The sequence below is a fragment of the Acinetobacter sp. CWB-G5 genome (assembly GCF_019209785.1).
Taxonomy (GTDB): domain Bacteria; phylum Pseudomonadota; class Gammaproteobacteria; order Pseudomonadales; family Moraxellaceae; genus Acinetobacter; species Acinetobacter johnsonii.
Genome location: NZ_JAHUTF010000004.1, coordinates 1 through 230,686, shown reverse-complemented (window position 1 = coordinate 230,686; position 230,686 = coordinate 1). Strand labels below are relative to the sequence as shown.

The window sequence follows — 230,686 nt, the reverse complement described above, 5'->3', positions numbered from 1 at the left end:
CGTCTTGGATATGGCGGCTCTAGTAGTTGTTGTTGACTGTGTTGACTATACAGCTGTACCAGCAAACGCCCGATTTCTTTCAATTCAGCTAAGCTACTCGGACGACCATTAATCCATGCTTTGCTGCGGCCAGTGGCAAAAATAACCCGTCTTAGATGAATTTCTCCTGACTCATCATCTAACTCATGTGCCTTTAACCATACGGCTTCAGGGCTATGCTCTTGATAGCTGAAAATAGCCGTGACATCGGCTTTGTCTGAACCGAAACGGACATAGTTGGTATCGGTACGTTCACCCAGACAGGCGGACAGTGCATCTAGCAATAATGATTTGCCTGCACCTGTTTCCCCAGTCAGGACATTAAAACCTTGATCGATATCAAGTGCTAAGTGATCGGCTAAAGCAAAATTAATTAAAGTTAAATGTGTCAGCATAAACGCATCCGAGCTGCGAAAAGTTTTAGTTTAAGATAGTGAAGTTTTATTCAGCCGACAAGACGGCAACGCTATTCGTTTTGTGCAAAGTCGGCTTATTTTAGCGTGAATCTGAAAGTCGACCTAGCAGATTTTTTAAATCCGACTGTTATAGCAAACACAGCACAAACTTGTGGGTATGCGGTGTATACAGAAAGAGCACGACTCAGTGAACGGATCGCATTGGCAAAAAACACGCCAAAATGGGCTGGAAATTGAGGCAATTGTACGATGGTCGGACTTTAACAAAATATTGATTGAGGGGAATAAAACATCGATTGATTAGTTAATCGCACATCTTTAAACTAGCGAATCAATACGAATATAAATGCGCATTATCTGGAGTGTACGCATGTCAACTCAGTTCGACCATGTCTCTGTCATTAAAAAATCCAATGTTTATTTTGGCGGTTTATGCATCAGTCATACTGTGCAATTTGAAGATGGCACCAAAAAAACGTTAGGGGTTATTCTTCCGACAGAGCAAGCTTTGACGTTTGAAACACATGTGGCAGAGCGTATGGAAATTATTTCAGGCGAATGTCGTGTACAAATTGCAGACAGCGAAGAGAGTGAATTGTTCCGCGCAGGTCAGTCTTTTTATGTGCCTGGCAATAGTCGTTTTAAAATTGAAACCGACGAAGTGTTGGACTACGTGTGTCATTTAGAAGGTTAAGCTTTCAACTGATACTCGCCAAGTAATTTCAAGCGAAATCAGTTAAACTATCCGTTGCACAGCAATCCTGTAAAGTCAGCTTTACAGGATTTTTATTTTGGCACATCGTGTCGATGGTCATTTATCTTTTTAGAGGTCCTACATGGCTAAACCTGAATATTTCTATGGCGTTCATTCGGTGGAGTCATTGTTGGAACTTGAACCTGAACGCGTACTGACGCTTTTTACCTTAAAAGGGCGTGATGACCAGCGTTTAAAGCGCGTACTTGAGTTGGCTGAACCGTTTGGTATTAGCGTACAACAAACCGGTCGTGATCGATTAGAAAAAATGGCTGGCTTACCGTTCCACCAAGGCGTTGTGGCTGCAGTTCGACCTAATCCAGTTTTCAATGAAAAAGATCTAGAAGCCTTACTGAAACAATCTCCAAATTGTTTATTGCTGGGTTTAGATCAAGTCACCGATCCGCATAACCTCGGCGCATGTATCCGTACCGCGGCGGCAATGGGCGTTGAGGCCGTGATTGTGCCTCGTGATCGTTCTGCAAGTTTGACCCCGACCGCGCGCAAAGTCGCGGCAGGTGGTGCTGAAAAAGTTAAATTTATCCAAGTGACCAATTTGGCTCGGACTTTAGCGCAAATTAAAGATGAGTTTAATGTGCGTGTGGTCGGTACCATGTTGGATGAAAAAGCCTTGCCGCTACAACAGTTCGATTTTACTGGAACGGCTGTATGTGTGGTGATGGGTGCTGAAGATACTGGTCTGCGTCCAATTACCCAGTCTCAATGCGATCAAACGGTTTATATTCCGATGGCAGGAAATCTACAAAGTTTGAATGTCAGTGTAGCAACGGGTATGGCTTTGTATGAAGCATGCCGTCAACGTAATGTCTAAGATTTTTTAATTCCTGATTCAATGTAAGCACAATGATGACCCCTCAAAAACAAGGCTATGTCTTTATTGCCATCACCATGTGTATTTGGGGGGGATTTACCTTAACGGCGCGGCTCAGTGCCAATTGGGGTATTGGTGCGTGGGATATTACCGCCTTACGCTTTCTCTTGGCGTTTTGCATCTTAATGCCAATCTTGATCTATAAAAAAGATACCGCCTTTTTGTGGAAGAAAGAGCCTTTTATTTTGGCGATGATTGGTGGGGTGTGTTACTGCATCACCGCTTATAGCGCTTTTCATTATGTGCCTGCGGCACATGCTGCGATCTTTCTGAATGGCTGCATTCCGCTTTGCACGGCTGTCGCAGCTTATCTGCTATTTCGACAACCGTTTGACCGGCATACTTGGCTCAGTCTCAGTATTATGTTGCTCGCACTGACGGCCATGAGTGGGCTGATGTATCAAGAAACAGGTGTTGCTTTTAGTTTAGGTGATGGCTTGTTTTTACTCAGTGCTGTGCTGTGGGGAACATTTACCGTTTTATTAAGACAATGGAAACTGTCGGCATGGCACTCCATGGCAGGTGTTGCGATTTGGGCTGCGATTATTTTTGTGCCGATTTATATTTTATTTCTACCCAAAACCCTAGCGCATGTGCAACCTGTGCAATTGATTGCTCAGGTTGTATTTCATGGCGTGTTCGTAGTCATCGTGGCGACCCTCACTTATGTGGAAGCGATTAAGCGTTTGGGGGCATTTAAAACAGGCAGTATTGTGACTTTGGCGCCTTTTATTGCTGCGATTATTGCGGTTCCTTTGCTCAATGAGCCTTTGAGTGTTGCGATTTTATGTGGTCTTCTGGGAATGGGGATCGGGGCCTTGCAGCCATGGCGTTGGATACGGCAGGACAGTTTGAAAGCCCAACTCGCACAACAAAAAAAGCAGTCATAATTGACTGCTTTTTTTTAGACTTCTGAATGGGCCAAATACTTTAAATGCAACGGTCTGAGCTGTGCGTATAAGTGTTCCAAGTGTCCATCATTTACCACAATATCATCGGCCAACGCTTGTTTTTGTTCACGGGACATTTGCGCTTTAATGATGGTTTGAATTTGCTCAATGGTTTGATGGTCGCGCTGCGAAGCACGAAGAATCTGGATATCAATTGAAGCATCGATCAGAAGTGTATGTTGTGTTAGTTCATGCTGATTGGTTTCAAAAAGTAGCGGTGAAACCAAAATCGCATAAGGGCTGGTCGCAGCTTGTAATTGTTGCATGATGGACTGACGAATTGCAGGGTGGGTGATCTTTTCCAATTGCTTACGGGCAGACGGGTCCTGAAAAATGTGTTCACGTAAAGCGCGTCGATTCAGTTCGCCATTGTCCAGTAAGGCCCACTCGCCGAAGCTGCTTCGAATTTGCTGAAGTGCGGGTTGCCCTACAGCAACAATCTCTCGAGCAACCACGTCAGCATCAACTACCTGTATGCCTTGTTGTTCAAACCAGTGGCTTGCGGCAGATTTTCCACTGCCAATCCCGCCTGTCAGACCTAAAATAAATGACATATTATTTTAATTGCCTAAGTATATTTTCATAATTTGCTCACCCCACAAAAAGGCAATCCATCCTGCGATGGCAATATACGGACCAAAAGCAAAAGGCTGATTTTCTTTACGGACTTTGAGCAGGATGATGCCGATAATGGCGCCTACGAAAGAAGAAAGTAGCACAATCAGTGGTAGTAGCAAAGGACCCATCCATGCGCCTAAAGCAGCAAGTAACTTAAAGTCACCATAACCCATACCTTCCTTGCCTGTGATGAGCTTAAACAGATAGTAGACAATCCATAAGCATAAGAAACCAATGATGTAACCCCAAATGGCCGCTGTCGGTGTGGTGTAAATCGCATAACTATTGACCCCTAAACCCAGACCTGCAAGGGTGAGGGTATAGCGATCAGGTAAAAGTTGAGTGTCAAAATCAATAAAAGTTAAGGTGATTAAAATGTAAGTGAGTACGAGACCGAACAGCATTTGGACTGTTGGACCAAAGACTGCAACCACGACCAATGCACAAATGGCGGTCAGGAGTTCAATCGCAGGGTAGCGAATGCTGATCGGGTTATGACAAGTGCCACACTTTCCTCGTAGCAGTAACCAGCTAATCACAGGGACATTTTGATACCAGCGTATGGCACTTTTGCATTTGGGGCAGGTCGAGGCAGGCTTGCTCAACGAGAGTTTCGTTTCATCAATAATAGGCTGTTCAGGATGAAGCAGAAGTTGGCAGTCGGTGCGCCATTCTTGTTCCATCATTTTTGGCGTGCGATAGATCACCACATTTAGAAAACTACCGATGCACAAACTAAAAACTCCAACGGCGAAATAAAGCGCCATTGGAGTATTGATAAGATAGGAAATTATTTCTTGCATTAAACCACTGAACCCATTTGGAAGATTGGTAGATACATGGCAATCACTAGGCCACCCACAAGTACACCCAAGACCGCCATGATCAGAGGTTCCATCATTGCCGTTAAGCCATCCACAGCATTATCGACTTCATTTTCATAGTGGGTTGCAACTTTATCCAGCATAGCATCGAGCGCACCAGATTCTTCACCAATCGCTACCATTTGTACTGCCATTGATGGAAATTTATTGGTGGCACGCATCGCGAATTGAAGTTGTTGCCCTGTTGCGACATCTTCACGGATCTTCATCACAGCTTCTTCATAGACCACATTGTTGGTTGCACCCGCGGTAGATTCGAGAGCATCAATTAAGGGTACACCCGCAGCAAAGGTGGTAGACAGGGTGCGGCTATAGCGCGCGATAATCGCTTTATAGACTAAATCACCAAAAATCGGGGCTTTCAGTGCGGCTTTATCCAGCATGTCACGAAACTTTTTACTGCGTTTTTTGGTTTCGAGTAATGCGGTAATTACCACACCAACGACAATAATCAAAATGAACCAGTATTTCTGCATCCATTCAGACATATTTACCACCATTTGGGTGAATGCAGGTAAATCCGCACCAAAGGAACTGAATAAATCTTGGAAAACAGGGACAACTTTGACCATCAAAATAATAGTTACGATCACCGCAACCACAACTACGGTTGCTGGGTATTTCATGGCTTTTTTAATTTTTTGTTTTAGTAATTCACTTTTTTCTTTATAGACCGCCACACGATCCAGCATGGTCTCAAGTGCACCCGATTGTTCGCCTGATTCAACCAATGAACAGAATAAGTTGTCGAAATATTGTGGATATTTTCTGAGTGCTCCAGCAAAGGTATTACCACCTTCCACTTCGCCTTTAATGCCCAGTACAACTTCACGCATAGACGGGTTTTCCAAACCTTCCGCCACAATTTCGAAACCTTGTACTAGTGGTACACCCGCTTTCATCATGGTTGCGAGCTGTCGGGTGAAAATCGTGATGTCCAGTGTCGTCACTTTTTTCTTCATTATGCCTTCAAGAATATTCTTTTTCTTTTCTCGAATACTCTTGATGGTAATCCCTTGTTTGCGCAAAGTAACTTTAGCGAGGGCAAGATTACGTGCAGGCAATTCCCCTTTAATTTTTGCCCCTTTACGATCAATCCCTTCATAATTGAAGGTTGGCATCATCTGTGCTTTTTTGACAGCCATGCATTTATCCTTATTCTTTCAATATTTCAACTATTCGCTGGTTACACGATTCACTTCTTGTAAGGAAGTGACCCCCTGCATAACCTTGAGTAAACCTGAACGACGTAAATTGTTAAATCCTAATTTTGCAGATGCTTCAGCAATCTGCAACGCATTGCCATCTTCCATAATAATTTTTGAAATTTCTGGCGTGACTTTCATGACTTCATAAATACCAACACGCCCTTTATAACCCTCACGGCACTCAGTACACCCCACCGGTTGATAAACTTTGAAGTCTGGATCTTGGATATCTGTTGAAGTAAAGCCCATTTCGAGCAAGCTTTGTTCGGGAATATCAACAGCGGTTTTGCATTGGTTACATAAGCGGCGCGCTAAACGTTGTGCAATCACCAAATTGACCGAGGTTGCAATGTTAAAAGAGGGAACCCCCATATTGCGTAAGCGTGTCAGGGTTTCAGGTGCACTATTGGTGTGGAGTGTCGACATGACCATGTGACCTGTCTGTGCAGCTTTAATTGCGATTTCAGCCGTTTCAAGGTCGCGAATCTCACCGACCATCACAATATCAGGGTCCTGACGTAAGAAGGACTTTAGTGCAGCAGAAAAGGTGAGGCCGACTTTATTGTTTACATTGACCTGATTAATACCTTCTAAGTTAATTTCAACAGGGTCTTCCGCTGTTGAGATATTAGTGTCTTCTTTATTTAGAATATTCAAACCTGTATACAACGACACCGTTTTACCTGAACCTGTCGGGCCAGTAATTAACAACATGCCTTGCGGTTTGTCTAAAGCCTGCATAAACAGGTCTTTTTGATCTGGTTCATAACCTAAAGCATCGATCCCTAGCATAGCACTAGATGGATCGAGAATACGCAGAACCAATTTTTCACCAAATAAGGTTGGAAGTGAGTTGACACGGAAGTCGATGGCTTTACTTTTTGACAGCTTTAATTTAATACGACCATCTTGCGGGACGCGCTTTTCAGAGATGTCCATTTGTGACATAACTTTTAAACGTGAAGCAAGACGAGTCGCCAGTTGTAGTGGTGGGCTGGCAATGTGACGCAGAACCCCATCTACACGATAACGGACACGGTAAGATTTCTCATAAGGCTCAAAGTGTAAATCTGATGCGCCCATACGAATCGCATCGATCAGTAATTTATTGATGTATTTGACGATCGGTGCTTCATCGCCTTGAGGTGAATCGTCTTCTTCGTCATTGGAGTTCTGAGGGTCTTGTTCTAAGTCTAAATCAATATCTTCATCAGAAAATTCAAAGCTATCGGCCTGCGCAAAATTTTGTTCGATCAGTTTTTCAAGCTGGGGATGTTCCACAATAATTGCTTCAATATTCATTTTAGAATTGAAGCGAATTGCGTCCATCGCATCCATGTTGGTTGGATTGCTGGTAGCGATATAGAGGATATTGCCACGACGGTAAATCGGCAACACACGATGCTTGGTGATGAGTTTATCTTCGACCAGATCCCGTAGAATTTGTACAGAATCATAGACACTTAAGTCAAAAACGGGCTCGCCAAATTCTAAAGAAATCGTCTCAGCGATCATTTGTGGAGAGAGTTTATGATTTTCAATCAGGTAAGGGACGATGTCTTGCTGAGCCTTTTTTGCAGAGAGCATTGCCTGCTGCATATTTTCAGCAGTCACGCGTCCGTCTTCGACTAAGCGTCGAATGAAGCCTGTGAACTTAGGCAAACCATTTGATACTGACATTCCCCAGATCCTTAACTTCTCAATTGTTTATAATTGGTATCGTAAAATTATACTTTTGTTGCACAAAAATACCATATCTGAAAGTGTTGTCACCACCTTAATATCGATTAAAAGCATGAACTGGTCGTAATAGCAGGCGGTTTTTTTACAAAAAGATGTCTTTATTTTCATTCGTATTATTTTGATTGCCGAAGAAATTCTAGAAGAAAACTATCTTTGAAAAATAAATACCGTGTAGAATGAGGCCGTTTTAATGAACTGTTTTGAATAGGGTGCTGTATGTCGGGTTCGACGATTAAGCCATGGGTTGTCGGCAATTGGAAGATGAACCCAATGCAGGCAGATGCCAAGCAATTGCTTCAAGAATTTAAACAGCTCTTGCAAGAGAATGAAATAGCAGAAGAAAAATGTAACATTGGGCTTGCGCCTGTGACGCTGGCTTTGACTTCAATGCAGACTGAATTGGCGAATGCTGCACGTGCAGTTTTTACTGTAGCGCAGGATGTTTCGCGTTTTGGCAACATGGGTGCATATACCGGTGAGGTGAGTGCAGAGCTGCTTAAAGATAGTCAAATTGAATATGTTTTAATTGGTCACTCAGAACGTCGTGAATATTTTGCTGAAAGCGCAGCAATTTTAAATGCGAAAGCTCAAAATGCCTTAAATGCGGGTTTAAAAGTCATTTACTGTGTCGGTGAAAGCTTAGAACAGCGTGAATCTGGTCAGGCAGAAGTAGTGGTTTTACAACAAATTTGCGACTTAGCCAGTGTGGTAAAGGCAGAGCAGTGGCCTCATATTGTGATTGCCTACGAGCCAATTTGGGCAATTGGTACAGGAAAAACTGCTTCACCAGAAGACGCGCAAACCATGCATGCGAAAATCCGTGAAGGCCTTACGCAAATTACCAGTCATGGCGCGAACATGGCCATTTTATATGGTGGTAGTGTAAAAGCTGAAAATGCAGTAGAGTTAGCGGCCTGTCCAGATATCAATGGTGCACTCGTCGGTGGGGCATCTTTAAATGCAACGTCGTTTTATAAAATTGTCGAAGCATTTGCAAATACAAAATAATTAGGAGTTCAGCATGCAAACTTTTGTGCTGGTAGTACATATTATCTTAGCTGTGTTGATGATCGTGCTGATTTTGGTCCAGCATGGTAAAGGTGCAGATGCTGGTGCTTCGTTTGGTGGTGGCGGTGCTGCAACTGTATTTGGCGCATCAGGTTCAGGTAATTTCTTGACCCGATTGACTGCGGTTTTGACGGCCTTGTTTTTTATCACCAGTTTGTCACTTGCTGTGTTTGCCAAAAAGCAAACCACAGATGCCTATAGCTTAAAGTCAGTGCAAACGACAAGTTCTGCACCTGCACAATCGACTGAAACTTCGCCAGCTGCACCTAAAACAAGCGAATAATTGGAATTAGTCCTTTCTTTTTTGTGGCGATGCTACTAGAATGCGTCACAGCTGCGGTGGTGGTGGAATTGGTAGACACGCTACCTTGAGGTGGTAGTGCTTTCGGGCGTGGGGGTTCAAGTCCCCCCTTCCGCACCAACTTATGAATCCAGAAGATTAAGTTGGTGTATGCAGCGAATTCTATTGATGCGGGATGGAGCAGTCTGGTAGCTCGTCGGGCTCATAACCCGAAGGTCGTTGGTTCAAATCCAGCTCCCGCTACCAATCAATCTTATTTTAGAAGCAAACTAAGGTGAGTAACTTAATAATCATTAAGTTAAGAATATTTTTGCGTTTTGATGCGGGATGGAGCAGTCTGGTAGCTCGTCGGGCTCATAACCCGAAGGTCGTTGGTTCAAATCCAGCTCCCGCTACCAATCTTATTTTAGATGCAAACTAAAATAAGCAGTTTATGTCATTAAGCTGAAAATTTTTGCATTTTGTTGCGGGATGGAGCAGTCTGGTAGCTCGTCGGGCTCATAACCCGAAGGTCGTTGGTTCAAATCCAGCTCCCGCTACCAATTTGATTTAGGTGCAACTAAATCAGAGCAAGTACGAAGTATTTAGATTGAAAAATAGTTCATATTTGTATATAATTTTTGCACGTTGATGCGGGATGGAGCAGTCTGGTAGCTCGTCGGGCTCATAACCCGAAGGTCGTTGGTTCAAATCCAGCTCCCGCTACCAAGTTTCTAAAAAGAGGCTCACAACAAGGTGGGCCTTTTTGCACAGTGGATATTAATTTTCTGTGCAATAATTGGGGCGATTACGCCCTTTTTTATTGGCTATCGTGTAGTGTCGATGTGAGCCGGATACGGTGAAAGTCAAAGTGTCATGTTCCACTACTACTATAGTTTGTATCGGCTTGTAGTGGTCTGTTTCGGCCATTGAATCGCACAAAAATGACGAGAGTAAATGAAGCTATCAAATAAAACTCAAGCACTCCAAGACTTAATTGCTCCTGCAGTGCAAGCCTGTGGTGTTGATCTTTGGGGAATTGAATTCCTTCCTCAAGGAAAACGTTCTTTATTGCGCATTTATATCGACAAAGCTGTCGACGAGAATGCAGAACCTATCATCAATGAAGATGGTGAAGAAGAGCAGGGCCGTGGCATCGGCGTACAAGACTGTGTACGCGTGACCCAGCAAGTCGGCGCAATGATGGATGTCCATGATCCAATTTCAGGTGAATATGCACTTGAAGTGTCATCTCCGGGTTGGGATCGTCCATTTTTCCAACTTGAACAATTACCTGCATATATTGGTCAACAGATCGCTTTCCGTTTGATCAGTGCGGTCGATAACCGTCGTAAATTCCAAGCTAAATTGGTTGCTGTAGATCTTGAAGCTGAAATGATTCAAGTCGAAGTGGAAAAGCAACAGGTGCTTGAAATCGATAGTAATAATATTGATAAAGCCAATTTGGTCTATCAAGATTAATTCATTTAATAAATAAGAATCTGAACGAATAGGTGGCTTATGGCACGTGAAATTCTTACCGTAGTTGAAACGGTTAGTAATGAAAAAGGTGTACCTCGTGAAGCGATTTTCGAAGCCTTAGAACAAGCGCTTGTTGCTGCGACTAAAAAGAAATTTTACGAAGGAACAAACTCTGAAGAAGCTCAGCTTCGTGTAGAGATTGATCGTAAAACGGGCGAATACAGCACTTTCCGTCAATGGGAAGTGGTTGCGGATGAAGATCATGAGATGCCAGCATGTCAAGATGCGATTTCAGATGTTGATCCTGCACAATGGTCGATTGGTGATATTCGTGAGCTTGAAGTGCCTTCAATTGACTTCGGTCGTATTGCGGCGCAAATTGCAAAACAAGTGATTGTCCAAAAGATTCGCGAAGCGGAACGTGCGTTGATTGCAGATGCCTACGAGTCTAAAGTGGGTGAGTTGATCTACGGTGAAGTGAAAAAGCAAACCAAAGATGGCTTTATCATTGACTTAGGTGACAATGCTGAAGCGTATCTTGCACGTGAAGAAATGATTGCAAAAGAAATTTTGCGTCCGAAGCAACGTGTAAATGCGATTTTGTTTAATGTGAACCGTGAAGGTCGTGGTGCACAACTACAATTGTCACGTGCCAAGCCTGAAATGCTCATCGCTTTGATGAAGAAGGAAATTCCTGAAATTTCTGAAGAAATCATTGAGATTAAAGCGGCAGCGCGTCAACCCGGTGTTCGTGCTAAAATTGCTGTGAAAACCAATGATCATCGTATTGATCCAGTGGGTGCATGTATTGGTATGCGTGGTACACGTATCCAAGCAGTTCAGCAAGAATTGAACGGTGAGCGTATTGATGTTGTTGTATGGTCTGATGATCCTGCGCAGTACATTGCGAGTGCTTTAGAGCCAGCAGATGTATCGGGTATTGTGATTGATGAAGAAGAGCGTACAGCGGACATTATTTTCGCAACTAGCGATCAATTGGCGCGTGCGATTGGTTCACAAGGTCAAAACGTACGTTTAGCCTCTGAACTGACAGGCTACAAACTCAACATGATGCTTGAAGATGAGTATCATGCTCGTCAGCAAAATGAAGCACAACAATACTTAGACCTATTTGTATCGCGTCTAGATATTGAAGAAGATTTGGCAATGGCATTGGTTGAAATGGGCTTTACTTCTTTAGAAGAGATTGCTTATGTTCCAGCTGAAACATTTGACGAAATTGAGCTAGATGCTGAAGTTGTTGAATTACTTCAAAGTCGTGCCAAAGAAGTTGCATTGGCTGATGCATTACAGCAGCAAGAAAACATCCAAGATCCAAGCGCGGAACTCGTTGCAATGGAAGGGATGACGCAAGAGATTGCTTATGCACTTGCAGCACGTGGTGTCATCACAATTGATGACTTGGCTGACCAAGCGACTGACGATATTGCTGATATTGAAGGTCTGGGTACAGAGAAAGCGGGTCAACTTATTATGAAAGCGCGCGAATCATGGTTTAACTAGGAGATCTACATGACGGATAAGACGATACAAGAGTTAGCTCTCAGTGTGAACCGCCCTGTTGAGAAGCTCCTAGAGCAGGTTCGTGATGCTGGTTTACCACAGCGTAAATCGGACGATATAATCTCTACTGAACAACAAGATGCCCTCGTGCACCATTTGAAGAAAATTCATGGTCAAGACGATGGTCAGGCAGGAAAAATCACGTTGAAACGTAAAACGACCAGTACCGCTAAAGTAGCGAGTACTTCAGGTAAGGCAAAAACGATTAATGTAGAAGTTCGCAAGAAACATACATTTACCAAGCCAGATCCAGAACAAATTAAAGCGGAAGCTTTGGCAAAAGCGCAAGCTGAGCAACAAGCTCGTGCGAACGTTCAAGCTATGGTTGAACCAAAAGCTGAAACGCCAGTAGTAAATAAAGCGGCTGCAAACTTTGAAGCGATGCGTGCTGCTGCAAAGCAAGAAACGACGAAGCAAGAAGTAGCAAAAGCTGCGGTAGTTGTGAAGCGTAAATCAAACAATAAGCCTGTGGTTAAAGCACAAGTTAAAGTTGTTGAAACACCTGAACAGAAAAAAGCACGTGAAGCTCAAGCCGCTCAATTAAAAGCGACTGAAGAAGCAGCACGTCGTAAGGCAGCTGAAGAAGCGCAGCAACGTACACTTGAACAAATGCGTCAAATGGCATCTAAGTATTCAAACGAAGATGCAACTGCGACCATTCGTGTAGTGGATGATTCTCCACTTGCTGCGGGTCTGGTTGGTCAAGCATATGAAGACTCATTTGCGAAAGAAGACCGCGAAATCAAACGTGGTACCAATACGCCAGCTACACGCGCACCGAAGAAAGGTGGTCGTCGTGGTGAAGAGCAATCTTTCCGTGATAACTCGCATAAACGTGGTTTAAAAACAAGCTCTGCAAACAAGCATGGCTTTGAAAAACCGGTTAAAAAGCAAGTTTATGATGTTGAAATTGGTTCAACCATTGTGGTTGCTGACTTGGCTGCAAAAATGGCAGTTAAGGTACGTGAAGTAATTAAGTCACTCATGAAAATGGGTGAGCTTGTCACTCAGAATCAAGCGATTGATCAAGAAATTGCGGCATTAATCGTAGAAGAAATGGGCCATAACCCAGTTCTTGTATCGGATACGCAAGCTGAAGATAACTTACTGGAAGCAGCAGAAGAAGCACGTGGCGCTCAAACGACTCGTCCTCCTGTTGTGACCATCATGGGGCACGTTGACCATGGTAAGACATCGTTACTTGACCGCATTCGTCGTTCAAAAGTGGCAGCTGGTGAAGCGGGTGGTATCACTCAGCACATCGGTGCTTACCACGTAACAACGGATAAAGGCATTATCACATTCTTAGATACTCCGGGACACGCAGCATTTACTGCAATGCGTTCACGTGGTGCGAAATCGACAGACATCGTGGTATTGGTTGTTGCAGCAGATGATGGTGTAATGCCACAAACAGCTGAAGCGATTGATCACGCACGTGCTGCAGGTACGCCAATTATTGTTGCAATCAACAAGATGGATAAAGAATCTGCTGATCCAGATCGCGTATTGAATGAATTGACTGTGAAAGAAATCGTGCCTGAACAATGGGGCGGTGACGTTCCTGTTGCAATGGTTTCAGCACATACAGGTCAAGGTATTGATGAGCTTCTAGATATTATTTCAATCCAAGCTGAATTACTTGAGTTGAAAGCATCTGAAGAAGGTGCTGCTCAAGGTGTCGTGATTGAAGCACGTGTAGACAACAGCCGTGGTGCGGTAACGTCTATCCTGGTTCAAAACGGTACATTGAAAGTAGGTGACCTTGTTCTTGCGGGTGCATCTTATGGTCGCGTACGTGCGATGACAGATGAAAACGGTAAACGTATTCAATCTGCAGGTCCTTCAATTCCGGTTGAAATTTTAGGTCTACCTGAAGCGCCAATGGCGGGTGATGAAGTTCTTGTTGTGAATGACGAGAAGAAAGCACGTGAAGTTGCCGATGCGCGTATGGATCGTGAACGTCAAAAACGTCTTGAGCGTCAAAGCGCAATGCGTCTTGAAAATATCATGGCGTCTATGGGCAAGAAAGATGTGCCTATCGTCAATGTGGTATTGAAAACTGATGTACGTGGTACATTGGAAGCATTACACGTTGCTCTTGCTGACCTTGCAACAGACGAAGTTAAAGTCCGTGTTATTGGCTCAGGTGTTGGTGCGATCACTGAATCTGACGTAACACTAGCTGAATCTTCTGAAGCGGTACTTCTTGGCTTTAACGTACGTGCGGATAATGCAGCGCGTCAAAAAGCGGATGCTGATGGCATCGACATTCGTTACTACTCAATCATTTATCAATTGATTGATGATGTGAAAGCAGCGATGAGTGGTAAGCTTGCGCCTGAACACCGTGAAACAATTCTGGGTGTGGCTGAAGTACGTGAAGTGTTCCACTCAAGTAAGTTTGGTGCAGCAGCAGGCTGTATGGTGCTTGAGGGTATGTTACACCGTAATAAACCAATTCGTGTCCTTCGTGATGACGTGGTTGTGTTCCAAGGTGAGCTTGAGTCACTTCGTCGCTATAAAGAAGTGGTTGAAGAAGTTCGCGCAGGTATGGAATGTGGTCTTGCGGTTAAAGGTTATAAAGACATCAAAGAAAAAGACAAGATCGAAGTCTATGATGTTCAATTGATCAAACGGAGTCTTTAATGGCGGGTAGTCAACGTCTTAAGCGCATGGCGGATACTGTACAACGTGAGTTGTCTGAACTCATTCGCCAAGAGTTGAAAGATCCACGCTTAGGTGGTCTCGTGACCATCTCTGCGGTGAAGGTTAGTCCAGACTTAGGTTATGCTGAAGTATATGTGACTGTGATGGGCCGTGAGCTTGGCGATGAGCAAAGTGAAGCAGCCAATAAAGAAACGCTAGATGTGCTGAACAAAGCATCAGGTTTCTTGCGTCACGAACTCGGCCGTCGTATTAAGACACGTATTACACCGCGTTTGCGTTTCCATTACGATAAAACCAATGCATATGGTAACTATATGTTTGGCCTGATTGCTGAAGCAGTAAAGGATTTACCCGCTGACGAAGCAAACAAAGATGATGAATAATTCAGTCTAACTGAATCAAAAAGCCACCTTCGGGTGGCTTTTTTTATAATTGTATATAGATAAAAATAGATGGAGATTTTAAAAATGTTGTATCTGAGCGAGCCTCAATTATTAGAGATCCGGAGTCTGGATCCATTGAGAGAATCTAAATTTAAGTATAATTCTACTCGATGGCTGAGTTTGGATCAGAACTTGAAAAGTATTACAAAGGACTATTGTGATGATGATATTTCAAGAGAACAGGTCATTAAATGTTTTAGGGATTATTTTGATTGCAAAGTTAGTGTGGAATTACCTTTTGTATTGACGATGATTTGGGGTTTTGCTGATATTGGTTATGGTACATTTAGGACGAATAAATATTATACTTCAGAGAATATGGAGCTCATGGAGTTGGCGTTCACGCATGTAAAAAGGAAGAATATTCAACAAGCCTATAGAACATTGAAGTTAATTAATGGTTTGAATATTAGCTATATTTCTAAATTGCTCTATTTTTCAACTAGTGCTTTGGAGCATTCGGACTATTGTTTAATTTTTGATATTCGAGTGGCTAGAGCCTTAATTAGACTGACTTGTCCGGCAACACTAGTGAATTTAATTGAGGTGACACCATCCAATAAGTTTGAACACTATAATCAGTACAATATACAGATGCATCAATTAGCGCAACAACACCATATCAGTGCCGAAGCGCTAGAAATGTATTTATTTTTATATCCTTAAGGATACAAACGTTTAAAGACGATGTTCAGTGTCTTCATGCTTATTGCTAAAAGCTCTGCGACGAGTACGTTGCCAAGGCAGTGGACGATTGAGTGCTTCTGGAACGTCACCACTCAGTGAGCGTAAGCGTAAATGTAGCGCCGCTTGCGCCATCAAATTCGCAGATACAGGCGCGGTTAAGAAGGCAAACAGCGTTAATAACAGCTCAGCAAAACCAAAGCGTCCTTGGAATGCAGAATAGATCATTGCAGCGATCAAGAAGCTCCCTAAGCCTAAGGTGCTTGATTTGGTTGGGGCATGCAGGCGCATGAATAAATCGGGCAGGCGCACCATTCCAATCCCTCCGACCAGCATGAAGAAAGTGCCAATCATGAGAAAAATGGAGACTAAAATTTCCATCGTAAGTTGCATCGATCTCGCTCCTAGTCAATCACATGACCTGAGGTGAAGTAGCGTGCTAAAGCGGCTGTAGAGACAAAGCCGAGCATCGCAACCAAAAGAGCACCTTCAAATAATGAAGTGCTGGCCCAGTAAATGCCTAAAATAATAATGAGGCAGATTGCATTTAAAAAGAGTGTATCGAGTGCTAAGAGGCGGTCTACAATCGATGGACCGATGATTAAGCGAATTAAGCACAGCAACATTGAAATGGTGATGGCGATTAAACAAATCCCGAGGGCATAAGGCAAAATGGTCATGCTTTGTCTCCTGCTTCGACACCAAAAATTTGCATCAACGGTTTTTCATAACGCGCTTTGATATTTTCAATCTCGGCATTTTCATCATCGGTGCTGAGGGCGTGAACTAAAATGTCCCCACGATCTTGATCGATGCCTGCTGAAACAGTGCCTGGTGTAGTGGTAATAATCATCGCCAGTAAGGTGTTTACTTCCTCATGTTGTGTTTCCAGCGGAACTCGAAACCATTTGGGTTGTAGACGATCAATTGGGCCGAGGACCAATTTAGCCACTTGAATATTCGACATCACAATGTCGTATAACACCACAAAAAATAGTTTCACCGCCGCTTTCCATTCAATATTTGGAGTATAAGTAATGAATGGTCTGATCAGACGCGGAATAAAAATAGCCAGTAAAAATGCCATCACTAAGCTGGCTGCATCAACACTATGTGCCAACATCACCCAGCTCAGCGCAACAATCACCGAGACAAAAGGGTGGGGTAACCAACGCTCCAAAAACGACGTTTTTTTCATGTTTAAGGCTCCACCATGGGTTGTAGGCTTTCAGCATCGGGATTCACTTCAGCCTGTTGTTGCTGTTGCATTTGGCGTTTTTTGTATTCGGAAATATGTTCGCCTTCCAGTGTTTCCTCTGAAATTAAATATGGAATCAAATGTGCATTCGGATCTACGCGTTCGCCACCATATTTGGTCTCGGGTAAATTTTCACTGTCGAAAGGTTGTACGCTAATGGTTTGCCCATGCTCATCAGTTTTGAGTAAAGTCTGTTCATAGAGCACATTATTTTGGATTTGCTCAGCCGTTTGGTAAGTGTACTTTTGAATTGGACCTGCAAACACCATATAAGCGATTAAACCGACCAACAAGAGATAGATGGTTTTGTCATTGCGCTTCGGTGCTTGTTCAGGCAAAGCTTGGTACGCGGCATAAGCAGCTTCATCAGGGTTGTCTTCTGGTTTAGTTGCGCGCCAAAAAATCACGAAACCCACACGTGTAAACGCAATAATACTTAATAAACTCACCACTAAAACGGTCACAATAATCAGCAATTGATACGGTGAGTGTGCGGTGGCTTGAAGAATAAACACTTTGCCTAAGAAGCCACTAAAGGGTGGTAAACCTGCCATCATCAAGGCAATGGTGAAATAGGTTAACGCCACCACCTTATGCTGTTTCATTTGCGGTGCAATTTTAAAGTGGTCTTTAAACTCACCACGTTGAGAGGTAATCCAACCACTTAAAATATAGAAAGCTGCCGCAATAATGGTACTGTGCACCAAATAATACAGTGCCGCTGCCCATGCCAAGGTATTGAACAGGGAAATGGCGATTAAAATTGTGCCCACAGAAGACAAAATCATAAAGCCAATGAAACGACGTAAGCGTTCCGCACCCATCGCGCCAATCACACCATAGACTGAGGTAATTAAGCCAATCGGCAATAAAATGTATTGCAGGATTTCACGGCTAATTGCATCGTCAAATACGGTGCCATTAACACGTAAAATGGCATAAATACCGACTTTGGTCATGATGGTGAATAGTGCCGCCACAGGAGTGGTCGCGACCGCATAGGTTTTTGGTAGCCAAAAACCGACAGGTAGCATGGCTGCTTTAATGCCAAAGACTGTAAACAACAATAGCCCACCAGCAACAGCAATACGATGTTGATCGCCTTCCAATAGAGGCATCAAACGTGCAACATCCGCCATATTGAGGCTGCCGACACTGCCGTAAATCATGCCAAGGCCAATCAGAAATAGAGCTGATGCCAACAGGTTAATGGTGACATAGTGAATGCCGAGTTGAAAACGCGCTTTGCCTTGACCATGCAGTAACAAAACATAAGAGGCCATCAACAAGATTTCAAAGAATACGAACAGGTTAAATAAGTCGCCTGTCAGGAAGGCACCGGTTAGCCCCATCAGTAGGAAATGGCACATGGCATGGAAATAACGGCCACGTTCATCCCATTCTTTACTGGCGAACCACATCACTGGAACAGCTAAGCCGTAGGTTAAAACCAGCATCAGGGCAGACAGTTGGTCGAGGACCAAAACAATACCAAATGGTGCAGCCCATTCACTCAGGTTATAAACACTGATTTGCCCAGAGCTGGCAAAGATCAGATAGTTGACCGCTGTAAATAAACCCAACAGGCCAGAGGTATAACTGATGCCTCGACGCCACGGTTGTCGCCAGTCTTGTGCTAAAGAACCTGATCCAGGATTGCCCAATAACACCAAAATAAAGGCGGTAATGGCAGGAATTAAAATACTAAAAATTGGAGTGTGTTCGGTCCAAAATTGGATGAAGTCATTCATTATGGCTCATCCTCACGTGGGTCAATTTGTGGTATTTCTTCTTTAGAGTCAACGTGGTCGGTTCCTGTTTCATAACGACTGCGTAAAGCCAGTTGTACAATAAACGCCGTGGTAGCAAAGCCAATCACAATCGCGGTTAACACCAAGGCTTGTGGCAAAGGGTCAGTGGCTTTGCTGGCTTCAGTGAGTACTGCGGGTGCATTAAGTTGAAGTCGCCCCATGGCAAATAAAAATAAATTGACGGCATAACCAATCATGGCCAAGCCAAGTACCACAGGGAAGGTACGGGCACGTAAAATGAGATAGATGCCTGTGGCAGTCAACAGACCAATAGCGGAGGCAAGTAACAGTTCTAAACTAATCATATTAATCCCCCTTTGGTACTGGACCAGACATACTAGAGTGACGTGAGTCCCCGAGAACTGAAATAAGTAGCATGGTCGCACCTACGACCGTGATATAGACCCCGACATCGAACAGTGCAGCTGTCGCTAAGTGCATTTCGCCTAAGATCGGTGGCGACACATAAAAATGTGCACTGGTGAGGAATGGACGTCCCCAGAACCATGCACCTAAGCCTGTTAATCCTGCAATGACCAGACCAGTTCCGATCCAGATTTCATACAAACGACCTGACTTGGCTTTGAGCAGTTGTTCTGCATGATCTTGACCGAGCGCCATGTACTGAATAATTAAGGCCAAAGCGGTAATCAAACCCGCGATAAACCCGCCCCCAGGCAGATTGTGCCCACGCAGGAAGATATACAGGCTGACCACCAAGGCAATCGGTAAAATCCAAGATGCAGTAATACGAAGCATCAATGGCGATGGATTAAAACGGTAACTGAGACCTTGGGTCATAGTCGTGCCGTGGGTACGCATACCATCCATTAGGCACAGCGCGCCAATGCCTGCAATGCCGAGGACTGTAATTTCACCGAAGGTATCGAAACCACGGAAATCGACCAAAATCACGTTGACCACGTTGGTACCGCCGCCTAATGGAATCGACTGCTGCATGAAGAACCATGAAATGGAGTTGTGATCACGGGTCAAGATGAGCCATGTGATCCATGCAATGCCGAGCCCGCCGCCAATCGCAATCAGGGCATCTCGCCAACGACGTGAGACACTCGACTCATAGGGAGTGAGCTGTGGTAAAAGCGATAAACTCATCAATAACAGTACGGTGGTGACTACATCGACGGTGATTTGTGTCAAGGCCAAATCAGGTGCAGAGAAGCAGATAAAGACCATAGTTACGACTAAACCAATCGCGCCACTGATCAATACCGCTTTAATTCGTTCGTGGTGGAACCACAACATCATCCAGCACGAAGAGAATAACAGTAGCCACAGGACAATCGCTAAAGCAGGGGCATGGGTGAGTTCACGGGTACCTGTGGTCAGTCCTTGTCCTAAAAACGGAAGTGAGACTATGGCAATACTGAAGATCACAATCCAAAGAATATAGCTTTGTAATTTACCGTTTTCAGTCCAGCGTTTAAATTTGCGCGAGTTGAGTAGGAGTGACTTCAGGAATAAGTCAAAGGCAACTCGACCTTGTAGACGACCTAGGTATGGATCGAGATCAATTTCTCGAATTTTGCCACCTTTCGCTAGACTGAAATAGAAAATCAGACCGCCAATCGACGCAATCACGCTCATCAATAATGGCATGTTAAAACCATGCCATAGGGCAAGATGTGCGCCTTCAAAGTCCATCACTTGGGTGCTGGCGCGTGCTGTGCTGTTGACGATGTTTTCAACCAAAAGGGCAGGGAATAAGCCGACTAAAATACACAAAATCGCCAGTAAAGTGGCCGGTACCCGCATGCCAAACGGTGGCTCATGCGCATCTTTGTTGGGAACTTGTTTGCCTAATGGGCCATCGAAGAAAACCCCATGTACCAAACGCACAGAGTAAGCGACTGCAAAAATCCCCGCCAGTGTCGCGACAATCGCGGAGCAGATGAGCACAGGACCAGACAGATTGCTGAGCAGTTCAGTAAAGAACATTTCTTTAGATAAGAAACCGTTGGTCAAGGGCACGCCGGCCATTGATGCTGCAGTGACCATCGTCAAAGTGGCTGTATAAGGCAACAGTTGCCATAACCCACTAAGCTTACGTAAATCACGTGTGCCTGACTCATGATCGATAATACCTGCGATCATGAACAGCGCTGCTTTAAAGGTGGCATGGTTAATAATATGGAAAATAGCCGCAGCCACAGCCAATGGTGATCCGATTCCCAATAGACACATGATCAAGCCGAGATGGCTGATGGTTGAATAGGCCAATAAACCTTTCAGGTCTTCTTTAAAGATGGCAAAAAATGCAGCCATACAGAGGGTAAATAGGCCAATAAAGGTGACCAAATTATGGAACAGTGCCGCACCTGCAAAAATGGGTAACAGTCGTGCCACCAAGAAAATGCCCGCTTTTACCATGGTTGCTGAGTGCAAATAAGCAGACACGGGGGTCGGGGCAGCCATCGCGTTGGGTAACCAAAAATGGAATGGAAATTGTGCACTTTTGGTAAAAGCACCGAGTAGAATCAGCAGCAACGTAGGAACAAATAAAGCATGACTTTGAATTTGTGCTGTCATCGTCAAGATTTGATCAATCTCGTAGGTGCCTGTGATTTGGCCGAGCAAGATGAAACCACCCAGCATGGCTAATCCGCCCATACCCGTAATGGTCAATGCCATGCGTGAGCCACGTTGCGCCGCGTCGTAATTACTCCAATAACCGACCAATAGGAAAGAGGAGATACTGGTCAACTCCCAAAAAACGAGGAGTAAAATTAAATTATTGGAGAGAGAAATTCCGAGCATGGCTGCCATGAACAACATGAGCAGTAGATAGAGTTTGTTGAGAGAGTTTTTTGGGCCTAAATAAAAATAGGCATAAATATAAATGAGCGTTCCGATGCCACTAATCAGTAAGGCAAAGAGGAGGCCTAATGCGTCTAGACGGAAGCTGAAGTCAATTCCAAGCTGCGGCAACCATGACCACGACTGCGTAATGACAGCGCCATTAAACACCTCTCGTGCTTGGGTCAGTAATAAGCCTAAACTTGTCATACTGACTCCAACAGCTGCGAAGGCGGTTAGCCTGCGTGAGCTCTGCTTCAGTAATGAGACAAGGGTTGTGCCAAGTATTAACGGTAACAATATAATAATCGGTAGCACACTCGTTTCCATTGTCGTGAATAGGTCAAAACCTATTGGTGAATCTCATCTTTCAAGGATTACAGGACTGCAAAGAGCAGCCCAAGAGTCTCAATCTTGAAAGCCAATGTGAAATTTAAAAATAATGAAGTTGTGTTGCGCAACTCATGAAGCGTTATAGCAAAATCCGATTTCAGTTAGAAATTTGCAAGTAAAACCGATCATATAACATGACTAAAACAACATCAATCTTTTTTGCGCTGACGCAAAACATTATACGCGTGATGGTCATTTCTTGGTGGATGGTAGGTACTTTCTCAGTGCAATAAATGTAAAAAAGCGACCATTGGTCGCCTGTTTTTGAGGGTTGAAATAGATATGCTTATGAAGCAGGCTAAGTTAATGGATTTGCCGATGAAGCATCATCTTCAGCACTGAGTAAAGCAATTAAATGCTGTTGCTGTTCGGGAGAGAGTTGCTGTTGAATCTGTGTGAATAATTCAGCCACACTTAAATCTTGGGGTTCAGCCGCAATCGGTTCGGTGCTTCCACTCATCGCTTCATGATTGGCAAGGTTTTGGTAAATCACATCGAACTGATGTTGCAGTGGTTCGAGTTGGATAGGACTTAATTGCTTATTTTCCAGTTTGAGGCATTGAAACTCGCTGGCTTGTTCCAGCAACTCACTTCGGTTGCCTGAGGCGATAATTTGTAGTCGAGGAAAAGCCTGATTTAAACGTTTTAAAATGACTTGCGCCATATTTTGATCCAATTGATGATCAATTGCATCAATCAACAGTACGCCGTCACCTTCTAAACAAGGGAACAGGCTTTCAGGGTTGAGTAGGCATAAACGTCGCACAATATCGCCAACGAGCGCCACCCAGTTGCGTATACTATTGGACAGCTGTTGATAGAGCATGCTGTTGCCATGGTAGCGCACCATCAGTTGTAACTTGGGATGATATTGCAGATAAAGATCTTCTATTTCGGGCAGAACAGTTGCTAACGCTTGCTTGAGCGCTTGTAGGCTGGGTGACTGGATGTGTGCTTGAGCCTGAGCCAATTTATAGCTTAAGGGGATATCGGGTGGCATGCTTTTAGGCTGATGCAATATCGTTTGTAAAAACTGCGCAGTTTGCGCATTTTCAATATCGCTGATTTCACGAAACCACTCAAAGAAACGCGCAAAGGTGGTATAGGGAATGGCTGAAATTTCATAGGCATGTGCATGTTGGAAAATCAGGGGATTGTTCTTGCTGAGAATATTCATCTCATTGACAAAACGTTCCGCAGGATAATACGCAATCAACGGTAAACCTTGCAGCGGATCTTGTAACGTTGCTTGCTGATATAGATTGACCAGTTGTTCGAGTTCTAATGTTTCAACTCGGCTGATGCCAATGCCATGTTGGTTTAAGGTTTTGTAGAGTTGCCATGTATAGGGTTCGGGCGCAGTATCGGCTGCCGTAGGTTTGAGAGCATACAACTCAGCGGGCACAGCAACTTGAATATCAATTTTGGACTGTAGGCGGTTCAGCATAATGTCGTGATCTAACATCACCACACCTGCAGAGCGTAAATCTTTATAACGGGCTGCAAACCAAGTCAGAGCCTGATAGCTAAAACGTAAGATTGAGGTCTTGCCTGAGGCTTGATCTCCTAAAATTAAAGTGACGGGTTTATCGTGATAAGAAAAATCGACTTTAAGGTCAGCAAAATGCAGGATGTGTTTCAGGTGAATCGATTGAATTTTCATAGAACACCCGCAGCGGTTGTGACTATTTTTACATTCGACTATCCAACAACTTTACGTAATGAGCTTGGCATTTGTTTTTTTAGCTGTTGCATCAGATCGTAAATGTGATGGATATTTAAACTTACTTTAGCACGTGTACAGGCCACGTAAAGCAGTCTTAACTCTTCATCACTAATTTTATGGTCTTTGTCGTTGATCTTGAACTGATAATCATCTTCGATGTGAACGCGGTTCCACTCTAAGCCTTTGGCTTTGTGTGCGGTGGAAATAATATAATCCGCTTGTTCAATCGGCGTAATCTTAGCGAGGGCTTTTTTGAGTGGATCGGTGCCATGATCATCTACCAATTTTACTAAAGGTTTGATGTCACTGCCGTCATTGGTTTCGCAATATTCATGTACATCATGCCAAGAATTAAACCAGGCCAGTTCAGGCACATCGGTGACGCGCTTACCTTGTTTAAGCATCGCGGCGGCATCGACAAAGCGGTTCAGTTTGACATGGTCGGCTTGTAAGCTGACTTTGTCGCCATGGACCAATCCTGAGAGCAACAGTTCCATAGCGCGCGCATTGGTGCGACATAAAATCGCATCGCGCATTTTGGTATGAGGTTTGTTGACCACTTTGGAGTTGAGTAGAGGGTTGCCCATGAGCGGTACGGTTTCATTCAAGGCGCCTAAAATGGCATTGGCATGCAATGCAATCTCTTCACCAAAACGGAATGAGGTGGTGAGGCGTGACTCAGGCAAAGGCAGTTGTTGCATAGCATTGACTGCGCCGCGCCATGCATAAATCTGTTGGTGTGCATCTCCGACATAGATCACTTGTGTATTACGCTGTTTCAGTAAGATGCCCAACATCAGCGGATCGGCATCTTGTGCCTCATCAAACAACACATAGTCACTTGGGATATTGGGTTCAGACAACGCCCACAGTTTTAAATAAATATCATGACCAATCCCAGCCTGATGGTTGGGATCAATCGACTCTAACCAACGACGTTCAATGGCAGGGTAGAGGTGCTTTTGTAGTGAATCGATATCATCGGGATGTAACCAGCTCGGTGCTTGTAAATGTCGCGGTGCTGGGTACTGAGAACTGGTTGAGCAGAAGTGACTCACAGCATTCGCCACAAGGCTGGCCAAGCGTGATGGCATCAATACATATTTTTCATAACGTCCACCCATCATCCGTCTTAAGGTAATCGGTTCTAGGCGATATTCTTTGGCAATAAAACTCGGACTTAAACGAGGCAGACGAAGTTTATCCGTCACTCCACGTGGAACACTGCGAAAAGCAAGCGAGTGGAAGGTTCGGCAGTCGACATTGCCATGAAACTTCGTTTGCGCTTCGCTGGCAATGGCTTTGTTGAACGCTAAATACATGCCACGTCTTTGTGGCATGGCATCGCTAATCATTTGCAGTGTGGTGGTTTTACCTGTGCCTGCATAAGCAATTACTTTAAACGATTTGCCCAGACGCGCGTTATCAATGGCAATGGCTTGCTCATAAGTCGCGCTCGGTTTGATGATATTCGACACAGGCAATAAACTTAGTGGCTGCGGTTGGCTTTTTCAAGCAAACCAGAAAGCCCTTGACGACGTGCCAATTCATTAAGAACCACTTGAGGGTCTAAGTCGAAATAGCCTAAAACCACAATAGTATGAAACCAAAGATCTGCCACTTCATAGATCAAATCATTTTTATGGTCTTCATTGGCTTCAGATTTAAAATCTTTAGCCGCGATAATGGTTTCAACCGCTTCTTCACCGACTTTTTCTAAAATTTTGTTGAGACCTTTGTGGTACAGCTTTGCGACATAAGATGAGTCTGGATCCGCCGCTTTGCGCTCAGCCATCATTTGACCGAGGTAGGACAAAACTTCAACTTGCTCAGACTGTGCCGTTGAGGCATTCATTACCAATGTATGTGGGTTGGTTGATTTTCCAGCATAAATTGCGTTCGGGTCTTTGAGTTGTGCATCCACTATTTCCCAGCCATTTGGCGTGAGTTTACGGTAGAAGCATGATTCGCGACCTGTGTGACAGGCAATTCCGCCGTGCTGTTCAATTTGTAGCACGATTACATCGGCATCGCAGTCGAGACGAATTTCATGCACGGTTTGAAAATGCCCAGATTCTTCGCCTTTGTGCCATAACTTGTTGCGTGAACGAGAGAAATACACGGCTTGGTTTTTCTCAGCCGTCAAAGCCAAAGCTTCACGGTTCATCCATGCAACCATCAAGACACGTCCCGTTTGGTGATGCTGTGCAATGGCAGGGACTAAACCTTGTTCGTTAAATTTTACTTCATCGAGCCATTGCAAATTGTTCATAAGATTTCACCAAGCGAATAAATATTGAGAGTGTTACGATGTTAACGTAGCGCGCTATAGTCTACGTGATTTAAACAGAATAGAGGAGAAACTTTCTACAGTTATCTCACAGTGGCTTAATTGATGTATTTTAGAAACTCAACCATCAGTCACCCATCTAAAGCGGATGGCGATGATTGTCGTTACATTCTACACAGAATGATTGTTTTGTTTTGCAATATCCCGATAGTTCATTTGACTGAACATGCCTAATTTTAAACCTGAAATCGTCACCGCCATTTCTTTACGGAAATAGGGAATTCGATACATCCAAGCAAAGCTAAAATCACGTAAACCACCTGCCCACCATAGGTCAGATTGGTAAAGTGGTGTGAGTAAACGACTTAAAAATTGATAGAAAGCTGTCGAACTTTGACGGTGTTGATGATACGTTTGCCAGAGTTGGACATAATCAAGGGCTTCATTTTTTCTTGCGCTTTGAACCGCTTGCCCCAAAGCCCATGCATCTAAAAGGGCCATATTTGCACCTTGCCCCAGTTGTGGACTCATGGCATGTGCTGCATCACCCATGACACCAATACGACCCTCACCAAACTTAGACAGTACTACATCACGATAATTTGCCGTCAACCATTGTGATTTTTGTTCAGGCTGGGCAATGACTTGTTCTAACCAATCCGCAGCAGGTTTCCAACGCTTAGACACTTGGTTTAACCAGTCAGAATGCGCTTGTGAATTGTGTAGAAAACTATTCAGTTGATGGCTTGGAAGACTCCAAAACACACTCGATAGTCTTTGCTTGGGTTCATGTGGCACTGTACCGGTCGGTAAGATGCCCATCATCATTTTAGAGCGATCATGAAACTGATGTAAAATTTCTGTATCTAATTCAAGGCATTCGGGAACAATTGTCCATTTGGCTCCCCAAGGATAAGCTTGATCAACCTTCACCCATTCTTTCGGTCTTAAGAGGCTGCGTGCGCCATTGGCAATGATCACAGCATCAAAAGCTTGATCAAATGATTCACCATCTTTTGTACCCGAAACCCGAACTTGATTGGATGTTTCTTTTAATTTTTGAATATCGGTATTCATTTGCCAAGTAATGAGTTCGGAATATTCACGGCATTTATTTTCTAAAACATGACATAACGTTGCTCGATGGATACCGACACCATAAAAATCAGGATGCGCTTGTTGATAATGACTATTGACCAGTAAATTGCCACTCGGTAACTGACCTTTGAGCCCAGTGACTTTTGCACCCAGTCTTAAAACCTCATCTAAAAGGCCTAAATGCTCAAAAACAGCTAAACCAGAAGGCTGTAGTAACAGTCCTGCGCCGACAGGTTCGAGTTCTGAGGCTTTCTCTAAAATACTGACTTGAATATTTTGTCGAGCCAGTAAAATCGCAGTGGCTAACCCTGCGGTTCCAGCACCGATGATGGCGAAGTGGGGCGGGTGATTAGAAATCATAGATCGAATGATTTAACCATTGTCTAAAATGAATGCGTAACGAATATCATCAGATTTTTTTAATTGGTCGATGTTGATTTGAATGAAATCTTCTAACGAGCTTGCAATCACATTTTTTCCACGATTCATTTTGTAATTCAATGACTTGACCATATTTTTTTTGTTCACTTAAAATTATTGTTAGCATAGAAAAAATGTAATCTCGATTTTTCTTTATTTGGTCAGATTAAACAAGATTACATTGATGCGCAAATTTTGTTTATAAATCTTGTATCGCCTGTGCAAAATGCTGTTTTTCCACCATTTCCAAGAATTCATCACCTAAGCGCTGACTTTCAGAAATACATTGGTTCCACATTTGAATGCGCTGTTTTTGGTCGAGCCCTTTGAGGGTGAAATCTTTACGATCGGGCAGGCGTCCTAAAGGTAAGCTCTGTAAATAGTCTTGGGACGGAGACAATAGTAGCGTACGGGCTTGATTTTCAGGATTAGCGCGACGTTTAAACAGTTTATCAAACCACCCCGGCGTAATGCTGTCCGTAAAGTGCGGATAAAGCACAATGCCTTGACTCTCAAAAGGCAGATCGATGTGATAGTCAATCAGACCACCATCGCGATAACTGCCTTGTGGCGCATCTGGAATATCGCGAATTGCGGCCATCACGCCTGGAATAGAGGCTGAAGCAATCAGCCAAGGCAGAACGTTTGCAGCGGTGAGACTGTGATAATGAGTGAGGAAATCATCTTCCACTTTAAATTGTTTACCATTGCTGGGCTGACTAATTACCCGTTGCATAAAGTGGCGACTATGCTTTCGCGAAACAGCGGTTGTGCCGATGATACCTGCCACAGAGGCCAACAGCGGGAGAACTTGGTCACTTTGGAAGATGTGCTGTGCTTTAATCGACAGCACTGTGAGGTGGTAATCGGGATGATTGACCAATTCCGCTTCTTTGCCTTGCACCAAGTCGAGCAGCATGCCACGGCAAATATCACTGACTTCTTGGCGCTGCATTTTTTTGTCAAAATAGAGGTTGGTATAGAGTTCACCTAAACGTTCGGTACCTGCTTTCGCACCGTGCGCTAAGATGCTGGCAAAGCGCCAACTGCCAATGGATGAACCAATCAACGTTCGTCTTTGCGGTGCACGAGCAAAGAATTCACCAAAAATGGCTTGGTCTAAACCTTGAATCCCGATGCCTTTGGGCCCACCTGCGGCACCGGGTACAATATCGACCTGTTCAGCTTGTAAGCCTTCACTTTGAATGAGTTGACGTGCTAATTTACCTGCACGAATGCTTAAAGCGGGAGGGTGTTTTTGCAGGATTTGAGTCATCGTGATCATTCAAAATAGACAATATGTATTGTCATTTTAACTTGCGAGAGAGCGAGCGCATTGGCAAAAGTGATCCAAGAATGACTTGGGAGTCACTTCCTACATAAAACCTAAACATAAAAAAGCCTGAGAGACTCAGGCTTTTAATACAGCAGAAAGCGTCTATTTAAACACGCGCCACACCGCCAGTAAGCTGGTGAGTACAATTAAAATCACTGAAATAAACCAAGGCGAGATAATCGCAATCGACAGCAAAATGGCCATGAGACTGCCAAAAATCCAACTGCGTTTTTGCTGATGCTCCATTTGTAGGCGCATACTTTGCAGTTCATTGAGCTGTTTAGCATGCCAAGCTGATTGGTTTTTGAGACCATTTAAGCTATCGACCAACAGCGTTGGGAAGTCTTGTGCCCCTAAAAGTAAGTCCGGAATTTTTTGTCCTAACTCTTTTAGGTTCTTTTGTGGATTCATTTGTGCTTTGATCCAATCGGTCAGGATTGGCTTAGCTAAACTCCAAATGTCCAGCTCCGGGTAAAGGTCAGTCCCTAAACCTTCAACATGTACGAGGGTTTTAAGCAGCAGCATCAGTTGTGGCGGAATTTCCAAATGGAAGCGTCGTGCAATATCCATCACTTGAATCAAAATGCCCGCGAAGTCCAATTCATGCATGGGTTTGGACACCATTGGCCCGACCGTGCGACGCATTTCACGTGCTAGTGCATCTTGGTCTGTGCCCGGTGGAATCCAACCAGCTTGATGCACGATTTGAATCAGTTGCATAAAGTCGCTGTTCATGACCGCAAGCAGCATACGTGCCACGGTCATTTGGTCGTGCTTCGACAACTCACCCATAATGGCACAGTCTAGTGCAATATAGCGGGGTTGGCTTGGGTTTAGGGTTTCAACGAAGACATTGCCCGGATGCATGTCGGCATGGAAAAAGTTGTCACGGAAGACTTGGGTAAAGAAAATGGTTAAGCCTTTTTCCGCCAGATCTTTACGATCCATCCCCAGCTTTTCAAAGGTTTCAATGTCTGAAATGGGAACGCCCGTAATGCGTTCAACCACCATCACGTCTTTGCTATCCATATAGACTTCAGGCACATACATCATGCTTGAGCCTGTAAAGTAATGGCGCATACGACGGGTATTGTCGGCTTCTAAGGTCAAATCCAGTTCATTTAAGATGACCTGACGATAGTCCTGAATAATTTCAGATAAGTGTAGTGCACGCGCGGCTTCTAGGCGTTTTTCAAGAAAATCGCCCAACCATTCTAAAATTTCAAAGTCTTGTAAAATTTGACTACGAATAGCGGGACGGGTGACTTTCACCACCACTTCGCGACCATCATGTAAAGCGGCTGTATGTACTTGAGCAATTGAGGCTGCTGCCAAGGGTTGTTCGTCGAAGCGTGCAAACAGCGTATTTACATCGGCTTTCAATGAGTCTTGAATACGCATTTTCGCGACATCAGAACCAAAGGGTTTGACACGGTCTTGGAGTAGAACCAGTTGTTGTAGTACTTCAGGTGGAATTAGGTCACGACGAGTAGACAGCAGTTGTCCCATTTTAATCGCCAGTGGTCCCATTTCCTCTAAAGCTTGTTTGAGCTTCAGTGGGTTTTTACGTTCACGACTGGACCATGCCGCAGGGTGCATACGAATTACACCCAGCGCATGACGCGCTTTTTCAGGTAATTCTTCCGCAGGAAACAACGTGTCGAGTCTATAGTGCGCGGCAATGCGCCAAAGTTCGAGTAAACGTGAAACGTGCGGAATCATATATGTAAATACCTAGTTCTGAGTTGAGTCTTGAGTGTCAATCTGTGCTTGAAGCTGTTGAATTTTGGCTTCGGCACGATCTAAGTTTTGATTAAAAATACGGGTATCTTGATGCAGATCATCCATTTGCCAACGCGGGGCAAATAGACCACTGTCTTCTTTCAAGGCATCTTCAGCAAAAAACAAATGACTTTGTAGGGTCTGTTTGATGTGTTTTGGTGCCAGCTGAATTTTAGCCAATTCATGCGCCAAACTTGGGCCAATCCATGGGCTTAAATGCGCAGCCAAGTCAGGCTCAGCGTGTTGCATAATCCGTTGAATATCCTGTAGAAGGTGATAATCACCTTGGAGCGGGATATTGCCGACATCATCCGCCAGTAATAGCTTGAGCAGCTCAACCACATTGGCCACCGTTAAAGTTGCGGTTGCTGGGGTGTGAGATTGAGCTTGGTCAAAAGGGCGTTGTTCGAAAATGGACGCTGTTTCACTATGCCCTGTAACGGTAGGTTCTAAGCGCACTTTGGCTTGGTCAAAGAACACATCTACAGACAGTTGCGGGGATGCGATCACCACACGTAACATCTTGCCTTGTAGTTCATTGAGCTGGATGCGAGTGATCGCATCCAAATTAATCACATGATGAATTAATCGTTCAATTGCACCGAGTGCCAGAATCGACCACATAATTTGCCCTTAAACGTTTAATTTTAAAGTTTAAAACCACGGTGTACAGCAACGATACCGCCTGTCAGGTTGTGATAGTCACAGTTTTGGAAGCCTGCATTTTCCATCATGCCTTTTAGCGTGCGTTGGTCTGGGTGCATACGAATGGACTCGGCTAAATATTTATAGCTTTCTGAGTCATTGGCAATAATTTTGCCCATGATCGGCAGTGCAGTGAACGAATATAGATCGTACAGTTTTGAAAATGGTTCAAACACAGGTTTAGAGAACTCTAATACCAGTAGGCGACCACCTGGCTTAAGCACGCGGTACATCGCTGCAAGTGCTGCATCTTTATCGGTCACATTACGTAGACCAAACGAGATCGTGAGTAGGTCAAAGCTGTTGTCTTCAAATGGCTCGAGGGTTTCAGCATTGGCTAATACGAAGTCAACATTGGTACAGCCTGCATCAATTAAACGATCACGCCCCACATTCAACATCGATTCATTAATGTCTGAAAGTACCACATGACCTGTAGGGCCAACTTCGCGGCTAAACACTTTAGCCAAGTCGCCTGTCCCGCCAGCAATATCTAGCACGTGTTGACCACGACGTACCCCTGACATATTGATCGCAAAGCGTTTCCATAGACGGTGAATACCAAAAGACATCAAGTCATTCATAATGTCGTATTTGCTGGCAACCGAGTGGAAAACTTCCGCCACTTTTTGCGCTTTATCTTCACTGCTCACCGTCTGGTAACCAAAGTGTGTGGTACTGCCGACGTTACCTGTGTTGGCACCGCGAGGAAGATTGTATTTGGGTACAGAACCCGTTACTGGGGTATCAGTCAACTGTTGTTGTAATGATTTTTGCTGACCTTGCGCTGTGCCTTGGGGTAAGGGTTCAGTTAAAAATGGACTCACTTTGTCTGTGTTTTGTGCCGACTCTTGAGTAGCGGTAGGCGTTTGATTTTCATTCGACATGGGAGTCACTCCTAACATAGCAATAGGGTAAATGTTGCAGTGCATGCATGATGACAGATTCTAGGACGTTGTACAGTAACCATCATGCAATTGTGCTGAATAATATACAGAAAAACAGCAGAGCAAAGCTGCTGCTGGCTTATTTTTATCAAGTCATTCGTTGAAATTTACTGAAAAGGATACAAATGTCCCGCATGGACTTTATCAATAATTTGACGTTCCACCGCAGTAAAATCTTTCACAAATTTCTCTGCCGACTTTAGCGGTTTCATGGCCAAAAAGCCATCCTGCATAAATTCATACATGACATTGAAGTTATATTTGTTGGCCGTCCCTTTACACATCTTAAAAGCGGTATAGACCATAAAAGAGCGCATGTATTTATCGAGGTTCTTACCCAATTGATCGAGTAAATATAGCTGTTTCAAGCGTTCTTCGCCTTGTTCTAGTTTTAAGTAGGCTTGGCGCATCAAATCATCGGTTAAGGCTTCAGAGGGATGGTGATCTTTCAGCAATTGCATCGCCACTTGTTCATCCAGTCGCACCGCCAAAATCGCCAACTCAACCCCAGAGGTACCGGTTTTAATGGCATTTTCAGGAATTAATTTCTCCGCTTTGTGCGCATATTTGCTCAAGCGCGCGATTTGTCCTGCCAAAGCGTCAAAATCTGGGCCACCATATAAACGGTTGATAAAATACTCGGCCATCAAGAGGTTCTGTTTTTCTGCGAAAGCACGGTTATGCGTGCGTTGCATCCGTTGTTTTTGCCAGACTTGCACATCTTGTAAACGTTGGAAGAGCACCGAATCTTGATGATAATGCAATTGGTAATACTGTTCTAAAAGCTCATCGAGGGCGGCGAGTTTGGACATTTGCTGTCTCAGTTCTATTTAAAGATAGCTAAATCTTAGTGCGTGATGACGGAACTCGCTATGACAAAGTGACAAAAAAACTATTTATTTGTGGTCAGTTTGATGTAGAAGTAGTCAAAAGATACATATGAAAATCATCTAGACCATCATCTTTTAGGATCTAGTGATTTGATTAAATAGAAAAAAGGAGGGGGCAATGGATACAGAAACGATCGCCAGTACAGTGCTGAATGAAGAACAGCTTTCACTGGACTTAATTGAAGCGCAATATGCGTTGATGAATACCCGTGATCAGAGCAATGCAAAAAGTTTAGTGATTTTGGTCAGTGGAATTGAACTTGCGGGTAAAGGCGAAGCGGTGAAACAGCTGCGCGAATGGGTCGATCCGCGTTTTTTATATGTCAAAGCCGATCCACCGCATCTGTTTAATCTAAAACAGCCTTTTTGGCAGCCCTATACTCGATTTGTACCTGCCGAAGGGCAAATTATGGTGTGGTTTGGTAACTGGTATGGGGACTTGTTGGCTACGGCCATGCATGCTTCAAAGCCTTTAGACGACACTTTGTTTGATGAATACATTAGCAATATGCGGGCTTTTGAACAGGACTTAAAAAATAACAACGTAGATGTCTTAAAAGTTTGGTTCGATTTGTCGTGGAAGTCTTTGCAAAAGCGTCTGGATGACATGGACCCGAGCGAAGTACATTGGCATAAATTGCATGGGCTAGACTGGCGCAATAAAAAACAATACGACACTTTGCAAAAACTACGTACACGTTTCACCGATGACTGGCAAATCATTGATGGTGAAGATGAAGATTTGCGTAATCACAATTTTGCACAAGCGATTTTAACGGCGCTGCGTCACTGTCCAGAGCATGAAAAAAAGGCCGCGCTAAAGTGGCAGCAAGCGCAGATACCAGATATTCTGACTCAGTTTGAAGCTCCTCAAGCTGAGGATGCAAACTATAAAGCAGAGTTAAAAAAACTCACCAAACAAGTGGCTGATGCCATCCGCTGTGATGACCGTAAAGTGGTGATCGCTTTTGAAGGTATGGATGCCGCTGGGAAAGGGGGGGCGATTAAGCGCATTGTGAAAAAGCTCGACCCGCGAGAATATGAAATTCATACCATTGCCGCACCTGAAAAGTATGAGTTACGCCGTCCTTACCAGTGGCGTTTTTGGAGCAAATTGCAGTCGGATGACATCACTATTTTTGATCGAACGTGGTATGGACGCGTTTTGGTAGAACGGGTAGAAGGCTTCGCAACCGAGGTGGAGTGGCAACGCGCTTATGCGGAAATCAATCGTTTTGAAAAAAACCTCAGCAACAGTCAAACCGTACTGATTAAGTTTTGGCTGGCGATTGATAAAGATGAACAAGCGGCGCGTTTTAAAGCCCGTGAAAGTACCCCGCATAAACGCTTTAAAATTACCGAAGAAGATTGGCGCAATCGCGACAAATGGGATGACTATTTAAAGGCAGCCGCAGATATGTTTGCACATACCGATACAGGTTATGCGCCTTGGTATATTATTTCCACCAATGATAAACAACAGGCCAGAATTGAAGTCTTAAGGGCAATTTTAAAACAGCTCAAAGCGGATCGCGACACAGATTAAAAAGCATAAAAAACGGTCATTTGACCGTTTTTTATAGAGGTGGATTTAGTTCTTTAACTTAAGGGAATTTGGGTCACTGGCGCTGCAACAGGAACACCTTGTTCAGCGGCTTGTTTTAGTTGAATGCCTTTGGCGAGCTTATACGACTCTTCCACATGGGTTTCCGCAATTTTTTTCATCACGACATAACCCAAGCTGGCCGCAATCATTTGTCCGCCAAGAGGAATGAATTTGGTGACTTGTTTGGTGATGTATTTGGCTGCCATGTTGTTGAGGGATTTCTTCACGGCTGTACGTGCCACCACCAGTCCAGAGAACTCCACACCACGTTTACGTAGTTCTGACCAATGTATTTGCTTGGTTTCTGGGTCGTAGACACTGACTTGTTCAGGGGTTAAACCAAAGCGGGCGTTAATTTCGGGAATCAACTGCGACAATATGCCCACATCAATCACCACATCGAGGAAGGGGACTGGAATAACCGCAGCACCTGCGGAAAAATAGGCGCGCTTTTTAACTAAGTCCAAACATTCTTCGCGGATTTGTTCTAAATTTAAAGAGGGATCAATTTTTTCTGGAATGTGCTCTAATTTCATCTTCTAAACCCTAAAATATCCTGATTCACATTGATTCTAGTTTTGCTTAAAGTACGTATTTTAAAGCAAATTTTAAATAGAAATATGTCATCAAAGTGACATAGACAGAACCAGAAGTATAGTCAATAATCTGTGTGCTTTTGTAGATTTTTCATAAGACGGTCATTTGAGGGGAAACATGGCAATACACGTAATACAAAGTCAGCGTATTGATGTTCTGTTGCAAGCCATGCAAAAAACCGTCTTTAAACCGGCCAAAAATGCCTTTCAAGTGCTGCAAGCACAGCATTTTATTGTACCTTCACCTGCGGTTGAGGCGTGGCTAACGCAAAAGTTGGCAGAACAGCAGGGCATCAGTGCCAACACGCAGTTTCATCATCGTATTCGTGGTTTTCAATGGTCGGCTTATCAGTGGGTTTTGGTCGACCAAAAAGATGAAGTCCGTAAAGCCAATATTCCGCGATTGATTATTAAATGGCGTGTCTTTCAAGCCTTAAAAGAATTTATACAAGCCGAGCTGAATCCTTTAGAGGTTGCTCATCCGTTGTATCCGATTATTCAGCGGATCTATGCCAGCGCTGACCGTTTGCAACAAGGCATCGATAAACAGCTCAAAAAGCAAAGCATGCTGTATTGGGTCGCGGAGCAGGTTTCACGGCTGTTTAGTTTTTATATGGATTATCGTGGGCATTGCACCAAAGGCTGTCCACCGCAAAGTTGCCGTTGCCAGACCAATTGGTTACAAGCGTGGGGCAAAAACCAGCCGCTCGATTTGGAGCAGATGTTCTTTAAAACTCAGCAAGAACTCAGTGCTTTTCAACTCAATCAAGCTTATGAATTGGAAGCATGGCAACGTTGGCTCTGGCAAGTGGTGTTCCATGCTGACTTTGAACAAATTCAGCGTATTGATACTGCATTTTGGGGCTTACTCGATCAAGCAGAGACCCGAGACGCTGCACTGAAAAAATTGCCTGCACAGTTGGTGGTATTTACGGTTTTAGATTTACCGCCAAAACAATTGGAGTTTTTGCATCGATTGGGGCAATACCTCGATATCTTTATTTTTCACTATAACCCTTCACAAGAATACTGGGCAGACAGTGTCGATCCCAACTGGAAAGCGCGTTATGACGCACGGGTGAAGCAGCGTTTTATTGAAAAAAATCCAAATGCCAATGATGCCGAGATTCAGCAGTTTTTTGATGAGTTTACCCTCAATTTTAATGCAGAAACCCGAGAGTCTCGCCATCCTTTACTGACCCGATTTGGTAAACAAGCGCGCGACCATTTCTCTTTACTTTCTAGCCTTTCTTCAGGTGAGGATGGGGTGTGGGCCGATATCTTTGTTGATGAATATCCAGAAACTTTACTTGGTAAAATTCAGTCTGATGTACTGTATTTGGTAGAACCTGAACAGCATCAGTATGCCTTGGCTGAACAAGATGGTTCAATACAGATTCATGTCTGTCACTCCAGCCTCAGACAGCTTGAAGTCCTCAAAGATCAACTGATGCATTGGTTGGCTCAGGGCACGGCTGAAGCACCACGACGTCCAAGTGATATTTTAGTGTTGACGCCCAGTTTGACTGAGCTAGAACCTTTTATTCGCAGTGTTTTTGCACCTCCTCCCCATGAGCGTGAGGCTTTGAAAAAGGGCCATCAACTGAGTAAAGACAGTATTTATTTGCCTATTAAGCTAGCTGGCGTGACTCAGCTCGATGCCTTAAATGCATGGCGTGCTGTGTTGGGACGGATGGTCTTGGTACGGGGGCGTTTCAGTATTGAGGACTTTGCCGATTGGCTCAGTTTAAATGCAACGCAGCAACGTTATGGCTTAGACATGAATATGATTGAGCGGATGACGGAGCTGTTGATCAACGCAGGCTTTAAGCGTGGATTGGATGCCGAACATTTAAAACGCAGTCTGGCCGAAGGGGATGAAGATTATCGTTATAGTCTGAAGTTTGCTTTAGATCGTTTGGCGTTAGGCGTCGCTGTACCAGAGCATGTGCTGTTTCATGAGACTTTAAGCTATGCCCAAGTACAGTCGAGTGATTTTGAACTGATTGGTGTTTTGATAGAAATCTATCAAGATTTTAAACATCGTTCCGAGTGGATGATCGCGCATGAAACTGGACAACAGACGACTGCTGAAACTTGGCTGAATCGTTTGATGGAAGATATTCGCGAGTTTGAAGGTGCGGGTGTCGAGTCTTTGGCCGCAGTGTATAAGATGGTCAAAAAACAAGAACGTATGCTGACCTTGGCGAGTTTCTATGACGAACACGACCATCATGCACTGCGCAGTTTAAGTTTACCTTTGCCTTATGTATTAGAAGAAGTCCAAAAGACCTTAGAAGCGCAACTGGACTATGCAGAACCCACAGGGCAGATCACGTTTAGTCAAATTGGTCAGATTCGACCTGTGCCGTATAAGTTGATCGTGATGTTGGGCTTGGACAGTGGCAAGTTTCCCAACCGTAGTGCGCATTTGCCTTTTGACCTAATGGATTTACTGAAACCACAACTGGGGGATCGTTCCCGTTTGGAAGATGATCAAGGGGCTTTTCTAGATGCGTTGTTGTTGGCACAAGAGAACTTATGGTTATTTTATAATGGCTTTGATATCAACGATGGTGAAGTCCGTGATCCGTCTACAGTGTTGCAAGAACTGATTCAGCATATGGCCTTTATTGTGCAGCCTGACACACAGACCAAGAGTGCCGGTGCAACGGTTGATCAGCATGGTGTGACTGTTCCTGCACAGTTGGCATCGCTGTATCATGTCCATCCTTTATTGCCTTTTGATCCGCGTGGTTTTGAGTCTGAGCACAGTATCCGTTTTCAAGACCAATGGTTTCAAGTTGCGAAACAATTGCAACATGCATCGGGACAACCGAGCAGTTGGGTTAACACGCCTTATCCAAAATTAGAGCAAGACATTCAAGTTCTTGACAGTCAGCAGTGGATTCAGGACATCACTTTCCCTGCAAGGCTGTATCTCAAGACTTTAGGCGTGGAAAACTTAAAACCAGAAGAGATTCCTGCAACGCAAGAACCTTTACTGCTCGATGGTTTAGGACGTTATGCCATCCGTCATTTTTTACAACAACATGAGGCAGTGGCAGATGCCAATCTTCTGATGGATCAACTGCCGATTGGTAAAGTTCAAGATGGGGTTTGGCAAATGAGCGTGCTTGAGCAGCAGCGCTTGCTGACACGTTTACAACGTTATGCGCCTGAGGCTACTGCCACGACCCAACAAGTCTGGAAGGTGAGTGAGCATTTACAGATCAATGTTACTTTAGCCAAATTCAGTGCTGAAAAATGGGTCAGTGTAGAAGCATCCAGTGCCAGAGCAAAGCGCCGTGCCAAAGTTTGGTTAGAGTATTTACTGTGGCTAGCTTATGTCAATTTGGGTGAGGGCGGACAGCAATATCAACGCATCGTGGTGTTTAGTGACCGAACCATTTTATGCACTGGTGTGAGTTCAAATCAGGCGCGTGAATGGCTCAAACCTTGGTTGAAAGCATGGGAGTATGCACAAACTCAGCCTTTAGTTTTACCTGCGGCCTTGTTGTTGAAAATTGCAGAGAAAGATAAAACCCATGAATGGCAATTGAATGATCAGGAACAGATGGTGATTGCGGACATGGACGCCATTTATAAAGTGTGGGAAGAAGATGGCCGCTTTAGTGGTTTTTCAATGACTGAAAACGAAGCCAATAAAGCACACCGCGACTGGCAGTTTATTTTACAAGAGCAGGATGCCAAAGCATTACTTGCCCATGCCTGTGAGCAGTTTTCCTATGAACTATATCATCCGATATTTTTGCATCAGCAAAGCCTTGAGGACTAAGTCATGAAAGCACAGTCTCAGGTCTCTACATCGAATATGTCTTATCAACCCATTGCTGATATGAGCTTTCAGGGCTTGCATTGGATTGAAGCTTCAGCAGGCACAGGTAAGACTTTTACTTTATCCAGTTTGATGGTACGTATTTTTCTCGGGGCCTATTTGCCGAATCAGGTCATTGCAACCACCTTCACCCGTGCTGCCGCCGCGGAGCTGAAAAGTCGCGTTCGGGCACGTTTGATTGAAACCTTACGTTATTTTGAAGGTTGTCAGAGTCTGACCGAGCGAGAAATACAGACCAAAATAGCCGCTGAACAAGATCCGCTTTTTATCAAGGTGCTCACAGACTATGCACAGCGGGTCGGTTTTGCCCAAGAGCGTTTGAAGTTGGTGATCGATCAGTTAGATGAGCTGTTCGTCGGCACACTGGACAGTTTTAGTCAAAAGTTATTGCGTGAGTTTTCTTTTGAAAGTGGCAAGATTGAGCGTGCAGATATTACCGATGATGCGCAGAGTTATACTCAGCAGCTCATTCATGATGTATTACGCGAGTGGATTCAGGCACAGCCGCAGCCTGTGGTGAATTATTTACTGTTAAAACAAAAATTAAAAACCGAACAGGCTTATGTGCCAATTGTTGAAAATAGTTTGAACTTTGCATCGGCACAGTTTCAACAGGTGGAAAAACCTGTGCTTGATCTGACGCAATTTGAGCAGGCTATTGATCAATTTACCGCGCTGGATGTGGCACAGATTGAAAGCTTGAAAGACTATTATGCCCCTGAAGGGCAATACCATGCAGTGCTGGGGAAGAAGTGGCGTACCGATGCTTTGATGCAGCGTATTCTATGTCAGGATTTACCTGCTTTTTTGACCGCCCTGAAAGAGCAACGAGCTTATGCTTTATTCGCGCCACATTTTGAAAAAACCTTAAAACATCTGACTGACCTTGCGACGAAAAAAGTCTTAAACAAATGTGCTGTAGATGTACTAGAACAGTTTGAGCAGCATCCTGTGTGGCGACAGGTCCGCAGTTTCTTAGACGCGTTGGCAGAGCTAGAGCTCAATTTGGATGTGTTGGATGCGTATTTAAAATATCACTTAAGCTCCGAGGTGAAAAAGCGATTACCACAAGTCTTGCAGCAAAAGAGTGAAACTACTTTTTCTCAGCAAATTCGTACCTTGTCAGAAGCCTTACAGGGTGAACAAGGCAGGCGCTTTGCTCAGTTTGTACAGGCACGCTATCCGCTCATTTTAGTGGATGAGTTTCAAGACACCAACCAAGACCAAGATGATATGTTGGCGCGGATTTGGCGTGATGCACAGCGTTATCATCAAGGCTGTATGATTATGGTCGGTGACCCGAAACAAGCTATTTATGGCTTTCGTGGTGGTGATATGCTGACCTATAACAAGGCACGTTTAGATGTTTTGGCAAAGCAAGGTCGGCAGTATAGTTTGAAATATAACCATCGCTCTGTGCAAAAGCTGGTACAGGTGGTGGATGCTTTATTTCAACGCCAACAGGACTTTGGTGAGCAGGTCTATTACCAGCCTGTAGAAGCAGGGACTCGACCACATCCCGCTTTGGTCGATGCACAGGGTGAAAACCATGTACCGCTGCGCTGGCTATTACTTGAAGACAAAAAAAATGAAGCTCAACAAGTAGCATGGAAAATTCGTGATTTAATCAACCAAGGCATTCAACAGCAACTGTATGTGGCAGATGATCCGCCACAGTTTATGGGGGCAAATGATATCGCGGTGTTGTCGAAAAACCATGATGGCTTGGACAAAGTTCAGTTTGAACTAGAGCGTTTGGGAATTTTGGTCAACCGTCCGTCTAAACGCAGTGTGTTTGAAAGTCAGGTCGCGAAAGATGTCGGTGCGCTATTGACCGCAATGATGCATCCTTTTGATGAAGCCAAAGTTCGCCGTGCGCTTTTGAGCCGGCTGTTGGTGATTGATTTAAAACAGTTACTAGAACTGGAAAAGCAAGCCAACGGTTTGAGCCAGTTTATGGCAGATTTTGATGACATCCGCGACATGTGGATCAACAAAGGCTTTTTAAGTGCATGGCAGTACGCTTTAAACCTGTTTAAAGTGTGGAAAAACTTGGTGGCTTACCAAAGCCGAGACAACGAACGGACTGTGGTCAATCTACGGCATTTGACTGAGTTGTTGAGCCAACATAGTGAGCAGTTCCAAGGTGCGCAGAAACTGTATCATTGGTATCTCAAACAGTTACATTTGCCTGCGGAACGTGAGTGGGAGTTGGAACGTAAACTCTCCAATGCCACAGGCGTACAGCTGATGACTATTCATCAGTCCAAAGGTCTAGAGTTTAAAATTGTGTTCTTGCTGGGTGCCGACAAAGACTTTAAGGAAATGAATAAAACCTTAAACTTTTCAACGCTGGAGCAGATCAATCCGACGACAGGGCAGAGCGAGTTACAGCGCATCGTAGCGGTAAATGATGCCAACCTGTTAGACCCAGCCGCGATTGATCAACACAATGAGCGAGCCGAAGCAGAACAGCATCGCTTATGGTACGTCGCACTGACCCGCGCCAGTCACCGCGTGTATGCCTTGCTGCAAGATCAGGAATATAAATCAAATACGGCATTGGCATTTTGGCGTGGCCAAGCCGGTAATTTGTTTGAACATCCTGCCAGTGGTGATGAGGTGCTGCTGACTGAAAAGCCGATCCGTTTACAGCCAGCGGAGCAGCAAGAGATCATTCAACTGCAAGCCTTAGCTTTTCCTGAACAGCGTTTTTATCCGCGTTCCAAAACCAGTTTTAGTGCGTTGGCACAGCATTTGAGTCGTAAAGAGGCAATGGATGCCTTGGCGGTTTTGAGCGAGAAAGTGGGCAGTGCGGATGACGAGATCAATCATCCTGTGCTTGAGGATGTAGAACTGAGTCAGCCTTTGGCGTGGATTAAACGGCAATTTCCAATGGGGACGACTGCGGGAACCTTCCTGCATGAAATTTTCGAGCATATTGACTTTCAGGACTCGGGTGACTGGGGACTGGAAATTCATCGTCGTTTTAAAAATGATAGTCCCTTACTGTGGCAAGAGTTATTGGGCAAATATCAAAATGAGTTTGGACAGGATGATGAAACTCAATTGGTGCTGTGGATGCAAGCGTGGTTAGCAGATGTGCTAGAAACGCCTTTGCATGCAGGTTTCCAGTTGAAGCAACTGAAAGCCGATGAACACTTGGCTGAATTTCCTTTTTATTTGTCATTGTCCGATCATGTGCTGGCGATTAAACGCATACAGGCATTGTTTCAAGAATACGGCATTGATCTACTCGACTTAAATGAAGCTAATTCTGCTCGTTATCTGACCGGTTCAATTGACTTGGTTTATTTTGATGGTCAGCGTTATCACATCGCCGATTATAAAAGTAACTTCTTAGGGGCGGATCAGCAGAGCTACAATCATGATGCAATCCAATTAAATATGTCACATGCCAGTTATTGGTTGCAGGCGGGCTTATATTTGGTGGCTTTGCATCGCTATTTAAAAGTGAATTTGCTGGACTATGACATTGAAGAACATCTGGGACAGGCGAGTTATCTTTATTTGAGAGGGATGAATGGGCAGCCTGATCAAGGAGTTTTAAGTTGGCGTGCTAGCCCAGAGTTTATTTTAAGGTTAGATGCCATCTTGGGTCATTTTGCTGAGGATACTTCTACTGAAAATCATGTAGGCAAAACTTCTGAATTAAGTGAAATTAGTCAATCATAAACAAAGAATTAAGTTGTGGATAACTTTGAGGATAACCGTGTGGAAAATGTTCATAAAGCCAGTATTGATCAGGCTGCCGTGGTAGACACATGGTTAACGCGTTGGAGTCAGTTTATTCAGCAGTCACCGCTGAGTAAAACAGGGGTCACTGAAGCACGTAGTGAAATGATTCAACAGGTTCTTGAAGCCATGCTACGCGGTGAGAGTTGTATCTCGGTTGCAGCTGAAGCCCTCACAGTCTTAGATGATTTGGTGATGGATGAACAGCAGGCACAGCAACAAAAAGCGCCGTTTGTTTACGATCAGCAGCAATTATATCTGTATCGTTATTGGGCTTTAGAGCAGTCCTTGGCCCAGCAAGTGGCGCGGTTAAAACTACAAAACTTAACGCAAGTTGATATTTCAGCTTATGCCCATTTACTTGAAGATCCACACCAAAAACAGGCTTTGGCTATGGTGGCCGAGCAGGCGCTCGCGATCATTACAGGTGGTCCGGGCACAGGGAAAACGTATACCTTGGCGCGTATTATTGCAGTGCTCAAACAAAGTCTGCCTGATATTCGTATTGCGATGGCTGCACCGACAGGTAAGGCGGCGCAGCGGATGAAAGAAGCCCTTCAGAACTCTTTTCAGGATGAAAAGTTACAAGACTTAGTTACCCCAGATTTGAAAAACTTAAACCCTGTGACGCTACATCGCTTTTTGGGGCTTGGGAATACGCAGCAACCGCGTTTTCATAGCAGACAACCTTTACCTTATGATGTGATTGTCGTTGATGAAGCATCCATGCTGGATTTAAATTTGGCACAGATGCTCTTTGCTGCCATGCCGAATCAAGCTCGTTTGATTTTATTGGGAGATGCCGATCAGTTGGCTTCGGTCGATGTCGGTTCTGTACTTGCCGATCTACAACAGGTTCCAGCTTTGGCTGAAAATAGAGTCAATTTGGTCAATAGTCGTCGTTTCAAATCAGATGCACGGATTGGAAAGTTGGCACAATTTATTCAACAGCAGCCGTGTTTTGATTTAATGACGCATCCTGCCGAAAAACAGAGCGTCTTACACACTTTTCAACAGCAAGTGGTACATGCCACGACATTGAGGGCTGTTGAGTTGGATCAGGTCAAGGTCGATTATCTGCAACTCGAATTGTTGCCTGAACAGGCTTTATCTGCAGAGCAGTTACAACATTATTATGATCTGCTGATGCTCGGCTTTCAGGGCTATGTCGAGGCTTTAAAGCAATATCAGCAAAATCCTAATGAGTCTCTCGTGCCCAAAGTGATTCAACATTTTGATGATTACCGTATTTTAGCAGCCATTCGTCACGGCCATTTCGGCTTAAAACAGCTCAATCTGCAAATCGAGCAGCGCCTATTGGAGCAATTAAAACAAATCAAACAAGGCGAATGGTACTTGGGCCGTCCTGTGATGATGACCTATAACGACTATCAGTTGGGGGTGTCGAATGGCGATATTGGCCTGTGTTTACATCGTATACAACAAGGTAAGTTGCAGTTTGAAGTGTATTTCCCCAGCTTGGATAAATGGGTAGCTGCGACACGATTACCCAAAAATATTGAAACGGCTTTTGCGCTGACTATTCACAAATCTCAAGGCTCTGAGTTCACCCATACGGCGGTGGTTTTAGATCGGCAGGCTGAAAAATTACTCAGTAAAGAGTTGATTTATACCGCAATTACGCGGGCGAAAAAAGTGGTCAGTTTACTGGTCGATGCCGATGCATTCGTACATGCTATGGTGACTCGAACCACCCGAGAAAGTGGTCTCTCAAGAAAAATTAATCAACAAATTCAATTGTGAAGATTTAATAAACAAATAGGAGCTTTGTACGAAATGGCTTACAGGGATTCAAGAGATTTGCGCATAGAGCTTTGCTGAGGATTTTGAGAAGATGGCTTCACATAAAGAGCTCAACACGGAATGTTGAGTATAATCGCAAAAAGATAATAATAACGTCAGTAGACAGCGAACTTACAGTGAAGTAGGTGAAAGAGGAAACTTACAGCCGCTAAGCCTTGTAGTTTTGGGAGAGACTACAAGGCTTTTTTATATCTGATAAATTGGCAAAATGTGACAAAAAATACCCATTCATTCCTCGAAGCATAAAATACAGTTATAGATTAAATATTGAAGAGATACTGTCTCAGTATTGCACGGCTTATGCTTTTTTAAATTCAGTTCTTATGTCTTTAAGTGATTGTTTTTGATTTATTAAATTTTTACTTCTGCATTTTTTAGAGAGATTTAGGTTGAATAATGGAGAAAATGAGGAGTTTGTGTAAGCAATCGCTTACATGAAGATGAGTGAAATACGACTTTTTTCTTCTGTGTGATGTGGCAAAATCTGTCACGTAAGGATGTAAATGATTAAACATGGAATGTTTAATACAAGACGCGGAAAAGCGCATTATTATAATGATAACCAAAACAACAAGAACAAAAATAAAAGAACACTACAGCGCAAAAAAGCCCAAGTTTACTTGGGCTTTTTTTTATGCTCAGACTAAATCTGTTTCACTTCGATCGGTTGCAAATAAGGAGCGACGTTGGTGCTTTAAGATTTTGGGACAATGCTTTGAGATTTGATAAAGCGTTTTCGCTAAAGCCGGTAAGTGGGTCCCGACGACAGATTTTCCTGTGGTTAATAGCGATACACTAATATCACGTTCTGGATCGGCCCAGCAGAGAATATTGGAAAACCCGAGATGTCCAAAGGCTTGCCCAGTCATGGGTCCAAATAACCCAATAGGATTGCTACCTAACATTGGGCCTAAGGCATAACGCATCGGGACTAATAATGTCCGATCTAAACTGACTCCTGACGTGGCCAAGGTCGAGCGAAATACCGTTTGGGCACTCATGATTTGTTTGCCTTGGTATTCGCCACCACTCAAGAGCATTTCAAAGAAACGACCAGCTTGTTCCGCACTGGTATAAATGTTGCCCGCTGGGCAAATCGTGTCCATAAAGCGCGCATCATTGGTCACATCGACCGCCAACTGTAAACCACCACCCAGTACCCGATTAAGATAATGGTCTGTGCCTAAACGTGGATGTAGACCTGTAGCATAGTTTAAAGCGACATCCGCTCGATACTCAGGTTTTAGGCCATAGTTAAAGTAATCTAAGCCCATGGGTTTTTCGATATTTTCAGCAAGAAACTCGCGGGCTGTTTGACCCGTTACCCGCTTGATAATTTCCCCTAAAATATAACCCGACGTCACGGCATGATACGCCAGATGCGTGCCCGAAGCTGAAACGGGTTGTGCCGCATAAAGACGTTCTAAAATTTGATCTTGATTAAACAACAGTTCAGGTGTGACTTTGCTGTCAATGCGCGGAATGCCACCACGATGAGCGAGCAAATGGAAAATGGTGGCACGACGTTTACCGTTTACGCCATATTCGGGAATATAGTGGCTAATCGGATCGAGTAAATTCAGATCGCCGCCTTCATCCAACATATGAATCAGCATGGCTGTAACGATTTTAGAGGCGGAAAATAAGCAAACTGGGGTGTCGGGTGTGCCAATTTTTGCATCTACCGCTAAACCATCGGGTGAATTGCCTTGCGCATAACCAATGCTGCGGTTTAACAATATTTGTCCCTGACGACGTAAACAGAGGCTGATGAAAGGGTAGTTTCCTGTTTTATATAGGGACTCTATACTGGTCCAAATGCTTTGAATTTGTGCGTCATTCATGCCACCCAAGGTAGCGGAGACCTCATCCTTAGAACGAATCACGTGGCTGAGGTCATGGGGGACATAACAGGTATTGGCAGATAAAATTTTCACAAATTTCTCTCTATTTTTCGTTTTTATTAGGTCTGAGTCTGATATTGAAAATCAGAATTGTCATGATTGTGCATGATTTGTGCAAAGCCGTCAGTTGCTGAATTGACTGCGAACATAAAACATTTTTGCAATATAGCGCTAGATCCCTTAAAATAATGCCTTGCTGTAGTGATGCACGGCAGTCAACTTGGTTTTGAAGAATCAATTTGATTTGTATCAAATGTAACTTATAAGCATCTCGGAGAAATCGAATGGCTTTAACAAACGCAGATCGCGCAGAGATCATTGCTAAATTTGCTCGCGCTGAAAACGACACTGGTTCACCAGAAGTTCAAGTAGCTCTTTTAACTGCTCAAATCAATGATTTACAAGGTCACTTCAAAGAGCACAAACACGACCACCATAGCCGTCGCGGTCTTATCCGTATGGTTAACCAACGTCGTAAGCTTCTTGATTACCTTAAAGGTAAAGACGCTACTCGTTACAGCGACTTGATTGCTGCTTTAGGTTTACGTCGTTAATTCGATTAAACTTTTATTTTCGGACTATCGCATTTTGAATGCTTTATTACTGAAAAAGAAAGTCTACCTTGCTTCTGTGAGGTAATGGGGAAGGGGCGAATGTTTCGCTCCTTCTTTGTGTCTTAAAATCATATTTTTAGTCTCTGGTGAGGTCGGCTTCTAAGCTTTGTCATTTATACAGTTGCCTGAAATGGCAATGTGAATGCCAAACCTTAGGGGTCTCCACTAGAATAAAAATCAGGAAAGAAAAATACATGTCTATGTTTAATATTATTCGTAAAGAATTCCAATATGGTCAACACACGGTTGTTTTAGAAACGGGTCGTGTTGCTCGTCAAGCGAACACTGTTGTGATCACCATGGGTGGTGTACAGGTTCTTGTTGCAATCGTTGCTCAACCAAAAGCAAAAGCAGGCCAAGACTTCTTCCCGTTGACTGTTAACTACCAAGAAAAACAATATGCTGCAGGCCGTATCCCAGGTGGTTACGGTAAGCGTGAAGGTCGTCAGTCTGAAGCTGAAACTTTAATTTCACGTCTTATTGACCGCCCAATCCGTCCATTGTTCCCAGAAGGTTTCTACAACGAAATCCAAGTAACAGCGACTGTTATTTCTTCTGACAAAACCATGGAAGGCGATATCGCTGCAATGTTGGGCGCTTCAGCTGCGATGTCTATTGCTGGTGTTCCATTTGCAGGCCCAATCGCAGGCGCACGTGTTGGTTTAATCAACGGCGAATACATCCTTAACCCAACTTTAGAACAGCTTAAGGAATCTGATCTTGACCTTGTGGTTGCAGGTACTGAAGCTGCTGTATTGATGGTTGAATCTGAAGCGAAAGAGCTTTCTGAAGACCAAATGTTAGGCGCTGTACTTTTCGGTCATGACGAAATGCAAATCGCAATTCAAGCGATTAAAGAATTTGCTGCAGCTGCGGGCGCAGTTGAATCTACTTGGGTTGCGCCAGTTAAAAACGAAGAACTTCTTGGTAAATTGAAAGAAGCATTCGAAGCGAAAATCTCTGAAGCATACACAATTGCTGTTAAGCAAGAGCGTTATGCAGCATTAGATGCGCTTCACGCTGAAGCTGTTGCTCAGTTTGTTCCTGAAGAAGATGAAACTGGCATTGCTGCTGAAGTTGACGAATTATTCGAAGACCTTAAATACCGTACGGTACGTGACAACATTTTGTCTGGTAAACCACGTATTGATGGTCGTGACACCAAAACAGTGCGTGCCATTGATGTTCAAGTGGGTGTATTAGACCGTGCACACGGTTCTGCATTATTCACACGTGGTGAAACTCAGGCGTTGGTAACTACCACTTTAGGTAATACCCGTGATGCGTTGATGGTTGATACCCTAGCTGGTACTAAAACTGACAACTTCATGTTGCACTACAACTTCCCTGCATACTCTGTAGGTGAAACAGGTCGTGAATCTGGTCCTAAGCGTCGTGAAATTGGTCACGGTCGTTTGGCGCGTCGTGGTGTTCAAGCTGTTCTTCCTGCGGCTGATCGCTTCCCGTACGTGATTCGTATCGTATCGGATATTACTGAATCAAATGGTTCATCTTCAATGGCTTCTGTATGTGGTGCTTCATTATCACTTATGGATGCAGGTGTTCCATTGAAAGCGCCAGTTGCAGGTATTGCAATGGGTCTAGTGAAAGAAGGCGAGCGTTTCGCAGTTCTTTCTGACATTTTAGGTGACGAAGATCACTTAGGTGACATGGACTTTAAAGTAGCTGGTTCTGCGAACGGTATTACCGCGCTTCAAATGGATATCAAAATTGAAGGTATCACTGAAGAGATCATGGAAGCGGCATTGAACCAAGCATATGCGGGTCGTATGCATATCTTGAACGAAATGAATCAAGTGATTTCACGCGCTCGCCCTGAAATTTCAATGCATGCACCGACATTCCAAGTGATCAACATCAACCCAGACAAGATCCGTGACGTGATTGGTAAAGGTGGCGCGACCATCCGTGCTATTACTGAAGAAACCAAAGCTGCAATTGATATTGAAGACAACGGTACCGTTCGTGTATTTGGTGAAACCAAAGCTGCTGCTGCTGCTGCAGTTGCAAAAATCCAAGCACTGACTGCTGAAATTGAACCAGGTACGATTTACGTCGGTAAAGTCATTCGTATCGTTGAATTCGGTGCGTTTGTAAACATCCTTCCAGGTACTGATGGCTTACTTCACATTTCACAAATCTCGAACGAGCGTATTGCAAACGTGGCAGACGTGTTGAAAGAAGGTCAAGAAATTAAGGTACAAGTTGCGGATGTAGACAACCGTGGTCGTATCAAATTGACGATGAAAGACATCGAACAAGTTTAATCTCTTGTCAATTCACATGGTGTTTGCCATGTGAATTGAGTTGTCTTAGAAAAGCCTTGAGCTTGGCCAATGTAAACTTTGGCTTGCTCAGGGCTTTTTTTATGGCATCATGCTGGCTAAGACAGACAATAATAAATGAGATATGCAAAGCTATTATTTCTATCAACATCCCACCGCGCAGCATACTTATGTGCAGAAACAGCCAATTGCAGAGCAGGAAGCTGAGTTTATTTGGGTGGAGTGTAGCCGTGACGATGTGGTCAATCGGGCAGAACATTGGCAGCAGGACATTTATGCGGCAACGGGACTGTGGATGAATGAATATCATCTGCGCGATATTCTCAATTTAGAACACCCTTGTGCCTTTGACACTTTGGAAGATTATGACTTGCTGATCTTTCGTAAGCTGATCACACCTGATGATCAAATCAAGCTTGATAATCAAGCGGCTGAAAAACATGAACGGGTTTTTGGTCTGGCGACGACCCCGATTAGCTTTATGCTCACGCCGCAAGTCTTGATTACGGTTAGAGAGCAGGGTAATAAAGAGGTTGAAAGCTATATTCAGCGTATGGAAACGGTGTTGAGCCGTCCGATTGAAGAGCATAATAAACCACGAAAACTACCCGCAACGCCTTTAGATTTGACCTTGAGACTGCTTAATAATATGGTAGATGGTTATCTTGATTTACGTGTGCCGTTGACACGTCGAGTAGAGTTTTGGCAGCAAGAGCTTTTACAAGGGCATCGTCGTTTTACCAAGTGGCATCAACTGTTGCAAGAGAATATGGCTTTCCAACAAGTGGAAAATTTGTGCGAAGAGCAAATCGAAACTTTGCAGGAATTACGCGATGAAATTGTCGATAACTATTCGCACTTGAAAGGGAAAAAGCGTAGCGAAAAACAAGACATCATGCTAGTACGTGTCGATGATTTAACCAGTCATATTGAACGTATTCAAAAGCATACCATTCGCTTGAGAAATGCAGTGCAAGCAGCTATCGATCTACATTTTTCAGCCATTGCCAATCAAACCAATGAAAACATGCGGATTTTAGCCATTATTACCGCGATTTTTGCGCCGCTAACCTTGTTGACAGGGGTGTATGGTATGAACTTCGAGTTTATTCCGGGGCTGAAGTCTCCAACAGGGTTTTGGATCATGTTGGGCATCATGTTAATGACGACATTGATCTTACTGTATTATTTTTATCGACGTCATTTGGTCGGGCGTGGCGAAAAAAGTGTCATTGATATGTTGGCACAGCAGCATGCGGATCAACATATGAATTTATTTTGGTTCATCGATTATGAGCCGATCAAGCAAACCGTGAAGGGCACCATCAAAGATTTAGAGAAAATCACCAAATTAAAATAATTCGGTGATTTTCCACATAGACCATTAAAGCAAATGGGCTTTAAGGTGTTTCTTTACATGCTGACGCTATCCTTGTTCAATTTATTATTCGGATATGTGGGCGTCGCAGGGAGATTTAATTTAAGAGGTTTTTAACTGGGCTCCTTTTAAAATCCGGTAAAGCTGATCTTTAATGAACAACTTTTTGCGTTTGAGGGGCTCAATCTCTCCACGATGAATCCTGACAGGGTCTTGTTCGAGTAAACAAATTTCCTGATCGAGAGCTTCATGGTCGTCAAACATTTTAGAAAAATGCGGATTGTCTTCTCTAAGCTGTTGAATCATGTCTCGGTATTCAGGAAACATGAGCTTAGTCTTTTTATTACAAACTTTGAGTTTCATGGTTGCCGTCTAATCCTCTTATTCAAAAATAAAAAAAGAAAGAAAGGCATGCGCCAATCTTTCTTTATAGAACTAGTGTTGAGTCGTTTGAACTGGGTCAGTGAGATGTAAATGTTTTACTTCACGACGAAGTTTTTGAACTTCCTCAATCAAATCCAGCATCATTGCGACTGCAGTAAAGCTGGCATCAAAGTCACGTTGTAAGCGATAGGCTCGCCGTGCACGTGAGACATCATCACCAAAAAATTGGTGAATGCGGTTATCGGGTCGGTTAGGCAGAATGTCATATTCCAACAGCTGTAAAACCCATTCAGGACTTTGTCCGCAGGCTTCAGCAAAATGCTTTAAATCAAAGCTATGTTGTTCATCAACAATTTCAGCGTGTCGACATCCGTCTAAAATAATTTCACGATATTGAATAGTCGTCATAATTTTCTCCTTAAGACTGACGCGGCTTAAAGTGAGGGAAAGCTTCAGCAAAGGCTTGGTAAGCTTGCTGTTCTTGCTCACTCTGCGCAGGAGGTTGAACAATGTTTAAAATTAAATATAAATGTCCTGCTGTTTTGGCTGGAATCCCCTGATCTTTTAAACGGAGTTGCTGCCCCGTTTTGGCATTTTTCGGGATTTGAATTTGTAATGTCCGACCATTGGGTAGGGCGGCGGTGATGCTTTGCCCCAAAGCAGCTTCCCAAGGACTGATATTCAGTTGGTGATAGACATCAACTCCTTCAATGCGTGTGGTGTCCGTATCTTTGTAATAAATTTCGATATACAGGTCGCCATTTTCACCACCCTGAATACCTGACTGTCCTTGACCACTTAAGCGAATTTGTTGCCCTTCTTTCATGCCTTTGGGAATTTTAACTTCCAGCGTTTTGCGCTGAATTTCCGCTTCACCATAGGCATTTAAAGTAGGAATTTGTAAGGTAATAGTTTGGGTGGTACCGTGGAACCCAACCTCAAGATCGACCTCTAAACGCGCATGTTGGTCTTCGCCTTTATGGCGAGTGCTATTTTGGCGTTGATATTGATAGTTTGAGCCTCCAAAACCTGAACCAAAACGGCCAAATAAGTCTTCAAACCCTGAAAAATCATGTGCCTGTTGTCCGCCTTGAGCGTTCCGAAATGCTTCTTCAAAACCGCCAAAGCCTGCATTGGGGTTGAATTGCTGTGAGCCTTGCGGATGATCGAGTTCAAAGTCATATTCTGCTTTTTTCGTTTCATCACTTAAGGTGTCGTAGGCGACATTTAATTCTTGCATCCGTGCCTCAGCATCAGGCTCCTTACTGACATCGGGATGATACTTACGTGCCAATTTTCGATAGGCTTTTTTAATTTGTTCGGCGGTCGCATCTCGCGTTAAACCGAGTATTTCATAATGGTTCTTCGGCATAAATAAGATTAAATAAATTGATTAAGTTTTAATCATTATTCAGCCTTTCAGCAGATTTCAACAGTAAAGATATGTTCCTTATTGTTTCAAAACATGACAATAAAAAAGCCCCCGATGAAAGGGGGCTTTGATGGATGAGGAATACTTAATATTTGACCCATGTGATGTTGCGCCCACCGCCATTTTCGGTCGACGTTCCTCGAATTCGTAAGTGCTTACCATTATTGCTGAGTCGTGCATATGCGTCATAGCGTAACCCTGTGAAAGGGTCGAGGAACTGTCCATGGCTATAGGTCGAATCATTGGCATTGTCTAACTTCAAATGGCTGAGCGTTGTCATGCCGACGATGGGCTGATTTTTATTGACCCCATCACACTTGCTACAGTTTTCTATTTTTACCGCACCTGGAATTTCACGCGTACTTACGATGACTGCTTTATAGCTATTGTTTTTGTCTTTTTCAATCATGACGTCACTGAGAGAGTATCCTGTTTTATCATCGATAGTTTTCCATTTGCCGACCAAGGGATCGGTGGCTGCAAAACTGGAGAAGGCGCATAAACTGCTGAGTACGAAAAGACTGCAAGAAAATTTCATGATGATAAAACCCCAAATGGAAGAGAAAAATAAAGACATATAAAAATTATGGGTTTATTTATAACGAAATTTAAGCGGTGTGACCAGTGAAATATCTATGAATAAAAGTGATGAATCATTTGAATTATCTTATTTTTATGAGAACAAATGCATAAAAAAAGAGCAGTTCAGCTGCTCTTTTTTTATTGCACATGATGTGCTTAGCTTAAGTGTTCACCAAATAAACCCAAGGCTTCTTCTGCACTAAAGCTGTATTGCGTGTTACAGAACTGGCAGTCCATGGTAATTGGGTTCTGATGTTCTAGCGTTTCACGAACGGCTTCGGCGCCAATTTGTTCAAGCGCTTGAGCACAACGTTCTTTCGAACAGGTACAGCCAAATTTCAGTACTTCAACTTCAGGTAAGCGTACTTCTTCTTCGTTGTATAAACGGTAAAGAATTTCACTCGCTTCTAAGTCGGTTAACTCTTCGGTTTTGAGCGTTTCAGTCAACATGGTTAGACGTGGCCATAAGTCTTGATCGACACGTTCTTGTTCTTCTTCACTGTTACGTGGTAACAGCTGAATGAGTAAACCGCCAGCACGTTGGGCTGAACTGGCCAAAACGATACGCGTTGGAATTTGAGCAGACAGGTCATAGTACTGCATTAAACAACCTGCAAGATTTGGCTTGTCTAAAGCCACAATCCCTTGATAACGCTCACCAAATTCAGGCTCAATATTAATAAATAGTACAGGGCTAATGAGGGTGCTCAATACCGTACTGCTGCTTTCGGCAGCATTAAAGCGTGGATCTGCTTCATAATCCGCCAAGGCACGCACTTCACCAAGGTGATTACATTCAGCCATGGCCCATTTGAAACTACCTGAAGCCTGAATTTGTAAACTAATACGGCCTTTAATTTTTAAAGTACTGGCAAGTAATGCCGTGGCACTGAGCATTTCACCTAACAGCACTTGTACTGCAGGTGCATAATCACGCTGCGCCAAGATGGTTTGTAGGGTTTCTTCTAGATGAACCACTTCACCACGAACAGGACTATCTTCAATATAAAAGCGTTGACGCAAATCAGACATAAATTTCTCCAATATCCTGTCTTAATGGTGACGATATTGTAAAACACAAGTCATTTTACTTCATCCCGTGTGACATCTATTCGGTCATGTTGTAACTCGCGTTGTAGGTCAACGCCGACAGGACTCTGACGGAGCTGCGTATCACTTTCAAATAAGTGTTCTAATTCGGCCAAAGCATTACGATGTGTTTCGTAGACCTTCTGTTCGTCGTTATAAATACTTTGCTGCTGTGCGAGCAGTTTTTCATCATAATCGCGAAATAACTCAATGCTCTTATAAGCATCTTGTTCTGCTATGCCTAAATTACGCAGGGCAAAATAAGCCATCCCTAAAGACGATAAATAGGTTTCACGCCAAATATGCTCCACCCCCAAGTCACGCAGCAAATGCACATGATGTCGGTCACGGGCACGGACCAGCAAGTTTAAATCTGGATAATTGAGTCGGATATGGCGTGCCACATTCATCGAGTCTTCAATATCATCAATGGCTAATACAAACACTTTGGCATGTTCGATACCGGCTGCACGCAGGATATCGGGTTGAGTGGCATCACCATAGTAGAGTTTGCCGCCATAGTTACGAACGAAATCGACCTTGTCGATATTGCTGTCAATCGCTGTGAAGGTTTGGTGCTGTAAGTGAACCAGTCGTGCCACAATTTGGCCGACACGGCCAAAGCCAGCAATGATCATCGGGTTATGCTGTTCAGGAATCTCATCATAGACAGGTGTAGCCTCTTTCTCGAATAGAGGCACCACCCACGAACTCATCAGCCAGTATAGAATAGGCGTCAGAATCATCGACAACGTCACGATCAAATTGATCGGCTCTAAAATGGCTTGCGTAATCACGTGTTCACTCATGGCAACATTGAGCACCACAAAAGCAAATTCACCGCCTTGTGCCAAACAGGTTGCCAGCATCAAACTATTGCGCCATGAAAACTCGAAGTAGCGAGCGATGGCTGTTAAGGCCAGTAGTTTGACCAACATCAGCAATAACGCACCGCCAATAATCAGACTTGGGCTTTCCCACAGGAGCGAAACTTGCGTGCTCATCCCGACGGTCATGAAAAATAGACCGAGAAGTAGACCTTTAAATGGTGCAATACTGGCTTCCAGTTCATGACGGAATTCAGAGTCAGCAAGTAACACCCCAGTTAAAAATGCGCCCAAGGTGGTACTGATGCCTAAGACATCCATCAGCGCGACTACGCCTAAGACAATAAACAAACCGACTGCAGTAATCAGTTCATGCGCGCCACTTTTGGCCACAAAGCGGAAAAAAGGGCGCATGAGATAGCGGCTAAATAAAAACAAGCCTGTAAAGGTGGCCACAATTGCTGCAAAGTAGGCCACGCCATGATGGGTTGAGTTTGTTCCCGCAAGCAGGGGGATAATCGCAATCAGCGGAATCGCGGCAATATCTTGAAAGAGTAAAATGGAAAAGGACTGCTGACCAAAAGTGGTATTAAGTTGCTGTTTTTCGCTTAGCAGTTGCAACACAAATGCGGTGGAGGATAGGGCAAGGGCAAAACCAATCACAACACTGGCCGAAATCTGTTGCTGCAGGGCAAAAAAGACGATGCACGCCAGTAGCACGCCACAGAGTGTTACTTGTAAACTGCCCATCACAAAAATGGATTTACGCATTTCCCATAAACGTTGCGGGCGAAGTTCTAGTCCAATAATGAACATCAAGAAAATCACGCCGTATTCAGCGAGTTTATGAATGTCTTCAGGGTCATGGACGACATTTAATACACTGGGGCCGAGTAAGATACCCGTGAATAAATAGCCGAGTACCGTGGCAATCCCCAGCCGTTTTGCCAACGGAACGATCATCAGTGCCGCAGCCAAAAAGAGGGTGATTTGAAGCAGTAGAGACATTGCCCTGTCCTAAATTTTTTTCTTTATGTTGGAAGTTTAAGGGAGAACGCGACTCAGGTCTAAACCTTATTCACGTCAAGTCTTAACTTAACTCTTGTGGATCAATATCAAGGCTCAATTTCATACCATGCGGTTTGTTATGCCAGACATTTTGCCACCACTGACGAATGTAAAAATGCATACGCGCCCGATCTTTGGACAGTAATACCATATGCGCTTGATAGCGGCCTGCTTTACGTTCCATCGGCGCAGGAATAGGCCCCCAAATATCAATACTGTTTTCGGAGGCTTGGCGCAGTGCTTGTGCATGCTCTTGTAAAAAGCTTTGGTTCAGTTCTTGGTCTTTGGATTCACAGCGCAATAAAGCCGCATAGCGATAAGGTGGCATCCATGCAGCTTTACGCTCTTTCAACGTTTGCTTGGCAAAGCTACGATAGCCAGATTCCAGCAGGGTATTCAGCAAAGGATGATCTGGACGTAGAGTCTGTAAATAGACTTCGCCTTTTTTCTCGCCACGCCCAGCACGTCCAGCGACTTGGATGATGAGCTGTGCAGTACGTTCTGTGGCACGAAAGTCAACACTGAGTAGGCCTGAGTCGATGTCTAAAATCGCCACTAAAGTCACATAAGGAAAGTGATGTCCTTTGGCCAGCATTTGGGTGCCGAGCAAAATGATGGGTTCACTTTTCTGAATCTTGTTATAGATTTTTTGCCAGCTGCCGACTCGACTGGTCGAATCACGATCAACCCGAATTACGTCAAAATTTGGGAACAGTGTTTGTAGGTTTTCTTCAACTTTTGCGGTGCCTAAACCAATTGGTTTCAGTTCGCTATGCTGACATTGCGGGCAGTGTTCAGGCATGCGGTGGATGGTGCCGCAGTGGTGACAGTGCAAATGCTGGTAGGGCTGTCGATGCACGGTAAAATTGGCATCGCAGTGGGGGCACTTCGCCTGCCAGCCACAACTTTCACAAATCAACACAGGCGCATAGCCGCGACGGTTTAAAAAAATCAGCACCTGTTCTTTTTTGTCTAAGCGCTTTTGTACTTCATGAATCAGCTGTTGGCTGATGCCATTTTGTTTTTGTGCCACTTTCAGATCGATCACATGCATTTTCGGCATCACGGCCACACCTGCACGTTGGTCCAACTCCAAACGGGTCATTTTACCTTGTTCAACCAATGCATAACTGTCGATACTTGGCGTTGCAGAACCGAGGATAATCGGACAGTTTTCTAAGTGTGCACGGTATAAAGCCACATCACGAGCGTGGTAGCGGAAGCCTTCTTGTTGCTTGAAAGATAGATCATGCTCTTCATCTAAGACAATCAAACCCAAATGCGGAAGGGGCGTATAGATGGCAGAACGTGTCCCAATCACAATCGAAGCTCTGCCCGTTTGTGCGCTTTGCCAGGCTTGCAGGCGCTTAGAATCATTTAAACCTGAATGTAGTAGCGCAATATGACAGTGAAAACGTGACTGAAAACGACTCACTGTTTGTGGGGTGAGGCCAATTTCAGGCACTAATACCAAAACTTGTTTGCCTTGTTTTAAAACCTCTTGCATGACTTGCAAATAGACTTCAGTTTTCCCACTACCCGTTAAACCATCCAGTAAGAAAGCGTGGTAGCTATGACGAGCCTTGAGAATGTTTTGAATGGCACGCTTTTGTTCATCATTGGGCGTGAGAGGCATTTGCGCTAGCGTCATCGCTTGTGGTTTAAAGTCTTGAGCTTCAAGTATGCACTGGGTGATTTGCTTTTTTTCTAAGGCCTTTAAGGTCGCAGTTTCAATGCCAGCCAAATTTAAAATATTTTCAGACGTTCCGGTAGGATGAAGCTTTAGAATTTTATAGGCATCTTGTTGTTTTTCTGAACGTTTTAATTTATCTTCGGCATGATCATCAATCAGCTTCCACATCCGCGCCAGTAGGTTATAAGGTTTGCCTTGGCGTAAAAAGCTGGGCAAAGCAGCGTGCATCACTTCACCAATGGGAAATTGGTAATATTGCGCTGACCATGTCAATAAACTTAAAACTTTAGTATCTAGAATAGCGTTGTCATCGAGCAACTCAGTTATGGCTTTAAGTTTAAAGCCTAAATCGAGTGGTTTCTCATCAGTGAGCTTCTCAACAATGACACCGACCACATTTTGGCGACCAAATGAGACAGCCACACGTGCACCCACTTCAGCTTGGTGGTATTGTTCAGCCGTTAAACTATAGTCAAAACAGTCATATAGATAAACGGGAACAGCCACGCGGATACGGTAGCTTGGTGTGGTGGAAAGTGTATTTTCTGGCATAAAAAGCTCAAACTGTCCTGATGAAATTGTCGTTGTGCGATGAATGAGTTGTGTTAGAGTGATGACATAATTTATAACTTAGAATATGAATGATTTTGGTGCCGACATGCAACAGCGCCAAATGACTAAATGGACAATTAGAAAGCGTAAATATGCCAGCATATCAATTTACCGCACTCGATGCCGCAGGAAAGCAGCAAAAAGGCGTGCTCGAAGGGGATTCAGCACGTCAAATTCGGCAACAACTTCGTGATAAAGCGCTGATTCCAGTCTCGGTTGATCCTGTTGAACAAAAAGATAAGCACAGCAGTAAAACATGGTTTCAAAAACAAATTACCGCCTATGATTTGGCTTTATTGACACGTCAACTTTCGGTACTTGTGGCGGCGGCCATTCCGTTGGAAGAAGCCATTCGTGCGGTCGGAAAGCAGTCAGAAAAAGCACATGTACAAAATCTATTGATGTCAGTCCGTTCTAAAGTATTGGAAGGCCACTCATTGGCGCAAGGCTTACAGCAATCGGGACGTTTTCCAGAGTTGTACATTGCCACGATTGCCGCTGGTGAGCGTTCGGGACATTTGGACTTAATTTTAGATCAGCTGGCAGACTACACCGAAAATCGTTTTGCAATGCAAAAGAAAATCCAAGGCGCGATGATTTACCCGATTATTTTAATGCTGATGTCTTTTGCCATCGTGATGGGGCTCATGACTTATGTAGTGCCTGACATTGTCAAAACCTTTGACCAAAGTAAAGATGCCTTGCCATGGATTACCGTTGCCTTGATGAAAGCCAGCGATTTTATTCGAGTGGCATGGCCATTTTTATTGGTGGGCAGTGTGCTAGGGATCGGCTTATTACTGCGATTTTTAAGAACCACAGCAGGGCATTATGCCTTTGATCGTTTAATGCTCAAACTGCCATTATTCGGTAAACTTTCACGTGGTATAAATGCCGCACGCTTTGCCAGTACCTTATCGATTTTGACCCAATCAGGTGTGCCCTTAGTGGATGCGTTAAAAATTGGCGCGGCGGTGAGTAATAACTGGGTGATTCGCGATGCGGTCAATCATGCGGCAGAAAAAGTGACCGAAGGTGGAAACCTTGCGACCCAGCTGGAGCGCAGTGGTTATTTCCCACCGATGATGGTACAAATGATTAAAAGTGGTGAAACGTCGGGTGAATTGGATCGGATGTTGGAGCGCGCATCGACCATGCAAGACCGAGAAGTGACAACGCTCATATCGACCTTGCTGGCTTTACTGGAGCCACTGATGTTGGTTCTGATGGCAAGCATTGTCTTGGTGATTGTGATCGCAGTGATGCTACCGATCGTCAACATGAACAACATGATTTAATTTTAAAAATATAAGATGGAAGAGAAAATTCACATGCAATCAAAAATTTATAGACGCCAAGCTTCAGGCTTTACCTTAATTGAAGTCATGGTGGTGATTGTTATTTTAGGTGTGTTGGCAGCCTTAATTGTACCCAATGTGATGGGACGCGGTGAAAAAGCCAAAGTTGATACCACTGTCATTACCCTTAAAGGGGTCGCTGCGGCATTGGATCAATATAAATTGGACAATGGTAAGTACCCTTCAATGCAAGAGGGTGGGCTCGACGCTTTGGTGAATAAGCCTGAGTCTGCAAAAAATTGGTTGCCCGGCGGTTATGTGAAGGGTGGATATCCGAAAGACAGTTGGGATAATGACATTCAATATGTTGCACCTGGGACCGATGGACGACCATTTGATTTATATTCTTTTGGCGCAGATGGACAGCAAGGTGGTGAAGAAACCGATGCTGATATTCAGTATCAACCTTAATTGAGAATTATTATATATTGGGTTTAATTGAATATATCATTACAGTGCATAGGTTATGTCGATGTGGACTGTAATGATAATACATCTTAATTTAAAACTAATATCTAAGATTATGATTTTAAAATATTAAATATAATAAGCATCAGCTGAGATTTATAATAAGAATTATTCCCATATTTATTGATTACAAATAATGTAAATTATGGATAAAAATAGGCTTTTTATTTATTTAAATCCTTGCATAATGTTCTCAATGGCAACTGATTTGCCTGAGGAGAATAGAATGAAAGCATTAACCTTGTTGGATGAAATGAGCCAATTCCATTGGTCGATGCTCAAATCTGTTCTTTTGATTTTGAGTATGCTTCCTGTTGCTCAAGGTGTTTTAAGTGTGTGGCAGTCGACTGAAGGCAGTAGCCAAATCATGGTGGGTTTCTTTGCAATCAGTCTATTCAGCACATGGGCGGTTTTGAGCTTTTGGTCTGCGTTAAAAGCAACCGTACTCACACTCGATCAAGTACAGATTACAGCATTAGAACAAAAAGTGGTCATGTTCTACCGTTATACCCCGATGCTCTTTTTAGCCGGTATGGTGTCCTATTTGGTCAGTCAAATTTAGTACTGACATTTATAGTTGTGATAAAAAACCGAGCACATACGCTCGGTTTTTTATTGCGTCATGAAGAATGGCGGAAAGATAGGATCGCTTGTCTGTTTCGTTGTATATGATGCCAGTGTTCGCTCCCTATACTGTAGAAAATATAAATATAGAGTGAAATATGGAACAGATTGATTGGGCGGATTTTTTAAAAGTCGAGCTCCGAGTCGGGCGCATTATTCAGGCCGAAGTGTTTGAGCAAGCACGTAAGCCCGCTTATATTTTACATGTCGACTTTGGTCATGAAATTGGCATTAAGAAATCGAGTGCGCAGATTACTGAGCGTTATCAACCTGAACTGTTATTGGGTAAATTAGTTGTGGCAGTGGTTAACTTTCCAAACAAACAAATTGGTCCCATTCAGTCTGAGTGCTTAGTGACAGGCTTTCATGATTCAGACGCAGGCGTGGTACTGTGTGTGCCTGATACAGAGGTTCCAGTAGGTACCAAACTACTATAAATGAAAAAGAAAAACCCAAGCTCAGTTTGGGTTTTTCTTTGGAATAATCTGATCTAACAATAGCAACTATCGACGAGACTTAAACGATACATCGACTTTACGTGGACGATAGATCCAGCCCAAGATCAGTAAAAAAACTGAGAAACCTAAAATTGGCCAGTCACTTAAACGGGTATATAGCGTTTGACCTTGCATAGCAGGCAGTTCGCCGCGAAGCACGGTTGCCACATCTTGCGGAGCACGTTTTACGATATGCCCTTGATGGTCAATAAATGCCGTCACGCCTGTATTGGTGGCACGGATAAACCAGCGTCCATTTTCTTTGGCACGCATTTGTACCATCTGTAAATGCTGTAAAGGGCCTGCGGTTCCTGTAAACCATGCATCGTTGGAAACTGTCACCAAGAAATCACTTTGGCTGGCATTACGACGCGTTAAGTTCGGATAAGCCACTTCATAGCAAATGGCCGCGCCTAAATGCTGCTGATGAATAGAAAGCGGTTGTTGCTGTTGTTCGCCACGTGAAAAACCACTCATCGACGGATCATTCTGCATGGCAGGCAAGACCCATTTCAGTAAACCAGATAGTGGAATATATTCACCAAAAGGCACTAAACGTTGCTTTTTATAGAGTCCTTCGGCCTCATCACCATTGGCCATAATACTGTTGTAGTACAGTGGTCGACCTGCCGTTTCAGAGCCTGAAATATCCCAGTATGGAATACCCGTGACCCATGCTGTGTTGGTTTTCTTGGCTTGTGCTGTCATTGCAGCTAAAAAGGGTTCGATATCACTTTGGAACATCGGAATAGAGGATTCAGGCCAAACAATGAGGTCTCGTCCCCATTCTGTTTGGGTTAAATCCGCATAGATTCCAAGTGTTTTTAGTTGATACTCAGTGAGCCATTTTAAGTCTTGTGGGATATTGCCCTGAATTAAAGAAACCGATAATGGCGGGGTATTTTTTGCGGAGACGAATTCAATTTTTGATGCGCCCCATGCGCCAAGGACCAATAAAGCAGAGGGGATGACCCAAAAGACGCGACGGTTTAAAACTTCGACCAGTGCGCAGGCCAGCACCAAGACTACAAACGACACCCCGAAGATACCAAATAATGGCGCATAACCATCCAGTAAACGTTCGGTAAAGGCATAGCCTGCAAACAGCCATGGGAAGCCTGTGAAAACCCAGGTTTTTGCCCATTCAAAAAGCACCCAAAGCGGAGCGAAGGTTAGTGGCGTTTCAGGGAAAAAACGGCGGTAAATAAAGCTTTGGACAGCTGTGAATAAGCCCATGACCAAGGCCATAATGCCGATCATGCCCACACTTAAGGCACTGTTGGTATCGCCATAGACATGGATGGAAGTGTAGAGCCAAAAAGCCCCCACGAACCATAGGCCAAAACCATAGGCCCAACCAATACCAAAGGCCTGCTTTGCACTGCGCCTGCGTAAAGTGGCGTAGAGCAGTGCAGGGGATAAGATTGCCAACCACCAATAATGATAAGGGGCGAGTGCAAAACTAAAGACAGCCCCTGAAAATAAGGCAATTAGAAGCGGATAAATTAAAGGTAACTGTTTTTGTTGTGGATTGGGGGTTAACAGTTTGTCAAAGTAAGCTCTCATTTACGAACGGCTCGAATCAGATGAATAGAACGTGCATCTGCTTCTACAATGGTAAATTCCCAATTTTCAAGATCAATCACCTGACCTTGTAAATCACTCACTAAACCAATTTCTTGAAGCAATAAACCGCCCACAGTTTCAACCTCATCATCAGAAAAGTCTGCATCTAAAAGATTGTTAAAGTGTTCGATTGGTGTAAGTGCTTGAACCAGCCACGTATTTGCGGTCGTTGGGTCATTGTCGGGAATAATATATTCCGCCTCTTCATCGATCTTGTCGTGTTCATCTTCAATTTCACCGACGATCTCTTCCAAAATATCTTCTAACGTCACTAAACCTGAGGTCGTGCCATATTCATCAATCACCACCGCAATATGCGTTTGGGTGTTTTTCAACATGCGAAGCACTTGGTCTGAGCGTGCGCTTTCAGGGACATATAAAGGTTGGCGCATCAGCGCACGTATATCCACTTTATTGTTTGGTTCAGTCAAAAAAGGCAATAAGTCTTTGGCCAATAAAATGCCCACGACATTATCTGGTTGATCGGATGAAAAGACAGGGAAACGTGAATGTGCCGACTCAACCAAGGTATGCAGAATGTCGAGTAACTCATCATCTTCTTGTAGGCTGATCATCGATGTACGCGGTGTCATGACCTCGCGGACTTTGGTTGCTGGAAGGTCTAATACGCCTTCTAACATCGCAACAGTGTCGGGTTCTAAAAAACGACGTGAATCTTGAACTAACTTTAACAGTTCATCGCGAGTTTCTGGCGCGGTACCTAACCATTTGCGTAAGCCACGCATTCCCCACGACGGGCCTGATTCCTCGTGCATGATCTTTCCTAAAGACGCTTAATATCTAAAAAACTTAATTTTATCATACCGTAGAAAACACAGTTGTCTATTGTAATTAAGCAAGGATTGCATGAATGATTAGATCAATACTTTTAAATACGAGGTTCATCTGCCATCAAGCTATGCAAACAGATATGAGAAATGGGCAGTTGTGTTAAAATTGGCAAGTTTTTAAATTTTTGAGTTTATATATGTCTGATTTGGAAGTGAGCCCAAGCATCCAATTAAACACCCGTGGTTTACGCTGTCCAGAGCCTGTGATGATGTTGCATCAAGCCATTCGCAAGTCTAAATCGGGAGATGTGGTTGAGGTATTTGCAACTGACAACTCCACTTCATGGGATATTCCTAAATTTTGTATGCATCTTGGGCATGAACTTTTGCTGCAAGAAGAGCGCTTAGACGAAAACGGCAATAAAGAATTTCATTATTTAGTTAAAAAGGGTTAGGACATTTGTCTTAGCCTTTTAAAATGAGCTTGAGTAAAGAAAAAGAAATCAAGTTCATCCAAGGAAATCAGAATGAAAAGAATAAATGTGTTCTTATGGGCTCATATTTTTGCATTATTTTGTTCAATTTCTTGGGCAAAATCTTGTGAAGTTCCTGTAGGCACGATGAATGTTGCAGGTTTAAAAATTGGACAGCATATTCGTGAATTTCAACAGCATCATCCCACCGCAAAAACGGTTATTTTAGGGGGCGATAATTATCAGTTTGAATTTGCACAAGGTATAGATACACAAATTAAAAAAGCTGGTGTGAGCTGGGTTCAGCATATTCGTTACGATCCGCATTCTAAAATGATTATTTCATACAGTCTAAGTTTTCTAGATGGGCCACTTGCGACGTATGAAACCGATTTAGATGTTTTTAAAAGTCGAGTATTAAAACGCTTTCAGGTGGCGCAAAACGGCTGGAAACAAGCTGAAAATAAATATGTCTATCAGTGTGATGATTATCGGATTGAAATTTATCAAGATCATGGGGTTGGGCATACTGCGATAGGGCCAACAGTGATGGTTTTTAGCAAAAAGTCAGATGCCTATTAATTAAAAAAATCCCTTCAATGCTGAAGGGATTTTTTTAATCTAAAAGCGATTACTTGCTCGGAAATGCGCCTCAGCGCAAGCCCGTTTTAACATTACATGTTCGGGTATGAGACACGGTTAGCAAAGCAACCGCTTTGCCGTGTCGTAAGGAATTACATATTCGGGTAATTCGGACCACCACCACCCTCAGGAGTTACCCAAGTAATGTTTTGAGATGGATCTTTAATATCACAAGTTTTACAGTGCACACAGTTAGCCGCGTTAATTTGGAAACGCTTCGAACCATCGTTCTCTTCCATAATTTCATAAACACCAGCAGGGCAGTAGCGCTGAGCTGGCTCGTCCCATTTTGGTAGGTTTACATTCACAGGAATAGAAGCATCAGTCAGTTTCAAGTGTGCTGGCTGATTTTCTTCATGCACCGTATTCGATACAAATACTGAAGATAAACGGTCAAAGGTCAACTTACCATCTGGTTTTGGATAGTTCGGTTTCACTGTTGCTGCATCTACAGTTTTCAGTGTACTGAAGTCAGGCACTAAGTCATGCAGTGTAAACGGAACCTTAAACACATTTTGGTCGATGAAGTTAAATGCACCACCACCGAACGTGCCAAATTTATGCATTGCTGGGCCAAAGTTACGAGAACGATATAACTCTTCTTTTAACCAGCTGTTGTTGAACTTGTCTGTATAAGCGGTTAACTCTTTTGCAAAGAAGTCTTCACCTTCAAGCACACGTGCAATGGCAAGGTCACCACCTTTTTCAACGCCTGCTTGAATCGCTTCGAATACCGCTTCGCCACACAACATGCCCGATTTCATGGCCGTATGTGAGCCTTTGATTTTTGCAAAGTTTAAAAACCCTGCATCATCACCAATTAAAGAACCACCTGGGAAGGTGAACTTCGGCAGAGAGTTGAAACCGCCTTTGACAACAGCACGTGCGCCATAAGAAATACGCTTACCACCTTCAAGATATTGCTTAATCAGTGGATGCGTTTTCCAGCGTTGCATTTCTGCAAATGGATACATGTGTGGGTTTTCGTAAGATAAATCTACGATCATACCCAAAGTAACTTGGTTGTTTTCAGCGTGATATAACCACCAACCACCAGAAGAACCGGTTTCAGCTAGAGGCCAACCTGCACCGTGCATCACCAAACCAGGTTTGTGTTTTGCAGGGTCAATTTCCCATAGTTCTTTGATGCCGATACCATAGTGTTGCGGGTCTGCATCTTTATCGAGATCAAACTTGGCAATCAGGCGCTTACCTAAATGACCACGACAGCCTTCCGCAAAAATCGTATATTTGGCATGTAGTTCATAGCCTGGGGTAAAGTTATGTGTTGGTTCACCATCTTTACCAATCCCCATATCACCGGTTTGGATACCTTTAACGGTACCATCGGCATGATAAAGAATTTCAGATGCAGCAAAACCTGGGAAAATAGAAACTTCTAATTCTTCAGCTTTTTGACCTAGCCAACGCACCACGTTACCGAGTGAAATCACATAGTTGCCATCATTGTGCATGGTTTTAGGAACCATCCAGTGCGGCGCTTCTTGTGACTTTTCAGCAGACATTAAGAAATAGGTTTTATCTTCAGTTACTGGAACATTTAAAGGCGCGCCTTCTTCTTTCCAGTTTGGGAACAACTCATTGATCGCACGCGGTTCGAGCACAGCACCTGAAAGGATATGCGCACCAACTTCAGAGCCTTTTTCTACGACACAAACGGACAGATCATTAAGGTTGTTTTCAATTGCAAGTTGACGAATTTTAATCGCAGCAGAAAGGCCAGCAGGGCCTGCGCCAACGATGACTACGTCAAACTCCATCGATTCACGTTCGATGTGTTCCATGTAGGACTCCTCATATGGTTAAAGGTGGCAACCGTTTTGACTCAAAGAACGGTGCTGCCATGAGTGTTCTTAGTTCCCAGACACAAAATTTATCATCGTGTCTTTTATATTGTGAGCTAGTATAGGTTTAAACCGAGTTCTAGCCAATTGGCTGAATCATATTATTTTTCCGTCAGACAGGCATGAATTTTATGGATAAGCAGCACAACTCAGCAAATCCGACGAAAAAAGTAGCTATTGCTGATAATAAAAACTTAACCGATATTGCACAATACATAAAAGATGGACAGTCCGGTCACAAAAGGTCAATCCCCCCTTTAGATCAATGGCACCCAAAGCATTGTGGCGCAATGGATTTGAAGGTTTTAGCCAATGGAGAATGGTGGCACGAAGGTCAATTGATCAAACGCCAAGCCATGATTGAGCTGTTTGCAACGGTACTTTGGAAAGAGGACGGAAAATTTTATCTCAAAACTCCTGTCGAGCAGATTGAAATCGAGGTTGAAGATGAGCCTTTATTTGTCAATCAGGTCGATCAAGTCGAAATTGCAGGAAAAATCTACCTACAACTGACCACGACCACGCATGATGTGGTGATTGTTGATGAAGACCATCCCATTTTTATGCGTGCCTTCCAAGGGGAGCTACGTCCTTATGTGCATGTTCGTTTTGGCATCAATGCACTGATTCAGCGTGCTGCTTTTTTTCATTTGGTGGAAATGGGGGAGCTAAGCGACGATGCGGAGGGTCAGGTCAAACTGAGATTACAAAGTGGTGATTTGCTATTGCAATTAGGCACCTGAGGTTTAAGCTTGATTGATCTTTTAACTTTATACTGCAACGAGTCCTCATGAGTGCCATTCAGCCCTTATTTCCTCTGATCAACCCCATGCCAAAAGCGATAGCCGATGCGCCAATCGGGATATTTGATTCGGGAATAGGCGGCTTATCCATCGCTCAAGAAATTGCCAAGCATTTACCGCATGAACGATTTATTTATTTTGCCGATACTGCACATGTGCCTTATGGGCCGCGCGATGATCAAAATATTCGAGAATTGACTGCACAAGCGATTGAGTGGCTTTACCGCAAAGGCTGTAAGGTTGCAGTTGTGGCGTGTAATACCGCTTCAGCCTTTAGTTTGGATTATTTACGCGAGCACTATGGCGACAACTTCCCGATTATCGGCCTGGTTCCAGCCCTAAAACCTGCGGTATTGCAAAGCAAATCCAAAACCGTGGCCGTTCTAGCGACCCCTGCGACCTTTCGCGGGCAGCTGATTAAAGATGTGGTGGAAAAGTTTGCACAACCTTCGGGAGTCACGGTGATTCCAGTGACCTGCTTAGATTTAGTGCCTTTTGTTGAAAGCGGCGCACAGATGAGTGCGGCATGTTTAGCCACGTTAAAAGATATTTTACAACCGGTTGTTGATCAGGGTGCAGATTACTTAGTTTTAGGCTGTACCCATTACCCTTTTTTGAAAATAGCGATACAATCTATTTTTGGTCAGAAACTGACATTAATTGACTCTGGACTGGCAGTTGCACGACAAACAGCCCGTATTTTAATCAAAAATGAGTTATTATTTGAACAAAATCATGATGGTGATGTTCGAATTGAATGTTATGTCAGTGGAAATAATGCAGAAAGTTTGAGACCTATCTTACAACTTTTGCTTGAACCAGAACTAAATTGGACTATTTCAAACATATATGATTAATTTTTAAACAAATAAGTCGAGTATTTTGATATATAGTCAAAAATTGCAACCTAATATGCTTGAGTTAGTCGCAGTGTCTATCTAATGGAATTTGGGGGATGGGATGCTGCGAAGAATAATGAGGATAACCGATGCTCGATAAGCGTTATCAAGTGTTTATAACCACTTCTGGAAGCGAGATGCAACCAGAGCGGATCATTTTGGCCCAAACTTTAGTGGGCATGGGATTTTTTTCTTGGGGATTAGAACAACGGACACCACTTTCAACGGCTTTTGCACGTCGTCAGATTGATGACTGTGACTATGTCATATTGTTGCTGGGCAGTAAATATGGTGAACAGTCCGTGTCAGGGGTGGGATATATGCACCTTGAATACATTTATGCGGTCACCAAACAAAAGCCGATTATTGTATTTATGCATGATGATCCTGATGCACGTGAGTTATGTTTACATGACGACAAAGCTGAGCTGCGTGAAAAATTCAAAGAGTTTCGGAAACTGCTGCAAAACGAAGTTGATCAGGTTTTCACTTATCGCACCATGCGTGACTTGGAAATGGCCGTTCGCTTGAATATGACGCAAATGCTAGAGCGCTATCCTGTGTCCGGTTGGGTACGTCCGCAGAATACTCAAGTCTTGCATGACGAAATAGATAAACTCAAAGCCAAACTGGTGCAACTTGAAACTGAAGCGGGTAAACGTGAAGTCGATCCATTTTTGTCTCTACCCAAAGTGGCTATGCATGAGTTTTTTGCATTTGATTATCGGATGCATGCCTATCAAGATGGCAATTTTAAAGAGCTGAAAATTCAAAAGCAGATGACTTGGGCGCAATTACTCTCGGTTTTGGGGACAACCTTTATTCACCCAACTCCTGAAGAGTATTTCTCCAAACGTATAAATGAGTATTTAAACGAAACTGGTTTGAATGATGCACGCCTAGAAATGCCGCGTGCCCATGCTGTTGCACGCTCGCAAATTAATATTCGTGCTTTGCACAGTATCAAAATGCAAATGCGTCAAAATGATTGGATTGTTCAGTCGGGTCGAGATGATCGTCAGCGCATGCTTTGGCAGTTGACCCCGAAGGCGACTAAACTTTTGGAGAGTAATTTATTGGAAAAGGATCGGCCTTTTCAATTTCAATCTTCGTAGTTATCCATTTAGAGAATGAACTGAAAACTGTTACAGTAAGACATTCGAAAACGAGCCACGAGGGCTGAATGTCTACTGCAACAAAAGCAAAAGTTACTGTTATTTTGGCAAATTTGGGAACGCCTGATGCACCGACGGCTTCAGCAGTGCGTCGCTTTTTGGATCAGTTTTTGTCAGACCAGCGGGTGATTGAAATTCCCAAACCGCTTTGGCAAATTATTCTCCGTTTATTTATTTTGCCATTTCGCCCGAAACGCGTTGCCCATGCTTATGCCATGGTGTGGGGCAGCGATTCTCCAATGCGAGAAATTTTACTGACTCAAGTGGCTGCGTTACAACAACAGTTGATTTTGCAATACCCTGAGTTTGAGCTGAATATCGTCCCTGCGATGACCTATGGTAATCCCGGCATTCAGCCTTTGCTTGCTGAGTTGAGTCAAAACCCGCAAGATCATATTGTCCTTTTTCCTTTATTTCCGCAGTACTCTGCGACATCCAGCGCGCCTTTATATGATGCTTTCGCGAAGTGGATTCCAAAGCAGCGTAATTTGCCGGGGCTGAGCATTATTCGTGATTATTATCAGCACCCTTTATACATTCAGGCTTTGGCGCAAAGTGTGCGTGATTTCCGTGCTGAACATGGGGTGACTGAGAAGCTGTTAATGTCTTTTCATGGTATTCCACAGCCTTATGTCGATAAAGGTGATCCCTATGCCGACCGCTGCCGTACCACAGGGCAGTTGGTGGCGGCAGAGTTAGGCCTAGCGGAGAATGAATGGGCAATCAGTTTCCAGTCCCGCTTTGGGAAACAAGAGTGGGTGAAACCCTATACCGATGCCTTACTGACCGAATGGGCGGCGCAGGGGGTAAAATCGGTGCAAATTATGAGTCCAGCATTTTCAGCGGATTGCTTAGAAACTTTAGAGGAACTGGCGATTCAGAATGCTGAATTGTTTTTGTCTCAAGGTGGAGAGCGGTATCAATATATTCCAGCCTTGAACAGCCGCGGAGATCATTTGCAATTGCTCAATACACTGGTTCAGGCTAATCTTGATGCCTTAAAACAGACATTAGCCAGCAAAACGAATTGAGGTTGACACTCTATGTTGCAAGTTAAAATTGTGCCTGTAACGGCATTTCAGCAGAACTGTTCCATTGTTTGGGACAGTGACAGTAAAGAAGCAATTTTAATTGATGCAGGTGGAGAGCCTGAGAAGCTTAAAGCAGAAATCGAAGCATTGGGCTTGACAGTAAAAGCGCTGTGGTTGACGCACGGGCATTTAGATCATGCTGGAGCAGTTGGGGCATTAAAAAAACTGTGGGATGTCCCTGTGATTGGCCCGCATAAAGAAGATGCCTTTTGGTTGGATATGATTCAAGAAGTCTCGCAGCGTTATGGTTTTCCTATTCCTGAAAAGGTAGATGTCACGACATGGCTAGAAGGTGGTGAAGTCCTTAAACTGGGAAATGAAGCGTTTGAAGTACGTTTTGCCCCTGGACATACCCCGGGTCATGTGATGTTTTATAACAAAAACTATGGTCTGCTTTGGACCGGCGACGTGTTGTTTAAAGGCTCCATTGGTCGTACCGACTTCCCGCGTGGCAATCATCAGCAGCTGATTGACTCTATTCAGCGTGAATGCTTTAGCTTACCCGATGAGACGCAGTTCATTTCAGGACATGGTCCAATCAGTACCATTGGTTTTGAAAAACAACATAACCCTTTTGTGGCAGGAAAAGCAGGCTAAATGCTTTGAGGTCTCATTAAAAAATAAAAAAAGTCAGCAGCTGCTGACTTTTTTATTTGCGAAATGGATTATTCAAAATGTGTTGGGTTTCGAGAGCCAACACGATGGAGAATAAGGCCACTAATAGTCCAACCGAGAGGATCAACAGATCTTGCATATAGATGCCAAAACTGAATAGACAGATCGCAAGTAAAACGCCAATTAAAACAATAGTCTTACTCAGGATGTTCATCTTATCCCCCTTTAGGATGTTATTTTTGTGACTTGATCATGCTGTGAGCATGTACCAATTTTTGGGGAGTATAGTCGACGAATGATCCTTTTAAGCGAATATTAAGATATTAAATAATGAACAATTTCTCTTAAAATATGAAAAATATCATGAAATTAAACATTTTATTCTTCTGAGTTTTCTGCTTGCGGTGCATCTTGCGTTGGGAGGCGATATTCATCATTGGCCCATGCACCTAAGTCGATCAGTTTGCAGCGTTCAGAACAAAAAGGACGAAAGGCGTTGTCTTCCCATTGACTCATTTCTCCACAACGGGGACAAGGGAAAGTGTGTGGCATGATCGACTCCAGATAAAATTTTCGGATTGAAATAGGCAAAAACGTTGGCAGTTGTTAGACTGATGCGGTTTTTTCTTAGTTTGATCTGATTATGCCGATTCGTCAATTTCAAGCCCAGCGTATGCATGCGCCTCGTGATTTTCAAATGATCAGTCCTGATCCACTGTGTGTGGAAATTGGGGCGGGCAAGGGTAAACATGCTTTATTGTTTACGGCCAATCATCCTGAGAAAAAGCTGATTGCGGTTGAACGTACCCGTGAAAAGTTTGTGGCGATGCAGAAACAACATGTCTTAGAAGGTCAGCAGAATTTACAGCTGGTACATGCCGATGCTTTACCGTGGGTGGTACATGCTTTGCAACCGCAGCAGGTTGAACAGTTCTTTATTCTTTATCCCAACCCTGAACCGCATAATCCTGCACAGCGCTGGTTGAATATGCCGTTTTTTGAGTTTCTGATTTCACGTTTACAAGTGGGCGGACAAATTACGTTAGCCAGCAATATTCCTGAATATATCGAAGAAGCACAGCAACAGTTGATTGAGGTGTGGAAGTTACCGTTTGTAAAAGAGCGCATCGCGGATAGCTCAGCACGCACGCATTTTGAAATTAAATATTTAGAACGAGGCGAGCTCTGCCAACAGTTGATCATCACCAAACCTGAAGGTTATCGCACGCGTTTTGACGCTTTTCAGGCCTTGCAAGGTCAGAACCCGCAGGCGCAATCTTTGGATCAAGCTGAATAAATCATGCCAAAGCGTATTGCAATTATTGGGGCGGGCCCAGCCGGTTTGATGGCGGCAGAAGTGTTGAGCCAATATGATGTTCAGGTCGATGTGTTCGAGCAAAAACCATCTGCTGCACGTAAGTTCCTGATGGCGGGTAAAACAGGACTGAATATCTCTCATGCAGAACCTGTGGAGCAGTTTATAGGTCGTTATGATCAAGCAGAATGGTTGGCACCTTGGATTCGTGAGTGGGATGCCAACTGGATTCAGGCATGGATGAAAGGTTTAGGCATTGAGTCCTATGTCGGAACGTCTGGGCGTATTTTCCCGATTGAAATGAAAGCCGCGCCTTTATTACGTGCATGGTTGAAACGCTTGGTTGAGTCAGGCGTCAAGTTTTACTATCGTCATCAATGCCTCAGCCTCAAAGAACATACACTTGAAATCAAGTCTTTGCTTAGTGATCAAGTGCACAGCCAGAACTATGATGCGATCGTCTTGGCTTGCGGAGCAGTGTCATGGTCTCAGCTTGGTAGTGATGGCGCATGGCAGAACTGGTTGGAGGCCGATGAAATTGAGCCTTTTCAAGCCAGCAATGCTGGGGTAGAACATGAATGGTCTACCTATATGCAACCCGTCTTTGGGCAGCCACTGAAACGTATCGCAGCATGGGTGGGCGATGCGGAAAAAAGTATGGGCGATATCGTCATCACCCATTATGGACTAGAAAGTGGTTTGGTCTATAAGCAAGGTCGAGCGCTGCGTGCGCAGCAAAAAAAGCTCCAGCCTTTAGTGTTAACGCTTGATTTACTGCCAGATGTCACGGTTCAAGAATTGGCTGTGCGTCTGAAACCCACAAAAAAGCAGTCTTTAAGTAATGTTTGGCGTAAAGCGGGTTTAGATGCAGCTAAGGCCAGTTTAGTGCGAGAGTTGGTTGCAAAAGAACACTGGAATCACCCTGAGCAACTGGCTCAGCAGATCAAGCAATTACAGATTCCTTTAACTGGTTTTCGTCCGATTGAAGAAGCCATTAGTTGTGCTGGCGGTGTGCGCCGTGAAGGCCTAAGCTCGCAGCTACAATTAAAATCCAATCCTGCCGTTTTTTTATGTGGGGAAATGTTGGACTGGGATGCACCCACAGGGGGCTACTTGCTCACTGCATGTTTTGCAACCGGACGTGCCGCAGGTGAGGGCGTGATGCAGTATTTGAATGTGGCAAAAAATTCGCCATAAGCGATGCAACTGAAAATCAGCTGTGCTAATTTGAATAAAAAATTCAAGGAGCATCATGATGTCGGATCTTCAGCAGTATGTGGGCAGCTGCCTATGCGGTGCAGTGACTTATCAAATTGATGGGCCGATTGGCGATATTATTCAATGCCATTGTCAAAAATGTCGCAAGGCCAATGGAACGGCATATGCAACCAATGCACCGATTGCTAAGGCGGATTTTAAACTGACCTCTGGTCAGGACGTTGTAAAAAAATATGCATCGAGTGCAGGCACAGAGCGTTGTTTCTGTGGCAACTGTGGTTCACCTTTGATCAGTATTAAAGCTGACACCCCTGAGTTTTACCGTTTGCGGATCGGCACTTTAGATACCCCGTTACAGCAAAAGCCGACGCAGCATATTTTTGTGGCATCTCAAGCCGAGTGGGACAACATTTGTGATGCATTACCACAATATGCTGAACGCCCATAATTAGAATAGATATAAGTAAAAGGGATCATCGGATCCCTTTTCTTTGTCTGCGATTGAGTTAGTAGCCTGTCGACATCGTATCTTGAGCTTTAGGATACTGCGACTGCCAGTGTTCAAGCTGCTCTTGAGCATGAATGAGCTCACCGAGGCCTTTCACGTTGTCATGTGGTGCTGCGGCTTTATCTTGGATGATTTTGGCTTGGTTATCCCAATATTGGTACATCAAAGTTTGAATGTAGCGCCCTTGCTCTGTTTTTAAATCCAGTGCCTTCAGCATATTCAGTGCAGACTGAATGTTGTCTTGTTGACGTGTTTTTGCAAATTCATCCGTGAGCGTGCCTGCCTCACGCATTTTCATGAGTTCATCTTCCATTTCATCACTCATGCTACTAAAGCGCTGGTCATAGTCGACCAAGAGCGCAATATCCTGTGGATCATTGGCTGTTTTTGCAAAACTTTTGACAGGTTCAGAGCTGAGTTCTTGCAGAATTTTATCATCGTTCGAAAGGGTATCTTGCTCAGCACGTTCATTGGCTTTGTTACAGCCTGTCAGGATTAAGCTGCCACCTAAAAGAAGCGGCAGTAGAACCTGTTTCAATGAAAGAGTATGTGGGTTCATATCGGTGTCCTATTATTCTGCTATTTTTTGAAAGTGATAGGCATAGGTGATGTAAGGAAAACTGATTTCGTCTTGTGGCTGTTTGCCCGTGAACTGCTGCACAATTTGTTCAAACTGATGTTTTAAATCCAGCTGTTGTTCGAGTGGCATTGCGGCAATAAAGCTGGTCGAAAGGAGACGTTTTGAGACGACTTGTTCTACTGTACCTGTTTGCTGCTGTGCAAACTGATGCAGGCTTTTGAGTTGAAATAAGGGTTGATGTTCAAAGACTTTTTGCCACAATCCACTATGATAACGTGGAGTCTCTCCTTCTAAAGGAGCGAGTCGTTCTGCGAGTGCATTGACCCAGTCGACTTGAGTGTCGCGTTGGTTCCAGACCAAACCCAAATGCCCTTGCGGTTTTAGGACACGATGGATTTCTTTTAAACTGTCCATGTTCGCAAACCAGTGGAAGGCCTGCGCGCATAAAACTGCATCGATACTTTGCGATGGTAGGGGAATATGGTCACTAAAGGCTTGTAATGTTTCCACCTGTGGGTAAGCCAGTTTGAGCTGAGCTAACATTTCGGTAACAGGTTCGATGGCAGTGAGCTGTCCACTATGTGGAATCAGATAAGGCAGAAACTTTCCTGTACCCGAGGCAAGATCAATCACACGTGAATTTACGTTTAAATGCAGTTGCTCGGTGAGCCAGGCATGGATCTCTTGTGGATAACTTGGACGCACTTGTTGATAAAGTTCAGCAGCTGCACTAAACCCGTGTTGTGCCGCAGGATGGAGTAATTGTGTCATATTTTGCGCTTTTTTATCTGCTCTGCATCTATAAAATAACACATTTGGTTCGATGAAATCGCTTATGCTGTATGGAACGAACATGACCTCACTTTATAGGAATGAAATCTCTCAGCATGGACATGGCGAAACAAATTATTTTTGAAGACGAACAGATTCGTGTCATTTTTTTACAGGGTTCATCGGACGAACTTATTTTCTCTTTTGGCGATCTGATTACCCGTGCCAAGGGAACGTCGATCAATGCAGAAAAGTCGCTAGCGAAGTTTGGCTTTAATGTGGTTGGCATTATGCCAAAACAAAAGTCATGGTTTCCAGAGTCTTCGATGTTAGCGATGTTAGAGGCAATTCGCGCGTGGATTGCACCCTTTCAAACCCGTATTGCCTATGCAGGGTCAATGGGTGGTTATGCTGCGATTAAATACTCTAAACTGCTTGGTTTTAAGCGCGTAGTGGCCTTGGTGCCGCAGTATTCGATTGACCCTGAACAGGTGACGGATAACCGCTATAACATGTTCTATCAGCCTGAGCTGAACCATGACATGCAGGTTCAAGCCAAGGATGTCTCGGCAGAGTGTGAATACATTGTTATTTATGACCCTTACTGCCCTGAAGACCGTGCGCATTATGAAAAATTACAAACGGTCGTGCCGAATCTGAGAACGTTGAACTTGCCTTTTACAGGGCATGATGCGATTGCGGTTTTAGCCAGTTCTGATTTGCTACATGACTTTCTACGTCATGAGTTTGATGCGCCGTATTTTTATAAAAAAATTCGTGAAGTGAAAAAGAACAGCAAGTTTTACTACCGTAAAGTGATCGAAAACTTGTTGCCGCGTCATCGCTTTTCTTTGGGACGAATTCTGAAAAATAATGAGCTTGAGTTAGATGGTCAATTTTTTGATGCCAAGCTAAAACAAAGCATTATTCGCGAGTTACTCAGCAATCGACAAGTGAGCCAGACGGATCTGCTGAAACTGGGCATTCAGGTCAACTTGCCGCAAGAAAATAGCTGTCAGTTGATGGATAGTTTTGGACATGGTTTGGTGTTCAATATGATCAGTCAAAAGATTGAAAGCTATGCACCAGATGCCATTGCGCTGAATCATAAGTTTCTGTTGCCGATCTTTGCCAAGGGTAATGGACTGGTACACATTTACTATAATGACATGCGCTATACCATCGTCATGAATGACAGACAGATCATGAAGTTGGTGCATGAACAAGCCGAGTTGAGCGCTGGAATGCATCCATTGTTAATGAAAAAATATAGTGATTATTATCTGATTAGTTATAAGCAGTTTAACTTTAGCTGTGATGAATATGGTGGCTTTGATTTGGTCGAGGATATTCCAGAAACAGCGCAGTTTTTGGTGTCAAGCGATGCTGAATCAGATGTGTTCATGTGATTTATTCATATAGGGATTTGGTCTAAGGCCAAGCGCTTGTTTTCCGTCCTATTTGCTTTAATATGAAAGTATTGTTTATCTTTTAAACAATACGGATAAAGATCAAATAGGGTGGAAGCAATGCAAAGACATTGGTCGGCTGTATTTATAACATTACTGTTTATTTCAACATCACAAAGCGTACTGGCACAAAATTTAGACCCAGCCTATCTGACATTCGGTGGTGGTCTCATTCTCTTACTGATCCTGACGTTTTATGTGATTAAACAGATCAGTATTTCTATTCGTATTCATCGTAATAAGCCCGTTAAATAGCGGGCTTTTTTCTGTGTGTTGCGGCTATTTTTAAGTGGTGAAGACAGTGTTTACATTGAAAAAAGGGGCTGAGTTAGTTTAAATAAGCGCTCTATCATTATGCAGAACAACTGGACGTGAGCAATGAAAGCCGTATTTTTAGATTATGCATCCTTAGATCAAAATGATTTGGACTTTCAAGCACTGCATGCTGTTTTTGATGAACTGATCCTTTACCCAAGTACCGATGCTGAGACACTTGTCGCCCGTGTACAAGATGCAGATGTGATTATTAGCAACAAAGTAATGGTGGATGCCGATACCCTAAAACAATGCTCTCAGTTAAAGTTGATTTTAATCTCTGCCACTGGCACCAATAACATCGATTTGCAGCAAGCCAAAGCGCAAGGTGTTGTGGTGTGTAATTGTCAGGGTTATGGCACGGCAGCGGTGGCACAGCACACTTTGATGTTGATGCTTAACCTTGCAACCTCATGCTTGCAATACGACCGCGCGGTGCAGCAGGGCGAATGGAATAGAGCTTCTCAGTTTTGTCTATTGGACTACCCAATTATTGAACTTTCAGGTAAGACCTTGGGCATTTTAGGCTATGGGGAGTTAGGGCAGGCGGTGGCTAAACTCGCTGAAGCATTTGGCATGCGGGTTTTAGTGGGCAATTTGCCAAACCGTCCATATGCTGACTCAACACGAGTGGGCTTTGACGACTTGCTGGCGCAATCGGATTTTATCAGTCTGCATTGTCCATTAACCGATGACACACGTGACCTGATTGATGCTCAAGCTTTTGCAAAAATGAAAAAAAGTGCCTTTTTAATTAATTGTGCACGGGGTGGAATTGTCAATGAAGCAGCTTTGGCAGACGCGTTAAAACAGGGTGAAATTGCGGGTGCAGCAACTGATGTATTGACCGTTGAACCACCTAAAGAGGGTAATGTTTTATTGGATGCTCGTTTGCCGAATTTAATTATCACACCACACAGTGCGTGGGGCAGTGTTGAAGCACGTCAACGCATGGTACAGCAGTTGGTCGAAAATGCTCAAGCTTTTCAAGCAGGGCAACCAATCCGTCGGGTGAATTAAAGCAAATGATGACAACGAAAAAGCCCATCGACTGATGGGCTTTTTTGCTATTAAAGCTTAGTCACTTTGATTTCTTCTTCTGCTTGAGCAGGTGTAAAGGAAGATGGTGCTTGGGTAATCGTGGGTTCATTCACTGTTTGGGGGGTGACAGGCTGTGGATATGAGGCTGACGGTGTTTGAACCGCAGGAGCATCTACGGGTGCTGATGACGGTTGACTTAAACTACCTTGGTAAATGGGGGCGGGTTGATCCGTTTGACCAGTAATCACTTGCTTGGTTTCATGCAGCTTTTTATTCACATTTTGGGTAACTTGCTGTCCTGTTTCTTTGGCTTGTTCTGCGGTGTTGTTGGTGATGGTTTTTGCACTGTCTAAGGCTTGGTGTGCAGAAGGGCGAATTTTTTGGATGCCTTTTTCTGTTGCTGTCCCGACTTTTTCCGCCGTGTTAATCACACCTTCTTGAGTTTTATAAGCCCAGACATGAAAGATATTGGGGTTTTTACCATAAGGTGTAATTGGCTTTTGTGCTTGCTGAGTGGTGGTTTCTGTTTGTGCCCATACACCTGCTGTTGTCATTAAAAGAGCGCAGAAGAGTGTTGTTTTCATCATGTTCATAGAGCAGTGTACCTCTTGGGCTATCGTGCATAAATCAGCGTTTTAGCATAAAGCCTCTTTGTGTGAATTTCATGTGCTTGGTTGTAAACAAGCGTAGTGTGCAAACGTATATAGCTAAAAAAGAGCCCAGCATGTGGACTCTTTCAACTCTGGAGGAGTTTAACTTTCTACTTCGCGCCAACAGCAGCATCGGTCGATGAACCGACTTTGGCTTTAGCAACAGGTGTATCTAGTTCCACTTGGGCTTGCCCATTTACGTCAGCACGTTTAGGTTGACCACTGACAGCCTGCTTAGTTTCCTGCCATTTTTGTTTGGTCGCTTGTTGGCCTTGTTTCGCTTTATCCGCTATATAGTGACCACTTTTTTTAGTGTTACGCTCAACAGAGTGTTTAACGTCACCAGCCTTATCTTTTACGACAGCAGATTTTTCAGCTGAAAATTCTTTGGTGTCTTGCCATTTTTCTTTGCTGAATGCTTTGGTTTTGTCGACACCATGCTCAACCGTTTCACCTGTCGCATGCGCGGCATGTTTGACATCATGTTTTAAGTTTTGCAATACGCTTGGCTGCGAGGTTTGAACTTGAACATTGGCCGATGTATTGGCTGTGGTATTTGCAAATAGGGAAGTGGAAGCTAAAAGTGCAGTGGTTAAAGCCGAAGCGGTGAGTGTCTTTGTTAAAACTTTCATCTTTGATTTTCTACCTCTTATGACAGAACCCGATGAGGAGTTCAGAACAGCAGTCATCATAGACAGAAATGAGCTCAAAAATAGCGTTTGATATGAAAGTCGCACAATGCGGCAACAGCGCATGAACAATGGACTGAAAATTGTGTTGTTCAGTTAATTCATTAAAATTATGTAAGTTTATGCGTAGTCGCTGTTTTAAATGTAAAGAATATGGAGACTGGTATTGAAGTAAAGGACACGAAGCGAAAGGCATTTGAGAGAAAGTCATCACTGATATTGCACCAGTGATGACGATTTGCTTAGTTACATTGCGCTAAGGCTTCTTTTGCAAAGTGATTACGTAGTGCGAGGAAGTTTTTTTGTACTTCTGCATCGTGTAATTCAAATTTGGTTGCTGTGCTTGTGCCATCGAGAGCAAAGGTTGCTGAGCCGCCTGTGATGAGGGTGTAGTCACGGAACGCCCACTGTTCTACGACTTTGCCTGCTTTGAGGTTACCGGTAAATTCGATGACACATTTATCTTCAAATTTGGTCAATTTTGCTTTGTTATTGGTTGTGTCCGGATAGACTTCAATGTCTTGGACTTCTTGTAATACACCCGCTGTCAACTGTGGAATCGTTGGTTGAGATGTACATGCTGTAATAGAAAGGGCAGCAAAAGTAGCGAAAAGTACAGTTTTTAATTTCATAAGGTTCGTTCTTGTTGCGAGTTGTTAGGTTGAGTATAGGGAAATGAGATAGGGTTGGCTATAAATTTTAATGACATCACTATTTTACTGTTTACTAAAATATGAGCGATTTTGATATTAAAGAATTAGAAAAAGTTACTTCTATTTTTCTTTGTGTTTTCTGAAATAGATTAAATGATGAATGAATTACATAATTAAAAGCGCTTATAAGCATTCGGCATAAGAAGACACTGAATATAGTATCTTCTTATGCTTGAAGAACCTTTTTAGGCTTATTGTTCAACTACAAAAAGTAGACCTTCAAAGGTTTTGCCTTTCTTATCTTTTAATACACCAATACAGATATCCTCTGGCGCCTCTACAAAGCTTAAGTTCAGTCCATCTTTGTTATTTTGGCAAGTTTTTTGTTTCGATTCACTGAAAACACTTAAGTTTAATTGATGTTGAGCATCTAAAATAAATGCTTTAGCTAAAGCATTGAAAGCCTGATCTGCTTTTTGATTAAAGAGTGCATTGTTGCTGCTATCCCATTCACTTAAAGGAACACTGGTTTTACTCATATAACTATAAAAACGTTTTGCCGATGATTGGTTGCTTGCTGAATTCTTAAATTCCGTTTTCAAACCAAAATTAACAGAAACTAGAGGTGTTTCTTTAAATGAGATACGTGCATATGGAACAACTTTAATTTCTGAGACTTGGTTGATCGCAAGAATTTTGAGAGAAGGATCAACAGTATGTTCCGCTTGAGCTTGATTGATTTTAGCATTTGTTAAATCATCAAATTTAATTGCTTGTTTTAAGCTACTTTTAGAAATAGCAGAAGCATTTGTATTTTTCTCTATTGCTGTCGCAATACCCATACCAATTAAACCAAATGCACTTGCCGCAGGATTAGACGTAGCCTTACTTGCATCTCCAACGGTGATTTGGCTATCACTAATAAAATAATCTCCAGCGCCTGACTCTGTCATGGCAGATATTTGTTCTGAAGATACGGAAATGGTTGTGTTCTGTCCATGGACTGGATATTTGATTGATTTTGTAGTGGTACACCCTGTGATTATGAATGTAGTTGCGAGTAAAGAAAATAAGATGTGGTATTTCATATAAATTAACTATGCTGGATTTTAAAGTATAAAGTTTATAACTAGCTATTTTTTAAATAGTTATAGTATTGAATAGTAGAAGGAAGGAGGTTTCATTGCAACTTATTGTTAATGGTTCTTATTAATTATTTTTAAAGTAAGCTCATTAAAAAGTAGGCCTTAAAGCAAGTCTTTTATTTCAACAATTCAGATTAGTGCTGCAACATTGAAATATCGGCAACACCAGTAAAACAAATCCCGCAATTGAACTAATAAATGTAAGCAGTTAGCTTCCAAGACACTACGAGATCAGCATCTTTTGCTTAAAAGTTTTTAATTGGTGAGGTTTATTATGATTACTGCTGATTTATTCTTAGTATTAAAAAAACCCGCTATTTCTAGCAGGTTTTTTAATTCATAACCAATTAAGGCTTAGTGCTGCAACACTGAAATATCCGCAACACTGGTAAACAAGCCACGTAACTGCGCCAATAAACGTAAACGGTTTGCTTTTAATTCAGCATCATCTGCCATCACCATGACACCATCGAAGAAGGCATCAATTGGCGCACGCAGCGCAGCTAACTTAGAAAGTGCAGCGGTGTAGTCTTTTGCAGCCAAAAGCGGTTGAACCACAGGCAGGATAGCTTGAATCTCTGCATAAAGTGCTTTTTCAGCATCTTCAACCAATTTAGACTCAACAATCTCACCTGTAGGTGCAGCTTCTTTCGCCAAAATGTTCGCAACACGCTTATTCGCAGCAGCCAAAGCAGCAGCTTCAGGCAAACTACGGAAATGATTTACCGCAGTCACGCGCTTATCAAAATCAAGTGGTGATTTTGGAGAAAGTGCTTGAACCGCTTGAATCACATCAACTGCAACGCCTTGGTCTTCATATTTCGCACGGTAACGGCCTTCAAGGAACGCAACAGCATCTGCCAAAGTCTTGTCATGGTCTTTCAATACATCGCCATAAGCAGCCAAAGCAAGCTTGATGAGTTCTTCAATTGAAACATCAAGATTGTTTTCAGTCACTAAACGCAAAATACCAATCGCAGAACGACGTAAAGCAAACGGATCTTTCGAACCTGTCGGCGCTTGACCAATACCGAAAATACCAGTCAGCGTATCTAAACGGTCAGCAAGGGCAATCGTAGTACCAGTTTTAGTTTGCGGTAAAACATCGCCTGCAAATTTAGGTAAATATTGCTCACCTAAAGCTTCAGCAACTTCATCATTCTCGCCTTCAATACGTGCATAGTAAGTGCCTGCAATCCCTTGAAGTTCAGGGAATTCACCGACCAATTCAGACGTTAAATCACATTTTGCAAGAAGTGCCGCTTTTTCAGCATCCGCAGGATTTGCACCTGTGATTGCAGATAAAGCCACAGCCAATTTAGCAATACGTTCAGATTTATTCCAAAGCGTACCTAACTGTGCTTGGAAAACCATATTGGCTAATTTTTCTTTACGAGATGCAAGTGGTTGTTTTTGATCTTGTAAGAAGAAGAATTCTGCATCAGACAAACGAGGGCGTACAACTTTCTCATTCCCTTCAATGATTTGAGTCGGATCTTTAGACTCAATATTTGAAACAGTAATGAAGTAAGGTTGAAGTTTATTGTCAGCATTTACCAAACAGAAATACTTTTGGTTGTCTTGCATGGTGGTGATCAATGCTTCTTGAGGCACAGCAAGGAAGCGTTCTTCAAAGCTGGCACGAAGCGCAACTGGCCATTCAACCAATGCAGTTACTTCATCACGTAAATCAGCAGGAACGATGGCAATTGCATTCACTTCATCAGCAAGTGCTTTGACTTGTTGGTCAATGATCGCTTGGCGTTCTTCAAAATTTGCTACAACTTTTGCAGCACGAAGTGCATCTAAGTAAGCATCTGCATTGGCTAAAGTAATCGCTTCAGGTGCATGGAAACGATGACCATAAGTCACATTACCTGCTTTATGATCCTGAATGGTTGCATCAACAACATCATTGTCTTTTAATAATACAACCCATTTTACAGGACGAACGAATTCGGTACGGCTTGCCGCAGAACGCATACGTTTTGCAATTGGAAGGTTATCTAAAGCAGTTTGTAAAATTTGTGGTAGTAAAACGTCAAGACTTTGACCTTTCACATCTTTTAGGTAGCAAACTTTTTCAACTTTACCGGCTTGGAAAGTTGAAACTTGATCCGCAGTAATGCCTTGACCACGCATAAAGCCTTCAAGTGCTTTGGTTGGCTTACCTTCAGCATCATAAGCAGCTTGTACAGCAGGGCCGTCAAAACGTTTTTGAGTATCTGCTTGAGCACCATCTACATTGATAATTTTCAATGCCAAACGACGAGGTGCTGCATAGGCTTCGACAGAATCAAAAGCTAAACCAGCATCTTTTAAGCCTTTTTCTGTTTCAGCTTGCAATGCATCACGTAAAGTTTTTAAGCTTTTTGGGGGAAGTTCTTCACAGCCAAGTTCAAATAAAACTGTATGTTTAGACATTATTTGTTCTCCGCTGATTTTTCTGCTTGAGCCGCTTCTGCTTCAACCTGAGCTTTCAATTGAGCTAAAACTTCATCACGTAAATGTGGTTCTGCCATTGGGAAACCAAGCTTGGCACGCGCAGCCACATAGCTTTGCGCAATTGAACGAGCCAAAGTACGTACACGTAAAATATAACGTTGACGCTCAGTTACAGAAATCGCACCACGTGCATCGAGCAAGTTAAAGCAATGAGATGCTTTAATGACTTGTTCATACGCAGGAAGTGGTAATTCTGCTTCAATTAAACGAGATGCTTCAGCTTCATAGAAGTCAAATAATTCAAACATTTTGTCGACTGGTGCATATTCGAAGTTATACGTTGATTGTTCAACTTCGTTTTGATGGAATACATCACCATAAGTGACTGTACCAAATTGACCTTTGGTCCAAACAAGATCGTAAACAGAATCGACACCTTGTAAGTACATTGCCAAACGTTCAAGACCGTAAGTGATTTCACCTGTTACTGGGTAACATTCAATACCACCAACTTGTTGGAAGTAGGTAAACTGAGTAACTTCCATACCGTTGAGCCAAACTTCCCAACCTAAGCCCCAAGCGCCGAGTGTTGGAGATTCCCAGTTGTCTTCTACGAAACGAATATCGTGAGTAAGGGTATCAATACCAATGGCTTTTAATGAGTCTAGGTAAAGTTGTTGGATATTGTCTGGGTTTGGTTTCAGTACCACTTGGAATTGGTAATAGTGTTGTAAACGGTTTGGGTTTTCGCCATAACGACCGTCTTTAGGACGGCGTGAGGGTTGAACGTATGCTGCGTTCCAAGTTTCAGGCCCAAGTGCGCGTAAGAATGTTGCAGTGTGGAATGTTCCTGCACCCATTTCCATATCGTAAGGTTGTAAAATGACACAACCTTGTTCAGCCCAGTAGTTTTGTAAGGCAAGAATTAAGCCTTGGAATGTATCAATATGCGATATGGCGCGACTCATGCAGCATCCATTATAAATATAAGAAAAAATTGGTTCTAAGTATAAGGATTTTAGGTGGGAGTGGCAAAGGGTTCAGTAGGATTCATTCATTTAAAAATTCAACTGTGGTGGTTGCGTGAGAGAAGTCAGATAGCACGATTTTTGTATGTTGAAAAAGATTGAGCTGCGTGTATTACATAGACCATCTATTCTCTGGTTTGAGCTAAATTGCCCGAGTTTGCTATATTAAATTTCTGCACAATAAAACCAAGAGCACACCATGCCAAAATTTTATCTTCAGATCCTTATTTCATTGGCTACGTTCAGTGGAGCGGTTCACGCACAGGAGCAAGAGGCCGAGCTGGATGTTTATAATCAATGTGTCGAGCAGACCATTCAAGAGCAGCAACTGGCAGGGATTAACAATAGCGTGGTACAAATTTGTGCGGATCAAACCAAACAGGGCTACGAAAAGCAAATTGTGGCATTACTCGATCAAATACGTGTACAAAGTCAGCAGGATAAACAGCCAGAACGTTATCAAGCCATTTTAAAGTCGCAGCACTTGTGGAAAGCCTATGTTGAGCAAGAGTGTGAGAATGCAGGGCAGTATGTTGGATCGCCCATGTATGCTTTTTGTCCTATGCAGCAGTATGCTGAACGGGTTGTACAGTTACAGCAATACGTTCACTAAAGAATTCAGTAGAATTACTCATAAAAATAAGATGTAAAATAGATGCATCTTATTGGTGAGACCACGTATAATTTTGCACCGGTTAAGTGCGAAAAAGTAGAAGGGTGGCTGTGTTTCATATGCAACTTGAATGGTTAAATACCTTAAAACCAAATTTTAAAGTGTTACCGCTAAAGGAAAGAATGCTCTGTGGTTTGGGTGCATTGTTGGGATTAGCACTGTCTTCACTCATAAGTTGGTGGCTTTTGGGTGGGATCAATGCATGGTATATCGCCCCGATGGGTGCGTCCTCGGTGTTGCTTTTTGCCGTACCAGCCAGTCCTTTGGCTCAGCCATGGAATATTGTGATTGGGAATACCATTGCAGCCGTAATTGGGGTGACCTGCGCACTCTATATTTCCAACTTAACTGAAGCATTTAGTGTTGCTGTGGCTTTGTCGATTATTTTGATGATGACGACAGATTCTTTGCATCCACCGAGTGGTGCTGTGGCGATTACGGCAGTGTTGGGAGGAGAGACGGTACACGAGCTAGGGTATCAGTTTGTGTTTTATCCTGTTCTACTCAACTCAATCCTACTTCTCGTGATTGCAATAGTGTTCAACCGATTGCTTGGAAAGCAATACCCAACCGTGGCGCAAGTCAATACACGTAGCACCGACCCGACCCCAACCCAGAAGGTCACGATTCAACCTGAAGATATTCATCAAGTTTTAGCTCAAGAAACACAGTTGCTCGACATCAGTGAATATGATTTACAAAAACTGATCTTAAAAGCTCAAGCGCAGGCCGATACTCGTTTTCACATAGACCTGCGTTGTCGGGACATTATGAGTAAAGATGTTCTGTGTTTATATGAAGATGAAGACATTCAAGTCGCTGTGGAAAAATTTAAACAGGTCAATCTGATGAGTTTACCTGTGTTAAATCGAGCTGAACAAGTATGCGGTACCTTGGCTTTATATGAAGTGGTCGAGTGGTTCCAAAAGGCAACGGATTTACGTACTTCTTGGCAAGATCAAGTCAAACATATTATGAAGCGTCAGGTAGTCACGGTACAGCCAGATCAAGAACTGCAAGATCTGATCCCATACTTTGTTGAACGTTCTTTTAACTATATTCCTGTGGTTGAAAACAAGGCTTTGGTCGGTATCATTAGCCGTGCCGATATGATTGCAGCCTTGTATCGTCTGTTACAACATCGTTAAGTCATGTGAGTGTCGTAGGCAAAAAAAAGCTACGACACTTTGGGGGAAGTTGTCGTAGCATAAAAAGAAACTTTTTGAGACGAAAGATGTGCGCTTATGGGTTGCGATGATCTGGATTAACGGTACGCATTGTATTGCTATAACCAGATCGGGCCTGTGGAGAATGCTCGATTTGGTCTTTTTGTTTTGGCATCACCAACCAAAGAATCAGGTAAACCAAAATTCCGGGGAATGCTGCACTTAACAGTGAAATGGTGATGAAAACAATACGAAGTAAATTTGCGTTCCAACCAAAACGTTCAGCAATACCGCCCATCACACCAGCAATCATGTTTGAGCGGTTTGAGCGATATAAACCAACATTGGCCATCTAGGTCTCCTTAAAAATTAAAATCTAATAAGTGGCTTTTTGCACTTACTAGTTTAAAAATGGAGATGGAATTAAGTTTTTAAAGGTGACGGAGCTAATTAAAAAGTAAAGTTATGTAAAGAGATAAAAGCTGGGGTTTTGATCAGGATTAAAATGTGCTCTATTTGGCGTTGAGCCAGCTGCTTAAAGTCAGTAAGTCATTTGAATCCGAGAAAACACAAAAGGTCAGGATGGAAAATTCGTGATGGTTATGGAGATTAATCACGTGCAGGAAGTGAGTGTGGAATGAAGTTGAAACGAAAGCATCAGGGTTTGATTGGTGCATTACTGCAAGGAGCAGTGGGGCTAATCGGTGTATCGTTAGCTGGCTGTGATGGTGGGCTGTCGGAGGCGTCACAACAACATGAAAATAGCACGGTAGAGGGCGCTGCTGTTTCACCTGAGTCGGGGAAGAAGCTGACTGAGGTGGCTGGACGGGCAACCATGCAAGATGATTCGGAGTATGCACCGCGTACGCTTGATATTGGTGAACAACAGTTTATCGGGCGTTATCGCACACAAATTCAATGTGATGGTTATTTTTTCCCTTGTGAAACAGGGAGGGCTGATTTTATTCTCAATTTTTTACCTGATGGTACAGTGCATCGCAGTATTGTGCGTTTGGGTAAGGTCTTTTCAGAAAAACAACGCTCTGGCTTTTCAAACTTAAGTTATCGCCGTGATACATGGACCATGAATAAAGAGCGAACAGAGCTAATCGTCCATCGAAAAGAGGGGATTAATTTTTATTATCGCGTGGTGGATTCGCAAACGCTGCAAATGGATTTAGATAAAAGTAATAATCTAGATGCCACTAACCAAAAATTGTATGCACGAGGTTTTCCGAAATTAGAGCGTGCGTATACCTTAAAGCGTGAGCCTAAGTCATAGTTAAAACGGAATTGGGTAAAGCAACAGAATAAGACTGAAGAAATGAACAGCGTGCGAATTTTATGACTTAAATAGCGGGTCACTAAATAAATGTCATATCAATGCAATTAAAGAAAATTTAAATAAATGGTGGGTCGTCCGCGATTCGAACGCGGGACCAACGGATTAAAAGTCCGCTGCTCTACCAGCTGAGCTAACGACCCTGAGCAAGGTGTGCGAAAAAGTATTCGCTGAAAGTTTAAAAAAGAAATTTTTAAAGCATTCGAACCTGAGCAGGTTTGTAAAATTAGATTTTACAAGAAAGATGGTGGGTCGTCCGCGATTCGAACGCGGGACCAACGGATTAAAAGTCCGCTGCTCTACCAGCTGAGCTAACGACCCATCAAGGGTATCAAAGGAATGGTGGGTCGTCCGCGATTCGAACGCGGGACCAACGGATTAAAAGTCCGCTGCTCTACCAGCTGAGCTAACGACCCATATCATTTGATGGAGCGTATTGTAGCAAGATATGCATCGAGCGCAAGTAAAAAATCGCAAACTTGTTGATGTTTGATTATAAATACAACAAATTTGCGATTGGGTAGCTAAAAAACAAGCAATTCGAGTTTAGAAGCGATATTGATAGGCTTGAATGTTATCAAAGACTTGTTGCGTTAAATCTGCATAGGCACTGCTGTTGGGTAACAGGACCAGCAAACGTTCATCGGTTTTTTTCGGGTCAAAGGCTTGTTCTTTGAGCTTGTTCTTTTGGTATTTAAACGTTCCCGTCGTTTCAACTTGCTTTTGTACGCGTAAGAAAACGGGTACAGCATAGGCAGGCAGACATTTTTTAAAGCTCACGAGCATTTGGGCTAAATCCTGCTCATTCAGTTCATCGCCATCTGCCAGTGTAATCGCTGCCATCCCCGCTCGGCCATTGGTGTTCGGAATTTCAACACCATAAACCACGGCTTCGGTGATTTTTTCATATTCACTGACCATATTTTCAACTTCAGTCGTGGACACATTTTCGCCTTTCCAGCGGAAGGTATCGCCTAAGCGGTCGACGAATTGGGCATGACGGAAACCAATGTCGCGGACTAAGTCCCCTGTGTTGAAATAAGCATCGCCGGACTTGAATACATCTTTAAGAATCACCGATTTATTTTTTTCAGGGTCGGTATAGCCATCAAATGGAGAACGGCGAGTAATTTTACCAATCAATAAACCAACTTCGCCTTTTTTGACCTTGATGCAGCTGCCTTTGGTATCATAAACAGGTGCATTTTTTTCTTTATCAAACTGGATAATGGCATAAGGCGTGGGTGAAAAGCCGACAGTGTTGTCAAAGTTAAATACATTGCTAAAGCCGACATTGCCTTCACTCGATGCATAAAGCTCTAAAATTTCTTCAATACCAAACCGCTGTTTGAATTTGTCCCAAATATTCGGACGCATGCCATTGCCGATCATTTTGGTGACACGGTGGCCTTTTTCTAACGCTGAAGGTGATGCATCCATGAGGTAGCGACATAACTCACCCACATAGCCAATGGCAGAGGCATCGAACTTTTGCACATCTTTCCAAAAAGCAGAAGTGGAGTATTTACGGCGCAATGCCAAGGTGCCAGCACCTGCAATCACGCCACACCAACACACCACAATGCCTGTTGCATGGTACAGCGGCAGGGTGACATACATTACATCGTCTTTACCGAGGTTCAGCACATGCCCGTAGGTTCCATAAGCCAACGTCCAGCGGCTATGCGTGAAAATAACGGCTTTAGGCAAACCGGTTGTGCCTGAGGTATAAATATAAAACAAGCCATCTTTACCCAGCACACTGTGTGTGGTTGGGGTATTGAACTTGGCAAAGGCATCAATTTTTTCAGCAAGATTACTAAAACCTTGTGGTGCAAGGCCTGCATCTTTTTGGGTTTCTTGGTCGGCAAACCAATAGAAACGATCCGCAGAGAGATTTAAATCATGACGGATTTCATCAACTGCGGCACGACATTCTTCACCCACGATGACTGCGATGGGTTTGACCAGATTAATACTATGCGCCAGCACTTTACCGATTTGAGAGGTATTGACTAAAGCCGCAGTAACGCCAATTTTGGCAAGTGCAATCACGGTTGCAACCAATTCAGGGCGGTTTTCAATCATCACTGTGATGACATCCCCCTTTTTTGCCCCGATGGATAAAAAATAATGCCCGATTTGGTTAGCCCATTCATTGAGGGCTTGGTAGCTAAATTTTTGATCTTCAAAAAGCAGGGCCATACCGTGAGGGTTGCGCTTCACTGCTTTTTCAAAAGCAATCCCGAGGCCTGCTGGGGTGTTTGGGGTACGTAAATATGCTTGCTTTAATCCACTGAGTAAGTTGGGAACTTTACTGATGAATTGAGGAAGTTTTGCTGCAACGTCAGTAATACCAATGAGGTCATGTGATGGGTGTTGGCTCATATGAATCCTAATTATTTTATGCAATCCAATGCGTTTGAATAGTGCTCAGTTTCTACACTTGTTCTTTTAATCGTTTCGGTCTAGTGCAATCAACCTAATCTGACGAAAATAACAAAAAAACCTAGCCACTGACATGACTAGGTTTTTAAAATTTATAACTCTAGGGCGAATTACGATTCAGTCGGGCTCGCTTTTTTCGGTGGACGACCGCGTGGACGACGTGGGCGAACTGGCTTGTCCGAGTCTGATTTATCTGACTCGTCCGCAGCTGTTTCCGTTACAGTTTCAGTCGCTTCTACTTTTTCAGCTTGCTTTGATGCTCTAGGTGCTTTGGCTTGAACTGGAGCAACAACAGCTTCTACTTCTTCAACCGCAGCTACATCTGCCGAGCTTTTCACTTCACTGCTTTCAACGGCAACAGGCGCTTCGCTTTCTGTTACAAGAGCAGGCTCGTTTTCCTCTGGAGTTACAGCAGGCGCAGCTTCAGCAGTAGGCGTTTCTGCAACAATCGCTGTTTCAGGCGCTGACGATTCAGCAACAGGCGCTGTTTCGCGTGCTTGTTTAGCTTGTTCAGCAGCAAGTTTAGCTAGACGACGACGCTCACGCGGGTCATTTGCAACACGTTGTTCAGATACAGGTGCAGGCGGTGTCAGGTCCAATACTGGAACTGGCTCTGCTTCAGGCTGCGCTTTTGTGATTTCAACATCACGGGTGACCGGTTTTTTCTCTGCTTCAACAGTAGGCGTTGTCACAGTTTTGCTCAACGTTGCTGCATACTCTTCAGTAAATTTCTGAAGGGCACGGTTGAAGGTTGGAATTAAACCAAACTGCTCAATCAGCACTGAACAGTCTTCACCATAGACATGGCGAATCAAGCTGCTGATGGTGTACTGACCTAAAGTTGGCACCTGTGAAGGTGTGAGTTTAGGTATTTCAGTTTGCTGTGTATGTGCAGCGCGTTGTTGGCGACGGCGTTGACGTGGGTCATTGCTGGCACGTTTTACGCTTTCACGTGGTTTTTGCTCTGCTTGTTGTTCAGTAGGTGCTGCTACAACTTCAGCTGATTTCTCCTGTACCACTTTCTCAGCTTTTACTTCAACTTCTGCTTTCGCAACAGCCGCTTGCTGAGGCTTGGTTTCGGTTGCAGTGTGTACGGGTGGAGTTAATGCCACGATTTCACTTTGCGCTTGATCGACATTGACCACATGGGCTGTTGTGATCATTTCTTGACGCGGTGCTTCAATTAACTCAACTTTAACTTGAGGTTCTTGAACCACAGCTGGCGCTGCTTCAGTCACTTGCTCATTCAGTACACTTGGGTCGCGGTGGCGATTTGGGCGTTCTGGACGAGGTTGGTTACGGCGGTCACGACGTGGCATTGCATTTTGCTGTTCGTTTTGAACATCAGTGTTTTGCTGTTGCTCACCGTGTTGGCGACGTGATGAACGCTTGTTTTCACGCGGTTCCTGACGTTGCTGTTCACTGCGCTCTGGACGGTCTTGACGTTGTTGTTCACCGCGCTCAGAACGTTGTTCATGACGGTCTTGGCGTTGTGATTCATTGCGTTCAGGACGTTGTTCATAACGATCTTGGCGCTGTTGATCTTGACGAGAGACCTGCACAATTTCTTCATGAACTTGGTTGTCATGTTGCGCATTTTGCTCACGTGACTCTTTGTGCTTATTAGGGCGCTTTTTGTTGTGGCGTGTGCCGCGTTCTTCTTTCTCTACATGCTTATCTTCACGGTGTTCAGATTTTGCATGAACAGGTGCAGCGCTCATGTAGACATTGTTGCTTGGTGCAACTGGTGCCGCAGCAGGCGTGCCAACTTGACCAAACTGACCACGGCTCACTGCACCGCCATTTACCATTTGCTCAATGGCCGCAGCAGCATTATTTGCAGAACGTGATTGATCGACAGTCGCAGCTTGTTTTTGCACAAACAAGTTTTCTAACCATGCACATGGGCTGCTTGAAGGTGCAGTCTGAGCAGGGGCTTGTTGCGCAACTTGTTGTTGTGGCGCGTTGTTACGAGGTTTTTTGTTGCCTTTTTCTTGTTGTACAGGCGCAGGAGCGGCATGTTGATGCACATGATCTGCACCATCTAAATGCCATTCTGATGACTCGTAACCCAACTCTTTTTCGCTTGAACGTGTTGCTTCTGTACGTTCATAGCTGGTTGGTGCAAAGCCTTCAGGGTTATACGAAATTTCGTAATGTGGGGTTTCTAAGTGTGGGTGCGGAAGCACAGTCACACGAACACCTGAGGTTTGTTCGAGGTAAACCAATGTGTGACGCTTTTCATTCAATAAGAATGCTGCAATTTCAACTGGAACCTGTACTTGAACTTCACCATGACGTTCACGCAGCGCAATTTCTTCTACTTTACGCATGATTGAAAGCGATAATGAACGCAAGTCACGCACCATACCTGTGCCATGACAGCGCGGACAGACATAACCTGTTGCTTCTTCAAGTGAAGGACGTAGACGTTGACGGCTCATTTCCATCAAGCCAAAACGAGACAATTGACCGAATTGGATGCGGGCACGGTCGCTTTGTGTTGCTTCGCGAAGTTTCGCCTCAACCATACGTTGGTTGCGGTCTTTGGTCATGTCGATAAAGTCGATCACGACCAAACCACCAATGTCACGTAAACGTAGTTGACGTGCAATTTCTTCTGCTGCTTCAAGGTTAGTATTGAGCGCTGTATCTTCAACGTCACTACCACGGGTTGATTTTGCAGAGTTAATGTCGATAGACACTAATGCTTCGGTTTGGTCAATAACGATTGAACCGCCTGAAGGAAGTTTAACTTCACGTTCATAAGCCGTTTGAATTTGGCTTTCAATACCAAAATGCGCAAATAACGGTTCATTTAGCGTATAAGTTTTTAGCTTGTCGATTTGACGAGGCATGACTGCTTTTACGAAGTTATAGGCTTCGTTATAGGCTTGCTCTGAATCAATTAAAATTTCAGCAACATCATCACGTAAATAATCACGAATCGCACGCGTCACCACGCCTGCTTCTTGATGCACCAACATTGGCGATGGACCAGAACTTGCTGTGTTTTGGATTTGCGCCCAAAGATCCAGTAAGTGCTGTAGGTCGAGTTGTAACTCTTCTTGAGAACGGCCAATACCCGCAGTACGTACAATCACGCTCATGCCACGAGGTACATTTAACGACGCCAACATTTCTTTCAATTCTTCACGTACTGAACCTGAAATTTGACGGCTAATACCACCACCTTTAGGGTTGTTTGGCATGAGTACCAAGTAGCGACCAGCTAAAGAAATGAAGGTAGAAAGAGCAGCGCCTTTGTTACCACGCTCTTCTTTTTCAACTTGAACCAAAAGCTCTGTGCCTTCAGTGATCAATTCACGAATGTTTGAAGTTTGGCGTGGGTCTGCTTGGTAATATGAATTTGCGATTTCACGCATAGACAAGAAGCCTTGACGTCCCGCACCATATTCAACAAAGACGGCTTCCAAAGAAGGCTCAACGCGAGTCACGTGACCTTTATAGATATTGGATTTTTTTTGTTCACGGGTACGATTCTCTAAGTCAAAATCGTAAAGACGCTGCCCAGTGACAAGTGCAACGCGAATCTCTTCTGCATGTGTTGCATTAATCAACATACGTTTCATGGGTGTAACACCTAATAGTGATACACAGCAAACTATCGCTAAACACGTAGCGAACATCAAACATCACGGACCAATTTTGCTCAGATCTCAAAGAAACCGATTGTGGTCTGAGTTTTATTACCTGCCTTTTTGATCGGCTGCGGTTTTGATTCACATATTGATGATGGCAATACGGCTTCAATCTTTAAACGATTAAAGTCTCCTGCGCGTTTCACTGGCGGACAAGCGGTGCATTGGATGTAAGTAACTTTCACTGTCACATTTGCTCGAAGAGCAACCCTTCTTTTTGGATAGGGTGTCTTGATACGGAATTATCATCGTACCTTTACAACTGAACAGATCCATATGCATCAACGCTGTGGCCTGAATACGACATCAGGGAGCGACTAATCTGATGTATATCAGTTTACGTTTAAAAACCAACCTTCGTTGGTCACATATTTTTTTGGGGCAAACTGATTTATGTGCAGATGCACAATTAAACCTAACAGTTTGCTGTTTTGCCGATATAATAAGCCTTCGGCGTCGGCATAATTCTTTTGGGACCGTTCCAAGCTGAGTTGAGTTATTTTCTTAACTATTCAATTTAAAATTGAAATGATTAAGCTTTTGACTCACTTATGGTGGTATCCGTGCGCTGACTATATCAAACCTTGTACCATCTGCCTATGGGCTAAGCTAGTCTTTCTTGTGTAAAGCATAGCCTAAATGGTCATTTTTTATTCAAATTCCGTATTTTTTAGGTCGCAGTAACTGTATGAATTCTACCCAACAATGGCAAAACGTGACGTGGTTTGAAGTGGACGAGCATCAAGCAGGGCAACGGATTGATAACTTTTTATTTAGCCGTTTAAAAGGTGTGCCTAAAAGTCGTATTTATCGCCTGATTCGTGAAGGTCAGGTTCGCGTGAATAAAAAGCGTATAAAAGCAGAAACTAAGCTGTCTATTGGTGACCAGATTCGTGTGGCGCCGATTCGCTATGAACAAAAAGATGAAAATGCGGTGCCTGTTTCTGACAAAGTGGCACAGAGTTTACTCAGTCGTGTGGTGTATGAAGATGAAGGCTTGATGGTCGTCAATAAGCCATCAGGCATTGCCGTACATGGCGGCAGTGGCGTGGCTTATGGTCTAATTGAAGGCTTACGTGCGGCAACAGGTAAAAAATATTTAGAACTGATTCATCGTATTGACCGTGATACCTCAGGTTTGGTGATGATTTCTAAAAAGCGTAGTGTGTTAAAAAGTTTGCAAGACATGTTGCGTGAACACAAAATTAAGAAAACTTACGCTGCTGTAGTTAAAGGTGTGGTGAGTTTAGACAAGCAGTTAATTGATGCGCCTTTGCACCGTTATGAACTGGCCAATGGTGAGCGTCGTGTGCGTGTGTCGAGTGAAGGTAAAGAGTCTAAAACGCAGTGGAATGTGGCTGAGCGTTTTATGCATGCAACCTTAGTTTATGCATCGCCGCTTTCAGGGCGGACCCATCAAATTCGTGTGCATGGTTTAAGCATTGGTCATCCATTGGTCGGTGATGATAAATATGGTCATGAAACAGAATATAAAGGACCGAAACCGCGTCGTTTATGTCTGCATGCAATGCGTTTAGACATTCCTGGTTATGCGCCGATTGAAGCGCCGTTACCTGAAGATATGCAGAGTATTGTGGCGCAGTTAAGAGCACAAAAGAAGGACTAAGTCTTTTCCCTTTCATTTTGGGAGAAGTGATAAAGCCATGACTTTTGTTGGTTGTGATTAATTTAAAATGATGCTGTATTGGTCATCTTTATTTTTAAAGATGCAAAGTAACAAAAATCTTTTGTTGAGCTGATGGAACATCCTGAACGCGCTTTAAGCACTGCTCTAAAGCGAAGTGCAAGTCAGCTCAACGGCCCCATCCTTGTCGCCATCGTGTAGCAAATGCATGGTGTAAATTGACTTTATAAAAGTAAATATTGGAACCCCAGCATGAACAAACCTGTAGAACTGATTATCTTCGATTGGGATGGGACATTATTTGATTCAGTGGGGCAGATTGTGGCGAGTTTATTGTTTGCCGCGCAGCAATTTGCACAACCCTTATCTGCTGATGCAGCAAAAAGTATTATTGGTTTAGGTTTGCCAGAGGTTGCGCAGCGATTATTTCCTCAAATGCCTGAGCTACATACTGAGATTTTGCAATGCTATGCCGAGCATTATGTGGCGAACTCGAAAGGTGATGTTTGGTTCGACGGCGTAGCCGATATGTTGAATGGCTTACGTGAAGCAGGTTTACAGTTGGCGGTGGCGACAGGTAAAAGCCGTAAAGGCTTAGATCGAGTATTAGCGCAAACACAGAGCCAAGCACTATTTGTGACAACGCGTGCTGCAAGTGAAACTAAATCTAAACCGCATCCTTTGATGTTGGAAGAAATTTTAGCTGAAACGGGTGTGTCTGCTGAACGCGCGATTATGGTGGGTGATACCAGTTATGACCTAGAAATGGCACGTACTATTGCCATGCCGAGAATCGGGGTGAGTTATGGGGTGCATACACCTGAAACGCTCAGACAATATCAACCTTTGGCCATCGCGGATGATGTGCCGAGCTTGCAGCAGTATTTATTGCAATATGTTGACCTTAAACAAGTGATTTAACTTGAGTCGTCTAAATATATAGCCTGTGGAAGATGGTCAGAGTGAGTCTGCCTGTTTTGGGCGATCATCTTCAAAGCTTTTGTCTTCAGTATGCTTTAAGGCTGATGAACGGTTGATTGAATTGTTGGGTTTGTGATTTGAAAAAGCTCTGATTGGTTTTTTTTGATGTTTTCCTCGAAAGGACTTCAATCATCGTCTTTATATTGGATGGGTGTCATTTGAGGATGATCAAGAAATGAAAAACAGGGTACTTATAGCGTGATAAAACCCGCCGCGACATTGATGCTAATGGCGAGAATAGAGGTATTAAAACCATAAGCTAAAATAATGTGCAGAATATTAAGAATACGCATCGAACGTGAGGTAATGGAAACATCCGCGGTTTGCGCAGAAGTGCCAATCACATAACTAAAATATAAAAAGTCGGGATAGGTCGGTTGAGCCGTTTTGGGAAAGTCTAAGCCTGAATCTTGTTGGTCTGCGAGAGCCAGATAATAGTCATGTGCATAATGAATGGCAAACACGGTATGCATAAAGAACCATGCGCTAATAATGGTGAGTAAGGACAGCGCTAAGTGCCCATATTTGATGGTTGGGTCATTCGGGAGATGAGTCAACTCTAATACAATCGCAATTAAGCACATGAGCAAAGTCATGATCACCAACAGTAGAATGATCCATTTACTGGCATCTTGCTGTTGTGCATGTTGCAGAATGTGCCGATGGTCAACAGACCACAGGGTGGTCATAGTTTTGACTAAATAACTTGATACGGCAATATTCCAACTGATCAATAAATTGGTCGACCAAGACCAGTCGGTAAATGTATTCAGCAACGTATAAAAAACAGCAGTCAGCAAAAAACTAATGAAAAAGAAGGGGCGAAATTTCATTGCTGTTTTTAAACGCTGTAAAGTGGGCATTGGCATATTCTTCTCCTTCTCTGTTTTATTGTTTTTTTCGTGCAGCTAAGGTCGCAGTGCCTATTTAAGTATCAGTACCTACGTCTTTAGGATTAGTTTGTATTCGGACTTCAGTTGTAGGGAACCTGACAAAAGCCTGTTTTTATTAGCCTATCTTAGCTTAAAAAGAATATAAAATGAAAAAGCGAGATGTCGTCGACACCACTTAAAAATAAGAGGGTGAAAATACGCTTGTCATACAGAGGATTGGTTTATAAGAAATTCGCGTAGCTATTTCTGCAGAAATAGTGGCGCGCCGAATGGGATACATCATTGGGATTCACTGCGGATTTATTCGCGGTTAATATCCAAATAAAATACCCGAGTCAGTAATTCTATAAATTTAGTTACTGCCAGTGAGCTGTTATTTTTACGATAGTTCACATACAGATCCAAATACGGCAGCTCAACCTCAAGTGGACGAATTACCGTGTTGTTCATGCTAAGTGGCGCAATGTAACCGGGTAAAATTGTACAGCCGAGCCCCAAGCCAATCGCGTTGATATTGAATAGGATGTTGTCAGCTTTTTGCACAATGTTAAATTCAATATTGTGGGCTTTGGCAAATTCCAAAATGGTCTGGTGTAAAGTCTGTGACTGCTCGGCTGCGGGAATAATAAAATCAATGCCATCTAATGCTTTAACCGGAATTCGCTCGTATTGGGCCAAAGGATGATCTTTCGGCAACAGGAAAATGAGTGGTTCACGCAGTACAAACTGGCTTTCAATTTCATCACTATGGACATTATTTCGCGTAAAGCTAATGTCCAACTCTCCTTTTTTCAGCAAACGTAGTTGCTCAGTATTGTTCATACTGAACAACTCAATTTTTAACTCTGGATTTTGTACTCGTAAACTGGGCAGTACATAAGGAAAGATTTTCATTTCTGCCACAGGGACAAAACCAATACGAAGCATCTGCTGTTTGGCTTGTGACACTTGGCGTGCCATAGCAACCGCTTTGTCTGCCTGAGCCAAGGTGAGACGTGCTTGTTCAAGGAAAACAGCGCCTTCTTCAGTGAGTTCAACTTTTCGCTTGGTTCGATACAGTAACTGCACACCGACATCTTCTTCAAGGTCTTTGATTTGCTGGCTTAATGAAGGTTGAGCGGTATAAAGTTTCAGTGCTGCTTTACTAAAGTTCAGTTCTTCAGCAACAGTAATGAAATAGCGAAGGTGTCTAAGTTCCATATAAATAACCCACTGACTAATCCAAAAAATGTCTTACAATGACTGCGGTAAAGTATAATCGATAAACAATGATGCCGTGAAGATGATTCAATTATTGAGAAAATAAATGATCTTGGATTGAGTCTTAAGACTTTTTTATACGAAATAGCTTTTTTAATAATTGCTAAAAGGTATTAATTAAATACTAAAAATAGTTCATACCAATCACCTGAAAATTAGGGGAGGTGAACTACATAAAAATACAGTTGCGTTTTGCCGAAATTGGATATGATAAAAACATAAATATAATTTAATTGAACATATGGGCTAAAAATCGATATGGCAGATTCAAATAAACTGGTGGTCTATGCCGCGCTGTTGGGGAATTTAACCATTGCGCTGGTAAAGTTTATTGCGGCTTATCTGACCAATAGCTCTGCCATGTTGAGTGAAGCGATTCACTCTGTTGTGGATACCTTAAACGAAATTTTACTGTTATATGGATTGAAGAAGTCAAATAAACCTGCCAATTTTAATCATCCTTTTGGCTATGGGCGAGAGCTGTATTTTTGGGCCTTCATTGTATCTCTCATGGTTTTTGCCTTAGGGGCATTGGTGTCTATGTACAATGGGATCATGCACATTTTGCATCCTGAACCCATTCTAAACCCGACCATCAATTATGTTGTACTTGGCTTTGCATTTGTAAGTGAAGGTATTTCATGGTGTGTTGCTCTGAAAGTGTTTCGTAAGGCAAAAGGTCAGCAAGGTTATTTCGAAGCTTTTCGACGCAGTAAAGACCCCACCACGTTTACCGTTTTGTTTGAAGACTCTGCTGCATTAATTGGGCTGTTGATTGCCTTTCTCGGTATTTATTTGGCACATCGTTTAAATATGCCTGCACTGGATGGAGTGGCGTCCATTCTGATTGGGCTGGTTTTGGCGGTGTCCGCTTTTCTTTTGGCACGAGAAACCAAAGGTTTGCTGCTCGGTGAGACCGCAGACCTGCATGTACGTCAAAATATCTTAAAAATTGCCCAAGACGATGAAGGCGTACTGTCGGCCAACGGCTTACTGACCGAGCAAATGGGTGCCAAGCAGGTTTTGGCCTCGTTGAGTGTAGAATTTGAAGATCACCTCACTACCGATGAGATAGAAGCGTGTGTTAATCGCATTGAAGTAAAAATTAAACAAAAACATCCTGAAATTGTGGCACTCTTTGTGAAGCCGCAATCAAAAAAAGTGTGGTTAGAGCGAATGCAAGGACGCTTGGAATAGGTTAAGGTAGAGGTCAGTTTTCAAAACTGGTCCTGTTACTGGTGTATTGCAATAAAGATAACGACGTTAAATGAAGCCAAAATCAACTGAACTCCATTATCAAATTCCGACTGAAAATACCATGTCCCATACATGGCGACAGCCCGAATTTCAGTTTCTACACTCCGACCATTATAACGGGACTCGCTTTGTCAATTCGGTTCGTCGACCTGAGGGCCGTAGCCGAGGCGACTTGCTGAAATGGTTGATTAAGCGTAAATCTTCGACATGGAATGTGGATTTGGCGCAAGAGTATGCGCACTTTCATGCCGATAAAAAAAGCCTGCCACAAGATCGGCCCCATGCCGATTTAAAGGATTGGCAGGTGTGGTTTGTGGGTCATGCCACGGTATTACTTCAAATTGGGCCCTATAATTTATTGACCGATCCTGTATGGGCTGAACATGTCAGCCCGATGCAAGGGCGGGGACCTCGCCGTGTTATGCCTGCGGGCATTGCCTTGGAAGATTTACCGACCATCCATGCAGTGCTTTTGAGCCACAACCACTATGACCATATGGATATTGCCAGTCTGAACTGGTTGTATGAGCGTTTCGCCATGCCTATTTATACAGGTTTGGGCAATGGATGGTATTTACCCAAGCACTTACAAGTATTGGAAATGGATTGGTGGCAGTCGGCACGTCTGCATGATTTAAAACTGGTCTATACCCCAGCACAGCATGGTTCTGGCCGTGGGCTGCGTGATCAAAACCGTGCGTTATGGGGCGGGTTTAGTATTCACTGTGGTGCTGACTATGCTTATTTTGCAGGGGATACGGGGTATTCACCACACTTTAAAGAGCTACATCAGCGTTTTGGCGCACCTCGAATTGCGTTACTGCCGATAGGGGCGTATGAACCGCGTGAGCTGATGCGCTATATGCATATGAATCCGCAAGATGCTTTTCAAGCACATAAAGACCTGCATGCCAAATGTTCTATGGCCATTCACTATCGTACCTTTCAGCTGACCGATGAAAGTCGTGAACAACCTGAGATTGACTTAAAAGTGGCGATGAAAAATAGCTCAAAGCTCATGAATCCGTTTGTTTGTTTAAGAGAAGGTCGACGTTTAAGCGTGTAATTTACTTTATGTGTAAGATCAGGTGGTGGCTGGGACAAAAACAGTCATCACCGAGACCATAAGGACATCACCAAAATATCTTTCAAATAAAATCTAAAAAGCGAAAGTACGCTTCTTTTTTTGTTTAATTTTAACTCAATCTGAGCCGCGCTCATTGCTGGTAAGGCTTGTCTGAGTTTTAATCGATAAACTCAATTGAAAATGTCCATCAACCCCGCATAAAAAGCTTTTCTTGCTGTTGTTTTTTCGTCGGCTTCTATCTTGTTGAAAAGTTAAAATTCTTTCTTTCTTAAATATTTACATAGAATAATCCGATTGTTTTTATTCGTAAAACTCGCTTTAGATTGTCATCAAAAGGGGCTATGTTAGAACAGTAATAATTACTTTAAACGGTTCATGATAATCATAATTTGATGATCAAATTTGGAGCTCGACATGACACAGAATATGCAAGCATCAGGTTGTCCATTTCACCAGAAAGATGGTGGACAAACGAGTTTAGCCAGCACCAATAATTCTGATTGGTGGCCCAATGCGCTCAATCTAGACATCCTGTCGCAACACGATAAAAAAACCAACCCGATGGATCCTGATTTTGACTATGCAGCCGCATTCAAATCATTGGATTTAGAAGCGGTGAAACAAGATCTCCGTGAACTCATCAACAGCAGTCAAGAATGGTGGCCATCTGACTATGGCAGTTACATTGGGATGTTTGTACGTACCGCATGGCACTTGGCGGGTTCCTACCGTAAACAAGATGGACGTGGCGGTGCCAACACAGGGAACCAACGCTTTGCACCACTCAACAGTTGGCCTGATAACGTCAATACCGATAAAGGCCGTCGCCTGCTTTGGCCAATCAAACGCAAATATGGCAACAAAATTTCATGGGGCGATTTAATCGTTCTTGCAGGGACAGTGGCTTATGAAGAAGCAGGCCTGAAAACCTTTGGCTTTGGTGGTGGTCGTCTAGATATTTGGGCGCCAGAAAAAGACATTTACTGGGGTGAAGAGCGTCAATGGCTGGCACCAACGGCAAACCGTTATGCCAATGACCAAGACCGTAAATCGCTTGAAAATCCATTAGCTGCGGTACAAATGGGTTTAATTTATGTCAATCCTGAAGGGGTTGATGGCGTCCAAGATCCCCTTCGGACTGCACAAGACATGCGTGTCACTTTTGACCGTATGGGAATGGATGATGAAGAAACTGTCGCACTCACTGCGGGTGGTCATACCGTAGGTAAAGCGCACGGGAATGGTAAAGCCGAAAACTTAGGGGCAGATGTTGAAAGCGCAGACGTGGAGTTCCAAGGTCTCGGTTGGCATAACTCTGAAGGTACAGGCAATGGCGCGAACACCATGGTCAGTGGTTTAGAAGGGGCTTGGACCACACACCCGACCAAATGGGATAACGAGTTTTTCTATCTGCTGTTCACTTATGAATGGGAAAAAACCACCAGTCCTGCGGGTGCGAAACAATGGGAACCGATTAACATCAAAGAGGAAGATAAACCTGTTGATGCACATAACCCCAATGTCCGCCGTAATCCAATGATGACCGATGCCGATATGGCACTCAAAATGGACCCTGAATACCGCAAAATTTCAGAGCGTTTTTATGCAGATCCAGCTTACTTGTCTGAAGTGTTTGCGCGTGCTTGGTACAAGCTCACTCACCGTGACATGGGACCAAAATCTCGCTATTTAGGTGCAGATGTACCGAATGATGATCTGATTTGGCAAGACCCAATTCCATCGGTCGATTATGTTTTGTCTGAAGCTGAAATTGAAGATTTAAAAGCGAAGTTGCTAAATAGCGGTTTAACTTCGGTTGAATTGATTAATACCGCTTGGGACAGTGCGCGGACTTTCCGTGGTTCCGACTACCGTGGAGGTGCCAATGGTGCACGTATCCGTCTTGCACCACAAAAAGACTGGGTGGGCAATGAGCCTGAGCGTTTAGCTAAAGTTTTGGCTAAGCTTGAAGAAATTCAGACGAGTCTGGCGAAAAAAGTCAGTATTGCGGATTTGATTGTACTGGGTGGTACGGCAGCTGTTGAAAAAGCGGCGCATGCTGCGGGTGTGAATATCAAAGTTCCGTTCCTTGCAGGCCGAGGTGATGCGACTCAAGAGCAAACCGATGTGTATTCTTTTGAAGACTTATTGCCTAAGCATGATGGTTTCCGTAATTGGGTCAAAGAAGATTACAGTGTACAACCTGAAGAAATGTTGTTAGACCGCGCACAATTACTCGGTTTGACTGCGCCTGAAATGACGGTTCTAGTCGGTGGTATGCGTGTACTCGGCACAAACTATGCAGGTACATCAGAAGGTGTGTTGACGGCTCGCGTGGGGGTATTGAGCAATGACTTCTTTGTGAACTTAACGGATATGAAATACAACTGGAAACCCGTGGGTAAAAACCGTTATGAAATTGTAGACCGTGCGACAGGGGCAACCAAATGGACGGCGACACGTGTAGATTTAGTTTTTGGTTCAAACTCGATTTTACGTTCATATGCAGAAGTTTATGCGCAAGATGACAACAAAGAGAAGTTTGTAAAAGACTTTGTCGCGGCTTGGGTAAAAGTAATGAATGCAGACCGTTTTGACGTGAAGTAGTTTAATTGAAATAAAAAACCGCTCAAAAGAGCGGTTTTTTATAGATCATAAGGTGCTGATATTATTTAATTTAAAAATTTTGGTTTTGTATAGTATGTATTATATTCATTTTATGGAAATTTAAATTTAGAATTACTTATGTCAAACGCTTTTTTGATATTGATGGCTTTCATTTCACTTTTTACTAATAATTTATTGCATGCAGAGACCAATACACTGAATCAAGATAAAGTACTAAAACCGTTTATATTTGAAATTGGTTCAGATTTTTCAACTATTCAGACTAAATTCAATTTAGAAAAACATACTCCAAACGTGAATTTCATCAAAGAATCAAACTGGTATAAATTGGCAACCCCAGTTGGATCTATTTCACTTCAAGAATGGCAAGGTAAGCTTCATTGCATCGCTTATGATATTGATACAAATGATATAGAGTTAAAAAAGAAAATTATCGAATTTCTATTTGAAAAATATAAAATGAATTTCGAATGGGTGAATAGAGTTGATAACGGATTCTATATCTCATATGAATCATCTAATGATTCTATCCAAGGAATCTATGCCTATTCATTAGGAACAACTATTTCTTTTACCAGTAATGAAATTAGAAAAGCTGAAACAAAAATTCGCTTTCCAAATCTTTAGTGACTAAAACTTCAATTTAACATAATAGAGCTTATGCAAATCATGGCTTAGTATTATTTTATATATCAAACATCTATAATTTAAATGTAAGCGCGAAAATGAATAGAAAGCTTATTTTGATTAAAAATTAAGCTTTCCTAAACTTTGAATAATATCTCCTTCCAACATTACCCATTCTGCAAACTCAGGCTCGACCAACAAGGTCTGCGACACAAAGCCATAACATACCCGCTGCACATTTAAACTCATTTGCTGGAGTTGAACTTCATCTCCAACATAAGGCTCAAGGATACTGCGCCACATCTGCACCATCATGGCATAACTTTTACGGTAACTTTCAATGTTTGAAACCTGCCGTTCGAGCAAAAAAGTCTGTGCCCAGAGAAACTGTCGAGCCTGAATCTGCTCAAGCTGAAAGTGAATAATTTGCTGTAAATAGTCTTCATCAGTTAATTTTGTGGATAACTCTATTAGGCTTTGTGCATAACTTTTTAAGGTTTCAGCATTACTTTTCACATGCTGATGAATGGTCAATGCAACCAAATCTTCCTTCTTTGAAAAGTACTCATAAAAGGTACCCAAACCGACTCCGGCCACATCGGTAATCTCCCGAATGGTAATTTCATGTGCATGACGCTCATGCAAAAGCCGAACAAAACTTTCTTGCAAAGCTTCTTGGGTGAGTTTAGCTCGCGACTGGCGCGGCCTACGGCGAACTTGGATCTCGGGATTCTTCATAGCACAAAGCTGAACATGGCAGACTCAATTTTTCTCTATACTGAAATGAAAAGCACAGCATAACAAGAGCAAAGTGATATGAATACGGCATGGATGACCCATCAAATCAGTAATCAGTTTGATGAACTGGAAAATTACAACTTGTTTGAAACCGATACCGTTTTACAAGAAATTCTCACTCGTTATGGCAGTCAGGATCAGGCAAAACTCACAGAGTTGGGGAATGTCGTTGGTTCAGCGGAATATTATGATTATGCCGACTTGGCCAATAGACATACGCCGATCTTACATGCCTTCGATGCGCGTGGACGTCGCAAAGAGTTTATTGAGTTTCATCCTGCATGGCATCAATGGATGAGGCTAAACCGCCAGTTTGACACCCACGCACATCCATTTAACCAGCCCAATTCATCTTCAAAATGGGTGGAATGGGCAGCGCGTTTTTATTTGAGTGGACAAATTGAGGCGGGGAACTTATGCCCAAACTCAATGACGATGGGAAGTATTCCCCTGATTCAACGTGAACCTGAGCTATGGGCCAAAATCGGCGATAAATTGCTTTCAACAGAATACGATGAACGCGATGTGCCGATCAGCCAGAAAAAATCGATTTGGCTGGGAATGGGCATGACTGAAAAACAGGGTGGTTCGGATGTGCGTGCCAATGAAACCATGGCAGTACCCGTCGCAGAGTCGGGACGCGGTCAAGCCTATTTGCTCACAGGGCATAAATGGTTTTTCTCTGCACCGATGTGTGATGCGCATTTGGTGGTGGCAAAGACGGAACAAGATGGTTTGGCCTGTTTCTTTGTACCGCGCTGGCTAGAGGATGGCACTAAGAATCCAATTCATGTGCAACGCTTAAAAGACAAAGTGGGCAACCGAAGTAACTCCAGCTCGGAAGTCGAATTTAAAGAGGCGTGGGGCATCATGATTGGGGAAGCTGGGCGCGGTATTCCCACCATTATAGAAATGGCTAACTATACCCGTTTGACCTGTTCGGTGGGCAGTACCGCCATGCTTCGACAAGCCTTAGTGCAATGTCTTGCCTATACCCGTCAGCGTAAAGCTTTTGGGAAGCTTCTGGCTGAACAACCGCTGATGCGCACCGTACTGGCAGATTTAGCCTTAGAAACGGAAGCAGCGATGCAACTCAGTTTCCATTTGGCACACTGCTATGAAGCGGATGACGCATTGTCCGTAGCGTGGAAACGCATTATGACCCCAGCGTCGAAGTTCTGGATATGTAAACGTGCGGTTGAACTTACAGGGGAGATGATGGAAGTTTTTGGGGGCAATGGCTATGTCGACAACGGCATCATGGCGCGCATTTTTAAAGAAGCGCCAGTCAATACCATTTGGGAAGGTTCGGGCAATGTCATGTGTTTGGATGTATTGCGTGCCATTAGCCGCGATGTAGAGTCGATTGAAATCCTGTTCCAAGATTTGGCTACCACGGCTATGCAAGATGAACAGTTGAAACAAGAGCTGAAAAATCTATTTCAGTTGTTCCAACAGACACCTGAAGAACTACAATTTATGGGGCGCAGCTTGGTCAGCCGTTTGGTGATTTTGGCACAAGCAGTCCTGCTAAAACGGCATGCACCAAACTATGTGGCTGATGGCTTTATTCAAAGCCGTTATAGTCCATTTTATGGTCGTGTTGTCGGGATGCTTGATATGAAACAACCCGACGTAGAACGACTGCTGCATAGAGCATTTGCAGCTTAAAGCTCATTATTGTACTGAAAGCTTTTGCACTTCATCTTGTTCGAGTTTGACGTTGGGGCTGTCTTCAGCCTGAATAATATCAATCGGAATAAAGCGGACTTGAACAATGCTTGGGTTATCGTTTACGTCTGGCAGCAGCTTTTGATTGAGTGCTGCAATTTCTTCTGGACGAGGGGGGGCATCCCCACGGATATAGACACGGACTAAAGTGAAACCCTCTTTTTTATCGTATTGGATGGTATCAATAATATTATTATCGTGATTTAACGCTGTACTGATGATAGTTTCATTGCCGCTCTCATACAGGCGAGCATGAAGCATAGAATAAAAGTTAAAGGAGAGATAAATTCCCAAAAGTGCCAAAAACATTAAGCTAATAGCATTACGTTTGAGAAATTCTTTGACATTACTCTGCACTTCTTCGGTGGAACCACGTCTAAAGCCTGCAATCCACAGGACTAAAGATGAGCTAATCTGAATGGCGAAGATGTTGGTCACCGCCAGTAAAAAAGCATTGGCTGAGTTTTTCCATTCCATATGCGCGAATAAAATCCCGCTGGCCACCAAGGGCGGAACTAAGGCCGTCGCTACGGCAACACCCACCACGGCCACTGACAGGCGAGGTGATACTGAGGCAAAGGCACCTGCGGCCCCCCCCGCTAAAGCAATCATCAGATCTAAAATGGTTGGTTGAGTGCGGGCTAAAATTTCATTGGTCATGGGCAGGTCATAATTCACTAGCCCTAAAATGATCCCAATGCTATAAATCATGGCAATGCCAAGTAACAAAGTGGACAACGCGGTTTTAAACAGCAACCAGCGGCTATCAATTAAAGCCAAAGCAATACCCGAAATTGGCCCCAGCATCATGGCAACCAGCATCGCACCAATCACGACCGCAGCCGAGTTGGACAATAGTCCATAGCCTGCAATGACGGCAGCCAAGGCATTCATAATAAAAAAGGTTTTACTTGGTAGAGCATCGGCTTGGATATTCAACCGGACTTTTTGGTGGTCAATTTTTTTTGAATTTTCGCGTAAGGCTTGTTTATAACGAATTTTTTCTTTTAGAAACTCATACTTTTCTTGATCAGGCGTATCTTTGACCACAATGGTTGCATCTTTGTCTTTTTCTAATGGCATGGCGGCACTCTTATTTTGTATGTGACTAAGATTTAATCTAGCGCTTTTATCAATAGAAGCAAACAAAAAATGGTGAGAAATAATATGATTCTCGCCTAAACTCAGGGCAAGGTAAATCTGTTTTGAAATAATGAAACCATCCATAAAAAATATAGATGAATTATAGGTGTTTAGCTTCCCATGGGTATGCTCTTTTAGAACAGAACGCTACGGTTGGAAATAATATTTTTCATTACCATGGTGGAGATAAGGCGTTGCACATTGGGCAGTGCGGACAAGTGCTCATCATAGAGTTTTTGATAACTTTCCAAGTCGTAGGTCACGACATGCAGCAAGTAGTCGGGGTCACCAAAAAGTCGCTGCGCTTTCACAATTTGAGGAACTTTTAGAATCGCTTCTTCAAGACTCTGCACCGAATCTTTATCGCCATTTTTGAGCGTCACGAAAACAATGGTGGAGAAATTCAAGCCGAGTTGGGAAATATCCAACTGTGCGCGATAGCCTTTGATAATACCTGAATCTTCTAAGGCTTTGACTCTGCGGTGACAGGGAGAGAGGCTAAGCCCTACCTTATGCGCCAACTCCGTAACAGATAAACGACCATCAGCTTGTAGTTCAGCAAGAATCTTCTTATCAATTTTATCCATGTGGAAGAATCTCTCCTTTTTAGGCGTTATTGCACAAATATTTGAAAGCACATTTTAGAGCCTAAAGGATATCCTTTCAAAATTATTTGATACAGATCATGTTTTGATTGGGTTAGACCTCAAAAATGATGATGGATAAGAGAGGAAAGGGATGTCATTGAGTATTTTGATTGCATTTTGGGGTGTTTCGATCCTATTTGTGATGACCCCAGGTATAGATTGGGCCTATGCCATTTCGTCGGGGATACAGGGCAAAAGAGTCTTGCCTGCGGTAACCGGGTTATTAACAGGGCATTTGATGGCGGCACTGATTGTTGCAGCGGGTGTGGGCACATTGGTGACCAGTCAGCCCGTATTGCTTCAAGTGCTCACGGGTGCTGGGGCTGTTTATTTGCTCTGGATGGGGCTGAGTTTATCGATGCGTCCTGCGAGTATTAGCAGCGATCAGGTTGCCATTGCATCTTCAAAGTCATGGTACATTCGAGGCGTATACTTGAGTGGATTAAACCCGAAAGTCCTGCTGTTATTTTTGGCTTTATTGCCGCCCTTTATCGACCCGCAAGCGGCTTTGTCGCCCACCTCTCAAATTGTTTTATTGGCGGGAATTCATCTCATGAGTTGCGCGGCTGTTTATTTCTTGGTTGGATTTAGTGCGCAAAAAGTTTTGGGAGCGCGTCCACAGGCTGCTAGGGTGGTCAGTCGAGTGTCAGGGGCATTGATGATGTTGATTGCGATGATTTTATTGTTAGAACAGTTTTATGTCTAAGCGACATTTTAAGCATATGGATCAAAGGCAGTGCAAAATAAAGCATTGCCATAACCTGTAATTGAATTGGAAAATAGCGCATGAGTTGGGGGACATAGGCCTAGCCAAAATCGGTTGTAATACGTTCAAAAAGGCGTAAAATTTCTACCGCATCATCAGTGAGATGATCACATCAACAAGGTGAAAAAAATGGCAAAGAAGAAAGCTGAGCCCAAAGTTGTGATTCACAACTTTGTAGCTAAACACATGCATGAAGTCAACCAAAGCCAAGTCTTTGTAGACCGAAAGAAAAATGCAAAACGAGGCTATGACAAGCACAAGAAAGGGAGATATTCAGATGATTATCTCCCTTTTTTAATGTCCGTTCTTTGGGTTTAAAGACCTTTAAGCCGTCACAATACGTGTTGCGGATTTGACCATATCGGCCAAACCATGTGTTTTAAAATAATATTCCATCTGACTCTTAACAATGAGTGGATTACTCATTTTCAAGGCACGCTCTAGCAATTCGACCGCATCTGGCATTGGGACATGACAAATGGCTTTGCGTACACGCAGAATGTTGCTTGAGCTCATTGATAGGGTATTGAAGCCCATCGCCATCAGTAAGATCGCAGACAAAGGATCGCCCGCCATTTCACCACAAATACTGACCGGTTTGTTGTACTTATGACACTCTTTAACTAAGCGGGTGAGCGCACGTAAAACCGCAGGGTGGAAATGTGAATAGACATTGGCAACACGTGGATTATTACGGTCAACGGCCAGTAAGTATTGTGTCAGGTCGTTTGAACCTACCGAGAAAAAGTCAACCAACTCTGCAAACTCTTCAATCTGCAATAAGACACTTGGTACTTCGACCATGATCCCGATTTTTGGTTTGGTGATTTTGACCTGTTCTTCTTCTTGCACCGCGACCCAGTCACGCTCCAGTAAATACAGCGCTTCTTCTACTTCACTGACACTGGTCACCATCGGCAGTAGAATGTGTAGGTTGTTGAGACCAATACTGGCTTTGAGCATGGCACGAATTTGTGAAGAAAAAATTTCAGGATGGTCAAGCGTAAAGCGAATACCGCGCCAGCCGAGAGCTGAGTTTTCTTCCTCAATTGAGAAATAAGGCAAGTCTTTATCGGCACCGATATCGAGGGTACGCATCACCACCGGTTTGTTGGCAAAGTGGCTCAACTGTTGACGATAAATCGCACGCTGTTCTTCTTCACCCGGGAAGCGATCACGCAGCATGAACGGAATTTCAGAGCGATATAGACCAACGCCTTTGGCGCCGCGTTGTACACCACGGACTACATCAATCATCAGGCCAGTATTGACGAACAGTTTGACTGCCACACCATCAGGAGTGATGGCATCTTTGGTTTCATACTGTTTTAAATCTTTGGCAATCTGTTCTTCTTCTTTTTGAATTTCTTTATAGCGACTACGTAAACGACGAGGTGGATTAATAAACACACGCCCTTGGTGCGCATCGACGATCATCTCCACATCATCGAGGGTATTAATCGGTAGTTCAGTCACGCCGACCACGGTTGGAATACCGAGTGCGCGTGCCACAATCACCATATGCGAGTTCATTGCGCCTTCGGTGGTCACGATGGCTGCAATTTTATCGACGGGCAGTTCAACCAAGGCTGCGGTTGAGATTTCTTCCCCAATCAGGATACTTTCATCGGTAAGTTCACGGTGGCTGGAGTCGGCTTCTTGCAAATAGGCCAAAATCCGTCGTCCGAGATCTTTTAAGTCCGCGGCACGTTCACGGAGATAGTCATCTTCCATCTGTTCAAACAGATCGATGTGATTATCGATGACGATACGCACCGCACCTTGTGCCCAGTTACCATCACGAATTTGTTCTTTAATTTCCGCTGGCAGCGCATTTTCATCCAACATACGCAAGAACACGCTAAACAGTGCACGCTCTTCCGCCATGAGGGCATCTTGCATTTTGTCATCAAGCGATTTGATTTCATCACGCACTGAGGTGAGGGCACGATCCAGCAGTTCTAATTCTTCACTGATGTCATCGGCTTCACGGTCAGGGACAGCCGCCAAATCCGCAGGGGGATAGAGAATGACAGCACGACCTAATGCAATTCCGCCTGAACCTGGGACACCTTGGAAAGTTTTGTAGGCTGGTAAATTACTCGGTTTACGAAAAACATCGATATTGCCCACCGCATGCGCATGCGCAATGACCCCTGAAAGTTGAGCACAGAGCGTGACGAGGAAAGATTCTGCGGCTTCACTAAAGTCTTGCGACTCTTTGTTTTGCACCACAAGTACGCCCATGACTTTACGACGGTACATGACCGGTACACCGAGGAACGAGTTATAAATTTCCTCACCTGTTTCAGGTAAGTACATAAAACGTTCATGTTTCGGTGCATTGTCAAGGTTGACGATTTCTTCACGCTGACCCACCAGGCCGACCAAGCCTTCACTGGTATGCAGTGAAACATGGCCGACCGAATCGGGGTTCAAACCTTTCGATGCCATCAACAAATAACGTTGATTGCGTTCGTCGAGTAAATAGATGGAACAAACGTCAACATGCATGGCTTCCGCCACATGGTTGACCATAATGTCGAGTGATTCATGCAAACTGGTGGACGCATTGATTTCTTGTACAATGCGTCGAAGGGTATCCAGTTGCATATTCGACATCGCGTCTACTCCAAAAATAATGTGCGTCCAACTTATTTATAACAAGAGATCCTTAAAAAATCTGTAGGACGTCTAGATTTTTTAAGGCTTTTTTTGAGGGAGCTGATTACACAGCTCCACCATCGCTTTGCGGTATACATCGCGTTTAAAATTTACAACTTGCCCCAGCGGGTACCAATAACTGACCCACTGCCATTGGTCAAACTCAGGCGGATCAGACAAATTCAAACGAATATTCTGAGCGGGAGCAGTGAGTTTGAGTAAAAACCACTTTTGTTTTTGTCCAATACATACGGGATCAGAATCTGTACGAATGTATCGGTGCGGCAAACGATAACGCAGCCAACCCTTAGTTTGCGCTACAATTTGGACGTGTTCGGGCAGTAAGCCAACTTCTTCTCTCAGCTCACGATAAAGTGCCTGTTCAGGGGTTTCTCCATATTGGATACCTCCTTGTGGAAATTGCCAAGCATTGTGTCCAATGCGTTTTGCCCATAAAACTTGTCCAAACTCGTTTGCCAAAATGATCCCGACATTGGGTCGGAAACCTTCCGAATCGATCATTTGGCTACCTAAATATTGTGTAATTTATGACTTTGCGATCGGGGATTTTTATTTCTGTATCCAACTCGAAAAAAGCAAAGTTTAAAAATGTTAAAATTGCTATGATCTTAACGAATTTCTATCGACTAGCGGAGATAGATTTACAATTTTTTTCTTAAATTTCAGTTTTTACGAGTATTTTCATGAAATTGGCGCTATTTGATCTCGATCACACCTTGTTAAACACCGATTCAGATCATTCTTGGGGAGAGTTTTTGGTGAATGAAGGCTTGGTCGACCCAGTTCGCCATCGCGCCATGAACGATAAATTTTATGAAGACTACAAAGCAGGGCAGCTCGACCCGATTGCCTATAATGAATTTGTGTTTGAATTTTTGACTCAACATGACAATGCCTACCTCATTGAACTGCATGAACTGTTCATGCACAAAGTGATTCGCCCGCAAATGCGTCCCGAAGGTTTTGCAGCCATTGAAAAACACCGCGATGCTGGACATGCTTTGGTTGGCATTACCGCAACCTCTGATTTTATAACGGCACCGATTTTTCGTGAATTTGGGATTAGTGAAATTATTGCGACCAATGCTGAAGTGGTTGAGGGTAAATACACGGGCAAAGTGATCAATACACCATGCTATCAAAAAGGCAAATTGACGCGTTTAGATCAATGGCTTGCAGGGCGTGATGTTAGCGAGTCTTGGGCGTATTCAGATTCCATCAATGATCGCTTTTTACTGGAATACGCTGACCATGCCATCGCCGTCAATCCAGATGACCGCCTAGAAGCATTGGCTAAAGAGCAGGCATGGGAAATCCAAGACTGGTCGATTTAAGTATCTGTCTTTTGTATCTTGAAAAGGCTGCTTTCGGGCAGTCTTTTTTATTTGAAAGGCATCGACGTAAAAAATGAAAAGTGTGTAAAGCGATAATAAAATATCGGGCTATAGGTGGGCTGATATTGGAAAATTAACCAAATATGCTATGTTGAACCTTGGCTAAAGCTATTTTGACTATGAAAAATTAGAACATAAGCGTGGAGAAAAATATGAGTGTACGACCAAGAATGACCCACCTGTTTGAGCAACTCGGTTTAGATGCGAGTGAAGAGGCCATCGCGTTGTTTATTGTAACGCATCAGCTCAATGCACAAACCACGATTGTTGACGCAGAGTATTGGACTGAAGCGCAACGTCAGTTTTTGGCAGAAAAAATTAAATCGGACGGTGAGTGGGCCATTATTGTAGATCAGCTGAATGAATCCCTGCATGAAGATTCACTGATCCAAAAATAAGTAGAACTCAAAGAGGCTGAGCGTCGAAGCTTTGCCTCTGTTTATAAAAATAAGATAGAAGTAGAAATTTATGTCTCTCGATCATCAAGCTTTTTCTGACTCTACGTCTTTAGACTCTGTAGCTTCAGTTAATCAACTAGAACAAGATCGTGCCCTGTTTGTCGGTGCGAAATATGAGTCTTACTATCAAGCTCAATTTGAAAAAATCACGCCAAAGAAACAATATGCAGGCTTTAATATTGCCGCCTTTTTCTTAGGCGTGGTCTGGTTGTTTTATCGAAAAATGTACCGTTATGGCTTTATGACCATTGGATTGATTGTGGTCATAGGGATAGTTGAAATATTTTTGGGCATTGAAAGTTCTGGTGCAAATATAGGCTTGGCTGTAGCATTTGGAATGTTTGGAAATACCTTGTACAAGCATCATGTCGATCAGCAGACTACCAAAATTCGCCAATTTGGAAATAGCAACGTCAATACGGAATTAGAAAATCGTGGTGGTACAAATATCGTAGCAGGTTCGATCTTGCTGGTGATTTGGCTTGGGCTGGTTGCATTGGCTATAAGTACTTCTTAATTCGCTCGCGCAAAATAAAAAACCATCCTTGTGGATGGTTTTTTTAATGCTTGCAAAGCTTAGTTCATCATTGCAATCAGCTCTTGCACCGCACGAGATTGGGTTCTGCCCGGATGCCAAACCATACCAAGTTGACGGTTCATTTCGAACTTCACATTCAACTGCTGTAGGTCTTGGTTAATCATCGTTTTTGGAAGCACTGACCAGCCCAGTCCAATCGATGCCAGCATACGAATCGATTCGAGTGGATTATTGCTCATGGTGATTTTAGGTTTGAGGTTCTGTTTCTCAAACTCTGCCAATGTGATTTGGCTGGTATAGGTTTGTGATGCAGGCAATAAACTTGGGTACTGAATCAGGTCTTCGAGTTGTAAGTTTTGTATTTGTGCCAGCGGATGAAACGGTGCTGCAACAAAAACTAAAGGATCTTCCCAAATGGTGACGTACTGTAAACGCTCATCGAGTTTGGGTGGAAGCGTCAAAAAAGCCAATTCCAAATCACCCGCCAGTACTTTTTCATGCGCTTGCTCGGAGTCGACAAAGTGCACATCTAAGGTGACATTTGGAAAGCTTTGCACATAGCTACGCAAATGGCTCGGCAAGTGATGTAAACCAATATGGTGACTGGTGCCAATTTTGAGTTTGCCTTGGACCATGCCTTGTTCATGACTCAAGGTATGGTGAATGTCACCCAGTTCATTGAGCCAGTTTTTAACTTTAGGCAGCAGTGAATGTGCGGCATGCGTGGCTTGTACACCACGACCCGCAGACTCAAACAGTTTCACACCAAAATATTCTTCTAAACTATGAATACGTTTGGTTACAGCAGGTTGCGTAATGAAGAGCTGATCTGCGGCTAAAGAAATAGAGCCGGTTTCCATGACTTTTACAAAAGCTTCGAAGGCTGCAAGATTCATAAGGATAATCTAGTTATGAAAGTATAATTAAATTATAAAATAATTTTATATGAATTGCGATCTTTAAAATGAATGGGAACTTATTGGATCTGGAATAAAATAAAAAAAGATCACTTGATGTGATCTTTTGAGAGTTGAGAGGGCGCTTGATATAAAGGCTTAAGCGGGAATATTTTCTTCGGTGGTACGGTTCTTTTTCTCCCAAATACGTTCATGGAAAAAGAATGCAAAGGCTTGCACGGTTGGTTCTAATAAGCTGAGTGTGACCGCCATCCATAAGTTACCTGTGACAAAATAAGCCACAATCATGGCCACGGTAATGTGCATGATGTAATAGCTTAGGGTTTTTTTGAATATGCGCTGATTGTTCGCTACAAATTTCTGAATGTTCGCCATGATAAATACCCTCTCAATAATGCCTTTCATTTGTAAATAGTAATTATTATCATTAGTAAAGTCAAAATGAAATTTTGATTGCTCGTGATTGGGTTTTTGAATGAAAGGCTACGCAGTGATTGTTTGGGATGTTTGACTTGAGAAAACAAGCTTCTGTAGATTTAACTCTTGAGCTTATGAATAGGTCGCTTTCTTTTTATTCAGATCAACGAAGCGAGCTTCAAAAGTATTGGTTTAAATAGGGGAGATAAGCCTTGCATCGCTGAGCAGGGAAATATACTGTGAGGCCTACAACAGGTTGATAAATATGCGTATAGGGCTTGAATTAAAACCAGCGGTGAGGGCTTGTAATCAAAGGGATTGAAACAAAGAGGTATGAATTTAAAATAATTCCAAAAAGTTTTTAAATTAATAAAAATGATAAATTAGATTTATGTGAAATCGTCGCTATAATCGATTTTAATGAAAGAATTACCCAGTCCAGTGGAGTCAATCGACATGGCAGGCGAAAACCAACAAGCAAAAACATTGTATGACAAATTGTGGGATGACCACTTAGTAAAACAACGCGACGATGGCTCGGCTTTACTCTATATCGACCGTCATTTATTACATGAAGTGACTTCTCCGCAAGCCTTTGAAGGTTTACAACTTGCGGGTCGTAAACCATGGCGTTTAAGTGCGAATGTAGCAACTCCCGATCATAACGTTCCAACATCGACCAAAGAGCGTTCAGAGGGAATAGCAGGTATTGAAGATGATACTTCACGTATCCAAGTTCAAACCTTAGACGACAACTGTAAAACCTTTAATGTGGTGCAGTTCGACATTAATGATGTCCGTCAAGGTATTGCTCACGTGGTCGGGCCTGAGCAAGGTTTGACTTTACCGGGTATGACTGTGGTCTGTGGAGACTCTCATACGGCAACACATGGTGCATTCGGCTGTTTGGCGCACGGGATTGGTACATCTGAAGTGGAGCATGTATTGGCAACCCAGTGCTTGGTTCAAAAGAAGATGAAAAACATGTTGGTACGTGTTGATGGTCAATTGGGTCATGGTGTAACACCGAAAGATGTAGTTTTAGCCATCATCGGTAAAATTGGTACTGCAGGCGGTACAGGTCATGCCATCGAGTTTGGTGGTCAAGTGTTCCGTGATATGTCGATCGAAGGTCGTATGACGGTGTGTAATATGGCGATTGAAGGCGGCGCACGTGTGGGTATGGTTGCTGTCGATGACAAAACCATTGCCTATGTTAAAGACCGTCCATATGCACCACAGGGCGCACAGTGGGATGCTGCAGTTGCGTATTGGAATACCTTACATTCGGATGCAGATGCGCATTTTGACACAGTAGTTGTATTGCAAGGTGAAGAGATTGAGCCACAAGTGTCTTGGGGTACATCGCCTGAAATGGTGATTCCAGTGACTCAAGCTGTACCAACTTTAGAACAAGCCAAAGATGAAGTGCAACGCAATGATTGGACGCGTGCTTATAACTACATGGGTTTAACCGCAGGTCAGGCGTTGGCAGATATTCAGTTAGACCGTGTTTTTATTGGTTCATGTACCAACTCTCGAATTGAAGATATTCGTGCCGCGGCTGAAGTTGCCAAAGGCAAAAAAGTGGCAAGTACGATTAAACAAGCCATGGTGGTTCCAGGGTCTGGTTTAGTCAAAGCGCAAGCAGAAGCCGAAGGCTTAGACAAAGTTTTGATTGAAGCGGGCTTTGAATGGCGTGAGCCAGGTTGTTCAATGTGTTTAGCCATGAATGCAGACAAATTACAACCCGGTGAGCACTGTGCATCGACCTCTAACCGTAACTTCGAAGGTCGTCAGGGCAATGGTGGTCGCACGCACTTGGTGAGCCCAGCGATGGCAGCGGCAGCAGCGATTGCAGGTCATTTTGTCGATGTGCGTTCATTTTAATTCGGGCTTGGGAGCATAGACATGAAAAAATATACCGTTGAACAGGGTATCGTTGCACCTTTAGACCGTGCCAATGTCGATACAGACTTGATCATTCCAAAACAATTTTTGAAATCCATTAAACGCACGGGTTTTGGTGAAAACTTATTTGATGAGTTGCGTTATTTAGATGAAGGTTTTTTGGGACAAGACAATTCTAAACGTCCTAAAAACCCTGATTTTGCATTGAATCAGCCACGTTACCAAGGTGCGAGCATCTTAATTTCTCGTGCGAACTTTGGTTGTGGTTCAAGCCGCGAACATGCGCCGTGGGCATTGGAAGAATATGGTTTCCGTACTGTGATTGCACCCAGCTATGCCGACATTTTCTTTAATAATAGTTTCAAAAATGGCATGTTGCCTGTGATTTTGTCTGAAGAGATTGTTGATCAACTTTTCAAAGAATGTGCAGCAACAGAAGGTTACCAACTGACGATTGATTTGGACGCGCAAGAAGTGCGTACACCATCGGGTGAAGCCTTCACATTTGAAGTCGATCCATTTCGTAAGCACTGTTTGTTAAATGGTTTGGATGATATTGGTTTAACTTTACAGGTTGCAGATGACATCAAAGCCTATGAAGAAAAGACCAAAGCATCACGTCCATGGGTGTTTGCTGAAATTCATGCTTAATTGAAAATTCGATGCATCTAGTGCTTGGGGCCATCTCTTGTTAATATCGAGCAAAAGAATTTTAAACGTTTTGCTACTGGTAAAGGTTGGGCTTGAACAATGGTGACGAGTTACAGTCGTATCGCTCTACTGGCGTTGGTGGGAACATTAACTGCCTGCCAAAGCATGAATACGGCAAGCATAAAGCGGATTCAGGATACCCCAGCGAGTAAAAATAATGCGCAGCTTTACTGTACTGGTACAGTGAACTGCGAATTTGAACGATGGAATCAGATCAAAATTGTGGATGCGGACAATCATCGTGTCAGCCGTGAGGCTATTCGAGAGAAGGTTGTGCGGTTAAAACGAGATGATTTGAATGAAGCGAATGCCTTGTTTCTGTCAGTGCCAGCGGGGCAACATGAACTGGTGATTCGCTTCTATCCCGTTTCGGTCGATCGCGCTGAAACGCTGCATGTGATTCATCGTTTTAAGCCTGCGGAACGCTACACCTTTAGGATGTTCCGTGCGCGCAGTCGACATCAGGGAAGCTTGTTGAATATGTCTGCACCTGACCCTTTATGTGTCGATTTAAAGCAAAGCCAAAGAACAATTCGTCGTTTTTGCAAACCTTACAATGTCTTAAATGGCTTGGGCGAGTTTGTAGAACAAAAACTTTAATCGTGTGAGTCAGAACTCACCAACAATGGAATATTTCATGTCTAAACATATTTTGATTTTGGCTGGTGACGGCATTGGTCCTGAAATTGTAAAAGCCGCAGAACAGGTACTTACACGAGTCAATGATCAATTCAATTTAGGTTTAACGTGGGAACAGGGCCTACTCGGTGGGGCTGCCATTGATGCACACGGTTCACCTTATCCAGATGTGACCGCAGCACAAGCTAAAAATGCAGATGCAATTTTACTTGGTGCGGTAGGTGGTCCGAAGTGGGACAACATTGAGCGTTCGATCCGTCCAGAGCGTGGTTTGTTAAAAATTCGTAGTGAATTGAATTTATTCGCGAACTTACGTCCAGCTATTTTGTATCCGCAATTGGCAGATGCATCAAGCTTAAAGCCTGAAATTGTAGCAGGTCTTGATATTCTTATCGTTCGTGAATTAACTGGCGGGATTTATTTCGGTCAGCCACGGGGGATTCGTGAACTTGAGAATGGTGAAAAACAAGGTTTTAACACCGACGTTTATGCTGAGTCTGAAATTAAGCGTATTGCGAAAGTGGCTTTTGAAATGGCCAGTTTACGTGGCGGCAAAGTCTGTTCAGTTGATAAAGCCAACGTACTTGAAGTGACGGAGCTTTGGAAGCAAACCGTAACGGCGATGAAAGAAGCTGACTATCCAAACATTAACTTATCGCATATGTATGTCGATAATGCTGCAATGCAATTGGTGCGCGCGCCTAAACAGTTTGACGTGATTGTGACAGGTAATTTATTTGGTGACATCTTGTCTGATGAAGCCGCGATGTTGACAGGTTCAATTGGGATGTTGCCATCAGCATCCTTAGATGAAAATGCGAAAGGGATGTATGAGCCATGTCATGGTTCGGCGCCCGATATCGCAGGACAAAATATTGCTAACCCATTAGCCACTATTCTTTCGGTGGCTATGATGTTGCGTTATACCTTCCGTGAAGAAGCTGCTGCTCAAGCGATTGAAGATGCAGTAGGCAATGTCCTAGATCAAGGCTTGCGTACCGCTGATATCATGTCTGAAGGCATGAGCAAAGTGGGTACTGCGGAAATGGGGCAGGCAGTTGTGGCTGCGCTGAACTAAGCCAAAAGCAATTTGAAAACGCAGCCATCCGCTGCGTTTTTTTATGCCTAAAATTTAATAACTTTTGCAGGCTTTACCTCGATATTGAATTGATTGAGCAATATTATCTTTTAACAAGAAGTGGACTTGGCACTCTAACTGAACATCATAAAATGGCGTATGTGTGGGAATAGGAATCGCACCGACACTGCTGTCGCTACGCATAGTGGGCATAGGGGTTGGAATTTGAATCCGCCTGACAATGGTGTAACTCAGTTGGTTTGGTGTTTGAATCGGCGCACCTAAAGTTTCATAACCGAGTTGACGTAAGTCGAGTTCGCGCCGAATGCTCGATACATCTTGGCCGATATATTGTTCTAAATAGTCGGGGAGCGCAATTTTAGCGGGTGAAACGACGGTCTGGTGTTGCGTTGGAGAGCTGCTGCAAGCTTGAAGCAGTAGAAAGCAGATGGAACTAAAAAAACTGACAATAAAGGGCTTCATGATCATCCCCTAAGCAGAGAAAGACCCTTTTAGTATTGTATATCTGAACGTTCGTTTGAGTATGCTTCGAGTAATTTGAGATAAACGGTATATAGATGGCTCAACATAACATAGCTGTTAACATGCTTTGCCGACGTAGTGAATAGATTCCACAAGATCATCATGCAGTCTGAACTCAATTTTGCATTTAATTTCAATATTCAGGCTACCGCTGGAAGGTGTTGGAATGGGCGCACCCATACTGACACTGGTTCCAAGATTGGGGGGCCATCGGAATAGGCATATTACGTAACAGAGTGTAGGTCAGTTTCTCTGGGGTATGTACAGGAGCACCGAGCACTTTATAGCCCATGCTATTGAGGTTGAGTTAATTTTGAACTTGATTTGACGATTGGCCGATATAGTGTTGTAAGGTTTAGTTGAGCTGAGTTTGGCTTGTTGTGGCGCAAGCAACACAGAGTATTGGGAACAGTAAAATTGCTCGCTTCATTGAAGTCATTTTCATTATTGTTTAGGCGTATTAAGTTGTTATCGCATTTAATTATAGTTTGATTTTTGGTTTAAATATAGCCGATGTATAACGTTTAGTCTGAGCGCAGACATTAAAAAAGCCACTTAAAAAGTGGCTTTTTCGCTTCGCTAAAACTTAGCGCGCACGATAAGTGATACGACCCTTAGACAAATCATAAGGTGTCATTTCTACTTTAACACTGTCGCCAGTCAAAATACGAATATAGTGTTTACGCATTTTACCAGAGATGTGAGCAATCACTTCATGACCGTTTTCTAAACGTACACGAAACATAGTATTAGGAAGCGTCTCGGTGACAACGCCTTCGAACTCGATGAGTTCCTCTTTATTGGCCATAGCCTACCTGAATGAATAAATTGGAAAGGCGCAAATTATAGTCAATTTTTTTGCATAAAACAAGGCGGAATGGGCGGTTGCCTGATCATCTGTCAGTAAAATAAGCGAACAGGAGGAATAAATATTTTCAACAAAAAAACTGTATAAGTTGTTGTCAGTTCGGTCAATCGCAGTTAATCTAATTTTAATGTTTTATGTATAAATGAAGAACATACAAGGAAGGTTCTAGCGTGGGTCAGCTAACGGATGCATCGGTTGTATTGCGATTAGGCTACCAAGCGATTCGTCGTTCAGGGTTGCCAACAGAAGAAATTTTAACAAAGGCTGGTGTTGCATTAAATCAGATGGAAACCAATGAGCGTACGCCTTTGAGCGCACAATACGCTTTTTGGGTGGCGGCAGAAGAGGTGAGCCGAGATCCAGACATCGGTCTACATTTGGGTGAAAATTTGCCTTTATACCGTGGCCAAGTGATTGAGCATTTGTTTATTTCATCCGAAAACTTTGGTGAGGGTTTGAAACGCGCTTTGGCTTATCAGCGATTGATCAGTGATGCCTTTCATGCCAAGTTGGTGGTTGAAGATGACCGGTGTTATTTGACCAATGGGGAACAACCTTGGGCTGAAAATTTAGTCAATCGACATTTTTCTGAATGTGCGATGTCAGGTATTTTACGGTTCTTTAAATTTATTACTGAAGGGCGCTTTGAACCGATCTATATTGATTTTAACTTCAGTAAAGGCGCGTTTGATGATGAGTATTTCCGCGTATATGAGTGCCCGGTTAGTCTAGGGCAAAAAGAAACCCGCTTATATTTTGACCCAAGTATTTTGGCTTATCCGTTGTGGCAAGCGGAACCTGAATTATTGCAACTGCATGAGCAGTTAGCGATTGAAAAACTTCAAGAATTAGCCCGTTATGATTTGGTGGGTGAAGTGCGTCGCGCGATAGGTTCAACCCTAGAAAGTGGCGAAACCACACTTGAAACAGTGGCTTCACAGCTCAGTATTACCCCAAGGCGTTTACGCACACAGCTTAGTGAGGCGAATACTAGCTTCCAGCAAATTTTGTCTGATTATCGCTGCCGATTGGCAAAAAAACTTTTGGCCAATACGGCTGAAAGTGTAGAGCGTATCGTGTATTTAACTGGCTTTTCTGAGCCAAGTACCTTTTATCGTGCATTTAAACGCTGGACCAATGAAACCCCAGTGGAATATCGCAAGCGTAAGCAGCGTTAAGAAATCCCTCCTAACCCCCCTTTATAAAAGGGAGGAATTTCTTCCCCCTCCTTTGAAAAAGCGGGCTAGGGGGAGGATTCAAAAATAAATTATTCAGGCATATTGAGCCAGTGCGGCCCAAGTGGCTGTTTAGGTAGCTCAAACTGCGCTGGATAGTCGGCATGAATGAAATATAGCCCATCAGGAGGGGCAGTAATGCCTGCGGCTTTGCGGTCTTCTGCTGCGAAAATCGCTTCAATATGCTCGACTTCATACATACCTTGACCAATTTCCAGTAAGCAGCCCATGATATTGCGGACCATATGGTGCAAGAAGCCATCGGCCTGAATGTCGAGGACCAAATATGGGCCATGTTGAATTAAGCGACAATGGCTGACATGGCGCACAGGTTGATTGGATTGGCATGCGGCTGCACGGAAGCTTTCAAAGTTATGCGTGCCTTCGAACTTTTGCGAGGCTTGTATCATCTTCGCTACATCTAGCGCATAATAGGCATGTGTGACTTGTTTATGCATAAGAGCAGGGCGTTGCGGGTGGTTATAAACGACATAACGATAACGACGTGCCTGCGCTTTGAAGCGTGCATGAAAGTCTTGATCCATCGCTTTGATCCACTGGATCGAGATATCTTTTGGCAGTTGGCTGTTGCTGCCCATTAACCAACCGCGCTCTGAACGAAGTGCCGAGCTATCAAAATGCGCCACCATATTGGTGGCATGGACGCCCGCATCGGTACGACCTGCACCATGTAAGCTAATTGGCTCATTGGCAATTTTAGAGAGTACTTTTTCAATCGTCTCTTGTACGCTGATCACACCTGTTTGTTGGGTTTGCCAACCACGATAGTGTGTTCCACAAAACTCAATGCCGATCGCAAAACGTTGCATATGTACCTCAAATTAACCCAAATCATGCCAATGGCTGAAGCGTGCTTCAGCGCTGGGGTATTGTAAATACATTTTGAGGGCTTTGGCATACAGATCTGCATGTCCGAGGCAATCACTAACAATTATTTTGGCCTGAGTTGTCCACGCGGCAACTGCATAGCGCTGATCAGTACGGCCGAAAGGGACTTGGGTGCTTAAGATAACAACACAGCCTTGTGCGTAAAATTCATCGAAAAGTGCTATTAACTCGGCATTCACAGCTAAATTACCCGTTCCAAAACCTTGCAAAATGAGGAAATGTGGCGGTGCGGAGAGTAGATTTCTCAAGTTCTGGATTTGCTGCACCAAGGCAACAGGTTGCATCATCAGATTGAGGCAATTGAACTGGTGGGATTGTTCTACATCACCTGTTTGTACTATGTGCGTTTTTAAGCTGTGTGGAATCGGCTGTTCAGCCATGACACCTGTAAAAGCATCCAGTTCTGTAGTATGTCGTTTTAGCGCAGTCTGCGCATGCAATACCTGTTGATGAAAAGCCAGATACACTCCGACAGGATGTTTCATCACCGCATCTAAGGCAAAATTCAAATTACTGATCGCATCGCTAAATTCACGCGTATCTGTGCCTTGTACATTAAGCAATGGATATTGGCTACCTGTGAAAACCACACGTGCGGAATCTGCAATAAAGTGTGCCGCGACAGCACTGGCATAGCTTAAGGTATCTGTGCCATGAATCACGACAAAATGCTGGAATTGTTGCAGTTGCAATTGTTGAATCTGCTGAATCAGCAATAACCAGTCTGCAGCCGTACAGGCGCTACTGTCTTTAATGACAGGTGCAATAAAACATTCTATGTCGAGATGAATGGGCAACACATGTGTGAGCTTGGGAATAAAGTCTTCGGCAGGCATTGGTTGTAAGGGTTCGCCAATACAGCCAAAGGTTCCACCCATATAGATAAGCGCAATTTTTTTCATTATAAAAAAAGCAGTCGGTGATGACTGCTTTAGTTTAAAACGAAATGGCTTAGGATGCTATGCGACTCAGTAACTGTTCTACTTGCTGACGTTGTTCCGTAGAGTAATTTGGTTCTTGTTCAACCAAAATTTCACGTGCAGCTTCGAAAGCGCCAAGTTGAATGTATTGCTCAGCCAATTCAAGGTTTAAGTGTATTTCATTGACTTCGTTCAGTTGAGGGAAAGACTGCACCAGAGGATCGCTTTGATCTGTCGTATTGGCAGGTGCAGTAGACTCTAGACTAAAACTGAGGCTTGGGGTAACAACTGCTGGTGTTTCTTCTACTATCGCTTCACTTGGACTAACCGTATCAAAAGAAAAAGCAGGGATATCTTTTGCAGCTTCGGCTGTGGATTCGCTTGAAAAATCAAATGTAAATTCAGGACGCTCATCTACGGCAGGCGGCGAAATTTCTGCTTCTGGCGTTGTTGTCGGCGCTGTGTCGAGATTGAATGAAAAATCTAAAGGTTGGATGTCGGCTGCAGCAGTTTCTGCTGGTTGAGCCGGCGTGCTTTCTAAAGAGAGTGAACCGAAATCGAGCGGTTTAAGTTCTTCAGCAGGTTTGGCTGGTTCTGCCGTTGGCGTATTTAAACTAGAAATATCAAAATCTAAGCTTTGAACTTCGATGCTCGGTTCAGGTTGAGCTGTTGTTGTGGTGGTAAATGCTGAGGTATCAAAATCAAGCGGTTTAATGTCTTGAACCGGCTCAACAACAGAAGCCTGCACAGGAGCGGGCGCAGGATTATTTGATGACATCAGGGCATCAAAGTCCGCAGTATTGGTTGCTTCTACAGGTTTTGGTGCAGATGGCGTAATTTCAGTTGGTTTAAACTCAATCGTGTCACGGCTATTTTGATGTAATTGATCGTAATCCGATTTTTTGGCTTCTGCTTGCGCCAAAATATCATCCAGTTCTAAAGAACGTAAATGATTCAGCAATTGGCTAATGGCAAACTCATCTTTTTGGAGCAAGTGAATATCGAGCAGCAGTAAATATAATTCGTGTTGTGAATTGTCTTTATTTAGGGCTTGGTTGATTTGTGCTTCAGCTGAGAAGAAATTGCGGTCGCGAATTTGACCTTCAATTTTATTACGTAGATCTGTGGCGAGTGGTGTCGTGGCTTTTTTAGCAACAACATCTTCAACGACTTGAGTTTGTTGCGGGGATTTTTTAGACGAACTGGTTTTTTTGGCTTTGTTTTTTGCAGCAACCGCTTTTTGAGTTTTTGGTTCTGCTTCTTTACTCGCCTCACGCTTTTTTAAGACTATGGCAACAACCAATAGTAAGATAAATGGAATCACATAAATAAGCATGTTTTACCCCTTTTGAACTTGTCTTTGTGCAAGTTCATCCAAAATCAAATAATCAAAATAACACTTTAGTGTGTTGGCTTTTTCTCAGTTTGTTGTGCTTTCAATTGTTGTTGCAATTGTGCAAGACGAGCGTTTAGTAATTGAATTCTCTGATCTTTCTGATTAAGTGCCACTTCTAATTGTGTTACGTTTCTCTGTAATTTAACGGTTTTTTCACGGGATGTCATAACTTTTAATGACAACTCGTTTGATGTTTGATTCTTTTCTGTCGACTTCTTGGCAGAACCGTGGCTTGAATCTTGCTCTTTCTCTGCAACCAAACTCATCTCGGCTTGATTGAGGCGGTATTTCGCCTTGCCAGATTGCTGTGAGCTCTGTTTTGGAAGTGATGAAACGGAGACTTTTTGTTCTGATTTTGCTGTTTGTAGGCCCGTTAAATTGAGGTTAGCTCCACGACGTAAGCGGTTTACGTCACCTTGAATAAAGGCATGTTCATTCTTGGCTTTAATTTGTTGCATGACTTCACCGACAGGACGGTTTTCTTCAGCAGCAATGCGTGATGCAATGCCCCAGAGAGATTCATTTGACCGAACTACATGGGCACTTTGAGGTGCGGCTTGGCGTGCAGTAGTTGCAGGGGCAGCAGGTATTGTTTTTGCTGTCGATGGACTAGCTTGAGGACTGGCCTGTGCTGAAATTGGCGCATCTGATTTTTGAACTGAATCGGCATACTTTTGCACTAACGGATCTGCCGATTTTTTCGCTTGAGTAATCGGTTCAACACGTGGAGTTGATGTTTGAGCAGCTGCTGCAATTTGTGTAGACGCTACTGAAATAACTTGCGTTGGCGCTGTAATAGCGGTCGCACTCATGCTTGGTGGGGTATGGTTATTGAGTTTGAGTGGTGTCGTGTTTGTCGTCGGCGCAGCTGTTGTTTTTAAGCTATTGAATTGTGTGCTGACAGGTAAGTTCAGCGCAATATCTTTTTCGTTGACAATCACCACCGGTTTTAAGGCTTTTTCATTATTATTCGTACGGGCTTGAAGTGCTGCCGAGCGTTTATTGGCTGTTTTAATATGTTGTAGCCGTGCCGCATTGCCTTCTTTGATTTTGACGACAATGTTCAGTTCCGCTTCAGTTAAAGGGCGTGAAGAAGTAATCGTAATCACACCTGTACTGGCGCTGGTACGACGGGTAAAAAAGTTCAGATTACTGGGCGGCTGATGCATGACACCAAGAGACATTAAATCTTCTGCGCTGGCTAGACTAGCTTGAATGGGAGCATTCGGATCGGCATCGTGAAAGTTCAATTCAGCATACAACAGTTCCCCAGGTGCAGATTGAATTTGAATAGGATCAACAGTGATCGCATTCACATTTTGCGAAGCAATAATGGCTAAAATGGCTATCTTTAATTTGTTATTTACGGTCATCTTAATCTTTAGCTCGGTCACAGATCGCAAAGCGAAAATTATAGATTAGCGAGTTGTGTGTTATTTGTAAAACGTTAACATCAGGGTTACAAAAAAAAGCCGATCAAGTGTGATCGGCTTAATACTTTAGCGGGTAAATGCTTAAGTCTTTTTGTAGTCAATCAGGATGCGGAGCATACGACGTAAGGGTTCTGCAGCGCCCCAAAGCAATTGATCACCGACAGTGAAAGCACCTAAGTACTCTTTGCCCATATTCAATTTGCGTAGACGACCAACAGGAACTGTTAATGTACCCGTTACAGCTACAGGTGTTAAGTCCGTCATAGACGCTTCACGGGTATTTGGAACCACTTTTGCCCATTGGTTCGCGCTACGTAACATATCTTCGATTTCATCGAGAGGCACGTCTTTCTTCAGCTTTAACGTTAAAGCTTGAGAGTGACAACGCATCGCACCAATACGCACACAATGACCGTCAATCGGAACGATTTGCTGGTTGCCCAAGATCTTGTTGGTTTCAACTTGACCTTTCCATTCTTCTTTCGACTGACCGCTGTCTAATTGTTTGTCGATATAAGGAATGAGTGAGCCTGCTAAAGGCACGCCAAAGTTTGCTGAAGGGAAACCTTCGCCACGTTGTAATTCCGCAATTTTAGAGTCGATATCTAGAATTGGAGAGCGTGGGTCATCTAACAAATCTTTAGTGTTGTTGTACAAATAGCCCATACCTGAGATGAGTTCACGCATATTTTGCGCACCAGCACCCGATGCTGCTTGATAAGTCATCGAGGTTGCCCATTCCACTAAATTGTTTTGGAATAAACCACCTAAGCCCATCAGCATCAGTGAAACTGTACAGTTACCGCCAACAAATGTTTTAGTGCCATTCACTAAACCATCTTTAATCACGTTCATGTTGACAGGGTCAAGCACGATAATGGCTTCATCTTCCATACGAAGTGTAGATGCCGCATCAATCCAATAGCCTGTCCAGTTTTCTGCTTTGAGCTTCGGGAAAACTTCTGAAGTATAGTCGCCACCTTGGCAGGTAATAATGACATCCATTTGCTTCAGACTGTTAATGTCTGATGCATCCATAAGTGCTGGGGCAGTTTTACCGCCAAACGCAGGCGCTTCACCGCCTGCATTACTGGTAGAAAAATAAAATGGCTCAAAATGAGCAAAATCATTCTCTTCAACCATACGTTGCATAAGGACGGAACCAACCATCCCGCGCCAACCGACCAGACCTACTTTCATGTCACTTTGCCTCGGTGCGTTAAAAATTAAAAGGGGATTCGAGTGTATCAAAAGAGCGCTTAACTGCAAGCACTACACAATGAAAACAGCAATTATATTGTGCAATATATCTTGTTTATGTTACATGCAAAATTGATATTAATTTATGAATCTACAAAAAATTAAGAATATAAGAGTGGGTATCTATGATCAGGGTTGAGTTGCTGGCATGTGTTGTGATTTGGTTAAGCTTCTGGTCACTGATTCCACGAGATGAATGGTGGTTTCGAGGCGCAGATTTTCCACGCTTACAGATTTTGGCATTGGGATTGATTGCATTTATCTTGATGTTGATTTGGGATGCACCTTGGAGTTGGGTGCGCGAAGTCATTTTGTTGGGGTTAATTGCGGCAGTGGCGTACCAACTCAAAATGGTGTTGCCTTATACTTTTGTGTGGAAAAAGCAGGTCAAAACGGTTGCCTCAACAGAGTTACAGCCAGAACGTCAGATTTCTTTAATTGTGTCGAATGTACTGACGCCCAATACTCAATATCACTTATTACTGCAACAAATTCGTCAGTATCAACCAGACTTGATTTTGACTTTAGAGTCGGATGCACATTGGGAACAAGCCTTGAGTGTATTGGACGATGACTATCCCTATCGGGTTGCAGTGCCTTTGGATAATCTGTATGGCATGCACTTGTATAGTCGTTTAGCGCTTAAAGATATTGAAGTTAAGTTTATTTTGAGCGATGAAATTCCTTCGATTCATGCCACGGTCATCTTAAGGTCAGGACAACCAGTGCAACTGTACTGCTTACACCCGAAACCACCAAGTCCGACAGAAGCCAAAGACTCTACTTTACGTGATGCTGAATTATTAATAGTTGGTGATCAGATTAAAGATTTGGATGAAAGCTGCATTGTGATGGGGGATTTGAATGACGTGGCATGGTCGCGCACGACACGACTTTTTCAACGGATCAGTGGGTTGCTAGACCCTCGCGTCGGACGGCACTTTGTCAATACTTTTCATGCAGACTATCCTTTGCTGCGCTGGTCACTGGATCATGTTTTTCACAGTACAGATTTTGCCTTAGTGCAGATGCAACGTTTAGCACATATTGGTTCAGATCATTTCCCTGTATATGTGGTGCTTCAAACTGGTCGGGTGTTTGAGCAAGTACAAGAAGAACTGGAACAAACCGAAGCCGATGAGCAAGAAGCGCAGGAGGCGATTGAAGATGGAATTGAGAAAGCGGAACGAGAAGGTAAGCAGGTTACAGATAAAATTGCCAAAGATTACCAGTAAACATACGGGCGCGCGGATTTCATCACTGTAGGATATGGCTTACAGGGATTTGGGAATCTGACGAATGGTTAGTCATTTGGTATCCCCGTATTCTAGTCTCATCAGCAGATGGAGCGGGAATGGATCATCCCAGTATGGAAGTTGAAGCTGATGGAAATCATCATGGATATGATGTAGGTATGGAATGCCACCGAATAAAACAAAAATTACGTTGAAAGCACAACCTCATGTACCCGAGTTTTGCAGGACGCAGAACTCGGGTTCTACTTTTTAAGCAGCTCTTTTTTCTTAAGAATAAATCTTGTCATAGCCTGCAGGGCGAGTTTTAAAGCGACGGTGGAACCACATATATTGAGTCGGAGCAATACGGAGTTGATTTTCAATAATTTGATTCACTCGTGTCGCATCATCGACTTCATCTTCACTGGGTAAGTTTTCCACCGCAGGTTCAATCAACACTTTGTATTGTGGGTTTTTAATATCGCCATCACGATAAAAATACAGAGGTATGGCCGCTGCCTTGGTCATTTTCAATAAACGACGGTGTGCTGTAACGGTCGCTGCGGGAACGCCAAAAAATGGCGCCATGACACCTTGTTTTAAACCAAAGTCTTGATCTGGACTATACCAAATGGCATGGCCATCTTTTAAGTTACGGACTAAACCACGCATGTCATCATGATCAATTTGATGTGCATAAATGGTGGCACGGCAGCGGTAGATGAGCATATCCAGCAGTGGATTATTTTGCGGGCGATACACCACATCTGGTTCAAAATACTGTGCGCATAGATAACCACCCGCATCGAGCAAAGTAGAGTGGGTTCCTAAAAGCAGTGCGCCTTTACCTTCTGCTTGTGCTTTTTGAATATGTTCTAAACCTTCAATACTGACACGGCCAGTAAACCACTTTGGGCTATACCACGCATTCAGCGTTTCAAATACGCCCAGCATTTGATCGACAAAAACTAGACGCGCATTTTCAAGTACTTCTTGGGCCGACCATTCAGGAAAACACACTTCCAAATTACGAATGGTGGTTTTACGCCGCGACTTCAGATATTTAAAACTGAGGTTGCCTAAGAGGGTGGCCAGTCGGTGTTGAATTGCCCATGGGAGAATCGCCAATATCATGAGAAAGACGATACCAATCCAAACGCCCCAATATTTGGGATGCAGAAAAGACCACTGAAATTCACCGGGTTGATAGTCTGGCTTCGAACTCATAAATTGCGATAAAGGCTAAAAAAAGAATGTTTAGAGTTTAGCATGAAGCAAGAATGAAGAGGCAATCTTCACCATGAAGCTGTTGTACAGGAGCTTCTCATATCAAGTTGTGATGGTTTTTATAAGGTGGGTGAAACTGTATTCATGCCCAGTGGAGAACATGGTCTAAACATCTCGCAACATTTGTTTTGTTTTAATTTGGGTGAAATTCACAATACTAAGAAGAAAGATTAAGAACAGGGAGATAAAAATGCTAAAAAACATCAGCAGTTGCGGTGTGCTGTTCATTGTTTTAACGGGCTGTGTCTATAGTCCATATGATGATTATAATCATTATTATCACGGGTTTGGTTGGACAGGGTATGAACCATTTCCACTAGAAGACCATCGGCCACCACCTAATGGTCATGGTGGTGGACATCCAGGGGGGCAACATCCTGATCATATCCATCCAGGAGGAGGGCAGCCTGGTGGAGGTGGGTTGCATCCAGGAGGTAGTCATTCAGGTGGTGGTGGAATTCATCCTGGCGGACATCCAGGTGGAGGTGCTGGCATACATCCTGGCGGTGGTGGGCATCGTCAGCCGCGTTAAATATAAAAAAACTCCACATTGTGCGGAGTTTTTTTATGGAGCTTACGAAAAATTATTTGGTTAAATTTTCCAGTTCTTCCCAACGTTCCAGTTTTTCCAGCAATAGCTCATCAATTTCAGTCAAACGATTCGACAACGTCATCGCCTTGTCTGCATCTGAAATAAATAGTGAACCATCTGCAAGTAAGGCATTGATTTCCGCTTGCTCTTTTTCCAGTGCTTCCATTTCGGCAGGCAGTTGTTCAAGCGCACGTTGATCTTTATAGCTGAGTTTGACTTTTTTAGCAGGTGCTGCGTTCGCTTCAGCTTTCGCCGCTGCTTTTTTCACAGCACTTTTTTGATCAACCGCAGTTTGGTCTGGTCGCTGTTGTAAGTAATCTTGGTAACCACCGATGTATTCATCGATATTGCCTTTACCATCGAACACCCAAGTTGAGGTTACCACGTTATCCATAAAGGCACGGTCATGCGAAATAAGCAGTAAAGTGCCTTTGTAGTCGGACAACATTTCTTCTAGCAGCTCTAGTGTCACCATATCCAAGTCATTGGTGGGTTCGTCCATCACGATTAAGTTAGATGGCTTAAGTAGTAACTTGGCTAAAAGAATACGGTTACGCTCACCGCCTGAAAGGGCTTTGACTGGTGTACGCGCACGTTCTGGTGAGAACAAGAAATCTTGCAAATAGCTGTAAATGTGGCGACGGTTACCGTTCACATCGACATGGTCAGAACCCTCTGACACGTTATCTTTGACAGATTTTTCAAGGTCGAGAGCATTACGTAATTGGTCAAAGTAAGCCACTTCTAATTGTGTACCAGTTTTTACCGTACCCGTATGTTCTTGTTCGCCTAAAATGGCTTTAATGAGGGTGGTTTTACCGACACCGTTGTCACCAACAAGACCAATACGGTCACCACGTAACACCAATGCGGAGAAGTCTTTGATGATCGGCGCATCATGACCAAAGCGAACGCTTAAGTTATCAATTTCAAAGACCACTTTACCTGAACGGCTCGCATCTTGCGTTGCCATGCTGACTTTGCCTTGCTGTGAGCGACGCGCTTTTGATTGTTCACGTAGTTCTTTTAAGGCACGTACACGACCTTCGTTACGCGTACGACGCGCTTTAATGCCTTGGCGAATCCACACTTCTTCTTCAGCCAAGCGTTTGTCGAACAGTGCATTCTGCTTTTCTTCGGCTTCCATTTGCTGTGCTTTTAGTTCGAGGTAGCGTGAATAGTTACCCTCGTAACTGCGCAAAGTGCCACGGTCAAGCTCTACAATACGAGTCGCAATGCTGTCCACAAATGAACGGTCATGCGAGATGAACAGTAAAGTTAAATTATTTTGATCAAGTAAAAACTTCTCGAGCCATTCAATACTTTCAACGTCCAAATGGTTGGTTGGTTCGTCCAGTAATAGCACATCGGGTTGAGTAAGGAGCGCGCGGGCAAGCAGCACACGACGCTTACGACCACCTGATAAATCGGCCAAATCGGCATCTGGGTCTAGGCCCATTTTACTTAAAATAGAATTGACTTTGGTTTCTAAAGCCCAGCCATCCAACTGATCTAGTTTGTGTTGTAGGTTACCCATGCGGTCACATGCTTCCATGTCTCCAAGTACACAAGCATCACTGGCTTCATGATAGGCTCTGAGCACATCTGCGGCTTCACCTGCACCGTCTGCCACAATATCTGCCACTTTGCCCGAGTCCATCGGCACGTCTTGCGCCAACATTGAAATGGTAATGCCATTTTGCAGAGAAACTTCGCCAGAATCGGGTAATAAACTTCCCTCGATCAGTTTAAGTAAAGTAGACTTACCTTCACCATTACGACCAATTAAACACACTCGTTCACCGCGCTCCAATGAAAAGTTCGCGCCGTCGAGCAAGGCAGGTCCACCAAACGCAAGTTGGACATCCCTTAAAGTAATATAGGCCATAATGTTTCCTGAAAAATCTCAAATGAGGACTTGAAGTGTCTAAACAACAAAATATTGATAATCAAGCGCCATTGTCCGCACCCATTGAAGATTTGCAAGTCCGAATTGCATTTTTAGATGATTTAGTTGAACAGCTCAATGAACAATTGGTGATTCAAGGACTGGAAATTGCTGATTTAAAAAAACAAATGCAAATTTTGTATCAACGTGTTGAATCTTCAGATTTGTCCGATGGAATTGCGACATTTGACCCGATGGCTGATCGTCCGCCACATTATTAAGTTCATTTGCTGTCTGGGGCTAAAAAAGCTGTGATGTGGGTTGTGGATATTGCTGAGTCTTGTCTCTTTTTTTGTTTTACCCAACTCAAAGCCCAATTTGACTGACGAAATCATTTGACCTTTGATGCAGTTCCTACTCTAATACCCGCTTTCTGGTGCATCCCATAAAAACTGTCCTATGACTCAAAAAGTTGTTCTTCTTGACCTTGAAAATAATGTTCCGACTGCCAAATTGTTGCGCGAGATTGTGGAGCATTATCCGACTTTGTATTTGTTTCATTGCCAAGGTCAATTTGAGTATGCATTGCAAGATTTAACGGAACTGGCTGCTTGGATCAGCAGTGGTCAAGTGGTAATTTTAGACACGCCCAAAGCCGAGCAAAAAGAGTTCGAATATGCCGTGGTGGTCGGGCAGTTAATGGCTTTACTTGAGCCAGAGACGCAGGTTGAAATTATCTCTGCGGTCAATACAGCAGAAATACTTTTGGACTTAATGCAATCTTCGGATATTCAGAGCAATTTGATCCTCATTCAGTCTGAAGCTGTACCGAGTCAACGTCATCTTCCCAGTTTAGACCGCATCAAAAATCAGCCTTATTTAAAAATGGTCAAAAAATATTGCGATGCTTTGGGGAAAATGTCAGGTAAGCCGAGCACATTGGACGGTCTAAAAAATTCAATAAGTAATATTTTGCAACTCGTACCTGAAAAGACGCAGCGGGTGGTGGGGATGTTGATTAATCTCAAAATCATCAAACGCTATGATGAGCAAATTCGTTTTCGTAAAAAAGTGTTGAAGCAGTGGTTGGCACTGAATTTAGATGAACAAGACCCAATTACACAGCCGCAAAGCATGCAGCAAGCGCTACAGCAACTGCAACAAGACAGTATGGTAGGTGTGCTTGAACCAACTGTAGATATGAAGTCCGCGCAACAAGAACTGTTTAAAAACTTTGCACAGATTGACCCTGTACAGCTTGAGGTCGCACGAAAACTGCGCGAGTTAAAAACCAATAAACCCAAAGATATCTATGCACTCCGTGATTTGCTTGAGCAAATGTTTCCGAAGTCAGATGTGCGTATGTTGCTGAAAGAGTTACTCGATAAAGGCTATATTTACTGGAATGGACATGAAGTTCTATATAGTCATGAAATGTTCTTAAATTAATTTTATCGTTCAAACTTGCGTTTTATATTGTGCTTATGCAACTCTAATAAAGGAATAAAAAGGTTGTGCTATGGAAAATACTGGAATTTGGGTTGTCGGATTTATCATCTTATTCATCCTCGGCTCGATTTTTGGACTTCGTGTAAGTCCAAGAGAGAAAGCTTTGGGTGAAATGCGTGATAAAGCGCGCAAGATGGGTTTACACCCACGTTTAGTCGCAGCACCTGACTGGACGAAAATACCAATGGCTTCGGAAAACCGTGCCAGCATGGTGGCGTACTACAGTGTCCTGATTCCAGAAGCACGCCTACCTTTAATGCGCGCTCGCGTTGTTGATCAGCAGCTTGAGCTCATTACAGGTGATGACAAGTTTAAACATTTACCCATTGAATTAAAGGGTATTTATGCTATTGATATGCAAGCAAACTGCGTGGGACTCTATTGGGATGAGCATTCTGACTTAAGAGCAACCCAGTTAGATGCCATGAAAGCATATTTACAGTCTTTGGCTGAACTTTAATTTTACAGACCCATTGAAACAGGATTAACGGTTAATATGGCGAAAGCTCCTCGGTCCACATCCAAAAGTACTACAGCAGATTCTCCTGAGGCTGGGAAAAAGCGTGCTTTAGTGATTGTGGAGTCGCCTGCAAAAGCGAAAACAATCAATAAATATTTAGGCTCGAATTACATTGTGAAGTCGTCTGTGGGTCACGTGCGTGATTTACCTACAGGTGGTTCCAGTAAGACTGCAGAAAAGAAGCCAGCAACACGAACCAAACTGACCGATGCTCAGAAAGCTGAAAAAGCACAAAATGCATTGGTCAATCGTATGGGTGTTGATCCTGAGCATGACTGGAAAGCACATTATGAAGTGCTTCCAGGCAAAGAGCATGTGGTTGCTGAACTGAAAAAGCTTGCTTCGCAAGTTGACGAGGTCTATCTCGCAACGGACTTGGACCGTGAAGGAGAAGCGATTGCTTGGCATTTAAAAGAAGTGATTGGTGGCGATGACTCACGTTATCAACGTGTGGTATTCAACGAAATTACCAAAAATGCCATCCAAGATGCATTCAAGCATCCAGCACGCCTTGATATCGATAAAGTTAATGCGCAACAAGCACGCCGCTTTTTAGACCGTGTTGTTGGCTTTATGATTTCGCCCTTACTTTGGGAAAAAATTGCCCGTGGTTTATCGGCAGGTCGTGTTCAGTCTGTCGCAGTTAAACTGGTGGTTGAGCGTGAGCGTGAAATTCGTGCGTTTATTCCCGAAGAATACTGGCAAGTTTTTGCAGACACTAAGTCACAGACCGATGAGATTCGTTTAGAAGCCGTCAAACAAGCAGGTAAAGCCTTAAAGCTACGCAATAAAGCCGATACCGATGCTTTATTGAAGCTCATTAAAGACGCAGATTACAAAGTTTCAGCACGTGAAGATAAACCGACCAAGGTGAATCCGAGCGCGCCGTATATCACCTCGACTTTACAACAAGCAGCCAGTACACGTTTGGGTTTCTCTGTGAAGAAAACCATGATGTTGGCGCAGCGTTTGTATGAAGCGGGTTTTATTACCTATATGCGTACCGACTCGACCTTTTTGAGTGACGATGCGGTGAATATGGTGCGTCATCATATTGAGACCGAGTTTGGTACGAAGTATCTGCCTGCTAAGCCGAACCGCTATGGTAACAAAGCGGGTGCACAAGAAGCCCACGAAGCGATTCGTCCATCGAATGTGGCGTTAAAAGGCGACAGCTTGGTTGGTGTGGAACGTGATGCACAACGTTTGTATGATTTGATCTGGCGTCAGTTTGTCGCGTGTCAAATGACACCAGCAGAATACTTGTCATCGACTATTTTAGTGGATGCCAACGGTGTTGAGCTTAAAGCCAAAGGTCGCACCTTAGTCTTTGACGGTTTCACTAAAGTCCGTGGTCAAAACAAGTCGGACGATGATGTGTTATTGCCTGCGGTGAAAGTCGGTGAAATACTGAAGCTTGAAAAATTAGATCCATCGCAACACTTTACCAAGCCACCTGCACGTTTTACTGAAGCGTCATTGGTGAAAGAGCTTGAGAAAAAGGGCATTGGTCGACCATCGACCTATGCGGCGATTATCTCGACCATTCAAGACCGTGGTTATGTCAAACTGGAAAACCGTCGTCTATTTGCTGAAAAAATGGGTGAGATTGTTACTGATCGTTTAGATGAAAGTTTCAATAACCTCATGAATTATGACTTTACCGCGGACTTAGAAGGTCAACTCGATAAAGTGGCTGATGGCGAACGCAATTGGAAAGAGTTGCTCGACAGCTTCTATGGCGACTTTAAAAAACGCCTGACCAATGCGCAAGGTGAAGGTGGTATGCGCCGCAACCAACCTGTAGAGGTGGAAGCGGTTCACTGTAAAGAATGCGACCGTCCAATGCAGATTCGCACAGGAACCACAGGTGTATTCTTAGGGTGCTCTGGCTATAACTTACCGCCGAAAGAGCGTTGTAAAGGCACGTTGAACTTAACGCCAGTTGAATCACTTGCCGCACTTTCTGATGATGACGCAGCAGAAACAGCAGATTTGATGTCGAAAAAACGCTGTCCAATCTGTGAAACTGCGATGGACAGTTATGTGATCGATGGTGGTCGTAAACTACATGTCTGTGGTAATAACCCAGACTGTGCTGGTTTTGAACTTGAAGAAGGTGAGTTCAAAATCAAAGGTTATGATGGTCCAACCATTCCATGTGATAAGTGTGATGGGGAAATGCAGCTGAAGACGGGTCGTTTTGGACCTTATTTTGCTTGCTCAAGCTGTGATAACACACGTAAAGTCTTAAAAAGTGGTCAGCCTGCACCTCCGCGTGTCGACCCGATTAAGATGGAACATTTACGTTCAACTAAGCATGATGACTTTTTTGTATTACGTGATGGGGCGGCTGGTTTATTCTTGGCGGCAAGTAAGTTCCCGAAAGTACGTGAAACACGTGCACCTAAAGTTTCGGAACTTCGTAGTGTTGCCGATCAGCTTGATCCGAAGTATCAGTTTATTTTGCAAGCACCTGATGTTGACCCTGAAGGAAATCCAACTTTGGTGAAATTTAGCCGTAAGAATCAAGCGCAATATATTGGTTCTGAAACGCCTGAAGGTAAGCAAACCAAATGGTCATTGGTGTTCAATGATGGGAAATGGGTTGAAGCCTAAGTTTTAATTGCTTAGAAATAATCAAGAAATGCTCACTTTGGTGGGCATTTTTTATGTCAAAATAATTTTTAAATAATCATAATATTTGGGGTGTATGTGGAAATACAAACAAAAAATTTGCAGTGCTAATTGATGCTGATAATTCATCTATTAGTGCAATTCCATCAGTACTTGAAGAAGTAGCTAAATATGGTATTGCCAGTGTGAAGCGTGTTTATGGCGATTGGAGTAGCGACACTTTGAAAAATTGGCGTGAGGTTCACTTACCTCATGCAATCACGCCAGTTCAGCAGTTTGCCTATACAAAAGGTAAAGATGCTACAGATATGATTTTAATTATTGATGCGATGGACTTACTTTATGCTGGGGCCTTGGATGGTTTTTGTATCGTTTCTAGCGATAGTGATTTTACCCCTTTAGCATCTCGTATCCGTGAAAATGGCTTAAGTGTTTATGGATTTGGGAAAAAGAAAACTCCAGAGGCTTTTAAGAAAGCTTGTGATAAATTCATTTATATAGAAAATTTAATTTCAGATAGTGATCTTAAAAATATTGAAGATGAGTTCCTTTCTGAATCTACGGCCAAAAAAATAGCAGAAACCTTGAAAGCAACTGATCAAAAAGCAGCAATCCAACCCAAAGAAAGAATTATTCCAGAAACAGTTGATCGGGCAACCTTAAATTTGATTTATAAAGCAGTTAAAGATAATTCGGATGATAGTGGCTGGGCGTATTTAGGGTTAGTAGGTGGTTATATTAATGCTGTGAAACCTGATTTTGATACCAGAAACTATGGTTTTGATAAATTATCTAGTTTAGTTAAAGCTTTAGGTATTTTTGAGACTAAAATGAATGGAAGCCAAATGTATTTAAGGAAAAGTAGTTTTAGTACATTTATTCGCCTAGTGCAAAAGGCAATTAATAATTACTCAGTAGATAATGGTTGGGTTCAGATGTCTGATATTATTAAATATTTGAAAAATTCTGATTTAAATATTAGAAATTATGAAGAGGCTGTAGAATCAATACACTCTGGTTGGCTTGAGTTTAAAGAATTAGATAATAATAAGTTTGTAAAAATTAATAGAGTTCTGCTTTAGATTTTATTGGCGTACTAAATCAGTTGATATCTTTAGATAAGTGATTAAGAAAATTGGATTTTGGGGATATGTGGAAAAAACTTCGTACTTTAATCTTGCTGCTGATTTTATTGGTGGTCGCTGTGAATGCTTACAGGGATCAGAACCAAGATTGGAGTAAGCCAATTATTGTATTACTGCATCCAGTTAATGCAGATGGGCAAGGTACAACTCAGCAATATATACAGCAATTGACGCCTACGAACTTAAAAGGGGTACAAGATTATTTAGAGCAGATGTCTGCGACATATCGCGGTCAACCGATTGCGATTTATTTCCAACTTGGGCGCGAACTCAAACAGCTACCGCCGAAAGTGCCTGAGCAGGCAAGTTTATTGGATACGGTCTTGTGGAGTTTAAAGTTCCGTTATTATGCATGGAAAAACCATCAAGGTTCAGATGGTGCACCAACTGTTACTTTGTATTTGAACTATTATGACCCAGCACTGACTAAAGAGCTGAAACACTCGACAGCTTTGCAAAAAGGTCGCATCGGTTCGGTGAATTTATTTGCATCTAACAAGCAAACTGAGCAAAACAAAGTCGTTCTTGCACATGAGCTTTTACATGCCTTTGGTGCCAGTGATAAATACAACTTAGCCACAGGACAGCCGATGTATCCTGCAGGTTATGCTTACCCAAATCAACAACCACTGTTCCCTCAAGCCAAAGCTGAATTAATGGCCGGGCACATTCCAACCTCGCAAACACAGAGTAAAATGCCTGAGTCGATTGATGAAACATTGGTGAATGAAATCACTGCGATTGAAATTGGGTGGAAAAAGTAACTGTGGATAATGCTGTGTTTATCCACAGCATGGATTGATTGTGTGGATAAACACAAGCCTACAAGTTCGCTGCAAAACATGTTAAAACTAAGTGAACGAAAATCAAACTTGAGAAGAAGATGAAAACAGTCGGTAATGATTTAGTTCGCCATCAACTCCATGAAAATCGTAAATGGTATTTGGGTTTAGGGATTTTACTGGTGTTGTTTGGTTTCATCCTTTTGGCCGCTTTGCCTTTTGCCACCTTATCCGTAGTGTTTATCTTTGGCGTGCTGATGATGATAGGTGGTGTTCTACACTTCATCGCAGCCTTTAAAATTTTTGAGGGTGGCTTTCGCTGGTTATGGGCACTTTTTGGTGTATTGTATTTGGTTGCGGGCTATTATGCATTTACCACACCTGTGAAAACAGCCATTGTCTTGACCAGTGTTTTAGCAGTTTTCCTGATTATTGCTGGGGTCATTCGTATCTTTAATGCAATCTTATTTCGAGCATTTCAAGGTTGGGGCTGGACACTTTTTTCTGGCGTTTTAACTCTATTGGCCGGCATTATGATTTTAACCACACCAGATGCCCCATTTTGGGTGCTGGGCTTATTCCTTGCTTTTGATATTTTATTCCAAGGGATTAATTATCTTACTCTTGCAGCAGCCATTAAGCAGATTCCACCAGCAAGCCAATCTGAATAAAGCGTGATTAAAAAATAAAAGTGAGCCTCATGTAGGCTCCCTTTTTTCGTGTGCTTTATATCACTTGCAAAGCTGAATGGCAGGTTTACGGATTGACGGCATATTGACTTGAAATCGCAATACGATTCCACGTGTTAATCACAATCGCGATCCATTCAATAGCGGCAACTTTTGCATCGGATAAACTTTTTACTGCTTCTTGATACGCCGAATCGGGGAAATGCTGCTGGGCAATGAGTGTAATTTCTTCAATTAAAATCAGCGCAGCGCGTTCTTTTTCGGAAAAATATCCACTTTCTTGCCATGCACTGATGAGGGCAATCCGTTCCATTGATTCACCTGCTTTTATGGCATCTTGGGTATGCATACGTACACAGAACGCACATTGGTTAATCTGTGAGGCTCTCAGTTTCAGCAAGTGTGAAAATCCAATCTCAAGACCTGCTTGTTGGACTTTTTGTATGGATAAATTTTCGAGTTCTAACACTGTTTTATACAGTTCAGGTGCGGCTTTTCCCAAATTGATACGTTGCATACATCACCTATTTTTTTAAGAGCGTTGAATGTTTAGTGATGATTTTATCGGCTAATTGATTCGTACTTTGTTTAATTTATGCATTAAAACCAAATGAACTATGGTGGTCGTTTTGGTGACGGGTATAGTAAAACTCTTCTATGTTTAAAAATTAAAAAATCATTGAGGCTATTAACTTTATCGAGATGTATTCACTTTCAATGATAACGAAGTGTATCAAGGACATTGAAAAGAGAAAAATGCAGGCGGGAAATTTATAAATCGTGTTATTAATAAATTAAATTTTCTAAAAAAATTATGGATGATGACAACTTTTATTTTAGCGCCCGATTCCTTCAAAGAAAGTATGACAGCAGAACAGGCTTGTGTGGCGATGCAGCGCGGGATTCAAAATATAATCCCTGATGCTGTATGTATACATGTACCCATGGCCGATGGTGGCGAAGGCACAGTCGATGCTTTATTAGCATCTTTAGTAGGCCAAAAAGTCGAATGTGAGCTGACAGGGCCATTGCCATCACAACGAGTTAAAACGTATTGGGGCTTATTTGATGGAGGGCAAACGGCTGTTATTGAAATGGCAAAAGCCAATGGTATTCATCTACTTGAGCCCGCACAGCGAAACCCACTCCTGACCACAACTTTGGGAACGGGGCAAATGATTCGACATGCCTTGGACGCAGGTGTGTCCAAAATTATTTTGGCACTTGGAGGCAGTGTTACCAATGATGCAGGCAGTGGCATGGCACAAGCACTTGGAATAAGGTTTTTAGATGCACAAGGGCGGGAAGTGCCCGTTGGTGGTGGCCATTTACAAGATATTGAACAGATCGATATGCAGGCTTTAGATCCGCGCTTGCAACGAGTACAAGTTTTGATTGCCTCCGATGTCACTAATCCGCTGTGTGGAGCACAGGGTGCATCGCATGTGTTTGGCCCGCAAAAAGGGGCAAGCTCAGAGATAGTTGAGCAGTTGGATCAAAATTTGAGTCATTTTGCAGATGTGGTGGAAACACAGCTTAATCTACAGATACGTAATGTTGCAGGGGCAGGCGCCGCAGGTGGGCTAGGATTTGGTCTAATGGCATTTACAGGCGCTCAGCTTCAGTCTGGCGCCACGTGGGTGATTGAGCAAACTCAACTGGCTGAGAAAATAAAGCAAGCTGAATATGTTTTCACTGGTGAAGGCAGTATCGACTTCCAAACCAAGTTTGGCAAAACGCCGTGGGCGGTGGCTCAGTTAGCTAAGCAGTTGAATAAACCTGTGATTGCCTTTGCTGGACGTGTCGGAGAGGATGTTGAGGCATTATTTGATGAAGGGTTTAGTCAAATTGTTTCGATCAATGAACCCGACTGTGATTTAGCAACAGCATTGAAAAATGCAGAACAGCATTTGCAAAACAGTTGTGAGGACATTACTCGACTTTTGCTTTTAAAGCATACTGAGCAAGCTTAATTTGAAATTTTTGAGGCAGTAAGCGGTTCGAGCATAAGGTCTTAGCCCTAGATTTGAAGGTGTATTTTAGATAGAAATGGATAATCATTGCTGTAGCCTCATATTGAAGTCATAGATTTGTTAAACTAGTAGCATCCACGAATTGATGAGTGATTATGAGTTTAGCCAGCCTAATTGATGAATTAAACCCGCAACAAAAACAAGCTGCCACGACTGAGTCGCAACACAGTCTGGTGCTCGCAGGGGCTGGCTGTGGCAAAACGAAAACCATTGTGGCACGTGCTGCATACCTGATTGATCAAGGGATTCCTGCCAACCAAATTCAGATTTTAACCTTTACTCGTCGTTCAGCCAGTGAAATTGTGGCGCGAGTGGAGCTGGCTTTAGGTGAGCAAGCCAAAGGGCTGCGCGCTTCTACTTTTCATACTTTTTGTATGTATCTACTGCGCCGTGTACCGAAGGCCTTTGGTTTAGAGCAGTTTTCAATTATTGATCGTGATGATCAGCTGATGATGTTTCGTCTGATTCGTGGAAAAGATGACAAGAAAAATTCTAATCAGCTGCCTAAACCGCAAGAACTGTGTGATCTGTATTCTTTTGCACGAAATACGCGTCAAAAGTTGAGTGATGCCTTAGAAAAACAGCATCCTGAGCATTTGGCTTTTAAAGATCAAATGGCGGAAATCATGAAAGAGTACGAGACACGAAAACGTGCGCGTAGCTTTTTAGATTATGACGATATTTTGGCGATCGTGGCCTCAGCACTCGACCAGTCAGAAGGTTTAGCGGACTATGTGGCATCGCTCTGCAAACACATGCTGGTCGATGAAATGCAGGACACCAACCCTTTGCAGTGGGCCTTGCTTGAGCCCCTTAAAGACAAAGTGAGCCTGTTCTGCGTGGGTGATGATGCACAGTCGATTTATGGTTTCCGTGGGGCTGATTTTGAAAATATTCACCATTTTAAAGACCGTGTGCCGAATGCTCAGGTGTTTAAATTGGAGCAAAACTATCGTTCAACCCAAGAAATTTTAGACCTTTCAAATTGGCTGCTCGATCAATCTGAGATTCAATATAACAAACGCCTAGATGCTCATCGGGGTGAGGGCGTGAAGCCTCGCATGCACATTTTCCCAAATGAGTTTGATGAAGCAAAATGGATTGCGATCGACATTAAAGAGCGCCATTACTTACAAGGCAGTAAATGGTCGGATCATATGGTTTTGGTCCGTTCTAGCTTTGCAGCACGTCATATTGAGGCGGCGTGTATAGCGGCCAATGTCCCCTATCGCTTTATTGGGGGCATGAAACTGCTTGAAACCGCACATGTGAAAGATTTACTGAGCTTGCTGCGCGTGATTGCCAATCCTCTAGATGATATTGCATGGATGCGTTTTCTTACCTTGTGGAATGGGGTGGGAGATGTGGGTGCAAGCCGTCTTGCTCAGCAACTTTTACTGGAGCCTGAGTTTGATTTGATCTTTGATAAATTAGAGAAATTTGGGCGAATTCCAGCTGAAACTGTGTTGATCATGAAGCAAATGACGGTACTGAAACAGGAAGTACAGGCTTGTGTCGGTTTGGGTATTCAGGCGATTGAAGCACAATTGGCGGAAAATTATAAAAAAGACTGGAACCGCCGCCAAGGGGACTTTGAACTGGTCAAACAATTGGCGTCTAAACATACCCAGTTAAGTGAGTTCTTAGAGGAATATGTGCTTGATCCTGTGTCGATTTCTGAAATCGAACGCCAGTCCGATAGCGATGTCGTCACCCTGATTACCATTCACTCGGCCAAAGGCACAGAGCAAAAGGTCTGTTATGTCGTCAATGTCACCCCAGGGCAATATCCACATGCACGTGCCCAAGGTGATTTTAGTGATGTCGAAGAAGAGCGTCGGGTCTTATATGTGGCACTGACCCGTGCTCAGAATGAGCTGATTTTAACCAAGCAAAATTTAAGTCTGTGGGCGCGAGACGTGATTGATGAGCAAGGGCGAAAAGTCGAAAGTTACTTTTTAAATGATCTGACCCGAAATTTGTGTAGCATGGAAACCCATCATAAGCCTCGTCAGCAAACCGTAAAGAGTGCTTTAATTGAGCGCCAATCGATTAATTTAGATTTTGGGATTAATCTCGATTAAACTAAACAGATTACATTGTGGTATTTGTTGTGCAATGTTCAGAAAGTAGCGTAGGCGATTGCTTTTTGATGATTTTGCCTATTTTTGAAGGTTGTAAGATGAAAATTTTAGTTCGTAATTTAGAGCGTACAGTGGCTGAAGCTGAACTGCTTGAATTATTTAAGCAATATGGCACAGTTGCATCATGTAATTTAATCCTTGATGCAGCAACAGGTAAATCGAAAGGTTTTGCATTTGTTGAAATGCCACACGCACGTGAAGCGATTAAAGCTATTAAAGGGCTTAATACACTACGTTTGCATGGTACTGGTATTCGCGTCAAACAGGCGGAAGATAAACCTGAGAAGCCAGAAGCATAAGTAAAAAGGAGCAATGGATGCTCCTTTTTTATGGGATAAAATGAAAAAAATCTATCCAGCTTTATCGATTGTTGCGCCGATGGGACGACAAATTTCTCAAGGAAATAAAACTTTAGAGATCCGTTCTTGGCGACCAGAGCAATGGCCACTCAAAGATTTGATTATTGTGGAAAATAAGCACTATTTAACCCACGAGGACGATGAAGAGTTGGGGTATGCTGTTGCTATGGTTGATGTTGAGTCGATTCACTCATGGAGAGAAGATGAGCTTGATTCGGCGATGGCATCATATTGGGAAGAGGGATATTGGGCTTGGGTACTCACAAATGTGCGTCCAATCCATATTTCGATGCCTGTCATAGCAAAAAGAAAGATTTATTTTATTGAAATAGATCATGCATAATTTTTATTATGCACTGCTGTATAGAAAGATTACTCTTAGAATTGTTATAAACGCCAAAACTTAGGAACACCCTTCATGACTCGTGTTGCCCGTTACCATGCTGATCGCACTAACCAAAAACTCTACTTTGCTCGACTTTCATGTCAACAAGCAGAACAAATTGATCATGTGCAACAAGCTCAGGCTTACCGTGAGGCTGCTGTGTTTCACTTGCATGGCGCGGTGCTTGCGTTTCTACAAGAGTTGGTCCGTTACTACCGCTTAAATGACTTTACCCCGACCTTGAAGTCCATAGAGGAGCATATGGCAGCTAAGGGCCAAGTCTCGCCTGAAGTGACTGTAATGCAACAACTATCGAAAGAAGGTTTCATTGCCGAGTTAAAACGTGCTTATCGCTTGTGTCAGTATGCGCCAGAGCCGAGTACACCTGAACCTGAGTTAGAAACTTCATCGAATCTGATCATTAAAGTGACTCAAACCCCTCAGGCATGGTTACCCGATACCAAAATTTTACGCGAGTGGCATCGAGACTTAACGGCGTTGATCGATGGCTTTCGGAATGAGATGGTTGAATTCTAAAAGCGATGACCAACGCTTGAAGTTTGAAAATTTGTCCTTATATCAATAAGTCTAAGCGAAGCAAAGTGCAACTGCCTTTGCCACCATGTTGAACATGGAGGAAATATGTCTATAGAACAATTGAAAGAATTATTTGGAAATCAAGAAGCCATTTTAGAATTGGTTCAACTTGAAGGTGGTGAGCTCGCACTACGTAACGCAGGTTCGGAGAGTGCGCCTTTAGTCACGATCCAGTTTAATGAAGAGCTCAAAGCATTATTGGGCGACCAGACAACAGTCGTTGCTCAGCAGATGGTGCAAGCGGCTTTATACGGCTTACTTGAAAAACAAGTAGGCGAGTGGCAAGCGGAAGTGGTGGATGAAAAGCCACAGTTCTTCAGCTAAGCCGAATATGAAAAAACGCACTGAACAGTGCGTTTTTTGTATCCAGTGTTGGTTGGTTAGTGGGTGGGTGCTTGATGATGTGCAATCTGAATTTGATTTAAAATATGATTGCTCATATTTTTCGCCATTTCCTCTTTTGCAAAATAAACTTCACCAATTTGATCGCGGCGAATCACTTCGGCTTCTTCTTTGCTTTCCGCACATACTAAGACCTGAATCTCAGGATTGAGGGTTTTGGCAATATCCACGATTTTATGAATATCTAAAATATCCATCGGGGAAAGTACCAACAGGCGCGCATGTTGAATATGGGCTTGAATCAGTACACCAGGGTCTGTCGCCATCCCAGAAACAGCCGCAATGCCTTTTTCACGTAGGTTTTCTACAATTTCACGGTTTTCTTCCGCAATCACCACTTTAATGTCTTCGGCCATCAATTGTTTGGTAATGCGACGGCCCACTTCACCATGCCCAACAATTACCACTTGGTCACGTAAATAGTCTTGTGAGACTTCATCAGGCAGCATTGCCAGTGGGTCACCACTACGCTCCAGTAAGCGTGCTAGATGCGAGCGCTCACGAATCCAACGTTGTACAGGCTCAATTGCGGAGAACACAAAGCTGTTTAAGGTGATGGAGATGAGTGCTCCTGCCAAAATTAGGTTTTGCCCTTCTAAGGACAAGAGTTTAAGTGAAACCCCGAGTGTCGCTAAGATGAAGGAAAACTCACCAATCTGTGCCAGTGAAGCACCGACGGTGAGGGCTGTATTGATGGGATAGCGGAAAAAGAGCACTAGTGCCATAGCGGCAATGGTTTTGCCGACCATAATAATTGCAACGACTGCAAGCACATGCACCAGTTGTTCCACTAAGATGCGCGGGTCAAATAACATACCCACTGCAACAAAGAACAAAATGGCAAAAATTTCACGTAGAGGAAGAGTTTCTTCTTCGGCACGGTGGCTAAAGTCAGACTCTTTAACGACCATTCCTGCAAAGAACGCGCCCAGTGCCATGGAAACACCGAAAATTTTGTACGCGCCAAAGGCGATTGAGACCGCAGCAGCCACCACGGTTAAGGTAAACAGTTCACGTGAACCAAGGCGAGCGACAAATTGCATGATCATTGGAACAAGACGTTTCCCGATGATCAGCATAAAAGCGATGAAGCCTACAACTTTAAGTAAGGTAATGCCTAAGGTAAGCCAAATGTTGTCATCAGCACTGCCTGTAAGGGCTTCTCCACCGAGTAGAACTGCTGTTGCGGGTAAGAGTACCAGTACCAAGACCATGACCAGATCTTCAACCAAGAGCCAACCTACGGCAATTTTACCGTTGACCGAATTGAGTAGACCACGGTCTCCCAGTGCTTTGAGTAATACCACTGTACTGGCACAAGACAGGCTTAAGCCGAAGACTAAGGCAGAACCAAAACTCCACCCCCAGATCATACTGACGCCTATTCCGAGTAGAGTCGCGACAGCAATTTGTAAAATAGCACCAGGCAGTGCAATACGTCGAACTTGTAATAAGTCATTGAGGGAAAAATGCATGCCCACACCAAACATGAGGAACATGACCCCAAGTTCAGCCAATTGGTTCGCCAGATGAATGTCCGCGACAATACCAGGGGTATTGGGACTAATAATGATACCCGCAATCAGATAACCAATGAGTGGGGGAAGGCGTAAGCGTACGGCAAGATAGCCGAAAATGAGCGCAAGCCCAAAACCGACAGCAAGTAATATAATGAGATCTACGTCATGAGGCACTAAAAACTCCTTAAGCAAAAGTTAAGGGTGAAAAAGAAGCAAAGCACAAAAGGTGCCAAAAGAGATTAAAAGTTTAACAAGTCGAACGAAAAAAAAGCAAAAAAAAACGACCTAAAGCAGGTCGTTTTTTCCAAAAAACTAAAATTATTTAATTTTAGCTTCTTTGAAGATTACGTGTTGACGGATTTTTGGATCAAATTTTTTGATTTCCATTTTTTCCGGCATAGTACGTTTGTTCTTAGTTGTGGTATAGAAATAACCTGTACCAGCAGTAGAAACTAGGCGAATTTTATCACGCATGGTTCAGACTCCTTAGATCTTTTGACCTTGAGCACGTAGGTCAGCAACAACCTTCTCGATACCCAATTTGTCGATAATACGCATACCTTTTGTAGTTAGACGAAGACGTACAAAACGTTTTTCGCTTTCTAACCAGAAACGGTGGTGATGCAGGTTCGGCTCGAACCGGCGTTTGGTTTTGTTATTGGCGTGCGAGACGTTGTTGCCAACGACTGGACGCTTGCCGGTAACTTGGCAAACCTTAGACATGGTGAACTCCATTGCTAGACAGCACCGATTGTGCGCTAGTTATTAAGTAAACGGATGAAATCATTCAAGGGGCGTTTTATACCAAAAATGCGCTTAAAAGACAAGCGATTTTCATTAAAACTAGGCATGAACCCGTGCGATAGGTCATGCCTTGATCATTTAGCGAAGAAGGGTCTTTGAAATCAACTTGTGAATTGGTTTGTTAAACGGTGGGAGAATGAATTTCAAGCTATATAACTTGGGATTCGACATCACTGACCGTTCATGCGACAAACTGAAGAAACCTTCTGGACCATGATATTTCCCCATACCTGATGCACCAACGCCACCAAATGGTAAATCGTCTTGTGCGACATGGGTCAAAACCGTGTTTTGTCCGAAATGCCCTGAATGAGTACGCTGTGCGACATAATCTGCACGCGCCTGATCAAAGTCGAAGTAGTATAATGCAAGTGGACGCGGACGGCTATTAATAAACTCGATAACATCGTCTATTTGATCATATTCCATGATCGGTAGCAGTGGTCCAAAGATTTCCTCTTGCATAATACGCATGTCAGGCGTGACCCCTGTTAATAGTGTAGGGGGCACTTTGCGGGTGTCGGAGAAGGTTTCATGGGCTGGGTTGACCTCAACCACCTGCGCTCCATGCTCACGTGCATTTTCAAGATAACCTTGCAAGCGGTTGTATTGGCGGTCATTAATAATTGAGGTGTAGTCTGGATTATGCAGAATGTCGGGATACATCTCTTCCACACACTCGCGGAAGTGTTCAATGAACTCGGCAGTTTTACCTTTAGGCAAGAACATATAGTCAGGTGCCACACAGGTTTGACCTGCATTCCACAGTTTACCTGCAGCAATCCGCTGTGCAACATCCCGTAAATGAATAGAAGGATGTACTAATACTGGTGATTTTCCGCCAAGTTCGAGGATCAATGGAACGAGGTTCTCTGCCGCAGCAGACATGACGGTTTTACCGACATTGGTTGAACCTGTGAAAATCAGTTTGTCAAAAGCCAGACGACAAAAGGCATCCGAGATCGCGCCACCGCCATTGGTCACGGAAACTAATTCTTGAGGAAAGGCTTCAGAGAGCGCTTTTTCAAGAATGCGACCAAAGTTACTCGATGAACTAGAAATCTTAATCATGGCATGGTTACCTGCCGCCAAAGCACAAATTAAGGGTCCAATCGAGAGTAATAAAGGATAGTTCCATGGGGTAATAATGCCGATCACACCTAAAGGTTGATATTGCACCCATGCTTTAGCCGGCTGGTGAATGATGGAAACGTGACGTTTCGAGGGTTTCATCCACGTGGTTAAATGCTTGCTATAATATTTGATGTGTTCAAGGCAGGTGAGTAATTCCCCAATTTTGGTTTCACTGGTGGAACGGTTGCCATAGTCTTGATTAATTGCCTCTGCAAATTGATCTTGATACTTAACTAAGATACGCTTAAGTCGTGCCAAACGGTCAATACGCTCTTTTGCGGTTGGCAATGGATAACGTAAATAAGCGTGCTTTTGCTGTTCAAGCACATCATGTAGGTGCTGAATATCATAAGAATGTGGTGTCAATGAAGTTGTTTTTGTTTGACTGTTCATGCCGCACTACCATTTCAAATTTCAATTTATGTTTAATTTTTAGAGTAATTGCTCTAATTAGTCAAGTTACTTTATGTGTTAGTCTTCTAATGCACTGAATGAATGGTTATTTTAGGATGTCTCAAACTAAAACGTTGAAAACCAAAGAACGTATTTTGCAACTCAGTTTGCAGCTTTTTAACGAGCGTGGAGAACGTTCTGTTACGACCAATCATATTGCCGCTGAATTGAATATGAGTCCGGGCAATTTGTATTATCACTTTCGCAATAAAAGTGAAATTATCAAAGAGCTCATGGAACAGTATCAGAAAGAAACGCTGGACATGCTGGCACTGCCGGATGATCGTGTTTTGGATGTGAATGATAAAATTAGTTATTTCCAAGTGTTAAGCAACCAATTGTGGGCCTATCGATTTTTACATCGTGATGTTTATCACTTAGTTGAAAATAACGAAGATTTTAGAAAAATGTATCCACGTTTTGCTGGACAGGTGATGCAACAAGGGCAAAAAATTTATCAGGCCTTTGTTGATGCTGGTTTAATGCAAATGACACCTTCTGAAATAGAAGCCTTGGTGATTAACTTGTGGATTGTCCTCACCAACTGGACTAACTTTTTGTATATGTCTGGGCATATCAGTGATTCAAATCATCTTGAAGAGAAATGGGTTTGGCAAGCGTTGCGCCAAATGGTGTTCTTAGAAGGGGCGTATTTGCGCGGTGAAAGCCGTGAAACATATGAGCGATTATTGGAAAGTTTTGGCCCGTCAGAACTTTTCGCGAGTCTTTCACATATGAAAAATAATTGAAGCCGAAAAACAAGCTATTTAGAAAGCGCGTGAAACGCGGTAGAATACTCGGCTTATTTTGATTAGGTGTAACAAGAACCAACATGAACATGACAACTGCTAACACAGCACGTTTACTGATTACTTGTGAAGATAAACCAGGGATCGTGCAAGCTGTATCGAGCTTTTTGTATCATCAAGGCGCAAATATTACTGCGCTTGATCAATACGCGACTGAAGCTCAGGGCGGACGTTACTTTATGCGTGTTGAGTTTGAACTAGACAATTTACAGTCTCGTAAAGAAAGCATCACTCAAACTTTTGCTGCAAATGTAGCAGAGCGTTATGAAATGCAATGGCGTTTGGCGCTGGTCAGCGACGTGAAAAAAGTCGGGATTTTGGTGTCTAAAGTAGACCATGCCTTACTTGAGCTGTTATGGCGTCATGCGCGTGGTGGTTTGCCGTGCGAAATTACCAAAGTGATTTCTAACCACGAAACTTTACGTGAAGCGGTTGAGAACTTTGGCATTCCGTTTGAAGTTGTCCCTGTAACGAAGGACAACAAACGCGAAGCTTATGCTGAAATTGATGAATTAATGCAGGGCAATGATTTATTGGTACTTGCACGTTATATGCAAATTCTAGATGAAGCATTTGTCGAGAAGTGGGAAATGAAAGTGATCAACATTCACCATTCATTTCTACCTGCTTTTGTTGGCGCAAACCCATACAAGCAAGCGCATGAAAAAGGTGTAAAACTCATTGGCGCAACCGCACACTATGTCACTGCGGATCTGGATCAAGGTCCGATCATTGAGCAGGATGTAGAGCGTGTGAACCATGACTTTACGGTTGATCAATTACGTGAATTGGGTCAGGATGTTGAACGTAACGTCTTGGCACGTGCAGTGAAGTGGCACTTAGAAGACCGTATTATTGTTGATGGTAACAAAACAGTCGTTTTCCAATAAAAAATTGGTTGCAAGCAAGATTGAAAAAGGCATACATTAAGTATGCCTTTTTTATTTGGGTATGATTAGAAAAAACCATAAAAAGTGACAAATTAATAGTTGCAAATGAAAACACTTCTCATTTATCATTGCGCTACTTTATTGTACTAACCGATAAGCGTTATAGTGGAAACCAACCTAGTGGCCACTCCGCTTAAATTAGGTCACCGATTTTAATGAGTTCAACAGTTATTTCTCCTATGCAGACTCCCAACCCGATGAAAAAGAAAGTTCTTGCTGCTTTGATCGCGGTTGTCGTGGGCCATATGGGCGTATTGTGGGCAGTGAACCACATGAAAGCTCCTGAACTCAAACCGATTGAAAAAGAACCATTGAAGGTTCGCTTCGTTAAAATTCAAGAACCACCAAAACCGCTACCGCCTAAGCCGAAGGAAGAACCGAAAAAGGAACCGACTAAGCCGAAGGAAGTGAAGATTGTGGAAAAACCACAACCGACCCCACCGAAAAAGGTAGAAAAGGTTCAACAAGTTAAAAAAGCAGAAGTGGTTAAACCGGTTGTTAAACCAACCGAAACCCCAGTAAAACCGACAGTCACCACGACGATTACAGAGAAAAAAGTCGAAAAACCTGTCGTGCAACCAGAGCAAGCGAAACCTGTTACTCAGGCTGCACCAGCTGATACTTCACCGAAGTCGGTGTCGATTGGTGGTTCAGGTGTGCAATGGAGCCGCTCTCCAAAACCAGTTTATAGTAATCAAGATTTACAAGGTGAAAACCGTCGAGTAGTGGTGCTGATTGAGGCGAATGAAAAAGGGTCGATTGTGAATGCCCGTATTACGCGCTCAAGTGGTGTGCCTGCTTTAGATGAAAAGATTTTAAGAGCTGTCAAAGGCGCTAAATTTAAACCTTATAAAGAAAATGGTGTGGCTTATCCAATTCGGGCTGAGCAACCATTTGATTTAGAATTGAATACAAAACGCTAACTTTATCAGGAGTTCGAGTATGAACTTTTCAGTTTATTGGCAACATGCTGATGCAGTCAGTAAAACACTGTATTTCATCTTGTTGGCAATGTCGATTGCAACGTGGACCATCTTTGTTTTACGTATCATGGGTACACGTCAATTGAAACAACAAGCTTATGCTCAACTTTCGCAAGCTTTAGCTAAGTTAAAATCAAAGTTTGCTATATTGAACTTTGAACAACGTAAAGCCGTTGCAGAACAAGCACTCCTTCGTCAAATTTCTGCTGAAAAAGCGAATGCTGAGAAAGGTGTTTCAGTTCTAGGTACGATTGCATCGCTTGCACCGTTCGTGGGTTTGTTCGGTACAGTATGGGGGATTTTCCATGCCCTTGTTGCTGTTGGCAAAAGTGGTCAAGCGGGCTTAGCGCAAGTTGCAACTCCTGTAGGTGAAGCACTGATCATGACGGGTTTAGGTTTGGCTGTCGCGATTCCTGCGGTGTTAGCGTATAACATCTGTGCGCGTGTAAACCGTACTTTGGCACATGAGCTTCAAGACCAAGCACACGGCTTGCTCATTGATACCATGTTGCAACAAGACTCAGCACCTGCGGCAGTAGAAAGTAAAGCGACTCAACAAGGTCTAGTTGGAGGTCAAGCTTAATGGCTTTTCAATTGGGTGACGATAACGATGCTGGCATGAATGAGATGAACCTCATTCCGCTGATCGATATTATGCTGGTTTTGATGATCATCTTCTTGGTGACAGCGACCGTTGCCAACCCATCAATTCCATTAACTTTACCAAAAACGACAGCTGATATTGTAGATCCTCCACCTAAAGCCATTACCGTGAGCATTAATGCAAATGGCGAAGTGGCTTGGGATAATCAAGTGATTAGTTTGGAAGAACTACAAACGCGTTTTAATGAAGCGGGTGAGTTGGAAACCAAGCCAACGGTTCAACTTCGTGCAGATAAAGAATCTCGTTACGATATGGTGGCACAAGTCATGTCTCGTGCGAGTGAAGCTGGACTGGCGGATATTGCTTTCGTCAGCGATAACTAAGTTGATGTAAAAAAAAGCGACTCTTGAAGTCGCTTTTTTTATTGTGAATTATTGAGTTATTTGCTGTCTTTCAATAAAGCCTGAAACTTAGAGCGCAGCTTCATCAGTTTTGGTGGAATGGCAAAGTTGCAATAGCCTTGAGACGGGTTACGAGCGTAAAAGTTCTGGTGATAGTCTTCAGCCGAATAGAACGTTGGTACAGGACTGAGTTCGGTCACAATCTCGAGACCTTCTGCCTTTAAGTCGCTAATCGCTTGCTCTGCATCAGCACGCTGCACATCATTAAAATAATAAATGACTGAACGATACTGGGTGCCAACATCATTGCCTTGACGGTTGAGTGTTGTCGGATCATGAGTGGCAAAAAACACATCGAGCAGCTGAGCATAGCTGATTTGAGTTTCATCAAAATCAATTAAAATAACTTCGGCGTGGTTGGTATCGCCACGACAAATATCTTCATAAGTCGGGTTGTCGGTATCTCCACCTGCATAACCACTGGTCACTTTATGTATGCCCTGAAGCTCTAAATAAACCGCTTCTACACACCAAAAACATCCACCACCAAAGAGTGCTTGTTGCATTTTAAAATCCTAATTGTGTTTATATCTGTTTATATAAGGGCAGATTGGTTCAGTACAATGTTGTCTGTTACAGATTAAAAAAGCCTGTGATTACAGGCTTTTTATAGAAACAATTTAACGTGGTTGAATGGCAGAGCCAAACTGTAGCAGCAAGTTACCGTGTCGATCGAGTAGTTTCAGGGTTTTACCAAACACTTGGTAATGCGTCACTTTTGCCAGCGCTTCTTGGAACTGTTGCGGAACAGCACTGTTATTGATACAGGCCATTCGGGTGGTTGCGAGCTGGCTCAAGGTGAGCGTATCGCGTCCGACGGTATAGCTGCCCATAATGCGGTTACAGCCATCTGCACCACTGATGCGGTTATCAGCTGAAAACTGAAGGCTTGGAATATTACGTTCATTGGGTGCTGTTTTAATTTCGGTATTGCCAATTTGCGTCAAAATCCAAGTCCGTTGCTGGAGTTGTTGAATGTTGGCCATTTCAATGGTGTCGGATGGGGGGGGTGTCGTTTGGCAGCCAGTCATGATTAAGCTACTCGCTAAAAGACTGCTTGCAATCAGTTTTTTTAACATGGGATCAGACTCTTATTGTGATGTATCGTCTGAACTATCAAAGCAAATTTTGTCCTTGATTGCCAGTTTTAACTTGCAGCTTTTCGTTGCAGACTTTAGCGAGTTTGGTCAACGGGTAAACCCTGACGAATGAGCTGTGAATACTCACGACTGGTTAAAGCTGTTTCTTTGCTTACACGTGGGTTGATATAGGCTTTTTGATACCAAGTTTTCATATCCCACTGAGGACTAATCGCGCCTAAGTCATACAGATAGTTCGGCAAATAGCCTGAAGCTAAAATACGATAGTCAGTCGGTAAAGCGTCATGTGAAACGGCTTGAACCATATCAAATACCAATGTGGTGCAATTACTGGTGAGGGTATTATACCACTTAGGATGCTTGGCGAGCTCGTCTGCCTTATGTAAATACTCTACAAACAGTGCTTTACTTTCAGCCTGTCCGAGGCGAACAGGAAAGAAATAGACTTGTTCATGACGAATATTGCTACGGGTATACACAATATCATGCTCATCTGAGGCCACTAAACTCAGCTCATATTTTCTAAAAAAACCACCAATCGCTGAAAATTCTTCATTTTTCTCTTTGCGAATTTCAATGGAAAAGGTCAGCGGTGCGGTATTGGCAAAATCAAAACTGACCAAGGTATGCGCGATTTGCGGCCCCATCCAGTACGAGGTAATGATATTGACCCCAGTGATTTGATTTAGATCGAAAGAGCGGGTATCCCAATGTTCAGTATAGGAGCCGTCAGGGTACCATGTAAAATTACGGACATTATGAAGGGTGACATGGTCGCCTTGTTTTTCATAATGCAAGATTTTTGCTACTTCAGGTTGCCAGTCGCGGTCTTGGCGAGCATCTAAACTAAAATACCAAGACAACGCCAGTAAAAAGCCAAGGAGATAAAGGATGATATCGAGGCGACGACCAAAAAAGCTTTGCGTGATATAGATGCCTAAAATGCTGAGCGCAAAAGCAATCCAGATCCCAATAAAAATACGGCTGACCAACCAGCTCAAAGGCGCTTGAATCCACAATGCAAAACACAGCCAAATTGAACTGAACAAGACAAAAATACTAAACAGGGTGTGGAGTAATCCAAAGCCCAGTGTCCGCCAAAATTCTATTTTGATCATGTTGTGCATCGTGCTTTTAGCAAAAAGAATATGCTTTATTTTTGATAGGTTGCGAACTCAAAAGCAATTCCAGTTTTGTCATCAATATGTTGTTCTGACGCCACTTTTTTAAATGCTGCTGGAATGGCAGGGTAATGCGCATCACCTTTCACATCGAGTTCAACATGCGTGAGTTCTAAACGGTCCGCAATGTCGATGGTCTGTTTAAAAATTTCACCGCCACCAATGATAAAAATACTGTCAGGTTTTTCTGAAGCTTGAACATCGGCAACAGCTTGCGCTAAAGCTTCTTCGATGCTGTAAGCCACTTTTGTACCTTCAAAAGTCCAAGAGGTGTCGCGAGTAATGACCCAATTGACGCGCTTGGGTAAAGTACGGCCCATCGATTCCAGCGTTTTACGGCCCATAATGACCACACCACCTTGGGTGATGGCTTTGAAGTGTTTTAGATCGGCTGAAATATGCCAAGGTAGGTCATTGCCTTTACCTATACAGCGTTGCTGATCCATTGCGACTACATGTACAACTTCTAAGTTTTGAAAGGCCATAACGCGCTCAAATGTTGGGTCATATTTCTTACTCTTCCTCAAGGAGAGGAAGAATATCTATTAGTAAACCTTAATCCCGCTGATTCAATGCGAGATTGAATTGGACTTGATCTACTTTAAACAGCAACAGGTGCTTTAATCCCGGGATGTGATTCATAACCCACGATTTCGATATCTTCAAATTTAAAGTCGAAAATATCTTTAACCGCTGGATTGAGTTTCAGTTGGCACAGCCCTAAAGGTTCACGGCTTAACTGAAGCTTTGCTTGCTCAAAATGGTTGGCATATAAATGCGTATCACCACCCGTCCAGACAAAGTCACCCACGCCTAAACCGCAGACTTGCGCGATCATATGGGTGAGTAGCGCATAACTGGCAATATTAAAAGGCACACCTAAAAATACATCGGCACTGCGCTGATAGAGCTGACAAGACAGTTTGCCGTTATGAACAAAGAACTGGAAGAGGGTGTGGCACGGAGGAAGAGCAACCTGCCCCGCTTCTTGTGGATTCCAACCCGATACAATCAGACGGCGTGAGTTTGGATTGGTTTTAATTTCATTGACTAACCACGCAATTTGGTCAAAACCATCTTTTTCATACAAACCGTCGGCTTTTTTGGTTGCACCGAAATTACGCCATTGATGTCCATACACAGGCCCCAGTTCACCTTCTGGGCGACCAAAACGTGCAGTTTGTTCTGCGGTTGACCATTCATCCCAAATACTGACTTTGTTGTCCTGTAAATATTGCACATTGGTATCGCCTTTTAAGAACCACAACAGTTCAATCACGATCGAACGAAAGTGTACTTTTTTAGTGGTTAATAAAGGGAAGCCTTGAGAAAGATCAAAGCGCATTTGATGACCAAATACCGAGCGCGTACCTGTACCAGTACGGTCGCCTTTATCACCGCCGTGATCGAGGATGTGTTGTAGCAGGTCTAAATACGTTTTCATAAAACTCTCAAATAAACACTTCGGGGGAACAGACCTCTTAATAGAGGTGCCTGTACTTTCCACTCTAAATTATAAAATCTGCGGATGATTATACTGAATTGTGCCTTATTGCGCACCCGAGATTAGTAAGTCAGGCGAGATGATTAATCATATAAAAGTTATGTGAAAGCTATTACAGAGAACCAGGTTAAAGTGGTTTTGTACAGGATTTAAACTGAAATAATTGAGTTGAATTGGATCTAAACAAGCAGCCGTTTAGATGGGCAATCCATTCCATATTTAAGGACTTCGTTAGCCGATGGTGAAACATTTGAGCTTAAGCCGAAAAAGGACTTAGGTAAGGGGTAAATTTTTTAGTTAATTTAGGTTTCAAAAAGTACAGAGAAAAGAAAACTTTAGAAAGGTTGTGTTGCATTTTGAAAAAAAATATTACATTTACGACATGAAAGTTCAATGCTGAGCGGTTAGTATTTCGAACTCGAAAAGTTGCACACCCCTAATGATTGGGAGGAGAGTTGGTTTTAGTATGCCTTATGATCAAAACGTAAATATGAATGACGTCTATGCGCCTGCGCAAACCAATATCATAATACGTTCTCAGTCAGAGCGAAATGTTACCGCTTCGGATATTTTAAGCTCGAAGCAGGCACGAGAAAGGGCTATTAGTAACCATCAGCGTGTGGATATTGAAAAATTTACAGGCTTTTTAAGAAATATTACCCGTCAAACCAGTACCCAAAAATGTGCTAAAAGTATTCGCATTGGCTTAGAGTCTGCGGGTGCACGCTTCAAGAGTCATCCTGTGGCGGCAGCAGATTGGGGTAAGACCTTAACCAGCATTGGTTATCGTAAAATCAACTTATCTTTTGATCAGCCTAAAAAAGGCGATATTTATATTATCGACCGTACTGCAAAAAACCGTTATGGACATATTGCCGCTTATTCAGGCAATGGCTGGGTTTCTGATTTTAAACAAAGTGGTTATGCAGTTTACCGTAACCAAAATGTGAACTACAGCTATTATCGAATGGATTAAGCAGATGTTGACGGGATGTAGAGCAACTCCGCATCCCGATTAAATTCTTTTTTCACGCTGTGCGTGAATCGATGCTAAAAATAAACCAATTCCACTAAAGCCGATACACTGAAGCGCCAGCGCAATTTTATCTTGAGCGGGTAGATAGCCCAGCAAACAAATCAGAGCAATTAGGGGCAGAAAAACCACCAAACGCGAAAAGCCTTCCCGATACGGATTGTCCTGAGCAATCTTCAATTGCACACCGCGTAGCAGATGCGTTGCAATGCCAATCATTAGACTCAAACCAATAAAAATCGCGCCAAGCTGTTGAACTTGTGCTGCCATAAAAATCATCACGCAAGTTGCAATACAAATGATGAGTTTAATTTGACGGCTACAGCGTTCAGAATACCAAAAGTTCAACATGGTTTATTTGGACTCAGGCTGAGTATTGCTATGCAAAAGAGATAGGGGGGAAAATAGGCAAATCCCCAGCGCCATAAAACCAATCCCTTGCGCGCCTGGAATCAGCAGCTCACCATCTTTAATATTCATAAAAATCAGCGCCAAGAGTAGGGCAATAGGAATCCAAGTCAGTAGACGATACAGAAAACCTGTAGGATTTTTGGCCGCAAAGTGAATTTTGCAGTAACGACAAATTAGAAATACAATCCCAGTACCCAAGAACATTAAAATGGCATTGAGGCTCAGGGGTTCCATCCAATACAACACACCTGTTACAACAGCAATTGCGATAAAAATAAGTAATTTTTTAAGAATAGAGATTGAGGGATTAAACCAAAATTCGAGCATGGGAGTGATGTATTTAAAAACCAAACATATGTCACTTTAGCATAATTTGGTCCTAAAAAAGGGGGCAATGATGCCCCCAATATTTTATCCGCTCATCGGATTAGCCATTATTCTTTTGTGGGCCCCAATCATAGATTTTCTTTTGATAGGCATACCACATCATCCACGCGCCGACCAGAATCATTGGTAGACTGAGGAATTGACCTTTACTCATCCATGCAATGAACAGCTGTCCGTTGTCAGGCTCACGGAAGAACTCGACGATGAAGCGGGCCATACCATAACCGATCAGGAATAACGCTGAAACCGCCATACGAGGACGTGGCTTTGAACTGAACCACCACAGTACGATGAATAACAATAACCCTTCAAAAAAGGCCTGATAGAGCTGAGAAGGATGGCGAATTAGCTGTAGCGGGTCAGTTGGGAAAATCATACCCAGTGCAAAGTTTGGATCTGCAACAGGGCGACCATAAAGCTCTCCACCAATGAAGTTACCAATACGACCAAACATGAGCCCTGTAGGTACACATGGCGCAATAAAGTCGAGGGTTTGGAACCAAGTCATTTTGTATTTCTTGCACCAGAACAGCATGGCAAGCATTACACCCAAGAAGCCGCCGTGGAAACTCATGCCGCCTGTCCAGACTTGGAACAGCCAAATTGGGTTGGCAAGGAATTGCTCAAAGCCATAAAAGAAGACGTAACCGACACGACCACCAATAACCACACCTAGAGCGCCATAAAAGATCAAATCGGAGACCATATCAGGTGTCCAACCACGTTCTTTCGCGCGGTAGCTTGCAAGTCCCCAAGCAAACAAAAAGGCCAATAAATACATCAGTCCGTACCAATGGACTTGTAAAGGGCCAAGTGCTATTGCAACGGGGTCAATATTTGGATAGGTCAGCATGCATATTCCTAGTCATTATGTTTTGAACAGATTTTAGCTGAAAGAGATGAAAAATGTTGTACATTCAATGTGTAAAGATGATGAGTATCGTTTATGTGTATTGTGGCAATAGCATGGCAGGTCTTGGATGAGATGCCATTGTGTTTGATTTCAAATCGAGATGAGTTCTATCAGCGCCCTTCGAGCCATTTAAAGCAATGGGAAAATAGCCCGATTATTGCAGGGCAAGATTTGCAGTCTGGCGGCACATGGATGGGGATAACGCCAACAGGACGTTGGGCAGTTTTAACTAACTTTCGCGATGGAAAGGATCAAACCAGCTATCCAACGTCTCGTGGACATTTGATTCAATCCTTTTTAGAGTCTGAACAAACCCCGATTCGTTTTGCACAAGCTTTAGAGAAAAAACAATGCGACTATGCGGGCTTTAATCTTTTTATGGGGGATCGGTATCAGGCGGTCTACATGAGCAATCGAGGTGAAGCACCACAGGTTCTTCCGAAAGGCGTGTATGTGGTGTCGAATGGTTTGATGACGGAACATTGGGAAAAAACCAAACATTTACGTAAGCGCTTTACCCAAGAGTTCCTACCGATGTTGCAACAATCCAACATCTTACAAAGTGAGTTAGAGACAACGGCTTGGGATATTTTGGAGGATGAACGCAAGATTATTCCAGACTTGTTGCCGCAAACTGGCATTAGTCAGGATATGGAAGAGTTATTGTCTTCGACCTTTATTCAAAGCCCTATTTATGGGACACGCTGTTCTAACTTCCTGCGCATGACCCATGAACAATGGTCTTGGCTGGAAAAGCAGCAGCAGGGTGAGTGTAAAGGAAAAATCACGGAACAGACGGTATTCTTTAAGCTATAAAAAAATGCCGACATGAGGTCGGCATTTGCTGTGTTTTTGCTTAACCTGCGATCAAACCGCCATCATTACGTGTAATGACCACGGTTGCCGAACGTGGACGCGCAGTTTGGTTCGTACGATCGGTTTGGCTTGCAGGCCAGTGGCTGGTTGGTGCATCGTAGCTCTTAGAGTCTTCACCCGGATGTTGCACATTAATGAAAATGGCTTTGTGGTCAGGCGTCATGGTTACCCCCGTGATTTCACATTCAGCAGGGCCTGTGAGGAAACGACGTAAGTTTTCATCTGTAACTTTTGCACCCACAATAGTTGCTTGTTCATTTGGAGCAGTTGCAGCACCGCCATCACCCACTTGACCCGGTAAGGCTGCAAGCATCATACAGTTAGTTGTGTCGGTATACGCGCCATCATCGGTTTGAATCCACAGCACGCCCCGTGGGTCAAACCACATCCCATCTGGTGATGACAGGTCGTTGTTATCATTTAAACCTGAGAGGTTAATGTTTTCCGCCATCGCAGCTTCAGCACCAAATAAGTAAATATCCCATTCAAAGGTCTCTGCCGCTGAGTTTTCTTCTTTGAAGCGAATGATATGACCGTTGACATTGCCTTTACCGCCTTCTGGGTCGCTATAGTTACGTGGATTCGCTGCATCGGTTGTATATGCTGTACCACGGTTTGAGTTGTTGGTCAGCGTAACATAAACTTCCCCATTTTCTGGGTTAACTGCGACCCATTCTGGACGGTCCATCTTGGTTGCTTTAACCGTGTCACCTGCTAAACGTGCAAAGGTCAGGACTTCTGCTTGAGAGCTAAATGGGTAAATGCTGTTTTGTTCATTTAGGCCATTTTGTCCATAAGCCAATTCGACCCATTGTCCTGTACCGTCATCATTGAATTGAGCCACATAGAACTTGCCATTGTTCATGTATTTGTCACCTGCTCGGTAACCTGTGTTAATGTCTTTCGGGTCCCAAGTTGCATCCGAGACAAATTTATAAATGTATTCGCCACGAGAGTCATCCCCCATGTAGAAGGCAAACGGTTGGCCTTCAATTGCACGGCTTGCACGACAGTCTTCATGTGCGAAACGTCCTAGTGCAGTACGTTTTACAGGGTTTTGACCTGCGTTAAACGGATCAATTTCTACAATCCAACCAAAGGTGTTTGGCCCATTACGGAAGTCTTGTGTAGCAGTTGCTCCTTTAATAGTTGCATCCCAACGGTCATATAGATCTTGCGACTCAGCTTCGCCAATTGCGGTTTCCCAAGCATAACGTGAGTTCGTATCCAAATAAACGGTACGATTTTGCTCATCTTTATTTGGGATTTTATTTCCTGCTGGATCAAGGAGGTAAATAATTTGTCCTTTTTCATTCTTCTTCGGGGTGCCATCTGCATTTTTCTCATAAAGATAATCAATACTTAAGCCCAAGCCATAACGTTTTAATGCGATTTTTTCTTTCTCTGAGCGGCCTGCATATTCATCTGCACCAGCGCGTTTAAAGTATCCAATAAAGTTCTCTTCAGTGGTTAAATAAGTGCCCCATGGGGTGTAGCCATTGCCACAGTTATTATGCGTACCACGCGTTTTCGTCCCGACAGGTGAGTATTGGGTCGCAAGTAAAGTAGTGTTGGCAACAGGGCCGTTAAAGTCCATCACCGTGGATGCTGTGATGCGGCGGTTAAATAACGAGTTTTGTATAATTTCAACTTTTTGATTGGTGTTGTCTTTCTTGATATGAACGACAGAAACCCCATGTGCGTTGACTTCGCGAATCACTTCATCCTCAGGGCGACGGCCATTCGGTTTGGTGGGGCCTTGTGGGTGTAAGAAGGTTTGGTTGATATATTCATGATTCATCACCAACAAGCCTTGTTCAGATGCGGTAGCGTCAAATTGACCCTTTGCAGTATCTAATCCAAAAAAGCTCATCCCATCATGGCAGTCACCTGAACGGAACTGAAAGCTTGGGCCTGAAGGTACATTGTTGTCTTCCCATGCCCCAAATGCAGGATGAATCGAGTCGCCCATTGCATAAAGTACAGAGGCAGTATAGCCTTCAGGAACCGTCACCCAATCATCTAAGTTTTTTTCAACAGGGCTAAAGGTAAGCTTTTCTGGTCGCGTATTGGGGTCGGTTGGTGTGGTGTTACCACCTGATGAGTTTGAATTGTCATCATCGTCTCCACACGCGGTTAAGCTTGAAGCTAAAGCCAATGCAGCAGCCCCACTAGCCGTTTTTTTAATTAAGTTACGACGTGAGATCCGTTTTTCTAGAATGTCTCGAAAATGGACGTTGCTTGAGTCATTATTATCCAGTTCTTGGTCTTCATGGTAAGGCGTTTGATAGGTCATGTTTATTCCTAGCGTCTTTGCTTGGTCGTTTTTAGAAAGTTACACACAAGGTAAAGATGCAATATGACAAGGTGGTGAAGCTTATATGTCAAAAACATGAAATGATCAGTAGTACATCTAGCCATAAAAAAAGCAGGCAATTTTGCCTGCTCATTGTTTTCAATCGGGGAGCTTAAACTTCAGCCGCTCGTTTTTTTTCAATCAGTTTTCCAAAAAAGAGACCAATTTCAAATAAAAGCCACATCGGTATCGCGAGCATAATCATCGAAAGAGCATCAGGTGGGGTCACAAACATTGCAACAAAAAAACAACCGACAATAATGAATTTTCGTTTTTCAACCAATTGTTGTGTGCTCACCACCCCAATCAAGATGAGTATCAAGGTAACAATAGGAATTTCAAATGTTAAGCCAAAAACCAAAAACAGTTTTAGACAGAAGCTGAGATAGCTGTTGATGTCTGTCATTGGGGCCACAGTGTCAGGAGAAACACTGATAAAAAAGTGCAAAATGGATGGCAGCGCAATGAAATAAGCAAAAGCTACACCTGCATAAAACAAAGCAATACTACCAATCAAAAGAGGTGTTGCGAGTGATTTTTCTTTTTCGTATAGCGCAGGTTTTACAAAAGCCCAAAGCTGATAAATGATAAAAGGCATGGCCAGCATGAGAGCCACAAAAAAGTTTAGTTTAAATGGCGCCATAAAGGTGGCAGTAACATCCGTTGCAATCATAGATGAGCTAACTGGAAGTTGTGCTCGTAAGGGTTCAGATAGCATTTGGTAGCTATGATTGGCAAAAGGCAATAAACAAAAAAACAAAATGAGAATTAAACCGACGATTTTAAATAAATGACCTCTTAAGATGATCAAGTGCTTAGTAATCGGCATTTCTTCAAGCAGCAGTTGCTCTGAGTCTTGAGTCACTACAGGGCTTAAGTTGCTAGATTTCATACGGCCTCCCGCATCGGTTCAAAGCGATTTTGAACACAGCCTAAATAAGGTGCCGAATCTACAGATGACTTTTGTTTCATAGGCTGAAGTGTCAGTAAGATAGGCGCTTTTTGATCTACATACTGATAAGTATGGGAGATATTTTTATTATCGAGTATGGCAGTTTCTTGGTGCTTTTCATTTGCCAAAATATTTTGTTGTTGTATGTGTTGCATCTGAGCTTGCATTTTTTGTTCAAGCTCCTGAATTCGCTTCATTTCATTTTGCATTTGCTCACGTAATTCAGACATCCGTAGCTCACGGTCAATGTCATTTTGTACATTACTGACCATGCGTTTGACTTTGCCATACCACTTGCCTGCAAAGCGCGCCGCTTCAGGTAATTTCTCTGGTCCAAGAACCAATAGTGCGATAATGCCAAACACCAAAAGCTCTGTCATGCCGATATTGAGCATCGCAAAACTCCAATGACTTAATGTTTGACGGTTGAGTTGCTTGTGTTGCTATTTTGATGTTCTAAGGTGCGTGGTTCATTGAGTTGAGCTGCTTCAGCGTCCTCATCACGGATTGATTTTTTAAAGTCTTTCACGGCACCACCGACATCTTTGCCTAAGTTCTTAAGTTTGGCTGTACCAAAAAGAAGAATAACCACAATTGCAAAAATTAGTACGTGCCAAATTGATAGTCCCGCCATGGGTAGATCCTCATCATTTTTCGTTTTCCCTATATCAACAGGCTTGTGTGACATTGCGGTGACGATGATGTTTCAATTTCAAGACAAAACGATCGCTCCGCACAGATTTTGAGGAAAAGCAGTGTTATGATGATTAGGTGAAATTTCAAGGATATTGAAGTGACGTTGCTGCTCCCTCTGTTGGCCTTTCTTAGTGGTTTATTCCTTGCATCTACCCCATTGGCAACACGGTTGAAAACAGGATTTTCAAGTCTATTAGCGCGTTGTTTTATTCCGATTGTTATTGTCTACAACATGGTGTTTTATCAGGCTGGTAGCTTTAGTCTGATGTTATTCAGTTTTGTCGTGGCAGTGCTCTTATTTTACTTTTTCTTTTATTTTTCAAAGAATAAATTAAGCGCCTTATGCTTTAGTTATGTCAATATGGCATGGCTAGGCTTTCCTTTTGCGATAGCGTTGTTTGGCACAGAAATTAGTCCAGCAATGGTGGCGCTATACATCGGTGGTTCTATTTTTGGCAATCTCTGGGCGGTGACGGCTGTGAGCCAAACACCGTTAGCTTTTTCGTTTATTTTAAAAAAAGTGCTCTGTGCTCCACCCATGATTGCTTTGATGTTGGTCGTTATTCTTCGTTTCGTTGGGGTACAACATTGGTCACAGCATGATCTGATTGATGTGGTTTATAGTGCAGCCAAATTTGGTATGAGTTTCTCTGGCATGTGTGTATTGGGCATGTGGTTGAGGCACACCAAAGTTGAAAAAGCGGACTTGTGGCAAAGTAGTCGGACAGCTTTGTTAAAATTGGTATGTGGCGTGGTGCTGTGTGGGCTGAGTTATCGTTATCTTGCTATTCCTCATATTGAACAATATATTGGGGTCATGTTCTTATTATTTTGTTTACCGCCAGCAGCCAATATTGTGGCTTTGGAAACGCATTATCAAGGTACAGGCACATCGGCAAAATACATTGCTTCAGGTACGATTATCAGCTGTGCCGTGGTGAGTATTTATGGTTTATTGCTGCATGTATTTGCTGTGATCTAAGCACTTACTTTTAGCTAGACATGCATAGTACTGCTGCGCAACGGTGATAGAGAGGAATATAGAGAATCTTTCGCCACCGTCCTCCCCGAGGGGAGAAGGGGCAACATTATACAGCTTAGTTTTTATTGTTCTAAACTGGCTTTAAACAGTTGCATCGCCTGACCACGATGGCTGATTTTATTTTTTTCTTCTTTACTCATTTCTGCACTTGAAAGCCCTAACTCGGGTAACAAGAACAGTGGATCATAACCAAAACCATTTTCCCCACGAGCAGCCTCTAGTACTTCACCTTTCCAAATGCCTTGGAAAATTTGTGGAAGAGGATCATCAGCATGTTGCACTAATGCTAAAACGCATACAAACATGCCTTCAATCGCTTGACCGTCTTTACGCAGTGGCTTGAGTTCAGCTAATAATTTTTGATTATTGGCAGCATCATCGCCGTGTTCGCCTGCATAACGTGCAGAGTAAATCCCCGGTGCACCATCTAAAATAGGGATGCAAATGCCAGAGTCATCTGCAATGGCTGGTTTTCCTGAAATTTTAGAAGCATGGCGTGCTTTAATAATCGCATTTTCGACAAAGCTCAAACCATCTTCAATGGCATCTTCAATATTCAATTTACCTTGAGCAATCACTTCAACAGGTAAGTTGAGCTCTGCAAATAATTTTTCAAATTCCGAAATTTTGCCTTTGTTATTGCTTGCGAGGACTAAGGTACCTTGAGATAACCAATCAGTTGATGCCATGTGAAAGATCCGTGCTTTAAAAATTATGCGGTTATTTTAACAAGTCCGACTCATGGATAGGCAATAAAAAAGCACCCGAAGGTGCTGAGTTTGGAAATAAAAGCTTATTGAGCTTGAATCCACTTGTCTGCACGGTCACGTGCTTGACGAATTTGATCTTGGGTTAAGTTTGCCGCCAACGCTGTTTTCTTGCCTTCAGAAAGCGTAATCACTTTATTATCGAGCATGCCATCACGGGTTGAAAGCTCATACCATTGATAAGCACCCATGTAGTTTTTCTTTTGCTCTTCCATCATCGCCAAGTTAAAGCTTGCGCGGTTATCACCACGGCTAGCTGCTTTTTCAAAGTATTGACGTGCTAAAGATTCATCTTTTTTGGTGCCTAGGCCATCTGCAAGCATACGGCCAACATTCAGCTGAGCAGCCGAAAGACCTTGATCTGCAGCGGCTTTGTACCAAGCAAAGGCCTGTCGTTCATCTGCAGAGATATCTTTACCTTGTTGATACTTGGTTGCAAGATAGAACTGCGCAGCAGGCTGACCCGCTTTTGCTGCTTTAATTAAGCTATTGATATCCATAACAGAATATTGTGCAGCTTGACTCGCAACAGACGTGGTTGGGGAAACATAATCTGCATGAGCTTGAATGCTCAAAAGTCCAACCAGTAGTGTCGTGCTTAAGAATAGTTTTTTCATAGAGCGCTCACTCGATAAATTGCGACTTCACCAAACAAATTCGGGAGACGTTTACTGAGTAAACTATCTTGTTGATCCCCATTTACAGCGAGTCGATTAATAATTCTGATGTTATTTTCCGCACAAAGTGCTTCAAAATCACGGAAAGTACATAAGTGGATATTGGGTGTGTTATACCACATGTACGGTAAAGCTTCAGAAACAGGCATCATTCCTTTAAGAGCCAAGAAAGAACGAGTCTTCCAATGAGCAAAGTTTGGAAATGTAATGATCGCCTGTTTCCCTACACGCACCATATCACGTAATAAAACATCTGGTGCATCTACCGCTTGCAAGGCTTGTGCCATAACGACATAGTCAAAAGACTGGTCTGCAAAGCGGCTTAAACCCAAGTTTAAGTCTTGTTGAATAATATTTAACCCGCGACCGACCGCAATTGCAATCTTTTCTTGATCAATTTCCAGTCCATATGCGCGAATATTGTGCTTTTTGCTCATATGAGCCAGTAATTCACCGTCACCACAACCTAAATCGAGTACGCTGGAATCAGGTTTGATCCATTTTTCTGCCAGTTGATGATCAATACGCATTACATAGCCTCCTGAGATGTTGCTTGAAGGTGTTCAGAACCGCCCAGAAATGCACGTAATGCTTTTACATACAAAGGAATCGGGAACAGGAATGAGTCATGGCCTTGTTCAGCGTCGATATCCAAATAGCTCACCGGTTTGTGATTGGTGATCAGCGCATCCACAATTTCTTGTGAACGTTGCGGGGTAAAACGCCAGTCGGTAGTAAAGGACACCACAAGGAACTGACATTTGGTCTGTGACATGGCTTTAACTAAAGACTGTTCATACTCACGCGAAGGATCAAAATAATCCAAAGCTTTGGTCATAATCAGATAAGTGTTGGCATCAAAGTTACGGCTAAATTGCTCACCTTGATAACGCAAATAACTTTCGACTTGGAATTCGACATCGAAACCGTACATAAATTTGCCTGACTTTAAGTCACGGCCAAATTTTTGTTTCATGGCTTCTTCAGATAGATAGGTAATATGACCGACCATACGTGCCAAAATTAGGCCACGTTTTGGATAGCTGTCATTTTCAAGATAGCGACCATCATGGAAGTCTGGATCAGACAAAATTGACTGACGTGCGACTTCGTTAAAGGCAATATTCTGAGCAGACAGTTTCGGCGCACTGGCAATAATCACACATTTTTGCAAACGATCAGGATAATCAACCGACCATTGCAAGGCTTGCATACCACCCAGCGAACCACCAATCACCGCACTCCAGACTTGAATACCCAGATGATCGGATAAAATGGCTTGGGTTTTAACCCAGTCTCGGACGGTGACTAAAGGAAAGTCAGGGCCATAAGGACGGTTATCATTTTCAGGGTTTGGCGAAGTTGGCCCTGTTGAACCGCTACAGCCCCCAATATTGTTCAGTGCAACCACGAAAAACTTTGAAGTATCAATCGCTTTGCCTGGGCCAATACAAGCATCCCACCAACCCGGTTTTTTATCGTCAGCATGATGGTAACCCGCAGCATGATGATGACCCGATAGCGCATGGCAAATTAAAATCGCATTGGATTTATCTGCATTGAGCTCACCATAGGTTTCAACCATCAGTTCATAACGAGGGAGAATACGACCGCATTCGAGCTCTAAGGGCTCTTCAAAAGTAAACTTTTGTGGACTAACGATACCCACGGAGTCAGCAGGAAAAGACACAGGAATAATTCGCCTTAAATCTTTGGGGTTAATAAACAAAAGGATACCACTTGAGGGTATCCTTCTAAAGTCATTTTAGTGCTAATTATTATTGCTAATACTTATACCGCAGCAGCAATCACTTGATCTGTGCTTAACACACCTTGATCAATTAAGCGGTTGGTACACGCAATAATAGCTTCAATCGATGAGGTCACAATGTTGTCGTGAATACCTGCACCGAAGGCTGATTTACCTGTTCCTTTGACTTGTAACTCAACCAAAGCCAAGGCTTTTGCATTTGCCCCAGAGCTAATACCGCGCTCTTCGTAGCTCAAGACATCAATTGGTAACTGTAAAGCATCCAACATCGCAGAGATTGGACCATTGCCTTCGCCACGTAATTGCTGAGTTTCACCATTCACTTCAACTTCAAGCTCAACCACTTGTTTTCCGTTGTTGTCATACAAACGGTAGTTTTTAGTCGAGTAATGCGTATCTTTGGTGTCCACATAAGTTTCTTTGAACAATTTCCAAATTTCTTGTGCGGTAATTTCAGTGCCTTCTTCATCGGTACGTTTTTGTACGGTTTGAGAGAATTCAATTTGGATACGACGTGGCAATACTACGTTGTAATTTGCTTCTAACAAGTAAGCAATACCACCTTTACCTGACTGTGAGTTGACGCGAATCACAGCATCATAGTCGCGGCCTAAGTCTTTCGGGTCGATTGGCAAGTATGGCATATCCCAAATTTCTTCGTTCTTTTGGAACTCGAAACCTTTTTTAATGGCATCTTGATGCGAACCAGAAAATGCGGTGAAGACCAAGTCGCCTGCATAAGGGTGACGAGGGTGAACAGGCAAACCTGTACATTCTTCTACCGTTGCAATGATTTCATTGATATTTGAAAAATCTAAGTTTGGTGCAACACCTTGAGAGTACATATTCAAAGCAATCGCAGCGACGTCGACGTTACCAGTACGTTCGCCATTACCAAACACACAACCTTCGACACGGTCTGCACCGGCCATAATCGCCAATTCTGAGGCAGCAATCCCACAGCCACGGTCGTTGTGACAGTGTACAGAGATAATCACGCCATCACGACGGGCGATGTTGCGGTGCATCCATTCAACTTGGTCTGCATAAACATTCGGTGTCGAAACTTCAACCGTAGCAGGTAAGTTTAAAATCACTTTATTGGTTGGCGAGGCTTCCCAAATTTCGGTAACTGCATCACACACGTCTTTTGCAACTTCTAATTCGGTTGCAGAGAAACACTCTGGGCTGTACTGGAACACCCACTCCGTTTCAGGATATTGCGCTGCATATTCTTTGACTTTGCTGGCTGCATTGACTGCTAATTGCTTCGCACCTGCAACATCGACATTTAAGACTTTTTGGCGGAACGTTGGTGCATTTGAATTATAAATATGCACGATGGCACGTTTTGCACCCGCTAAAGACTCAAAGGTACGCTGAATCAAATGATCACGTGCTTGAACTAACACTTCGATATACACATCATCTGGAATGTGATTTTCTTCGATTAATTTACGGGTAAAGTCAAAGTCAATTTGAGAGGCTGAAGGGAAACCGATTTCAATATTCTTGAATCCAATTTTCACCAACATTTGGAACATTTTAAACTTTTGTTCCATATCCATCGGTTCAAAAATCGCTTGGTTACCATCACGCAGGTCAGTACTCATCCAAATAGGCGCTTTTGTAATTTCGTTGTTTGGCCATTGACGGTCTGGCAAGTCAACACGTTGATACATGCGACGATATTTTTTACTTGGATCAGCCAACATCATGAGGTAACTCCTTACATAGTACGGGTTGCATTTGAGTGGGTAATAAAAAGCAACCTACTATTTATATAGATTGTGTCTATGGTCTCTATTTACAAGGGAGTCTTCAGGGTGTTTGTAAACGTAAATATTTGATACGACTTAGATTTACCGTGAGTAACCTTGTAACGTTATATTTAAGAGTTTAATCCAGTTCGGTCGAAAAGATTTTTCTTTTTTTATGGCTTTTAGTCGTATCTGAAAAAATATTTCCCTCTAATTTGATATATAGGGGAAATATTTCCGTGTATTTTTGAGATGTGTTTGATCTTTTTCTTCATTTTACAAATTTGAGTCATTTCATTCGCTTTTTTGAAGAAGTTATGTGAGCTCTATGACCATATCTGGCTGTATATCTGCAAGTGTTGCAGTGCCCATCAACGCCATGGTGATCTCAAATTCTTCTTTTAAGATTTTAAGCACATGGGCAACGCCTAGGGCACCCGCAGTGGCAAGACCATAAATACATGGTCGCCCAACTAAAACCGCGGAAGCTCCCAAGGCAATCGCCTTAAACACATCTGAGCCGCGACGAACACCGCCATCATATAAAAGAGGGAAGTCATGTGGCACAGTTTTCTTGATGAGTTGCAAGGCTTTGAGTGGCGGAATACAGGTATCTAAAACACGACCGCCGTGGTTAGACACAATTAAGCCTTGTATGCCATGTTGAATGGCCAGTTGTGCATCGAGTGGACTGACGATGCCTTTTAACAGGATGGGTAAATGAGTCTGTTGAACCATCCATGCGATGTCATCCCATGTCGGAGCAATTTTCATTAGTCCGTTAAACACGGGATGATCGCCTTCTTGCAGTTCAGGCAGTGGAATATGGGCAGGAGTGTGCGGATGCTGCATGTTTTCAGGGAGGTGAAAGAAGGCACGACGTTCACGGTCACGGATGCCTGTATGTGGTGAGTCCACAGTAATGACAATGGCGGTGAAATGTTGTGCCTCAGCGAGCTTCAGCAAAGCCAAAGATTTATCACGGTCACCTTGCCAGTACAGTTGGAACCATTTGTAAGGATTCTCTGGTTTCAACGTCCGCATATCGGTATTGGTAAAAGTACTCAAAATCATATTGCTACCGAGTACTTCAGCCGCCAACGCGGTTGCAGCTTCTGCTTCAGGATGAAACTGCTGTTGATGACCAATCGGTGCCACAAAAATAGGATGTGGAAAGGTTTGCCCTAAGATTTCACAGCTCGTATTGCCTTGAGTGAGATCTCTTAACATGCGTGGTATCAAGTGCAGGTTTTGGAACTGAGCGAGGTTATTCCGAACACTGATCTCATCCATAGCGCCACCTTGCAAATAGTGCCAGACTATCTCAGGCAGATGCTTTTCTGCCTCAATTTCATAGTCTGCAATGGTTTGCAGATAAGGCGGGATTTGGGTGAGTGGTGGCAAAACAGTTTTTGATGTCATGGAACGGTCCAGTTGCTACATTAGTTGACGTTGGGCTGGGATTATTGTTTTACAGTTCAGCCCATTTGCGCATCAGGTTATGATACAGACTGGTTAGCTTGACCACTTCCTCATGTTGATCACCGAGTTGTACACGTAGGTTCTGAATGGTTTGATCAAGATTAAATAAGATATGACGGTCAGCATCATCTCGAATCATACTTTGAACCCAAAAAAACGAAGCGACACGGCAGCCTGAGGTCACTGGTGTTACCTCATGCACGCTAGTAGATGGATATAAAATCATATCTCCTGCAGGTAATTTCACTTCATGATAGCCATAGGTGTCTTCTACTACCAAATCGCCACCTTCATATTCGTCAGGTTCGCTTAGGAAAATAGTGCAGGATACATCGGTACGAATCCGATCTTTGCTTCCGGCTACCCAGCGAATGGCATTGTCCACATGGAAGCCAAAAGTTTCGCCCTGTTCATAGCGGTTAAAATAAGGTGGCAAAATATCTAAAGGTAGGGCCGCGGACATAAAGAGCGGATGTTGTCCAAGTGCTTCTAAGATGATACTACCTAGGTGTTGAGTGAGAGGATGATCTTCGGGTAGCTGTTGATTTTGTTTTACATTTTTTGAGAGTGATCCTGTGGTTTTTTTACCATCAATCCACTCGACTTTTGCCATTTCACGGCGAAAGTATTGTACCTGTTCTTTGCTTAATACATTGGGAATATGATGGATCACAACACGACCTGCTGAAAATGAAAGATCTATTTAGTCTTTAAGCATATATAAAAATAGCCTCAATGAGAGGCTATTTTTATCAAATCTCAGGATGAAAGAGATTTTAGTTATAAACTTAGTATTTGAAGTTTAGAGACAGTACTGCGCTACGACCTTCAGCTTCAGTTGCATAGTGAGATGCGTAAGCTTTAGTGAAATAACGTGTATCAGCCAAGTTGTTGACATTTAACTGAAGGTCAACATTTTTGTTTACGTTGTAACGTGCCATAGCATCGTAGCGAACGTAGCCAGGTACCCATTTGGTATTTGCAGCATTGGCATAGACTTTGTCCATCGCAATTGCGCCAGCACCTAAAGTCAACTGTGGCATGACTTGGTAAGTAGTCCAAAGTGTTGCAGAGTTCTTAGCAACGTTTTGAACTTGTTTACCATTATTGCTGTTTGGTGCGTAAATTGGAGCAGCTGTTGTACCAATATTCTCGAAACCACCATCAATGAGTTCACTATCTAAATAAGTATAACCCGCAGATACAGCCCATTTGTCCGTAATGTTACCGTTCACGCCAAGTTCAATACCATCGACACGTGTCTCACCAATATTTTGAGTTGTGCCTTCGTCCGTCGTTGCACGAGTATTGGTTTTTTCGGTACGGAAGATTGCAGCGGTTAAATTCAACTTCTCATTCAGCACATCCCATTTCGTGCCAATTTCATAAGTTTTAACTTCTTCAGGTTTTAAGTTCTGAATAGCTGCTGTAATACCTTCTGAACCATCACCACCATCGACACCCACTGGATTTGATGATGTTGCATAACTTGCATAGATCGAGCCATTTTCGACTGGTTTGTAGACTAAGCCGACTTGATAGTTGATAAAATCAGAGTCGTTTTTAATCGCTACTTTATCACCAGCTTTTGCTGTTGGAGGAGTCGTACTACTTCCTAATACCGCACTATTACGCGCGCCATATGTCATGGTCTGCTTAGCAGAATAATCATCCCAACGAAGACCTAAATCTAAAATCCATTGCGGGCTAAATTCAATACTGTCTAGGAAGTAAACAGAGGTATTTTCATTTTCAATGTTATAACGGTCAGCGCCTTCGGTACTGATGCTGCCTGTCCATGGACCACGATTCGGATTTTGTACAGAAGTACACCAGCCTGAAGCAATAGCAGCTGCATTACATGAGCTATTCGCAGCACCTGTAGTGGTCAAACCATCAATAATATATTGGGTACGATCAGTTTCTTGGTCTGAGTACTCAGCACCTAAGTTAAAGCTGTGCTTTAAGCGACCTGTATTAAATTTACCTGTTAAAGCCAATTGGTCTGTAAAGGTCTCAGTATCAGCTACACGGGAGTTTGCACGCGCCCAAACATTTCCTGTTAAAGCCCCTGTAGCACTATAAAAATTACCTTTTGAATCATCTGGATTTGTCCAAAGGTAGTCATTTTTAGACTTGTTATAAACAGCGGTATTGCTAAGGGTTAAATTATCAGTAAGATCATGTTCAAGTTTGATCGTTCCTGATTGGTTTTCCTGTTTTTGGAAATCACGATCTTTCCAGCCGTAATACATGCCTTGTTCAACATCGATAGGTTTACCATTGCCATTTAAGCCTACTTTAGGACTTGTAGCAGAAAATGGGTTGTTATATGGAATACCTGAATCAGGGGTATCATCAGTTTTGAGGTAGTAGTAGCTTAAAGTTGCACGCGTGTCGCTGTCTAGACCAAAAGTAATACTTGGCGCAATACCTGCACGTGCATATTCAGTACCATCTTCTTGACCCGCTTTGTCGTTGTGGTGACCCATTACGGCAACACGAGCAGCAATACCATTACCAAAATCTTTGTTACCGTCTAAAGTAATACGTTGGTAATCATCCGTTCCTGCACCCACAGAACCTTCTAAAAAGTCACCTTTTTTTGCAACTTTAGAAATCATGTTGATGCTACCACCAGTTGTACCTGCACCGCCCATAGCAGATGCAGAACCTTTGGTAATTTCAACTTGTTCAATCGCAAACATTTCACGGTTTTGAGAAGTAGAGTTACGTACACCGTCTACATACATTGAACTTTCAGAGTTATAACCACGGATAAATGGACGGTCACCATTTGGGTTACCACCTTCACCTGCACCAAGTGTGATCCCAGGCACTGTGCGTAAAGCATCGCTTAAAGTTGTAACTTGAGTGTCTTCAATCAACTGTTTAGAAATAACCGACACTGACTTTGGTGTGTCGAGTAGGGGAGCAACGAACTTGCTGTTTGCAGATTTGTCTACTTTCAAACTTTGTTCTGCTGCCGCTTCCGTGTGAATTGTTTCTAATTGCGCGATTTGATCTTGCGCAACAGCATTGACTGCAACCACAGAGAGTGTTGAAGCGATTGCTGAAGAAACCAGCTTTTTACGTGTTTTGATGAAGGCCATAACGAATCTAGTTCTAGCGTTGTAAATTAGTATGCGAATAATAATGATTCTTATTTTTTGTAGCATAACTATTACATTGGAATTGTCGATGCCCAGATATATTTGTGTAGAAAAAATAAATGTAATAATGTAATGAATTTAATTTAAGTTTTTGATTTTTATTTAAATTGGAAAATTAGATTATATTTTTGTAATGTTATTGGAATTTAGAATCCATTATTTTTAAGCTAAGTTTGAAGGTGTTTCTCAAGTGAATATGTATAAATTATGTTGGATCTATATTAGCTATGTACGAAGAAAACCCTGCTGAAGCAGGGTTTTCTTTAGATATGACTATTTTTAGAAGTCGTAAGAAACAGATAGCCAAAGGTTACGACCTGGTAGATATGTACCAGACATGCCTGAACTAATGACCATGTAGTCGTAATAAGAAGCAGGATTACCATTGGCATCAATATAAGTGCCATTGCTTGTAAAATCTTTATCCAACAAGTTATTGACTGCGCCATTAAAACGGAGCTGATCATTCACAACATAGCTGGCACCCAGATTGAAAAGATTGTAGCCCTTTAATTTATTGTTTGTTGCATTGTAAATAATCGCTGAATCACCTGCTGTTTGAACGGTACTGTAGCGCTTACGTTCTGATTTATATTCATGTTGTAACCATAGATCCAAGGATTCATTAATATGCCAAGTTGACGTCATATTAAAGGCATTTTTAGGCACGTTATTCAGGTAAGAACCTTTGTTTTCACCTTTGGTAATTTCTGATTCCATGTAGGTATATGCTGCTTTGATATCCCACTCAGGAATGATGGTATATTTTAAGCTAAGCTCAACGCCTTTAGTTTCTGCCTCATTTGCATTGATTTTTTGAGCAAAACTGGCTTGAGTGATATGTGAACCATAACTCACACAGCCTGGAGCATTCGGATTTACTGTAGAGAAACAATTTAGTAATTCTGGCCCGTCAGTAATTAAGTTATCAATCTTGTTAAAAAATGCAGTGGTGGTAAGGTCTAAATTACCATTATTATAATTGAATCCGAGCTCATAGTTGATTGATTCTTCTGGTTTTAAGTCTGGAGAACCAATATTAAAAGATGTGCCTTGTCCAGTTATACTAATAATGCCATTATGAAGATCTTTAGCGGAAGGAGCTTTATAACCTGTGCTGACACCACCTTTAAAAGTGAGATGATCATTTGTATTCCAAACTAAATAAGCGCGTGGACTGAATTGGCCACCGAAGCCTGAATGGTCTTCATAACGACCACCTAGAGTAAAACCAAGATTATCTAAGATGCGCCACTCATCTTCTGCATATACAGAAAAAGAGTCTTTTTTAAATTTAGCGCCAATACCTGCAATGTCATCAGCAATTTCAGCCTCTTTATATTCAGCACCAACTGTTAACTTATGATCCGCAATGGGTAAAACTACATGTGAGTCAGCAACAAAATCAGTATTTTTTAAAGTTCGATCTTGTCCAGCTGAAGCATTTCCTGGGAAAGTATTACGAGGGATTGTACGTCCAATCGTTTCGGTTTGAGTTTGGCTGATGTATGAGGTCCATTTACCAAAGCTATAGTCGCCATCATGACCAGCAGAGATTTGGTCACGTTTAAATTCCAATTCATCTTTATAACCAGAAGCACGTGCTGGCGTATCAAGTGTACCTAAACGGTTATCATCATTTTTATAGGTTTGGCTTGAATGGAAACCATCAATCCAGAAAGTATTTTGATCATTCAGATTAAATGCTAGTTTTCCACCGACATCATAGGTATCTGCTTCACTTGGACGCGGGTCACGACCTGACGTTCCAGGAATACGTTCAGATTTTTGACGGTCTAAATAAGAGCCACGTAGTTGTATTCCAAGTTTATCTTGAATAATTGGACCATTTACAACAACACTGGTTTTCCATGAGTCTGCTTCGCTGCCATGCTCCATGACATTGCCACCGACAGTGACATTGCCATTCCAATCATTACTAATTTTTTTTGTAATAATATTGATGACACCACCCATGGCTTCTGAGCCATAACGAGTTGCCATTGGTCCACGAATGACTTCAATACGCTCAATCGATGATAAAGGTGGTAAAAAGCCATTTGAGGATTCACCAAAACCATTTGGTGTGACATCTGAAGAAGTCGTTTGACGACGACCATCAATTAAAATCAGGCTATAGTTATTGTCTAAACCACGCATGCTAATATTCAAGCCAGAAGTTTTACCGATTCCATTACGAATATCGATACCTGGTACATCTGCTAATAGGTCTGCAATGCTGGTTGCATTTTTCTTTTCAATATCTTCTTTCGTGACCACGCTAATTGAAGCTGGTGCATTTTTAATATCTTGTTCAAAACCCGCAGCTGAAACCACAATAGTGGAAAGCTGATGGGTAGATGAATCTTCAGTTGTTGTTTCTGCGAAAACAGGAGTGGTGATTGCCCCAAGCAATGCCAATGAAAGAGGGTGTAGATTAAACTTACTCATAACTAGAGTTCCAATGATGGACGAGAAAAAAATTGAAAAAAACGATTAAAGTTGACGCAAATATTAATGGTAATATTTATCATTTGCAACAAAAAGCCATAAAAAATATAATACTTTGCGCTTAATCAGTAGCGATTTAAAAATATTCAAAATAAAAAACGATAAATGAAGAAAAAATATGTGGTTTCAATCGGGTGTTTTGTATATCGTTCAATGTTGTCATATAATGTGGCACTTTTTAAAATTGTTCTTACCAAAAGATTGAGGAAGCCATGCAAGTAACTTCTGAAGCGGTTTCGGGTGTTACCCGTCGTTTAAATGTATCTGTACCGACGAGCCGTGTTAACGAGCAGTTCGAAGCTCGCTTAAAACGCACTGCTAAAACTGTGAAGATCAACGGCTTCCGTCCAGGTAAAGTGCCAGTAAATGTTGTTCGTCGTGAATATGGCGCGGGTATCTACCAAGAAGTCGTAAGCGACATTATTCGTGACACAGTATTTGAAGCGATCCAACAAGAAAAAATCAATGCTGTTGGCATGCCAAACATTGAAAAATCTGAATTAAAAGACGACGCGCTTGTATACGAAGCGACTGTTGAAGTTTATCCAGAAGTTAACGTGAAATTTGATGGTTTAGAAGTTGAACGTAAAGCATCTGAAGTAAACGACAAAGATGTTGATCAAATGATCGAAAACCTTCAGAAGCAACGTGCTTCTTGGGCTGAAACGAAAGGCATGGCTAAAAAAGACATGCAAGTTACTTTCGACTTTGAAGGTTCAGTAGACGGTGAGAAGTTTGAAGGCGGTTCTGCAGAAGACTTTAAACTTGTTTTAGGTTCAGGTCGTATGATCCCTGGCTTCGAAGACGGCATCGTTGGTATGAAGAAAGGCGAAGAGAAAGTGATTGATGTAACTTTCCCTGAAGATTACCAAGCTGAAAACCTTGCTGGTAAATCAGCTCAATTCAAAATTACTGTGAAGCTTGTTGAAAAACAAAAACTTCCAGAAGTTGATGCTGAATTCCTTAAAATCTTCGGTTTAACTGAAGAAGAAGGTATTGAGAAGTTAAAAGCTGACGTTCGTAAAAACATGGAACGTGAAGTGAAAAATGGTTTGCGTAATCAAGTGAAAGGTGCAGCTTTTGATGCACTTGTAGCTGCAAACGAAGTTGAACTTCCTGCGTCTATGGTTGCTCAAGAAGTTGACCGTCAACGTCAACAAATGATCCAACAGTTCACTCAGCAGTTTGGTGCTCAAGGTGCGAAAGCATTTGACTCAAGCATGCTTCCAGATGAATTGTTCAAAGAACAAGCTGAAAAATCTGTAAAATTAGGCGTACTGGTAAGCAAAGTTTTAGCTGATGCTAAAATCGAAGTAGATCAAGCACGTGTTGATGCTTACATCGAAGACATGGCTTCTTCTTACGAAGATCCAGCTGAAGTGATCGAATACTTCAAAAATGACAAACAACAACGTTCGCAAATCGAAGCTGTTGTGTTAGAAGACCAAGTGGTTGATCACATCTTAGCGTCTGCTAAAGTAACAGATACTGCTGTAAGCTACGAAGACTTATTGAAAGAGCAACAAGCTCGTCAACAAGGCTAAGTTTAGCTAAAGTAAAAAAGGCGCTTTGAGCGCCTTTTTTATTGTGATCTGGGTTTGTAAAAGGCCTTACGTTCACAAAGCTTATGCAAAAAATATCTGTTATTTACTTGGGAATATTTTGCATTTTCAGCAATTATCCCTCATATTGTGACTATGAGTTGAGTAACAAAAAATTTAGGAATAAGTAAACGTATGTATATTCCAACTATCGATAATGCCTTAGTTCCAATGGTTGTAGAACAGTCATCTCGCGGTGAACGTTCATTTGACATTTATTCACGTCTTTTGCGTGAACGCGTCATTTTTATGACTGGTGAAGTTGAAGATAACATGGCGAATTTGATTGTCGCGCAAATGTTGTTTTTAGAAGCGGAAAATCCAGATAAAGATATTCATCTTTACATTAACTCACCAGGTGGTTCGGTGACTGCGGGTATGGCGATTTACGATACCATGCAATTTATTAAACCAGATGTTGTGACCTATTGTATGGGTCAAGCAGCATCAATGGGCGCTTTCTTGCTGAATGCAGGTGCGAAAGGTAAACGTTATTGCCTTGAAAATGCACGTGTCATGATCCACCAACCGTTAGGCGGTTTCCGTGGTCAGGCATCTGATATTGAAATTCATGCACGTGAAATTCTGTTCATTAAAGAACGTTTAAACCGTTTAATGGCAGAGCACAGTGGTCAAGACTATGAAACTGTGGCACGTGATACTGACCGTGATAACTTTATGACAGCGCAAGCTGCAAAAGAATATGGTCTCGTGGACGAAGTGTTATCTAAACGTCCATAAGTTTTAAAAGTTTAGAATTGGAGTGAATATGTCCGAACATCCTCAAGGACAAAAGCATTGTTCATTTTGCGGTAAAACGCAGTCTGAAGTTGGGAAACTGATTGCAGGCGAGGACGCGTACATCTGTAATGAATGTGTGGACGTATGCTTAGACTTGGTGCAAACCAGTCAACAAGTTGAGTCGGGTGACTGGGCTGCAAAACCCTTACCTAAACCTCACGAAATTCGTGCGGCACTAGATCAATATGTCATTGGTCAAGATGTGGCAAAGAAAACCTTGTCAGTTGCTGTCTATAACCACTATAAACGTCTTAAAGCGACACATGGTGGACATAAACACGACGATGCTATTGAAATTGCGAAAAGTAATATCTTATTAGTAGGACCAACAGGTTCGGGTAAAACCTTGCTTGCGCAAACCATGGCGCGTCTTCTCGATGTTCCTTTTGCTATGGCTGATGCAACGACACTTACCGAAGCCGGTTATGTCGGTGAAGATGTTGAAAACATTGTACAAAAGCTTCTACAAAAAGCAGACTACGATGTAGAAAAAGCGCAAAAAGGTATCATCTATATCGACGAAATCGACAAGATTACCCGTAAGTCTGAAAACCCATCGATCACGCGTGATGTGTCGGGTGAAGGTGTACAGCAAGCGTTACTGAAAATGATCGAAGGTACGGTTGCCTCTATTCCACCTCAAGGTGGTCGTAAGCATCCGCAGCAAGAATTCATTCAAATTGATACTTCAAATATCTTGTTTATCTGTGGTGGGGCATTCTCGGGTCTTGAGAAAATCGTACAACAGCGCCAAGAAAAAGGTGGAATTGGCTTCACGGCTGAAGTGAAGAAGAAAGATGAAGGCAAGAAATTGTCTGACTTGTTCCGTCAAGTTGAAGCGACCGATTTGGTGAAATTTGGTCTGATTCCAGAGTTTATTGGTCGTTTACCTGTAATTGCGACCTTGGAAGAGTTAGACGAAGAAGCTTTGATGCAAATTCTGACTGAACCGAAGAATGCATTGACCCGTCAATATCAACATTTGTTTGATATGGAAAACGTTGATCTGGTTTTTGAAGACTCAGCACTACGCGCTGTGGCGAAAAAAGCTTTGGATCGTAACACGGGTGCACGTGGCTTACGTTCTATTTTGGAAAATACGCTGCTTGAAACCATGTACGATTTACCAAGTCGTACCGATGTTGGTACGGTTGTGGTGAATGAAGACGTGATTAACGGCACGGCTGCACCATTATTTAAGCCAGAGCGTTTACCAAGAATCGAACAGAAAGATGCAGCTAAAGTTGATTTAAAAGTGATTAATTCAAAGTCCGCTTAAGTTGTTATTCATCTGAAACGTGTGAAAATCGAGTGTTTTCACACGTTTTTTTATATTCAAAAAAAAGAGGGAATGCTACTCTGCATCAATAGGCTGGGATGCCTAGATTAAAACTAAAAATTCAGTATCAAAATAAAAATACGTCGTGAGGAATAGTCATGCGTGCAATGACGATTACGCTTTTAAGCAGTTTCATTTTATTGGGTTGTCACGGAAAAGCGACAGTTGAACAACCTGAATTAACATCAACGCTCAGCCATGAGATTGATTTTGAACACGATCCAGGTATGGTCGAGCAGTATCGCATTGGAGTGTTTAGCGTAGGTGGATGGGTCAACCAAAAATTAGGACAGCGTTTTCAGCGTGTCCAACCCCAGCATGAACAAGCCGCGATGGTTTATCTGTATCGTCCAGACTCAAAATGGAACCGACAAGAAATTGTTGCGTCGAGTTTATTTATCAATAAAGAACGCATTCCAAGCCTGCTGAACAATCATTACTATTGGGTCGAATTGCCCGCTGGGACTTATCGTTTATCCAGTAGTCGGCCTTTGGGCATTAACTATTTTCAAAAGCCGAAATATATCGATTTTACCGTAGAAGCGGGGCAGTCTTATTTCATCAAGTATGATGAAGAGAACTTGTCCACACGTCGTGATGTTTCGGGGCCTTTGGCGGTCATACCTGAAAAAATTGCGATTCAAGAAATTGCATTTACCCAGTTAAAGTCCAACAGCTACAACTTTGTAGCGGAAGATCAACACACGGGTGAGTTACGAAAGAAAGCGCAAAAACTTAAACCTGCCAAATATGACCCAAGTGAAGATGTTCAGCTGATGAAGCCCTTTAAGCTGTGGAATCCTTTAACTTGGTAAGTGAGCTATTGTGCTTTTTTGGCTTGTTCAAATAATGGTGTCAGGGTCTTTTCAATTTGACGATTCATTTCCAGCTGAATAGCTGGATCTTGCATCATTTCAGCAGACATGGCGATGCTATTACGCATGATTTCACTCATCATTTTGCTGCTTTTTTTATTGATAGACTGGCCTAGAGGGGTTTCGAGGAACTGAATGTTGGCCAACACTTCCTCTTCGGTAAAGGTCTGCATATAGACATTTTTAAGCATTTGCATAAATTTTGGATCTGAAATCAATTTACTGCTAAATGATGCTGTGATTTCAGCGATTTGTTTGGCTGCTTTTTGCTGTTCAGTATTGAGTGTTGATGTTTTAAAAATATTCTTAATAATTTCTTCGGCTTGCTGGTCATAGACGGGGCGCATTTCTTGCTGAGACTGCGCTAAAGTGCCTTTAATATCACCTAGTTTGAGCGCCTTTTCTACCGATGCTTCGGTCGCTGGTTTGGCAAAAGACGCTGTGGTAAGGACACATAAGGTAATACCGCAAAGGATGTGATTTAATTTTTTCATTGTTGGTCTATATCTTTTGATTAAGTCTATAAAAGTAGGTAAAAAAAATACCCTTAACATGACCTTAGCATGTTAAGGGTATCCAAAAAAGTAAAACTTAAGTTTTAGCCCGCTGCAGCATCGACTACTGGAATTTTACCAATTTTCGCTTGCCAGATTTTTGGTGCTGTTGCGTGAATAGATGTGCCATTTACATCAACTGCTACCGATACAGGCATGTCTTTCACTACAAATTTGTAAATCGCTTCCATACCTAAGTCAGCAAAAGCAACCACTTCAGCTTCACGAATTGCTTTAGACACAAGGTAAGCTGCGCCGCCCACTGCCATCAAGTAAGTCGCTTTGTTGTCTTTAATTGCTTCAACAGCTGCAGGGCCACGGTCCGCTTTACCGATCATGCCGAACATACCTGTTGCTTCAAGTACTTGGCGTGTGAACTTGTCCATACGTGTTGCTGTTGTTGGGCCAGCAGGACCAACCACTTCATCACCGACTGGATCTACAGGGCCAACGTAGTAAATGAATTTACCTTTTAAGTCGACAGGAAGCTCTTCACCATTGTTTAGCATGTCTACCATGCGTTTGTGTGCAGCATCACGACCTGTATAAATTGTACCGTTTAGAAGCAAAGTGTCGCCTGGTTGCCAAGCGTTCATTTCTTCTTGGGTAATGGTGTCGAGGTCAACACGCTTAGAGGTTGATGAATCCCAAGTGACTGATGGATAGTCTTCAAGTTTAGGTGCTTGAATGTGTGCAACACCTGTACCATCAAGTTGGAAGTGTGCGTGACGAGTCGCTGCACAGTTTGGAATCATGCCCACTGGTTTGCCAGCAGCGTGACATGGGTAATCTTTAATTTTAATGTCTAGAACTGTGGTTAAGCCGCCTAGGCCTTGCGCGCCAATACCCAGTGCGTTTACTTTTTCGAAGATTTCCATACGAAGTTCTTCGATTTTATTTTCAGGGCCACGACGAAGCAATTCGTCCATGTTGATTTCTTCCATGAGCGATTCTTTTGCAAGCATCATGGCTTTTTCAGCAGTACCACCAATACCAATACCCAACATACCTGGTGGACACCAGCCTGCACCCATGGTTGGAACAGTTTTTAGTACCCAATCCACGATTGAGTCAGATGGATTTAACATAGCCAGTTTAGATTTGTTTTCTGAACCGCCACCTTTTGCCGCAACGGTAATATCCACTTTGTTGCCTGGAACAAGTTTGTGGTAGATCACAGCAGGGGTGTTGTCTTTGGTATTTTTACGACCAAAAGCTGGGTCAGCCAATACAGAAGCACGCAATACGTTTGAGTTTTCTAAGTAACCTTGACGTACGCCTTCGTTGATTGCATCGTCTAAGCTCATGGTTAAATCAAATTTAACATCCATGCCCACTTCAACGAATACGTTGACGATACCTGTATCTTGACAGATCGGGCGGTGACCCTCTGCGCACATACGCGAGTTAATTAAGATTTGTGCGATCGCATCCTTCGCAGCTTTGTTCTCTTCACGATCATATGCACGGCTCATCGCTTGGATGAAGTCTTGTGGGTGATAGTAAGAAATGAACTGAAGCGCGTCTTTGACCGATGTGATCAAATCATCTTGCTTGATAATAGTGGTCATACAAATATCTCTTGAGCGGGCTGATAGCTAGCGGGCTAAATTATAAGACAAAATGCCGAGGTTGTGGATGTTTTGCGAAGCCTTTGGGCGAAAGTTTAATAGTTGAACAAAATTGATGAGAAAATGAGGTTATAAACGGTGGTAAATATGACAAAAATATCTAAATTTAATGAAATATTTCATGTCTAAATTTGGATTATGAATATGGTTTATTGCTTAAGGTATTGAATATAATGTAAAAATAATAATATTGAAATATGACAACACTGTCATAAAGTTGTCATAAAACTTTCGCATAATGCATTCATCAAACAATAGGACATCGAGCATGTTGACAGGTTTAGTGATGGCTGCGGGTTTTTGTGTATATATCGCAGCGACTTGGATGTACGGTCAAAAAGAAGATCAGGCTTAAGCTTTATCTTCTTTTTTTGTTTTAAGCTTTCTTCAAATCTTCAAATCTTCAAATCTTCAAATCTTCAAATCTTCAAATCTTCAAATCTTCAAATCTTCAAATCTTCAAATCTTCAAATCTTCAAATCTTCAAATCTTCAAATCTTCAAATCTTCACTTTATCCTATCGATGGGTTCTAATTTTTCCGCATTTGGGATGGAGAGTAGCCGAAGTGCTTTTTAAAGCGATGGCTAAAATGACTGCTGGAGCTAAATCCATACTGTTCCGAAATGTCTGTCATATTAGCAGTCGTCTGCTGTAGAGCTTGGTGTGCCAGTTCAAGTCGACGTTGCATCACATATTGGTGCGGTGGCATGTGCATGGATTGCTTAAACATATGGGCAAAATGATATTCACTGAGCTGAGTTTGTTCAGCCAAATCTGATAAGGTCAAGCTTTGCTGAATATGCTGATCAATCCACTCTAATAACTGTTTCAGGGTATATGGGGACAGCCCACCTTTGACTTCAGGGACTTGCCATTCGGTATGGCTATAATTTTTAATCAAATGGTTGAGCAGAAGCGTTGTGGCCGTACTCATCTGCAAGTGATTTTCCCTGTTTTGCCAAGCCCCATTGAGTAAAAAGTGTCGATAGATCATAGCGATCTGTGGGTCGGTCACGAAACTTTGTGGATTTAAAATAATTTGGCTTGGCTCACGATCCCAGACCTGTTCGGCGACGCGTTGTAGGTGTTTTTCAGTATAGTACAGATGCACAAAAGTCAGTGGGTCGCGCAGATCCCAAGTGGATTCAAAATCCTGTGGCATCAAGCACATATGATCTGGCCCACCGCCATTATGCCAACCTTGAGCTGTCTTTTGGTAACTGTGATATCCCCCTTGAATGTACATACTAAGGGTATGGTGGTTACTACAAACACTGACACGGTCTTGGTTGTTTTGCCACATGGCCAACTGCATGCCCGAACCCAGTTCGACCGAGTCGAGGAGTTGAGCTTTATGTTGTTGTAATTGATCTAGAATCTGATATTTCATCATCTATACGCAGTGCCGAATGGAAGAATGAGTGTAGGACTTTGATTTCATTTTGTCATCTATATCCGAAAATCAGTAAAAAACCACAAGTTCATGATAGTGACCACAAGAAGGTGCAAGAAATGAGAAACCTAAACCAAGCACAATAGCGTGAGTGGTTTGAGTTTGGGTTAAAGAGTATGAATGCGCTGTTATATGCTTTGGTGGTCGTGATTTGGGGAACGACATGGATTGCGATTAGTCTGCAGCAACAAAGTGGAATATCGACCAATGTAGCCGTGTTTTGGCGCTTCTTTATTTCGGCTCTAGTGTTGTTTGCTTTTATTGTTTTGTGCCGAAAACTGCAAAAGCTGGCTGTAAAAGATCATTTATTTTGTATGTTACAAGCGTGCTGTATTTTTGGTTTTAACTTTGTTTGTTTCTATTATGCGGTGCAATATATCAGCAGTGGTTTAGAGGCAGTTATTTTTTCGATGGCGGTCATTTTTAATACCCTCAACGCCAAACTGTTCTTTGGACAACAGGTGTCTACCCGTTTTTATCCTGCGGCTGTGTTGGGTGGATTGGGGATTATTGCCTTGTTTTGGCATGATGTGGTGGGGAGTACCTTAAATAATCATACGCTGATGGGGATTGGCCTTTGTGTGTTAGGAACCTATGGTTTTTCACTGGGCAATATGATCAGTGCGCGCCATCAGAAAAACGGATTGGATATTTTTACCACCAATGCTTATGGCATGCTATATGGTTCAATCTTGATGGCATTGATTGCTGGATTTAAACAAGACGAGTTTTTCCCCGCTATGGAATTCAGTGCGGTGAGTGCTTTATTGTATTTGGCTATTTTTGGTTCAGTGATTGGCTTTACCGCCTACTTCTATTTGGTTGGACGGATTGGGGCAGGCAAGGCAGCTTATAGTACTTTGTTATTTCCGTTGGTGGCTTTGGTGATTTCGACTATCTGGGAAGGGTATCAATGGCATATGAATGCGGTGATTGGGGTGATTTTAATTTTATGTGGTAATGCAATTTTCTTTATCAAGCCGCCCAAGTTGAAATTCAGTCAAATGTTGAAGCGAAGTTAGGTGTGCGCAAGAAAATCGAAAGTGATTCTACCTTAGAAATGAAAGATTTTTGTGTTTTTCATCCTTTGTATTATGCTCATTTTAGAGGACTTCATGCAGGGCTTTATAAATGGATTTAAAAATGTTTGAATTATTCGCTTGTTACAACGTGTGGTCTACTCAAAAATTAAACCGCGTTTTAAAAAATGTCTCTGATGAAGATTTCAATGCTCAATGCGGACTTTTCTTCAAAAGTATTTCTGGAACGTTGAATCACTTGCTTGTTGGTGAGCATTATCTATGGTTTCCTCGGTTTTCATCGAAACCATCTTCTACATTGAAGTTAAATACCATCGTAGAAAGGAATAAAGATAAACTCATGTTTGAGTTAGAGAGCAGGGCTTACAACTGGATAGATTTATTAAAACATGTTGATGTGGAAAAATTTGGACATGATTTACAGTACAAAACATCAGCTGGACAAGAAATGAGTCTGCCCTATGCTGCTACATTATTGCATGTGTTTAATCATGGAACGCATCACAGAGGGCAAGTGACAGCGGCTTTAACTTCAATGGGTTATCCATTCCCAGAGATTGATATGGTATATATGTTGATAGAAGAAAATCTGCCTGTTTAAGAGAGCTGCGGTTGGTTTTGTAAAATAATGGAATCGAGCTGATACGACGCCCTCATCATGATGCTGTATTGGCTTTAAGCCGAAGTGCTTCCATCTCAATCTCAACCATTTTTTGGGAATTGTCATGTTTATTACTCAACTCAGCAAACCTCTGTCGATCTGGTGAGTCCGATAGGATAATATTACCCATTTCAATTTGAAGATTATTTTCTTCTTTCAACTTTTCACGAGCTGCTGTTACTTCAGCGCTTTTGAGTGTCACAGTATCGTATTTTTGATTCAGGTCATGAATTCGCGTAGTGGTTTGTTTAACAGCCTTCATAAGCGCATTCCTATTACCGCTGTCTATCGCATGTTTCATGTCCGTAAAAGAATCTTGCGCCTTTTGTTTGGCTGTATGAGATACGGCTCTAAGTGCAATGAGGTCATGTTTGATGTCTGCAGCATTATCTTGACTCAGATGTGAGGTGCTATGGGGTGGGGTATGAGCCGTAACATTGAGCTCAGGATCTGATTTTACCTGTTGTCGCGTGTTGTTTAATGCACCTGAATTCAGTTGAGGGTAAATCATGTGTTGTAAGGCTCTCATTTCACTGATAGAGCTTTGTTGTATGACGCTGATTTCTGCTTCAAGTGCTGTTATACGCTGCATCTGTGGTGGACTTTTAGTATTTTCTTGTGCCAGTTCGACACCAAGTAAATGGACTTGCTTAAATTTCTCACGTAACGCAGCACCTTCTTGGCTTTTGAAGTTTGTTGCATCTAGTGCAGTATTAAACGCAAGAGAATGGGTTTTCAGTTGTTCTAGCAGGGCGGGGATGGTATCGCCTTCATTATTTTGACGAGCCGCTTTAAGTGCATCTTGTGCGTTCAAAATGGCTTGAGAGTTTTTATTCGAAATCTGATCTAGGGCATCAAGATCCGCTTTAATGTCAGCTGGATTGGCTGTACTTAAGTTTGTATATGCTGTGGTTGAGTCTGACGGTGTTTGGTGCTGTTTAGATTCATTACATGCTGTCAGTGAAAATGTTGTCATTATTAGAATTGGAAGCCATTTTTTATTCATTATGAGACCAATGATTTAGAATTTAATTATATCTCTTGAGTATATTGTTTAAGTATCTGAAAAGTAAAGTCTTACTGTTTTATCTGTGTTTGGGCTATGCTTGTAAATATACATTAGTCGAATGTTTGAGAGGCTATACGATTAGGTGGTACTACACTCAGTTCAATTGTATATGCTGGAGAGTGACAAATTTGTATTTAGTGAAAAATGGTTTCACATCGTGTGCTGATTACAGTAGCAATCGCAAAATTACACTTTAAAATAGTTCAAGAGAAGAAAATAATGGAGCTTTCATTTCTTTCAATAGTTGGTTGTTTATTGATATTTGGTGGATTATTACTTCCAATTTACACAGCAAATCTATTTCCTTTATCAAAAAAAATCAAATGAGCAGTATCAAGAGATGATGAGGAAAGGTGACCGTGGGTGGATTATTGATTTTAAGATCAATCAATGGATAAGAAAAAATTGGATTTACATTCCAATTTTGGGAGTACTCTTCTTTTTGATTGGATTATTATTTTAAGTAAAGAAGTAGGTTTTCAACCTAATATATTGATAAATTATTAAATAATTTTGAAGGTGTGTGGCTTCTTCTAAACATTTATTTCGTTGAACATAGCTCTTTTAAAAACAAAAACCACCCAACTTTTCCGTTGGATGGTTTGGATCACATCAAGTTACTTTAAACTGTTGCTTGTTGTTCAGCTTGAATTGCAGTGAGTGCAATTGTAAACACAATATCATCGACCAAAGCACCACGAGACAAGTCATTTACAGGTTTGTTCAAACCTTGCAACATTGGGCCGACGCTTACCACATTAGCAGAGCGTTGTACGGCCTTATAAGTCGTGTTTCCTGTGTTTAGGTCAGGGAAAATAAACACATTGGCACGACCTGCAACTTTAGAATCAGGTGCTTTCGAGCGTCCGACACTTTCAACCGATGCTGCATCGTACTGAAGCGGCCCATCAATCAACAGATCAGGACGGCGTTCTTTCGCTATACGTGTTGCCTCAGCAACTTTTTCAACTTCAGCTCCAGCACCAGAGGTACCCGTTGAGTATGAAATCATCGCAATACGCGGGTCTAAACCAAAGGCCTTCGCTGAGTCAGCCGATTGAATCGCGATTTCAGCGAGCTCTTCGGCATTTGGGTCTGGGTTAATTGCACAGTCGCCATAGACATAGACCTCATCGGGTAACAGCATAAAGAACACGGAAGAGACCAGTGAGTACTCAGGTGCTGTTTTAATCAGTTGGAATGCTGGGCGTACAGTATTGGCTGTGGTGTGTATTGCACCTGAAACCAAACCGTCGACTTGATCGAGTGCCAACATCATGGTGCCCAGAACGACGGTGTCTTGTAGCTGTTCACGTGCTTGTAGTTCGTTCAGTTTGCCTCTACGTAGTTCCACCATTTTTTCGACATAGTTTTCACGAATCAAATCGGGGTCGATAATTTCTAAGTCATGTGGAAGCTCAATACCACGTGCTTTTGCCACTTCTACGACAGCTTCAGGTTTTGCCAATAAGATACAATGTGCAATGCCACGAGATTGGCAAATGGCCGCAGCTTGAACTGTACGTGGTTCATCACCTTCAGGGAGGACAATGCGTTTCTTCGCAGCAATCGACTTTTGGACCAATTCATGGCGGAAGGCTGAAGGCGAGAGACGAGGTTGGTACGAGCCATTCAACATTACCTTTAGCCATTCTTCATTGATATGGCTCGACACAAAACGAGTGACTTGTTCTGCGCGTTCAGTATCATCGATCGGAATTTCATTGCTAAGATTGGCTAAGCTCTGCGCCGTGTCGAACGTGCTGAGCGGTGTATGTAAAATTGGTAAGCCTTGCTTAATCGCTGCTTGGCAAAACGCAAGTACTTGCTCGTTTGGCGTATGGTGTTCAGTCAGTACCAAACCTGCCAGTGGAATGCCATTACTGCTAGCTAAGCTAGATGCCAAAAGTACATCGATACGATCTGATGCACTAATGATCAGTTCGCCTGCGACAAACTTATGTAGTTCATGCTCAATGTTTGATGCAATCAAACTGCTATGCAACACACGACGTTGGGTCGCGTCGCCTTGATTGATCCATTCCGCTTGAATGTGTGAAGCCAAGTCTGACATACGCGGTACGCTGAGCGTGTTGCTAAACGGAACCAAGCCGATTACAGGGAGTTTGTCTGATCCGAGCTTTGGATGGGATTTTTGAAGTTCAATAATAAATTTATTGGTATCGCTGATTAAACGCAGACTTGGGTCAATCGTCACTGGAATATGTGCTGAGTCATCTGGCAACCCCTTGGTACGCATCAATAACACGCCCGCAGTTCGCTCTGAACTGGCACCGCCAAAGTAGCGTAGTTGGCTATCGACTTTTTCAGCCGTCGCGCTGGGTTTATTAATGTCTGCATTACTGACAATAATAACTTTGGCATCGAGTGCTTGCGCAAGTTGTGCATTTAGCTCAGAGGCAAAAGAATCTCGGCTATTCGGGACTAAGCCTTCAACAATAATCAGGTCATGCTTACGCGCAATAGCGCGGTGCAAACGAACCGCATCTTCAAGTAGCTCATCATTTTCACCTGCACTGAGTTGTTGCAAAATGGTGTGATAGCTAATTGGTTCAACGGTTTCATTTTTCGAAACATGGTGATAGAGCGCTGTGGTACGGTCTGCACCTGTAGTCAGTTCTTGAGAAAAAGGTTTTAAAAATCCAGCCTTAACACCTTGGCATTCCAGCGCATAAACCAAACCCAGACAAGCGGATGTTAAGCCGACGCCTTCCCCAGTGGGCACAAGTAAAATCGTTTTCATATATTTATTCGTCATACAAGAATTTAAAACAGACTTGAGGGAATGTAACGACCGCTTAAGCGATCGCTACATTGTCTTCAGACTTTTTTGCAGCAGTTTGAATCACCTCATCGGCCACGGATGCAGTTTCTTTGGCAATACGGCCTTCTTCATCGGTCGGCACAACCCAAATTTGTGGACCTGTACCTGTATCAATACGACCTTCGGTACCGCGTTTTAAACTGTCATTGGCTTCTTTACTCAAGTTAAAACCAAAGTGTGGCAGGAAAGCGACTGTTTTTTCACGAATATATGCGGAGTTCTCACCAATACCACCCGTGAAGAATAAGCCATCAAGACGTGGTAGACCACAGCTCAGTGCGGCCAATGATTTTGCGAGGCGATAGCAGAACACTTCAATGGCTAAAGTCGCATCTTCATTGCCTTGTTCAGAGGCTTCAATCAAAGTACGCATGTCATTTGATAGATCAGACAGGCCGAGTAAGCCCGATTGGCTATTCAACATTTTATCAATTTTATAAATGTCCCAGCCTAGGTTGTTGGCAAGGAAACTATGTAAGCTTGGATCGACATCACCACTGCGTGTGCCCATTACGACACCTTCAAGTGGAGTTAAACCCATTGAGGTATCGACACTCTGCCCATTCCAAATTGCACAAGTAGAGCTACCATTACCCAAGTGCGCAGTTAACCAGCCCCCTTGTTTAAAGCTACCTGCCAGTTCTGAACCGCGTTCAGACACATAAGCATGGCTCGTACCATGGAAGCCATAGCGACGGACATTATGCTCAGTGTATAAAAATTTTGGCACAGCGTAGCGGTAAGCATGTGCAGGCATAGTCTGGTGGAATGCTGTATCAAATACAGCCACTTGTGGTAGCTCTGGGAATAAACGCATAGTAGCGTCAATCCCAACCAAGTGCGCAGGGTTGTGTAATGGTGCAAGTGGTGTTGCTGCACGAATGCGTTCGACAATTTCTTCTGTTAAAAGTTCAGCTTTGGTCAATGTACCGCCGTGTACTACGCGGTGACCAATGGCTTGAGGGTTATAATGTGAAAGACGTTCTAAGATGGTTTCCAATGCTTTTTCATGATCGGCATGTGGAATAGACAATTCAAGGGGTTGACCACCCGCTGTAATGCCTTTGATACGAGCGTCAGCAGAACCTAAGTTCTCAGCTAAACCGAAAATACGATCTTCACGACGTTCAGAAACGAGCGCATATTTGATTGATGAAGATCCGCAGTTAATTACTAATACTGATGTAGACACGTTTTAATACCTGATTCTAATTGAATTATCCGTCCTAGAACTGATCTTCATGCAGTACGTTCTTATGCAATCTTGATCATTTTTTATGTTGTATCATGTGTATATTTTTAGTCCAAGATAGACTTTAGGTGATTAGACTTAAGCACTATCGACCGTCTCATGAATAATAATTAAAATTTATCGGTTCATGATTTTCATTTATTCATGAAATGATGCTGAATTATTCATCAGCTTCAACGCTATAAAAATAACATGCTATCTGCTGAAAAGAGCTGAATATATTGTGGCGTTCCTGTTTATTTTTGATATGTCATTTTAGATACACGCACAATCACATACGCAATCAACGTGATCATCAAAAAAGCATGATTTCCTCTAAATTTTAAGCATTCGAGTTGAAATGGCACTGATTAGGTTGGCAAACGCCTTTATGTAAAAAAAGGGATGTAAAGTCAAAACAACAGCCGATAGGGGATCAGTAAAATACGCGTGCATCTTATGATGATCATGCTTTTGTTTTGAGAGTGCTTGCAGAGGGCGTTCAGATATAAAAAATGTTCAGCCCTTTGGAAAGAGCTGAACATAGATATTTAAAATGTGTCGGATGAGTTATTGGCGAATTTGACCATCACCAAACACGATCCATTTTTGTGAAGTCAGGCCTTCTAAGCCGACTGGGCCACGGGCATGGATTTTATCCGTTGAGATGCCAATTTCTGCACCTAAGCCATATTCAAAACCATCGGCAAAACGGGTTGACGCATTGATCATGACCGAACTCGAATCCACAGCGGCCAAGAACTCACGAGCTAGAGAGTAGTTTTCTGTAATGATCGAATCGGTATGGTGTGAGCCGTATTTATTGATATGCTCAATCGCTTCTTCCATACCAGACACCACCTTCACTGCCAAAATTGGACCAAGATATTCCGTGTACCAATCTTCTTCGGTCGCCGTTTTGACTGCCGTACCTAAAATGCGCTGAGTTTGAGCACAGCCACGCAATTCTACTTGTTTTTCAGTGTAGAGCTCAGCGACACGCGGTAAAAACTCATCTGCGACTTTTTCATCGACCAGCAAAGTTTCCATTGCATTACACACGCCGTAACGGTGAGTTTTTGCATTGAGCGCAATCGGTAGGGCTTTTTGTAGGTCAGCCTGTGCTTCAACATAAACGTGACAGTTCCCGTCCAAGTGTTTAATCACAGGGACACGGGCTTCATTGCTGATACGTTCAATCAGGCCTTTGCCTCCACGTGGAACAATTACATCGACAAATTCAGTGAGTGTAATCAGTTGCCCCACGGCTGCGCGGTCTGCGGTGTTAATCACTTGAACTGCATGTTCAGGTAAACCCGCCAGTTTTAAACCGCGTTGAATGGCTTCAGCAATGGCTTTATTTGATTCGAGGGCTTCAGAACCACCACGTAAAATAATGGCATTGCCAGATTTAAGTGCTAAAGACGCGGCTTCTAAGGTCACATTTGGGCGAGACTCGTAAATCATGCCAACCACGCCTAAAGGAACGCGCATCTTACCAAGCTGGATTCCTGACGGACGATAGGCCATATCGGTGATTTCACCGACAGGATCTTTGAGGCCAATCACATCTTTTAAGCCTTGCAACATGCCTTTAAAGCGTGCGGGAGACAGTTCTAAGCGATCAAGTAAAGCACTGTCTAAGTTGTTGCTGTGCGCTTTGTTCATATCTGCTTGGTTTGCCGCTAAAATAGTGGGCTCACTGTTGACTAAAGCAGTATAAATAGCTGACAACGCATTGTTTTTAGTTTCGGTAGAAGCACGCGCCAAAATACGAGAAGCTTGACGTGCTTGCTGTCCTACCGTTTGCATATATTGTTCAATCGACTCTTGCATAGCGGTTTGATCACTTAGAAATTTCACAGAAGATAGTAACAGCCTAACACTCGACCGCATAGTCTCTACATGAAAAATCCAGTGTATAGGCGGACTTATACATATTTTGAAATTGTTTTTTATCTAAAACATGATGAGCGGTTACACAATCTGTTGCGTGTAAAACAGTGCTCTGTATAGAATGAATTTTAGGACATGAAGTCCTTGCATAATTATTACAACACTGAACACCCTGTTGTCGTTGACAGGCGTGATCGTGCATTTCTTGCAAAACAAAAAGTACAGGCAAGAGTAGAGGGAAGGAACATGAATTCTATGATTCAAAGGGATGCCGAGCTGGATGACGCGAATTTACGCTTAGGTTTTTTTGATGTTTACCATCGTAACAGCTTTAAAGAACCTGCACGAACCACATGGATTGAGGGTTGGAAAGTCGAATACATGGCGATTGCTCGGCCAGATTCATTCCATCGTACGCCTATCGTGATTATCGGTGGGGCATTTCAAAACTTTAATTCCTACAAATATTGCGTTGAGCAACTGCTCGATGCCGGTCCGATTATCCTGATTGATCTGCCTTCAATGGGTGCCAATCAACAAATTCGTAATATCGATACAGGTTTGTCTGCGGGCACGTTAGAACTGGGTGATCTCGCGAAAATGCTCGGCGTTTGGTTAGATATTGAAGGATTAGACAAAGTTTCAGTGATGGGCATGTCACTGGGCTCAGTGGTGGCGTCTTGTCTGGCCGATCAACGACCGGAGCTCATTGACCGTATGATTTTAATGGGTGTGATGCAAAAGACCCGCAAAAGCTGGCGGATGTTGCTAGAAGAGTCGTTACACTTAATGCGTGAACAACGCATGGATGAGTTTGGTCAGGCCGTGATTTTGTATTTGGTCAATCATGCCAAAATGGATAAAACCAAAATGTCACCCACAGCCAAGCGTTTGTTCTTCAGACAGATGGCGGAGTTTACCGCAACAGAACAAGAGCGCTATGAAATCAACTGTAATCGTTTGCTTCGCCTCACCGATGTGCCGATTCCACAGTGTAAAGTCTTGGTGGCCTGTGGCCAATATGACAGTTTTACCTTGCCACATGAAAATGCTAACTTTGCATTGCAATGTCCTGACATGGAGTATGCGCAAATTGCCAATGCAGACCATGTGCCACAGCTACAACGTCGTAAAGAAACCATGCACCTGTTTGCGACGTTTTTGAAGGATGAATCCATTCAGCACTTAGACGGGATTATCCCCTTTAGTCGGGCACAAATGCTGGATATGGAGCGCCGCGGTGAAGAGCGGGTTCAGATTCAACACCCTGAAACCTTCTTAAGTTATCGTCATTCGGATTTGGTGATTGCGACAGAAGTGGTGGATTTGAACTACTTTGGGGTACTTTTACGCTTTGAGTCAGACTTGGTTGCTGTCGCGGCTGAATATCCACGTGATTTGGCTTTACACTTGAGTGATGAAGAAGGCGAGTTTCAGATTGAATGTTTAATTTTTGCGGAAGATGGGCCGTATATTCGTGCCTTATTTAAACATGGCAGTTTTGAACTCGCGGAGCGACTGCTTCGCTTTGTGGGGCATCAGAAACAAGAACAGACGTTGCTCGAAGCCGTAAGTTAAGTGAAATTCAAAAATAAAAAAACAGCGTTTCATCGCTGTTTTTTTATGGGGACTAAGTTTATTGCTCGGGTTGATTGGGCTTTTGCCATTGGCTATGTATCAACCAGACCAAGTCGCCTAAGTGGTCCTGCTGATCTAAGTTTGAAGTGTCGGACTGAGTGCTATTGAAAGCTAAAGTGGGTTGGTGAACGGTAACAGTGTTGAAGCCTACTTGTTTGAAAAATTGAGCCGCTTCAGGCGGACTGACAAAGTGAAAGCCAAAGGCGCTACGGGACATCCATTTTAAAAGCTTGCTACTGCTCCAGATAAAATTAGCCAGTTTATTTTTCACAGGTTCAGGGTAGAGGTCGGTCAGATAATATAACTGATCAAACTGCTGTCCGTATTGGACAATGCCTTGTAGCAGTTGAGCGAGCATGTCTTTGCTAAAGTAGTTGATCAGACCTTCACTCACCACCACCAAAGGGCGGTTTGGGTCAAACACCTCAAAGGCACGGGCAAAATCCGCGCTAAATAAGTCGGCGGAGAGAACCGCTGGGCTGGTCTGATCGATCTGTTTTAAGGCCTGAGTTTTGATTTTCGCCATGTCAGGTAAGTCGAGTTCACGATAGTCAATCTCAGGATACTGTTGGCGAAAGCTCCAGCCGCGTGGGGATAGGCCACTGGCAATTTCTAAAACTTGTAAATTTGGGTACTGTTGGATCAGTGCGCTGAGGTGATCATCAATCATTTGATGACGCTGTTTTAAGGTGGTACGCATGCTGCCACCGACGTGTTTCTCAGCCCAACTTTCGAGTGGATGTACAAGTTTGGCCAGCAACTTCCCTTTGCGGGTGGCAAATACAGGATGAGAGATGCCCATGCTATACCAAATATAGCCTGTATAGTGTGCAGTAAAAGAGATATGGCGATGAGCCGATAAAACATCTGTCATGGTATCCGTACCCGATATTTTGTTGTTTTAGCGTTGTTGTTTGGGCAATGCAGAGCAAGCCTGTTGATTTATTTTGAGTTTATCATAATGAAAAAAGGACATCTTGTGATGTCCCTTTGTCCGAAATGTCGCGGTTGAAATGGTCAAAGATGAAGTGCTTAACTTAATCTAAACAGTTCCACTTGGTCGCGTACTTTGGCCCAATCTTCACCTAAATGCAGCGTCGATTGGACGTTGACGTTTGGAATCTGACCACGCATGCGTTCTAAGCGAGCTTGGTTTGGCAGCGCCAGTTGGCTAATCCCTTCCAAAGCCACACATGCGGCTGCTCGGTCATTACACACCAACCCCATGTCACAGCCTGCATGGAGTGCGGCTTGAATGCGTGCATCTGCACCGCCTGCAACACATGCGGCTTGCATGCTTAAATCATCTGAGAATAAGACACCATCAAAGCCCAGTTGCTGACGTAGAACGGTTTGAATCCAATACGGTGAAAAACCTGCTGGGTTTGGATCGACTTGGTTATAAATCACATGCGCAGGCATGAGCGCATCTAACTGCGGCATCAGTTTGATAAAAGTCTGCATATCTTTGGCATAGATTTCATCATACGTGCGTGAGTCGATGGCTGCTGCGACATGTGAGTCTGCTTGGACTGAACCATGGCCAGGAAAATGTTTGCCTGTCGATGCCATGCCTGCGGCTTTCATCCCTTTTAGGAATGCACTGGCCAGCGGTACGATGTCTTGAATATTTTTGGCAAAGCCGCGGTCACCAATCACATCACTGATGTCATTGAGATCGAGCACAGGGGCAAAGCTAAAGTCGATACCGACGGCAAGAACTTCTGTCGCCATCAACCAGCCAGATTGTTCTGCCAAGCTTAAGGCTTTTTCAGGTTCGCTTAAGAATAGCTCGCCAAACTTACCCATTGCTGGAAGTAAGCTAAAGCCCTGTTTTAAGCGTTGAACGCGTCCGCCTTCTTGATCGACAGCAATCAAAATATCAGGACGAATTCGGCGCATGTGGTCGGTGAGGGCGCGAACTTGTGCAGGAGACTCAATATTTCGTCCAAATAAAATCATGCCACCGACTTGCGGTGCTTGTAATAGTGCAATATCTTCTTGAGTAAGTTCTGTGCCTGCGATGTCGAGCATCAATGCGCCAATCATATTGGGTGTCCGTATTTGATTTTTTGGTCAGTGACTGTTTTGGCTCTGAAATGAGAGCGAAACAGGTCGTCGAAAACAATACCCGAATTTTGCAATGATTTGCTACATTTTGTCAGCACAGATTATGATAAAACTACACGACATAAACAGATTAAGTTGTTTAAGATTTTGAATATTCTCAATTCATGTCGAAAAATGACATTGTAATTTTGGTCAAAAACCAAGGAACTAAGAATTATTTATGAAACTTCAAACCATTGCTTGTGCGGTTGCAATTGCAACGGGTGGATTCTTTTTCACCCATGCCATTAATGAAGCCATTGCAGCGACTGAAACTACCGCTGTAACCAAACAAGCTATTGTTCCGTCGCAGGAGCAGGCTTTGGTGTCTCGTCAACTGGCGACCTTGGTTGACCGTCAACATTATCTCAATCAACGTTTAGATGCGAAAACATCGGCGCGTATTCTCGATTTCTATCTGGACAGTTTAGATCCAGACCATTCGCTGTTTCTTGCCTCTGAAGTAGAGAGTTATAAGCGTAAATATGGCTCAAACTTAGGTGCTGCTTTAAAAGCAGGTGACTTAAGTGGACCGTATGCGATTCATGCACAGTATCGTGATCGTTTGACCCAGTTTTATACGTATATGCTGGATGAGCTGAAAAAGCCGCAGAATTTAAAACAAGCCAACGTTTATATCGAAACGGATCGTGAAAAGGCACCGTATTTTGCCAATGAAGCTGCGCAGCGTCAGCATTGGAACAAAATGTTGGTTTCGCAGCTGATTAATTTGACCATCAGCAAAGAAGAAGAGTTGGCGAAGCAAAAAGCGCTTAAAGCCAACCCCGAATTGGCCAATGGACAAGACCTCACTAGCTCGGAAGATTTAACTCCAGTACAGACTTTAACCAAGCGTTATACGCGCCAATTAGAACGTATTTCACGGGTGAAAAGCGATGATGTGTTAGACAAAACACTCAATGCAATGACGCTTACATATGATCCACACAGTAACTATTTCCCGCCTGTCGATGCAATGGAATTGAACCGTCAGACGACTTTGCAACTTGAAGGGATTGGGGTGTCAATTCGACCTGAACGGGGCAATGAAGACTACACCAAAATCGAAACCATTGTGGAAGGTGGTCCTGCAAGCAAGTCTGGACAGGTGAAGTCGGGTGACCGCATCATTGGTGTGGCACAAGATGGCGAAAAAATGGTGGATGTCATCGGTTGGCCGAGCAATGAAATTGTGGGCTTAATCCGTGGTAAACGTGGTACCAAAGTCACCATACGGTTACTCGGCTCGGGTGCGTCGATGAGCCAAGCGCGTAATGTGACCATTACCCGTGACGTCATTCAAGAAGAAGATGCAGGAGTACGTTCACGTACCGTGAATGTAACGCGTGATGGACAACAATACACCTTTGGTGTGATTGAAATTCCGTCTTTCTATTTGAACTATCGTGCACGTCGTGCGGGCACAGAATATCGTTCTGTATCTGAAGATACCAACAATGCGCTGAAAACTTTAGCGGCCAAGAATGTATCAGGGATTATTATCGACTTACGTAATAACCCAGGGGGATCACTTGAAGAAGTGGCGCGTATGCTTGGACAGGTGATTAAGTCAGGTCCTGTGGTGCAAATTCGAGATGGTAACGGCAATGTGAGCGTTTTCGAAGACGATGACAATGGTGCGCAAACCTATGCGGGTCCGCTGGCAGTGATGGTGAATTTAGCATCTGCGTCTGCAAGTGAAATTTATTCTGCTGCGATTCAAGACTATGAACGTGGCATTGTGATTGGTAGCACCACCACAGGTAAAGGAACGGCACAAGTTCAGCTCGATAACTTGGCGCATGGTCAAGCGACACTAACGCAACGTAAGTTTTACCGTGTAACGGGTGGCAGTACGCAAAACAAAGGCGTAATTCCAGACGTGAAATTGGTAGACATTTACAATGAAGAGTTTGGTGAGCGTAAAGCGAAAAATGCGCTTGAGTGGGACACTATTCCAACCGCACCATTTAAACGTGAAGGCAGTATTGCACCGTATGTAAAACGTTTAGGTGAGCTGTCGCAAGCACGTGTTAGAGTCGACCCGCAGTTTAACTATCTTGAACAGCGTAAAGACATCTCGAAAAAGACCGAAGATCAAAAACGTGTGGTTTTAGATATTGATCAACGTAAAGCTGAATTGTTGGCACTGGAAAAGCAGACTTTAGATTCGGAAAATAAGCGCCGTCAGATTGCAGGACAAAAGCCTTATGCAAACTGGGAAAGCTATCAAGCTTCTATGGAAGCTTTGGTTGAAGCACGCGCTAAAATGAAAGCGAATCAGCGTCCTGCATTGCCTGAAGAGGAAGCTTTTGTGACTGAATCTGCAAATGTCTTATTAGATTATGCCAAGTTGCAAAAAGGCACTGCAAAATAGTTTAATCTCAGACGCAATGTATTAAAAAGCCAGTTTCGACTGGCTTTTTATTTAAATTGTGATTTGAAACACAAATGCAGGTTTGGCTGGTTACCAAACCGATCTTCAAGGTAAAATAAATCTATAAATTCTAATAAGATTTCTATGTTTTTTTCTTGACCTGAACCTGTTTGTATAAGATTCTTAATCGGGTAGCAATGCTTTTCGCCTTTGATAAAAAGGATATATAAATGAAGAAAAAGAGCAATTAATACGGACACTTTATATGATGCATGTGCATTACGATTTTAGTTTGGTATTAGGTTCAATTGTTGTGGCATTGTTGGCGTGTTTTTTTGCAGTGTCGACCGAACGCTTATTATTTCGTGCTTGGCGTAAAAAATTTCAAACAGGGTTAATTTTACTCAGTAGTTTTTTCTTAGGCTGTGCCATTTGGGCCATGCATTTTGTGGGCATGTTGGCTTGTGATTTGCCGACGCATAGTTATTTTGACCCTGCACTGACGATTCTTTCTTTTTTTATTGCTTTTATTGCATCTGTTTTTTCAATTTGGTTGACCACGCGTCAGACCTTACCTTTTTTAAGATTGGTCTTAGGCTCTATTCTGATGGGGCTTGGTATTTCAGGCATGCATTATACTGGCATGATGGGGCTGATCATTGAGGGCTATCAGAGTGTCTACGACCCTTTACTGACAGTTTTCTCTATTTTACTTGCCATCAGTGGCTCGGGTTTAACCTTTTGGCTGATCTTTAAATATAAAAGTGCGGTCAGCAAGAAACTGTTGTACCAATGGTATGTTGCAGGGATGATGGCCTTGACCATCGTGAGTATGCATTATACCGGCATGCTTGCAGTCTCGTTCTATCCAACCCATAGTGACAAGCTGGTCATGACCCTTGAAGCAGGGCAAAGCATTGTTTTATTTGTTGTTATCTTTATTACCTGTTTGATTTTGGTGGCAGCATTTGTTGTTGCGGTACTGGAGCAGCGCTTAGAAGAGCGCAATATTCAACTTTCTCTAGCCAATAAAGAGTTGGCAAATCAGGCTGTACAGGACAATTTAACCAAGCTGCCCAATCGATTGTATTTGGCGGAATACGCCCATTTTTTGTTTACAGATCAGCGCTTCCGCAATCAAAGCATCGCCTTTTTATATATCGATTTAGACCGCTTTAAAGCCGTGAATGATGTTTTTGGGCATCATGTTGGGGATCAGTTATTGGTTCAACTGACCACTCGGATTCATCGCCACTTAAGCAAAAATGAAAAAATTCTCAGAATTGGTGGGGACGAGTTTCTGATGGTGTTGGAGCAGGCCACTCCTGAGCAAGCGTGCCAAATGGCGGAGCACGTGCTGGAGTTGATTCAAGATAGCTTTTTGATTGCGGGTAAAGAAATTAATGTGTCTGCGAGTATTGGTATTGCGATGTATCCTGAACATGGTAGTAATTTGCAGGATTTACTGATTAATGCCGATGCAGCGATGCTGACCTCAAAATATCAGGGAAGAAATACCTATTCTATTTTTAACTACAGTTTTGACCAACAAGAAGCGAAAAGCCAAACTAAGCTAATCAATGACTTATATAAAGCCGTAGAAGAACAACAGTTTGTTTTGTATTACCAGCCTAAATTCACCATCCAAGATCAGCGGATTTGTGGAGTCGAGGCGCTGATTCGCTGGAAGCATCCGACTTTAGGTTTGCTGACCCCCAATATGTTTATTAAAGGCGCGGAGAAAACGGGGCTGATCATCCAAATGGGGTATTGGGCTTTGGAGCAAGCGTGTAAGCAACTACAAATCTGGGAACGAGAGAAAATTGAACTGTATCCAATTGCTGTGAATTTATCGGCGGTGCAGTTTGAGCATAAGCATTTATTTAATAATCTTGAGCATCTTTTTGATAAATACAAAGTAAACCCAAATCATTTAATTATTGAAATCACTGAAAGTACGGCCATGCACCATATCGAAGGCAGCATTCGTACCTTACAGCGGTTACGTGAAATGGGGATTCGTTTGGCAATTGATGACTTTGGGACAGGCCATTCCAGCTTTTTATATTTAAAAAATCTTCCTGTAGATGAGTTGAAGATTGATCGCGGTTTTATTCATGAGCTGACCGTTGGCTCAAAAGATGAAATGATCTTAGAAAGTATTGTTCATCTGGCGATTCGCTTGGGTTTGGTCGTGACAGCAGAAGGTGTAGAAAGTCCTCTGCAAATGGAAATTTTATCACGGTTAGGCTGTCAGCAATTACAAGGCTATTTGTTGGGTATGCCTATGGATGTTAAGCGCTTGGAAGAGTTTGAGTACACATCGTCAACTTATTTCAATTAAGCGATATCTACAATTTGTACCGATGGCTGGTCGCTTTTATGGTGACGTACTTCAGTTGAGAGTCTAATAAAAAATAAGCAGTGTTCGCAAAGCCTCTATCTAGAGATATCGGCTTTTTATGTATTCTTTAGAACCTATTGGTTTTAGTGTCCTGCTGTCCCGTATACCAAATTGTTCAATAAAATCAATTCAATCAGTTCAAAACATTGGGAACAATTTGGAATTAAATAATTATGGTTAGAGTCGTGACTAAGGTTGGTGATGTTTTTTCTGTAAAGTTGGATAATGAGGTGAAAAAATATTTCCAGCTTATTGCTTTTGATTTAACCCAATTAAATAGTGATGTGATCAGAGCATTTAAAAAAGTGTACCCGATCCATGCAACTCCTACGTTATTGGATATCGTTAATGATGATGTCGATTTTTATGCGCATTGCGTCACTAAGTTTGGCATAAGAATGCATCTTTGGGATAAAGTTGGAAACATATCTGATGTGGGTGAACTTTCTAAAATTTTATTTAGAGGTACAAATGATTATGGCGCCAAAGTAGGAGGAGAAAATATAAAAGTATCTCACAATTGGTTTGTATGGCACATTAATGACGATGAATTTACTTATGTTGGAAATCTAGAGGGAGAAAACCGTAAAGCAGAAATAGGTGTGGTTATGCCCCCTTTGGCTATAGTAGAACGTATAAAAACAGGGAAATATAATTTTGTATATCCAGAGTTTGAATGAAGTTTATAAAATGACCTCAGATTAGGCTTAAACAAGATAAAATAATGCCTGATGTATGGGTAACGGAAGTTTTGCTTCGAGTTGTCATTGGGTACAGCGTGATTAAGTGTAAGTTCAGATCGGATCAAACAATGTTTCTGTACATCTAAGTTATAGCTGATAGCATTTAGTTTTCTATTCTTACCCGCTACCAGAGCTAAAAAGCATTCGAATTGACGACGAATGCGATGTACTAAGCTGATGGGTTAAGGGAAAATTATCAATAAAATCTCATTCATAAATCTGCTACAATTGCGCCAATTTTAAGTTATCACTTTACGGGTTGGATACACATCCATAAGTTGTGTACAACACCGTGTACCTATTGAAGATTTCTCTTATGTTTAAAGATCAATTGGCGAAAGAAGTCGCGGCTCGTAGGACTTTTGCGATTATTTCCCACCCCGATGCTGGTAAAACCACCATGACAGAAAAATTGCTGTTGTGGGGACAAGCTATTCAGATTGCTGGTATGGTGAAAAGCCGTAAATCGGACCGTGCAGCCACTTCGGACTGGATGGAAATGGAAAAAGAACGTGGTATTTCGATCACCACCTCTGTGATGCAGTTTCCATTTAAAGACAAGATGATCAACCTACTCGATACGCCGGGACATGAAGACTTCTCTGAAGATACGTATCGTACCTTAACGGCGGTCGATTCAGCTTTGATGGTGATCGATGGTGCAAAAGGTGTCGAAGATCGTACTGTGAAACTGATGGAAGTGTGTCGTATGCGTGACACACCGATCATTTCGTTTGTGAACAAAATGGACCGTGAAATCCGTGAGCCTTTAGAGCTGTTGGATGAAATTGAAAACGTTCTCAAAATCAAATGTGTGCCGATCACTTGGCCGCTTGGTACAGGTCGTGACTTCGCTGGGGTGTTTAACCTGATCGAAGAAAAGTTTTATGTGTATAAAGCAGGTTTTGGTTCAACCATTACCGAAATCGAAGTCCGTGATGGTTATGACTATCCAGACTTACGTGAAAAAGTCGGGGAGTTGGCTTGGGCGGCATTTGAAGAGTCTCTAGAGTTGGTGCAAATGGCCAATGAGCCTTTAGACCGCATAGAGTTCCTTGCGGGTCGTCAAACGCCTGTATTGTTTGGTACAGCATTAGGTAACTTTGGTGTAGACCATGTGTTAGATGCATTTAGCAACTATGCGCCTGAACCTAAAGCACACCCAACAGAAAATCGTTTGGTTGAAGCAACTGAAGAAGGTTTTACTGGCTTTGTCTTTAAAATTCAAGCCAATATGGACCCGAAACACCGTGACCGTATTGCCTTTATGCGTATTTGTTCAGGCAAATATGAAAAAGGTTTGAAAATGAAGCATGTGCGTCTAGATAAAGATGTGCGTATTAGTGATGCTTTGACTTTCTTAGCCGGTGATCGTCAGCATTTAGAAGAAGCATGGCCGGGCGACATTATTGGTTTACATAACCACGGTACGATTCAAATTGGTGATACCTTTACCTCAGGTGAAAAATTGCAATTTACGGGTATTCCGCACTTCGCCCCTGAAATGTTCCGCCGTGTACGTTTGAAAGATCCATTGAAATCGAAGCAGTTACAAAAAGGCTTAAAAGAACTTTCAGAAGAAGGTGCAACACAGGTCTTCATGCCGCAAAATAGCAATGACTTGATTGTCGGTGCGGTAGGTGTGCTTCAGTTTGAAGTGGTGGCATACCGTTTGAAAGAAGAATACAAAGTCGACTGCGTCTACGAGCCTGTGAGTATTAACACTGTGCGCTGGGTGTCATGTGATGATGACAAAAAATTCAATGAATTTAAGAAAAAAGCACATGACCAACTATCGGTAGATGGCGGTGGTCACTTGACCTACTTGGCACCGAGTCGTGTGAACTTACAATTGATGCAAGAGCGCTATCCAGACATCGTGTTCCGTAATACCCGTGAACACTAATCGGGATTTTAAAAAATAAAACAGCTTCTTCGTGAAGCTGTTTTATTATGCAAGATACTTTATTTTAATCATGAATTTCATGGAAGACGCATGTTGCAGAAACAGGCTATTTATACAACATTGGTGAGTTTGACTGTCTTATTGACGGCATGTGACTCCTCTAAACAATCTGAAACAGACGCAGATGCCAAAAGCTCGGTATTTAAAACAGAGCAGGCTGAAGTGTTACCATATTTAAATATTCAGCAACAAGCGGCTGATATTGCACAGCCATTTTGTGAAACCAAGAATTGTATTGAATTGGATCTGCAAAGTTTAACAACGGCAGATCCGTGGTTAAACCAATGGATTGCCAAAAGTCAGGCTCGCGTGATTCAAGATCAGATTGGCTTAAAACAAGACATGAACTTACAGCAAGCCATTAATGCCTATGTGAAAAAGTCGGATACATGGCAAGCTGAATTCAAGGGCAATAAGGCTTATAGCTTGGCGATGTATACGCGTATACCGTATCAGCGCAATCAGTTTGTGCTCATGCAAATTGGGGTTGATACCAATCAAGAGAATGTAAATGTTAAGGAACGTTATTATTTCTTTGTTGCAGATCGTAAAAACCAAAAAGCGGTGGCATTATTAGAGTTAATTCACCCGAAACAGCAACTGGCAATGAATGTGCTGGTGCAAAAAGCGTATCAAGACTGGTTGAAGAAACAAGAACCCGAAGTGAGAAAATCTGCACCAGCGAAGTTGTACTGGGGGCAAGCAGATTGGTTCTTTGACCAAGAGGGCATCGGTTTACACTATCGGACTCATGAGATTGTAAAAGATGGCACTCAGCTTGATATTTACTTGACGAAAGCACAAACTCAACAAGTATTAAAAGCCGATGTCTATACCCAGTTGTTTTAGTGCATTGGCCAAAGCAAGAGCTGGCTTCACAAGGTAATAGGTTATTTATGTTAAAAAGCAAAACAATATTGACAATCAGCGTACTTGCAGCTGCCATCAGTTTGACAGCATGCCAACCAAAAGATAAAGAGTCTCAAACTCCTGCAACGCAAACTACAGCCGCTTCTGAAGCAGAAACTGTATTGAAACTGGTCGGTGACACAGAAAAATTACAATTCGAATTACCTGAATGTGATGGCAATACTTGCCCAGAATTAAACATTGATCGTTTACAAAGTAATCAAGCATTTATTGATGAATTTATTGATCAACAAATTGTCAAAGATCTCTCGCAGATTATTGATATTTCACCGATGCATAGCAGTTCTGATACTACGGCATCAAGTGCGGTGGCGCCAAGTTCTGAGCCTGCGGTAGTAGGCCAAGTCCTCACACCTAAACTGAAACTAGAGAAACAAGTTCAACCTTATTTGGCTGCTTTTCTGGGTTTAGATCAAGAATTGAAAGCCTTAAGTTCTAACCATCAAATTAGTTTGATGATTAAGCCGAAAATTTTAAATGCCAAAGACCCTTTGGCCACGGTGGTATTGAACACCAGCAGCTACTTAGGCGGTGCACATGGTTCATCGTCACAGCATTATTATAATTTTGACTTGAAGCAGCAAAAGCTGGTGAGTTTGGATGATCTATTGTTGCCGAATCAGAAGGCAGCGTTAAATAGAGTAGCGCATGAAGCCTTTCGTACTTGGGTCGTCGACTCTAAGTTAGCGACCAATGTCGATGAATATGAGCAAGCGTGGAAGTTTAGCTTGAGTAACAATTATTACTTGGGCACTGAAGGTCTGATTTTGCAATATGGCGAGTATGAAATTGGCCCTTATGTGGTGGGTTTACCGCGCTTAACTCTTGGCTATGATCAACTCCAGAAAATTTTAAAGCCTGAGTATTTACCCAAAGCCAAACAGAGCGTACAGGCTGCTTCTGAAGCCAAGAGCTAATCAAGCATGAGCTTGCCTCTGTTCGACACCCATACTCATTTTGATGTTGCCGATTTTGATACTGATCGGCAGCATTTGGCCGAGCAAGCAAAATGTGTTGGGGTAGAGGCACTGGTCCTTATTGGTTTTCTTGAATCGCGATTTGATGCGTTGATTCAGACCCATCAGCAATTAAAAAGCTGGAAGAATGTTCCGTGCTCTTATCTTGCCCCAGGTTTACATCCGTTTTATATCGAACAGCATCAGACTGAACACTTACAGCGTTTAGAGCAGGTTTTGCAGCAGCAGGATTGTGTGGCTGTGGGTGAAATTGGTTTAGACACCTTTTTAAAAGAGCATAAGCAGCCTGCACTTTTCGCCAAGCAGCAATCTTATTTTTCTGAACAACTGGAACTTGCTCAGCAATATCAAAAGCCAGTGTTATTACATATTCGCAAAGCGCATGCAGAAAGCATTGCCATTTTAAAAGCCCAAAAATTCAAATTTGGTGGTATCGCTCATGCCTTTAGTGGTGGGGTGGAAGAAGCCAAGGCCTTGGTCAAACTCGGTTTTAAAATAGGGGTAACAGGACAAATCACCAATCCAAATGCCAAAAAATTGCATCAAGTGGTGCAAGCACTTGGTAGTGAACATTTGGTGATTGAAACGGACTGTCCAGATATGACGCCGTTGTGTTGTCAAACATCGACTGAGCATCGCACCCGCAATACGCCGGTGAATTTACCTTGTGTTTTGGAGAGTCTCGCACAGACACTGGATCAGTCTGAGCGGTCGTTAGCAACTCAACTCTGGCAGAACTCATTGGCTGCGTTGCATTTAAAATTTTAGAAGAATAAGACAATAATCTCGATAAAAATAAGATAACCAAAAGGGAACACATTCTTTTCTAAACAGGCTTACATTAAAGAAAGAACATCATAATAAATAAATTCGCCAATACTGGGAGGGCAACCGAATGGCCAGATATAGCAAAATCAATAGTTTCAATGCATTACAAACACTCACGGTGGGTGAAAAATCCTATCAAATTTTTAATCTCCCTCAAGCCGCCCAAACATTGGGCAATATTGATCAATTACCCAAGTCTTTAAAGGTCTTACTCGAAAATTTACTCCGTTTTGAAGATCAAAAAAGTGTAAAAGTAGAGCATATTCAAGCCCTAGTCGATTGGCAAAAAAACAGAAGCTCTGATCAAGAAATTCAATATCGGCCTGCACGTGTGTTGATGCAGGATTTCACAGGGGTTCCTGCCGTGGTTGACTTGGCTGCCATGCGTGCGGCAATGGCACAAGCGGGTGGTGATCCGAATTTGATTAATCCTTTGTCCCCTGTCGATTTGGTGATTGACCATTCCGTGATGGTCGATCATTTTGCGGATAAAGATGCCTTTACTGAAAATGTCGAAATTGAAATGCAACGCAATGGTGAGCGTTATCAATTCCTACGCTGGGGACAATCGGCCTTTAATAACTTTAGCGTTGTCCCGCCCGGTACAGGAATTTGCCACCAAGTCAATTTAGAGTATCTGGCTCAAGCGGTATGGCTAGGGGAGGATGAGGGACAAACTTTTGCGTTCCCTGATACCTTGGTGGGAACAGATTCGCATACCACCATGATCAATGGCTTAGGCGTGCTTGGTTGGGGTGTTGGCGGGATTGAAGCTGAAGCGGCGATGCTCGGGCAGCCTGTATCTATGTTGATTCCTGAAGTCATTGGTTTCAAACTCACAGGAAAACTCAATGAAGGTATTACCGCAACAGATTTGGTTTTAACCATCACACAGATGTTACGCCAAAAAGGCGTGGTTGGTAAATTTGTCGAATTCTATGGCGATGGTTTGGCCGACTTGCCTTTGGCTGACCGCGCGACTATTGCCAATATGGCCCCTGAATATGGTGCAACCTGTGGTTTCTTCCCCATTGATGACGTGACCTTGGCCTATTTAGCGTTGACTGGTCGTGAGCAACAACGGATTGATTTGGTTGAAGCGTATAGTAAAGCGCAGGGCTTATGGCGAAATGCAGGTGATGAACCCGTTTTTACCGATACTTTGAGCTTGGACATGAGTACAGTGCAGGCCAGTTTGGCAGGCCCTAAACGTCCGCAAGATCGTGTTTTGCTGTCAGATGTACCTAAAACTTTTCATGATTTGATGGAACTAAATCTCAAGCCAGCCAAAGAAGCCAAAGAGCGTTTAGAAAATGAAGGTGGCGGCACAGCTGTTGAAGCTAAAAAAGCCAATCTACCGCATGAGGAGCCATCTTGCACTATTGATGGAAAATCTTACCCATTGAACCATGGTGATGTGGTTATTTCAGCCATTACCTCATGTACCAATACGTCTAATCCAAGTGTAATGTTGGCTGCAGGACTTCTTGCCAAAAAAGCCATTGAAAAAGGTCTACAGCGTAAACCGTGGGTGAAAAGTTCGCTTGCGCCCGGTTCTAAAGTGGTGACCGATTATTTGGCTGCGGCTGGTTTAACACCGTATTTGGATGAGTTGGGTTATAACCTTGTTGGCTATGGCTGTACCACGTGTATCGGCAACTCTGGACCACTGCCTGAACCGATTGAAGAAGCCATTCAGTGCCATGATCTCAATGTTGCTTCAGTACTTTCAGGCAACCGTAATTTTGAAGGGCGTGTGCATCCGCTAGTGAAAACCAACTGGTTGGCTTCACCGCCTTTAGTGGTGGCTTATGGTTTGACGGGTAATATCCGTACAGATCTGACCACGCAACCGATTGGTCTAGGCAAAGATGGGCAAGCGGTTTACTTGAAAGATATTTGGCCGAGTCAGGCTGAAATTGATCAGGCGCTACAGAGCGTAAATACCGCGATGTTCCATAAAGAATATGCCGCGGTATTTGATGGTGATGCAGCATGGCAGGCAATTCAGATTCCTCAAAGTCAGACCTATGCTTGGCAAGAGAATTCAACCTATATTCGCCATCCGCCATTTTTTGAAGAGATTGGTCAGCCACCGAAACCGATTACCAATATTGAACAGGCACATATTTTGGCTGTGCTTGGAGACTCGGTCACCACCGATCATATTTCCCCAGCGGGTAATATCAAGAAAGACAGCCCCGCAGGACGCTATTTGCAACAGCAAGGGGTTGAACCCAAAGACTTCAACTCTTACGGGTCTCGACGTGGGAACCATGAGGTGATGATGCGAGGCACTTTTGCCAATATCCGCATTAAGAATGAAATGCTCGGTGGAGAAGAAGGTGGGAACACGATCTATATTCCAACCGGAGAAACCTTGCCGATTTATGATGCCTCTATGTTTTATCAGCAGCAGCATACGCCATTAATCATTATTGCTGGGAAAGAGTATGGCACAGGCTCATCACGTGACTGGGCTGCCAAAGGCACGAATTTATTGGGGGTTAAAGCGGTGATTGCCGAAAGTTTTGAACGAATTCACCGTTCGAATCTGGTTGGTATGGGAGTATTGCCATTGCAATTTGTCGATGGACAAACACGCCAATCCTTAAATTTGACAGGTCGTGAAGTGCTTTCGATTCATGGATTATCGGATGATATCCAGCCGCATCAAAACTTGGAAGTTCAGGTGCTTCGAGAAGATGGCAACCAAGACCAATTTACAGTGTTGTGCCGTATTGATACCTTGAATGAGGTGGAATACTTTAAAGCTGGCGGCATTTTGCATTATGTACTGCGTAATTTAATTGCGGCCTAATCTCAATGGAATAAAGTCCTGTCAGTAGCAGGGCTTTATTGTTTGTAGTGATACATTCAATCCAAGGTCGTATTCAGGTAAAATGAACACGATTTTACCGATATAGATGTACGCATGACTGATCTGCAACATGATGAATATGACCGCCGTTTTGCTGGTGTAGCCAAAATTTATGGAGACGAGGCCTTTTCATATTATGAAAAAAGTCATGTGATGGTGATCGGAATTGGTGGTGTCGGTTCGTGGGCAGTCGAGGCTTTAGCGCGTACAGGCGTTGGAGAATTAACACTGGTTGATATGGACTCGATTGCGGCTTCGAATATTAACCGTCAATTGCCAGCCATGAGCTCAACCTTGGGTCATGAAAAAATTGAAGTGATGGCCGAGCGTTGTCGTTCCATCAATCCAAAAATTAAAATTAACCTCATTGATGATTATTTAACACCAGACAATGTAAAAGAGCTGTTGAGTAATGTACCAGATTTAATTCTGGACTGTATTGATGACGTGAAAGCCAAACTGGCACTGATGTTACATTGCCGTTTTAATAAAATTCCGTTAATTGTGTCGGGTGGTGCAGGCGGTAAGCTGGATCCGCTGAAAATCCGAGTCGCAGATTTATCGAAAACTGAACAAGACCCGATGTTAGCCAAGTTACGTGCGCAACTGCGTTCTAAAGGCATTTGTAAAAAACCAAAAGAAAAATTCGGGATTACTTGTGTCTATTCTATTGATAATCCATTCTCCAGTGCCGATGTTTGCCCAAGTGCAGGTCTACGCTGTGGCGGCTATGGCTCGGCAGTGGTGGTGACCTCTAGTTTTGCCATGATTGCAGTGGCTGAAGTTCTGAAAAAATTAGAAGCACTTCAAGCCAAACGTTAATTGTCATTGAGCTTACCACCGAAAAAATTTACATAAAAAAAGTGCTGTCCTAAGGGGGACATCTCGCATGTCCCCCGAATTATGTTATGTTGATTAAAAATTGATTCGAATCAGAATCTACATGTTGAAAACTATAAAGAATGATATAAAAAACTGAGAACAGAGGTAGAGATGACAATGATAAAACCTATTGGGATCATACTTTTGGCATTGGCAACAGCAGTGACGCACGCAGAGCCGAATGCCTATGAAAAAGAGTTGAGAGAACAACATAAAGGATATTTAACCCAGACCACTGTGGACAGTGCTTTAATTTTGCCTCCGCCGCCAGCGGAGGGTTCTGCCACCAAAGCTAATGATGATTTTATCAATAAAAATGCCTTAATGTTGTATCGATCAGACCGTTGGGTACAAGCTGGCTATGACAGTAATTTGTATTTTCCAAGTGCAGCAAAAGCATTTTCTTGCGCAGCGAATGTCGATATTAGTCAAGAAAAAACGCCAACCATTTATAAAATGTTGGAATTATCTTTGGTTGATTTAGGTTTATCTTCATATTCTGCAAAAAATAAATATCAGCGTGCCAGACCATTTATGAGTAATGGTCAGGGTATTTGTGAAATTTCGGTAGAAGATCGTGAAAAGCATGGTATTCAATACATTGAAGAAAAAGATAAATTATCTACGGATGGTTCTTATCCTTCAGGGCACTCAGCGATTGGTTGGGGCTGGGCATTGATTATGAGTGAAATTGCGCCACAACGTGCTAACCATATTTTCTTACGTGGACGAGCATTTGCGGAAAGTCGTTTGGTGTGTAATGTTCATTGGCAAAGTGACATTATTGAAGGCAAAAATATGGCAGCCATGACCGTGGCTCAGCTACATACGCAAAAGCAATTCTTAAAAGATTTAGCCAAAGCGCAGAAAGAATATCAGACTGCACAGCGTAAAGGTCATGTGCCTGATCCGGCTTCTTGCGAGTTTGAAAATAAAGCCTTATCGACCACCGTTGGTTTCGTGATGTAAGTCTTAAAGACGAAACATTGAGAATAAAAAAAAGCCCAATTTACAATTGGGCTTTTTTTTATTCTAACTTTTTAAGGCTGAACTTGATGTTCAAGTAAATAATCTTCGGTACGTTTCAGAGCTTCTTGAATATTTTTAATGGCATTTTCAACATCAGCAAATGTTTTGGCATTGCCACCACTTAAAGCTTGACGCCATTTTCGCGCACCTGGCAAGTTTTGAAATAAGCCCAGAATATGACGGGTTAAAATCGACAAGGGTGCACCTTCAGCCATACGCTGAGAAATATAAGGCAGCATTTGTTCCATAATCTCAAAACGATCTGGCGCATCCAGTTGCCAAAGTTGTCCTAATTCTGCCAGTAAATACGGGTTGTGATAGGCTTCACGACCAATCATTACTCCATCCACATGCTGTAAATGTTGTTCTGTTTCGGTAAAGGTTTTAATCCCGCCGTTAATTTCAATCAGCAGCTCTGGACGTTCTTGTTTGAGGCGATAAACATCTTCATAACGCAGAGGTGGAACTTCACGGTTCTCTTTCGGCGATAAACCTTGAAGTAAAGCAATACGGGCATGCACAATAAAATTATCACAACCTGTTTTCGCCACGGTATCAACAAAATGCAGCATTTCTTCATAAGAATGCATGTCATCAATGCCAATACGGTGTTTCACGGTCACAGGAATGTCGACTGCTTGACGCATTGCTGCAATACATTCTGCGACCAAGTCTGGCTCTGCCATTAAACATGCGCCAATTTTATTGTTCTGTACACGGTCACTCGGGCAGCCGACATTTAAATTAATTTCATCATAGCCCCAGTCCTGCGCCATTTTGCTACAAATGGCAAGGTCCTTTGGATTCGAGCCACCCAGTTGCAAGACAAGTGGATGTTCTTGATGGTTAAAGTCGAGATGACGTTTGGCATCGCCAAATAAAATGGCACCTGTGGTCACCATTTCGGTATAGAGAATCACATTTGGGTTAAATAAACGGGCAAAAAAACGATAGTCCCTGGTGGTCCAATCCATCATCGGGGCAACACTGATTCTCGGAGATTGAGTGTTTTCAATATTTTTGTTCATCGTCATGAAAAATCATACCTTTAATCTGTGCTATGCAATCTGTCAAAGATTATGTAAACCCATATGGACGAGTTAAGAGCTGTCCTAACCGTTCTGAAACTACATAAGTGTCTTGTGGGAGCTAAAAATTGAATTAGAAAAGTGCAATCAACATACAGGAAATCAGATAGCTCGTTGGAGAAAGAGCGAGAGCTTGAACTGACTTTAACGAGTTGCTATTGATCAATATCTGAATCAAATTCGATGCGAATATGGGAGAGTACGCTGCTACTTTAGGCTTAATTCAATCTTGGCCAATCGCGCGCAATACTACCATAAAAATAAAGTCAGTACATTTTGCTGAACACTAGAGCAAGTAAAGGGAACTTCTGATCTGGAATTAAAGCTTATAACCAAAAGGTCTTTAGTTACATGAACCACTGCGAATATAGCGTCAGTTTTCAGTTGTCGTTGCAAGATTGAATGGAAGGGGGAGATGGCATACATTTTACCTATAAATATCAAGGTACTTGAGTGGCACTGAAGGAAGTTTTTGATATTTTTCATCTACTCCTAATAATGAAGATGAGCAATATTTGCAGTGACTCGAAGACATGGATATGCCACGACCATTCACTTGTGAAACATAGTCTCATCGCAACTTGGGTTTTATAAAGGGTAATCTTTATGTGACTTCGGACGCTTTAGCCTATTGTCTAGTAATTATACAATTGCTATGGATGGGGTGATCTCTTACAATGGCTGAGACCCTAGTAGGAATCATAATTTGTAGCACAATTAAATCATTATCTGGTTTAAATCAGTTTTGAGTTGGTTTAATGCTATTGAAAATATACTTGATAAATATGCGTCTAAGCGGTTCGCTTAGTGAGCAGAATAATAATCACAATGGACTACAATTCAAATAATTGAGCACTGTAGTTGCTGTGATTAACAATGAAAATTTAGAACGACGTATAACAATTTTTTATTACATTATTTTGGGAGTCATACGATGAAATTTGTAGTAAAGCCCTTAGCCCTTAGCCCTTAGCCCTTGCGCTCAGTTTAATCTGTCCATCACTCATTGCTACCACTTCACATGCCGAAGAAAAAGTGGATAGAAGCTCTTTACCGATTCCACTTTCAACATTTAAAGGCAAAATTGGGAAAACATATAAAGATACAACCTATGATTGGCAGCACAACGCTGAAGCACCTGCTGGTGCGCCAAATGTAGTGGTGATTTTGCTCGACGATGTCGGATTTGGTCAAACTTCTACTTTTGGTGGTCTAGTACCAACTCCAAATCTCGATAAGCTTGCTGCTCAAGGCTTAAAATATAACGAGTTCCATACCACTGCTATTTCTGGACCTTCTCGCGCGGCATTGCTCACCGGACGAAATCATCACGATACCGGAAATGGTTTCTTAATGGAGTGGGCGACGGGACTTCCAAACTACAGCACAATGATGCAACGAGATACAGCAACCATTGGACGAGTCTTACAAGGCAATGGTTATAATACGTGGTGGTTTGGTAAAAACCATAACACGCCAGATTGGGAAACTTCGGTTGCGGGTCCTTTTGATCGTTGGCCAACAGGTTTAGGTTTTGATTATTTCTATGGTTTTAACTCGGGCGAGACCAATCAATTTTATCCGACCATTTTTGAAAACACAGTACCTGTAGAACCCAATAAGACGCCTGAAGAAGGCTATCATCTGTTGGAAGATATGACAGATCGAGCGATTGCACGCATGCAATACTCGAAATCGATTGCACCCAACAAGCCATTCTTTATGTACTTTGCACCGGGTGCAGCACATGCACCACATCAACCCCCTAAAGAGTGGAGAGAGAAGTTCCAAGGCAAATTTGATATGGGATGGGAGAAATACCGCGAAACCGTATTTGCAAACCAGAAAAAATTAGGCGTTATTCCTCAAGATGCGAAGCTGACAAAACGTCCAGATTGGGTGCAACCTTGGGATAAGCTGAATGATAAACAGAAAAAAGTTTATACCCGTTTAATGGAAAATTTTGCAGGCTATCTTGCTTATACTGATATGGAAGTTGGGCGATTGCTAGATGAAGTGAAAAAACTTCCAGATGCTGATAACACCATGATTATTTATATTGTTGGTGATAATGGTGCATCTGCAGAAGGTGGACCTGATGGTACGGTCAATGAAATTAAAGCGCTCAGTGGTATTCCATCCACGATTGATGATTCATTAAAAATGTATGATGAAATTGGTGGCGTGAAAACTGAAGCACACTATCCTATAGGATGGGCTTGGGCAGGTAACACGCCATTCCCATGGGTAAAACAAGTGGCATCTCACTTAGGTGGAACCAGAAACCCAATGGTGATTAGCTGGCCTGCCAAAATTAAGCATGACGAGCAAGTTAGAAGCCAATATTTACATTTAGTCGATGTCGTTCCAACTATCTTGGAAGCCAGTCATATTCCTATGCCAAAAACAGTGGATGGTTATGCGCAAAAGCCACTGGCTGGAAAGTCGTTTATGTCCAGTTTTAGCAATGTGAATGCAACAGGAAGAACCACGCAGTACTACGAAGTCTTTAGTAACCGTGCGATTTATAATGATGGTTGGTTAGCAAGCGCTCAACATACGTTACCTTGGCGTCAAGACCTTGCACCAGGCAACTGGGATAAGGACAAATGGGAGCTGTATAACCTCAACGAAGACTTCACCCAGTCAACGGATTTAGCTCCAAAAATGCCTGAAAAAGTTGAAGAGATGAAGAAACTCTTTGATAAAGAAGCACAAAAATATAGTGTTTATCCATTTGATGATCGTGGCGCAGCTCGCTTAATGATTAAGAAACCTACACCACCTGGAGCCGATCCAAATGCCACTCATTTTGTGTACCATGAGGGTGTTACACGTTTAGCAGAATCTTCTGCCCCTGCCATTAAAAACCGTTCTTGGAGCTTAAATGCAGACGTGGAAACTCAAGGTAGTCAAACCAAAGGGGTAATCATGGCATTTGGTGGTGTTGCAGCGGGTGTAGTGCTATATGTGAATGAACAAGGTCAGCCTGTTTTTGATTACAATTATTTTGATAATCATAGCGTCATTAAGTCCAACAAAGCATTACCAAATGGTAAATCTAAAGTGACTATGAACTTTGATTACGAAGGAAAAGAGCCTGGTCAAGGTGGCAAAGTCACCTTACTGGTTAATGGTGAAAAAGTAGCTGAAGGAAATGTACCGAAAACAATTTCAGGTCGTTTTGGTACGGATACTTTTGGCATTGGCGAAGACACGGGTCAGCCGGTTAGTTTTGCCTATAAACCACCTTTTAAATTTAACGGTAAAATTGAACAAGTTGTCATTGATTTAAAATAAGATTTTAATCTAATAAATAAAACCCACGTCTGGTTTCAGGCGTGGGTTTTATTTTTATTATGGTGATAGCCCTATAAAAAGGTGAGGTTATTTTATTGGAGTTAACGTGCGGTGCTGAATGCAAAAAAAGTAATAATAATCATTTAAAAATCAATGTGTTTGTTATTTAATCAGTTGGGCAAACTTTCGTAGGAGAGGAAAAAAGAACAAACAAAACAATTTTTATTTAGTTATTGAAAAATAAATATTTTTTATCATAAATTGAGTGGTTGATAGCAGAGATTGGTACAAATAAACCCTTGCTCGCATTTTTTTGATTGTTTAGTATCGAAGACGAAAATAACCATTTACCGATAAGATCATAACAACTTGGGGAATCGATACAAGATGCGCATAATACCCACACAGGATCCAACCCCACCATTAAAAACTATGCAAATTCAGGGGCAAACCTATCGTTACCATGTGATGATTAAACCTTCTGGGGCACAGTGTAATTTGGATTGTAGTTATTGTTTTTACCTACATAAACAAGACCTTTTACATCAACCAAAAACGCCGCGCATGCAAGCGTCGATGCTTGAATTGCATATTAAGCAATATATTGAAGCACAGACTGGTGATGAAATTATCTTTAGCTGGCAGGGGGGGGAACCGACCCTGATGGGCTTGGAGTTCTTTGAGCGCGTGGTTGAGCTACAACAAAAATATAAAAAGCCAAACCAGCGTATTGAAAATGACTTGCAAACCAACGGCATTTTACTGGATGAAGAGTGGTGCGCCTTTCTTAAACGCCATCATTTTTTTATCGGATTATCTATTGATGGTCCTGCTGAATTTCACGATAAACATCGCTATAACAAAGGTGGAAAGCCAACTCATGCCAAAGTCATGCAGGCGGCAGCACTTTTGCATCATTACCAAATTCCGTTCAATGCCCTGTGTGTTGTGAACCGTGATAATGCCAAAAGACCGATTGATGTGTATCGCTTCTTGAGAGATCATGTTCGACCACGCATGATTCAATTCATTCCGGGCATGGAAAGTGCGCAATTCCAACAAACTGCGCCAGGGCAGTGGAATCCTGATGATTTACCAATGCTGGGAAGCTCTGCGACCCAACCGGGTACACCTGATTCAGTCGTGACAGACTGGTCTATTGCAGCAGATGACTGGGGCTATTTCCTTTCTCGTGTTTGGGGAGAATGGTTGAATAAGGATTATGGCAAAGTCTTTGTGGATCAATTTGAAAATATGGTGTCGATGATGTTTGGCTATGGTTCACAAAAATGTGTATCTGGGCAAATTTGTGGCAAAGCATTGGCAATTGAACATAATGGTGACTTATTTTCCTGTGATCATTTTGTTTACCCAGAATATAAGTTAGGCAATATTCAAGAGACGCATCAAGGTGATTTGGTTTTTTCTGAGCGTCAAAAGCAATTTGCCTATGCAAAGTCAAATACCTTGCCTGAATATTGCCGTAAATGCGCTTATTTACAATATTGCTGGGGGAATTGCCCGAAAGACCGCTTCTTAAAAACACCAGATGGAGAGGTTGGTTTGCATTATCTTTGTTCGGGGTTAAAGCAATTTTTCCATACGGCAACAACATCAAAGCATGACATTGCAAAACGCTTACAACGACATTAAAAGAACTTGTACAACAAGAGCAGAACAAATTCTGCTCTCCAAAATAACTAAAAAGTCGGGGCGAAGTCATCTCTGGCCTCGGCTTCGTGAAATAAAAAACTCTAGTGCATCATAACAATCTGAATAAGAGAGAATATCATGTGAAACGTCTAATGGTTTGGTCGCTTTCCTAATGAGGCTCGTCATGCTCAAGAGCAACTGGATATTTAAAATAAGTAGTTCGAAGTTGATCTAGCTAAAATTCAAGCTGATCATTGGCTCATTTCAAGACTTTCTGTTGCTGGCTGAAATATGAATCAACTTTGGATACTTCAGAATTGAGGGTGAATATCCAACGAGAGAAAGCCTTGCTCTAAATTCAGTTGAGATAAAGCCAGAAAATAAGGATGTCTTGGTTCGGTATTCATGCTAAAGATATTTCTGTCTATTTTTTATTTAATGTTGTGTGCCTAGCACCACAGCCTTCAAGTAATAAATTTCCATGCGCATTTGAGATGGTAAATATACGGTCGCTACTTGACCAAATTGAGGCGCATGCAGGACGTGTGTGGGTCTCGAATCGACAGTTTGCATATCAATGTGAAGCATATGCTCGGCGAAGTGTACGCACATTGGATTTTGATAGATGTTTCATACTGTTTCAATCCATCTCCTATGCTTTGCTCTCGTTTCAATATAGCAGCAATAGAACTGACGGCTTTTGATTATTTAAATAGGCGTAATTAACAGGAATACTCATGCGAAATATCGTAAAGCTCTGAATTGCTTATGAGGATGTATTTTTAATGGAGCAGCGTCTGAGTCAATGACCAGAAGATGAGCAGAAAAAGGCCTCATCCTGAAGAGTATATAAATGATTGATCCGAAGAAAACGATAAATTTCAGCATCAGTAGCTAAGCGTTATAAAAGCAAAGGGCTTATGACTTAAGCCCTTATCAGCCTTGGCAATAAAGTATTAGTTAATTGAATAGGCACCATCAACTTTCACTATCGCACCATTTACAAAGCTTGCTGCATCAGACGCGAGGAAGACTACCACGTTAGCAATTTCTTCAGGCTTACCTAAACGCTGCATTGGAGAACGTTGCATAATGCCATTGAATACTTCAGGCATATCTTTCAATGGTTGGATAAGCGGCGTATCGATCCAACCCGGAGCAACAGCATTTACGCGAATTTTGGCTTTGGCCATGCTCAGTGCATGTGAGAAGGTAAGTTGATCAATGGCACCTTTAGAACAAGAGTATGCTGGTGCAATACCTGAACCAAATTGCGCGTACAGTGAAGACACGTTAATGATCGATGGATTGTCCGATTTAGCTAAGGCTTTAGCAGCGACTTCACTGATATAAAAAACAGAGGTGAGGTTAACTTCTAGCACTTTTTTATAGGTGTCTAATTCGTGCTCTGAGACAGAACCCATACCTGCGCCGTTGAATAAAGTATCAATGCGATCTACTTTTGCGAAAAAAGCATCGACAGCGGCTTTATCGGTGACATCCATTTCGACAGCTTCAATATCCAAACCAGTTGGGAAAACTGCCTTGGCTGCTTGTAAGCCAAGCGCCCATACTTTTGCACCACGTTCAGCAAATGCGACTGCAACGGCTTGACCAATACCAGATGTGCCACCTGTCACGACGGCGATTTTATTTTCAAACATCTTTGAGTTAAATGTTTCCATGATCTTTTTATCCTAGTTTAAGTGGCATCAATGCTTCCTGATTGATGCCATTTAACTTAGCGCTATATATCGCTGTAGAAAAGAATGGAAATAAAAACAGCAGGATTTCCATTCTTTGGAATGGCTGTTTTAGGTGCTTGCTAGAATCGTTTGATGAGTGATTTCTAGGGCGACCAAAGCATGGAAAAAATTGAATAGTTCTATTTTCAAAAGAACATTCATACTGAACTTGTGGGATTGATCAATCACTATATCCTAGCAGGATTGAATTTAGCTTAATCATTCAGTATGTTGAATACATAGAAGAATAAAGTATAGGAAAAGCCGATGTTGCTTTTAGAAGAAATTTTTAAAACTAAAAAAGTACAACAGAGTGATGAGTTTAATCTGAGAATACATCGTGGGCTGAGTTGGTTAAAGCAGTCATTATTGCTCGATCATGATCCCGATTTACAATTTATCAGCCTCTGGATTTCCTTCAATGCGATATATGCACAAGACTTGGGGCAAAGTCAGGACAAGCAGAGTTTACGTCAGTTCTTACATTTAATTTGCCAACATGATGTCGATCATAGAATTTATAGCATTTTATGGGACAAATTTAGTCAGCCCATTCGTATGCTCTTAGACAACCAATATACCTATCAAGGGTATTGGGACTATCAAAATAAGAAAATTGGTTTAGATGTCTGTAAGGCTCAGCTTGAACAAGAAAAGAAGAAAGTGGCGAAAGCGTTACAACAGAAGCATTCAGTTGATATTTTACTGGTACTGTTTAACCGTTTATATACCTTGAGAAATCAGCTGATGCATGGGGGTGCAACTTATAAGAGTTCGTTGAACCGCAAGCAGCTACAAGATGGCTGTCAAATTTTATCGGCTTTGCTGCCCGCATTTTTGTACATTGCTTTGGAAAATGCCGATAGCCTCGATTTGGGGAAACCTTTTTATCCCGTGGCTCAGGTCAGTTAGCGCTCAAAATGAAGTGCCCAAACAAAAAGACAGTTTACTGAGTAAACTGTCTTTTTTGAGGGTTAAGCAATACCATGTCTTTTGCTATACAGGGTATCCAGCAGAGCAAAGACACCCGCCATCATCACCAGTGTAATACCGACCAAACATGTACTAGTCCAGCCGCCGTGATGCCATGCATAGACACCCAGTGCTGAGCCACACGCGCCACCAATAAAATATAAGGTCATATAGATGGAGTTCACCCGAGACTTCGCATCGGGGCGTAAACGGAAAATTACGTTTTGGTTGCAACTGTGTGTAGTTGCAAGCCCTAAGTTAATCAGTGCATAACCGATGATGTAGCTGATGAGTGAACTCCCGCCTAAATATAGGAACACCCAACTGAGGGCCAAAGTCCCACAGCCGACCCAAGTCAAAAGCAGGGTATAACCGCGATCGGCCCATTTACCAATCCACTGAGTGGAGAGTGCACCAAATACGCCGACCAAAGTCACCACGCCGACTAAAACATCCGAAAGTTGAAATGGCTCAGAGGTTAAAAGTAGGGCAATGGTTGAAAACAGCATACTCATGGCAGCAAAAGCAAATCCACCCGTGATTGAGCGAAATACCAAACGAGGCTCTTGTTGCAGCAGACTCCCCATGGACTTAAAAATGTCGAAATAGGTGATTTTGAGTTTTGGTAGTTGAGGTAGTTTTCCTTTCATCAGAAGAGCCAAAGCAAACATGGCAATGCCACTCAGCACATAAATCATTTTCCAGTGCCATAAGTCTGAGAGTAATCCCGCCACACTGGTCGACAGTAAGATCCCGACCAATAAGCCACTCATGAGAAAACCGACCACTTCTCCCGTTTTTTCAGGTTTGACTGCCATCGTGGCCAGAGGAATCAGCACTTGTGCTGCGACAGAAAAGAGTCCCGTAATAATGGTACCCAGCCAGAGCATCGATAAGTTGGTGGATGTCGCACAGATAAACAGCCCAGCAGATGTGCCAAACATCAGGAATGGAATTAGTTTGGCTTTGTTCAGCATGTCGCCTAAGGGCACAATGAACAGTAAACCCAAAGCATAGGAGACTTGAGCAAAGGTCACGGTCAAAGCCACTTGTTCTTCTGGTGCTTGAAAGCTTTGCTGAATAGAGGAAATCAAAGGCTGGCAATAATAGTTTGCCCCTGCACATAAGCCGCAGACAATTGCCATCAGCCAGAGCAGAGATTTATCTCGACTGATGTCGAAAGAAGTATTCATAATGAGCCTTTGATGAGGGAGTATTTTTTAGAATGACGTTTACATCGTGCTTTGAGCTAAATAGATGCATCGTTTCAGAAATTGTATACGAAGCTGATTCAAAAGCCTAAAACAAGCGAGAAAAGGCTGCATAAAAAAATGAGTCGAAGATGAAGACATAGCAAATAGTATGACCTGTTCAGAGGATGGTGTTTTCATCTAATACAATCAAAAAATGATAATATTTCGAATTTCCTGTCAAAAAATAATAAAAATCTTTAAAAAATTCTGAACATGGCCGTCTATTTTGTATGAAATTGTTGCATTCGATCATTTTTACTCATCTTGCACATCAAAGATTTGGGACCAATTACTGAAATATTCATCTATTTAAGGTGTTTTTGCTCAATTATGGTGCATTTTTACTTAGGGTTAGTATGTCAATGCGCGCCATTATCATCCGATAAAATATGAAAAGAACATTTTTGTTGATCATTCCTCGTTTCAGATCTAGTTAAACGCGATCAACCCCTCCCTGTATTTTTAGATGATCCATTTCAAATACGCATTTTAGTTGAGCTAAATTTTGAGCATTGGCATTTTTGATCGATGAAAAATAGGGACAGGCCAATTCGAAGCTTTTGCAAATGGGGCAAAACTGTCATTTAAGTCAATGTCTGCAAAGTTTGCTTGACAGCAGATGGTAAAGCTCGATGAATGACGGGTTCGGGTTAATGTCAATGTGGTGGTTCATATTCTTGGATTGGTCAAAAAGATCAATACTGCGGAATTAAATGACTTGGTTTTGTGCAAAAAAAGTGCAGATTTTAGTGTGTAAAGATCTGTGGTTCAGAATTTGAATAGAAATAAATCAATTTTTAAGCGGATTCAAAGCAAATAAACGCAATATCACCCAATATTTTTTATGAATCACCAGTTCAGTATATAGGTATTTATTAAATAAATAGTGGGTGGTATTTTAAAAAAGTTTCATTAGAATCCAAAAATTCATAAGAACATCCTGTGAGAAAACATTGCCTAATGGGTGATGTTTACTTTAAGAAAAACTAGCTTGAGGGACGCTCATGCAGATCGGAATTCCAGCCGAAACTGTCGTCGGTGAAAATCGTGTAGCCGCAACGCCAGAAACGGTAAAAAAGTTGATCAGTGCTGGTCATAGTGTAGTGATTGAACGTAGAGCGGGTGTGAAAGCTGCTTATATCGACAGTGCCTATGAGCAAGTCGGTGCTACGCTGACAGATGATGCCTATACCGGTAGCCAAATGATTTTAAAAGTACGTGCCCCTCAGGGTGCTGAAATTCAAAAGCTTGCGCCAAATACATCGGTTATTGCCATGTTTGACCCGTACCGTAATACGGAGCTTGATCAATTTGCATCACAACACGTGTCTGCATTTGCTTTGGAGCTACTGCCACGGACTTTATCTCGTGCGCAGAACATGGACGTATTATCTTCACAAGCTAACTTGTCGGGTTACAAGTCAGTGCTTCTTGCTGCGGCAGAGTACCAGCGCATGTTCCCAATGTTGATGACGGCTGCGGGTACTGTAAAACCTGCGCGTGTCGTGATCATGGGGGTCGGTGTTGCAGGTCTACAAGCGATTGCGACAGCAAAACGTTTGGGTGCTGTGGTTGAAGCAACGGATTTACGTCCGACGGCGAAAGATCAAGTGGAATCTTTGGGTGGCAAATGGTTAGACGTACCTATGTCAGCGGAAGAACAGCAAAAAGCAGCCGATGCTGCGAAAAATGGTTATGGTTGGATGCCGGGTGAAGACTATATCCGCGATCAAGCGATTATTGTGGATAAAGCTGTATCGAATGCTGACATCGTGATTACCACTGCACTTTTACCAGGTCGTAATGCGCCACGTCTGATTAAGGCGGAAACGGTTGCCAAAATGAAACCAGGTTCAATCATCCTTGATATGGCGGTTGAAACAGGCGGTAACGTTGAAGGCTCTAAAAATGGTGAAAATGTTGTGACTGACAACGGCGTAACCATTTTAGGTATTCCAAACATTCCGTCTACAGTTTCAACTGAAGCTTCTGCTTTGTATGCACGAAATGTCTTGAACTTCTTAGATACTTTATTTGATGCAGAGAAAAACTTTGCTATCAATCCTGAAGAAGAAATTCAAAAAGCCCTTCTAGTAACTCATGGCGGTCAAGTACTGCTGAAGCGTGGTTAAGGAGATAGATCATGGTTGAAACAATTACAATTTTCGTCCTTGCCATCTTTGTAGGCTACTACGTCGTGTGGGGCGTTACGCCAGCACTACATACACCGCTTATGGCAGTAACCAATGCGTTGTCATCGATCATCGTGGTGGGTGCAATGATTCAAACGGTGGGGATTCCTGCAATTGGTGTTGATGCGAATGTTGCATTCCAAAGTGTGAATGTGGTGAGCATCTTAGGTGCAATTGCGGTGTTCTTAGCAAGTATCAATATTTTCGGTGGCTTCGCAGTAACAGCGCGTATGCTTGAAATGTTCAAGCCAAAGCAAAAGAAAAAAGAGGGCTAATATATGGAATTCATTCGAGACTATGCGGATTGGTTCTACCTGATTGGTGCTGTCCTCTTTATCTTAACTTTACGTGGTTTGTCTGGCCCGAAGACAGCGATTCAAGGTAACCGCTACGGCATGATCGCAATGGCGATTGCTGTAGTGACCACCTTCTTTGTGGCAGATCATCCTGTGATTTGGATGATTGGCGGTGCGATGGTGCTGGGTGCGATTGTGGGTATTGCCCGCGCACGTACTGTACCTATGACGCAGATGCCTGAAACGGTCGCATTGATGCACTCTTTGGTGGGTCTGGCTGCGGTATTAATTGCAATTGCGGCAATTCTACATAACAACCAACTGACTGCATTATTTGCACAAAATGAAGCTGCATTAACTGCTGCGGGTGTACAACATGCACACATGAGCAAGGTTCATTTATTTGAATTGTTCGTGGGTTGTTTCGTCGGTGCGATTACCTTTACAGCGTCTGTATTCGCTTATGGTAAATTGGCTGCGAAAAAATGGGCAAAAACCATTTCTGGTGCATGGGTTAAACCTGTACAAGCGCTGATTTTCCTTGCAATGTTGGCATGTGGTGTGTACTTCTTCACGACAGGCAACATGAATGCATTCTGGGCCATGACTGTACTTGCACTTGCATTCGGTTGGGTGTGGATTGCACCAGTCGGTGGCGGTGATATGCCGGTGGTGGTATCGCTATTGAACTCCTTCTCTGGTTGGGCAGCAGCAGGTATTGGTTTCACACTTGAAAACAATATGTTGATCGTTGCGGGTTCTCTGGTGGGTTCTTCAGGTGCGATTCTGTCTTACATCATGTGTAAAGCCATGAACCGTTCAATCATCAACGTTTTGTTTGGTGGTGCAATGGGTGGAACTGCGGTAGCTTCTGCGGACAAAGGCGAACAAGCACAGCGTAACCATCGTTCTGGTTCAGCAGATGACGCAGGCTTCTTGATGTCAAATGCAGACAGCGTTGTGATCGTACCTGGTTATGGTATGGCACAAGGCCGTGCACAAAATGCGGTGAAAGAACTGTGTGAAATCCTAAAAGAACAAGGTGTAAAAGTACGCTTTGCCATTCACCCAGTCGCTGGTCGTATGCCGGGTCACATGAACGTACTTTTGGCTGAAGCAGATGTTGCGTATGAAGACATCTTAGAGATGGATGAGATTAACTCAGACTTCCCTGCAACAGATGTGGTGCTTGTGATTGGTGCCAATGACGTGGTCAACCCTGCGGCGAAAGACGATCCAACATCTCCAATCTATGGCATGCCAATTCTTGAAGCACATAAAGCACGTACCATTATGGTCATCAAACGCTCTATGGCGACAGGTTATGCAGGTCTAGACAACGATTTGTTCTATAACGAAAAAACCATGATGATCTTCGGTGATGCGAAGAAAGTGGTTGAAGATATGACCAAAGCAATCAATGGTGGTGGACACTAATCCTCCTCCTAGAGTGTATAAAGACCACCTTCGGGTGGTTTTTTTATGTTTGCAGCTTTTGCTAAGATGATGTGTATCTTTTCAATAAGAAAACAATATGAACATAAATCAGATCAGGTTTCAGGTACTGCTGATATTTGGTGTGTGCGTTTTGAGTCAAACTACTCAGGCTCAAGTCTTCGAAATAAAAAATGCATCGAAACGCTATGATGTAAAAATAACGACGAGCTGTACGGACAGGAGCTGCGATGGACAAGCCAATATTGATCTTTACCTAAAAGGGACAGTACAGCGCTTTCAGCGGTTTTCCTCGGCTGAATTGACGATGGATCTGGACGAAACTGACAAACCATCTGTCAATGTGGTGCAGCTTTATGGTGAGCAAAGTGCCGTGATTTTTGCCGACTTTAATTTTGACGGCAGTGAGGATGTCGCCATCCGTAATGGTAACTATGGTGCTTATGGCGGGCCAACTTACGATGTTTATGTCTTTCATCGGGCTAAAAATAAATTTGTGCTGAGTCAGGAGTTATCGGCCTTAACTCATGAAAATTTGGGCATGTTTGAGGTCGATCCAAAACAGAAAAGAATCTTAACCTTCAATAAAAGTGGATGTTGTTATCACATCCGTTCGGAATATATTGTGATTCCTAAACACGGCTTGAGTCTAGTTAAAGAATTTATTGAAGATGCAACAGTTCAAGCGGGAAAGGTTAAAGTGACGGAGCGAACGCTGAATCGTGGTCGATGGGTAGAGAAGGTCCACTATTATGCTGTGGATGAGTACTATAAAAACTAAAAGCTATGTTTTATCTGTACTAGTTCAAACCTAATCTGACAGTTACCGATATTTGCTTAAGACTGTCAGGTTAAATTTGAGCTAAATTCTTTTCAGCCCAAATACGTTTTCCATCGAGTAATGTTGCAAATGGCGTTC

The 230,686-nt window shown here is 42.9% G+C and carries 202 protein-coding genes and 8 tRNA genes (1 of these 210 cut by a window edge); 106 read left to right on the top strand and 104 right to left on the bottom strand.

Annotation, left to right across the window (positions count from 1 at the left end; translation table 11 throughout):
• A protein-coding gene (gene recN / locus KVY11_RS09795; protein WP_218288794.1) for a DNA repair protein RecN crosses the window boundary here: on the bottom strand, nt 1–434 show its 5' end (the start). It extends 1,228 nt beyond the left edge of the window; the window shows 434 of its 1,662 coding nt (coding positions 1–434); its start codon is at nt 432–434; its stop codon lies off the left edge, out of view.
• A gap of 391 nt (nt 435–825) precedes the next feature.
• On the opposite strand from recN, the gene KVY11_RS09790 reads away from it, so the two are divergent.
• From KVY11_RS09790 to KVY11_RS09780, 3 genes are all read left to right on the top strand, one after another.
• Nucleotides 826–1,149, top strand: coding sequence for a pyrimidine/purine nucleoside phosphorylase (locus KVY11_RS09790; RefSeq protein WP_004692718.1), 324 nt, complete (start codon nt 826–828; stop codon nt 1,147–1,149).
• Nucleotides 1,150–1,291: 142 nt separating this feature from the next.
• Nucleotides 1,292–2,041: a 23S rRNA (guanosine(2251)-2'-O)-methyltransferase RlmB gene (rlmB, locus tag KVY11_RS09785; protein WP_004692717.1), complete on the top strand. Its 750-nt coding sequence runs from the start codon at nt 1,292–1,294 to the stop codon at nt 2,039–2,041.
• Nucleotides 2,042–2,073: 32 nt separating this feature from the next.
• The gene (locus tag KVY11_RS09780) at nt 2,074–2,991 is read left to right on the top strand and encodes a DMT family transporter (protein WP_029574926.1); all 918 of its coding nucleotides are present in this window, start codon (nt 2,074–2,076) and stop codon (nt 2,989–2,991) included.
• A gap of 14 nt (nt 2,992–3,005) precedes the next feature.
• Here the strand turns inward: KVY11_RS09780 and coaE are convergent, their stop codons facing one another.
• From coaE to pilB, 4 genes are read right to left on the bottom strand one after another with little or no spacing between them, the layout of a single operon-like run.
• A complete protein-coding gene (gene coaE / locus KVY11_RS09775; RefSeq protein WP_062035173.1) occupies nt 3,006–3,605 on the bottom strand; it encodes a dephospho-CoA kinase in 600 nt (199 codons plus the stop codon).
• Nucleotides 3,606–3,611: 6 nt separating this feature from the next.
• Nucleotides 3,612–4,472, bottom strand: a complete 861-nt coding sequence (locus tag KVY11_RS09770; RefSeq protein ID WP_218288793.1) for an A24 family peptidase — start codon at nt 4,470–4,472, stop codon at nt 3,612–3,614.
• Nucleotides 4,472–5,698, bottom strand: coding sequence for a type II secretion system F family protein (locus KVY11_RS09765; RefSeq protein ID WP_159152946.1), 1,227 nt, complete (start codon nt 5,696–5,698; stop codon nt 4,472–4,474). Before KVY11_RS09765 ends, KVY11_RS09770 begins: the two co-directional genes overlap by 1 nt.
• Before the next feature lie 30 nt (nt 5,699–5,728).
• Nucleotides 5,729–7,441, bottom strand: a complete 1,713-nt coding sequence (gene pilB, locus KVY11_RS09760) for a type IV-A pilus assembly ATPase PilB (protein ID WP_168159359.1) — start codon at nt 7,439–7,441, stop codon at nt 5,729–5,731.
• A 279-nt stretch (nt 7,442–7,720) separates the two neighbouring features.
• Here pilB and tpiA point away from each other — a divergent pair, with 279 nt between their 5' ends.
• The 12 genes from tpiA to KVY11_RS09700 all read left to right on the top strand — a co-directional run bounded on the left by tpiA (nt 7,721) and on the right by KVY11_RS09700 (nt 15,697).
• Nucleotides 7,721–8,512 carry a triose-phosphate isomerase gene (gene tpiA / locus KVY11_RS09755; protein ID WP_168159358.1) on the top strand — a complete coding sequence of 264 codons (792 nt, stop codon included), beginning with the start codon at nt 7,721–7,723 and terminating at the stop codon, nt 8,510–8,512.
• A gap of 13 nt (nt 8,513–8,525) precedes the next feature.
• Entirely contained in the window at nt 8,526–8,855 is a 330-nt protein-coding gene (secG, locus tag KVY11_RS09750) for a preprotein translocase subunit SecG (protein WP_004692710.1), read from the top strand.
• 53 nt (nt 8,856–8,908) lie between these two features.
• Nucleotides 8,909–8,993 (top strand) — tRNA-Leu (locus KVY11_RS09745).
• 49 nt (nt 8,994–9,042) lie between these two features.
• Nucleotides 9,043–9,119 (top strand) — tRNA-Met (locus KVY11_RS09740).
• A 75-nt stretch (nt 9,120–9,194) separates the two neighbouring features.
• Nucleotides 9,195–9,271, top strand: a tRNA-Met gene (locus tag KVY11_RS09735).
• A 67-nt stretch (nt 9,272–9,338) separates the two neighbouring features.
• A tRNA-Met gene (locus KVY11_RS09730) sits at nt 9,339–9,415 on the top strand.
• An 89-nt stretch (nt 9,416–9,504) separates the two neighbouring features.
• Nucleotides 9,505–9,581: transfer RNA gene (locus KVY11_RS09725), tRNA-Met, on the top strand.
• A 228-nt stretch (nt 9,582–9,809) separates the two neighbouring features.
• Entirely contained in the window at nt 9,810–10,334 is a 525-nt protein-coding gene (gene rimP, locus KVY11_RS09720; protein WP_004692708.1) for a ribosome maturation factor RimP, read from the top strand.
• A 39-nt stretch (nt 10,335–10,373) separates the two neighbouring features.
• A complete protein-coding gene (gene nusA / locus KVY11_RS09715; RefSeq protein ID WP_004692706.1) occupies nt 10,374–11,858 on the top strand; it encodes a transcription termination factor NusA in 1,485 nt (494 codons plus the stop codon).
• Between the two features lie 9 nt (nt 11,859–11,867).
• Nucleotides 11,868–14,567, top strand: a complete 2,700-nt coding sequence (infB, locus tag KVY11_RS09710; protein ID WP_010325772.1) for a translation initiation factor IF-2 — start codon at nt 11,868–11,870, stop codon at nt 14,565–14,567.
• Nucleotides 14,567–14,971 carry a ribosome-binding factor A gene (locus KVY11_RS09705; protein WP_004978763.1) on the top strand — a complete coding sequence of 135 codons (405 nt, stop codon included), beginning with the start codon at nt 14,567–14,569 and terminating at the stop codon, nt 14,969–14,971. Before infB ends, KVY11_RS09705 begins: the two co-directional genes overlap by 1 nt.
• Nucleotides 14,972–15,040: 69 nt before the next feature.
• Entirely contained in the window at nt 15,041–15,697 is a 657-nt protein-coding gene (locus tag KVY11_RS09700; protein ID WP_371315987.1) for a hypothetical protein, read from the top strand.
• 12 nt (nt 15,698–15,709) lie between these two features.
• On the opposite strand, the gene KVY11_RS09695 is transcribed toward KVY11_RS09700, so the two are convergent.
• The 15 genes from KVY11_RS09695 to KVY11_RS09625 all read right to left on the bottom strand — a co-directional run bounded on the left by KVY11_RS09695 (nt 15,710) and on the right by KVY11_RS09625 (nt 33,110).
• Entirely contained in the window at nt 15,710–16,108 is a 399-nt protein-coding gene (locus tag KVY11_RS09695) for a Na+/H+ antiporter subunit G (protein WP_004692702.1), read from the bottom strand.
• An 11-nt stretch (nt 16,109–16,119) separates the two neighbouring features.
• The gene (locus KVY11_RS09690) at nt 16,120–16,395 is read right to left on the bottom strand and encodes a monovalent cation/H+ antiporter subunit F (protein WP_087527049.1); all 276 of its coding nucleotides are present in this window, start codon (nt 16,393–16,395) and stop codon (nt 16,120–16,122) included.
• Complete coding sequence (locus tag KVY11_RS09685; RefSeq protein ID WP_004692699.1) at nt 16,392–16,913, bottom strand: Na+/H+ antiporter subunit E; 522 nt, start codon at nt 16,911–16,913, stop codon at nt 16,392–16,394. Before KVY11_RS09685 ends, KVY11_RS09690 begins: the two co-directional genes overlap by 4 nt.
• A 2-nt stretch (nt 16,914–16,915) precedes the next feature.
• Nucleotides 16,916–18,724: a monovalent cation/H+ antiporter subunit D gene (locus KVY11_RS09680; protein WP_114836918.1), complete on the bottom strand. Its 1,809-nt coding sequence runs from the start codon at nt 18,722–18,724 to the stop codon at nt 16,916–16,918.
• On the bottom strand, nt 18,724–19,089 hold the full coding sequence (locus KVY11_RS09675; RefSeq protein ID WP_004692695.1) for a Na+/H+ antiporter subunit C: 366 nt from the start codon (nt 19,087–19,089) through the stop codon (nt 18,724–18,726). The genes KVY11_RS09680 and KVY11_RS09675 overlap by 1 nt, the downstream gene beginning before the upstream one ends.
• Before the next feature lies 1 nt (nt 19,090).
• The gene (locus tag KVY11_RS09670) at nt 19,091–21,931 is read right to left on the bottom strand and encodes a monovalent cation/H+ antiporter subunit A (RefSeq protein WP_218288791.1); all 2,841 of its coding nucleotides are present in this window, start codon (nt 21,929–21,931) and stop codon (nt 19,091–19,093) included.
• A 361-nt stretch (nt 21,932–22,292) separates the two neighbouring features.
• Nucleotides 22,293–23,657: an AAA family ATPase gene (locus KVY11_RS09665; protein WP_218288790.1), complete on the bottom strand. Its 1,365-nt coding sequence runs from the start codon at nt 23,655–23,657 to the stop codon at nt 22,293–22,295.
• Nucleotides 23,658–23,695: 38 nt separating this feature from the next.
• Nucleotides 23,696–25,198 (bottom strand): AAA family ATPase, encoded by a 1,503-nt coding sequence (locus KVY11_RS09660; protein ID WP_183173603.1) that lies wholly within the window; start codon nt 25,196–25,198, stop codon nt 23,696–23,698.
• Between the two features lie 11 nt (nt 25,199–25,209).
• The gene (gene hisIE / locus KVY11_RS09655; protein WP_218288789.1) at nt 25,210–25,992 is read right to left on the bottom strand and encodes a bifunctional phosphoribosyl-AMP cyclohydrolase/phosphoribosyl-ATP diphosphatase HisIE; all 783 of its coding nucleotides are present in this window, start codon (nt 25,990–25,992) and stop codon (nt 25,210–25,212) included.
• Between the two features lie 189 nt (nt 25,993–26,181).
• Complete coding sequence (locus tag KVY11_RS09650; protein ID WP_184117822.1) at nt 26,182–27,468, bottom strand: NAD(P)/FAD-dependent oxidoreductase; 1,287 nt, start codon at nt 27,466–27,468, stop codon at nt 26,182–26,184.
• A gap of 259 nt (nt 27,469–27,727) precedes the next feature.
• Nucleotides 27,728–28,804, bottom strand: a complete 1,077-nt coding sequence (locus tag KVY11_RS09645; protein WP_218288788.1) for a patatin-like phospholipase family protein — start codon at nt 28,802–28,804, stop codon at nt 27,728–27,730.
• Between the two features lie 162 nt (nt 28,805–28,966).
• Entirely contained in the window at nt 28,967–30,586 is a 1,620-nt protein-coding gene (locus tag KVY11_RS09640) for an AarF/ABC1/UbiB kinase family protein (RefSeq protein WP_218288787.1), read from the bottom strand.
• A 12-nt stretch (nt 30,587–30,598) separates the two neighbouring features.
• A complete protein-coding gene (locus KVY11_RS09635; protein ID WP_218288786.1) occupies nt 30,599–31,270 on the bottom strand; it encodes an SCP2 domain-containing protein in 672 nt (223 codons plus the stop codon).
• 23 nt (nt 31,271–31,293) lie between these two features.
• Nucleotides 31,294–32,238 (bottom strand): bifunctional demethylmenaquinone methyltransferase/2-methoxy-6-polyprenyl-1,4-benzoquinol methylase UbiE, encoded by a 945-nt coding sequence (ubiE, locus tag KVY11_RS09630; RefSeq protein WP_010325783.1) that lies wholly within the window; start codon nt 32,236–32,238, stop codon nt 31,294–31,296.
• A 167-nt stretch (nt 32,239–32,405) separates the two neighbouring features.
• Complete coding sequence (locus tag KVY11_RS09625; RefSeq protein WP_004978789.1) at nt 32,406–33,110, bottom strand: hypothetical protein; 705 nt, start codon at nt 33,108–33,110, stop codon at nt 32,406–32,408.
• A gap of 196 nt (nt 33,111–33,306) precedes the next feature.
• Here KVY11_RS09625 and KVY11_RS09620 point away from each other — a divergent pair, with 196 nt between their 5' ends.
• Nucleotides 33,307–34,734, top strand: coding sequence for a phosphate--AMP phosphotransferase (locus tag KVY11_RS09620; protein WP_218288785.1), 1,428 nt, complete (start codon nt 33,307–33,309; stop codon nt 34,732–34,734).
• A 53-nt stretch (nt 34,735–34,787) separates the two neighbouring features.
• Here KVY11_RS09620 and KVY11_RS09615 read toward each other — a convergent pair whose 3' ends face one another.
• Nucleotides 34,788–35,330 (bottom strand): hypothetical protein, encoded by a 543-nt coding sequence (locus KVY11_RS09615; protein ID WP_004692676.1) that lies wholly within the window; start codon nt 35,328–35,330, stop codon nt 34,788–34,790.
• 178 nt (nt 35,331–35,508) lie between these two features.
• On the opposite strand from KVY11_RS09615, the gene KVY11_RS09610 reads away from it, so the two are divergent.
• From KVY11_RS09610 to recD, 3 genes are read left to right on the top strand one after another with little or no spacing between them, the layout of a single operon-like run.
• Nucleotides 35,509–39,189 carry an exodeoxyribonuclease V subunit gamma gene (locus KVY11_RS09610; protein ID WP_218288784.1) on the top strand — a complete coding sequence of 1,227 codons (3,681 nt, stop codon included), beginning with the start codon at nt 35,509–35,511 and terminating at the stop codon, nt 39,187–39,189.
• Nucleotides 39,190–39,192: 3 nt separating this feature from the next.
• The gene (locus tag KVY11_RS09605; protein WP_218288783.1) at nt 39,193–42,945 is read left to right on the top strand and encodes a UvrD-helicase domain-containing protein; all 3,753 of its coding nucleotides are present in this window, start codon (nt 39,193–39,195) and stop codon (nt 42,943–42,945) included.
• Nucleotides 42,946–42,984: 39 nt separating this feature from the next.
• Nucleotides 42,985–44,769 (top strand): exodeoxyribonuclease V subunit alpha, encoded by a 1,785-nt coding sequence (recD, locus tag KVY11_RS09600; RefSeq protein WP_218288782.1) that lies wholly within the window; start codon nt 42,985–42,987, stop codon nt 44,767–44,769.
• Between the two features lie 698 nt (nt 44,770–45,467).
• Here recD and KVY11_RS09595 read toward each other — a convergent pair.
• Nucleotides 45,468–46,766 carry a serine hydrolase domain-containing protein gene (locus KVY11_RS09595; protein ID WP_218288781.1) on the bottom strand — a complete coding sequence of 433 codons (1,299 nt, stop codon included), beginning with the start codon at nt 46,764–46,766 and terminating at the stop codon, nt 45,468–45,470.
• A 251-nt stretch (nt 46,767–47,017) separates the two neighbouring features.
• Between KVY11_RS09595 and rpsO the strand changes: the two genes are divergently transcribed.
• The 3 genes from rpsO to KVY11_RS09580 all read left to right on the top strand — a co-directional run bounded on the left by rpsO (nt 47,018) and on the right by KVY11_RS09580 (nt 51,013).
• Nucleotides 47,018–47,287 carry a 30S ribosomal protein S15 gene (gene rpsO / locus KVY11_RS09590; RefSeq protein ID WP_004692669.1) on the top strand — a complete coding sequence of 90 codons (270 nt, stop codon included), beginning with the start codon at nt 47,018–47,020 and terminating at the stop codon, nt 47,285–47,287.
• Between the two features lie 260 nt (nt 47,288–47,547).
• Nucleotides 47,548–49,635, top strand: a complete 2,088-nt coding sequence (pnp, locus tag KVY11_RS09585) for a polyribonucleotide nucleotidyltransferase (RefSeq protein ID WP_171056729.1) — start codon at nt 47,548–47,550, stop codon at nt 49,633–49,635.
• A 142-nt stretch (nt 49,636–49,777) separates the two neighbouring features.
• A complete protein-coding gene (locus KVY11_RS09580; RefSeq protein ID WP_218288780.1) occupies nt 49,778–51,013 on the top strand; it encodes a magnesium transporter CorA family protein in 1,236 nt (411 codons plus the stop codon).
• A 120-nt stretch (nt 51,014–51,133) separates the two neighbouring features.
• Here KVY11_RS09580 and KVY11_RS09575 read toward each other — a convergent pair whose 3' ends face one another.
• From KVY11_RS09575 to KVY11_RS09545, 7 genes are all read right to left on the bottom strand, one after another.
• On the bottom strand, nt 51,134–51,394 hold the full coding sequence (locus tag KVY11_RS09575) for a YdcH family protein (RefSeq protein ID WP_004692664.1): 261 nt from the start codon (nt 51,392–51,394) through the stop codon (nt 51,134–51,136).
• A gap of 72 nt (nt 51,395–51,466) precedes the next feature.
• The gene (locus tag KVY11_RS09570) at nt 51,467–51,823 is read right to left on the bottom strand and encodes a chaperone modulator CbpM (RefSeq protein WP_004978810.1); all 357 of its coding nucleotides are present in this window, start codon (nt 51,821–51,823) and stop codon (nt 51,467–51,469) included.
• Nucleotides 51,824–51,833: 10 nt separating this feature from the next.
• The gene (locus KVY11_RS09565) at nt 51,834–52,787 is read right to left on the bottom strand and encodes a DnaJ C-terminal domain-containing protein (RefSeq protein ID WP_218288779.1); all 954 of its coding nucleotides are present in this window, start codon (nt 52,785–52,787) and stop codon (nt 51,834–51,836) included.
• Between the two features lie 145 nt (nt 52,788–52,932).
• Nucleotides 52,933–53,385, bottom strand: coding sequence for a DUF2147 domain-containing protein (locus tag KVY11_RS09560; protein WP_218288778.1), 453 nt, complete (start codon nt 53,383–53,385; stop codon nt 52,933–52,935).
• A 200-nt stretch (nt 53,386–53,585) separates the two neighbouring features.
• A complete protein-coding gene (locus KVY11_RS09555; RefSeq protein ID WP_168159341.1) occupies nt 53,586–54,461 on the bottom strand; it encodes an Hsp33 family molecular chaperone HslO in 876 nt (291 codons plus the stop codon).
• Nucleotides 54,462–54,511: 50 nt separating this feature from the next.
• Nucleotides 54,512–56,353, bottom strand: coding sequence for a monovalent cation:proton antiporter-2 (CPA2) family protein (locus tag KVY11_RS09550; RefSeq protein WP_010325794.1), 1,842 nt, complete (start codon nt 56,351–56,353; stop codon nt 54,512–54,514).
• An 82-nt stretch (nt 56,354–56,435) separates the two neighbouring features.
• Nucleotides 56,436–58,658, bottom strand: a complete 2,223-nt coding sequence (locus KVY11_RS09545) for a primosomal protein N' (protein WP_218288777.1) — start codon at nt 58,656–58,658, stop codon at nt 56,436–56,438.
• 152 nt (nt 58,659–58,810) lie between these two features.
• On the opposite strand from KVY11_RS09545, the gene gspF reads away from it, so the two are divergent.
• The 4 genes from gspF (at nt 58,811) to KVY11_RS09525 (ending at nt 61,605) form a co-directional block, all read left to right on the top strand.
• Entirely contained in the window at nt 58,811–60,016 is a 1,206-nt protein-coding gene (gspF, locus tag KVY11_RS09540) for a type II secretion system inner membrane protein GspF (RefSeq protein WP_218288776.1), read from the top strand.
• Nucleotides 60,017–60,049: 33 nt separating this feature from the next.
• Nucleotides 60,050–60,487 (top strand): type II secretion system major pseudopilin GspG, encoded by a 438-nt coding sequence (gspG, locus tag KVY11_RS09535; RefSeq protein ID WP_010325797.1) that lies wholly within the window; start codon nt 60,050–60,052, stop codon nt 60,485–60,487.
• A 283-nt stretch (nt 60,488–60,770) separates the two neighbouring features.
• Nucleotides 60,771–61,106: a hypothetical protein gene (locus tag KVY11_RS09530; RefSeq protein ID WP_004978824.1), complete on the top strand. Its 336-nt coding sequence runs from the start codon at nt 60,771–60,773 to the stop codon at nt 61,104–61,106.
• 160 nt (nt 61,107–61,266) lie between these two features.
• The gene (locus KVY11_RS09525) at nt 61,267–61,605 is read left to right on the top strand and encodes a tRNA-binding protein (protein WP_004692646.1); all 339 of its coding nucleotides are present in this window, start codon (nt 61,267–61,269) and stop codon (nt 61,603–61,605) included.
• 66 nt (nt 61,606–61,671) lie between these two features.
• On the opposite strand, the gene lnt is transcribed toward KVY11_RS09525, so the two are convergent.
• Both lnt and KVY11_RS09515 read right to left on the bottom strand, forming a co-directional pair.
• Nucleotides 61,672–63,231: an apolipoprotein N-acyltransferase gene (lnt, locus tag KVY11_RS09520; RefSeq protein ID WP_218288775.1), complete on the bottom strand. Its 1,560-nt coding sequence runs from the start codon at nt 63,229–63,231 to the stop codon at nt 61,672–61,674.
• Nucleotides 63,228–64,067: an HlyC/CorC family transporter gene (locus tag KVY11_RS09515; protein WP_004978829.1), complete on the bottom strand. Its 840-nt coding sequence runs from the start codon at nt 64,065–64,067 to the stop codon at nt 63,228–63,230. The genes lnt and KVY11_RS09515 overlap by 4 nt, the downstream gene beginning before the upstream one ends.
• 212 nt (nt 64,068–64,279) lie before the next feature.
• Here KVY11_RS09515 and tusA point away from each other — a divergent pair, with 212 nt between their 5' ends.
• Nucleotides 64,280–64,537 (top strand): sulfurtransferase TusA, encoded by a 258-nt coding sequence (gene tusA, locus KVY11_RS09510; RefSeq protein WP_004692640.1) that lies wholly within the window; start codon nt 64,280–64,282, stop codon nt 64,535–64,537.
• Between the two features lie 72 nt (nt 64,538–64,609).
• Entirely contained in the window at nt 64,610–65,137 is a 528-nt protein-coding gene (locus tag KVY11_RS09505) for a hypothetical protein (protein ID WP_218288774.1), read from the top strand.
• A 152-nt stretch (nt 65,138–65,289) separates the two neighbouring features.
• Here KVY11_RS09505 and KVY11_RS09500 read toward each other — a convergent pair whose 3' ends face one another.
• Complete coding sequence (locus KVY11_RS09500) at nt 65,290–67,002, bottom strand: electron transfer flavoprotein-ubiquinone oxidoreductase (protein ID WP_004692627.1); 1,713 nt, start codon at nt 67,000–67,002, stop codon at nt 65,290–65,292.
• A 191-nt stretch (nt 67,003–67,193) separates the two neighbouring features.
• Between KVY11_RS09500 and KVY11_RS09495 the strand changes: the two genes are divergently transcribed.
• From KVY11_RS09495 to KVY11_RS09475, 5 genes are all read left to right on the top strand, one after another.
• Nucleotides 67,194–67,805 carry a DUF1285 domain-containing protein gene (locus KVY11_RS09495; protein ID WP_218288773.1) on the top strand — a complete coding sequence of 204 codons (612 nt, stop codon included), beginning with the start codon at nt 67,194–67,196 and terminating at the stop codon, nt 67,803–67,805.
• A gap of 47 nt (nt 67,806–67,852) precedes the next feature.
• Complete coding sequence (murI, locus tag KVY11_RS09490) at nt 67,853–68,722, top strand: glutamate racemase (RefSeq protein ID WP_218288772.1); 870 nt, start codon at nt 67,853–67,855, stop codon at nt 68,720–68,722.
• 131 nt (nt 68,723–68,853) lie between these two features.
• Complete coding sequence (locus KVY11_RS09485) at nt 68,854–69,879, top strand: DUF4062 domain-containing protein (protein ID WP_087011252.1); 1,026 nt, start codon at nt 68,854–68,856, stop codon at nt 69,877–69,879.
• Nucleotides 69,880–69,947: 68 nt separating this feature from the next.
• Nucleotides 69,948–70,970 carry a ferrochelatase gene (gene hemH, locus KVY11_RS09480; RefSeq protein ID WP_218288771.1) on the top strand — a complete coding sequence of 341 codons (1,023 nt, stop codon included), beginning with the start codon at nt 69,948–69,950 and terminating at the stop codon, nt 70,968–70,970.
• A gap of 12 nt (nt 70,971–70,982) precedes the next feature.
• On the top strand, nt 70,983–71,627 hold the full coding sequence (locus KVY11_RS09475) for an MBL fold metallo-hydrolase (protein WP_004978841.1): 645 nt from the start codon (nt 70,983–70,985) through the stop codon (nt 71,625–71,627).
• 52 nt (nt 71,628–71,679) lie between these two features.
• Here KVY11_RS09475 and KVY11_RS09470 read toward each other — a convergent pair whose 3' ends face one another.
• Together KVY11_RS09470 and KVY11_RS09465 are read right to left on the bottom strand one after the other, a co-directional pair.
• On the bottom strand, nt 71,680–71,859 hold the full coding sequence (locus KVY11_RS09470; RefSeq protein WP_184117806.1) for a hypothetical protein: 180 nt from the start codon (nt 71,857–71,859) through the stop codon (nt 71,680–71,682).
• 164 nt (nt 71,860–72,023) lie between these two features.
• Nucleotides 72,024–72,197, bottom strand: coding sequence for a DNA gyrase inhibitor YacG (locus KVY11_RS09465; protein ID WP_004692619.1), 174 nt, complete (start codon nt 72,195–72,197; stop codon nt 72,024–72,026).
• 85 nt (nt 72,198–72,282) lie between these two features.
• Here KVY11_RS09465 and KVY11_RS09460 point away from each other — a divergent pair, with 85 nt between their 5' ends.
• From KVY11_RS09460 to KVY11_RS09450, 3 genes are read left to right on the top strand one after another with little or no spacing between them, the layout of a single operon-like run.
• A complete protein-coding gene (locus tag KVY11_RS09460) occupies nt 72,283–72,942 on the top strand; it encodes an rRNA adenine N-6-methyltransferase family protein (protein ID WP_218288818.1) in 660 nt (219 codons plus the stop codon).
• Nucleotides 72,943–72,945: 3 nt separating this feature from the next.
• Nucleotides 72,946–74,157: a TIGR03862 family flavoprotein gene (locus KVY11_RS09455; RefSeq protein ID WP_218288770.1), complete on the top strand. Its 1,212-nt coding sequence runs from the start codon at nt 72,946–72,948 to the stop codon at nt 74,155–74,157.
• 58 nt (nt 74,158–74,215) lie between these two features.
• Nucleotides 74,216–74,626, top strand: a complete 411-nt coding sequence (locus KVY11_RS09450; protein ID WP_184117858.1) for a GFA family protein — start codon at nt 74,216–74,218, stop codon at nt 74,624–74,626.
• 58 nt (nt 74,627–74,684) lie between these two features.
• Here the strand turns inward: KVY11_RS09450 and KVY11_RS09445 are convergent, their stop codons facing one another.
• Together KVY11_RS09445 and KVY11_RS09440 are read right to left on the bottom strand one after the other, a co-directional pair.
• Nucleotides 74,685–75,245 carry a hypothetical protein gene (locus KVY11_RS09445; RefSeq protein WP_218288769.1) on the bottom strand — a complete coding sequence of 187 codons (561 nt, stop codon included), beginning with the start codon at nt 75,243–75,245 and terminating at the stop codon, nt 74,685–74,687.
• A 12-nt stretch (nt 75,246–75,257) separates the two neighbouring features.
• Entirely contained in the window at nt 75,258–76,037 is a 780-nt protein-coding gene (locus KVY11_RS09440; RefSeq protein WP_218288768.1) for a class I SAM-dependent methyltransferase, read from the bottom strand.
• Nucleotides 76,038–76,159: 122 nt separating this feature from the next.
• On the opposite strand from KVY11_RS09440, the gene KVY11_RS09435 reads away from it, so the two are divergent.
• From KVY11_RS09435 to KVY11_RS09425, 3 genes are all read left to right on the top strand, one after another.
• Entirely contained in the window at nt 76,160–77,446 is a 1,287-nt protein-coding gene (locus tag KVY11_RS09435) for a hypothetical protein (RefSeq protein WP_218288767.1), read from the top strand.
• Nucleotides 77,447–77,566: 120 nt separating this feature from the next.
• A complete protein-coding gene (locus KVY11_RS09430) occupies nt 77,567–77,761 on the top strand; it encodes a hypothetical protein (protein ID WP_218288766.1) in 195 nt (64 codons plus the stop codon).
• 123 nt (nt 77,762–77,884) lie between these two features.
• On the top strand, nt 77,885–78,841 hold the full coding sequence (locus tag KVY11_RS09425) for a 2-hydroxyacid dehydrogenase (protein ID WP_218288765.1): 957 nt from the start codon (nt 77,885–77,887) through the stop codon (nt 78,839–78,841).
• A 50-nt stretch (nt 78,842–78,891) separates the two neighbouring features.
• Here the strand turns inward: KVY11_RS09425 and KVY11_RS09420 are convergent, their stop codons facing one another.
• The 6 genes from KVY11_RS09420 to glyQ form a co-directional block, all read right to left on the bottom strand.
• Nucleotides 78,892–79,455 carry a hypothetical protein gene (locus KVY11_RS09420; protein ID WP_218288764.1) on the bottom strand — a complete coding sequence of 188 codons (564 nt, stop codon included), beginning with the start codon at nt 79,453–79,455 and terminating at the stop codon, nt 78,892–78,894.
• Nucleotides 79,456–79,622: 167 nt separating this feature from the next.
• Nucleotides 79,623–80,144 carry a hypothetical protein gene (locus KVY11_RS09415; RefSeq protein ID WP_218288763.1) on the bottom strand — a complete coding sequence of 174 codons (522 nt, stop codon included), beginning with the start codon at nt 80,142–80,144 and terminating at the stop codon, nt 79,623–79,625.
• Between the two features lie 299 nt (nt 80,145–80,443).
• Nucleotides 80,444–80,833: a hypothetical protein gene (locus KVY11_RS09410; RefSeq protein WP_004978867.1), complete on the bottom strand. Its 390-nt coding sequence runs from the start codon at nt 80,831–80,833 to the stop codon at nt 80,444–80,446.
• A 272-nt stretch (nt 80,834–81,105) separates the two neighbouring features.
• On the bottom strand, nt 81,106–81,942 hold the full coding sequence (locus KVY11_RS09405; protein ID WP_218288762.1) for a hypothetical protein: 837 nt from the start codon (nt 81,940–81,942) through the stop codon (nt 81,106–81,108).
• Nucleotides 81,943–82,353: 411 nt separating this feature from the next.
• Nucleotides 82,354–84,423 carry a glycine--tRNA ligase subunit beta gene (glyS, locus tag KVY11_RS09400; protein ID WP_218288761.1) on the bottom strand — a complete coding sequence of 690 codons (2,070 nt, stop codon included), beginning with the start codon at nt 84,421–84,423 and terminating at the stop codon, nt 82,354–82,356.
• Nucleotides 84,423–85,412, bottom strand: a complete 990-nt coding sequence (gene glyQ / locus KVY11_RS09395; RefSeq protein ID WP_218288760.1) for a glycine--tRNA ligase subunit alpha — start codon at nt 85,410–85,412, stop codon at nt 84,423–84,425. The genes glyS and glyQ overlap by 1 nt, the downstream gene beginning before the upstream one ends.
• A 259-nt stretch (nt 85,413–85,671) precedes the next feature.
• On the opposite strand from glyQ, the gene KVY11_RS09390 reads away from it, so the two are divergent.
• Together KVY11_RS09390 and KVY11_RS09385 are read left to right on the top strand one after the other, a co-directional pair.
• On the top strand, nt 85,672–86,085 hold the full coding sequence (locus KVY11_RS09390; protein ID WP_218288759.1) for a lysozyme inhibitor LprI family protein: 414 nt from the start codon (nt 85,672–85,674) through the stop codon (nt 86,083–86,085).
• 110 nt (nt 86,086–86,195) lie between these two features.
• A complete protein-coding gene (locus tag KVY11_RS09385) occupies nt 86,196–87,293 on the top strand; it encodes an HPP family protein (protein WP_010325819.1) in 1,098 nt (365 codons plus the stop codon).
• Between the two features lie 94 nt (nt 87,294–87,387).
• Here the strand turns inward: KVY11_RS09385 and KVY11_RS09380 are convergent, their stop codons facing one another.
• A complete protein-coding gene (locus KVY11_RS09380; protein ID WP_004692583.1) occupies nt 87,388–87,663 on the bottom strand; it encodes a PspC domain-containing protein in 276 nt (91 codons plus the stop codon).
• Nucleotides 87,664–87,948: 285 nt separating this feature from the next.
• Between KVY11_RS09380 and KVY11_RS09375 the strand changes: the two genes are divergently transcribed.
• Nucleotides 87,949–88,593 (top strand): hypothetical protein, encoded by a 645-nt coding sequence (locus tag KVY11_RS09375; protein ID WP_218288758.1) that lies wholly within the window; start codon nt 87,949–87,951, stop codon nt 88,591–88,593.
• Between the two features lie 127 nt (nt 88,594–88,720).
• Here KVY11_RS09375 and KVY11_RS09370 read toward each other — a convergent pair.
• The 5 genes from KVY11_RS09370 to KVY11_RS09350 form a co-directional block, all read right to left on the bottom strand.
• Nucleotides 88,721–88,796: transfer RNA gene (locus tag KVY11_RS09370), tRNA-Lys, on the bottom strand.
• Nucleotides 88,797–88,898: 102 nt separating this feature from the next.
• Nucleotides 88,899–88,974 (bottom strand) — tRNA-Lys (locus tag KVY11_RS09365).
• 19 nt (nt 88,975–88,993) lie between these two features.
• Nucleotides 88,994–89,069, bottom strand: a tRNA-Lys gene (locus KVY11_RS09360).
• Between the two features lie 130 nt (nt 89,070–89,199).
• Entirely contained in the window at nt 89,200–91,041 is a 1,842-nt protein-coding gene (locus tag KVY11_RS09355; RefSeq protein WP_218288757.1) for a long-chain-acyl-CoA synthetase, read from the bottom strand.
• A 170-nt stretch (nt 91,042–91,211) separates the two neighbouring features.
• Complete coding sequence (locus tag KVY11_RS09350; protein ID WP_218288756.1) at nt 91,212–94,694, bottom strand: Rne/Rng family ribonuclease; 3,483 nt, start codon at nt 94,692–94,694, stop codon at nt 91,212–91,214.
• A gap of 757 nt (nt 94,695–95,451) precedes the next feature.
• On the opposite strand from KVY11_RS09350, the gene KVY11_RS09345 reads away from it, so the two are divergent.
• Both KVY11_RS09345 and KVY11_RS09340 read left to right on the top strand, forming a co-directional pair.
• Nucleotides 95,452–96,390 carry an RluA family pseudouridine synthase gene (locus tag KVY11_RS09345; RefSeq protein ID WP_114392489.1) on the top strand — a complete coding sequence of 313 codons (939 nt, stop codon included), beginning with the start codon at nt 95,452–95,454 and terminating at the stop codon, nt 96,388–96,390.
• Nucleotides 96,391–96,660: 270 nt separating this feature from the next.
• Nucleotides 96,661–97,329, top strand: coding sequence for an HAD-IA family hydrolase (locus KVY11_RS09340; RefSeq protein ID WP_218288755.1), 669 nt, complete (start codon nt 96,661–96,663; stop codon nt 97,327–97,329).
• 251 nt (nt 97,330–97,580) lie between these two features.
• On the opposite strand, the gene KVY11_RS09335 is transcribed toward KVY11_RS09340, so the two are convergent.
• Together KVY11_RS09335 and hcaR are read right to left on the bottom strand one after the other, a co-directional pair.
• Nucleotides 97,581–98,258: a DUF1345 domain-containing protein gene (locus tag KVY11_RS09335; RefSeq protein ID WP_218288754.1), complete on the bottom strand. Its 678-nt coding sequence runs from the start codon at nt 98,256–98,258 to the stop codon at nt 97,581–97,583.
• 324 nt (nt 98,259–98,582) lie between these two features.
• Nucleotides 98,583–99,482: a DNA-binding transcriptional regulator HcaR gene (hcaR, locus tag KVY11_RS09330; protein WP_218288753.1), complete on the bottom strand. Its 900-nt coding sequence runs from the start codon at nt 99,480–99,482 to the stop codon at nt 98,583–98,585.
• Nucleotides 99,483–99,800: 318 nt separating this feature from the next.
• On the opposite strand from hcaR, the gene KVY11_RS09325 reads away from it, so the two are divergent.
• The 4 genes from KVY11_RS09325 to KVY11_RS09310 all read left to right on the top strand — a co-directional run bounded on the left by KVY11_RS09325 (nt 99,801) and on the right by KVY11_RS09310 (nt 105,141).
• Nucleotides 99,801–100,739 (top strand): cation diffusion facilitator family transporter, encoded by a 939-nt coding sequence (locus KVY11_RS09325; RefSeq protein WP_218288752.1) that lies wholly within the window; start codon nt 99,801–99,803, stop codon nt 100,737–100,739.
• A gap of 70 nt (nt 100,740–100,809) precedes the next feature.
• Nucleotides 100,810–101,865, top strand: a complete 1,056-nt coding sequence (locus KVY11_RS09320; protein WP_218288751.1) for an MBL fold metallo-hydrolase — start codon at nt 100,810–100,812, stop codon at nt 101,863–101,865.
• A gap of 435 nt (nt 101,866–102,300) precedes the next feature.
• Nucleotides 102,301–104,493: a catalase/peroxidase HPI gene (gene katG / locus KVY11_RS09315; RefSeq protein WP_218288750.1), complete on the top strand. Its 2,193-nt coding sequence runs from the start codon at nt 102,301–102,303 to the stop codon at nt 104,491–104,493.
• Nucleotides 104,494–104,631: 138 nt separating this feature from the next.
• Entirely contained in the window at nt 104,632–105,141 is a 510-nt protein-coding gene (locus KVY11_RS09310; RefSeq protein WP_218288749.1) for a hypothetical protein, read from the top strand.
• Nucleotides 105,142–105,261: 120 nt separating this feature from the next.
• Here KVY11_RS09310 and KVY11_RS09305 read toward each other — a convergent pair whose 3' ends face one another.
• The gene (locus KVY11_RS09305; protein WP_218288748.1) at nt 105,262–105,879 is read right to left on the bottom strand and encodes a TetR/AcrR family transcriptional regulator; all 618 of its coding nucleotides are present in this window, start codon (nt 105,877–105,879) and stop codon (nt 105,262–105,264) included.
• A gap of 78 nt (nt 105,880–105,957) precedes the next feature.
• Between KVY11_RS09305 and KVY11_RS09300 the strand changes: the two genes are divergently transcribed.
• Entirely contained in the window at nt 105,958–107,610 is a 1,653-nt protein-coding gene (locus KVY11_RS09300) for an acyl-CoA dehydrogenase family protein (protein ID WP_218288747.1), read from the top strand.
• Nucleotides 107,611–107,616: 6 nt separating this feature from the next.
• On the opposite strand, the gene KVY11_RS09295 is transcribed toward KVY11_RS09300, so the two are convergent.
• Both KVY11_RS09295 and KVY11_RS09290 read right to left on the bottom strand, forming a co-directional pair.
• On the bottom strand, nt 107,617–108,753 hold the full coding sequence (locus tag KVY11_RS09295) for a DUF389 domain-containing protein (RefSeq protein WP_218288746.1): 1,137 nt from the start codon (nt 108,751–108,753) through the stop codon (nt 107,617–107,619).
• A gap of 194 nt (nt 108,754–108,947) precedes the next feature.
• Nucleotides 108,948–109,400 carry an Lrp/AsnC family transcriptional regulator gene (locus KVY11_RS09290; protein WP_004978918.1) on the bottom strand — a complete coding sequence of 151 codons (453 nt, stop codon included), beginning with the start codon at nt 109,398–109,400 and terminating at the stop codon, nt 108,948–108,950.
• A 151-nt stretch (nt 109,401–109,551) separates the two neighbouring features.
• Between KVY11_RS09290 and KVY11_RS09285 the strand changes: the two genes are divergently transcribed.
• Both KVY11_RS09285 and KVY11_RS09280 read left to right on the top strand, forming a co-directional pair.
• Nucleotides 109,552–110,166 (top strand): LysE family translocator, encoded by a 615-nt coding sequence (locus tag KVY11_RS09285; protein WP_218288745.1) that lies wholly within the window; start codon nt 109,552–109,554, stop codon nt 110,164–110,166.
• A 189-nt stretch (nt 110,167–110,355) separates the two neighbouring features.
• Nucleotides 110,356–110,544: a hypothetical protein gene (locus KVY11_RS09280; RefSeq protein WP_004978921.1), complete on the top strand. Its 189-nt coding sequence runs from the start codon at nt 110,356–110,358 to the stop codon at nt 110,542–110,544.
• A 6-nt stretch (nt 110,545–110,550) separates the two neighbouring features.
• Here the strand turns inward: KVY11_RS09280 and ptsP are convergent, their stop codons facing one another.
• On the bottom strand, nt 110,551–112,848 hold the full coding sequence (ptsP, locus tag KVY11_RS09275; protein WP_078389544.1) for a phosphoenolpyruvate--protein phosphotransferase: 2,298 nt from the start codon (nt 112,846–112,848) through the stop codon (nt 110,551–110,553).
• Nucleotides 112,849–112,929: 81 nt separating this feature from the next.
• Nucleotides 112,930–113,412: an RNA pyrophosphohydrolase gene (locus tag KVY11_RS09270; RefSeq protein WP_004692547.1), complete on the bottom strand. Its 483-nt coding sequence runs from the start codon at nt 113,410–113,412 to the stop codon at nt 112,930–112,932.
• Between the two features lie 182 nt (nt 113,413–113,594).
• Here KVY11_RS09270 and KVY11_RS09265 point away from each other — a divergent pair, with 182 nt between their 5' ends.
• From KVY11_RS09265 to KVY11_RS09255, 3 genes are all read left to right on the top strand, one after another.
• A complete protein-coding gene (locus KVY11_RS09265) occupies nt 113,595–114,245 on the top strand; it encodes an HAD family phosphatase (protein WP_218288744.1) in 651 nt (216 codons plus the stop codon).
• A 212-nt stretch (nt 114,246–114,457) separates the two neighbouring features.
• On the top strand, nt 114,458–114,703 hold the full coding sequence (locus tag KVY11_RS09260; RefSeq protein ID WP_004978928.1) for a DUF2789 family protein: 246 nt from the start codon (nt 114,458–114,460) through the stop codon (nt 114,701–114,703).
• Nucleotides 114,704–114,773: 70 nt separating this feature from the next.
• Entirely contained in the window at nt 114,774–115,280 is a 507-nt protein-coding gene (locus KVY11_RS09255; RefSeq protein WP_218288743.1) for a DUF2628 domain-containing protein, read from the top strand.
• Nucleotides 115,281–115,339: 59 nt separating this feature from the next.
• On the opposite strand, the gene KVY11_RS09250 is transcribed toward KVY11_RS09255, so the two are convergent.
• Together KVY11_RS09250 and KVY11_RS09245 are read right to left on the bottom strand one after the other, a co-directional pair.
• Nucleotides 115,340–116,197 (bottom strand): LysR family transcriptional regulator, encoded by an 858-nt coding sequence (locus KVY11_RS09250; RefSeq protein WP_218288742.1) that lies wholly within the window; start codon nt 116,195–116,197, stop codon nt 115,340–115,342.
• Between the two features lie 159 nt (nt 116,198–116,356).
• Nucleotides 116,357–116,593, bottom strand: a complete 237-nt coding sequence (locus tag KVY11_RS09245) for a DUF2061 domain-containing protein (RefSeq protein ID WP_004692541.1) — start codon at nt 116,591–116,593, stop codon at nt 116,357–116,359.
• Nucleotides 116,594–117,091: 498 nt separating this feature from the next.
• On the opposite strand from KVY11_RS09245, the gene leuC reads away from it, so the two are divergent.
• The 4 genes from leuC (at nt 117,092) to leuB (ending at nt 120,974) form a co-directional block, all read left to right on the top strand.
• The gene (leuC, locus tag KVY11_RS09240; RefSeq protein WP_058868871.1) at nt 117,092–118,525 is read left to right on the top strand and encodes a 3-isopropylmalate dehydratase large subunit; all 1,434 of its coding nucleotides are present in this window, start codon (nt 117,092–117,094) and stop codon (nt 118,523–118,525) included.
• Nucleotides 118,526–118,546: 21 nt separating this feature from the next.
• Nucleotides 118,547–119,197 carry a 3-isopropylmalate dehydratase small subunit gene (leuD, locus tag KVY11_RS09235; RefSeq protein WP_004692538.1) on the top strand — a complete coding sequence of 217 codons (651 nt, stop codon included), beginning with the start codon at nt 118,547–118,549 and terminating at the stop codon, nt 119,195–119,197.
• A gap of 99 nt (nt 119,198–119,296) precedes the next feature.
• Nucleotides 119,297–119,857 (top strand): hypothetical protein, encoded by a 561-nt coding sequence (locus KVY11_RS09230; protein WP_218288741.1) that lies wholly within the window; start codon nt 119,297–119,299, stop codon nt 119,855–119,857.
• Between the two features lie 37 nt (nt 119,858–119,894).
• Nucleotides 119,895–120,974 (top strand): 3-isopropylmalate dehydrogenase, encoded by a 1,080-nt coding sequence (gene leuB, locus KVY11_RS09225; RefSeq protein WP_078425242.1) that lies wholly within the window; start codon nt 119,895–119,897, stop codon nt 120,972–120,974.
• A gap of 54 nt (nt 120,975–121,028) precedes the next feature.
• On the opposite strand, the gene KVY11_RS09220 is transcribed toward leuB, so the two are convergent.
• Entirely contained in the window at nt 121,029–121,457 is a 429-nt protein-coding gene (locus KVY11_RS09220) for a hypothetical protein (protein WP_168158014.1), read from the bottom strand.
• A gap of 646 nt (nt 121,458–122,103) precedes the next feature.
• On the bottom strand, nt 122,104–122,325 hold the full coding sequence (gene infA, locus KVY11_RS09215; protein WP_004692529.1) for a translation initiation factor IF-1: 222 nt from the start codon (nt 122,323–122,325) through the stop codon (nt 122,104–122,106).
• A gap of 230 nt (nt 122,326–122,555) precedes the next feature.
• On the opposite strand from infA, the gene KVY11_RS09210 reads away from it, so the two are divergent.
• Nucleotides 122,556–123,563, top strand: coding sequence for an AraC family transcriptional regulator (locus KVY11_RS09210; protein WP_004692528.1), 1,008 nt, complete (start codon nt 122,556–122,558; stop codon nt 123,561–123,563).
• Nucleotides 123,564–123,652: 89 nt separating this feature from the next.
• On the opposite strand, the gene truA is transcribed toward KVY11_RS09210, so the two are convergent.
• From truA to asd, 5 genes are all read right to left on the bottom strand, one after another.
• Nucleotides 123,653–124,450 (bottom strand): tRNA pseudouridine(38-40) synthase TruA, encoded by a 798-nt coding sequence (truA, locus tag KVY11_RS09205; protein WP_218288740.1) that lies wholly within the window; start codon nt 124,448–124,450, stop codon nt 123,653–123,655.
• 12 nt (nt 124,451–124,462) lie between these two features.
• A complete protein-coding gene (locus KVY11_RS09200; protein ID WP_218288739.1) occupies nt 124,463–125,431 on the bottom strand; it encodes an asparaginase in 969 nt (322 codons plus the stop codon).
• A gap of 49 nt (nt 125,432–125,480) precedes the next feature.
• Nucleotides 125,481–126,785 carry a hypothetical protein gene (locus tag KVY11_RS09195; protein ID WP_168158011.1) on the bottom strand — a complete coding sequence of 435 codons (1,305 nt, stop codon included), beginning with the start codon at nt 126,783–126,785 and terminating at the stop codon, nt 125,481–125,483.
• A gap of 65 nt (nt 126,786–126,850) precedes the next feature.
• Complete coding sequence (locus KVY11_RS09190; RefSeq protein WP_218288738.1) at nt 126,851–128,218, bottom strand: FimV family protein; 1,368 nt, start codon at nt 128,216–128,218, stop codon at nt 126,851–126,853.
• Nucleotides 128,219–128,359: 141 nt separating this feature from the next.
• A complete protein-coding gene (asd, locus tag KVY11_RS09185) occupies nt 128,360–129,478 on the bottom strand; it encodes an aspartate-semialdehyde dehydrogenase (RefSeq protein WP_218288737.1) in 1,119 nt (372 codons plus the stop codon).
• A 185-nt stretch (nt 129,479–129,663) separates the two neighbouring features.
• On the opposite strand from asd, the gene KVY11_RS09180 reads away from it, so the two are divergent.
• A complete protein-coding gene (locus KVY11_RS09180; protein ID WP_218288736.1) occupies nt 129,664–130,773 on the top strand; it encodes an endonuclease/exonuclease/phosphatase family protein in 1,110 nt (369 codons plus the stop codon).
• Nucleotides 130,774–131,061: 288 nt separating this feature from the next.
• On the opposite strand, the gene KVY11_RS09175 is transcribed toward KVY11_RS09180, so the two are convergent.
• Nucleotides 131,062–132,000 carry a lauroyl acyltransferase gene (locus tag KVY11_RS09175; protein ID WP_218288735.1) on the bottom strand — a complete coding sequence of 313 codons (939 nt, stop codon included), beginning with the start codon at nt 131,998–132,000 and terminating at the stop codon, nt 131,062–131,064.
• 250 nt (nt 132,001–132,250) lie between these two features.
• Here KVY11_RS09175 and KVY11_RS09170 point away from each other — a divergent pair, with 250 nt between their 5' ends.
• Entirely contained in the window at nt 132,251–132,592 is a 342-nt protein-coding gene (locus KVY11_RS09170; protein ID WP_218288734.1) for a hypothetical protein, read from the top strand.
• A gap of 52 nt (nt 132,593–132,644) precedes the next feature.
• Here the strand turns inward: KVY11_RS09170 and KVY11_RS09165 are convergent, their stop codons facing one another.
• Nucleotides 132,645–134,540 (bottom strand): ATP-binding cassette domain-containing protein, encoded by a 1,896-nt coding sequence (locus tag KVY11_RS09165; RefSeq protein ID WP_218288733.1) that lies wholly within the window; start codon nt 134,538–134,540, stop codon nt 132,645–132,647.
• A 35-nt stretch (nt 134,541–134,575) separates the two neighbouring features.
• Here KVY11_RS09165 and KVY11_RS09160 point away from each other — a divergent pair, with 35 nt between their 5' ends.
• The 7 genes from KVY11_RS09160 (at nt 134,576) to KVY11_RS09130 (ending at nt 141,804) form a co-directional block, all read left to right on the top strand.
• The gene (locus tag KVY11_RS09160; protein WP_004692513.1) at nt 134,576–134,821 is read left to right on the top strand and encodes a SlyX family protein; all 246 of its coding nucleotides are present in this window, start codon (nt 134,576–134,578) and stop codon (nt 134,819–134,821) included.
• A 178-nt stretch (nt 134,822–134,999) separates the two neighbouring features.
• On the top strand, nt 135,000–135,989 hold the full coding sequence (locus KVY11_RS09155) for a hypothetical protein (protein WP_218288732.1): 990 nt from the start codon (nt 135,000–135,002) through the stop codon (nt 135,987–135,989).
• Between the two features lie 70 nt (nt 135,990–136,059).
• On the top strand, nt 136,060–136,509 hold the full coding sequence (locus KVY11_RS09150; RefSeq protein WP_004692510.1) for an ammonium transporter: 450 nt from the start codon (nt 136,060–136,062) through the stop codon (nt 136,507–136,509).
• Between the two features lie 36 nt (nt 136,510–136,545).
• Nucleotides 136,546–139,188 carry a type I DNA topoisomerase gene (topA, locus tag KVY11_RS09145; protein ID WP_218288731.1) on the top strand — a complete coding sequence of 881 codons (2,643 nt, stop codon included), beginning with the start codon at nt 136,546–136,548 and terminating at the stop codon, nt 139,186–139,188.
• A gap of 83 nt (nt 139,189–139,271) precedes the next feature.
• Nucleotides 139,272–140,288 carry an NYN domain-containing protein gene (locus KVY11_RS09140; RefSeq protein WP_218288817.1) on the top strand — a complete coding sequence of 339 codons (1,017 nt, stop codon included), beginning with the start codon at nt 139,272–139,274 and terminating at the stop codon, nt 140,286–140,288.
• A 68-nt stretch (nt 140,289–140,356) separates the two neighbouring features.
• Complete coding sequence (locus KVY11_RS09135) at nt 140,357–141,115, top strand: hypothetical protein (protein ID WP_218288730.1); 759 nt, start codon at nt 140,357–140,359, stop codon at nt 141,113–141,115.
• 119 nt (nt 141,116–141,234) lie between these two features.
• Nucleotides 141,235–141,804 (top strand): HdeD family acid-resistance protein, encoded by a 570-nt coding sequence (locus tag KVY11_RS09130; protein ID WP_218288729.1) that lies wholly within the window; start codon nt 141,235–141,237, stop codon nt 141,802–141,804.
• A gap of 85 nt (nt 141,805–141,889) precedes the next feature.
• On the opposite strand, the gene KVY11_RS09125 is transcribed toward KVY11_RS09130, so the two are convergent.
• Complete coding sequence (locus KVY11_RS09125) at nt 141,890–142,339, bottom strand: carboxymuconolactone decarboxylase family protein (RefSeq protein WP_218288728.1); 450 nt, start codon at nt 142,337–142,339, stop codon at nt 141,890–141,892.
• A gap of 301 nt (nt 142,340–142,640) precedes the next feature.
• On the opposite strand from KVY11_RS09125, the gene KVY11_RS09120 reads away from it, so the two are divergent.
• From KVY11_RS09120 to KVY11_RS09095, 6 genes are all read left to right on the top strand, one after another.
• Nucleotides 142,641–143,795, top strand: coding sequence for a glycerate kinase (locus KVY11_RS09120; protein ID WP_371315986.1), 1,155 nt, complete (start codon nt 142,641–142,643; stop codon nt 143,793–143,795).
• Between the two features lie 155 nt (nt 143,796–143,950).
• Nucleotides 143,951–145,939, top strand: coding sequence for an ATP-dependent helicase (locus KVY11_RS09115; protein ID WP_218288727.1), 1,989 nt, complete (start codon nt 143,951–143,953; stop codon nt 145,937–145,939).
• Nucleotides 145,940–146,037: 98 nt separating this feature from the next.
• Complete coding sequence (locus KVY11_RS09110; RefSeq protein ID WP_004692489.1) at nt 146,038–146,298, top strand: RNA-binding protein; 261 nt, start codon at nt 146,038–146,040, stop codon at nt 146,296–146,298.
• 40 nt (nt 146,299–146,338) lie between these two features.
• Nucleotides 146,339–146,701 (top strand): ASCH domain-containing protein, encoded by a 363-nt coding sequence (locus KVY11_RS09105; protein ID WP_228716697.1) that lies wholly within the window; start codon nt 146,339–146,341, stop codon nt 146,699–146,701.
• Nucleotides 146,702–146,776: 75 nt separating this feature from the next.
• Nucleotides 146,777–147,280, top strand: a complete 504-nt coding sequence (locus tag KVY11_RS09100; RefSeq protein ID WP_218288726.1) for a DUF6586 family protein — start codon at nt 146,777–146,779, stop codon at nt 147,278–147,280.
• A gap of 105 nt (nt 147,281–147,385) precedes the next feature.
• On the top strand, nt 147,386–147,664 hold the full coding sequence (locus tag KVY11_RS09095; RefSeq protein WP_004692486.1) for a hypothetical protein: 279 nt from the start codon (nt 147,386–147,388) through the stop codon (nt 147,662–147,664).
• Between the two features lie 56 nt (nt 147,665–147,720).
• Here KVY11_RS09095 and KVY11_RS09090 read toward each other — a convergent pair whose 3' ends face one another.
• From KVY11_RS09090 to KVY11_RS09075, 4 genes are all read right to left on the bottom strand, one after another.
• Nucleotides 147,721–149,436 carry a cation:proton antiporter gene (locus KVY11_RS09090; protein ID WP_218288725.1) on the bottom strand — a complete coding sequence of 572 codons (1,716 nt, stop codon included), beginning with the start codon at nt 149,434–149,436 and terminating at the stop codon, nt 147,721–147,723.
• 144 nt (nt 149,437–149,580) lie between these two features.
• Complete coding sequence (gene rpmG, locus KVY11_RS09085) at nt 149,581–149,736, bottom strand: 50S ribosomal protein L33 (RefSeq protein WP_003654787.1); 156 nt, start codon at nt 149,734–149,736, stop codon at nt 149,581–149,583.
• A gap of 12 nt (nt 149,737–149,748) precedes the next feature.
• A complete protein-coding gene (gene rpmB, locus KVY11_RS09080) occupies nt 149,749–149,985 on the bottom strand; it encodes a 50S ribosomal protein L28 (RefSeq protein ID WP_000048256.1) in 237 nt (78 codons plus the stop codon).
• A gap of 159 nt (nt 149,986–150,144) precedes the next feature.
• Entirely contained in the window at nt 150,145–151,593 is a 1,449-nt protein-coding gene (locus KVY11_RS09075) for a coniferyl aldehyde dehydrogenase (RefSeq protein WP_168157995.1), read from the bottom strand.
• Nucleotides 151,594–151,709: 116 nt separating this feature from the next.
• Between KVY11_RS09075 and KVY11_RS09070 the strand changes: the two genes are divergently transcribed.
• From KVY11_RS09070 to KVY11_RS09050, 5 genes are all read left to right on the top strand, one after another.
• A complete protein-coding gene (locus tag KVY11_RS09070) occupies nt 151,710–152,402 on the top strand; it encodes a TetR/AcrR family transcriptional regulator (RefSeq protein WP_087527660.1) in 693 nt (230 codons plus the stop codon).
• An 83-nt stretch (nt 152,403–152,485) separates the two neighbouring features.
• Nucleotides 152,486–153,352 (top strand): formyltetrahydrofolate deformylase, encoded by an 867-nt coding sequence (purU, locus tag KVY11_RS09065; protein ID WP_004692478.1) that lies wholly within the window; start codon nt 152,486–152,488, stop codon nt 153,350–153,352.
• Nucleotides 153,353–153,567: 215 nt separating this feature from the next.
• The gene (locus KVY11_RS09060; RefSeq protein WP_004692476.1) at nt 153,568–154,335 is read left to right on the top strand and encodes an energy transducer TonB; all 768 of its coding nucleotides are present in this window, start codon (nt 153,568–153,570) and stop codon (nt 154,333–154,335) included.
• Nucleotides 154,336–154,354: 19 nt separating this feature from the next.
• Entirely contained in the window at nt 154,355–154,978 is a 624-nt protein-coding gene (locus KVY11_RS09055) for a MotA/TolQ/ExbB proton channel family protein (RefSeq protein WP_218288724.1), read from the top strand.
• On the top strand, nt 154,978–155,382 hold the full coding sequence (locus KVY11_RS09050; RefSeq protein ID WP_058868889.1) for a biopolymer transporter ExbD: 405 nt from the start codon (nt 154,978–154,980) through the stop codon (nt 155,380–155,382). The genes KVY11_RS09055 and KVY11_RS09050 overlap by 1 nt, the downstream gene beginning before the upstream one ends.
• A gap of 56 nt (nt 155,383–155,438) precedes the next feature.
• Here the strand turns inward: KVY11_RS09050 and msrA are convergent, their stop codons facing one another.
• From msrA to thyA, 5 genes are all read right to left on the bottom strand, one after another.
• On the bottom strand, nt 155,439–155,966 hold the full coding sequence (gene msrA, locus KVY11_RS09045; RefSeq protein ID WP_218288723.1) for a peptide-methionine (S)-S-oxide reductase MsrA: 528 nt from the start codon (nt 155,964–155,966) through the stop codon (nt 155,439–155,441).
• A gap of 114 nt (nt 155,967–156,080) precedes the next feature.
• Nucleotides 156,081–156,539 carry an META domain-containing protein gene (locus tag KVY11_RS09040; protein WP_114836428.1) on the bottom strand — a complete coding sequence of 153 codons (459 nt, stop codon included), beginning with the start codon at nt 156,537–156,539 and terminating at the stop codon, nt 156,081–156,083.
• Between the two features lie 95 nt (nt 156,540–156,634).
• The gene (locus tag KVY11_RS09035; RefSeq protein ID WP_218288722.1) at nt 156,635–157,687 is read right to left on the bottom strand and encodes a DUF4105 domain-containing protein; all 1,053 of its coding nucleotides are present in this window, start codon (nt 157,685–157,687) and stop codon (nt 156,635–156,637) included.
• A gap of 26 nt (nt 157,688–157,713) precedes the next feature.
• On the bottom strand, nt 157,714–158,226 hold the full coding sequence (locus tag KVY11_RS09030) for a dihydrofolate reductase (RefSeq protein WP_218288721.1): 513 nt from the start codon (nt 158,224–158,226) through the stop codon (nt 157,714–157,716).
• Between the two features lie 116 nt (nt 158,227–158,342).
• Complete coding sequence (gene thyA, locus KVY11_RS09025) at nt 158,343–159,185, bottom strand: thymidylate synthase (protein WP_005400836.1); 843 nt, start codon at nt 159,183–159,185, stop codon at nt 158,343–158,345.
• A 526-nt stretch (nt 159,186–159,711) separates the two neighbouring features.
• Here thyA and KVY11_RS09020 point away from each other — a divergent pair.
• Entirely contained in the window at nt 159,712–160,221 is a 510-nt protein-coding gene (locus KVY11_RS09020; protein ID WP_010325875.1) for a hypothetical protein, read from the top strand.
• 39 nt (nt 160,222–160,260) lie between these two features.
• Here KVY11_RS09020 and KVY11_RS09015 read toward each other — a convergent pair whose 3' ends face one another.
• From KVY11_RS09015 to lgt, 3 genes are all read right to left on the bottom strand, one after another.
• Nucleotides 160,261–160,629: a hypothetical protein gene (locus KVY11_RS09015; protein ID WP_148826756.1), complete on the bottom strand. Its 369-nt coding sequence runs from the start codon at nt 160,627–160,629 to the stop codon at nt 160,261–160,263.
• 3 nt (nt 160,630–160,632) lie between these two features.
• On the bottom strand, nt 160,633–161,016 hold the full coding sequence (locus tag KVY11_RS09010; RefSeq protein ID WP_125280825.1) for an AzlD domain-containing protein: 384 nt from the start codon (nt 161,014–161,016) through the stop codon (nt 160,633–160,635).
• A gap of 100 nt (nt 161,017–161,116) precedes the next feature.
• Complete coding sequence (gene lgt / locus KVY11_RS09005; protein WP_004979021.1) at nt 161,117–161,929, bottom strand: prolipoprotein diacylglyceryl transferase; 813 nt, start codon at nt 161,927–161,929, stop codon at nt 161,117–161,119.
• 93 nt (nt 161,930–162,022) lie between these two features.
• Here lgt and KVY11_RS09000 point away from each other — a divergent pair, with 93 nt between their 5' ends.
• On the top strand, nt 162,023–162,805 hold the full coding sequence (locus KVY11_RS09000) for an NRDE family protein (protein WP_218288720.1): 783 nt from the start codon (nt 162,023–162,025) through the stop codon (nt 162,803–162,805).
• Nucleotides 162,806–162,845: 40 nt separating this feature from the next.
• Here KVY11_RS09000 and KVY11_RS08995 read toward each other — a convergent pair whose 3' ends face one another.
• The 4 genes from KVY11_RS08995 to tatA form a co-directional block, all read right to left on the bottom strand.
• Nucleotides 162,846–165,161, bottom strand: a complete 2,316-nt coding sequence (locus KVY11_RS08995; protein WP_010325880.1) for a PhoX family phosphatase — start codon at nt 165,159–165,161, stop codon at nt 162,846–162,848.
• Nucleotides 165,162–165,333: 172 nt separating this feature from the next.
• A complete protein-coding gene (tatC, locus tag KVY11_RS08990; RefSeq protein ID WP_176537127.1) occupies nt 165,334–166,113 on the bottom strand; it encodes a twin-arginine translocase subunit TatC in 780 nt (259 codons plus the stop codon).
• Nucleotides 166,110–166,568 carry a Sec-independent protein translocase protein TatB gene (gene tatB, locus KVY11_RS08985; RefSeq protein ID WP_010325882.1) on the bottom strand — a complete coding sequence of 153 codons (459 nt, stop codon included), beginning with the start codon at nt 166,566–166,568 and terminating at the stop codon, nt 166,110–166,112. Before tatB ends, tatC begins: the two co-directional genes overlap by 4 nt.
• A gap of 17 nt (nt 166,569–166,585) precedes the next feature.
• Entirely contained in the window at nt 166,586–166,807 is a 222-nt protein-coding gene (gene tatA, locus KVY11_RS08980; protein ID WP_004979030.1) for a Sec-independent protein translocase subunit TatA, read from the bottom strand.
• A 159-nt stretch (nt 166,808–166,966) separates the two neighbouring features.
• Between tatA and KVY11_RS08975 the strand changes: the two genes are divergently transcribed.
• Entirely contained in the window at nt 166,967–167,851 is an 885-nt protein-coding gene (locus KVY11_RS08975) for a permease (protein WP_218288719.1), read from the top strand.
• 122 nt (nt 167,852–167,973) lie between these two features.
• Here KVY11_RS08975 and rdgB read toward each other — a convergent pair whose 3' ends face one another.
• From rdgB to KVY11_RS08930, 9 genes are all read right to left on the bottom strand, one after another.
• Nucleotides 167,974–168,600 (bottom strand): RdgB/HAM1 family non-canonical purine NTP pyrophosphatase, encoded by a 627-nt coding sequence (gene rdgB / locus KVY11_RS08970; protein WP_218288718.1) that lies wholly within the window; start codon nt 168,598–168,600, stop codon nt 167,974–167,976.
• A 104-nt stretch (nt 168,601–168,704) separates the two neighbouring features.
• Entirely contained in the window at nt 168,705–169,295 is a 591-nt protein-coding gene (locus KVY11_RS08965; RefSeq protein ID WP_004692440.1) for a tetratricopeptide repeat protein, read from the bottom strand.
• On the bottom strand, nt 169,292–169,885 hold the full coding sequence (gene metW / locus KVY11_RS08960) for a methionine biosynthesis protein MetW (RefSeq protein ID WP_004979039.1): 594 nt from the start codon (nt 169,883–169,885) through the stop codon (nt 169,292–169,294). Before metW ends, KVY11_RS08965 begins: the two co-directional genes overlap by 4 nt.
• Nucleotides 169,885–171,045: a homoserine O-acetyltransferase gene (locus tag KVY11_RS08955; RefSeq protein WP_218288717.1), complete on the bottom strand. Its 1,161-nt coding sequence runs from the start codon at nt 171,043–171,045 to the stop codon at nt 169,885–169,887. Before KVY11_RS08955 ends, metW begins: the two co-directional genes overlap by 1 nt.
• A gap of 101 nt (nt 171,046–171,146) precedes the next feature.
• Entirely contained in the window at nt 171,147–172,844 is a 1,698-nt protein-coding gene (leuA, locus tag KVY11_RS08950; protein ID WP_004979043.1) for a 2-isopropylmalate synthase, read from the bottom strand.
• Nucleotides 172,845–173,201: 357 nt separating this feature from the next.
• The gene (locus tag KVY11_RS08945; protein WP_218288716.1) at nt 173,202–174,308 is read right to left on the bottom strand and encodes an alpha-hydroxy acid oxidase; all 1,107 of its coding nucleotides are present in this window, start codon (nt 174,306–174,308) and stop codon (nt 173,202–173,204) included.
• Nucleotides 174,309–174,357: 49 nt separating this feature from the next.
• Entirely contained in the window at nt 174,358–175,041 is a 684-nt protein-coding gene (locus KVY11_RS08940; RefSeq protein ID WP_218288715.1) for a Fe2+-dependent dioxygenase, read from the bottom strand.
• Nucleotides 175,042–175,156: 115 nt separating this feature from the next.
• Complete coding sequence (locus KVY11_RS08935; RefSeq protein ID WP_218288714.1) at nt 175,157–177,481, bottom strand: TonB-dependent siderophore receptor; 2,325 nt, start codon at nt 177,479–177,481, stop codon at nt 175,157–175,159.
• A gap of 339 nt (nt 177,482–177,820) precedes the next feature.
• The gene (locus KVY11_RS08930; RefSeq protein WP_218288713.1) at nt 177,821–179,992 is read right to left on the bottom strand and encodes a TonB-dependent receptor domain-containing protein; all 2,172 of its coding nucleotides are present in this window, start codon (nt 179,990–179,992) and stop codon (nt 177,821–177,823) included.
• Between the two features lie 272 nt (nt 179,993–180,264).
• On the opposite strand from KVY11_RS08930, the gene tig reads away from it, so the two are divergent.
• The 4 genes from tig (at nt 180,265) to KVY11_RS08910 (ending at nt 184,608) form a co-directional block, all read left to right on the top strand.
• Nucleotides 180,265–181,596, top strand: coding sequence for a trigger factor (gene tig, locus KVY11_RS08925; RefSeq protein ID WP_004979052.1), 1,332 nt, complete (start codon nt 180,265–180,267; stop codon nt 181,594–181,596).
• 192 nt (nt 181,597–181,788) lie between these two features.
• The gene (gene clpP, locus KVY11_RS08920; protein ID WP_004692427.1) at nt 181,789–182,394 is read left to right on the top strand and encodes an ATP-dependent Clp endopeptidase proteolytic subunit ClpP; all 606 of its coding nucleotides are present in this window, start codon (nt 181,789–181,791) and stop codon (nt 182,392–182,394) included.
• A gap of 28 nt (nt 182,395–182,422) precedes the next feature.
• Nucleotides 182,423–183,733, top strand: a complete 1,311-nt coding sequence (gene clpX, locus KVY11_RS08915) for an ATP-dependent protease ATP-binding subunit ClpX (protein ID WP_218288712.1) — start codon at nt 182,423–182,425, stop codon at nt 183,731–183,733.
• Between the two features lie 158 nt (nt 183,734–183,891).
• Complete coding sequence (locus tag KVY11_RS08910) at nt 183,892–184,608, top strand: DUF2846 domain-containing protein (protein ID WP_218288711.1); 717 nt, start codon at nt 183,892–183,894, stop codon at nt 184,606–184,608.
• A gap of 5 nt (nt 184,609–184,613) precedes the next feature.
• Here KVY11_RS08910 and KVY11_RS08905 read toward each other — a convergent pair whose 3' ends face one another.
• The 3 genes from KVY11_RS08905 to KVY11_RS08895 all read right to left on the bottom strand — a co-directional run bounded on the left by KVY11_RS08905 (nt 184,614) and on the right by KVY11_RS08895 (nt 188,244).
• On the bottom strand, nt 184,614–185,162 hold the full coding sequence (locus KVY11_RS08905; protein ID WP_218288710.1) for a DUF2059 domain-containing protein: 549 nt from the start codon (nt 185,160–185,162) through the stop codon (nt 184,614–184,616).
• A 104-nt stretch (nt 185,163–185,266) separates the two neighbouring features.
• Nucleotides 185,267–186,793, bottom strand: a complete 1,527-nt coding sequence (locus tag KVY11_RS08900) for a fumarate hydratase (protein ID WP_004692421.1) — start codon at nt 186,791–186,793, stop codon at nt 185,267–185,269.
• A 590-nt stretch (nt 186,794–187,383) separates the two neighbouring features.
• Nucleotides 187,384–188,244: an AraC family transcriptional regulator gene (locus KVY11_RS08895; protein WP_218288815.1), complete on the bottom strand. Its 861-nt coding sequence runs from the start codon at nt 188,242–188,244 to the stop codon at nt 187,384–187,386.
• Nucleotides 188,245–188,423: 179 nt separating this feature from the next.
• Between KVY11_RS08895 and KVY11_RS08890 the strand changes: the two genes are divergently transcribed.
• Both KVY11_RS08890 and KVY11_RS08885 read left to right on the top strand, forming a co-directional pair.
• Nucleotides 188,424–189,329 (top strand): DMT family transporter, encoded by a 906-nt coding sequence (locus KVY11_RS08890; RefSeq protein ID WP_218288709.1) that lies wholly within the window; start codon nt 188,424–188,426, stop codon nt 189,327–189,329.
• A 109-nt stretch (nt 189,330–189,438) separates the two neighbouring features.
• A complete protein-coding gene (locus KVY11_RS08885) occupies nt 189,439–189,948 on the top strand; it encodes a DinB family protein (RefSeq protein ID WP_218288708.1) in 510 nt (169 codons plus the stop codon).
• Nucleotides 189,949–190,003: 55 nt separating this feature from the next.
• Here KVY11_RS08885 and KVY11_RS08880 read toward each other — a convergent pair whose 3' ends face one another.
• The 4 genes from KVY11_RS08880 to KVY11_RS08865 all read right to left on the bottom strand — a co-directional run bounded on the left by KVY11_RS08880 (nt 190,004) and on the right by KVY11_RS08865 (nt 196,989).
• A complete protein-coding gene (locus KVY11_RS08880) occupies nt 190,004–191,014 on the bottom strand; it encodes a hypothetical protein (protein ID WP_218288707.1) in 1,011 nt (336 codons plus the stop codon).
• A gap of 685 nt (nt 191,015–191,699) precedes the next feature.
• The gene (gene pta, locus KVY11_RS08875) at nt 191,700–193,841 is read right to left on the bottom strand and encodes a phosphate acetyltransferase (RefSeq protein ID WP_218288706.1); all 2,142 of its coding nucleotides are present in this window, start codon (nt 193,839–193,841) and stop codon (nt 191,700–191,702) included.
• Nucleotides 193,842–193,896: 55 nt separating this feature from the next.
• Nucleotides 193,897–195,114, bottom strand: a complete 1,218-nt coding sequence (locus KVY11_RS08870; protein WP_004979078.1) for an acetate/propionate family kinase — start codon at nt 195,112–195,114, stop codon at nt 193,897–193,899.
• 609 nt (nt 195,115–195,723) lie between these two features.
• Nucleotides 195,724–196,989: a glutamate-5-semialdehyde dehydrogenase gene (locus KVY11_RS08865; RefSeq protein WP_218288814.1), complete on the bottom strand. Its 1,266-nt coding sequence runs from the start codon at nt 196,987–196,989 to the stop codon at nt 195,724–195,726.
• Nucleotides 196,990–197,295: 306 nt separating this feature from the next.
• Here KVY11_RS08865 and KVY11_RS08860 point away from each other — a divergent pair, with 306 nt between their 5' ends.
• Nucleotides 197,296–198,627, top strand: a complete 1,332-nt coding sequence (locus KVY11_RS08860) for an alpha/beta fold hydrolase (RefSeq protein ID WP_218288705.1) — start codon at nt 197,296–197,298, stop codon at nt 198,625–198,627.
• Nucleotides 198,628–198,685: 58 nt separating this feature from the next.
• Here KVY11_RS08860 and KVY11_RS08855 read toward each other — a convergent pair whose 3' ends face one another.
• Nucleotides 198,686–199,561 (bottom strand): class I SAM-dependent methyltransferase, encoded by an 876-nt coding sequence (locus tag KVY11_RS08855; RefSeq protein WP_218288704.1) that lies wholly within the window; start codon nt 199,559–199,561, stop codon nt 198,686–198,688.
• Between the two features lie 158 nt (nt 199,562–199,719).
• Nucleotides 199,720–200,736 (bottom strand): beta-N-acetylhexosaminidase, encoded by a 1,017-nt coding sequence (nagZ, locus tag KVY11_RS08850; protein WP_010325905.1) that lies wholly within the window; start codon nt 200,734–200,736, stop codon nt 199,720–199,722.
• Between the two features lie 241 nt (nt 200,737–200,977).
• Here nagZ and KVY11_RS08845 point away from each other — a divergent pair, with 241 nt between their 5' ends.
• The 10 genes from KVY11_RS08845 to KVY11_RS08800 all read left to right on the top strand — a co-directional run bounded on the left by KVY11_RS08845 (nt 200,978) and on the right by KVY11_RS08800 (nt 215,753).
• Entirely contained in the window at nt 200,978–203,173 is a 2,196-nt protein-coding gene (locus KVY11_RS08845; protein WP_218288703.1) for a carboxy terminal-processing peptidase, read from the top strand.
• A gap of 265 nt (nt 203,174–203,438) precedes the next feature.
• Nucleotides 203,439–205,517, top strand: coding sequence for an EAL domain-containing protein (locus KVY11_RS08840; protein WP_218288702.1), 2,079 nt, complete (start codon nt 203,439–203,441; stop codon nt 205,515–205,517).
• Between the two features lie 233 nt (nt 205,518–205,750).
• Nucleotides 205,751–206,257 (top strand): hypothetical protein, encoded by a 507-nt coding sequence (locus KVY11_RS08835; RefSeq protein WP_218288701.1) that lies wholly within the window; start codon nt 205,751–205,753, stop codon nt 206,255–206,257.
• Between the two features lie 379 nt (nt 206,258–206,636).
• A complete protein-coding gene (locus KVY11_RS08830) occupies nt 206,637–208,226 on the top strand; it encodes a peptide chain release factor 3 (protein WP_218288700.1) in 1,590 nt (529 codons plus the stop codon).
• Between the two features lie 90 nt (nt 208,227–208,316).
• Entirely contained in the window at nt 208,317–209,135 is an 819-nt protein-coding gene (locus tag KVY11_RS08825) for a hypothetical protein (RefSeq protein WP_218288699.1), read from the top strand.
• A 47-nt stretch (nt 209,136–209,182) separates the two neighbouring features.
• Complete coding sequence (locus tag KVY11_RS08820; RefSeq protein WP_218288698.1) at nt 209,183–210,133, top strand: RsiV family protein; 951 nt, start codon at nt 209,183–209,185, stop codon at nt 210,131–210,133.
• Between the two features lie 12 nt (nt 210,134–210,145).
• A complete protein-coding gene (locus KVY11_RS08815) occupies nt 210,146–210,961 on the top strand; it encodes a TatD family hydrolase (RefSeq protein ID WP_218288813.1) in 816 nt (271 codons plus the stop codon).
• A 127-nt stretch (nt 210,962–211,088) separates the two neighbouring features.
• Complete coding sequence (gene acnA, locus KVY11_RS08810) at nt 211,089–213,842, top strand: aconitate hydratase AcnA (protein ID WP_218288697.1); 2,754 nt, start codon at nt 211,089–211,091, stop codon at nt 213,840–213,842.
• Nucleotides 213,843–213,956: 114 nt separating this feature from the next.
• The gene (locus KVY11_RS08805) at nt 213,957–214,724 is read left to right on the top strand and encodes a ThiF family adenylyltransferase (protein ID WP_218288696.1); all 768 of its coding nucleotides are present in this window, start codon (nt 213,957–213,959) and stop codon (nt 214,722–214,724) included.
• A 177-nt stretch (nt 214,725–214,901) separates the two neighbouring features.
• On the top strand, nt 214,902–215,753 hold the full coding sequence (locus KVY11_RS08800) for a phosphatase PAP2 family protein (protein ID WP_218288695.1): 852 nt from the start codon (nt 214,902–214,904) through the stop codon (nt 215,751–215,753).
• Nucleotides 215,754–215,824: 71 nt separating this feature from the next.
• On the opposite strand, the gene dusA is transcribed toward KVY11_RS08800, so the two are convergent.
• On the bottom strand, nt 215,825–216,847 hold the full coding sequence (gene dusA, locus KVY11_RS08795) for a tRNA dihydrouridine(20/20a) synthase DusA (protein ID WP_256350726.1): 1,023 nt from the start codon (nt 216,845–216,847) through the stop codon (nt 215,825–215,827).
• A 1,089-nt stretch (nt 216,848–217,936) separates the two neighbouring features.
• On the opposite strand from dusA, the gene KVY11_RS08790 reads away from it, so the two are divergent.
• Together KVY11_RS08790 and KVY11_RS08785 are read left to right on the top strand one after the other, a co-directional pair.
• The gene (locus tag KVY11_RS08790; protein WP_371315985.1) at nt 217,937–220,201 is read left to right on the top strand and encodes an arylsulfatase; all 2,265 of its coding nucleotides are present in this window, start codon (nt 217,937–217,939) and stop codon (nt 220,199–220,201) included.
• 387 nt (nt 220,202–220,588) lie between these two features.
• Nucleotides 220,589–221,854, top strand: coding sequence for an anaerobic sulfatase maturase (locus tag KVY11_RS08785; protein ID WP_168157964.1), 1,266 nt, complete (start codon nt 220,589–220,591; stop codon nt 221,852–221,854).
• Between the two features lie 956 nt (nt 221,855–222,810).
• Here the strand turns inward: KVY11_RS08785 and KVY11_RS08780 are convergent.
• Complete coding sequence (locus tag KVY11_RS08780) at nt 222,811–223,539, bottom strand: SDR family NAD(P)-dependent oxidoreductase (protein WP_218288694.1); 729 nt, start codon at nt 223,537–223,539, stop codon at nt 222,811–222,813.
• 327 nt (nt 223,540–223,866) lie between these two features.
• On the opposite strand from KVY11_RS08780, the gene KVY11_RS08775 reads away from it, so the two are divergent.
• Nucleotides 223,867–224,511, top strand: coding sequence for a HEPN domain-containing protein (locus KVY11_RS08775; RefSeq protein WP_218288693.1), 645 nt, complete (start codon nt 223,867–223,869; stop codon nt 224,509–224,511).
• A gap of 62 nt (nt 224,512–224,573) precedes the next feature.
• Here KVY11_RS08775 and KVY11_RS08770 read toward each other — a convergent pair whose 3' ends face one another.
• Nucleotides 224,574–225,764 carry an MFS transporter gene (locus tag KVY11_RS08770; protein WP_218288692.1) on the bottom strand — a complete coding sequence of 397 codons (1,191 nt, stop codon included), beginning with the start codon at nt 225,762–225,764 and terminating at the stop codon, nt 224,574–224,576.
• Nucleotides 225,765–226,828: 1,064 nt separating this feature from the next.
• Here KVY11_RS08770 and KVY11_RS08765 point away from each other — a divergent pair.
• The 4 genes from KVY11_RS08765 to KVY11_RS08750 all read left to right on the top strand — a co-directional run bounded on the left by KVY11_RS08765 (nt 226,829) and on the right by KVY11_RS08750 (nt 230,548).
• Nucleotides 226,829–227,956, top strand: coding sequence for an NAD(P) transhydrogenase subunit alpha (locus KVY11_RS08765; protein ID WP_005400772.1), 1,128 nt, complete (start codon nt 226,829–226,831; stop codon nt 227,954–227,956).
• Between the two features lie 11 nt (nt 227,957–227,967).
• The gene (locus tag KVY11_RS08760) at nt 227,968–228,291 is read left to right on the top strand and encodes a proton-translocating transhydrogenase family protein (protein WP_004692331.1); all 324 of its coding nucleotides are present in this window, start codon (nt 227,968–227,970) and stop codon (nt 228,289–228,291) included.
• 3 nt (nt 228,292–228,294) lie between these two features.
• Entirely contained in the window at nt 228,295–229,749 is a 1,455-nt protein-coding gene (locus KVY11_RS08755) for an NAD(P)(+) transhydrogenase (Re/Si-specific) subunit beta (protein ID WP_148826712.1), read from the top strand.
• A gap of 97 nt (nt 229,750–229,846) precedes the next feature.
• Nucleotides 229,847–230,548, top strand: a complete 702-nt coding sequence (locus KVY11_RS08750) for an FG-GAP repeat protein (RefSeq protein WP_218288691.1) — start codon at nt 229,847–229,849, stop codon at nt 230,546–230,548.
• Nucleotides 230,549–230,686 lie beyond the last annotated feature (138 nt).

Bases quoted from the DNA above. Each gene is read 5' to 3' on its own strand.
- KVY11_RS09770 (WP_218288793.1), bottom strand. From the start codon at position 4,472: ATGCAAGAAATAATTTCCTATCTTATCAATACTCCAATGGCGCTTTAT.
- KVY11_RS09200 (WP_218288739.1), bottom strand. From the start codon at position 125,431: ATGAAAAAAATTGCGCTTATCTATATGGGTGGAACCTTTGGCTGTATT.
- KVY11_RS09265 (WP_218288744.1), top strand. From the start codon at position 113,595: ATGAAATTGGCGCTATTTGATCTCGATCACACCTTGTTAAACACCGAT.
- KVY11_RS09165 (WP_218288733.1), bottom strand. From the start codon at position 134,540: ATGGCCTATATTACTTTAAGGGATGTCCAACTTGCGTTTGGTGGACCT.
- KVY11_RS09070 (WP_087527660.1), top strand. From the start codon at position 151,710: ATGTCTCAAACTAAAACGTTGAAAACCAAAGAACGTATTTTGCAACTC.
- KVY11_RS08785 (WP_168157964.1), top strand. From the start codon at position 220,589: ATGCGCATAATACCCACACAGGATCCAACCCCACCATTAAAAACTATG.
- KVY11_RS09300 (WP_218288747.1), top strand. From the start codon at position 105,958: ATGAATACGGCATGGATGACCCATCAAATCAGTAATCAGTTTGATGAA.
- gspG (WP_010325797.1), top strand. From the start codon at position 60,050: ATGCAATCAAAAATTTATAGACGCCAAGCTTCAGGCTTTACCTTAATT.
- KVY11_RS09645 (WP_218288788.1), bottom strand. From the start codon at position 28,804: ATGACTCAAATCCTGCAAAAACACCCTCCCGCTTTAAGCATTCGTGCA.
- KVY11_RS09030 (WP_218288721.1), bottom strand. From the start codon at position 158,226: ATGGCCTTTCAAAACTTAGAAGTTGTACATGTAGTCGCAATGGATCAG.
- KVY11_RS09170 (WP_218288734.1), top strand. From the start codon at position 132,251: ATGCTAAAAAACATCAGCAGTTGCGGTGTGCTGTTCATTGTTTTAACG.
- KVY11_RS09605 (WP_218288783.1), top strand. From the start codon at position 39,193: ATGAAAGCACAGTCTCAGGTCTCTACATCGAATATGTCTTATCAACCC.
- asd (WP_218288737.1), bottom strand. From the start codon at position 129,478: ATGAAAGTAGGTCTGGTCGGTTGGCGCGGGATGGTTGGTTCCGTCCTT.
- KVY11_RS09405 (WP_218288762.1), bottom strand. From the start codon at position 81,942: ATGAAATACCACATCTTATTTTCTTTACTCGCAACTACATTCATAATC.
- KVY11_RS09150 (WP_004692510.1), top strand. From the start codon at position 136,060: ATGGAAAATACTGGAATTTGGGTTGTCGGATTTATCATCTTATTCATC.
- leuA (WP_004979043.1), bottom strand. From the start codon at position 172,844: ATGATGTTGGCTGATCCAAGTAAAAAATATCGTCGCATGTATCAACGT.
- ubiE (WP_010325783.1), bottom strand. From the start codon at position 32,238: ATGTCGAATGAAAATCAAACGCCTACCGCTACTCAAGAGTCGGCACAA.
- KVY11_RS09055 (WP_218288724.1), top strand. From the start codon at position 154,355: ATGAACTTTTCAGTTTATTGGCAACATGCTGATGCAGTCAGTAAAACA.
- KVY11_RS08905 (WP_218288710.1), bottom strand. From the start codon at position 185,162: ATGAAAAAATTAAATCACATCCTTTGCGGTATTACCTTATGTGTCCTT.
- ptsP (WP_078389544.1), bottom strand. From the start codon at position 112,848: ATGTCGAATATGCAACTGGATACCCTTCGACGCATTGTACAAGAAATC.
- KVY11_RS09040 (WP_114836428.1), bottom strand. From the start codon at position 156,539: ATGTTAAAAAAACTGATTGCAAGCAGTCTTTTAGCGAGTAGCTTAATC.
- KVY11_RS09685 (WP_004692699.1), bottom strand. From the start codon at position 16,913: ATGAAAAAAACGTCGTTTTTGGAGCGTTGGTTACCCCACCCTTTTGTC.
- KVY11_RS09310 (WP_218288749.1), top strand. From the start codon at position 104,632: ATGTCAAACGCTTTTTTGATATTGATGGCTTTCATTTCACTTTTTACT.
- KVY11_RS08865 (WP_218288814.1), bottom strand. From the start codon at position 196,989: ATGCAAGAGTCGATTGAACAATATATGCAAACGGTAGGACAGCAAGCA.
- metW (WP_004979039.1), bottom strand. From the start codon at position 169,885: ATGCGTATTGATCATCAACTGGCAGAAAAATGGATCAAACCTGATTCC.
- leuD (WP_004692538.1), top strand. From the start codon at position 118,547: ATGAAAAAATATACCGTTGAACAGGGTATCGTTGCACCTTTAGACCGT.
- KVY11_RS09555 (WP_168159341.1), bottom strand. From the start codon at position 54,461: ATGTCTGATTTGCGTCAACGCTTTTATATTGAAGATAGTCCTGTTCGT.
- KVY11_RS09325 (WP_218288752.1), top strand. From the start codon at position 99,801: ATGGCAGATTCAAATAAACTGGTGGTCTATGCCGCGCTGTTGGGGAAT.
- dusA (WP_256350726.1), bottom strand. From the start codon at position 216,847: ATGACGATGAACAAAAATATTGAAAACACTCAATCTCCGAGAATCAGT.
- murI (WP_218288772.1), top strand. From the start codon at position 67,853: ATGAGTGCCATTCAGCCCTTATTTCCTCTGATCAACCCCATGCCAAAA.
- KVY11_RS09445 (WP_218288769.1), bottom strand. From the start codon at position 75,245: ATGAACCCACATACTCTTTCATTGAAACAGGTTCTACTGCCGCTTCTT.
- KVY11_RS09565 (WP_218288779.1), bottom strand. From the start codon at position 52,787: ATGCCGAAGAACCATTATGAAATACTCGGTTTAACGCGAGATGCGACC.
- truA (WP_218288740.1), bottom strand. From the start codon at position 124,450: ATGCAACGTTTTGCGATCGGCATTGAGTTTTGTGGAACACACTATCGT.
- coaE (WP_062035173.1), bottom strand. From the start codon at position 3,605: ATGTCATTTATTTTAGGTCTGACAGGCGGGATTGGCAGTGGAAAATCT.
- KVY11_RS09495 (WP_218288773.1), top strand. From the start codon at position 67,194: ATGGATAAGCAGCACAACTCAGCAAATCCGACGAAAAAAGTAGCTATT.
- KVY11_RS09790 (WP_004692718.1), top strand. From the start codon at position 826: ATGTCAACTCAGTTCGACCATGTCTCTGTCATTAAAAAATCCAATGTT.
- pta (WP_218288706.1), bottom strand. From the start codon at position 193,841: ATGAAAACGATTTTACTTGTGCCCACTGGGGAAGGCGTCGGCTTAACA.
- KVY11_RS09285 (WP_218288745.1), top strand. From the start codon at position 109,552: ATGTCATTGAGTATTTTGATTGCATTTTGGGGTGTTTCGATCCTATTT.
- KVY11_RS09465 (WP_004692619.1), bottom strand. From the start codon at position 72,197: ATGCCACACACTTTCCCTTGTCCCCGTTGTGGAGAAATGAGTCAATGG.
- KVY11_RS09015 (WP_148826756.1), bottom strand. From the start codon at position 160,629: ATGTTGAACTTTTGGTATTCTGAACGCTGTAGCCGTCAAATTAAACTC.
- KVY11_RS08760 (WP_004692331.1), top strand. From the start codon at position 227,968: ATGGTTGAAACAATTACAATTTTCGTCCTTGCCATCTTTGTAGGCTAC.
- hisIE (WP_218288789.1), bottom strand. From the start codon at position 25,992: ATGAACAATTTGCAATGGCTCGATGAAGTAAAATTTAACGAACAAGGT.
- KVY11_RS09290 (WP_004978918.1), bottom strand. From the start codon at position 109,400: ATGGATAAAATTGATAAGAAGATTCTTGCTGAACTACAAGCTGATGGT.
- KVY11_RS08820 (WP_218288698.1), top strand. From the start codon at position 209,183: ATGTTAAAAAGCAAAACAATATTGACAATCAGCGTACTTGCAGCTGCC.
- rpsO (WP_004692669.1), top strand. From the start codon at position 47,018: ATGGCTTTAACAAACGCAGATCGCGCAGAGATCATTGCTAAATTTGCT.
- KVY11_RS09640 (WP_218288787.1), bottom strand. From the start codon at position 30,586: ATGATTCCGCACGTTTCACGTTTACTCGAACTTTGGCGCATTGCCGCG.
- KVY11_RS09410 (WP_004978867.1), bottom strand. From the start codon at position 80,833: ATGAAATTAAAAACTGTACTTTTCGCTACTTTTGCTGCCCTTTCTATT.
- KVY11_RS08830 (WP_218288700.1), top strand. From the start codon at position 206,637: ATGTTTAAAGATCAATTGGCGAAAGAAGTCGCGGCTCGTAGGACTTTT.
- KVY11_RS09455 (WP_218288770.1), top strand. From the start codon at position 72,946: ATGCCAAAGCGTATTGCAATTATTGGGGCGGGCCCAGCCGGTTTGATG.
- KVY11_RS09430 (WP_218288766.1), top strand. From the start codon at position 77,567: ATGCAAAGACATTGGTCGGCTGTATTTATAACATTACTGTTTATTTCA.
- KVY11_RS09135 (WP_218288730.1), top strand. From the start codon at position 140,357: ATGTGGAAAAAACTTCGTACTTTAATCTTGCTGCTGATTTTATTGGTG.
- infA (WP_004692529.1), bottom strand. From the start codon at position 122,325: ATGGCCAATAAAGAGGAACTCATCGAGTTCGAAGGCGTTGTCACCGAG.
- KVY11_RS09420 (WP_218288764.1), bottom strand. From the start codon at position 79,455: ATGAACATGATGAAAACAACACTCTTCTGCGCTCTTTTAATGACAACA.
- rpmG (WP_003654787.1), bottom strand. From the start codon at position 149,736: ATGCGTGATAAAATTCGCCTAGTTTCTACTGCTGGTACAGGTTATTTC.
- KVY11_RS09610 (WP_218288784.1), top strand. From the start codon at position 35,509: ATGGCAATACACGTAATACAAAGTCAGCGTATTGATGTTCTGTTGCAA.
- KVY11_RS09060 (WP_004692476.1), top strand. From the start codon at position 153,568: ATGAGTTCAACAGTTATTTCTCCTATGCAGACTCCCAACCCGATGAAA.
- pilB (WP_168159359.1), bottom strand. From the start codon at position 7,441: ATGTCAGTATCAAATGGTTTGCCTAAGTTCACAGGCTTCATTCGACGC.
- KVY11_RS08995 (WP_010325880.1), bottom strand. From the start codon at position 165,161: ATGACCTATCAAACGCCTTACCATGAAGACCAAGAACTGGATAATAAT.
- KVY11_RS09625 (WP_004978789.1), bottom strand. From the start codon at position 33,110: ATGTCCAAACTCGCCGCCCTCGATGAGCTTTTAGAACAGTATTACCAA.
- KVY11_RS09075 (WP_168157995.1), bottom strand. From the start codon at position 151,593: ATGAACAGTCAAACAAAAACAACTTCATTGACACCACATTCTTATGAT.
- KVY11_RS08755 (WP_148826712.1), top strand. From the start codon at position 228,295: ATGGAATTCATTCGAGACTATGCGGATTGGTTCTACCTGATTGGTGCT.
- KVY11_RS09380 (WP_004692583.1), bottom strand. From the start codon at position 87,663: ATGGCCAATGTTGGTTTATATCGCTCAAACCGCTCAAACATGATTGCT.
- KVY11_RS09415 (WP_218288763.1), bottom strand. From the start codon at position 80,144: ATGAAAGTTTTAACAAAGACACTCACCGCTTCGGCTTTAACCACTGCA.
- KVY11_RS09505 (WP_218288774.1), top strand. From the start codon at position 64,610: ATGAAAAGAATAAATGTGTTCTTATGGGCTCATATTTTTGCATTATTT.
- gspF (WP_218288776.1), top strand. From the start codon at position 58,811: ATGCCAGCATATCAATTTACCGCACTCGATGCCGCAGGAAAGCAGCAA.
- KVY11_RS09530 (WP_004978824.1), top strand. From the start codon at position 60,771: ATGAAAGCATTAACCTTGTTGGATGAAATGAGCCAATTCCATTGGTCG.
- KVY11_RS09295 (WP_218288746.1), bottom strand. From the start codon at position 108,753: ATGCCATTAGAAAAAGACAAAGATGCAACCATTGTGGTCAAAGATACG.
- KVY11_RS09175 (WP_218288735.1), bottom strand. From the start codon at position 132,000: ATGAGTTCGAAGCCAGACTATCAACCCGGTGAATTTCAGTGGTCTTTT.
- KVY11_RS09320 (WP_218288751.1), top strand. From the start codon at position 100,810: ATGAAGCCAAAATCAACTGAACTCCATTATCAAATTCCGACTGAAAAT.
- KVY11_RS09425 (WP_218288765.1), top strand. From the start codon at position 77,885: ATGAAAGCCGTATTTTTAGATTATGCATCCTTAGATCAAAATGATTTG.
- KVY11_RS08750 (WP_218288691.1), top strand. From the start codon at position 229,847: ATGAACATAAATCAGATCAGGTTTCAGGTACTGCTGATATTTGGTGTG.
- hcaR (WP_218288753.1), bottom strand. From the start codon at position 99,482: ATGGAACTTAGACACCTTCGCTATTTCATTACTGTTGCTGAAGAACTG.
- infB (WP_010325772.1), top strand. From the start codon at position 11,868: ATGACGGATAAGACGATACAAGAGTTAGCTCTCAGTGTGAACCGCCCT.
- KVY11_RS09255 (WP_218288743.1), top strand. From the start codon at position 114,774: ATGTCTCTCGATCATCAAGCTTTTTCTGACTCTACGTCTTTAGACTCT.
- KVY11_RS08800 (WP_218288695.1), top strand. From the start codon at position 214,902: ATGATAAAACCTATTGGGATCATACTTTTGGCATTGGCAACAGCAGTG.
- KVY11_RS09515 (WP_004978829.1), bottom strand. From the start codon at position 64,067: ATGCACGAGGAATCAGGCCCGTCGTGGGGAATGCGTGGCTTACGCAAA.
- KVY11_RS09500 (WP_004692627.1), bottom strand. From the start codon at position 67,002: ATGGAACACATCGAACGTGAATCGATGGAGTTTGACGTAGTCATCGTT.
- KVY11_RS09335 (WP_218288754.1), bottom strand. From the start codon at position 98,258: ATGCCAATGCCCACTTTACAGCGTTTAAAAACAGCAATGAAATTTCGC.
- KVY11_RS09375 (WP_218288758.1), top strand. From the start codon at position 87,949: ATGAAGTTGAAACGAAAGCATCAGGGTTTGATTGGTGCATTACTGCAA.
- KVY11_RS09220 (WP_168158014.1), bottom strand. From the start codon at position 121,457: ATGAAGCCCTTTATTGTCAGTTTTTTTAGTTCCATCTGCTTTCTACTG.
- rlmB (WP_004692717.1), top strand. From the start codon at position 1,292: ATGGCTAAACCTGAATATTTCTATGGCGTTCATTCGGTGGAGTCATTG.
- KVY11_RS09650 (WP_184117822.1), bottom strand. From the start codon at position 27,468: ATGATTTCTAATCACCCGCCCCACTTCGCCATCATCGGTGCTGGAACC.
- tatC (WP_176537127.1), bottom strand. From the start codon at position 166,113: ATGAAATCTAGCAACTTAAGCCCTGTAGTGACTCAAGACTCAGAGCAA.
- KVY11_RS09580 (WP_218288780.1), top strand. From the start codon at position 49,778: ATGCAAAGCTATTATTTCTATCAACATCCCACCGCGCAGCATACTTAT.
- KVY11_RS09485 (WP_087011252.1), top strand. From the start codon at position 68,854: ATGCTCGATAAGCGTTATCAAGTGTTTATAACCACTTCTGGAAGCGAG.
- glyQ (WP_218288760.1), bottom strand. From the start codon at position 85,412: ATGAGTCGCGCCATATCGCATATTGATACATTCCAAGGCTTAATTCTT.
- KVY11_RS09110 (WP_004692489.1), top strand. From the start codon at position 146,038: ATGAAAATTTTAGTTCGTAATTTAGAGCGTACAGTGGCTGAAGCTGAA.
- lnt (WP_218288775.1), bottom strand. From the start codon at position 63,231: ATGAGAGCTTACTTTGACAAACTGTTAACCCCCAATCCACAACAAAAA.
- tig (WP_004979052.1), top strand. From the start codon at position 180,265: ATGCAAGTAACTTCTGAAGCGGTTTCGGGTGTTACCCGTCGTTTAAAT.
- KVY11_RS09475 (WP_004978841.1), top strand. From the start codon at position 70,983: ATGTTGCAAGTTAAAATTGTGCCTGTAACGGCATTTCAGCAGAACTGT.
- KVY11_RS09270 (WP_004692547.1), bottom strand. From the start codon at position 113,412: ATGATCGATTCGGAAGGTTTCCGACCCAATGTCGGGATCATTTTGGCA.
- KVY11_RS08765 (WP_005400772.1), top strand. From the start codon at position 226,829: ATGCAGATCGGAATTCCAGCCGAAACTGTCGTCGGTGAAAATCGTGTA.
- tusA (WP_004692640.1), top strand. From the start codon at position 64,280: ATGTCTGATTTGGAAGTGAGCCCAAGCATCCAATTAAACACCCGTGGT.
- KVY11_RS09350 (WP_218288756.1), bottom strand. From the start codon at position 94,694: ATGAAACGTATGTTGATTAATGCAACACATGCAGAAGAGATTCGCGTT.
- KVY11_RS08860 (WP_218288705.1), top strand. From the start codon at position 197,296: ATGAATTCTATGATTCAAAGGGATGCCGAGCTGGATGACGCGAATTTA.
- tpiA (WP_168159358.1), top strand. From the start codon at position 7,721: ATGTCGGGTTCGACGATTAAGCCATGGGTTGTCGGCAATTGGAAGATG.
- KVY11_RS08945 (WP_218288716.1), bottom strand. From the start codon at position 174,308: ATGACATCAAAAACTGTTTTGCCACCACTCACCCAAATCCCGCCTTAT.
- KVY11_RS09680 (WP_114836918.1), bottom strand. From the start codon at position 18,724: ATGAATGACTTCATCCAATTTTGGACCGAACACACTCCAATTTTTAGT.
- nusA (WP_004692706.1), top strand. From the start codon at position 10,374: ATGGCACGTGAAATTCTTACCGTAGTTGAAACGGTTAGTAATGAAAAA.
- clpX (WP_218288712.1), top strand. From the start codon at position 182,423: ATGTCCGAACATCCTCAAGGACAAAAGCATTGTTCATTTTGCGGTAAA.
- KVY11_RS09245 (WP_004692541.1), bottom strand. From the start codon at position 116,593: ATGGCGAACATTCAGAAATTTGTAGCGAACAATCAGCGCATATTCAAA.
- katG (WP_218288750.1), top strand. From the start codon at position 102,301: ATGACACAGAATATGCAAGCATCAGGTTGTCCATTTCACCAGAAAGAT.
- KVY11_RS09000 (WP_218288720.1), top strand. From the start codon at position 162,023: ATGTGTATTGTGGCAATAGCATGGCAGGTCTTGGATGAGATGCCATTG.
- KVY11_RS08835 (WP_218288701.1), top strand. From the start codon at position 205,751: ATGGTTAGAGTCGTGACTAAGGTTGGTGATGTTTTTTCTGTAAAGTTG.
- KVY11_RS09695 (WP_004692702.1), bottom strand. From the start codon at position 16,108: ATGCAACTTACGATGGAAATTTTAGTCTCCATTTTTCTCATGATTGGC.
- KVY11_RS09440 (WP_218288768.1), bottom strand. From the start codon at position 76,037: ATGACACAATTACTCCATCCTGCGGCACAACACGGGTTTAGTGCAGCT.
- KVY11_RS09260 (WP_004978928.1), top strand. From the start codon at position 114,458: ATGAGTGTACGACCAAGAATGACCCACCTGTTTGAGCAACTCGGTTTA.
- KVY11_RS09180 (WP_218288736.1), top strand. From the start codon at position 129,664: ATGATCAGGGTTGAGTTGCTGGCATGTGTTGTGATTTGGTTAAGCTTC.
- KVY11_RS09780 (WP_029574926.1), top strand. From the start codon at position 2,074: ATGATGACCCCTCAAAAACAAGGCTATGTCTTTATTGCCATCACCATG.
- KVY11_RS09450 (WP_184117858.1), top strand. From the start codon at position 74,216: ATGTCGGATCTTCAGCAGTATGTGGGCAGCTGCCTATGCGGTGCAGTG.
- KVY11_RS09010 (WP_125280825.1), bottom strand. From the start codon at position 161,016: ATGCTCGAATTTTGGTTTAATCCCTCAATCTCTATTCTTAAAAAATTA.
- KVY11_RS08840 (WP_218288702.1), top strand. From the start codon at position 203,439: ATGATGCATGTGCATTACGATTTTAGTTTGGTATTAGGTTCAATTGTT.
- KVY11_RS08885 (WP_218288708.1), top strand. From the start codon at position 189,439: ATGGATTTAAAAATGTTTGAATTATTCGCTTGTTACAACGTGTGGTCT.
- KVY11_RS09115 (WP_218288727.1), top strand. From the start codon at position 143,951: ATGAGTTTAGCCAGCCTAATTGATGAATTAAACCCGCAACAAAAACAA.
- lgt (WP_004979021.1), bottom strand. From the start codon at position 161,929: ATGCTGACCTATCCAAATATTGACCCCGTTGCAATAGCACTTGGCCCT.
- tatB (WP_010325882.1), bottom strand. From the start codon at position 166,568: ATGCTCAATATCGGCATGACAGAGCTTTTGGTGTTTGGCATTATCGCA.
- KVY11_RS09575 (WP_004692664.1), bottom strand. From the start codon at position 51,394: ATGAAACTCAAAGTTTGTAATAAAAAGACTAAGCTCATGTTTCCTGAA.
- tatA (WP_004979030.1), bottom strand. From the start codon at position 166,807: ATGGCGGGACTATCAATTTGGCACGTACTAATTTTTGCAATTGTGGTT.
- KVY11_RS09230 (WP_218288741.1), top strand. From the start codon at position 119,297: ATGGTGACGAGTTACAGTCGTATCGCTCTACTGGCGTTGGTGGGAACA.
- KVY11_RS09125 (WP_218288728.1), bottom strand. From the start codon at position 142,339: ATGCAACGTATCAATTTGGGAAAAGCCGCACCTGAACTGTATAAAACA.
- purU (WP_004692478.1), top strand. From the start codon at position 152,486: ATGAACATGACAACTGCTAACACAGCACGTTTACTGATTACTTGTGAA.
- KVY11_RS09105 (WP_228716697.1), top strand. From the start codon at position 146,339: ATGAAAAAAATCTATCCAGCTTTATCGATTGTTGCGCCGATGGGACGA.
- pnp (WP_171056729.1), top strand. From the start codon at position 47,548: ATGTTTAATATTATTCGTAAAGAATTCCAATATGGTCAACACACGGTT.
- KVY11_RS08930 (WP_218288713.1), bottom strand. From the start codon at position 179,992: ATGAGTAAGTTTAATCTACACCCTCTTTCATTGGCATTGCTTGGGGCA.
- KVY11_RS09570 (WP_004978810.1), bottom strand. From the start codon at position 51,823: ATGACGACTATTCAATATCGTGAAATTATTTTAGACGGATGTCGACAC.
- KVY11_RS09550 (WP_010325794.1), bottom strand. From the start codon at position 56,353: ATGTCTCTACTGCTTCAAATCACCCTCTTTTTGGCTGCGGCACTGATG.
- KVY11_RS09390 (WP_218288759.1), top strand. From the start codon at position 85,672: ATGCCAAAATTTTATCTTCAGATCCTTATTTCATTGGCTACGTTCAGT.
- KVY11_RS08845 (WP_218288703.1), top strand. From the start codon at position 200,978: ATGAAACTTCAAACCATTGCTTGTGCGGTTGCAATTGCAACGGGTGGA.
- KVY11_RS09620 (WP_218288785.1), top strand. From the start codon at position 33,307: ATGGATACAGAAACGATCGCCAGTACAGTGCTGAATGAAGAACAGCTT.
- KVY11_RS08780 (WP_218288694.1), bottom strand. From the start codon at position 223,539: ATGGAAACATTTAACTCAAAGATGTTTGAAAATAAAATCGCCGTCGTG.
- KVY11_RS09100 (WP_218288726.1), top strand. From the start codon at position 146,777: ATGACTCGTGTTGCCCGTTACCATGCTGATCGCACTAACCAAAAACTC.
- KVY11_RS09560 (WP_218288778.1), bottom strand. From the start codon at position 53,385: ATGAAATTTTCTTGCAGTCTTTTCGTACTCAGCAGTTTATGCGCCTTC.
- KVY11_RS08775 (WP_218288693.1), top strand. From the start codon at position 223,867: ATGTTGCTTTTAGAAGAAATTTTTAAAACTAAAAAAGTACAACAGAGT.
- KVY11_RS08770 (WP_218288692.1), bottom strand. From the start codon at position 225,764: ATGAATACTTCTTTCGACATCAGTCGAGATAAATCTCTGCTCTGGCTG.
- KVY11_RS08895 (WP_218288815.1), bottom strand. From the start codon at position 188,244: ATGAAATATCAGATTCTAGATCAATTACAACAACATAAAGCTCAACTC.
- KVY11_RS09130 (WP_218288729.1), top strand. From the start codon at position 141,235: ATGAAAACAGTCGGTAATGATTTAGTTCGCCATCAACTCCATGAAAAT.
- KVY11_RS09635 (WP_218288786.1), bottom strand. From the start codon at position 31,270: ATGTGGTCGATTCTGGCACTCGGTGCAATTGAACGATTAATTCATCAT.
- KVY11_RS08965 (WP_004692440.1), bottom strand. From the start codon at position 169,295: ATGAAAAAACTATTCTTAAGCACGACACTACTGGTTGGACTTTTGAGC.
- KVY11_RS09095 (WP_004692486.1), top strand. From the start codon at position 147,386: ATGTCTATAGAACAATTGAAAGAATTATTTGGAAATCAAGAAGCCATT.
- KVY11_RS09675 (WP_004692695.1), bottom strand. From the start codon at position 19,089: ATGATTAGTTTAGAACTGTTACTTGCCTCCGCTATTGGTCTGTTGACT.
- secG (WP_004692710.1), top strand. From the start codon at position 8,526: ATGCAAACTTTTGTGCTGGTAGTACATATTATCTTAGCTGTGTTGATG.
- KVY11_RS09250 (WP_218288742.1), bottom strand. From the start codon at position 116,197: ATGAATCTTGCAGCCTTCGAAGCTTTTGTAAAAGTCATGGAAACCGGC.
- KVY11_RS09280 (WP_004978921.1), top strand. From the start codon at position 110,356: ATGGCAAAGAAGAAAGCTGAGCCCAAAGTTGTGATTCACAACTTTGTA.
- KVY11_RS08890 (WP_218288709.1), top strand. From the start codon at position 188,424: ATGAATGCGCTGTTATATGCTTTGGTGGTCGTGATTTGGGGAACGACA.
- KVY11_RS09020 (WP_010325875.1), top strand. From the start codon at position 159,712: ATGCCTTATGATCAAAACGTAAATATGAATGACGTCTATGCGCCTGCG.
- KVY11_RS09705 (WP_004978763.1), top strand. From the start codon at position 14,567: ATGGCGGGTAGTCAACGTCTTAAGCGCATGGCGGATACTGTACAACGT.
- KVY11_RS09765 (WP_159152946.1), bottom strand. From the start codon at position 5,698: ATGGCTGTCAAAAAAGCACAGATGATGCCAACCTTCAATTATGAAGGG.
- KVY11_RS09690 (WP_087527049.1), bottom strand. From the start codon at position 16,395: ATGACCATTTTGCCTTATGCCCTCGGGATTTGTTTAATCGCCATCACC.
- KVY11_RS09525 (WP_004692646.1), top strand. From the start codon at position 61,267: ATGGAACAGATTGATTGGGCGGATTTTTTAAAAGTCGAGCTCCGAGTC.
- KVY11_RS09155 (WP_218288732.1), top strand. From the start codon at position 135,000: ATGACTCAAAAAGTTGTTCTTCTTGACCTTGAAAATAATGTTCCGACT.
- KVY11_RS09700 (WP_371315987.1), top strand. From the start codon at position 15,041: ATGGAGATTTTAAAAATGTTGTATCTGAGCGAGCCTCAATTATTAGAG.
- KVY11_RS08855 (WP_218288704.1), bottom strand. From the start codon at position 199,561: ATGACAGATGTTTTATCGGCTCATCGCCATATCTCTTTTACTGCACAC.
- leuB (WP_078425242.1), top strand. From the start codon at position 119,895: ATGTCTAAACATATTTTGATTTTGGCTGGTGACGGCATTGGTCCTGAA.
- KVY11_RS09195 (WP_168158011.1), bottom strand. From the start codon at position 126,785: ATGCTTATTTATGTGATTCCATTTATCTTACTATTGGTTGTTGCCATA.
- KVY11_RS09435 (WP_218288767.1), top strand. From the start codon at position 76,160: ATGGCGAAACAAATTATTTTTGAAGACGAACAGATTCGTGTCATTTTT.
- KVY11_RS09035 (WP_218288722.1), bottom strand. From the start codon at position 157,687: ATGCACAACATGATCAAAATAGAATTTTGGCGGACACTGGGCTTTGGA.
- glyS (WP_218288761.1), bottom strand. From the start codon at position 84,423: ATGTCTAAACATACAGTTTTATTTGAACTTGGCTGTGAAGAACTTCCC.
- msrA (WP_218288723.1), bottom strand. From the start codon at position 155,966: ATGCAACAAGCACTCTTTGGTGGTGGATGTTTTTGGTGTGTAGAAGCG.
- KVY11_RS09305 (WP_218288748.1), bottom strand. From the start codon at position 105,879: ATGAAGAATCCCGAGATCCAAGTTCGCCGTAGGCCGCGCCAGTCGCGA.
- KVY11_RS09545 (WP_218288777.1), bottom strand. From the start codon at position 58,658: ATGCCAGAAAATACACTTTCCACCACACCAAGCTACCGTATCCGCGTG.
- KVY11_RS08825 (WP_218288699.1), top strand. From the start codon at position 208,317: ATGTTGCAGAAACAGGCTATTTATACAACATTGGTGAGTTTGACTGTC.
- KVY11_RS09355 (WP_218288757.1), bottom strand. From the start codon at position 91,041: ATGAGCCAACACCCATCACATGACCTCATTGGTATTACTGACGTTGCA.
- KVY11_RS09120 (WP_371315986.1), top strand. From the start codon at position 142,641: ATGATGACAACTTTTATTTTAGCGCCCGATTCCTTCAAAGAAAGTATG.
- rdgB (WP_218288718.1), bottom strand. From the start codon at position 168,600: ATGGCATCAACTGATTGGTTATCTCAAGGTACCTTAGTCCTCGCAAGC.
- KVY11_RS09615 (WP_004692676.1), bottom strand. From the start codon at position 35,330: ATGAAATTAGAGCACATTCCAGAAAAAATTGATCCCTCTTTAAATTTA.
- acnA (WP_218288697.1), top strand. From the start codon at position 211,089: ATGGCCAGATATAGCAAAATCAATAGTTTCAATGCATTACAAACACTC.
- rimP (WP_004692708.1), top strand. From the start codon at position 9,810: ATGAAGCTATCAAATAAAACTCAAGCACTCCAAGACTTAATTGCTCCT.
- topA (WP_218288731.1), top strand. From the start codon at position 136,546: ATGGCGAAAGCTCCTCGGTCCACATCCAAAAGTACTACAGCAGATTCT.
- thyA (WP_005400836.1), bottom strand. From the start codon at position 159,185: ATGAAAACGTATTTAGACCTGCTACAACACATCCTCGATCACGGCGGT.
- leuC (WP_058868871.1), top strand. From the start codon at position 117,092: ATGGCAGGCGAAAACCAACAAGCAAAAACATTGTATGACAAATTGTGG.
- KVY11_RS09665 (WP_218288790.1), bottom strand. From the start codon at position 23,657: ATGAAAATTCAATCGATTCACCTGAAACACATCCTGCATTTTGCTGAC.
- KVY11_RS09050 (WP_058868889.1), top strand. From the start codon at position 154,978: ATGGCTTTTCAATTGGGTGACGATAACGATGCTGGCATGAATGAGATG.
- nagZ (WP_010325905.1), bottom strand. From the start codon at position 200,736: ATGATTGGCGCATTGATGCTCGACATCGCAGGCACAGAACTTACTCAA.
- clpP (WP_004692427.1), top strand. From the start codon at position 181,789: ATGTATATTCCAACTATCGATAATGCCTTAGTTCCAATGGTTGTAGAA.
- hemH (WP_218288771.1), top strand. From the start codon at position 69,948: ATGTCTACTGCAACAAAAGCAAAAGTTACTGTTATTTTGGCAAATTTG.
- KVY11_RS08935 (WP_218288714.1), bottom strand. From the start codon at position 177,481: ATGGCCTTCATCAAAACACGTAAAAAGCTGGTTTCTTCAGCAATCGCT.
- KVY11_RS08805 (WP_218288696.1), top strand. From the start codon at position 213,957: ATGACTGATCTGCAACATGATGAATATGACCGCCGTTTTGCTGGTGTA.
- KVY11_RS08910 (WP_218288711.1), top strand. From the start codon at position 183,892: ATGCGTGCAATGACGATTACGCTTTTAAGCAGTTTCATTTTATTGGGT.
- KVY11_RS09345 (WP_114392489.1), top strand. From the start codon at position 95,452: ATGAATTCTACCCAACAATGGCAAAACGTGACGTGGTTTGAAGTGGAC.
- KVY11_RS09470 (WP_184117806.1), bottom strand. From the start codon at position 71,859: ATGAACATCCTGAGTAAGACTATTGTTTTAATTGGCGTTTTACTTGCG.
- KVY11_RS09340 (WP_218288755.1), top strand. From the start codon at position 96,661: ATGAACAAACCTGTAGAACTGATTATCTTCGATTGGGATGGGACATTA.
- rpmB (WP_000048256.1), bottom strand. From the start codon at position 149,985: ATGTCTAAGGTTTGCCAAGTTACCGGCAAGCGTCCAGTCGTTGGCAAC.
- KVY11_RS08900 (WP_004692421.1), bottom strand. From the start codon at position 186,793: ATGACCACTATTATCAAGCAAGATGATTTGATCACATCGGTCAAAGAC.
- KVY11_RS09670 (WP_218288791.1), bottom strand. From the start codon at position 21,931: ATGGAAACGAGTGTGCTACCGATTATTATATTGTTACCGTTAATACTT.
- KVY11_RS09190 (WP_218288738.1), bottom strand. From the start codon at position 128,218: ATGACCGTAAATAACAAATTAAAGATAGCCATTTTAGCCATTATTGCT.
- KVY11_RS08880 (WP_218288707.1), bottom strand. From the start codon at position 191,014: ATGAATAAAAAATGGCTTCCAATTCTAATAATGACAACATTTTCACTG.